This is a genomic window from Aeromicrobium sp. Root472D3 (assembly GCF_001426485.1).
Classification (GTDB): Bacteria; Actinomycetota; Actinomycetes; order Propionibacteriales; family Nocardioidaceae; genus Aeromicrobium.
Window position 1 is genome coordinate 2363523 of sequence record NZ_LMET01000001.1, and the last position, 224039, is coordinate 2587561.

At 71.0% G+C, this 224039-nt stretch carries 226 protein-coding genes, 1 tRNA gene and 4 pseudogenes (2 of these 231 cut by a window edge); 96 read left to right on the plus strand and 135 right to left on the minus strand.

The genetic code is table 11. The features are described from left to right. Positions 1-553: the 3' portion of an aldo/keto reductase gene (locus tag ASD10_RS11660; RefSeq protein WP_056608523.1), read on the plus strand. It extends 401 nt beyond the left edge of the window; only the last 553 of its 954 coding nucleotides appear in the window; its start codon lies off the left edge, out of view; its stop codon occupies positions 551-553. Further along, positions 550-750, plus strand: coding sequence for a DUF5703 family protein (locus ASD10_RS11665; protein WP_235501831.1), 201 nt, complete (start codon positions 550-552; stop codon positions 748-750). The genes ASD10_RS11660 and ASD10_RS11665 overlap by 4 nt, the downstream gene beginning before the upstream one ends. A gap of 3 nt (positions 751-753) precedes the next feature. Here the strand turns inward: ASD10_RS11665 and ASD10_RS11670 are convergent, their stop codons facing one another. Both ASD10_RS11670 and ASD10_RS11675 read right to left on the minus strand, forming a co-directional pair. Then, complete coding sequence (locus ASD10_RS11670; RefSeq protein WP_056608525.1) at positions 754-2046, minus strand: M20/M25/M40 family metallo-hydrolase; 1293 nt, start codon at positions 2044-2046, stop codon at positions 754-756. Beyond that, positions 2043-2444 carry an SRPBCC family protein gene (locus ASD10_RS11675; RefSeq protein WP_056608528.1) on the minus strand — a complete coding sequence of 134 codons (402 nt, stop codon included), beginning with the start codon at positions 2442-2444 and terminating at the stop codon, positions 2043-2045. Before ASD10_RS11675 ends, ASD10_RS11670 begins: the two co-directional genes overlap by 4 nt. 15 nt (positions 2445-2459) lie before the next feature. Between ASD10_RS11675 and ASD10_RS19510 the strand changes: the two are divergent. The 3 genes and pseudogenes from ASD10_RS19510 (at position 2460) to ASD10_RS11695 (ending at position 6251) form a co-directional block, all read left to right on the plus strand. Continuing rightward, a pseudogene (locus tag ASD10_RS19510) lies at positions 2460-3327 on the plus strand (AAA family ATPase). Then, positions 3324-4736, plus strand: a complete 1413-nt coding sequence (locus tag ASD10_RS11685; protein WP_056608531.1) for a VWA domain-containing protein — start codon at positions 3324-3326, stop codon at positions 4734-4736. The pseudogene ASD10_RS19510 and the gene ASD10_RS11685 overlap by 4 nt, the downstream one beginning before the upstream one ends. 81 nt (positions 4737-4817) lie before the next feature. Beyond that, a complete protein-coding gene (locus tag ASD10_RS11695; RefSeq protein ID WP_157432560.1) occupies positions 4818-6251 on the plus strand; it encodes a family 16 glycosylhydrolase in 1434 nt (477 codons plus the stop codon). On the opposite strand, the gene ASD10_RS11700 is transcribed toward ASD10_RS11695, so the two are convergent. Genes ASD10_RS11700 through ASD10_RS11710 form a run of 3 tightly spaced genes read right to left on the minus strand, consistent with a single transcriptional unit; the run spans position 6202 to position 8291 of the window. Further along, positions 6202-6801, minus strand: coding sequence for a hypothetical protein (locus ASD10_RS11700; RefSeq protein ID WP_056608539.1), 600 nt, complete (start codon positions 6799-6801; stop codon positions 6202-6204). The genes ASD10_RS11695 and ASD10_RS11700 overlap by 50 nt on opposite strands. Continuing rightward, positions 6717-7556 (minus strand): phosphatase PAP2 family protein, encoded by an 840-nt coding sequence (locus ASD10_RS11705; RefSeq protein WP_082556162.1) that lies wholly within the window; start codon positions 7554-7556, stop codon positions 6717-6719. Before ASD10_RS11705 ends, ASD10_RS11700 begins: the two co-directional genes overlap by 85 nt. A gap of 15 nt (positions 7557-7571) precedes the next feature. Then, positions 7572-8291 (minus strand): CPBP family intramembrane glutamic endopeptidase, encoded by a 720-nt coding sequence (locus ASD10_RS11710; protein ID WP_056608542.1) that lies wholly within the window; start codon positions 8289-8291, stop codon positions 7572-7574. Positions 8292-8327: 36 nt separating this feature from the next. On the opposite strand from ASD10_RS11710, the gene ASD10_RS11715 reads away from it, so the two are divergent. Then, positions 8328-9080: a hypothetical protein gene (locus ASD10_RS11715; protein WP_056608545.1), complete on the plus strand. Its 753-nt coding sequence runs from the start codon at positions 8328-8330 to the stop codon at positions 9078-9080. Here ASD10_RS11715 and ASD10_RS11720 read toward each other — a convergent pair. After that, the gene (locus ASD10_RS11720; RefSeq protein WP_056608549.1) at positions 9077-10573 is read right to left on the minus strand and encodes an MFS transporter; all 1497 of its coding nucleotides are present in this window, start codon (positions 10571-10573) and stop codon (positions 9077-9079) included. The two genes, ASD10_RS11715 and ASD10_RS11720, sit on opposite strands and share 4 nt — an antisense overlap. Positions 10574-10695: 122 nt before the next feature. Between ASD10_RS11720 and ASD10_RS11725 the strand changes: the two genes are divergently transcribed. Both ASD10_RS11725 and ASD10_RS11730 read left to right on the plus strand, forming a co-directional pair. Continuing rightward, positions 10696-11106 (plus strand): hypothetical protein, encoded by a 411-nt coding sequence (locus tag ASD10_RS11725; protein ID WP_056608551.1) that lies wholly within the window; start codon positions 10696-10698, stop codon positions 11104-11106. Next, positions 11103-11684: a flavin reductase family protein gene (locus tag ASD10_RS11730; protein WP_056608554.1), complete on the plus strand. Its 582-nt coding sequence runs from the start codon at positions 11103-11105 to the stop codon at positions 11682-11684. Before ASD10_RS11725 ends, ASD10_RS11730 begins: the two co-directional genes overlap by 4 nt. Here ASD10_RS11730 and ASD10_RS11735 read toward each other — a convergent pair. After that, on the minus strand, positions 11681-11899 hold the full coding sequence (locus ASD10_RS11735; protein ID WP_056608556.1) for a hypothetical protein: 219 nt from the start codon (positions 11897-11899) through the stop codon (positions 11681-11683). The genes ASD10_RS11730 and ASD10_RS11735 overlap by 4 nt on opposite strands. Next, positions 11896-13953, minus strand: a complete 2058-nt coding sequence (locus ASD10_RS11740; protein WP_056608559.1) for an MMPL family transporter — start codon at positions 13951-13953, stop codon at positions 11896-11898. The genes ASD10_RS11735 and ASD10_RS11740 overlap by 4 nt, the downstream gene beginning before the upstream one ends. A gap of 23 nt (positions 13954-13976) precedes the next feature. Between ASD10_RS11740 and ASD10_RS11745 the strand changes: the two genes are divergently transcribed. Together ASD10_RS11745 and ASD10_RS11750 are read left to right on the plus strand one after the other, a co-directional pair. Next, complete coding sequence (locus ASD10_RS11745) at positions 13977-14477, plus strand: MarR family winged helix-turn-helix transcriptional regulator (protein ID WP_082556163.1); 501 nt, start codon at positions 13977-13979, stop codon at positions 14475-14477. Between the two features lie 10 nt (positions 14478-14487). Then, complete coding sequence (locus tag ASD10_RS11750) at positions 14488-16896, plus strand: excinuclease ABC subunit UvrA (protein ID WP_056608565.1); 2409 nt, start codon at positions 14488-14490, stop codon at positions 16894-16896. On the opposite strand, the gene ASD10_RS11755 is transcribed toward ASD10_RS11750, so the two are convergent. The 4 genes from ASD10_RS11755 to hppD are packed head-to-tail and all read right to left on the minus strand — an operon-like array spanning position 16833 to position 21222. Beyond that, positions 16833-17708: a phenylalanine 4-monooxygenase gene (locus ASD10_RS11755; protein WP_056608569.1), complete on the minus strand. Its 876-nt coding sequence runs from the start codon at positions 17706-17708 to the stop codon at positions 16833-16835. The genes ASD10_RS11750 and ASD10_RS11755 overlap by 64 nt on opposite strands. Positions 17709-17717: 9 nt before the next feature. Then, on the minus strand, positions 17718-18845 hold the full coding sequence (locus ASD10_RS11760; RefSeq protein WP_235501840.1) for a fumarylacetoacetate hydrolase family protein: 1128 nt from the start codon (positions 18843-18845) through the stop codon (positions 17718-17720). After that, positions 18842-20020 (minus strand): homogentisate 1,2-dioxygenase, encoded by a 1179-nt coding sequence (locus ASD10_RS11765; protein WP_056608572.1) that lies wholly within the window; start codon positions 20018-20020, stop codon positions 18842-18844. The genes ASD10_RS11760 and ASD10_RS11765 overlap by 4 nt, the downstream gene beginning before the upstream one ends. Before the next feature lie 2 nt (positions 20021-20022). After that, the gene (gene hppD / locus ASD10_RS11770; RefSeq protein ID WP_056608575.1) at positions 20023-21222 is read right to left on the minus strand and encodes a 4-hydroxyphenylpyruvate dioxygenase; all 1200 of its coding nucleotides are present in this window, start codon (positions 21220-21222) and stop codon (positions 20023-20025) included. Positions 21223-21343: 121 nt separating this feature from the next. Here hppD and ASD10_RS11775 point away from each other — a divergent pair, with 121 nt between their 5' ends. Next, positions 21344-21841, plus strand: a complete 498-nt coding sequence (locus tag ASD10_RS11775) for an Lrp/AsnC family transcriptional regulator (protein ID WP_200938254.1) — start codon at positions 21344-21346, stop codon at positions 21839-21841. On the opposite strand, the gene ASD10_RS11780 is transcribed toward ASD10_RS11775, so the two are convergent. Further along, the gene (locus ASD10_RS11780) at positions 21825-22619 is read right to left on the minus strand and encodes a MerR family transcriptional regulator (protein ID WP_056608581.1); all 795 of its coding nucleotides are present in this window, start codon (positions 22617-22619) and stop codon (positions 21825-21827) included. The genes ASD10_RS11775 and ASD10_RS11780 overlap by 17 nt on opposite strands. A 47-nt stretch (positions 22620-22666) precedes the next feature. Between ASD10_RS11780 and ASD10_RS11785 the strand changes: the two genes are divergently transcribed. After that, complete coding sequence (locus tag ASD10_RS11785; RefSeq protein WP_056608584.1) at positions 22667-23011, plus strand: nuclear transport factor 2 family protein; 345 nt, start codon at positions 22667-22669, stop codon at positions 23009-23011. 3 nt (positions 23012-23014) lie between these two features. On the opposite strand, the gene ASD10_RS11790 is transcribed toward ASD10_RS11785, so the two are convergent. Together ASD10_RS11790 and ASD10_RS11795 are read right to left on the minus strand one after the other, a co-directional pair. Continuing rightward, positions 23015-23440 carry a nucleoside deaminase gene (locus ASD10_RS11790; protein WP_056608587.1) on the minus strand — a complete coding sequence of 142 codons (426 nt, stop codon included), beginning with the start codon at positions 23438-23440 and terminating at the stop codon, positions 23015-23017. Between the two features lie 17 nt (positions 23441-23457). Further along, on the minus strand, positions 23458-24213 hold the full coding sequence (locus tag ASD10_RS11795) for a DeoR/GlpR family DNA-binding transcription regulator (protein ID WP_056608592.1): 756 nt from the start codon (positions 24211-24213) through the stop codon (positions 23458-23460). 29 nt (positions 24214-24242) lie between these two features. Here ASD10_RS11795 and ASD10_RS11800 point away from each other — a divergent pair, with 29 nt between their 5' ends. From ASD10_RS11800 to ASD10_RS11815, 4 genes are all read left to right on the plus strand, one after another. Beyond that, positions 24243-25472, plus strand: a complete 1230-nt coding sequence (locus ASD10_RS11800) for an MFS transporter (RefSeq protein WP_200938258.1) — start codon at positions 24243-24245, stop codon at positions 25470-25472. Positions 25473-25534: 62 nt separating this feature from the next. Then, positions 25535-25804, plus strand: a complete 270-nt coding sequence (locus tag ASD10_RS11805; protein WP_056608599.1) for a hypothetical protein — start codon at positions 25535-25537, stop codon at positions 25802-25804. 18 nt (positions 25805-25822) lie between these two features. Beyond that, positions 25823-26164 carry a hypothetical protein gene (locus ASD10_RS11810; RefSeq protein WP_056608602.1) on the plus strand — a complete coding sequence of 114 codons (342 nt, stop codon included), beginning with the start codon at positions 25823-25825 and terminating at the stop codon, positions 26162-26164. 1 nt (position 26165) lies between these two features. Continuing rightward, a complete protein-coding gene (locus tag ASD10_RS11815) occupies positions 26166-26807 on the plus strand; it encodes a dihydrofolate reductase family protein (RefSeq protein WP_056608605.1) in 642 nt (213 codons plus the stop codon). Between the two features lies 1 nt (position 26808). Here the strand turns inward: ASD10_RS11815 and ASD10_RS18825 are convergent, their stop codons facing one another. Both ASD10_RS18825 and ASD10_RS11825 read right to left on the minus strand, forming a co-directional pair. Further along, complete coding sequence (locus tag ASD10_RS18825) at positions 26809-27129, minus strand: hypothetical protein (protein WP_157432562.1); 321 nt, start codon at positions 27127-27129, stop codon at positions 26809-26811. Positions 27130-27140: 11 nt separating this feature from the next. Then, positions 27141-27593: a MarR family winged helix-turn-helix transcriptional regulator gene (locus ASD10_RS11825; RefSeq protein WP_056608611.1), complete on the minus strand. Its 453-nt coding sequence runs from the start codon at positions 27591-27593 to the stop codon at positions 27141-27143. 63 nt (positions 27594-27656) lie between these two features. Here ASD10_RS11825 and ASD10_RS11830 point away from each other — a divergent pair, with 63 nt between their 5' ends. Further along, positions 27657-29768, plus strand: a complete 2112-nt coding sequence (locus ASD10_RS11830; RefSeq protein WP_056608612.1) for an MMPL family transporter — start codon at positions 27657-27659, stop codon at positions 29766-29768. Positions 29769-29789: 21 nt separating this feature from the next. Here the strand turns inward: ASD10_RS11830 and ASD10_RS11835 are convergent, their stop codons facing one another. Together ASD10_RS11835 and ASD10_RS11840 are read right to left on the minus strand one after the other, a co-directional pair. Further along, positions 29790-30359, minus strand: a complete 570-nt coding sequence (locus tag ASD10_RS11835) for a hypothetical protein (RefSeq protein ID WP_157432563.1) — start codon at positions 30357-30359, stop codon at positions 29790-29792. A gap of 158 nt (positions 30360-30517) precedes the next feature. After that, positions 30518-32383, minus strand: coding sequence for a calcium-binding protein (locus tag ASD10_RS11840; RefSeq protein WP_056608618.1), 1866 nt, complete (start codon positions 32381-32383; stop codon positions 30518-30520). Positions 32384-32526: 143 nt separating this feature from the next. Between ASD10_RS11840 and ASD10_RS11845 the strand changes: the two genes are divergently transcribed. Continuing rightward, positions 32527-32913: a cupin domain-containing protein gene (locus tag ASD10_RS11845; RefSeq protein ID WP_056608620.1), complete on the plus strand. Its 387-nt coding sequence runs from the start codon at positions 32527-32529 to the stop codon at positions 32911-32913. On the opposite strand, the gene ASD10_RS11850 is transcribed toward ASD10_RS11845, so the two are convergent. Further along, the gene (locus ASD10_RS11850) at positions 32903-33655 is read right to left on the minus strand and encodes a M23 family metallopeptidase (RefSeq protein ID WP_056608623.1); all 753 of its coding nucleotides are present in this window, start codon (positions 33653-33655) and stop codon (positions 32903-32905) included. The two genes, ASD10_RS11845 and ASD10_RS11850, sit on opposite strands and share 11 nt — an antisense overlap. A 240-nt stretch (positions 33656-33895) precedes the next feature. Here ASD10_RS11850 and ASD10_RS11855 point away from each other — a divergent pair, with 240 nt between their 5' ends. Continuing rightward, on the plus strand, positions 33896-34126 hold the full coding sequence (locus tag ASD10_RS11855; RefSeq protein WP_056608626.1) for a hypothetical protein: 231 nt from the start codon (positions 33896-33898) through the stop codon (positions 34124-34126). 149 nt (positions 34127-34275) lie between these two features. Here ASD10_RS11855 and katG read toward each other — a convergent pair whose 3' ends face one another. After that, positions 34276-36531, minus strand: coding sequence for a catalase/peroxidase HPI (katG, locus tag ASD10_RS11860; protein ID WP_056608629.1), 2256 nt, complete (start codon positions 36529-36531; stop codon positions 34276-34278). A 37-nt stretch (positions 36532-36568) separates the two neighbouring features. Beyond that, positions 36569-37000, minus strand: coding sequence for a Fur family transcriptional regulator (locus ASD10_RS11865; protein ID WP_056608632.1), 432 nt, complete (start codon positions 36998-37000; stop codon positions 36569-36571). Positions 37001-37092: 92 nt separating this feature from the next. On the opposite strand from ASD10_RS11865, the gene ASD10_RS11870 reads away from it, so the two are divergent. Continuing rightward, positions 37093-38628 (plus strand): acyl-CoA carboxylase subunit beta, encoded by a 1536-nt coding sequence (locus ASD10_RS11870; protein WP_200938259.1) that lies wholly within the window; start codon positions 37093-37095, stop codon positions 38626-38628. A gap of 83 nt (positions 38629-38711) precedes the next feature. Next, positions 38712-40190 (plus strand): serine/threonine-protein kinase, encoded by a 1479-nt coding sequence (locus ASD10_RS11875; RefSeq protein WP_056608633.1) that lies wholly within the window; start codon positions 38712-38714, stop codon positions 40188-40190. Positions 40191-40202: 12 nt separating this feature from the next. Here the strand turns inward: ASD10_RS11875 and ASD10_RS11880 are convergent, their stop codons facing one another. From ASD10_RS11880 to ASD10_RS11890, 3 genes are read right to left on the minus strand one after another with little or no spacing between them, the layout of a single operon-like run. Further along, complete coding sequence (locus ASD10_RS11880; RefSeq protein WP_056608636.1) at positions 40203-42248, minus strand: VWA domain-containing protein; 2046 nt, start codon at positions 42246-42248, stop codon at positions 40203-40205. Beyond that, positions 42241-43656 carry a hypothetical protein gene (locus ASD10_RS11885; RefSeq protein ID WP_056608639.1) on the minus strand — a complete coding sequence of 472 codons (1416 nt, stop codon included), beginning with the start codon at positions 43654-43656 and terminating at the stop codon, positions 42241-42243. The genes ASD10_RS11880 and ASD10_RS11885 overlap by 8 nt, the downstream gene beginning before the upstream one ends. 52 nt (positions 43657-43708) lie before the next feature. After that, complete coding sequence (locus tag ASD10_RS11890) at positions 43709-44119, minus strand: hypothetical protein (RefSeq protein WP_157432564.1); 411 nt, start codon at positions 44117-44119, stop codon at positions 43709-43711. Between the two features lie 52 nt (positions 44120-44171). On the opposite strand from ASD10_RS11890, the gene ASD10_RS11895 reads away from it, so the two are divergent. Together ASD10_RS11895 and ASD10_RS11900 are read left to right on the plus strand one after the other, a co-directional pair. Beyond that, a complete protein-coding gene (locus tag ASD10_RS11895; RefSeq protein ID WP_056608647.1) occupies positions 44172-44921 on the plus strand; it encodes a metal-dependent transcriptional regulator in 750 nt (249 codons plus the stop codon). A gap of 90 nt (positions 44922-45011) precedes the next feature. Beyond that, the gene (locus ASD10_RS11900; protein WP_056608651.1) at positions 45012-46046 is read left to right on the plus strand and encodes a sodium:calcium antiporter; all 1035 of its coding nucleotides are present in this window, start codon (positions 45012-45014) and stop codon (positions 46044-46046) included. Here ASD10_RS11900 and ASD10_RS11905 read toward each other — a convergent pair. After that, positions 46007-46612: a TetR/AcrR family transcriptional regulator gene (locus ASD10_RS11905; protein ID WP_162248851.1), complete on the minus strand. Its 606-nt coding sequence runs from the start codon at positions 46610-46612 to the stop codon at positions 46007-46009. The two genes, ASD10_RS11900 and ASD10_RS11905, sit on opposite strands and share 40 nt — an antisense overlap. A gap of 129 nt (positions 46613-46741) precedes the next feature. On the opposite strand from ASD10_RS11905, the gene ASD10_RS11910 reads away from it, so the two are divergent. Genes ASD10_RS11910 through ASD10_RS11930 form a run of 5 tightly spaced genes read left to right on the plus strand, consistent with a single transcriptional unit; the run spans position 46742 to position 51764 of the window. Then, the gene (locus ASD10_RS11910) at positions 46742-47407 is read left to right on the plus strand and encodes an HAD family phosphatase (protein WP_056608656.1); all 666 of its coding nucleotides are present in this window, start codon (positions 46742-46744) and stop codon (positions 47405-47407) included. 16 nt (positions 47408-47423) lie between these two features. Next, a complete protein-coding gene (locus tag ASD10_RS11915) occupies positions 47424-48632 on the plus strand; it encodes a sedoheptulose 7-phosphate cyclase (protein WP_056608661.1) in 1209 nt (402 codons plus the stop codon). Continuing rightward, positions 48629-49435 carry an O-methyltransferase gene (locus tag ASD10_RS11920; RefSeq protein ID WP_056608665.1) on the plus strand — a complete coding sequence of 269 codons (807 nt, stop codon included), beginning with the start codon at positions 48629-48631 and terminating at the stop codon, positions 49433-49435. The genes ASD10_RS11915 and ASD10_RS11920 overlap by 4 nt, the downstream gene beginning before the upstream one ends. Then, positions 49435-50736, plus strand: a complete 1302-nt coding sequence (locus ASD10_RS11925) for an ATP-grasp enzyme (RefSeq protein WP_056608667.1) — start codon at positions 49435-49437, stop codon at positions 50734-50736. The genes ASD10_RS11920 and ASD10_RS11925 overlap by 1 nt, the downstream gene beginning before the upstream one ends. Continuing rightward, positions 50736-51764 (plus strand): D-alanine--D-alanine ligase, encoded by a 1029-nt coding sequence (locus ASD10_RS11930; RefSeq protein ID WP_056608670.1) that lies wholly within the window; start codon positions 50736-50738, stop codon positions 51762-51764. Before ASD10_RS11925 ends, ASD10_RS11930 begins: the two co-directional genes overlap by 1 nt. Here ASD10_RS11930 and ASD10_RS19190 read toward each other — a convergent pair. Further along, complete coding sequence (locus tag ASD10_RS19190; protein WP_200938260.1) at positions 51647-51964, minus strand: hypothetical protein; 318 nt, start codon at positions 51962-51964, stop codon at positions 51647-51649. The genes ASD10_RS11930 and ASD10_RS19190 overlap by 118 nt on opposite strands. 34 nt (positions 51965-51998) lie before the next feature. Between ASD10_RS19190 and ASD10_RS11935 the strand changes: the two genes are divergently transcribed. Further along, positions 51999-52628, plus strand: coding sequence for a hypothetical protein (locus ASD10_RS11935; protein WP_056608673.1), 630 nt, complete (start codon positions 51999-52001; stop codon positions 52626-52628). Between the two features lie 11 nt (positions 52629-52639). Here the strand turns inward: ASD10_RS11935 and ASD10_RS11940 are convergent, their stop codons facing one another. After that, positions 52640-53005: a helix-turn-helix transcriptional regulator gene (locus ASD10_RS11940; protein ID WP_056610226.1), complete on the minus strand. Its 366-nt coding sequence runs from the start codon at positions 53003-53005 to the stop codon at positions 52640-52642. 146 nt (positions 53006-53151) lie between these two features. On the opposite strand from ASD10_RS11940, the gene ASD10_RS11945 reads away from it, so the two are divergent. From ASD10_RS11945 to ASD10_RS11955, 4 genes are all read left to right on the plus strand, one after another. After that, positions 53152-53352, plus strand: coding sequence for a DUF6458 family protein (locus tag ASD10_RS11945; protein ID WP_056608675.1), 201 nt, complete (start codon positions 53152-53154; stop codon positions 53350-53352). A gap of 57 nt (positions 53353-53409) precedes the next feature. Then, entirely contained in the window at positions 53410-53571 is a 162-nt protein-coding gene (locus ASD10_RS19195) for a GPGG-motif small membrane protein (RefSeq protein WP_200938261.1), read from the plus strand. Positions 53572-53656: 85 nt separating this feature from the next. Next, positions 53657-55111 (plus strand): serine/threonine-protein kinase, encoded by a 1455-nt coding sequence (locus ASD10_RS11950; RefSeq protein ID WP_056608678.1) that lies wholly within the window; start codon positions 53657-53659, stop codon positions 55109-55111. 104 nt (positions 55112-55215) lie between these two features. Further along, entirely contained in the window at positions 55216-55536 is a 321-nt protein-coding gene (locus tag ASD10_RS11955; RefSeq protein ID WP_056608679.1) for a hypothetical protein, read from the plus strand. On the opposite strand, the gene ASD10_RS11960 is transcribed toward ASD10_RS11955, so the two are convergent. The 8 genes from ASD10_RS11960 to ASD10_RS11995 all read right to left on the minus strand — a co-directional run bounded on the left by ASD10_RS11960 (position 55505) and on the right by ASD10_RS11995 (position 64080). Further along, positions 55505-55903 (minus strand): hypothetical protein, encoded by a 399-nt coding sequence (locus ASD10_RS11960; protein WP_056608683.1) that lies wholly within the window; start codon positions 55901-55903, stop codon positions 55505-55507. The two genes, ASD10_RS11955 and ASD10_RS11960, sit on opposite strands and share 32 nt — an antisense overlap. Continuing rightward, positions 55900-56649, minus strand: a complete 750-nt coding sequence (locus ASD10_RS11965) for a hypothetical protein (protein WP_157432565.1) — start codon at positions 56647-56649, stop codon at positions 55900-55902. Before ASD10_RS11965 ends, ASD10_RS11960 begins: the two co-directional genes overlap by 4 nt. Further along, positions 56646-59345, minus strand: coding sequence for an EAL domain-containing protein (locus ASD10_RS11970; RefSeq protein ID WP_056608688.1), 2700 nt, complete (start codon positions 59343-59345; stop codon positions 56646-56648). Before ASD10_RS11970 ends, ASD10_RS11965 begins: the two co-directional genes overlap by 4 nt. Positions 59346-59474: 129 nt before the next feature. Then, complete coding sequence (locus ASD10_RS11975; RefSeq protein ID WP_056608691.1) at positions 59475-60293, minus strand: LamG-like jellyroll fold domain-containing protein; 819 nt, start codon at positions 60291-60293, stop codon at positions 59475-59477. A gap of 181 nt (positions 60294-60474) precedes the next feature. Next, positions 60475-61518 carry a polysaccharide deacetylase family protein gene (locus ASD10_RS11980; RefSeq protein WP_056608695.1) on the minus strand — a complete coding sequence of 348 codons (1044 nt, stop codon included), beginning with the start codon at positions 61516-61518 and terminating at the stop codon, positions 60475-60477. Continuing rightward, positions 61518-62795 (minus strand): nucleotide sugar dehydrogenase, encoded by a 1278-nt coding sequence (locus ASD10_RS11985; protein WP_056608698.1) that lies wholly within the window; start codon positions 62793-62795, stop codon positions 61518-61520. Before ASD10_RS11985 ends, ASD10_RS11980 begins: the two co-directional genes overlap by 1 nt. Continuing rightward, complete coding sequence (locus ASD10_RS11990) at positions 62792-63358, minus strand: WbqC family protein (RefSeq protein ID WP_056608701.1); 567 nt, start codon at positions 63356-63358, stop codon at positions 62792-62794. The genes ASD10_RS11985 and ASD10_RS11990 overlap by 4 nt, the downstream gene beginning before the upstream one ends. Next, positions 63355-64080: a PIG-L deacetylase family protein gene (locus ASD10_RS11995; protein WP_162248852.1), complete on the minus strand. Its 726-nt coding sequence runs from the start codon at positions 64078-64080 to the stop codon at positions 63355-63357. Before ASD10_RS11995 ends, ASD10_RS11990 begins: the two co-directional genes overlap by 4 nt. 164 nt (positions 64081-64244) lie before the next feature. On the opposite strand from ASD10_RS11995, the gene ASD10_RS12000 reads away from it, so the two are divergent. After that, positions 64245-65987, plus strand: a complete 1743-nt coding sequence (locus ASD10_RS12000; RefSeq protein ID WP_157432566.1) for a BTAD domain-containing putative transcriptional regulator — start codon at positions 64245-64247, stop codon at positions 65985-65987. 7 nt (positions 65988-65994) lie between these two features. Here the strand turns inward: ASD10_RS12000 and ASD10_RS12005 are convergent, their stop codons facing one another. The 10 genes from ASD10_RS12005 to ASD10_RS12050 all read right to left on the minus strand — a co-directional run bounded on the left by ASD10_RS12005 (position 65995) and on the right by ASD10_RS12050 (position 76343). Then, positions 65995-67806 (minus strand): glycosyltransferase, encoded by a 1812-nt coding sequence (locus tag ASD10_RS12005; protein WP_056608710.1) that lies wholly within the window; start codon positions 67804-67806, stop codon positions 65995-65997. Further along, complete coding sequence (locus ASD10_RS12010; RefSeq protein WP_200938262.1) at positions 67803-68747, minus strand: hypothetical protein; 945 nt, start codon at positions 68745-68747, stop codon at positions 67803-67805. Before ASD10_RS12010 ends, ASD10_RS12005 begins: the two co-directional genes overlap by 4 nt. 11 nt (positions 68748-68758) lie before the next feature. Next, the gene (locus ASD10_RS12015) at positions 68759-69826 is read right to left on the minus strand and encodes a lysyl oxidase family protein (RefSeq protein WP_056608713.1); all 1068 of its coding nucleotides are present in this window, start codon (positions 69824-69826) and stop codon (positions 68759-68761) included. Between the two features lie 9 nt (positions 69827-69835). Next, positions 69836-71167: a glycosyltransferase gene (locus ASD10_RS12020; RefSeq protein ID WP_056608716.1), complete on the minus strand. Its 1332-nt coding sequence runs from the start codon at positions 71165-71167 to the stop codon at positions 69836-69838. Next, on the minus strand, positions 71157-72125 hold the full coding sequence (locus ASD10_RS12025; protein ID WP_056608718.1) for a polysaccharide deacetylase family protein: 969 nt from the start codon (positions 72123-72125) through the stop codon (positions 71157-71159). Before ASD10_RS12025 ends, ASD10_RS12020 begins: the two co-directional genes overlap by 11 nt. Then, on the minus strand, positions 72122-73399 hold the full coding sequence (locus ASD10_RS12030) for a nucleotide sugar dehydrogenase (RefSeq protein WP_056608721.1): 1278 nt from the start codon (positions 73397-73399) through the stop codon (positions 72122-72124). Before ASD10_RS12030 ends, ASD10_RS12025 begins: the two co-directional genes overlap by 4 nt. Beyond that, complete coding sequence (locus ASD10_RS12035) at positions 73396-74115, minus strand: WbqC family protein (RefSeq protein WP_056608724.1); 720 nt, start codon at positions 74113-74115, stop codon at positions 73396-73398. The genes ASD10_RS12030 and ASD10_RS12035 overlap by 4 nt, the downstream gene beginning before the upstream one ends. A 187-nt stretch (positions 74116-74302) precedes the next feature. Next, a complete protein-coding gene (locus tag ASD10_RS12040; RefSeq protein WP_056608727.1) occupies positions 74303-75109 on the minus strand; it encodes a LamG-like jellyroll fold domain-containing protein in 807 nt (268 codons plus the stop codon). Between the two features lie 209 nt (positions 75110-75318). Continuing rightward, positions 75319-75801 (minus strand): hypothetical protein, encoded by a 483-nt coding sequence (locus ASD10_RS12045; RefSeq protein WP_157432567.1) that lies wholly within the window; start codon positions 75799-75801, stop codon positions 75319-75321. Beyond that, positions 75798-76343: a hypothetical protein gene (locus tag ASD10_RS12050; protein ID WP_157432568.1), complete on the minus strand. Its 546-nt coding sequence runs from the start codon at positions 76341-76343 to the stop codon at positions 75798-75800. Before ASD10_RS12050 ends, ASD10_RS12045 begins: the two co-directional genes overlap by 4 nt. Before the next feature lie 314 nt (positions 76344-76657). Here ASD10_RS12050 and ASD10_RS12055 point away from each other — a divergent pair, with 314 nt between their 5' ends. Beyond that, entirely contained in the window at positions 76658-77128 is a 471-nt protein-coding gene (locus ASD10_RS12055; protein ID WP_056608736.1) for a universal stress protein, read from the plus strand. A 104-nt stretch (positions 77129-77232) separates the two neighbouring features. Continuing rightward, positions 77233-77658: a pyridoxamine 5'-phosphate oxidase family protein gene (locus tag ASD10_RS12060; RefSeq protein WP_056610232.1), complete on the plus strand. Its 426-nt coding sequence runs from the start codon at positions 77233-77235 to the stop codon at positions 77656-77658. Here ASD10_RS12060 and ASD10_RS12065 read toward each other — a convergent pair. Together ASD10_RS12065 and ASD10_RS12070 are read right to left on the minus strand one after the other, a co-directional pair. Then, positions 77609-78184, minus strand: coding sequence for a hypothetical protein (locus ASD10_RS12065; protein WP_056608739.1), 576 nt, complete (start codon positions 78182-78184; stop codon positions 77609-77611). The genes ASD10_RS12060 and ASD10_RS12065 overlap by 50 nt on opposite strands. Positions 78185-78190: 6 nt before the next feature. Then, on the minus strand, positions 78191-79039 hold the full coding sequence (locus tag ASD10_RS12070; RefSeq protein WP_056608741.1) for a universal stress protein: 849 nt from the start codon (positions 79037-79039) through the stop codon (positions 78191-78193). A 176-nt stretch (positions 79040-79215) separates the two neighbouring features. Between ASD10_RS12070 and ASD10_RS12075 the strand changes: the two genes are divergently transcribed. Further along, positions 79216-80904 (plus strand): GAF domain-containing sensor histidine kinase, encoded by a 1689-nt coding sequence (locus ASD10_RS12075; protein ID WP_082556173.1) that lies wholly within the window; start codon positions 79216-79218, stop codon positions 80902-80904. Positions 80905-80910: 6 nt separating this feature from the next. Here the strand turns inward: ASD10_RS12075 and ASD10_RS12080 are convergent, their stop codons facing one another. Next, positions 80911-81552, minus strand: coding sequence for a response regulator transcription factor (locus ASD10_RS12080; protein WP_056608747.1), 642 nt, complete (start codon positions 81550-81552; stop codon positions 80911-80913). Positions 81553-81727: 175 nt separating this feature from the next. Between ASD10_RS12080 and ASD10_RS12085 the strand changes: the two genes are divergently transcribed. Next, entirely contained in the window at positions 81728-82243 is a 516-nt protein-coding gene (locus ASD10_RS12085; protein WP_056608750.1) for a universal stress protein, read from the plus strand. Continuing rightward, the gene (locus tag ASD10_RS12090) at positions 82240-83376 is read left to right on the plus strand and encodes a glutathione-independent formaldehyde dehydrogenase (protein WP_056608753.1); all 1137 of its coding nucleotides are present in this window, start codon (positions 82240-82242) and stop codon (positions 83374-83376) included. Before ASD10_RS12085 ends, ASD10_RS12090 begins: the two co-directional genes overlap by 4 nt. Before the next feature lie 65 nt (positions 83377-83441). Here the strand turns inward: ASD10_RS12090 and ASD10_RS12095 are convergent, their stop codons facing one another. Further along, a complete protein-coding gene (locus tag ASD10_RS12095) occupies positions 83442-84989 on the minus strand; it encodes an MFS transporter (protein ID WP_056608756.1) in 1548 nt (515 codons plus the stop codon). 244 nt (positions 84990-85233) lie between these two features. Between ASD10_RS12095 and ASD10_RS12100 the strand changes: the two genes are divergently transcribed. Next, positions 85234-85716: a DUF2231 domain-containing protein gene (locus ASD10_RS12100; protein ID WP_056608759.1), complete on the plus strand. Its 483-nt coding sequence runs from the start codon at positions 85234-85236 to the stop codon at positions 85714-85716. Further along, positions 85713-86447: a VIT family protein gene (locus ASD10_RS12105; protein ID WP_056608762.1), complete on the plus strand. Its 735-nt coding sequence runs from the start codon at positions 85713-85715 to the stop codon at positions 86445-86447. Before ASD10_RS12100 ends, ASD10_RS12105 begins: the two co-directional genes overlap by 4 nt. Here ASD10_RS12105 and ASD10_RS12110 read toward each other — a convergent pair. From ASD10_RS12110 to ASD10_RS12135, 6 genes are all read right to left on the minus strand, one after another. Then, on the minus strand, positions 86440-87027 hold the full coding sequence (locus tag ASD10_RS12110) for a GNAT family N-acetyltransferase (RefSeq protein WP_162248853.1): 588 nt from the start codon (positions 87025-87027) through the stop codon (positions 86440-86442). The two genes, ASD10_RS12105 and ASD10_RS12110, sit on opposite strands and share 8 nt — an antisense overlap. Beyond that, a complete protein-coding gene (locus ASD10_RS12115) occupies positions 87024-89744 on the minus strand; it encodes an HAD-IC family P-type ATPase (protein WP_056608768.1) in 2721 nt (906 codons plus the stop codon). The genes ASD10_RS12110 and ASD10_RS12115 overlap by 4 nt, the downstream gene beginning before the upstream one ends. Then, positions 89741-90676, minus strand: coding sequence for a carbamate kinase (locus ASD10_RS12120; RefSeq protein WP_056608770.1), 936 nt, complete (start codon positions 90674-90676; stop codon positions 89741-89743). Before ASD10_RS12120 ends, ASD10_RS12115 begins: the two co-directional genes overlap by 4 nt. 1 nt (position 90677) lies before the next feature. Further along, the gene (argF, locus tag ASD10_RS12125; protein WP_082556301.1) at positions 90678-91727 is read right to left on the minus strand and encodes an ornithine carbamoyltransferase; all 1050 of its coding nucleotides are present in this window, start codon (positions 91725-91727) and stop codon (positions 90678-90680) included. After that, positions 91724-92953 carry an arginine deiminase gene (locus ASD10_RS12130; protein ID WP_056608772.1) on the minus strand — a complete coding sequence of 410 codons (1230 nt, stop codon included), beginning with the start codon at positions 92951-92953 and terminating at the stop codon, positions 91724-91726. The genes argF and ASD10_RS12130 overlap by 4 nt, the downstream gene beginning before the upstream one ends. Before the next feature lie 157 nt (positions 92954-93110). Continuing rightward, positions 93111-94634, minus strand: coding sequence for a YfcC family protein (locus ASD10_RS12135; protein WP_056608775.1), 1524 nt, complete (start codon positions 94632-94634; stop codon positions 93111-93113). Positions 94635-94815: 181 nt separating this feature from the next. On the opposite strand from ASD10_RS12135, the gene ASD10_RS12140 reads away from it, so the two are divergent. Together ASD10_RS12140 and ASD10_RS12145 are read left to right on the plus strand one after the other, a co-directional pair. Next, positions 94816-97395 carry a cation-transporting P-type ATPase gene (locus ASD10_RS12140; protein ID WP_056608779.1) on the plus strand — a complete coding sequence of 860 codons (2580 nt, stop codon included), beginning with the start codon at positions 94816-94818 and terminating at the stop codon, positions 97393-97395. After that, positions 97392-97832: a DUF1003 domain-containing protein gene (locus ASD10_RS12145; RefSeq protein ID WP_056608782.1), complete on the plus strand. Its 441-nt coding sequence runs from the start codon at positions 97392-97394 to the stop codon at positions 97830-97832. Before ASD10_RS12140 ends, ASD10_RS12145 begins: the two co-directional genes overlap by 4 nt. A gap of 37 nt (positions 97833-97869) precedes the next feature. On the opposite strand, the gene ASD10_RS12150 is transcribed toward ASD10_RS12145, so the two are convergent. The 4 genes and pseudogenes from ASD10_RS12150 to ASD10_RS19610 all read right to left on the minus strand — a co-directional run. Further along, entirely contained in the window at positions 97870-98700 is an 831-nt protein-coding gene (locus tag ASD10_RS12150; RefSeq protein ID WP_056608785.1) for a universal stress protein, read from the minus strand. Beyond that, complete coding sequence (locus ASD10_RS12155) at positions 98687-99532, minus strand: universal stress protein (RefSeq protein ID WP_056608788.1); 846 nt, start codon at positions 99530-99532, stop codon at positions 98687-98689. The genes ASD10_RS12150 and ASD10_RS12155 overlap by 14 nt, the downstream gene beginning before the upstream one ends. Before the next feature lie 109 nt (positions 99533-99641). Beyond that, positions 99642-100277, minus strand: coding sequence for a zinc-binding dehydrogenase (locus ASD10_RS19205; protein WP_200938263.1), 636 nt, complete (start codon positions 100275-100277; stop codon positions 99642-99644). Beyond that, positions 100266-100841 (minus strand): annotated as a pseudogene (locus tag ASD10_RS19610) (alcohol dehydrogenase catalytic domain-containing protein); the annotation flags it as partial. The gene ASD10_RS19205 and the pseudogene ASD10_RS19610, both read right to left, overlap by 12 nt. Before the next feature lie 185 nt (positions 100842-101026). On the opposite strand from ASD10_RS19610, the gene ASD10_RS12165 reads away from it, so the two are divergent. Further along, positions 101027-101338, plus strand: a complete 312-nt coding sequence (locus ASD10_RS12165; RefSeq protein ID WP_056608791.1) for a hypothetical protein — start codon at positions 101027-101029, stop codon at positions 101336-101338. A 110-nt stretch (positions 101339-101448) separates the two neighbouring features. Here the strand turns inward: ASD10_RS12165 and ASD10_RS19545 are convergent, their stop codons facing one another. The 3 genes from ASD10_RS19545 to ASD10_RS12180 form a co-directional block, all read right to left on the minus strand. Beyond that, positions 101449-102285, minus strand: a complete 837-nt coding sequence (locus tag ASD10_RS19545) for a universal stress protein (RefSeq protein ID WP_056608794.1) — start codon at positions 102283-102285, stop codon at positions 101449-101451. A 128-nt stretch (positions 102286-102413) separates the two neighbouring features. Continuing rightward, entirely contained in the window at positions 102414-103052 is a 639-nt protein-coding gene (locus ASD10_RS12175) for a response regulator transcription factor (protein ID WP_200938265.1), read from the minus strand. Between the two features lie 99 nt (positions 103053-103151). After that, the gene (locus ASD10_RS12180) at positions 103152-104009 is read right to left on the minus strand and encodes a universal stress protein (RefSeq protein WP_056608797.1); all 858 of its coding nucleotides are present in this window, start codon (positions 104007-104009) and stop codon (positions 103152-103154) included. Positions 104010-104134: 125 nt separating this feature from the next. On the opposite strand from ASD10_RS12180, the gene ASD10_RS12185 reads away from it, so the two are divergent. Together ASD10_RS12185 and ASD10_RS12190 are read left to right on the plus strand one after the other, a co-directional pair. Beyond that, positions 104135-104806, plus strand: coding sequence for a BON domain-containing protein (locus ASD10_RS12185; RefSeq protein WP_056608801.1), 672 nt, complete (start codon positions 104135-104137; stop codon positions 104804-104806). A gap of 52 nt (positions 104807-104858) precedes the next feature. Next, on the plus strand, positions 104859-106364 hold the full coding sequence (locus ASD10_RS12190) for an acetyl-CoA hydrolase/transferase family protein (protein WP_056608803.1): 1506 nt from the start codon (positions 104859-104861) through the stop codon (positions 106362-106364). A 16-nt stretch (positions 106365-106380) separates the two neighbouring features. On the opposite strand, the gene ASD10_RS12195 is transcribed toward ASD10_RS12190, so the two are convergent. The 3 genes from ASD10_RS12195 to ASD10_RS12205 are packed head-to-tail and all read right to left on the minus strand — an operon-like array spanning position 106381 to position 108196. Next, positions 106381-106890 carry a flavodoxin domain-containing protein gene (locus tag ASD10_RS12195; RefSeq protein WP_056608806.1) on the minus strand — a complete coding sequence of 170 codons (510 nt, stop codon included), beginning with the start codon at positions 106888-106890 and terminating at the stop codon, positions 106381-106383. After that, entirely contained in the window at positions 106887-107366 is a 480-nt protein-coding gene (locus tag ASD10_RS12200) for a universal stress protein (protein ID WP_056608807.1), read from the minus strand. The genes ASD10_RS12195 and ASD10_RS12200 overlap by 4 nt, the downstream gene beginning before the upstream one ends. Beyond that, a complete protein-coding gene (locus ASD10_RS12205; protein ID WP_056608810.1) occupies positions 107363-108196 on the minus strand; it encodes a universal stress protein in 834 nt (277 codons plus the stop codon). Before ASD10_RS12205 ends, ASD10_RS12200 begins: the two co-directional genes overlap by 4 nt. A gap of 618 nt (positions 108197-108814) precedes the next feature. Here ASD10_RS12205 and ASD10_RS12210 point away from each other — a divergent pair. Next, positions 108815-109486 carry a BON domain-containing protein gene (locus ASD10_RS12210; protein ID WP_056608812.1) on the plus strand — a complete coding sequence of 224 codons (672 nt, stop codon included), beginning with the start codon at positions 108815-108817 and terminating at the stop codon, positions 109484-109486. 24 nt (positions 109487-109510) lie between these two features. On the opposite strand, the gene ASD10_RS12215 is transcribed toward ASD10_RS12210, so the two are convergent. Both ASD10_RS12215 and ASD10_RS12220 read right to left on the minus strand, forming a co-directional pair. After that, positions 109511-110383, minus strand: coding sequence for a universal stress protein (locus ASD10_RS12215; RefSeq protein WP_056608814.1), 873 nt, complete (start codon positions 110381-110383; stop codon positions 109511-109513). Continuing rightward, positions 110380-111180: a universal stress protein gene (locus tag ASD10_RS12220; protein WP_162248854.1), complete on the minus strand. Its 801-nt coding sequence runs from the start codon at positions 111178-111180 to the stop codon at positions 110380-110382. The genes ASD10_RS12215 and ASD10_RS12220 overlap by 4 nt, the downstream gene beginning before the upstream one ends. A gap of 277 nt (positions 111181-111457) precedes the next feature. Here ASD10_RS12220 and ASD10_RS12225 point away from each other — a divergent pair, with 277 nt between their 5' ends. Beyond that, complete coding sequence (locus ASD10_RS12225) at positions 111458-112702, plus strand: amidohydrolase (protein WP_056610240.1); 1245 nt, start codon at positions 111458-111460, stop codon at positions 112700-112702. A 26-nt stretch (positions 112703-112728) separates the two neighbouring features. Here ASD10_RS12225 and ASD10_RS12230 read toward each other — a convergent pair whose 3' ends face one another. Continuing rightward, a complete protein-coding gene (locus ASD10_RS12230; RefSeq protein WP_082556177.1) occupies positions 112729-113274 on the minus strand; it encodes a universal stress protein in 546 nt (181 codons plus the stop codon). Between the two features lie 173 nt (positions 113275-113447). Between ASD10_RS12230 and ASD10_RS12235 the strand changes: the two genes are divergently transcribed. After that, a complete protein-coding gene (locus tag ASD10_RS12235) occupies positions 113448-114134 on the plus strand; it encodes a DUF4389 domain-containing protein (RefSeq protein WP_056608819.1) in 687 nt (228 codons plus the stop codon). Between the two features lie 58 nt (positions 114135-114192). Beyond that, complete coding sequence (locus ASD10_RS12240) at positions 114193-115041, plus strand: potassium channel family protein (RefSeq protein WP_157432570.1); 849 nt, start codon at positions 114193-114195, stop codon at positions 115039-115041. A 221-nt stretch (positions 115042-115262) separates the two neighbouring features. Here the strand turns inward: ASD10_RS12240 and ASD10_RS12245 are convergent, their stop codons facing one another. From ASD10_RS12245 to ASD10_RS12260, 4 genes are all read right to left on the minus strand, one after another. Continuing rightward, positions 115263-115610, minus strand: a complete 348-nt coding sequence (locus ASD10_RS12245) for a hypothetical protein (RefSeq protein WP_157432571.1) — start codon at positions 115608-115610, stop codon at positions 115263-115265. A 53-nt stretch (positions 115611-115663) separates the two neighbouring features. Continuing rightward, complete coding sequence (locus tag ASD10_RS12250; RefSeq protein WP_157432572.1) at positions 115664-116236, minus strand: hypothetical protein; 573 nt, start codon at positions 116234-116236, stop codon at positions 115664-115666. 82 nt (positions 116237-116318) lie between these two features. After that, the gene (locus tag ASD10_RS12255) at positions 116319-118232 is read right to left on the minus strand and encodes a potassium transporter Kup (protein ID WP_056608828.1); all 1914 of its coding nucleotides are present in this window, start codon (positions 118230-118232) and stop codon (positions 116319-116321) included. Between the two features lie 85 nt (positions 118233-118317). Next, entirely contained in the window at positions 118318-118842 is a 525-nt protein-coding gene (locus ASD10_RS12260) for a hypothetical protein (protein WP_056608829.1), read from the minus strand. A 325-nt stretch (positions 118843-119167) separates the two neighbouring features. On the opposite strand from ASD10_RS12260, the gene kdpF reads away from it, so the two are divergent. From kdpF to ASD10_RS12290, 7 genes are all read left to right on the plus strand, one after another. After that, on the plus strand, positions 119168-119257 hold the full coding sequence (kdpF, locus tag ASD10_RS18405) for a K(+)-transporting ATPase subunit F (RefSeq protein ID WP_082556178.1): 90 nt from the start codon (positions 119168-119170) through the stop codon (positions 119255-119257). Then, positions 119257-120915, plus strand: coding sequence for a potassium-transporting ATPase subunit KdpA (gene kdpA, locus ASD10_RS12265; protein WP_056608830.1), 1659 nt, complete (start codon positions 119257-119259; stop codon positions 120913-120915). Before kdpF ends, kdpA begins: the two co-directional genes overlap by 1 nt. Continuing rightward, positions 120912-122921 carry a potassium-transporting ATPase subunit KdpB gene (gene kdpB / locus ASD10_RS12270; RefSeq protein ID WP_056608831.1) on the plus strand — a complete coding sequence of 670 codons (2010 nt, stop codon included), beginning with the start codon at positions 120912-120914 and terminating at the stop codon, positions 122919-122921. The genes kdpA and kdpB overlap by 4 nt, the downstream gene beginning before the upstream one ends. Positions 122922-122941: 20 nt before the next feature. Next, complete coding sequence (kdpC, locus tag ASD10_RS12275) at positions 122942-123529, plus strand: potassium-transporting ATPase subunit KdpC (RefSeq protein ID WP_056610243.1); 588 nt, start codon at positions 122942-122944, stop codon at positions 123527-123529. Between the two features lie 2 nt (positions 123530-123531). Continuing rightward, the coding region (locus ASD10_RS12280) for a DUF4118 domain-containing protein (RefSeq protein ID WP_235501841.1) at positions 123532-125967 on the plus strand (2436 nt) is incomplete at its 3' end. Positions 125968-126020: 53 nt separating this feature from the next. Next, a complete protein-coding gene (locus ASD10_RS19220) occupies positions 126021-126638 on the plus strand; it encodes a response regulator (RefSeq protein ID WP_369797584.1) in 618 nt (205 codons plus the stop codon). After that, positions 126635-127651 carry a magnesium and cobalt transport protein CorA gene (locus ASD10_RS12290; protein ID WP_056608835.1) on the plus strand — a complete coding sequence of 339 codons (1017 nt, stop codon included), beginning with the start codon at positions 126635-126637 and terminating at the stop codon, positions 127649-127651. Before ASD10_RS19220 ends, ASD10_RS12290 begins: the two co-directional genes overlap by 4 nt. 3 nt (positions 127652-127654) lie before the next feature. On the opposite strand, the gene ASD10_RS12295 is transcribed toward ASD10_RS12290, so the two are convergent. Continuing rightward, positions 127655-127927 carry an SAV_915 family protein gene (locus tag ASD10_RS12295; protein ID WP_056608837.1) on the minus strand — a complete coding sequence of 91 codons (273 nt, stop codon included), beginning with the start codon at positions 127925-127927 and terminating at the stop codon, positions 127655-127657. A 162-nt stretch (positions 127928-128089) separates the two neighbouring features. Continuing rightward, entirely contained in the window at positions 128090-128698 is a 609-nt protein-coding gene (locus tag ASD10_RS12300) for a hypothetical protein (protein ID WP_157432574.1), read from the minus strand. A gap of 94 nt (positions 128699-128792) precedes the next feature. On the opposite strand from ASD10_RS12300, the gene ASD10_RS12305 reads away from it, so the two are divergent. After that, positions 128793-129008: a hypothetical protein gene (locus ASD10_RS12305; protein WP_056608841.1), complete on the plus strand. Its 216-nt coding sequence runs from the start codon at positions 128793-128795 to the stop codon at positions 129006-129008. A gap of 100 nt (positions 129009-129108) precedes the next feature. Further along, on the plus strand, positions 129109-129291 hold the full coding sequence (locus tag ASD10_RS12310; protein ID WP_056608843.1) for a hypothetical protein: 183 nt from the start codon (positions 129109-129111) through the stop codon (positions 129289-129291). A 477-nt stretch (positions 129292-129768) separates the two neighbouring features. Here the strand turns inward: ASD10_RS12310 and ASD10_RS12315 are convergent, their stop codons facing one another. The 3 genes from ASD10_RS12315 to ASD10_RS12325 form a co-directional block, all read right to left on the minus strand. Then, positions 129769-130944, minus strand: coding sequence for a hypothetical protein (locus ASD10_RS12315; RefSeq protein ID WP_056608844.1), 1176 nt, complete (start codon positions 130942-130944; stop codon positions 129769-129771). Between the two features lie 638 nt (positions 130945-131582). Then, positions 131583-132539, minus strand: coding sequence for a PDR/VanB family oxidoreductase (locus tag ASD10_RS12320; RefSeq protein ID WP_056608846.1), 957 nt, complete (start codon positions 132537-132539; stop codon positions 131583-131585). Next, positions 132536-133840 carry a cytochrome P450 gene (locus tag ASD10_RS12325; protein ID WP_157432575.1) on the minus strand — a complete coding sequence of 435 codons (1305 nt, stop codon included), beginning with the start codon at positions 133838-133840 and terminating at the stop codon, positions 132536-132538. The genes ASD10_RS12320 and ASD10_RS12325 overlap by 4 nt, the downstream gene beginning before the upstream one ends. A 366-nt stretch (positions 133841-134206) precedes the next feature. Here ASD10_RS12325 and ASD10_RS19615 point away from each other — a divergent pair. Together ASD10_RS19615 and ASD10_RS19620 are read left to right on the plus strand one after the other, a co-directional pair. Then, a pseudogene (locus ASD10_RS19615) lies at positions 134207-134371 on the plus strand (aldehyde dehydrogenase family protein); the annotation flags it as partial. A 49-nt stretch (positions 134372-134420) separates the two neighbouring features. Continuing rightward, positions 134421-134726, plus strand: a pseudogene (locus tag ASD10_RS19620) (aldehyde dehydrogenase family protein); the annotation flags it as partial. 57 nt (positions 134727-134783) lie between these two features. Here ASD10_RS19620 and ASD10_RS12330 read toward each other — a convergent pair. The 4 genes from ASD10_RS12330 to ASD10_RS12345 all read right to left on the minus strand — a co-directional run bounded on the left by ASD10_RS12330 (position 134784) and on the right by ASD10_RS12345 (position 138627). Further along, complete coding sequence (locus ASD10_RS12330; RefSeq protein ID WP_056608850.1) at positions 134784-135800, minus strand: amidohydrolase; 1017 nt, start codon at positions 135798-135800, stop codon at positions 134784-134786. Positions 135801-135896: 96 nt separating this feature from the next. Further along, the gene (locus tag ASD10_RS12335) at positions 135897-136685 is read right to left on the minus strand and encodes a fumarylacetoacetate hydrolase family protein (RefSeq protein WP_200914559.1); all 789 of its coding nucleotides are present in this window, start codon (positions 136683-136685) and stop codon (positions 135897-135899) included. Between the two features lie 62 nt (positions 136686-136747). After that, positions 136748-137680 (minus strand): 4-hydroxy-tetrahydrodipicolinate synthase, encoded by a 933-nt coding sequence (gene dapA / locus ASD10_RS12340; protein WP_056608853.1) that lies wholly within the window; start codon positions 137678-137680, stop codon positions 136748-136750. Further along, on the minus strand, positions 137677-138627 hold the full coding sequence (locus tag ASD10_RS12345; protein WP_156366950.1) for an ornithine cyclodeaminase family protein: 951 nt from the start codon (positions 138625-138627) through the stop codon (positions 137677-137679). Before ASD10_RS12345 ends, dapA begins: the two co-directional genes overlap by 4 nt. 151 nt (positions 138628-138778) lie before the next feature. Between ASD10_RS12345 and ASD10_RS12350 the strand changes: the two genes are divergently transcribed. The 3 genes from ASD10_RS12350 to ASD10_RS12360 all read left to right on the plus strand — a co-directional run bounded on the left by ASD10_RS12350 (position 138779) and on the right by ASD10_RS12360 (position 142479). Next, positions 138779-139681 carry a LysR family transcriptional regulator gene (locus ASD10_RS12350; protein ID WP_056577217.1) on the plus strand — a complete coding sequence of 301 codons (903 nt, stop codon included), beginning with the start codon at positions 138779-138781 and terminating at the stop codon, positions 139679-139681. 147 nt (positions 139682-139828) lie between these two features. Then, positions 139829-140920 carry a hypothetical protein gene (locus ASD10_RS12355; protein WP_157432577.1) on the plus strand — a complete coding sequence of 364 codons (1092 nt, stop codon included), beginning with the start codon at positions 139829-139831 and terminating at the stop codon, positions 140918-140920. A gap of 2 nt (positions 140921-140922) precedes the next feature. Next, entirely contained in the window at positions 140923-142479 is a 1557-nt protein-coding gene (locus ASD10_RS12360; RefSeq protein WP_056608855.1) for an AMP-binding protein, read from the plus strand. A 1611-nt stretch (positions 142480-144090) separates the two neighbouring features. On the opposite strand, the gene ASD10_RS12365 is transcribed toward ASD10_RS12360, so the two are convergent. From ASD10_RS12365 to ASD10_RS12380, 4 genes are all read right to left on the minus strand, one after another. Further along, positions 144091-145419 carry a hypothetical protein gene (locus ASD10_RS12365; RefSeq protein ID WP_157432578.1) on the minus strand — a complete coding sequence of 443 codons (1329 nt, stop codon included), beginning with the start codon at positions 145417-145419 and terminating at the stop codon, positions 144091-144093. Between the two features lie 234 nt (positions 145420-145653). Then, positions 145654-146322: a hypothetical protein gene (locus tag ASD10_RS12370; RefSeq protein ID WP_157432579.1), complete on the minus strand. Its 669-nt coding sequence runs from the start codon at positions 146320-146322 to the stop codon at positions 145654-145656. Positions 146323-146649: 327 nt separating this feature from the next. Continuing rightward, positions 146650-147072 (minus strand): hypothetical protein, encoded by a 423-nt coding sequence (locus ASD10_RS12375; RefSeq protein WP_056608862.1) that lies wholly within the window; start codon positions 147070-147072, stop codon positions 146650-146652. 99 nt (positions 147073-147171) lie between these two features. Next, positions 147172-147435 (minus strand): hypothetical protein, encoded by a 264-nt coding sequence (locus tag ASD10_RS12380; RefSeq protein ID WP_157432580.1) that lies wholly within the window; start codon positions 147433-147435, stop codon positions 147172-147174. Between the two features lie 250 nt (positions 147436-147685). Here ASD10_RS12380 and ASD10_RS12385 point away from each other — a divergent pair, with 250 nt between their 5' ends. Continuing rightward, positions 147686-148201 (plus strand): DNA-binding protein, encoded by a 516-nt coding sequence (locus ASD10_RS12385; RefSeq protein WP_157432581.1) that lies wholly within the window; start codon positions 147686-147688, stop codon positions 148199-148201. A 246-nt stretch (positions 148202-148447) separates the two neighbouring features. After that, entirely contained in the window at positions 148448-148741 is a 294-nt protein-coding gene (locus ASD10_RS12390) for a hypothetical protein (RefSeq protein WP_056608868.1), read from the plus strand. Between the two features lie 26 nt (positions 148742-148767). Here the strand turns inward: ASD10_RS12390 and ASD10_RS12395 are convergent, their stop codons facing one another. The 6 genes from ASD10_RS12395 to ASD10_RS12420 all read right to left on the minus strand — a co-directional run bounded on the left by ASD10_RS12395 (position 148768) and on the right by ASD10_RS12420 (position 152226). Beyond that, positions 148768-149184 carry a hypothetical protein gene (locus ASD10_RS12395; protein WP_056608870.1) on the minus strand — a complete coding sequence of 139 codons (417 nt, stop codon included), beginning with the start codon at positions 149182-149184 and terminating at the stop codon, positions 148768-148770. Between the two features lie 45 nt (positions 149185-149229). After that, positions 149230-149424: a hypothetical protein gene (locus ASD10_RS12400; RefSeq protein WP_056608871.1), complete on the minus strand. Its 195-nt coding sequence runs from the start codon at positions 149422-149424 to the stop codon at positions 149230-149232. A 121-nt stretch (positions 149425-149545) separates the two neighbouring features. Further along, positions 149546-150196 (minus strand): thioredoxin domain-containing protein, encoded by a 651-nt coding sequence (locus tag ASD10_RS12405; protein ID WP_056610498.1) that lies wholly within the window; start codon positions 150194-150196, stop codon positions 149546-149548. A gap of 34 nt (positions 150197-150230) precedes the next feature. Next, positions 150231-151142, minus strand: a complete 912-nt coding sequence (locus tag ASD10_RS12410; protein ID WP_056608874.1) for a cation diffusion facilitator family transporter — start codon at positions 151140-151142, stop codon at positions 150231-150233. Further along, a complete protein-coding gene (locus tag ASD10_RS12415) occupies positions 151142-151870 on the minus strand; it encodes a cation diffusion facilitator family transporter (RefSeq protein ID WP_056608876.1) in 729 nt (242 codons plus the stop codon). Before ASD10_RS12415 ends, ASD10_RS12410 begins: the two co-directional genes overlap by 1 nt. Beyond that, the gene (locus ASD10_RS12420) at positions 151867-152226 is read right to left on the minus strand and encodes a helix-turn-helix transcriptional regulator (protein WP_056608878.1); all 360 of its coding nucleotides are present in this window, start codon (positions 152224-152226) and stop codon (positions 151867-151869) included. The genes ASD10_RS12415 and ASD10_RS12420 overlap by 4 nt, the downstream gene beginning before the upstream one ends. 104 nt (positions 152227-152330) lie before the next feature. On the opposite strand from ASD10_RS12420, the gene ASD10_RS12425 reads away from it, so the two are divergent. Beyond that, positions 152331-153572, plus strand: a complete 1242-nt coding sequence (locus ASD10_RS12425) for an MFS transporter (RefSeq protein ID WP_056608879.1) — start codon at positions 152331-152333, stop codon at positions 153570-153572. After that, positions 153569-153925: a helix-turn-helix transcriptional regulator gene (locus ASD10_RS12430; RefSeq protein WP_056608880.1), complete on the plus strand. Its 357-nt coding sequence runs from the start codon at positions 153569-153571 to the stop codon at positions 153923-153925. Before ASD10_RS12425 ends, ASD10_RS12430 begins: the two co-directional genes overlap by 4 nt. A gap of 53 nt (positions 153926-153978) precedes the next feature. Here the strand turns inward: ASD10_RS12430 and ASD10_RS12435 are convergent, their stop codons facing one another. After that, positions 153979-154665 (minus strand): DUF4396 domain-containing protein, encoded by a 687-nt coding sequence (locus tag ASD10_RS12435; RefSeq protein WP_235501844.1) that lies wholly within the window; start codon positions 154663-154665, stop codon positions 153979-153981. 131 nt (positions 154666-154796) lie between these two features. Between ASD10_RS12435 and ASD10_RS12440 the strand changes: the two genes are divergently transcribed. From ASD10_RS12440 to ASD10_RS12450, 3 genes are all read left to right on the plus strand, one after another. Then, positions 154797-155255, plus strand: coding sequence for a hypothetical protein (locus ASD10_RS12440; protein WP_235501845.1), 459 nt, complete (start codon positions 154797-154799; stop codon positions 155253-155255). A gap of 118 nt (positions 155256-155373) precedes the next feature. After that, complete coding sequence (locus ASD10_RS12445) at positions 155374-155916, plus strand: DUF305 domain-containing protein (RefSeq protein ID WP_235501853.1); 543 nt, start codon at positions 155374-155376, stop codon at positions 155914-155916. 251 nt (positions 155917-156167) lie between these two features. Then, positions 156168-156824 (plus strand): DUF4396 domain-containing protein, encoded by a 657-nt coding sequence (locus ASD10_RS12450; RefSeq protein WP_056608883.1) that lies wholly within the window; start codon positions 156168-156170, stop codon positions 156822-156824. 273 nt (positions 156825-157097) lie between these two features. Here the strand turns inward: ASD10_RS12450 and ASD10_RS12455 are convergent, their stop codons facing one another. Continuing rightward, the gene (locus ASD10_RS12455; protein ID WP_056608885.1) at positions 157098-157454 is read right to left on the minus strand and encodes a hypothetical protein; all 357 of its coding nucleotides are present in this window, start codon (positions 157452-157454) and stop codon (positions 157098-157100) included. A gap of 219 nt (positions 157455-157673) precedes the next feature. Here ASD10_RS12455 and ASD10_RS12460 point away from each other — a divergent pair, with 219 nt between their 5' ends. Further along, positions 157674-159407 carry a hypothetical protein gene (locus ASD10_RS12460; protein ID WP_056608887.1) on the plus strand — a complete coding sequence of 578 codons (1734 nt, stop codon included), beginning with the start codon at positions 157674-157676 and terminating at the stop codon, positions 159405-159407. Then, a complete protein-coding gene (locus tag ASD10_RS12465) occupies positions 159404-161047 on the plus strand; it encodes a transposase (RefSeq protein ID WP_056608889.1) in 1644 nt (547 codons plus the stop codon). The genes ASD10_RS12460 and ASD10_RS12465 overlap by 4 nt, the downstream gene beginning before the upstream one ends. Positions 161048-161301: 254 nt before the next feature. Here the strand turns inward: ASD10_RS12465 and ASD10_RS12470 are convergent. The 3 genes from ASD10_RS12470 to ASD10_RS12480 all read right to left on the minus strand — a co-directional run bounded on the left by ASD10_RS12470 (position 161302) and on the right by ASD10_RS12480 (position 163166). Continuing rightward, positions 161302-161386 (minus strand) — tRNA-Leu (locus ASD10_RS12470). 93 nt (positions 161387-161479) lie between these two features. Beyond that, on the minus strand, positions 161480-161734 hold the full coding sequence (locus ASD10_RS12475) for a DivIVA domain-containing protein (protein ID WP_056608891.1): 255 nt from the start codon (positions 161732-161734) through the stop codon (positions 161480-161482). 151 nt (positions 161735-161885) lie between these two features. Then, positions 161886-163166 (minus strand): DUF445 domain-containing protein, encoded by a 1281-nt coding sequence (locus ASD10_RS12480; protein ID WP_235501855.1) that lies wholly within the window; start codon positions 163164-163166, stop codon positions 161886-161888. 85 nt (positions 163167-163251) lie between these two features. Here ASD10_RS12480 and ASD10_RS12485 point away from each other — a divergent pair, with 85 nt between their 5' ends. The 3 genes from ASD10_RS12485 to hrpA are packed head-to-tail and all read left to right on the plus strand — an operon-like array spanning position 163252 to position 168526. After that, positions 163252-164160 (plus strand): neutral zinc metallopeptidase, encoded by a 909-nt coding sequence (locus ASD10_RS12485; protein ID WP_056608894.1) that lies wholly within the window; start codon positions 163252-163254, stop codon positions 164158-164160. Then, positions 164157-164930: a CPBP family intramembrane glutamic endopeptidase gene (locus tag ASD10_RS12490; protein ID WP_056608896.1), complete on the plus strand. Its 774-nt coding sequence runs from the start codon at positions 164157-164159 to the stop codon at positions 164928-164930. The genes ASD10_RS12485 and ASD10_RS12490 overlap by 4 nt, the downstream gene beginning before the upstream one ends. Then, a complete protein-coding gene (hrpA, locus tag ASD10_RS12495) occupies positions 164927-168526 on the plus strand; it encodes an ATP-dependent RNA helicase HrpA (protein ID WP_056608898.1) in 3600 nt (1199 codons plus the stop codon). The genes ASD10_RS12490 and hrpA overlap by 4 nt, the downstream gene beginning before the upstream one ends. On the opposite strand, the gene ASD10_RS12500 is transcribed toward hrpA, so the two are convergent. Together ASD10_RS12500 and ASD10_RS12505 are read right to left on the minus strand one after the other, a co-directional pair. After that, the gene (locus ASD10_RS12500; protein ID WP_056608900.1) at positions 168523-169221 is read right to left on the minus strand and encodes a GAP family protein; all 699 of its coding nucleotides are present in this window, start codon (positions 169219-169221) and stop codon (positions 168523-168525) included. The genes hrpA and ASD10_RS12500 overlap by 4 nt on opposite strands. A 148-nt stretch (positions 169222-169369) precedes the next feature. Next, entirely contained in the window at positions 169370-169729 is a 360-nt protein-coding gene (locus tag ASD10_RS12505) for an FKBP-type peptidyl-prolyl cis-trans isomerase (RefSeq protein ID WP_056608901.1), read from the minus strand. A gap of 58 nt (positions 169730-169787) precedes the next feature. On the opposite strand from ASD10_RS12505, the gene ASD10_RS12510 reads away from it, so the two are divergent. Next, positions 169788-170834: a zinc-dependent alcohol dehydrogenase family protein gene (locus tag ASD10_RS12510; RefSeq protein WP_056608903.1), complete on the plus strand. Its 1047-nt coding sequence runs from the start codon at positions 169788-169790 to the stop codon at positions 170832-170834. Here the strand turns inward: ASD10_RS12510 and ASD10_RS12515 are convergent. The 4 genes from ASD10_RS12515 to ASD10_RS12530 form a co-directional block, all read right to left on the minus strand. Beyond that, entirely contained in the window at positions 170812-171144 is a 333-nt protein-coding gene (locus ASD10_RS12515) for a DUF952 domain-containing protein (protein WP_056608905.1), read from the minus strand. The two genes, ASD10_RS12510 and ASD10_RS12515, sit on opposite strands and share 23 nt — an antisense overlap. A 10-nt stretch (positions 171145-171154) precedes the next feature. Then, entirely contained in the window at positions 171155-171604 is a 450-nt protein-coding gene (locus ASD10_RS12520; RefSeq protein ID WP_056608907.1) for a MarR family winged helix-turn-helix transcriptional regulator, read from the minus strand. An 80-nt stretch (positions 171605-171684) separates the two neighbouring features. Then, entirely contained in the window at positions 171685-172902 is a 1218-nt protein-coding gene (locus ASD10_RS12525) for an acyl-CoA dehydrogenase family protein (RefSeq protein WP_056608909.1), read from the minus strand. Positions 172903-172915: 13 nt separating this feature from the next. Then, the gene (locus ASD10_RS12530; protein ID WP_235501856.1) at positions 172916-174235 is read right to left on the minus strand and encodes an acyl-CoA dehydrogenase family protein; all 1320 of its coding nucleotides are present in this window, start codon (positions 174233-174235) and stop codon (positions 172916-172918) included. Positions 174236-174421: 186 nt separating this feature from the next. Between ASD10_RS12530 and def the strand changes: the two genes are divergently transcribed. Further along, positions 174422-175051, plus strand: a complete 630-nt coding sequence (gene def, locus ASD10_RS12535) for a peptide deformylase (protein WP_082556181.1) — start codon at positions 174422-174424, stop codon at positions 175049-175051. Between the two features lie 98 nt (positions 175052-175149). Continuing rightward, positions 175150-176037 (plus strand): DUF5343 domain-containing protein, encoded by an 888-nt coding sequence (locus ASD10_RS12540; protein ID WP_056608913.1) that lies wholly within the window; start codon positions 175150-175152, stop codon positions 176035-176037. Here ASD10_RS12540 and ASD10_RS12545 read toward each other — a convergent pair. After that, positions 176024-176827, minus strand: a complete 804-nt coding sequence (locus ASD10_RS12545) for an RNA methyltransferase (RefSeq protein WP_056608915.1) — start codon at positions 176825-176827, stop codon at positions 176024-176026. The genes ASD10_RS12540 and ASD10_RS12545 overlap by 14 nt on opposite strands. A gap of 18 nt (positions 176828-176845) precedes the next feature. Between ASD10_RS12545 and ASD10_RS12550 the strand changes: the two genes are divergently transcribed. Next, positions 176846-177373: a YbhB/YbcL family Raf kinase inhibitor-like protein gene (locus ASD10_RS12550; protein ID WP_056608917.1), complete on the plus strand. Its 528-nt coding sequence runs from the start codon at positions 176846-176848 to the stop codon at positions 177371-177373. A gap of 70 nt (positions 177374-177443) precedes the next feature. Here the strand turns inward: ASD10_RS12550 and ASD10_RS12555 are convergent, their stop codons facing one another. The 11 genes from ASD10_RS12555 to ASD10_RS12605 form a co-directional block, all read right to left on the minus strand. Then, positions 177444-178244: a lytic transglycosylase domain-containing protein gene (locus ASD10_RS12555; RefSeq protein ID WP_056608918.1), complete on the minus strand. Its 801-nt coding sequence runs from the start codon at positions 178242-178244 to the stop codon at positions 177444-177446. A 28-nt stretch (positions 178245-178272) separates the two neighbouring features. Continuing rightward, entirely contained in the window at positions 178273-179124 is an 852-nt protein-coding gene (locus ASD10_RS12560; protein WP_056608921.1) for a phosphate ABC transporter ATP-binding protein, read from the minus strand. Positions 179125-179259: 135 nt separating this feature from the next. Continuing rightward, positions 179260-181146 (minus strand): Ig-like domain repeat protein, encoded by a 1887-nt coding sequence (locus ASD10_RS12565; RefSeq protein ID WP_082556182.1) that lies wholly within the window; start codon positions 181144-181146, stop codon positions 179260-179262. Positions 181147-181284: 138 nt separating this feature from the next. Beyond that, positions 181285-182202, minus strand: coding sequence for a sortase domain-bontaining protein (locus ASD10_RS12570; protein ID WP_157432583.1), 918 nt, complete (start codon positions 182200-182202; stop codon positions 181285-181287). After that, positions 182199-184736 (minus strand): hypothetical protein, encoded by a 2538-nt coding sequence (locus ASD10_RS12575; RefSeq protein WP_056608926.1) that lies wholly within the window; start codon positions 184734-184736, stop codon positions 182199-182201. The genes ASD10_RS12570 and ASD10_RS12575 overlap by 4 nt, the downstream gene beginning before the upstream one ends. Further along, the gene (locus ASD10_RS12580; protein ID WP_235501857.1) at positions 184733-186382 is read right to left on the minus strand and encodes a substrate-binding domain-containing protein; all 1650 of its coding nucleotides are present in this window, start codon (positions 186380-186382) and stop codon (positions 184733-184735) included. Before ASD10_RS12580 ends, ASD10_RS12575 begins: the two co-directional genes overlap by 4 nt. Beyond that, positions 186379-187539, minus strand: a complete 1161-nt coding sequence (gene pstA / locus ASD10_RS12585; protein WP_082556183.1) for a phosphate ABC transporter permease PstA — start codon at positions 187537-187539, stop codon at positions 186379-186381. The genes ASD10_RS12580 and pstA overlap by 4 nt, the downstream gene beginning before the upstream one ends. After that, a complete protein-coding gene (gene pstC / locus ASD10_RS12590) occupies positions 187539-188552 on the minus strand; it encodes a phosphate ABC transporter permease subunit PstC (RefSeq protein ID WP_235501859.1) in 1014 nt (337 codons plus the stop codon). The genes pstA and pstC overlap by 1 nt, the downstream gene beginning before the upstream one ends. 180 nt (positions 188553-188732) lie before the next feature. Further along, positions 188733-189851: an SPFH domain-containing protein gene (locus tag ASD10_RS12595; RefSeq protein ID WP_056608928.1), complete on the minus strand. Its 1119-nt coding sequence runs from the start codon at positions 189849-189851 to the stop codon at positions 188733-188735. Beyond that, positions 189851-190324: an NfeD family protein gene (locus ASD10_RS12600; RefSeq protein ID WP_056608929.1), complete on the minus strand. Its 474-nt coding sequence runs from the start codon at positions 190322-190324 to the stop codon at positions 189851-189853. The genes ASD10_RS12595 and ASD10_RS12600 overlap by 1 nt, the downstream gene beginning before the upstream one ends. After that, positions 190321-191151, minus strand: coding sequence for an ABC transporter ATP-binding protein (locus tag ASD10_RS12605; protein WP_056608930.1), 831 nt, complete (start codon positions 191149-191151; stop codon positions 190321-190323). Before ASD10_RS12605 ends, ASD10_RS12600 begins: the two co-directional genes overlap by 4 nt. A 116-nt stretch (positions 191152-191267) precedes the next feature. Here ASD10_RS12605 and serB point away from each other — a divergent pair, with 116 nt between their 5' ends. Then, positions 191268-192491, plus strand: coding sequence for a phosphoserine phosphatase SerB (gene serB, locus ASD10_RS12610; protein ID WP_056608933.1), 1224 nt, complete (start codon positions 191268-191270; stop codon positions 192489-192491). Here the strand turns inward: serB and ASD10_RS12615 are convergent. Further along, positions 192488-192802, minus strand: coding sequence for a helix-turn-helix transcriptional regulator (locus tag ASD10_RS12615; protein ID WP_056608934.1), 315 nt, complete (start codon positions 192800-192802; stop codon positions 192488-192490). The genes serB and ASD10_RS12615 overlap by 4 nt on opposite strands. A 96-nt stretch (positions 192803-192898) precedes the next feature. Here ASD10_RS12615 and ASD10_RS12620 point away from each other — a divergent pair, with 96 nt between their 5' ends. Further along, complete coding sequence (locus ASD10_RS12620) at positions 192899-194107, plus strand: MFS transporter (protein ID WP_056608935.1); 1209 nt, start codon at positions 192899-192901, stop codon at positions 194105-194107. Position 194108: 1 nt separating this feature from the next. Here the strand turns inward: ASD10_RS12620 and ASD10_RS12625 are convergent, their stop codons facing one another. Continuing rightward, complete coding sequence (locus ASD10_RS12625) at positions 194109-194324, minus strand: dodecin (RefSeq protein ID WP_056608938.1); 216 nt, start codon at positions 194322-194324, stop codon at positions 194109-194111. A 43-nt stretch (positions 194325-194367) separates the two neighbouring features. On the opposite strand from ASD10_RS12625, the gene ASD10_RS12630 reads away from it, so the two are divergent. Then, the gene (locus ASD10_RS12630) at positions 194368-194706 is read left to right on the plus strand and encodes a DUF3099 domain-containing protein (protein ID WP_056608940.1); all 339 of its coding nucleotides are present in this window, start codon (positions 194368-194370) and stop codon (positions 194704-194706) included. Next, positions 194699-194887 carry a hypothetical protein gene (locus ASD10_RS12635; RefSeq protein ID WP_056608943.1) on the plus strand — a complete coding sequence of 63 codons (189 nt, stop codon included), beginning with the start codon at positions 194699-194701 and terminating at the stop codon, positions 194885-194887. The genes ASD10_RS12630 and ASD10_RS12635 overlap by 8 nt, the downstream gene beginning before the upstream one ends. A 10-nt stretch (positions 194888-194897) precedes the next feature. Here the strand turns inward: ASD10_RS12635 and moaA are convergent, their stop codons facing one another. Further along, positions 194898-195884 carry a GTP 3',8-cyclase MoaA gene (moaA, locus tag ASD10_RS12640; protein ID WP_056608944.1) on the minus strand — a complete coding sequence of 329 codons (987 nt, stop codon included), beginning with the start codon at positions 195882-195884 and terminating at the stop codon, positions 194898-194900. Between the two features lie 69 nt (positions 195885-195953). On the opposite strand from moaA, the gene ASD10_RS12645 reads away from it, so the two are divergent. Continuing rightward, on the plus strand, positions 195954-196754 hold the full coding sequence (locus tag ASD10_RS12645; RefSeq protein WP_056608945.1) for an SURF1 family protein: 801 nt from the start codon (positions 195954-195956) through the stop codon (positions 196752-196754). A 19-nt stretch (positions 196755-196773) separates the two neighbouring features. On the opposite strand, the gene ASD10_RS12650 is transcribed toward ASD10_RS12645, so the two are convergent. The 12 genes from ASD10_RS12650 to ASD10_RS12705 all read right to left on the minus strand — a co-directional run bounded on the left by ASD10_RS12650 (position 196774) and on the right by ASD10_RS12705 (position 208190). Further along, the gene (locus ASD10_RS12650; protein ID WP_056608947.1) at positions 196774-198372 is read right to left on the minus strand and encodes an ABC-F family ATP-binding cassette domain-containing protein; all 1599 of its coding nucleotides are present in this window, start codon (positions 198370-198372) and stop codon (positions 196774-196776) included. A 160-nt stretch (positions 198373-198532) separates the two neighbouring features. Further along, positions 198533-199330, minus strand: a complete 798-nt coding sequence (locus ASD10_RS12655; protein ID WP_056608949.1) for a hypothetical protein — start codon at positions 199328-199330, stop codon at positions 198533-198535. A 128-nt stretch (positions 199331-199458) separates the two neighbouring features. Then, a complete protein-coding gene (locus ASD10_RS12660) occupies positions 199459-199821 on the minus strand; it encodes a metal-sulfur cluster assembly factor (RefSeq protein ID WP_056608951.1) in 363 nt (120 codons plus the stop codon). Continuing rightward, positions 199818-200312 carry a Fe-S cluster assembly sulfur transfer protein SufU gene (sufU, locus tag ASD10_RS12665; protein WP_056608953.1) on the minus strand — a complete coding sequence of 165 codons (495 nt, stop codon included), beginning with the start codon at positions 200310-200312 and terminating at the stop codon, positions 199818-199820. The genes ASD10_RS12660 and sufU overlap by 4 nt, the downstream gene beginning before the upstream one ends. A gap of 25 nt (positions 200313-200337) precedes the next feature. Beyond that, complete coding sequence (locus ASD10_RS12670; protein WP_056608955.1) at positions 200338-201603, minus strand: cysteine desulfurase; 1266 nt, start codon at positions 201601-201603, stop codon at positions 200338-200340. Then, entirely contained in the window at positions 201600-202370 is a 771-nt protein-coding gene (gene sufC, locus ASD10_RS12675; RefSeq protein WP_056608957.1) for a Fe-S cluster assembly ATPase SufC, read from the minus strand. The genes ASD10_RS12670 and sufC overlap by 4 nt, the downstream gene beginning before the upstream one ends. Before the next feature lie 2 nt (positions 202371-202372). Continuing rightward, positions 202373-202693, minus strand: a complete 321-nt coding sequence (locus ASD10_RS12680) for a non-heme iron oxygenase ferredoxin subunit (RefSeq protein ID WP_056608958.1) — start codon at positions 202691-202693, stop codon at positions 202373-202375. After that, a complete protein-coding gene (sufD, locus tag ASD10_RS12685; protein ID WP_056608960.1) occupies positions 202690-203853 on the minus strand; it encodes a Fe-S cluster assembly protein SufD in 1164 nt (387 codons plus the stop codon). The genes ASD10_RS12680 and sufD overlap by 4 nt, the downstream gene beginning before the upstream one ends. After that, positions 203850-205307 (minus strand): Fe-S cluster assembly protein SufB, encoded by a 1458-nt coding sequence (sufB, locus tag ASD10_RS12690; protein WP_056608962.1) that lies wholly within the window; start codon positions 205305-205307, stop codon positions 203850-203852. The genes sufD and sufB overlap by 4 nt, the downstream gene beginning before the upstream one ends. Then, positions 205304-206005, minus strand: coding sequence for a metalloregulator ArsR/SmtB family transcription factor (locus ASD10_RS12695; RefSeq protein WP_056608964.1), 702 nt, complete (start codon positions 206003-206005; stop codon positions 205304-205306). The genes sufB and ASD10_RS12695 overlap by 4 nt, the downstream gene beginning before the upstream one ends. A gap of 77 nt (positions 206006-206082) precedes the next feature. Further along, entirely contained in the window at positions 206083-207402 is a 1320-nt protein-coding gene (locus ASD10_RS12700; RefSeq protein ID WP_162248855.1) for a DUF2786 domain-containing protein, read from the minus strand. 98 nt (positions 207403-207500) lie between these two features. Further along, on the minus strand, positions 207501-208190 hold the full coding sequence (locus tag ASD10_RS12705; protein WP_056608968.1) for a type 1 glutamine amidotransferase domain-containing protein: 690 nt from the start codon (positions 208188-208190) through the stop codon (positions 207501-207503). Positions 208191-208283: 93 nt separating this feature from the next. Here ASD10_RS12705 and ASD10_RS12710 point away from each other — a divergent pair, with 93 nt between their 5' ends. Further along, positions 208284-209327 carry a DNA polymerase domain-containing protein gene (locus ASD10_RS12710; RefSeq protein ID WP_056608971.1) on the plus strand — a complete coding sequence of 348 codons (1044 nt, stop codon included), beginning with the start codon at positions 208284-208286 and terminating at the stop codon, positions 209325-209327. Positions 209328-209400: 73 nt separating this feature from the next. On the opposite strand, the gene ASD10_RS12715 is transcribed toward ASD10_RS12710, so the two are convergent. After that, positions 209401-209622, minus strand: coding sequence for a hypothetical protein (locus ASD10_RS12715; protein ID WP_157432584.1), 222 nt, complete (start codon positions 209620-209622; stop codon positions 209401-209403). Positions 209623-209719: 97 nt separating this feature from the next. Between ASD10_RS12715 and ASD10_RS12720 the strand changes: the two genes are divergently transcribed. Beyond that, the gene (locus ASD10_RS12720) at positions 209720-210499 is read left to right on the plus strand and encodes a GTP pyrophosphokinase family protein (RefSeq protein WP_235501862.1); all 780 of its coding nucleotides are present in this window, start codon (positions 209720-209722) and stop codon (positions 210497-210499) included. A gap of 18 nt (positions 210500-210517) precedes the next feature. On the opposite strand, the gene ASD10_RS12725 is transcribed toward ASD10_RS12720, so the two are convergent. Both ASD10_RS12725 and ASD10_RS12730 read right to left on the minus strand, forming a co-directional pair. Next, on the minus strand, positions 210518-211603 hold the full coding sequence (locus ASD10_RS12725) for an ATP-dependent DNA ligase (protein ID WP_056608975.1): 1086 nt from the start codon (positions 211601-211603) through the stop codon (positions 210518-210520). A 9-nt stretch (positions 211604-211612) separates the two neighbouring features. Further along, entirely contained in the window at positions 211613-211990 is a 378-nt protein-coding gene (locus ASD10_RS12730; RefSeq protein WP_056608977.1) for a hypothetical protein, read from the minus strand. 119 nt (positions 211991-212109) lie between these two features. Between ASD10_RS12730 and ASD10_RS12735 the strand changes: the two genes are divergently transcribed. From ASD10_RS12735 to ASD10_RS12750, 4 genes are read left to right on the plus strand one after another with little or no spacing between them, the layout of a single operon-like run. Continuing rightward, positions 212110-213060, plus strand: a complete 951-nt coding sequence (locus ASD10_RS12735; RefSeq protein WP_235501864.1) for an ABC transporter ATP-binding protein — start codon at positions 212110-212112, stop codon at positions 213058-213060. Then, positions 213057-213845: an ABC transporter permease gene (locus ASD10_RS12740; RefSeq protein ID WP_056608979.1), complete on the plus strand. Its 789-nt coding sequence runs from the start codon at positions 213057-213059 to the stop codon at positions 213843-213845. Before ASD10_RS12735 ends, ASD10_RS12740 begins: the two co-directional genes overlap by 4 nt. Then, the gene (locus ASD10_RS12745; RefSeq protein WP_200938267.1) at positions 213836-214777 is read left to right on the plus strand and encodes a heme A synthase; all 942 of its coding nucleotides are present in this window, start codon (positions 213836-213838) and stop codon (positions 214775-214777) included. Before ASD10_RS12740 ends, ASD10_RS12745 begins: the two co-directional genes overlap by 10 nt. A gap of 31 nt (positions 214778-214808) precedes the next feature. Continuing rightward, positions 214809-215510 (plus strand): hypothetical protein, encoded by a 702-nt coding sequence (locus ASD10_RS12750; protein ID WP_056608981.1) that lies wholly within the window; start codon positions 214809-214811, stop codon positions 215508-215510. Between the two features lies 1 nt (position 215511). Here the strand turns inward: ASD10_RS12750 and ASD10_RS12755 are convergent, their stop codons facing one another. Beyond that, positions 215512-215877: a DUF1330 domain-containing protein gene (locus ASD10_RS12755; protein ID WP_056608983.1), complete on the minus strand. Its 366-nt coding sequence runs from the start codon at positions 215875-215877 to the stop codon at positions 215512-215514. Positions 215878-215923: 46 nt separating this feature from the next. Here ASD10_RS12755 and ASD10_RS12760 point away from each other — a divergent pair, with 46 nt between their 5' ends. Further along, on the plus strand, positions 215924-216712 hold the full coding sequence (locus ASD10_RS12760; RefSeq protein ID WP_056608985.1) for an inositol monophosphatase: 789 nt from the start codon (positions 215924-215926) through the stop codon (positions 216710-216712). Positions 216713-216737: 25 nt separating this feature from the next. Here the strand turns inward: ASD10_RS12760 and ASD10_RS12765 are convergent, their stop codons facing one another. Beyond that, the gene (locus ASD10_RS12765; RefSeq protein ID WP_157432658.1) at positions 216738-217667 is read right to left on the minus strand and encodes a heme o synthase; all 930 of its coding nucleotides are present in this window, start codon (positions 217665-217667) and stop codon (positions 216738-216740) included. 102 nt (positions 217668-217769) lie between these two features. Between ASD10_RS12765 and tkt the strand changes: the two genes are divergently transcribed. The 4 genes in view from tkt to zwf are tightly spaced (at most 43 nt apart) and all read left to right on the plus strand, a layout consistent with a single transcriptional unit that may run on beyond the window. After that, the gene (tkt, locus tag ASD10_RS12770) at positions 217770-219944 is read left to right on the plus strand and encodes a transketolase (protein ID WP_056608989.1); all 2175 of its coding nucleotides are present in this window, start codon (positions 217770-217772) and stop codon (positions 219942-219944) included. 43 nt (positions 219945-219987) lie between these two features. Beyond that, positions 219988-221076 carry a transaldolase gene (tal, locus tag ASD10_RS12775; protein ID WP_056608991.1) on the plus strand — a complete coding sequence of 363 codons (1089 nt, stop codon included), beginning with the start codon at positions 219988-219990 and terminating at the stop codon, positions 221074-221076. A 4-nt stretch (positions 221077-221080) separates the two neighbouring features. Continuing rightward, positions 221081-222781 carry a glucose-6-phosphate isomerase gene (locus ASD10_RS12780; protein WP_056608993.1) on the plus strand — a complete coding sequence of 567 codons (1701 nt, stop codon included), beginning with the start codon at positions 221081-221083 and terminating at the stop codon, positions 222779-222781. Then, positions 222771-224039, plus strand: partial view of a glucose-6-phosphate dehydrogenase gene (gene zwf / locus ASD10_RS12785; protein ID WP_056610525.1) — the 5' portion only. 258 nt of this gene lie beyond the right edge of the window; 1269 of the gene's 1527 nt are visible here — the first part of the coding sequence; the start codon lies at positions 222771-222773; its stop codon lies off the right edge, out of view. The genes ASD10_RS12780 and zwf overlap by 11 nt, the downstream gene beginning before the upstream one ends.

Below are 224039 nucleotides of genomic sequence, written 5' to 3' on the forward strand. Positions count from 1 at the left end.
CGCCCTCGAGCACGCCGTGCGCACGGGCCGCACCCGCTACGTCGGCGTCTCCAACTTCACGGGCTGGCAGACCGGGATCGCCCACACGTGGCTCGCGGGACGTCCCGAGGGCATCCCGCTGGTCAGCACGCAGGTCGAGTACTCGCTGGTCAACCGCGATCCCGAGGACGAGGTCGTCCCGGCGGCCGCGCACCTCGGCATGGGGCTGCTGGCCTGGTCGCCGCTCGGCCGGGGCGTGCTGACCGGCAAGTACCGCGGCGGCGTCCCGTCCGACTCGCGCGGTGCGACGCCGGGGTGGGACGAGTTCGTGGGCGCCTACCTGACGCCGGCCAAGTCGGGCGTCGTCGAGGCGCTGGCCCGGGCCTCCGAGGGTCTGCACGTGTCGATCGCGCACGTCGCGCTGGCCTGGCTGCTGGCGCGGCCGCGGCTGTCGGCCGCGATCGTCGGTGCGCGCACGACGGTCCAGCTGCAGGAGAACCTGGCGGCCGAGCAGCTCGAGCTGCCCCCCGAGATCCTGCTGGCGCTGGACGACGTGTCGCAGGCGGCACGATGAAGGGCGGGTCGATGATCGAGTACGAGTTCTGGAACCTCACGATCGACCGGACGAAGTCGCGGTCGGCCGTGTGCCGCATGCTGACCGACGCCGCGGAGTACCAGGGCTGGGAGCTCGACCGTCTCCGCAAGGACGGGTCGGGTCAGCGCACCGTCACGCTGCGCCGCAAGATCATCCGCATGCGCAGCACCCTGTAGGGGCTACGCCAGCCCGAGGAAGTGGTCGAAGACCCGGGCGCCGAACTCGAGCGACTCGACCGGCACCCGCTCGTCGACGCCGTGGAACAGCGCCGTGAAGTCGAGGTCGGCGGGCAGACGCAGCGGCACGAAGCCGAACGACGTGATGCCGAGCTTCTCCCACGCCTTGGCGTCGGTGCCGCCCGACATGACGAACGGCGCGACGTGCGCACCCGGGTCCTGCGAGTGCAGCGCGACCGTCATGGCGTCGACGAGATCTCCCTCGAAGGCGTACTCGAGCGCGGGCTGGCCGATGTACTGCTCGACGGCGATGCCGGTGCCGACGACGTCCTGCACCGCGGGGGTGAAGGTGTCGTCGTGGCCCGGCAGGAAGCGGCCGTCGACGTACGCGACGGCCTCGCCGGGCACGACGTTGTGCTTGTAGCCGGCCTGCAGCATCGTCGCGTTGGTCGTGTTGCGCATGCCGGCCCCGATCATGCGGACGGCCGGGCCGAAGTGCTCGAGCAGCTCGTCGGGCGTCCCGTCGCTGCCGGTCAGCTCGCGCACCTTGACGAGCAGCTGCTGCATCGAGGGGCCGGGCTCGGCGGGCCACTCGTGCTCGCCGAGGGCCAGCAGACCGCGCGACAGGTGCATCAGCGCGTTGTCGTCGTTGCGCATCGAGCCGTGGCCGGCCGTGCCGCGGGCCCGCAGGCGCATCCACGCGATGCCCTTCTCGCCCGACTCGATCAGGTACAGGCGCTGGCCGCCGACCTCGGTCGAGAACCCCCCGACCTCGCCGATCGCCTCGGTGCAGCCCTCGAACAGCTCGGGGCGGTGCTCGACGAGCCAGTGGGCCCCGAGGACGCCCCCGGCCTCCTCGTCGGCCGTGAAGACCAGCAGGATCGGACGGTCGGGGATCGCCCCGGCGCGCTGGCGGGCCCGGACGACCGACAGCAGCATCGCGTCGAAGTCCTTCATGTCGACCGCTCCGCGTCCGAACAGGTAGCCGTCGACGACCTCGGCGGCGAACGGGTCGACGCTCCAGTCGGCGGCCTGCGCCGGGACGACGTCGAGGTGGCCGTGGATCAGCAGGCCGTCGCGCGACGAGTCCTGGTCGCCCCACCGGGCCACGACGCTCGCGCGTCCGCTCTCGGACTCGATGATCTCGGACTCGATGCCGACCTCGGCGAGCGACGCCGCGACGTACTCGGCGGCCTTGCGCTCCCCCGGCCCGGAGTCGTCACCGAAGTTGCTGGTGTCGATCCGGATCAGGTCGCGGCAGATCTCGAGGGCCTCGGTCTCCGGCGTGTAGGTCATGACAGCAGCCCGTCGATCACGCGCGAGAACAGGGCACGGCTCGACGCGCGCGTGACGCCGTCCATGAACCGGGGCATGCCGACGACGTGGATGTCCTCGCGCCACGTGACCCGGCTGACCCCCGTGTCGCCGACGGGCTCGACCGACAGCTCGGCCCAGCCGGTGACGATGTGGCCGCGCTTCTCGAGGCGGCAGAACGAGGGCTCGCGCCACTCCACGACCTCCATCGGGTCGTGGAAGCCGACCGGTCCGATGCCCGTGAAGGCGTCGAAGCCGTCGGCGGTCGTGGTGATGCGGGTCAGCGGGACGAACTCGCCGTGCCGCTCCCACGTCGTGACGCGCCTCCAGGCATCGGAGGGGGTCAGGGGTACCTCGCGGACGATCTCGATCAGGGCCACGGCATCATCGTAGGCATGCCCACCATGCCGTTCGAGTCGATCGCCGATGTCAAGGCCAGGCTGGCGTCCGCCGGCTACCTCGCGTCGGACGCCATCGCGACGACCGTGTTCCTCGCCAGCGAGCTCGGCAAGCCCCTGCTGGTCGAGGGACCGGCGGGCGTCGGCAAGACCGCGCTGGCCAACGCCGTCGCCGCGAGCTGCGGCGCCGAGCTCATCCGGCTGCAGTGCTACGAGGGCGTCGACGAGGCGCGGGCGCTGTACGAGTGGAATCACGCCAAGCAGCTGCTGCGCATCACGGCCGGCCAGGGCGAGACGTGGGACGAGGCGCGCAACGACATCTTCTCCGAGGAGTTCCTGCTGGCCCGCCCGTTGCTGGCGGCGATCCGCAGCGACGACCCGACGGTCCTCCTGGTCGACGAGACCGACAAGGCCGACGTCGAGATCGAGGGCCTGCTGCTCGAGGTGCTGGGCGAGTTCCAGGTCACGGTGCCCGAGCTCGGCACGATCACGGCCCGGCACCGGCCGTTCGTCGTGCTGACGTCGAACGCGACGCGCGAGCTGTCGGAGGCGCTGCCTGTTCCTGCACGTCGACTTCCCCGACGCCGACCTCGAGGAGGAGATCGTCCGCCTCACGGTGCCGGGGCTCGACCGGACGCTGGGCGAGTCGCTCGTGCGGGTCGTGAACGCGTTGCGCGCGATGCCGCTGCGCAAGGCGCCGTCGGTCTCGGAGACGATCGACTGGGCTCGCACCCTCGTCGCGCTGGGCGCCGACATCCTCGACGACGAGGTCGTCCGCGACAGCCTCGGCGTGATCCTGAAGCACCAGGACGACCTCGAGAAGGCCCGCGCCCGTCTCGACCTCGACGAGGTCCTCTCGCCGTGAGCCCGTCGCAGGATCTCGCCGGCCGGCTCGTCGAGCTCGTCGCGGCCCTGCGCAGCAAGGGCATCTCGGCCGGCACCAGCGAGACCGTCGACGCCGCGGCCGTCGTCGAGGTGCTGGGGCTCGACGACCGTGCGCAGCTGCGCGAGGGGCTCGCGGCCGCGCTGATCCGTCGTGGCGGCCAGCGCGAGGTCTTCGACATGGCGTTCGACATCTACTTCCCGGCCGGGGTGGGTGCGCCGCAGGCCGCGATGGACGTCGACGACGACTTTGATCTCGACGACCTGCGCGACCTGCTGGCGATGGCCCTGGCCGAGAACGACCTGCGGACCCTCGAGCAGGTCGCCGAGATCGCGATCGACCTGCTGGGTCGCGTCGGCACGCCCGACACGCAGAGCCAGGGCTTCTCGGCCTACCAGACCCTCGAGCGGCTGCGCCCCCAGACGCTGCTGACGCAGGCGCTGGAGATGCGCGGGCAGGGCGGCGGTCAGGGGCAGGGTCAGGGGCAGGGCACGGGTGGTGGGAGCGGCGGCTCCCCCGACTTCACCGAGCGCCTCGAGCGCGACGAGGTGCGCCAGAACATCGAGCGGTTCCGCGAGATGGTCGCCAGCGAGGCCCGGCGTCGCACCGCCGAGGTGCGGGGGCGCGACGTCGTGACGCGGCACGCCGTGCGGTCCGGCACCGACCGCGTCGACTTCCTGAGCGCGAACCGCCAGCAGCTCGAGGAGCTGGCGCGATCGGTGCAGCCGCTCTCGCGCAAGCTCGCGACGCGGCTGGCGGCTCGCCGGCGCAAGAACAACCGCGGCCGCATCGACATCCGCCGCACGCTGCGACGCTCGATGTCGACCGGTGGCGTGCCGATGCATCCCGCCTACGCCAAGCCGCACCCGTCCAGGCCCGAGCTCGTGCTGCTGTGCGACGTCTCGGGATCGGTCGCGGGCTTCAGCGGCTTCACGATGCACCTCGTCCAGGCGCTCAGCGGCCAGTTCAGCAAGGTGCGGGTCTTCGCCTTCGTGAACGCGATGGACGAGGTCACCGATCTCGTCAAGGAGGGCTCCGACGACCTGTCGGCCCGCATCCAGGCCGAGGCGCGCATCACGAAGTGGCACACCAGCAGCGACTACGGCGAGGCGTTGGGCGACTTCCACGCCGAGTACCTCGACGCGATCGGCCCGCGCACCGCGGTGCTGATCCTCGGCGACGCGCGCAACAACAACCAGGATCCCAACCTGGGCGCGCTGCACGACATCAGCCAGCGGGCCCGCCGCACGTTCTGGCTCAACCCCGAGGCCGTGATGCGCTGGGGGCTCGGCGACTCCGTGGCCCCGCAGTACGCGGACGTCGTCGAGATGCACCAGTGCAGCAACGTCGACCAGCTGACGCGCTTCATCACGCGGTTGCTACCGGTGTGAATCAAGTCGGGACCGTCCGAGGTCTTGACTTTCCGATGACTTCTCGGGTCGGCTGACCCCCGCAGGGCTTACGGTCTCCCCATGGGGAGCAGGAGCCGCCGCGCGACCGTCGCGGGCATCGTCGCCGTCGCCGCGGCGGCGGCCGCGCTGCACGCACCGGCCGTCGCCGACGAGCGGGTCACGACCGAGCGGGTCGCGATCGCCTCGCAGGCCTCGCAGTGGACGCCGTCCGCCCACACGCGCCTGCGCACCGTGAGGATCGGCTCGACGCGGGCGTTGCAGATCGCGCCGACCCGCCGGTCGGGACGCACGAACCTGTCGGCCCGCTCCCCGGTGTCGACCGACGTGGTCGACCGGGCGGGCACGCTGGTCCGCGCGACGGCTCGCGTGCGGTCGTCGCAGCCCGGACGCCGCATGACCCTCACGATCAGGGAGATCAGCGCCGGACGGGTCGTGGCGAGCCGCTCGACGAGCGTCACGGCGGCGTCGCGCAGCTGGCGACGCCTCACGGTGTCGTTGCGCACGACGCGCGCCGGCAGCCGCGTGCAGCTGTCGACCCGGGCGTCGCGCGTCTCGGGACGCCATCTCGCGCGCATCGCGGACGTCACCGTCGAGAAGACGGTCCCCGCCGCCTCGCGTCCCGCCCCCGCGAGCCCCGCTCCCCCCGCGACGGCGGCGTCGTGCGAGGCGATCGACTACTCCGACCCCGCGCAGGGCGTGCGGACCTTCACCGACGACTTCGACGGCACCGCGATCGACCCGGCGAGCTGGCGGGTGCGCGACGACACGTTCCTGAACCACGACAAGGCGTGGATCACCCGGGACGCCGTGTCGGTGCACGACGGGTACCTCGACATCACGGGGCGCCGGCTGCCCCAGGACCAGTGGCGCACCAACACCAAGGCCCTCTACGGGGCCGAGAACGCGACGCGCGACTACTCGACCGGGTACGTCGACTCGATCGACCGCTTCAGCCAGCGCTACGGCAGCTTCGAGGTGCGCGCGTGGGTGCCGAGCGCCTCGACGATGTCGCGCGGCATCTGGCCGGCGTTCTGGCTGCGCGCCGACCACCAGCCCGGCGAGATCGATCCGATGGAGTCGTACGGGGCGCCGACCATCCGGTCGTTCGACCCCTCCAGCTCGTACGAGTGGAACAGCTGGGCCGACACCGCGCAGGGCTCGACCAGCGACCCCGTCAAGCAGAAGACCCAGGGCCGGGCGGACGTCGGCACCGACAAGATCTGGCAGGGCTGGCACACCTACGGCGTCAACTGGTCGCCGTCGTGCCTGCGCTACACCTACGACGGCCGCACCGTCGCGACGGTGCTGTTCGACGACCCGAAGACGCTGGGCTACTTCCGCGGCCCGACGTTCGCCGACACGTTCCACATCCGTCTCAACATGCAGGTCGGCTCGAAGTACTGGGGCTGGGCCGATCCCGAGCACACCCGGTCGGAGTTCAGCTTCAAGATCGACTGGGTGCGCGTGCACCAGGGACGCGACCTGATGCCCTGAGCATCCACGCCCACCCGACGGCGATCGCCAGCATCGACAGGACGCCCCAGGGCGGGTAGACGTGGTTCTGCATGAAGCCGTAGGCGCCGACCAGCGCCACCGCGGCTCCGGGCAGGACCCACGGGCCGGCGACCCGCAGCAGGCACCCCGCGGCCGCCGCGGTGGCCCCGATGAACGCGATGGACCCGATCTGGCCGAGGTCGCTGGCGTAGCCGAACACCGTGCCGAGCCCACCCTGGCGGTCGTACTTGAGGGCGCCCGCCGCGATGCCGGCGAGGATGTCGAGGGCGCTGTAGAAGCACGCGAACACATAGCCCAGCACCAGCGTGATCCGCCCGTAGACGGGCTCGATCGAGCGGGCCACGAGCCAGGGGCCGACGGCCAGCAGCGGGAACAGCGGCAGGAGCACGATGTGCAGGTCGCGCCACCGCGCGGATGCGTCCTGCGTCAGGTGGGCGGGGTGGGTCAGCCCGATGAGGCCGATGAGGATCGGCGGCGCGAGGACCGCGATCGTGGTGCGTCTGTCCCAGCGCGTGACCGTCGTGTCCATGCGTCGAGCCTAAGCCCGGCGACGAGGAGCAGCAGCGCGACGACGCCGTCCAGCCACCAGTGGTGACCCGTGGCCGCGACGACGAAGACCGTGACGGGCAGGTGCATCAGGACGACCCACCGCACGCGACTGCGGCTCATCGCGAACGTGCCGAGGGCCACGACGGCGGCCCAGCCGACGTGGATCGACGGCATCGCGGCGAACTGGTCGGACACCCCGGTGCCGACGTCGCCGTAGACGCCCAGACCGTACCGTGTCGACAAGTCGACGAATCCCAGCTCGTCGACGAAGCGCGGCGGTGCCACGCGCAGGAACCGGATGACCAGGCACCCCGCCGTGACGGCGACCAGCCCGTTGCGCCAGTGCGGGTACCGGTCGCGGTGGCGCACGAACGCCCAGACCATGAAGGCGATCAGTGCCGGGACGTGGACGATCGCGTAGTAGCCGTTGACGAACCGGGCCAGCCAGTCGTGCGCGACGACGACGTGCTGGACGGAGATCTCGGTCGGCAGGTGCAGGGCCCGCTGGAACCGGTCGATGTCGCGGGCACGGTCGAGCGCGCCCGCCTCGTGCGTGATCGGCAGCATGCGGGCCAGGCGCCACACGGCGTACAGGCCGGCGACGAGCGCGAACTCGCGGAACGCGGGCAGCAGGGCGTCGCCGACGCGCGACCGCGGCACGCGGGCCAGCACGAGCCACGCGACCAGGCTCAGGACCGTGGCGACGGCAGCTTGCTCCCACGACGGCCACGGCACCGTGACATTGTGCCCCTAGACCGAGGTCTGCACCTCGTCGGCTCCCGGCTTGCGGAACAGCGGCGGCATGAAGCGCAGCATGAGACCCGACCAGGTCAGGTGCGTCAGGAGCGGGGCCTGGATGCCTCCGGAGGCACGGCGCTGGAGGCCGAAGAGCGTCCCCATGACACCGCTGGCCAGCACGAGGGCCGGGTTGCGGGTCGAGGTCGTCGCCAGGGCGTACACCGCGGTCGACTTCAGGACGGGGTTCTCGGTGCCGACCGCGGCGTACAGCGCTCCGCGGAAGAACACCTCCTCGGCAGCACCGTTGGCGAACGTCGTGAGCGTCACGAGCGGCGCGGACCCCTGGTCGGCGAAGGCCAGCACGTCGCTGAGCGCGCGCTCGAGGAACGGGATGCGCCGGGCGACCAGCGCCGCCCCGTAGAACGCTCCGAAGGCGCCCACGCCGAGGACGACGGGGGTGATGACGGGACGCCGCAGCCCCGCGTCGTGCGTCTGCTCCCACCCCAGGTGCAGCGGGCCGGACGCCAGCGCACCGGCCGTCCACGTCGCCGCGACGCCGAGCGTCAGGCCGTAGAACTCGGTGGAGTCGGGCTCGGTCGACAACGACTTGCCGAGCAGCGCGGCGCCCGCGAGGCTCACGCCGGCGACGACGCGGCGACGCCGGTGGAAGGCGGCGTCGGACTGGAGGTGGTCGCGAGGGACCTTGTCGATGAGCGCGCGCAAGACAGACACGCCTCGACGCTACAAGGTCTCCGATAGCCTCGCCTGATGACGGCGACCTTCCGCCTCGGCCTCAAGAACGTGCTCGGCTCCAACTGGACGCCGGTCCGGCACCGGTGGGCCGGACGCGCCGCGATGCTCGAGCGCGAGATGAACGGCCCGGGCGGCATGGACGCGAGCGTCTACTTCCTGGTCGAGGTCAACCGCCCGCCCGAGCGGCGCAGCCTCGCCGCGATCCTGCCGGGCTGGGACGTCGTGCGGTCGCGGGGCCACAACGACGCCTACAGCGATCCTGGCGTGCACCGGGTCGTGGAGTCGCACGAGCTCGCGCTCGGCACCGCGACGCGTCAGGAGCGGTATGTCACGGTCGTCCGCTACGAGCACGTGGCCAGCGGGGTCGAGTGGACCGGCGCCACGACGCACCTGTCGTCGTCGGTCAACACGACGGCCGAGAAGGCCGAGGCCTCGCGCCGGATCCAGGGCACCCGGCTGGCCGAGCTGTGCCGCGAGCTGGACGTCGACGTCCTGGCCGGTGACATCAACAACATCGCGGTGCGCCCGGACACGCCCCGCGGGATCCTGCAGGCCGCCGGCTACACCGACTGGCGCTCGGCCGTCGAGGTCGAGAACGTCGACCACGACGTGCACCACGCGATCGGCCGGCCGGTCCCCCGGCGGGGGCGGCACCTGGACGCGATCTACCTGGGCCCCCGGGTCACGGCCCTGGACGGCCGGGTCCAGGTGTCCGAGCCCGACAGCTCGGACCACCTGGGCCTGGTGTGCACCGTGCGGATCGGCTAGGCGACGCCGACGGCTCCCTCGGCCGGGATGTCGTCCTTCTTGGCGTTGATCAGCGTGACGGCGGTGATGAGCGCCAGCACCAGCATCATGGCGCCCCAGAAGAACGCCGTGTGGTAGCCGCTGAGCAGCGCGTCGGAGGCGACCTGGCGCTGCGAGCCCGAGCCGACGTTGTCGGCGAGGTAGCTCGTGACGGCGCCCGCGTACAGCGTGTTGAGCAGCGCGGTGCCGAGCGACCCGCCGACCTGCTGCGAGGTGTTGAGCAGCGCGCTGGCCACGCCCGCGTCGTGCGAGCCGACGCCGACCAGGGCGGTGCTCGACGCCGGGATGAACACCGCGGCCATGCCGATGCTCATGAGCAGCAGCGGCGGCAGGACGTGGGTCCAGTACGACGTGTCGGCCGTGATCTGCGTCAGCAGCAGCATGCCGATCGAGGCGCTGACCAGGCCCGGCACCATGATCGGCTTGGGGCCGAAGCGCGGCAGCAGCTGCGAGATGACGCCGGCGCCGCCGATGATGCCGAGGCTGAACGGCAGGAAGGCGAAGCCCGACCGGAGCGGGCTGTAGCCGAGGGTCGCCTGGAAGTAGAACGTGAGGAACAGGAACATCGCGAACAGGCCCGCGCCGATGAACAGGAACACGAGGTAGGAGCCACCGCGGTTGCGGTCGAGCGCCACGCGCAGCGGCAGCAGGGGGTGCGCCGAACGACGCTCCCACAGCACGAACGCGACGAGCAGCACGACCGCGGCCCCCAGGAACGACAGCGTCGTGGGCGCGGTCCAGCCGAGCACCTCGGTGCTCTGACCGGGATCCTTCTCCTTGGCCGCCTCGGTGAAGCCGTAGACCAGCGACACGAGACCGAGCGTCACGAGCACGGCACCGGGGATGTCGTACTTGGTGTTGCCCTCGGCCTTGCTCTCGCGCACCACGCGGGTGGCGGCCCAGGCCGCGACGAGCGCGATGGGGACGTTGACGCCCAGGCACCAGCGCCACGACGCGTACTCGGTCAGCACACCGCCCAGCAGCAGGCCGATCGCCGCGCCACCGCCCGAGATCGCGCCGAACACGCCGAAGGCCGTGGCGCGCTCCTTGCCCTCGGTGAAGGTCACCGAGATCAGCGACAGCGCCGCCGGGGCCAGCAGGGCCGCGAAGACGCCCTGCAGGCCGCGGGCCGCGTAGAGCAGGACGGCCGTCGAGGCCAGGCCGCCGAGGGCCGACGCGGCCGCGAAGCCGATCAAGCCGATGACGAAGACGCGCTTGCGCCCGACGAAGTCGGCGATGCGGCCGCCGAGCAGGAGCAGGCCGCCGAAGGCCAGCGTGTAGGCCGTGACGACCCACTGGCGGTCGGCGTCGCTGATGCCGAGGTCCTTCTGCGCCGACGGCAGGGCGATGTTCACGATGGAGGCGTCGAGGACGATCATGAGCTGGGCGACGGCGATCACGCCGAGCGCGAGCCAGCGCTTCGGATCGGGTGCGGTGGACGGTGCTGTGGACATGGGGTCCTCACGGGGTGTGGGTGGGGTGAGAGGCAGGCGCCGCCGAGATCATCAGCGTCAGGACCCATCCTGCTATTCCGCACCGACACAATGGGTTGCACGGTGGCTGCGACACTCGTCACATGACCGTCCGCCCGCTCGCCCGCCTGCTGCTCGGCACGTTCCTCGTCCTCGCCGGCCTGAGCCACCTCTTCTGGGCCCGCGAGACCTTCCGCGCGCAGGTTCCCGAGTGGCTCCCGCTCGACGTCGACCTCGTGGTCGTGGCCTCCGGCGTCGTCGAGATCGCCCTCGGCGCGGCGCTCGTGCTGCTGCACCGGCAGCGGGTCGTGGTCGGCTGGGTCGTGGCGGCGTTCTTCGTCGCGGTCTTCCCCGGCAACGTCAACCAGCTCGTGACGCACACCGACGCGTTCGGGCTCGACTCCGACCTGTCGCGCTGGCTGCGCCTGCCGTTCCAGCCGCTGCTGATCGCGTGGGCGCTGTGGTCGACCGACGCGTGGCGGCACCGGCCCGGACGGGCGAGGATGGACGCATGAGACGCGTGATCCGGACCGACGTCCCCGATGCCGGGGCCTACCCCCTGCTCAACTCGCTGGTCGTGCCGCGGCCGATCGCGTGGATCTCGACGCTGTCGGCCGACGGTGTCGGCAACCTCGCACCGCACTCGTTCTTCAGCGTCGCGTGCGCCAACCCCCCGATCGTGTCGTGGACGTCGGTCGGTCACAAGGACACGCTGGCCAACGTCCTCGCGACGGGCGAGTTCGTGGTCAACCTCGCGTCGCTGCCCGACCTCGACCGCGTCAACGCGACGAGCGCGAGCTTCGACCCGCAGGTCGACGAGGCGTCCGAGCTCGGCATCGAGATGGAGCCGAGCGACCACGTCGCGCCGCTGCGCGTCGTCAGCTCGCCGGCCTCGTTGGAGTGCCGTCTGCACTCGACGATCGAGCTCGGCGACTCCGTGCTCGTGCTGGGCGACGTCGTCGCCGTGACGGTCGACGCCGAGGCGATGGACGGCGACCACCCTGAGTTCACCCGGCTCCAGCCGGTCTCGCGGCTCGGGAGCAACGAGTGGGGTCTTCCCCCGGAGGTCAGGGCGGTCGACCGGCCCCGCTAGCCCAGCAGCTCCTGCACCGAGACGTCGCCGTCCTCGGACTCGATCGCGTCGGCGATCTTCGTCACGTCGTCGGGCTGCACCTCGACCGCGATCTCGTCGAAGCCCTTGCGGAGCTCCTCGACGACGACGACCTCGGTCGCACCGTCCTGGTAGGCCGCCACGCGGTCGACGACGTTCTGGATGGCCTCGATCTGTTCGCTCTCGTAGTCACTCATGACGGCGTCGTACCCTCCGCGTGGTCGTCCAATCGCCGCGGGTGGCTCGGCCACCAGAACCGCTCGCCGAGCATCGTCGCGAGCGCCGGCACGAGCAGGCTGCGCACCACGAGGGTGTCGAGCAGGACGCCGATGCCGACGATGACGCCGATCTGCGTCAGCGCCACGACGGGCAGCACGCCCAGTACCGCGAAGACCGCCGCGAGCACCACGCCGGCGCTGGTGATGACGCCGCCGGTGACGGCCAGGGCGTTGGTCATGGCCCCGGCGACCGGGAGACGTGCCGCCTCCTCACGCGCCCGTGTCGTCAGGAAGATGTTGTAGTCGACCCCCAGCGCGACGAGGAAGATGAAGGCGAACAGCGGCACCGGCAGGTCGAGCGCCGGGAAGTCGAACAGGTGCGTGAACACGAACCACCCCGCCCCCACGGCCGTGACGTACGTCGCGACGACCGTCAGGGCCAGCACCACGGCCGCGACGACCGATCGCAGCAGCACCAGCAGGATCACCATGACGATCGCGAGGACCAGCGGGATGATCAGCAGCCGGTCGTGCGACGCCGCCGCGGCGGCGTCGATGTCCTGCGCGTCGGGGCCACCGACCAGCGCGTCCTCGCCGAGCGCCGCGCGCAGCCGGTCGACGGTGTCGGCGGAGCGGTCCGAGCCGCGGTCGCTGTCGAGCACGACGTCGAGCGACGCCCACTCGTACGACGTCGCGCCGGCCCTGACGGACGAGACGCCCTCGACGCCGTCGACCCGCTGCGCGACGTCGGCGACGTCGCCGGGCCGGGTCAGCACGACGGTCGGCTCGGCGAAGCCCGCGGGGAACGCCTCGGCCAGCGTCTCCTGCCCCACGACCGACTCGGGCGTCACCCGGAAGCGGTCGTTCTGCGTCAGTCCGACCTGCAGGCCGACGGCCCCCAGCGACAGCAGCAGGAGCAGCGCGACCGATCCGGCGACGAACACCCGGGGGCGGCGCACGACGGCGCGGCCGACGCGCGACCACACGCCCGTGCGGGCGGGGTCGTCCTGGCCCAGACGCGGGACGAAGGGCCAGAACAGCCCGCGGCCGAACAGCACCATCGCGGCCGGCAGGGCGACGAGCCCGAACACGACGGCCACGACGATGCCGATCGCGGCGGACCACCCGAGCGCGCGGTTGCTGGGCGTGTCGGCGAACGACAGGGTCAGCAGCGCCAGCGTCACGGTGCCCGAGCTCGCCAGGATCGCGGGAGCGGCCTGGCGCCACGCCGCGCGCATCGCGACGAACCGGTCCTCGTGGCGTCGCAGCTCCTCCCGGTAGCGCGCGATCAGCAGCAGGGCGTAGTTCGTGCCCGCACCGAACACCAGCACGGAGGTGATGCCGGTCGTCGAGCCGTCCACGTCGTAGCCGAACAGCTGTGTCGCGGTGGCGACGGCGAGCGAGGCGACGCGGTCGCCCACCGCCACGACGACCAGTGGCACGAGCCACAGCCACGGACTGCGGTAGGTCACGAGCAGCAGCACCGCGACGATCAGCGCGGTGGCGACCAGCAGGCGCACGTCGGCACCGGCGAAGGCGTTCTCGATGTCGGCCTGGAAGGCCGGCCCACCCGTCACCTGGGCCGTCAGCCCGTCCGGCAGCGACGACACGGCGTCGCGGATGTCCTCGACGCTCGCCGATCCGGTCGACGCCTCGAGCGGCACCGCGACCAGGCCGACGTCGCCGTCGTCCGAGAACGTCGGCGTCAGGTCGGCGCCGCCGATCCCGAACCGTCCGAGGTCGCCGGCCAGCTCGGTCACGGCGGCACGGCCGTCGTCCCCCAGCGCCCCGCCGTCGCGGCTCACCACGACGATCGCCGGCGAGACGCCGCTCGACGGCAGCGTGCGCTGGATCGCCGAGACCGTCGTCGACTCGGCGGAGTCGGGCAGGGCGCCGGACGCCTCGTCGGCCTCGCGCGCCTCGGGGGCGAAGGCGAAGACGAGGCCGGTCAGGACGACGAAGACCAGGACCGTCAGGATCGCGGCGCGGCGGGCGGGTCGGAACGACTTAGTTCCATGATCGAATGATTCCACGAGTGAAATAGTACGATGGACGCATGACCACGTCTAATCGGCCGAGCACCGCTCCCCGCCCCATGGGCTCGAGCGGTGCGACCGACCTGGTCCGCGAGCTGCGTCTGTTCAACCTCGAGATCGAGCGCTACGTCCTGCGGATGAGCCACGTGCACGCGATGCACCGCACCGACCTGTCGGCGATCGGCCTCGTGATGGACCGCGGCGGCGCGACCCCGAAGGACATCGCGGAGGGCCTGAACCTGAGCCCCTCGGCCACCAGCGCCATGATCGACCGCCTCGAGCGGGCGGGCCACGTGCGCCGCGAGCGCGTCGAGAGCGACCGCCGCTCGGTCAAGGTCGAGATCACCGACCAGGCCCTGGCGGTGGGTTCGTCGATGTTCGGCCTGCTCGCCAAGCACATGCGCGGCGTCCTCGACGAGCACGACGACGAGGAGCTGGCGGCCATGGCGTCGCTCATGGAGCGCATCAACGCCTCGGCGCGTGCGGCCAGCGATGAGGCGGGGACGGCTCCGGGCGACTAACGTCGTCCTAATGCAGTCATCTGGATCCATCCGCGTCCGCGGCGCCCGTGAGCACAACCTGCAGGACGTCGACGTCGACCTGCCCCGCGACTGCTTCGTCGTGTTCACCGGCGTCTCGGGGTCGGGCAAGTCGTCGCTGGCGTTCGGCACGGTGTTCGCCGAGTCGCAGAAGCGCTACTTCGAGTCGGTTGCCCCCTACGCGCGCCGCCTGCTGTCACAGGTCGGTGCGCCCGACGTCGACCTGATCGACGGCATGCCGCCCGCCGTCGCGTTGCAGCAGGCGCGCGGCGCCAGCAGCAGCCGGTCGTCGCTCGGCACCCTGAGCTCGCTGTCGGACGTCCTGCGCCTGCTGTACAGCCGCGCCGGCACCTACCCCGACGGGGCCGAGCACCTGCCGGCGTCGGCGTTCTCGCCCAACACGGCGGTCGGCGCGTGCCCGGCCTGCGCCGGCACGGGGGTGTCGCGCAGCACGACCGAGGCGCTGCTCGTCCCCGACCCCACCCTGTCGATCGACGAGGGCGCGATCGGGGTGTGGGCCAACCGCGCCTGGGTCGGCCTCAACGTGCGCCGCATGGTGACCAAGCTCGGCATCGACATCCACGTCCCGTGGCACACGCTGCCGCAGGAGGACCGCGACTGGCTGCTGTTCACCGACGAGGAGCCCCGCATGCTGCTGCAGGGCAACAAGCAGGGCGAGGCGAGCCAGTACCACGGCCACTGGTCGTCGGCCGAGAAGTTCCTGATGCGCAACCTCGCCAAGACGCAGTCGGACACCCAGCGCGAGAAGCTCGAGGCGTTCCGCGCCGAGGGCCCGTGCCCCACGTGCCACGGCAAGCGGCTGCGGCCGGCGGCCCTCGCCGTGACGTTCGCCGGCGTCGACATCGCCGAGCTGGCCGCGATGCCCCTGTCGTCGGTCTGCGCCCTGCTCGACGAGGGACTCGCGCAGCAGGCGCTCGGCACCGACCGCCACGGCGCGGCGGCCTCGTCGGCTGCGCGCTCGCTCGTCAAGGACTTCGGCGAGCGCGTCGAGGCGATCATCGCCCTGGGCCTCGGGTACCTGTCGATGGACCGCTCGAGCACGGCCCTCTCCCCCGGCGAGCTGCAGCGCGTGCGCCTCGCGGGCCAGCTGCGGTCGGGGCTGTTCGGCGTCCTGTACGTGCTCGACGAGCCGTCGGCCGGACTGCACCCCGCCGACTCCGAGGCCCTCTACGACGCGCTGCGGCAGCTCGTGGCGGCCGGCAACTCGCTGTTCGTCGTCGAGCACGACCTGTCGATCGCCCGGGCGGCCGACTGGGTCGTCGACGTCGGCCCGAGCGCGGGCGTGCTGGGGGGGCACGTCGTCTACAGCGGACCGCCCGAGGGCCTGGCCGACGTCGAGGACTCCGCGACGGCCGAGTTCATGTTCGACCGGACGCCCCGGCCCGAGCTGGCGGCGCGCGAGCCCGCGAGCTGGACGACCATGGAGCACCTGAGCCGCCACAACGTCGACGACGTCGACATCCGGCTGCCGATGGGCGTCATGACCGCCATCACGGGCGTCTCGGGCTCCGGCAAGTCGTCGCTGCTGACGGCCGTCACCGAGCGCCTGGACGACGGCGAACGGCGCATCACGGTGATCGACCAGCGTCCCATCGGCCGCTCGCCCCGATCGAACCTCGCGACCTACACGGGCCTGTTCGACACCGTGCGGCGGCTGTTCGCCGCGACGCCCGAGGCGAAGGAGCGCGGCTGGACCGCCGGGCGCTTCTCGTTCAACGTCGCCGAGGGGCGCTGCCCCACGTGCGACGGAGAGGGCTTCATCGCGATCGAGCTGGTGTTCCTGCCGACGAGCTATTCGTCGTGCCCGACGTGCCACGGCTCGCGCTACAACCCCGAGACCCTCGAGGTCACGTACAACGGGCGCGACATCGGCCAGGTGCTCGCGATGACCGCCGTCGAGGCCGTCGAGTTCTTCGCCGACGTGCCCGCCGTGCTGCGGTCGTTGACGACGTTGCTCGACGTCGGCCTGGGCTACCTGACCTTGGGGCAGCCGGCCACCGAGCTGTCAGGCGGCGAGGCCCAGCGCATCAAGCTCGCGACCGAGCTGCAGCGGCCCAGCCGCGACAACAGCGTCGTGGTGCTCGACGAGCCCACGGGCGGCCTGCACCCCGTCAACGTCCGCGACCTCGTGCGCGTGCTCGGGCGCCTGGTCGACGCCGGCGACACCGTCATCGCGGTCGAGCACGACATGCAGGTCATCGCGGCGGCCGACTGGGTCGTCGAGATGGGACCGGGCGGTGGCGACAAGGGCGGCACGGTCGTCGCGACCGCGACCCCGAAGGACCTGCTCGACGACCCCGCCAGCGTCACGGCGCCCTACCTCAGGCGGGCGATCGAGTCGTCGTCGCAGGAGTCCCAGAAGCCGCCGACGACGTCCTGAACCTCGGCGAACGAGCGGGCCGCGAACAGCACCTCCTGGTAGTGGGTGATGTCGTAGTCCTGCGTGCCCATCGCGGCGACGTCGAGCGGCAGGATCGTCATGGAGCGGAACTCCTCGATCTCGCCGGGGCTCGACAGGATGCCCGCACCGAACGCCTTCAGCCCGTCCGCCTCGTGCACGACGCCGAACTCGAGGGTGAACCAGAAGACCCGGCTGACGAACTCGAGCGCCTCGGCGCTCTCGACCCGTCGTGACGCCGCGCCGGCCGCCTCGTACAGCTCGGTGAAGCGCGGGTCGGCGAGCGTGTTGCCGTGGCCGACGACCTCGTGCAGCACGTCGGGCTCCGGCGTGTAGAGCGGCACCGAGTGGTGGCGCACGTACTGCGTCGCCCAGAACGAGTGGTCGGCCAGGGCCCCGTAGAACTCGCGCAGCGGCACGAGCCCCGCCGCGGGCCGGTAGCGGAACCCCGTGAGCGGCTCGATGCCGTCCGAGAGCTCCTCGAGCTGCGGCACCCGGTCGGTCGGCAGCCCCAGCGCCTCCTTGCCGTCGAGGAACTCGCGGCACGCGTACGTCTCGTGCTTGTCGCGCAGGTCGTCGCACACGACGCGCCACACCTCGTGCTCGTCGTCGGTGTAGTCGACGACGGGGGCCGGCTCCCCCGGCGTCCACCGGTCGGCGGTCGTCGCGATGACGTCCCGGCGCCGGCGGTACACGGGGTCGTCCATCCCGGGGTGCCCCTCGCCGAGCTGGACCGTCAGGCTGCCGTCGCCCGCGTCGACGACGGGGGCGAAGTACTGGCCTTCTTCGAACATGCGCGCTCCTCAGGGGATGATGGTGCCGGTGACCTCGCCGACCTGCAGCTCGCGACCGTCCGCGAGGCGGGCGACCGCCGAGATCGTGACGGTGTCGCCGTCCGCGAGGTACGTCGAGTCGTGGTGCAGCTCGAGCAGCGAGCCCCACTGGTCGTGGGCGGGACCGCTGACGGTGCCCGACGCGAACAGGTCGCCCGTGCGCAGCGACGCGCCGTTGACCGTCAGGTGGGCCAGCATCTGCGCGGGCGTCCAGTACGTCGACGCGAACGGCGGCCGCGACACGACCGTGCCGTCGATGCTGACCGACAGCTCGAGGTCGAGCGTCCACGCGTCGTCGGCGCGCAGGTAGTCGGCCGGCACCGGCACCTGCTCGGGTGGGGCGGTGCGGGCGTCGTCGAGCGCCGCCAGCGGCACGATCCACGGCGACACCGACGTCGCGAACGACTTGCCGAGGAACGGGCCGAGGGGCACGTACTCGAAGGCCTGGACGTCGCGGGCCGACCAGTCGTTGACCACGCAGATGCCGAACACGTGCCGCTCGACGTCGTCGACCATGACCGGTCCGCCGTGTCGCGACGGCGCGCCGACCACGAAGCCGATCTCGGCCTCGAGATCGAGCTTGGCGGTGGGCCCGAACGTCACGGCGTCGCCGGCCCTGCGCAGGCCCGCCGGACGCCGCACGGGCGTGCCCGACACCACGACCGTCCCGGCCCGCCCGTGGTAGCCGATCGGCAGGTGCTTCCACGCCGGCGACAGCGCCTCCCCGCCGGGACGGAGGATGCGCCCGACGTTGGTGGCGTGGTGCTCGGACGCGTAGAAGTCGACGAAGTCGGCGACCGAGAACGGCAGCACCAGCTCGACGTCGACGGCAGGGACGAGGAACCGTCCGGCCGCGGGTACGTCGACGAAGCCGAGCAGTGCCGACCGCACCTCCGCCCAGGCGGCGGAGCCCGCGCCCAGCAGCGGGTCGAGCGTGCCGTCGGCGAACAGCGACGCCCGCTCGGGCACCGCGTGGGCCGCCGCGGCCGTCAGGTCGAGGACGTCCGTGCCGACGCCGACGCCGACGCGCGGGCGCTTCTCGCCCGGACCCACGAACGAGCAGTACGGCAGCGTCGTGCGACCGAAGTCGGTGCTCACCGGTTCCACGACCAGGCGTAGGCGCCGTCGTCGCACGCCGTGCCGGCCTCGCCGAGCTCCAGCGGCCGGAACGTGTCGACCATGACGGCCAGCTCGTCGAACGACTCCGCGCCGAGGCTCGCCTCGATCGACGACGGCTGGGGCCCGTGCGAGTGGCCGCCGGGGTGCAGCGACACCGAGCCCCTGCCGATGCCCGATCCCTTGCGCGCCTCGTAGTCGCCGTCGACGTAGAACATGACCTCGTCGGAGTCGACGTTGGAGTGGTAGTACGGCACCGGCACGGCGAGCGGGTGGTAGTCGACCTTGCGGGGCACGAAGTTGCAGATCACGAAGTTGCCGCCCTCGAACACCTGGTGCACCGGCGGCGGCTGGTGCACGCGACCCGTGATGGGCTCGAAGTCGGCGACGTCGAAGGCGTACGGGTAGAGGCAGCCGTCCCACCCGACGACGTCGAAGGGGTGCTGCGGGACGACGTGCACGGTGCCCGCGAGCCCGCCCGGGCCGGAGCCGCGGTGCTTGATGAACACCTCGACGTCCGTCTCGTCGCGCACCTCCGGCTCGGTCGGACCGCGCAGGTCGCGCTCGCAGTACGGGGCGTGCTCGAGCAGCTGACCGTACCGCGACAGGTAGCGCCTGGGCGGCGCGATGTGGCTGTTGGCCTCGATGCAGTAGGCCCGCACCGGGCCGTCCGGCACCCACCGGTGGGTCGTGGCCCGGGGCACGACCAGGTAGTCGCCGGGCCCGAACCGCAGGTGCCCGAACACCGTCTCGAGCGTGCCGGTGCCGGACTCGACGAACACGCACTCGTCGCCCGTGGCGTTGCGGTACAGCGGCGACACGGCGGAGGCGACGACGTACGAGATGCGTACGTCGGCGTTCCCCAGCACCAGCCGCCGGCCGGTGACGACGTCGACCCCGTCACCGGAGGCGAACAGGTCGTGCAGCCTGAGGTGCCGTGCGAGCAACGGTTGGTTGGGGGTCGTCGACTGGTCGGGCAGCTCCCACGTGCGGGCGTCGACGATCGCCGACGGCACCCCGCGGTGGTACAGCAGCGACGAGTCGGACGAGAAGCCCTCCTCCCCCATCAGCTCCTCGCGGTACAGGGCGCCGTCGGGGCTGCGGTGCTGGGTGTGACGCTTCGGCGGGATGCTGCCGGCGTGCCGGTAGTGCGCCACCGTCAGAAGTTCCCGCGCAGCGCCTGCTCGCGCTCGATCGCCTCGAACAGCGCCTGGAAGTTGCCCTTGCCGAAGCCCAGCGACCCGTGCCGCTCGATGATCTCGAAGAACACCGTGGGACGGTCGCCGATCGGCTTGGTGAAGATCTGCAGCAGGTAGCCGTCCTCGTCGCGGTCGACCAGGATGCCGCGCTGCTGCAGCTGCTCGATCGGCACCCGCACCTCGCCGATGCGCTCGCGCAGCGCCGGGTCGGTGTAGTACGAGTCGGGGGTGTCGAGGAACTCGATGCCGGCGGCGCGCAGACGGTCGACGGTGTCGAGGATGTCGCTCGTCGCCAGGGCCAGGTGCTGGGCGCCCGGGCCCTGGTAGAACTCGAGGTACTCGTCGATCTGCGACTTCTTCTTGCCGAGCGCGGGCTCGTTGAGCGGGAACTTGACGCGGTGGTTGCCGCTCGCGACGACCTTGCTCATGAGCGCCGAGTACTCGGTGGCGATGTCGTCGCCGACGAACTCGGCCATGTTGGTGAAGCCCATGATGCGGTTGTAGAAGTCGACCCACTCGTCCATGTGGCCCATCTCGACGTTGCCGACGACGTGGTCGAGGGCCTGGAAGATGCGCTTGGGGGCGTCGGCGGCGCGCTGCAGCGACGACGTGCGCGCGACGTATCCCGGCAGGTACGGGCCGGTGTAGCCGCTGCGGTCGACGAGGGTGTGCCGGGTGTCGCCGTACGCCGCGATCGCCGCGGTGCGGACGGTGCCGTGCTCGTCGGTGACGTCGTGCGGCTCGACGAGGATCGTCGCTCCCTGGGCGCGGGCGTGGTCGATGCAGGTGTCGACGTCGGGCACCTCGAGCGCGATGTCGGTGATCCCGTCGCCGTGGGTGCGGTGGTGGTCGAGCACGGGGCTGGCGGGGTCGACGCCACCCGTCAGCACGAAGCGGACGGCACCGCTCTCGAGGACGTACGCGTGGTGGTCGCGGTTGCCGGTCGCGGGCCCGGAGTACGCGACGAGGTCCATCCCGAAGGCCGAGGCGAAGAAGTGCGCCGACTGGGTCGCGTTGCCGACGGCCCACACCACGGCGTCCCACCCGGTGACCGGGAAGGGGTCGGTCGCGGGATCGTGCTCCACGAGTCCGACCAGCTGCTGGAGCTGGGCGAGGTCGAGGTCGGCAAGGCGTTCGGCATCCGTCAGATCGATCGTCATGTGACCCAGCACACCCCACGCCGCGGTCCTGGACAACCGACCCCTCCCGGGGTGGTCAAAGGTGCCCGTCGAGAGCATCATGGGACCTCCAAACTATCCACGATGCATGGTTGGAGATCTGATGGACCAGCTCGATGTCGCTCTCGTGGAGACCATGACGGCGAACCCGCGCATCGGTGACCTGGAGCTCTCGCGGCTCACGAAGGTCGCCCGGGCGACCGTGCAGGCCCGTTTGGCCAAGCTCGAGGCGACCGGGGTCGTCACGGGCTACGGTCCGGACGTCGACCTGGTGGCGGCGGGCAACCCGGTGCTGGCGTTCGTGACGCTCGAGATCGTGCAGGGCGCGCTGGACGCCGTCACGGTGGAGCTCGACTCGTTGCCTAACGTGCTGGAGGCGTACATCACGAGCGGCAGCGCCGACGTGGTCTGCAAGATCGCGGCGACCTCGCACGAGGACCTGAAGGACACGCTGCTGCACATCAGCCGATCCGGGTCGGTGGCGCGGTCGACGAGCGTCATCGTGCTGTCGGAGCTGGTGCCGCCGCGGATCCTGCCGATGCTGCGCAAGGGTGCGTCGGACGGGCCGACGAGGTCTCCCTCGTTCAGCCGCCCAGCCTGAACACCGGCCAGCCGATCTCGGTGCGCCAGGCGGACGCGTCGGTCGTGTCGCGGGGCCCGACCAGGTACGTCTCGCGCACGGGGCCGGACACCGCGAGGGCGTTGGCGACGACCCACGCGCCCAGCTCGCCGTACGTGACGTCGATGTCGTCGTGGTCCCCGACGTGCGTCGCGACCGCCAGCTCGACGGTCGGCAGGACGGTCGGGCGCACGCGCCCCGCGGTCGGCGGGTCGGGCGACGGACGGTGGACGAGCACGCGCCCGCGCCCCTGTGCGAACAACGCATCCTCGTAGAGCCCTCCGGGCGGTCCCGTCCGGTCGCCCACCGCCGCGTCCAGCTCGTCCATCGCCCCGGCGTACCAGGCGATGACGTCGTCGAGGGCGACGTCGTCCTCGATCGCCGCGACGGTCGTGGCGGGCACGCCCCGCAGGTCGACGTGCAGCGGCGCGATCTCGGGCTCGAGCAGGCGACGCAGCGACGACACCGCCGCCCGCGTCCGGTCGAGCTCGGCCTCGAGCCGTCCGAGGTGGCCGGCCACCCGTGCGGCGCGCGCCTCCGGGTCCGGCGAGGCGATGATGTGCCGGACGTCCGCCAGCGGCACGTCGAGCTGGCGCAGTCGGTGGATGACCTGGGCCGTCGGGATCTGGTCGACGTCGTACGACCGGTACCCCGTCAGGGGGTCGACGGAGGCGGGGACGAGCAGCTCGGCGTCGTGGTAGCGGCGCAGGGTGCGGACGCTGAGGTGCGTGAAGCGCGAGAACTCGCCGATCGCCATCATGCGTCCAGTCTTCACCCTCCCCCGGGGAGAGGGCCCACGCTGGGGGCATGACCTCCTCCGAGCATTCGATCTCCGTGCCCCACCCGATCCGCACCTTCCTGGACGCCCACGGGGCCGACGACGCGCCGGCCGCCATCCGCTGCTTCTCCCCCGATGCCGTGGTGACAGACCAGGGCGAGACGTTCCGCGGCACCGACGCGATCCTGCGCTTCCTGGGCGACGCCGGCAGCGAGTACACCTACACGTCCGAGGAGACGGGCACCGATCGCCCGGACCACGAGCACTGGGTCGTCGCGATCCGCCTGGTGGGCGACTTCCCCGGCGGCGTCGCCGACGTGCGCTACCGGTTCACCCTCGACGACGACCGGATCACCGAGCTGCACATCGGCTGACGGTCACGACGCCGTGTAGTGGTTACCGATCGCCGCGCGGATCTCGTCGTGCAGGTACGGCCCGTCGAGCGGGACCGGACGACGGACCGGCTGGGGCGCGATCGCCCCCAGCTGCTCCGACGACAGCGCGAACACGACGCGCCGCAGACCGACGCGGTCGATCACGCCCGTGCACATCGCGCACGGCTGGCAGCTCGTGAACATCGTGACCTCGGCCGCCTCGACCGGGGTCAGCTCGCGGGCGGCCCACATCGCGAGCTTGAGCTCGGGGTGCGCCGTCTCGTCACCCGTCGACCGCGCGGTGTTGCGGTCCTCGGCCAGCACCGAGCCGTCGGGTGCGGCCAGGAGCGACGCGAACGGCGCCTCGCCGTCGCGGCGCGCGCCGGCGGCCAGGTCGATGACGCGGCGCAGGAGGGTCTCGTCGTCCATGCCCCCACCCTAGGGGCTCAGCAGAGGTGGACGACGACACCGAGGTCGCGGAACATCGCCACCAGGTCGTCCGGTGCGTCCTTCGTGGTGACGAGGTGCGTCAGGTCCTCGGGGCCGGCGAACCGGAACGTCGACGAGCGACTCAGCTTCTCGGCGCCCGCGACCAGGACCGTCCGGCTCGACGCCGCGATGACCGCCCGCTTGAGCGCGGCGTCCTCGAACGTCGTCGACGTCAGCCCGTGCGTCGACGAGGCCGAGCACGCACCGATCACCGCGACGTCGGCCCGCACGTCGCGGACGGCCTCGAGGCCCGCGACCGTCATGGCGAGGTTGTCGGTCTCGACCGGGCCGCCCGGCACCGTGACGTAGGCGCCGGGTCGTGACGCGAGGGCGGCCGCGGCGTGCAACGACAGGGCGAGCGCGGTGACCGGACGTCCCGCCAGGCACCGGGCGACCTCGAGGCACGTCGTGCCGTTGTCGACGATGACCGACTCGTGGTCGGCGACGAGGCCGGCGGCGACCTCGGCCAGCGCGAGCTTGGCGTCGAGGTCGCTGTCGAGGCGGGACGAGAACGGCAGGGGGCTGCCGCGCTTGAAGGCCTGGCGCGCCCCGCCGTGCGTCCGGCTCAGCGCGCCGTGCGACGCGAGCTCGGCGAGGTCGCGGCGGATCGTGACGGCCGAGGCGCCCGTCAGCTCGACGAGATCGGCCACCAGCACCTCACGGCGACCGCTGATCGCGTGGATGATCGCCTTGTGTCGAAGTGATCGCTGCACGTGATCATCCAATCACCTACGGTCGTGCCGTGACATCCACCTCCGCACCGTCCTCGGCCGATCGACGCGGCCGTCTGGGCGCCTCCCTGATGTTCTTCACCAACGGCGTCCTGTTCAGCGCGCTGCTGCCGCGGTATCCCGAGATCAAGGCGCACTTCGGCCTGAGCGACACGCAGTTCGGGCTGACGGTCGTGGCGTTCGCGGCCGGTGCGATCTGCGCCGCGGCCGCTGCCGCTCCGATGATCCGGCGGTGGGGCGCCACCCGGGTGACGTGGGTGGGCTCGATCGTCCTGGCGACGACGATGGCGGTCGCGGGCGGGAGCCCCAGCGCGTGGGTGTTCGCCGCCGCGCTCTTCGCCGCCGGCCTGACCGACGCGATCGTCGACGCGGCGCAGAACGTCGCCGGCATCGCGGTCGAGAAGTCGTACGGACGGTCGATCATCAACTCGCTGCACGCGGTGTGGAGCCTCGGCGCGGCGACCGGAGGCGTGATCGGCGCGGTGTCGGCGGCTCTCGACGTCGGCATCGGGGTACAGATGGTCGTCAACGGGACGGTGTGGAGCATCGCCGCGCTGGTCGCGAGTCGCCTCGTGACGTCCGGGGCCGCCGCCCAGCCCGTCGTCGACGCGCCAGCTGCGACGGCAGCGGCCGAGGCGGGCTCGCCGCGAGCGTGGCGCCTGCTCGCGCCGCTGGTGCTGCTCGCGATCTGCGGCACGCTGATCGAGGACATCGCCAACAACTGGTCCGTGCTGTTCATGCGGGACGAGACGACCGCTCCGGTGGCCGTCGCCGGTCTGGCCGTCTCCGTGATGATCGGTGCCCAGTTCGTCGGCCGCCTGCTGGGCGACCGGATGACCGACCGGTGGGGACGCGAGGGCGTCGCTCGCGCCGGCGGTGTCCTGATCGGCCTCGGCATGGTCGTCGCGGCCACCAGCCCCACGGCGGCGGTCGCTCTCGTCGGGTTCGCCCTGGCCGGCTTCGGCAGCGCGACGCTCGTTCCCGCGGCCTTCGCCGCAGCCGACCGGGTGCCGGGCCTGTCACCGGGCACGGGAGTCGCGATGCTCGGCTGGCTGATGCGGCTCGGGTTCCTCGTCACGTCACCGTGCGTCGGGGCGCTGTCCGACGCGACCGACCTGCGCGTCGCCCTCGCGATCCCGGTCGGCGCGGGCGTCGTCGCGGCGGTCATCGCGCACCTCGCGTCGAGGAGACGCCACGCGGCTCGAGCGGATGTGGTGCCGGGTGACATGCTGGAACCCTGAACGTCGCCCGGACCCCGCGACTCGTCACCCCACGAGAAGCGAAGAGAGTCCGCGATGCAGCAGTGAGCGCCACCGTGATCTACGAGTTCGAGAGCCGGGCGAGCGCCGAGGCCGTCGCGGCGGCGGTGATCCTGCTGCCCGAGGTGGTGCGGATGTCGCTCTCGCGTGACCCGGCCGTCGTGTCGGTCGACATCGACCTGGACGACCCGTCGGGCTTCGACCGGGTGACCCGGACGATCGACGCGGTCGCCCCGAGCGCGCGGCGATCGTTCGCCCAGCGGAGCGCGGACGTGCTGAACCGGGCCATCACGCACCACGAGGACGACGTCTGACTCTGGCAGTCTTGGTCCGTGCGCCAGGAACAGGACTACTTCAACCGCCGGGTCGTCGTCGACGACGCAGCGGTGTGGGTCACCCTGCGCCCCCGCGGCAGCGAGCTCCGTGACCTGACGAAGGGTGTCGAGGTCGTCCACTGGTTCAGCGCCCTCCCGGGCGTCGTCAGCATCGTCGGATGGGTGCTCCACCACACCGTGTACCGCAGCCGGTGGCTCGTCGACGCCGACCCCGTCCTCCGCCTCGAGCCGATGCCCAAGCGCGCGGCGGAGCGCGCGTTCCTCGATCTGCTCGACTGGTTGCAGAACGGTCGACCGCCGGCCGAGTTCGTCCCCACTCCCCCCATCGAAGGAAGCTGACATGACCCGTGTGCGCGTCGACCTGAACATCTCGCTGGACGGGTACGCCTCGGGTGGTCAGAGTGCCGAGAACCCGATGGGCGAGGACTGGGGCCGACTCATGGACGCCTACACCGCCACCCGCACGATGCAGCAGCGGGTGTTCGGCGACACCACCGGCGCCGGCACCACGGGTGTCGACGACGCCTACGCCGCCGCGTACTTCGAGGGCGTCGGCGCCGAGATCCTCGGCGCCGGCATGTTCGGCCTCCACGCCCATCCCGACGACCCGGCCTGGCAGGGCTGGTGGGGTGACGAGCCCCCGTTCGGCATGCCGGTGTTCGTCCTCACCCACACGGCGCCCCGTCCGTCGTTGACCTTGGGTGGGACGACCTTCCACTTCCGCGACGCGCTCGTCGACGAGGTGCTCGCCGAGGCCGTCGCGGCGGCGGACGGCCAGGACGTCCGCATCGGCGGCGGCGTCGGCACCGCGCGCGACTTCCTGCAGGCGGGCCTCGTCGACGACGTGCACCTCGCGATCGCCCCGATCGTCCTCGGGCGAGGTGTCCGGGTGTGGGGCGGGCTGGGCGGCCTCGACCTCACGCACCGGGTCACGACCGAGATCGCCGAGAGCGGCACGACCCACGTGACGTTCCGGCGCTAGCTCAGTCGCCCCGCCGCTCGGGCGGGGGCGAGATCAGCAGAGGGCCGGCCCGACCGGGGAGGTTGAACTCGCCACCGGCGCGCCAGCGCCCCACGCCGGCCAGCACGAGAGGCACACCTCGGCAGACCAGGAGGGCGGCCAGACCGAGCTGGAACGGGTCGACCACGCCCAGTGCGAGGCACATCGTCGACCACCCCACGCCGAGCGTGATCGCGACGATGCCCCAGATCGCGCTGTTCCTGAACGTCCGCTCCTGCCGAAGACGTCGGGCTCGCGCCCTGTCGGCAGCAAGCCACCGGCGCAGTGACCGTCCGCGTGTCATCGGTCCCCTCGTCAGCTCGTGAAGACGGCGAGGATGGCGTGCAGGTCGACGTTCATCTGCTCGGACGTCGCATCGTCGATGCCCATCGCTGCCGGGGTGAAGGCGGCGCGGACGTCGGGCGTGACCCGGTCGAGCAGAGCGCGTCCCGCGGGCGAGGCGTGCACCGCGATCGGCAGGCCCGGGCCCGGGGGCGGGGTGCGCTCGATGAGTCCGCGCTCCTCCATCGTCCGGAGCATCTCCCCCACCGACTGGGGCGTGGCGAGCACCTCGCGGGCCAGCGCGGCCTGGCTGAGACCCGGCTGCTCCACGAGGTGGAGCAGGACGCTGAAGTGCGACGGCGCGAGGTCGTGGGGGGCCAGCGTGGCGGCGAAGACGCGACTCATCGCGTGGGAGACCCGCACCAGGGTGAGAGCCGTGAAGGCATCGGGGTCTCCGCCGCTCCAGCCATCACGTGCCTCGATCATGAGTCGAGTGTAAGGTCCCTGATAGCCATCAGGTTCCTTATACCCACGGACGGACATCGTCGCATGCGCGCTCTCACCACCCTGGTCCTGAAGCACCGGATCGTCGTCGCACTGACGTGGTTGCTCGTCGCGGTGGCGGGTGCCGTCACCGCCCCCACGACGGTCGACCGGCTCTCGTTCGACTTCGCCCTGCCGGGCCAGGCGGCGTACGAGACCAACGAGCAGATCATCGAGCAGTTCGGCAACGGCGGGCTGAATGATCCGCTGCTGCTCGTCGTGAAGGGCGACGGTGCCGCCGAGCGGGCCGGCGCGGTGGCGGACGCCGCCCGTGACGCCGTGCCCGGCACCCGCACCGTCGCGCCGGGCGACGACGGCGCCGACGTGCTGGCCGTGAGCGGGGACGAGGCGGTGGCGGTGGCCTATCCCCCGGTCGTCCCCGGTGCCGATCCGTACCTGGAGGCGGCACCAGCCCTCGAGAAGATCGCCCAAGGTGCGTCGTCCGACGGCGTCGAGGTCACCCTGACGGGGTTCAGCGTCCTCGAGGAGGGCGGCGGCGGAGACCGCAGCATCCTCTTCGAGATCCTGCTGGGCGGCATCGGTGCCTTGGTCGTCCTGGCCCTCGTGTTCGGGTCGCTGCTCGCCGGGCTGCCGCTGCTCGTGGCGGCGTTCTCGATCCTCGGCACGTTCCTGGCGCTGTTCGGGCTGACCTACGTGACCGACGTGTCGGCCGTGGTCGAGTACCTCATCGCGCTGATCGGTCTCGGTGTGGCGATCGACTACTCGTTGCTGGTCGTCACGCGCTGGCGGGAGGAGCGCGCCAAGGGCCTCGACAACGACGACGCCGTGCGCACGGCGATGGCGACCGCGGGTCACTCGGTGCTGTTCAGCGGCGTGACGGTCGCCGTGTCGCTGGCTGCTCTCGTGCTCGTCCCGATCCCGTTCCTGCGCAGCATCGGTCTGGGCGGGCTGCTGATCCCGCTGTTCAGCGTCGCGATCTCGCTGACGCTCGTGCCGGCGCTGCTGAGCGCGATCGGTCCGAGGCTCAACTGGCCGCGGCGCAAGCCCGCCGTCACGCGCAGCAGGCTGTGGGCACGCATCACGACCGGCGTGCTGCGCCACCGTTGGCTCACGGTCGTCGGCTCGGTCGCCGTCCTGCTGGCCCTGGCCGCCCCGGCGCTGAACCTGACGCTCGGGACGCCGCAGGTCAGCGGCGTGTCGTCCTCGACCCCTGCGTCGTCGGCGCTGACGTCAGCGGTGTCGGCCGGACTGCCGGACGGCGTGGTGCGTCCGACCGAGGTGCTCGTCGAGGACGCCGACGCCCCCGCCGTCCTCGACCGGCTCCAGCGCGTGGACGGCGTCGCGGCTGCGACTGCTCCGACGTCGGACGGCTGGACCGTCGACGGGCAGGCGCTCCTGCAGGTCTGGACGACCGCCGATCCGTCCAGCGACGCCGGGCGCGCGACGCTCGACCGGGTCCGCGACGTCGCCGACGACACGGGCGCCCGCGTGGGCGGCACGCCCGCGGAGGACGCCGACTTCGTCACCGCCGTCTACGGCGACGTCGTCTGGGTCGTGCTGGGGGTCGCGATCGTGACGTTCCTGCTGCTGGCACGCGCCCTGCGATCGCTGTGGTTGCCGATCAAGGCGCTCGCGCTCAACGTGCTGTCGCTGGCCGCGGCCTACGGCGTGACGGTGCTGATCTGGCAGGACGGCTTCGGGTCGGAGCTGTTGTTCAACCAGTCGGCGTCCGGCGTCATCACGATCTGGGTGCCCATCGCGGCCTTCGCGTTCCTGTTCGGCCTGTCGATGGACTACGAGGTGTTCCTCCTGTCACGGATGCGCGAGGAGTACGACCGCCTCATGGCACCGGATGCCGAGGAGGTGATCGACGCACGCACCGCGACCGACCGTGCCGTCGTCGAGGGCATCGCCAACACCGGACGCCTCGTCACCTCCGCCGCGCTGATCCTGTTCTTCGCGTTCATCGCCCTCTCGACCGTCCCGACCGTCGAGGTCAAGGTGCTGGCCACGGCGTTGGCGCTCGGCATCGCGATCGATGCACTCATCGTCCGCGGCCTGCTGGCGCCGGCACTGGTCGGCGTCCTCGGCCGTGCCAACTGGACCATGCCACGTGCCCTCCGGCGCGTGCTCTTCCTGCCCGACGAGCCCCACTGAGGCGTGGTCAGGCGGCCGGGTTCACCGGTTCGGGTCTGGTGGTCCGGTGCAGGATGCCGTGCCCCTTGCAGGTGTGGTGCCTTCTGCACAACGGTCCGAGGTTGTCTCCCTTGGTGGGGCCTTCGGGGTACGGCACCCGTTGGCAGGTCCGTAGAGGAATCTGAGGGCGACGTCGAGGATGTCGGGGGCAAATCTGCTGAGGTATTCGTGGGCCAGGACGTCCGCGCCGATCGTGTCGGTGATGATGCGGTGCCAGAACGTGCTCCCAGAACCGACGATGTCGGCGATCCACTGGGCGGGAACGCCCCAGGTGCCGTCGGTGGACTCGGCGAAGCCGGGGTTCGCGCCGGCCAGGACGTCCGCGCCGATCGTGACGCCGATGTTCGCGTCGATCGCGGCCTCGGTGGCGCCGGAGTCGGTGCACCACGCGACCAGCAGGTCGGCCTCACGCTGCACCACCTGCCCCTCCGACAATCCCATCGCCTCACCGATGGCCAGCGCGATCGCGCCGCGCTCGACCAGCCGCCGCATCGGCGACTCCAGCGACTCGGTCCGCGCCATCTCGGCGTCACGGAACTCCAGCATCGCCACCACCGACCGCGCCTCAGCCCGCGCCTGCTCCCGAGCGACGTCACCCAGGACGTCGATCGGAGCTGCAATCGACGAGACCATACCTCAAACCTGGACGCCACCACCGACACTCGACCGTAGCGAGAAGAAGGCTGTGAACAACCCGCACGATCGCCCCGTCACGGCGAGTTCGCGACGACGAAGTGCGTCGTCGACGGCAACGGGGTGCGATCGAGACTCCCGTTCGAACCCCCGCTCGAACCGGGAGAAGCCCAGCTCGTCGAGCGACGTGCGTCGGAGAACCCGGCCTGGATCGAGTACGTGCCGTCCGGTGTCCCCCCGGGCACCACGAACGTGGTCTGCCAGGTGCCGTCTCGGGGCGTGCCGCTGATCAGCGTGAAGTTGGTGACGTTGGCGATGTCGATGTACCCGCTGATGCCGGTCGGGCTGACCTGCCCGCCGATGTTCAGCCGGGTGCTGGTGATGCCCTCGTCGTCCGTGCCCGTCATGGTGGCCGTGACGCGAACCGCGCCGCGCGAGGTGTCGACCGTCGCGGGGCTGAGGGTCACGGACGTCAGCGCCGGCGGGTCAGAGGCTCGCGCGACACCGAGCACCGAGAAGGCACCTGCACCGCCGGGGATGAGGTGTTGCGTGGGGTCGTCGGCATCGCGCTGCCGATGAGCATCAGGGCCGTTCCACACGTCGGTCGGCCGGATCCCGGCTGCGTCGTCGACGAGGATCTGGACGTTCCAGGTGCCTCCGACCGATCCCTGCGGCACCGAGGCGGTGCCCCGCCAGGTCGAGCTCTGGGGCCCGCCCGAGACCTGTGCCATGTACGCGCACACGGTCGCGACGTAGTAGCCGTCGCTCTCCGCGTCGCGCTCCATGAGGCACATGCGCACGTCCTTCGCGCCGGCGAGGTCGTCCGAGACGTCGACCGTCGCGGTGACCGGTTGCGCCGACGAGCGGACGTCTACCGACGTGGTGCTCAGGCTCAGCGCCGTGACGACGGGCATCGCCTGGTCGACGCGGCTGTTGACCACCGTGAAGACGCCGTCGCGCTCGACGAAGGACGACCGGCCGACGCGGTCGCGCACGTAGACGAACAGCGATCGCGGGCCGGGCTGGCTGAACCGGGGTACGTCGACGTATCCCGTCCACATGCCGTCCCTCGTGGTGCCCGACTGCATGAACGAGCTGCCCGTGCCGATCTGGACCGACGTCACGCCCGTGTCGTCCGTGACCCGGACCGAGACGCGCACGCGCTGGGCTCCCGCGCTGACGTCGACGACCGCGGGTGACGGGACCACCGCGCCGACCACCGGGGGCGCGGTGTCGGTGGCGCACCGCAGCTGTCGGTCGCCGGCGTCCGGGACGTCGCACAGGTTGAAGCCGGAACCGCCGTCCACGTGGTCGGTGCCCCGCCCGCCGCTGAGGTAGTCGTCGCCGCTGAGCCCGATCACGAGGTCGTCGCCGTCACCGCCGGCGAGCGTGTCGTCGCCGTTCTGGCCGTCGATGACGTCGTCACCGCCGTCGCCGGAGATCTTGTCCGCTCCGGTGCCACCGTCGAGTCGGTCCGTCCCGGCGTTGCCCACCAGCGAGTCGGTCCCCGAGCCACCCTTCAACCGGTCGTTGCCCCGCCCGGCCAGCATCTGGTCGTTGCCTGCGCCGCCCTCGATGCGGTCGTTGCCGTCACCGCCCTTGACGATATCGGCGTCGGCGTTGCCGTGGAGCACGTCGTTCCCGGGTCCGCCGACGATGAAGTCGCGTCCCGCTCCCCCGTCGATGCGATCCTTGCCGGTCCCGCCGTCGATCCGGTCGTGGCCGCCCCCGCCCCGGATGACGTCGTTCCCGCCCCGACCGCAGATGACGTCGCGCTTGGGCGTCCCCCTCAGCACGTCGCTGCCGTTGGTGCCGACGATCGTGCAGGGGAACCCTTCGGTCCTGACCCCCGCGTGGGCCGCCGACGGTGCGAGCACGACGCTCCACAGCGCCGCGGCCAGACAGGCGATCATCCAGACGGACGGCCGGTGCACGGCAGGCATCGCAGCTCCGATGGGTCGAGGTGTGAAGTCGGCCCAGCGTAGAGGAGTACGGAGCACGCCGCGCGGCATTCGCTGCACTCGTGCTCGAGGTCCGGGCGCGGGTGACACCATGACACGGTGATCACCGCACCGCGAGGCACTCGATGAGCCCCCTGTCCGGCATCGACGTCGCCGCCGAGCTCCGGAAAGTCGAGAAGCACTGGACGCCGCGCGTGGTCGGGCGGGTCAACGACCAGTACGTCAAGGTCGCGAAGCTGCTGGGCGAGCTGGTGTGGCACGCGCACGACGACGAGGACGAGATGTTCCTCGTGGTCTCCGGCCGGCTCCGCATCCAGCTCGAGGGCGACGTCGAGGTGGTCCTCGAGCCGGGCCAGTTCCACGTCGTGCCGCGCGGCGTGCGGCACAACCCGATCGCCGAGGAGGAGGTCGAGATCGTGCTGATCGAGACCGTCACCACGGCTCACACCGGCGACGTCACGGTGGCCGGGACCGTCCCCATCGACCAGCAGCTGGGCGACGTCAGGGCGTGATGCCGTGCTCGCGCAGCACCGGCTCGGGGTCGGTCAACCCCGCGCCGGGCAGCTCGACCTCGAGGTGCAGGTGCGGGCCCGTGACGTTGCCGGTCGAGCCGGTGTAGCCGATCACCTGGCCGGGCGTGACCTGGTCGCCGGCCGCCACGACGAAGCGGCTCTGGTGCGAGTACGAGATCATCGTGCCGTCGTCGAGCGTGACGACGGTGCGGTTGCCGTAGGAGCCGTCGTACCCGGCCGACGTGACGGTGCCGGCGGCCACCGACACGATCTCGCTGCCCGACGGTCCGGCGAAGTCGAGCCCGGTGTGCGCGCCGCTCGACCACAGGTTGCTCTGCTGGCCGAACCGGGCGGTGAGCGTGTAGCCGACGACCGGGAGCACCCACTGCTTTCGCAGCTTCTCCTCCTGCTCGACCCGGTCGGCTTCCGCGCGCTCGGCCTCCTCGGCCGTCGCGGTGATGTCGCGATCGAGCTCCTCGAGCGCCTGGGCCCGTTGCGACGCCTGCTGGGCGGCCTGCTGCGCCAGCCGGGGACGGTCGAAGCCGCGACTGACGTCGACCTTGCCGTCGGCCGCACCGACCTGCGCCGCGGTCATCACGAACGAGGCGGGCGAGGAGTCCGTCAGGCTGGTCAGCTCGGCGTCGGCGGCACTGGCTCCGGACGTCGCGAACGTCCCCACACCGGCAGCCGTCATCGCGACCACGCCGATCATCGCCGGGGAGATCCGGAGCCGGGCGAGCACGCCACGTCCTGGACTGCGCCTGACGAGTCGCACCACCGATGGGGCGGGCTTCTGCGCCCGTCGCTTGCCGGCTCCCGACGACCGGGGCTGGACTGGGTGAGTTCGTGGCATCGGTGTCGACGGTAACCGGCCGTGACAAGGCGTGCGCCGGCACCGCGACGCTGCCACGGAACGATCCTCGGCTCGTCAGCGGAGTGACAGGCTTACACTGACAGCCTGGTCCACCGTCAGGAGGTCGTCATGTGGTTCGTCATCATCGTGGCAGCACTGGTCGTCGTCGTCGCCGGGCTCGTCCTGCGTCGGCACCGCCGGGTCGGTCGCACGGGACCCAGCTTCGACGAGCTCTCCCGCGACGAGCAGGTGCAGGTCATGCGGCACGCGGAGGGCCGGGCCGTGCGGCGCGGGGACCGCGAGGGGGCCAAGCACCGCGGCGACGGCCGGTTCGGCGAGACCGCGGGCCCCGGCTCGTAGCAGCCCACGACCACGCGGTGGCGCAGCCACGTGTCAGCGCGCCCCATACGTGGCGCCGCCACCGCTCCGCCTCGCCCCGCTCCGCTCCGCGGGAACGGCAGGGCCCCCGCCGGCAGCAACACCGGCGGGGGCCCTGGTCAGGGGGTGGGTCAGACCAGGTCGTAACGATCCAGGTTCATGACCTTGTCGAACGCCGCGACGAAGTCCTTCACGAACTTGTCCTTCGCGTCGTCGCTGGCGTAGACCTCGGCGATGGCGCGCAGCTCGGAGTTCGAGCCGAACACCAGGTCGTTGCGCGTCCCGGTCCAGCGGACGGTGCCGCTGCCGTCACGCGCCTCGAAGACGTCCGAGGCGTCCGACGTCGCCGTCCACTGCGTGCCCAGGTCGAGCAGGTTGGCGAAGAAGTCGTTCGTCAGCGTGCCGGGCGCGTCGGTGAGCACGCCGTGCGACGAACCGTCGTAGTTCGTGCCGAGGACGCGCAGGCCGCCGATCAGGACGGTCAGCTCGGGCGCGCTCAGACCGATCAGGTTCGCGCGGTCGATCAGCGAGAACTCCGCCGGCAGACGGTTGCCCTTGCCGAGGTAGTTGCGGAACCCGTCGGCCACCGGCTCGAGAGCCGCGAACGACTCGATGTCCGTCTGCTCCTGCGAGGCGTCGGTGCGGCCCGGCGTGAACGGCACCGTGACGTCGTGGCCGGCAGCCCTGGCCGCCTGCTCGACACCCGCGACACCACCGAGGACGATGACGTCGGCCAGCGAGACCTTCGTGCCCTCGGCGTTGAACGCCGACTGGACGCCCTCGAGGGTCCGCAGGACGGTCGCGAGCTGGTCGGGGTTGTTGACCTCCCAGCCGCTCTGCGGCTCGAGACGGATGCGGGCACCGTTGGCGCCGCCGCGCTTGTCGCTGCTGCGGAACGTCGACGCCGACGCCCACGCGGTCGAGACGAGCTGCGAGACGGTCAGGCCCGTGTCGAGGATCTGCTGCTTCAGCGTCGCGACGTCGTCCGCGTCGACGACCTCGGCGGGCGCGACGGGCAGCGGGTCCTGCCAGATCAGCTCCTCCTGCGGCACCTCGGGGCCGAGGTAGCGCTGGATCGGGCCCATGTCGCGGTGCGTCAGCTTGAACCAGGCGCGCGCGAACGCGTCGGCGAAGGCGTCCTGGTCGTCCTTGAAGCGGCGCGCGATCGGCTCGTAGATGGGGTCGAACCGCAGGGCCAGGTCGGACGTCAGCATGCGGGGCTCACGGCGCTGCGTGTCGTCGTGCGCCAGCGGCACCATGTCGGCACCGGCGTTGTCCTTCGGACGCCACTGGTTGGCGCCGGCCGGGCTCTGGAACAGCTCCCACTCGTAGCCGAACAGGATGTGGAAGTACTCGTTATCCCAGCGAGCCGGGTGGTACGTCCACGTGACCTCGAGGCCGCTGGTGATGACGTTGTCGCCCTTGCCGTCGCCGAGCGACTGCTTCCAGCCGAGGCCCTGCTCCTCGATCGGGGCGCCCTCGGGCTCGGGGCCGACGAACTGGTCGGGGTCGCCCGCGCCGTGCGTCTTGCCGAACGTGTGACCGCCGGCGATCAGCGCGACGGTCTCCTCGTCGTTCATGGCCATGCGGCCGAAGGTCTCGCGGATGTCGCGCGCCGAGCCGAGCGGGTCGGGCTGACCCTCCGGGCCCTCGGGGTTGACGTAGATCAGGCCCATCTGGACGGCTGCCAGCGGGTTCTCGAGCTCGCGGTCGCCGGTGTAGCGCAGCTCGCCGCCGCGCTCACCACCGAGCCACTCGCTCTCGGGGCCCCAGTAGACGTCCTCGTCGGGCTCCCACACGTCGGGACGTCCGCCGGCGAAGCCGAAGGTCTTGAAGCCCATCGTCTCGAGGGCCACGTTGCCGGTCAGGATGATGAGGTCGGCCCACGAGATCGCGGCGCCGTACTTCCTCTTGATGGGCCACAGGAGGCGGCGGGCCTTGTCGAGGTTGCCGTTGTCGGGCCAGCTGTTCAGCGGCGCGAAGCGCTGCATGCCGGCTCCCGCGCCGCCCCGCCCGTCGAACGTGCGGTACGTGCCGGCGCTGTGCCACGCCATGCGGATGAAGAAGCCGCCGTAGTGGCCGAAGTCGGCGGGCCACCAGTCCTGCGAGTCGGTCATGAGCTCGGCGAGGTCGGCCTTCACGGCGGCCAGGTCGAGGCTGTTGAACGCCTCGGTGTAGTCGAACTCCTCGCCCAGCGGGTTGGCCACGGCGGGGTGCTTGCGCAGGATCTTCAGGTTGAGCTGGTTGGGCCACCACTCCTGGTTGGCCGAGCCGGCGGTCGGGTGCGAGCGCTCGCCGCCCATCACGGGGCACTTCGCGACGCCCTCGTTGCTCTCGTCGTCCATGTCGCCGACGACGGCGTTGTGGTGCGGGTTGTTCTCGGTCATGTCGTTCCTTCCGGACGGAGGGTGGGATCTGTGAAAGTCAGGGGGTGCGCGAGGCGGCGCACGCGGGGCACGTGCCCCAGTAGATGACCTCGGCCTCGTCGATCGCGTAGCCGTGGTCGTCGGACGCCACCAGGCACGGCGCGGCCCCGTGCGCGCAGTCGACGTCGGCGATCGACCCGCACGAGCGGCACACCACGTGGTGGTGGTTGTCGCCGACCCGCGCCTCGTAGCGCGAGACCGAGCCGGACGGCTGGATGCGCCGCACGAGCCCGGCACCCGTCAGGGCCCGCAGGACGTCGTAGACGGCCTGGTGCGACACGTCGCCCACGTCGGCGCGCACGGCGCCGATCAGGGTGTCGGTGTCGGCGTGCGGGTGCTGGTGGATGGCCGACAGCACCGCCACGCGGGGGCGGGTGACGCGGAGGTCGGACGCTCGGATGAGCTGCTCGATCTCCGATGCGGTGGGCATGACCCCAGCCTACGGCCAAACTTGAATGAGTCAAGGAACGACACGCTCCGTTCTCCCGATCGTCACTCCCCCGTGGCTGTTAGCGTGCGACAGTGACGATCCGACCCGAGCTGCTCGACCTGCTGGCCCGCCGTGCCCTCACCGAGGACTCCGCACGGCCCGACGCCGTCGAGCGCCTCCACGCCCGGGGCGGACGCACCGCCCGCGAGAACGTCGCCGACCTCGTCGATCCCGGCAGCTTCGTCGAGTACGGCCGCTACGTCACCGCCGCCCAGGCCGGGCGGCGCAGCGTCGACGACCTGCTCGACCGCACCGTCGCCGACGGCATCGTCGGTGGCATCGCGACGATCGACGGCCACGCGTGCGCCGTCATGTCGTACGACTACCTCGTCATGGCCGGCACGCAGGGCATGCGGGGCCACCGCAAGACCGACCGGCTGATCGACGTCGTCGACCAGCTCGCGCTGCCCACGGTGTTCTTCGCATCGGGCGGCGGCGGACGCCCGGGCGACACCGACATCCCCTTGGTCTCGGCCCTCGACGTCACGACGTTCGCGGCGTGGGCGCGCCTGTCCGGCCGGGTGCCGCGCATCGCGGTCGTCGACGGCAGCTGCTTCGCCGGCAACGCGGTCATCGCGGGCTGCGCCGACCTGATCGTCGCCACACCCCGGGCGTCGCTCGGCATGGGCGGTCCGGCCATGATCGCGGGCGGCGGGCTCGGCGACGTCGCCGCCGCCGACGTCGGGCCCGTCGACGTCATGACCGCCAACGGCGTCATCGACGTCCTGGTCGACGCGGACGAGCTGGTCTCCGAGGCCCGTCACCTGCTCGGCTACTTCCTCGGCCCGGTCGACGACTGGACCGCGTCCGACCAGTCGTGGCTGCGCGAGGCCGTGCCCGAGGGCGAGCGCACGTCGTACGACGTCACCCCCGTCATCGAGACGATCTGCGACGACGACTCGGTCACGGTGCTGCGTCCGACGTTCGCGCCCGAGCTCGTCACGGCCCTCGGACGCCTCGAGGGCCGCACGATCGGTCTCGTCGCCAACGACACGCGCCACACCGCCGGTGCCATCACCGCCGACGCCGGCGACAAGGCCGCCCGCTTCCTGCAGCTGTGCGACGCGCACGGCTTCCCCGTCGTCTCGCTGGTCGACACCCCCGGCATGATGGTCGGGCCCGACGCCGAGCAGACCGGTCTCGTCCGTCACACCTCGCGGCTGCTCGTGGCCGGAGCGCGGCTCGGCGTGCCGCTGATCGGCGTCGTCCTGCGCCGCGCCTACGGCCTCGGCGCGCAGGCGATGCTCGGAGGCAGCACCCACGAGCCCCTCATGACGGTCGGCTGGCCCGGTGCCCACCTCGGGGCGATGGGGCTCGAGGGAGCCGTTCGCCTCGCGATGCGCGACGAGCTCGCGGCGATCGAGGATCCCGACGAGCGCGAGCAGCAGGTGCGCGAGCTGACGGCACACGCCCAGGCGCAGGCGGGCGCGCTCAACGTCGCCCGGCACTTCGAGATCGACGACGTCGTCGACCCCGCCGAGACACGCGGGCTCCTCGCCCGTCTGGTCTCGGCCGCCGCCCGCGACGGACGCCTGGTCGGCAGCGGGGCGGCCGTCGACACCTGGTGACGGACGCCGCACGATGAGGCGCCGCGCCGGGCGACCCCCTATCTTGGACAACCGGGGCGATTCTTCGGGTGGACGGGAGCAGCATGATCGGCGGCAGGTACGAGCTCGGCCACGAGATCGGCCGGGGTGGCATGGGGGCCGTGTGGCTCGCCCACGACACCGTGCTCGGTCGTGACGTCGCCGTCAAGCAGATCGGCATGTCCGCCGGCGGAGCGACGCCCGACCTCGAGCGTGCCGAGCGCGAGGCGCACCTCGCCGCCCGCATCAACCACCAGAACGTCGTGGCGGTGTTCGACCTCGTCGACGAGGACGGCTACCAGTGGCTCGTCATGGAGCACGTCGACGGTCCGACGCTGGCCGACCTGATCACCGAACGGGGCCACCTGTCGCCCGACGAGCTGACGCCGATCGCCGAGCAGGTGGCGCTGGCGCTGGCCGCCGCGCACGCCCACGGCATCGTGCACCGCGACGTCAAGCCGTCCAACATCCTGCTGACGCAGGCCGGCGTCGCGAAGCTCTCCGACTTCGGGGTCGCCCGCGCGCAGGCCGACGCCTCCCTCACCCAGACCGGCATGGTCACGGGATCGCCCGCCTACCTCTCGCCCGAGGTCGCCAGCGGACGCCCCGCGACCGGCGCCAGCGACGTCTGGTCGCTCGGCGCGACCCTGTTCCACGCACTGAACGGGCAGCCGCCGTACGCCGTCGGCGACAACGTGCTCGGAGCGATGTACCGCATCGTCAACGAGGAGCCGCCGCGCCTCGACTCCGACGACGAGCTCGCGACGCTCGTCACCTCGATGATGCAGCGCGATCCGGACGCCCGGCCGACCATGGCGTGGATCGAGGAGCGGGCCGCGACCCGCTCGGTGCACGACGTGCCCCGCAACCTCGAGGCGACGCAGGGCTTCGCCGCCTTCGCGGACACGACCGAGCCCGCCGAGCCGACCGCCACCACGGCCTTCCGTCCCCTCGCTCCGCCCGTGGCCGAGGCGACCGAACCGGCCCACGCCGCGTCGGACGTCCCTGCGCCGGCCGCGCCCGCCGCCACCGCCGGAGAGCCCGCCAGCCGTGCCGACCGCTCCCGGACGGCCCTGATCGTCCTGGCGGGGCTGGCCGCCGTCGCCGCCCTCGTGTTCGTGCTGAACCTCGGCGGAGACGACGACGGTGGTCCCGTGGCCGGTCCGCCCACCTCGACGAGCGAGCCCGCCGCCACCGCGTCGCCGTCGCCGTCGCCGTCACCCTCGGTCGATCCCGCCGAGGCGGACGACGCGGCGCTCGAGGGCTTCGTCACCGACTACCTGCAGACCGCCAGCAGCGACCCCGACACGGGCTTCACGATGCTCACGCCGAAGTTCCAGGCCGAGAGCGACGGGCTCGACGGCTACAAGGGCTTCTGGGACGGCGTCTCCGACCTCGACGTCCAGCAGGTCGACGCCGACGCGGCCGACCTGCGCGTCTCGTACACGTACTCGTACGAGCGTGAGGGCGAGAGCCGCACCGACTCGGTCACCCTGCAGCTCGTCCGGTCGGGCGACACCTTCCTGATCGACGGCGAGGCCTGACGGCCGTCCGGCTCAGCCGGCCCAGAAGCCCCGGCCGCCGCCGAGCACGTCGCCGAAGCCGCCCGACCCGCCGCGCGGTCCTCGCGAGCCCAGGTACGAGCCGACGACGGCGGCGCCCAGGTCGTCGAGCTCGGGTGCCACGACCGTGCCGCCGGCCCGCGTCGCCATCTGCTGGACGAACCGGGCCAGGCCCGGGTCCTCCCCGAGGCGGAAGAACGTCGTCTGGGCGCCCAGGCGCGTCGCGTTGTCGAGCTCGCGGACGGCGTACGCGACCGTCAGCGGGTGCGGCGGGTACTCGAAGTAGACCTCGCCGCTGCTCTCGAGGTGCGACGTCGGCTCGCCGTCCGTCACGATCAGCAGCACCGGCTGGGCGTTCGGGTGCTTGCGGAAGTGTCGGTTCGCCAAGAGCAGGGCGTGGTGCAGGTTGGTGCCCTTGGCGTACATCGCGTCGAGCCCCGTGAGCTGCTCGATGTCCATGACCTCGGCGTGCCGGCCGAACGCGATGAGCTGCAGGTCGTCGCCGCGGAAGCGGCTCTTGATCAGGGTGTGCAGCGCCAGCGCGGTGCGCTTCATCGGCACCCAGCGGCCGTCCATCGCCATCGAGAACGACGTGTCGACCAGCAGCGCGACGCACGCCTGGGTGCGCGCCTCGGTCTCCTGCACCTCGACGTCGCCGATCTCGATGCGCACGCCGCCGCCGGTCGCCCCGCCCTCGCCGGCGGTGCGGGTCAGGGCGTTCGTGACGGTGCGCGTGACGTCCCACGGCTCGGTGTCGCCGAACGCCCACTCGCGCGTGGCCCCCGAGCGCTCGCCGGCGGCTCCCGACTGGCGGACGTCGCGGGCCCCCTGGCGTCCCGACATCTTGTCGGCGACGTCGCGCAGCAGCGCCTTGCCGAGCTGGCGCATGGCCTTGGGCGTCAGCTTGAGCTGACCGTCGGAGCCGCGCTTGAGCGTGCCGGAGTCGCGCAGCGCCTTCTCGAGCTGCTGCAGGGTGCGGGCGTCGACGGCGGCCTCGTCGCCGAGCTGGCGCGAGAGCTTGTCGAGGTCGAGGTCGTCCATGCGCGAGCCGTCGTACGACTGCGCGAGCTGCTCGGCGAGCTCGTCGAGGTCGGCGATGTCCTGGAAGACACCGGTGCCGTCGCCGAGGCCCAGCCCCTCCTGGCCGTCCATGCGCTCGGAGCCGCCCCAGTCCTCGCCGGGACGCATCGCCTGCAGGTTGCCGTCGAGCTGCGCCAGCGACTGCATCAGCTCGGGCGACCCGAAGGCCTGCTGCGCGAGGCCGTCGAGCTCGGCCCGCTGCTCGGCGGTCATCGAGTTGCGCATGCGCTGCGCCGCGGCCGACCGCTGGGCGAGGGCGTCGAGCAGCTCGTCGATCGTCTGGGGGTCCTCCGGGAAGAACTCGCCGTGCTGGGCCATGAACTCGTCGAACTGCTCCTGGGTGCCCTCCCCGGACCGGTGCGACTCGAGCAGCCGGTTGAGGTCGTCGAGCATCTCGTTGATCGCGGCGCGGTCGTCGTCGGTCGCGTTCTCGAGGGCGTTCTTCATGCCGGCGAAGCGCTGGTCGAGCATCTCGCGACCCAGCAGGTCCTTGATCTTCTCGAAGTCCTCGCGCGCCTCGCTGCTCTGCCACCGGTAGCCGTTGAGCTCGCTGACGGCAGCCGCCGGGGACGCCGGCAGGTGGTCGAGCTGCATCTCGGCCAGCGTGCGGTCGGCGTCGTCCAGGTCGACGTCGCGGGCCAGCTGCTTGCGCTCGGTGAGCACCGCGCGGTCGAGCAGCTCCTTGATCTCCTGCAGCGTGCCGTCGAGGTTGTGCTTCTGGGCGAGCTCGCGGCGCTTGTCCTGCACCCGGCGCGCGAGGTCGTCCAGACCGGCCTGGTCGCGTCCGCCGCGTCGCAGGAACTCGCGCATCGCCCGCTCGGGCGAGTAGCCCGCCATGACGTCCTCGCCGATCTGGTCGAGGGCCTCGGACAGGTCGACCGGCGGTGCCAGCGGATCGGGACCGTCGACGTACCGGCCGTAGCGGGACGCCCGGGTGAGGCGCCGGTTGGCCCTAGCCATAGATCGTGTCGCCGCCGCCGCTGTCCTTGCTGATCCGGCGCGACAGGTACAGGCCCTCGAGCGCCAGCTCGATCGCGCCGGCGCGCTGGCCGTCGTTGGTCGCGCCGAGACGGTCGCAGACCTCGTCGTACAGCTCGGACTCCCCCAGGACCGGCAGCCCGGTGAGGAAGTCGCGGGCCGTGACCTGCTCGCCCGTCGTCACCATCGCGCCGGTCTCGATCGCCTCGACCAGCAGCGAGAGGTCGACGCCGCGGAAGTGCTCGCGGACGGTCTGGGCCGTCGCGGTGCGCAGCAGGTGGTCGAGGATCTCGTCCTCGCGTCCCTCCTCGCCCGACTCGAACTCGATCTTGCCGCCCAGCACGTCGACCGCGGTCTCGAGGTCGACCGGACGGGCGACGGCCTCGTCCTCGCCCTGGCGCGTCGCGCGGTGGATCGCCGCGGCGGCGATCGTCTCGGCGCCCGCGATCGCGAACCGGGCGCTCACGCCGCTGCGCTGGTCGACCGCGGACGACTCGCGCAGCGCACGGGTGAAGCGGGCCAGGATCTCGATGAGGTGATCGGGCACCTCGGCGACCAGGTCGGCCTCCTGCCGGATGACGGCGACCTCGTCGACCAGCTCGGTCGGGTAGTGCGTGCGGATCTCGGCGCCGAAGCGGTCCTTCAGCGGAGTGATGATGCGACCGCGGTTGGTGTAGTCCTCGGGGTTCGCGCTCGCGACGACCAGGACGTCGAGCGGGAGCCGCAGCACGTAGCCGCGGATCTGGATGTCGCGCTCCTCCATGACGTTGAGCATCGCGACCTGGATGCGCTCGGCCAGGTCGGGCAGCTCGTTGATCGCGACGATGCCGCGGTGGCTGCGCGGGATGAGCCCGAAGTGGATCGTCTCGGGGTCGCCCAGGCTGCGACCCTCGGCGACCTTCATGGGGTCGACGTCGCCGATCAGGTCGGCGACGGACGTGTCGGGCGTCGCGAGCTTCTCGGCGTAGCGCTCGTCGCGCGTGCGCCACGCGACGGGCAGGTCGTCGCCGAGCTCGGCGGCACGCCGCCGGCTGCCGACCGTGATGGGCTCGAAGGGGTGCTCACCGAGCTCGGAGCCGTCGATGACGGGCGACCACTCGTCGAGCAGGCCGACCATGGTGCGCAGCAGGCGCGTCTTGCCCTGGCCGCGCTCGCCCAGCAGGACGATGTCGTGTCCCGCGATGAGGGCTCGCTCGAGCTGCGGGATCACGGTGGACTCGAAGCCGTGCAGCCCGGGCCACGGGTCGCGCCCCTCGCGGAGCGCCGCGAGCAGGTTGTCGCGCAGCTCGACCCGCAGGGTCTTCTGCACGTGTCCGGACGCGCGCAGCTCGCCGACCGTGCAGGGGGCCGGGACGTTGACGGTGGAGGAGGTCTCGGTGGGAGAGGTCACGTCTCGACGCTACTCCGGCACGCAACGCTGGAGGACGCTCCACCCGCGGGTTTCAGTCCAGGACGCCGAGCGACGCGAAGAGCTCGCGCAGCGCCTTCTGCCCCTGGGCGTAGGCCCCGACGCTCGGCATCCCCCGCCACGAGACGTACTGCGCGTCCCTGACCGACGGAGCGTCGGCGATCCCATGACCCGACTCGAGCAGCGCCGTGAGCTCGTCGGACGGCCGGGGTGACGTCCTGCCGCCGACCGCCGTGAGGATCGACGCCTTCTCGCCCTTGATGCTGACGGTCAGGATGCCCATGCCCTTCTTGACCCGGACGTCGCCCACCGGCGCCTGCCAGACGACCTGCAGGTCGTTCGACTGGAGGGTGAGGTGGCTGCCGTCGGACGACAGTGCCCCGGGGCGGGCGACACCCATGAGGTAGTTCTCGCGGTAGTAGACGAACGCACGCACGGTTTCCATGGCGTGAGTCTCCCATCGAGGGGCACGATCCCCGTGCCGGTATCCTCTCGGGGTGGCCAACAGACGCAATGTGGTTGCGGTCGAGGACTGCCTGAAGGCGATCTTCTCGGTGGGCGAGTGGGACGCCTCCGCGCGCACCGTCGGCGACATCGCGGCCCGCCTGCGGGCGTCGACGTCGTCGGTCTCGGAGATGGTGCGCCGCCTCACCGACGACGGCCTGGTCGAGCACGAACGCTACGGCAACGTCGACCTGACGCCCGCCGGCCTCGCGCGGGCCCTGCAGATGGTGCGCCGCCACCGCCTCGTCGAGACGTACCTCGTGACGGCCCTCGACTACGGCTGGGACGAGGTGCACGACGAGGCCGAGGTGCTGGAGCACGCGATCTCCGACCTGATGCTCGACCGCATGGACCGCCGTCTCGGTCACCCGTGGCGCGATCCGCACGGCGACGCGATCCCGACCGCCGCGGGCGTCCTGCACCTGCCGGCGGCGCGCCCGCTCGGCGAGCTCGACGAGGGCGCGAGCGGCGTCGTCGCGCGCATCGACGACGAGGACCCCGAGCTGCTGCGCTGGTTCGCCGATCACGGTGTGGTGCTCGACGTCGGGCTCACGGTCACGGGGCTCAAGCCGTTCGGGGGTGCCACGGAGGTCTCGATCGCGTCCACCGACAAGGCGACGCCCCTCGACCTCGGCGTGCAGGCCGTCGCGGCGCTGTGGGTCGCCGACGCTCCCCCGGGCGTCGACGCGACGTCGACGGGCTGCCACTACGCCGCGTGCCAGCACGTCGGGACGCCCGCCTAGCCGCTCGCGCGGGCAGAGTTCGGAACTCCGAACTCTGCAGTTGGGACGACGACGTTTGCGGGCGCCGCGCGCGACCCTAGCGTCGTCGACATGATTCACGTGCTCCTGCTGGTCGTCTGCGCCGTCGCGATCTACCTGTCGTGCGAGTGGTTCGTCAACGCGATCGAGTGGCTCGGCGTCCGCCTGAAGGTCGGCGGCATGGCGGTCGGCACGATCCTGGCAGCGGCCGGAACGGCGCTGCCCGAGTCGGTCGTGACGCTGATGGCGGTGCTGTTCGGCAGCGAGGAGAACGGCAACGACATCGCGGTGGGCGCGGCGATGGGCGGACCGCTGGTCGTCGGCACCATCGCGTACGCCGTCACGGGCGGCATGCTGTTCCTGCGCTTCCGCAGGAAGCGCGCCATGGCGCTGGCCGGCCGGCAGGACGCTCCGGGCACCGATCTGCGCGACGACGAGGGCATCGACACCGAGCGTCTCGCCCGCGACCAGGTCTGGTTCCTGTGCATCTTCGCGGTCAAGGTCGCCCTGGGTCTGGTCGCCTTCGCGATCAAGCCGTGGCTCGGCCTGCTGTTCCTCGTGGCGTACGGCGTCTACTTCTACAAGGAGATGACCGATGACGGCGATGCCGCGTCGGCCGACGACCTCGAGCCGCTGAAGCTGCGCCCCAGGGCCGCCAAGCCCGGCACCCTGCCGGTCGTGCTGCAGACCGTCGGCTCGCTCGTCGTGATCTTCGCGGCCTCGCAGGTCTTCGTCGAGCAGCTCGAGTGGGCCGGACCGGCCCTCGGGCTGCCGGCCGTCGTCGTCGCGCTGCTGCTCTCGCCGATCGCGACCGAGCTGCCCGAGATCATGAACGCGATCATCTGGGTGCGTCAGGGCAAGGCCAACCTCGCGCTCGCCAACATCTCCGGCTCGATGATGATCCAGGCCACCGTGCCGTCCGCGATCGGCATCGGATTCACGACGTGGAAGTTCGACACCCCGCTGATGCTCGCGGGCTTCGCGACGCTCGCGTCGGTGGCCTACCTGCTGTGGGCCGTGCGCCACCGCTCGTTCACCGCGACGAAGCTGCTCTACGCGGGTGGCTTCTACCTGGTGTTCGCGGCCGGGCTCGTGCTGACGGTCTGACCCAGGCCTCGCAGGACGATCCGCACCGCGTGCCGGATCAGGTCGTCGGACGGCAGCGTGTCGTGCATCAGCACGGGGCACACGACGGCTCCTGACAGCATCGCGACGGCGGCCTCGAGCTCGGCGCCCTCCGCGACGTCGGCCAGCACCTCGCGCACGACGCTCTCGCCGTCCTCCACGACCCGGTCGCGGATCGCGGCGACCTCGTCGACCGTCGCGCCCCACTGCGCCAGCGCCATCAGCACCTTGTCGAGCCGGAGCTCGACGATGCCGCGACGGAACGTCGTCAGCTCCGCGACGAGGTCGGTCTCGACGTCGCCGGTGCGCTCGTCGTGCGGCATGTCGCGGACGGCGTCGAGCGCCAGCACCACGAGGTCGATCTTCTGCGGCCAGTGCGTGTAGAGGGTCGTGCGCGAGTAGCCGGCCGAGGCGGCGACGTGCGCGTGCGACAGCGCCTCCCACCCCTCGCGCGTCAGGACCTTCAGGGCCGTGTGAGCGACGTCATGGCGGGTACGGGCCACCCGGACGTCGTCGGCGTCGCCGCGTCGCTGCGACTTCTGCACCACGCTGGCCACCTCCCGGAGATCTCGTCCGAGTGAAGGTACTAGATCGCGCTGCGTTCTCCTATTGCACTTTCTGTTCGCTACCGTACGGTGAGTTCAACTAGACCCGGAACGTCGCCCGAAAGGCCCTTCATGTCCGCCATCCTGTTCGGTTCCATCAGCACGCTCGCCGACACCTCCGAGCTGCAGCGCCGCTCGTTCAACGAGGCGTTCAGCGCCCACGACCTCGACTGGAGCTGGAGCCGCGACGACTACGTCTCGATGCTCGGCTCGAACGGCGGTGCCGACCGCATCGCGGAGTACGCGCGCTCGCAGGGCGTCGAGGTCGACGCCGCCGCCGTGCACGCCACGAAGTCGCAGATCTTCCAGGACCTGCTGGCCGGGTCGGGCGTCTCGGCCCGTCCGGGGGTCGTCGAGACCATCGAGGCCGCCCGGGCCGACGACGTGAAGGTCGGCTTCGTCACGACCACCTCGCGCGAGAACATCGACGCCCTGCTGGCCGCGCTGTCGCCCGCGCTGACGGCCGACTCGTTCGACGTCATCGTCGACGCCTCGTCCGTCGACGCCGGCAAGCCCGACCCGGCTGCGTACCGCCACGCGCTCGAGAGCCTCGGCGAGGAGCCGGGCTCGTGCGTCGCGATCGAGGACAACGAGGGCGGCGTGCGCGCGGCCGCGGCGGCGTCGGTCACGTGCGTCGCCTTCCCGAACGAGAACACCGCGGACGGGGACTTCGGCACGGCCGCCGAGACCGTCACCCAGCTCGACCCGACCCACGTCCGCGGCCTGATCGCCGCCTGACTCCCGAAGGACATCCATGAGCTCCATGCAAGCCCGCGTCACCGCCGACGACCGCTCGTTCAGCGTCGAGGGGTACGAACGCATCGAGTACGACCTGGTCTACGTCGACGGCGTGTTCGACGTCGAGAACCTCCAGCTCGCCGACGCCTACCGCCCGTACGGCCGCACCCTGATGGTCGTCGACGAGTCGGTGCTGTCGCTGTACGGCGACCGGATCGAGGCGTACTTCGCCCACCACGACATCGCACTGACCCTCGTGCCGGTGCAGATCCGCGAGACAGCCAAGTCGCTCGAGACGTTCGAGTACATCGTCGGCGAGTTCGAGCGCTTCGGCCTCGTGCGCACCGAGCCCGTCCTCGTCGTCGGCGGCGGTCTGACGACCGACGTCGCGGGATTCGCGTGCGCGAGCTACCGCCGCAGCACGCCGTACATCCGCATCCCGACGACGCTGATCGGCCTGATCGACGCCAGCGTGTCGATCAAGGTCGCGGTCAACCACGGCAAGAACAAGAACCGGCTCGGCGCGTACCACGCGTCGTCGACCGTCCTGCTCGACTTCTCGTTCCTGGCGACGCTGCCCGAGGACCAGGTGCGCAACGGCATGGCCGAGCTCATCAAGATCGCCGTCGTCGGCAACCTCGAGATCTTCGAGATGCTCGAGCAGCACGGTCCCGAGCTGCTGCGGACGCGCTTCGGCCACCTGGACGGCACGCAGGAGCTCCGCGAGGTCGCGCACCGCCTGACGTACTCGGCGATCGCGACGATGCTCGAGCTCGAGACGCCGAACCTGCACGAGCTCGACCTCGACCGGGTCATCGCGTTCGGCCACACGTGGAGCCCCACGCTCGAGCTGTCGCCACCGGCGCCGTTCTTCCACGGTCACGCGATCAACATCGACATGGCGCTGTCGACGACGGTGGCCGAGCAGCGCGGGCTGCTGTCGACCGCCGACCGCGACCGCGTGCTCGGCGTCATGAGCGCCCTGGGTCTCGCGCTCGACAGCCCCCACCTGACCGCGGAGCTGCTCGAGGAGGCCACGGCGTCGATCCTCAAGACGCGCGACGGGCTCCTGCGCGCCGCCGTGCCCGACCCGATCGGCCAGTGCCACTTCCTCAACGACCTCGACGTCAGCGAGCTCACCGACGCGCTGACGCTGCACAAGAAGGTCTGCCTCGGCTTCGACCGCGAGGGCGCCGGCATCGACATGTTCACGGCCGAGCAGTGACCGAGGCCGTCCCACCGGCGCCGCGTCCCGTCACCCCGACCACGATCCTCGCCCGCGAGCTCGACGAGATCGCGGACCGGCTCGGGGACGGGGTGCCGGCCGACGTCGTCGCGCGGCTGCGACGCGCCCGCGACCTCGCGGGCGGCCTCGACCCGTACCTCGACCGGTGCACGTCGCCGGAGTCGGCCGACCTGGCCGAGCTCGCGCGCCGCACGCGTGAGGCCCCGTGGGCGTCGCGCGAGGTCGTGTCGGGATCGGGCCCGCTCGAGCAGGAGATGCTGTCGGGGCACGTCGAGGGTCGCTTCCTGGCGTTCCTCGTGCGGATGCTGCGGGCGCGCCGCGTGCTCGAGATCGGCATGTTCACGGGCTACTCGGCCCTCGCGATCGCCGAGGCGCTGCCGGAGGGCGGCGAGGTCGTGGCGTGCGAGGTCGACCCCTACGTCGCGGGCCTGGCCCGCGAGTGGCTCGACCTCTCCCCCGCCGGCGCGGCCGTGACGATCGAGGTCGGCTCGGCGGTCGAGACGCTCGACCGTCTCGAGGGCCCCTTCGACCTGGTGTTCGTCGACGCCGACAAGACCGGCTACGCCGAGTACTACCGGCGACTGCTCGACTCCGACCTGTTGGCGCCCGGCGCGGTCGTCGCGGTCGACAACACCCTGCTGCAGGGCCAGCCGTGGGCCGACGACCCGACGGCCAACGGCGCCGCCGTGGCGCGGTTCAACCAGCTCGTCGCCGACGACCCGCGGGTCGAGCAGGTGCTCGTCCCCCTGCGCGACGGCGTGACCCTGATCCGCAGGGTCTGATGGCGCGCGCGATCCTGCGGACCTCCGCCGTCCTCGGTGGGCTCGCCGTGACCCTGCCGCTCGACCTCGCGGTGGCCGCCGCGGCCGTGGTGACGAACGGGCGGCGCCCGACGACGGCGCAGGCGTCGTCACCGCGCACGGTGCTGCTGACCGGCGGCAAGATGACCAAGTCGCTGCAGCTGGCACGGTCGTTCCACCTGGCCGGGCACCGCGTCGTCCTGGTGGAGTCGGCGCGGTACCGCTGGACGGGGCACCGGTTCTCGCGCGCCGTCGACGCCTTCCACGTCGTGCCGGAGCCCACCGCGCCCAGGTACGCGCAGGCCCTGCTCGACGTCGTGCGACGCGAGGGCGTCGACGTCGTCGTCCCGGTCGCCAGCCCCGCGGCGAGCATCCACGACGCCGACGCACGAGCCGTGCTGGACGAGCACTGCGAGGTGCTGCACGGCGACGGCGACACCGTGCGGATGCTCGACGACAAGTCGACGTTCTCGCAGCACGCCGCGTCGCTCGGCCTGCGCGTGCCCGACTGGCGCCGCGTCACCGACGCCCGGCAGGTCGAGGAGTTCGACTTCCCTCCCGGACGCGAGTACATCCTCAAGCGGATCGCCTACAACCCCGTCGGACGCATGGACCTGACCCGGCTGAGCCGCGAGACCCCGCAGCGCAACGCCGAGTTCGCGCGGGGCCTCGGCATCACGCCGGACGATCCTTGGATCCTGCAGGAGTTCGTGCGCGGCCGCGAGTACTGCACCCACGGGACGGTGCGCGACGGCCACCTGCAGGTCTACGGCTGCTGCGAGTCGTCGGCGTTCCAGGTCAACTACGAGATGGTCGACAAGCCCGCCATCCGCGAGTGGGTCACGACGTTCGTGGAGGACCTCGGCGTCACGGGTCAGCTGTCGTTCGACTTCATCGAGTCCGACCGCGACGGCGAGGTGTACGCGATCGAGTGCAACCCGCGCACGCACTCGGCCATCACGATGTTCCACGACCACCCGGCGGTCGCCGCGGCCTACCTCGACGACGGGCACCCCGTGATCGAGCCGCGGCGGTCGTCGCGACCGACGTACTGGACGTACCACGAGGCCTGGCGCCTGCTGACGGAACCGCGTCGCGCGGCACGGCTGCGGACGATCGGGGCCGGCAAGGACGCGATCCTGACCGGGTGGGACCCGCTGCCCTACCTGCTCGTGCACCACCTGCAGATCCCGTCGCTGCTGATCGACAACCTGCTGAGCGGGCGCGGGTGGTCGCGCATCGACTTCAACATCGGCAAGCTCGTCGAGGAGGGTGGCGACTGATGGCCCTGTCCGTCCTCGTCCTGGCGGGGTCGCCCGTCGACGACTTCCACGGGGACCTCTCGCGCGTGTACGCGCAGGGATTCCTCGACGTGCTGGCCGGCGACGACGCCTGCCGACCGATGATCGCGTGGGTGTCGCCCGGCGGGGCGTGGTGCTTCCCGTCGGGCCTCGACCCCACGGACGTGGCGGCCGCGCCGCAGCTGTCGCTGTCCGAGGCCGTCGAGGTGCTGACGTCGGGCGACGTCGACGTCATGGTGCCGGAGATGTTCTGCCTGCCCGGCATGACGACGTACCGCAGCCTGTTCGACCTCATCGGCATCCCGTTCGTCGGCAACCGCGCCGACGTGATGGCCATGACGGCCGACAAGGCCCGCGCGCGGGCGGTCGTCGCGGCAGCGGGCGTCGCCGTGCCGCACGGTGTCGTCGTGCGCCGGGGCGAGACGGTCGACGTCGACGTCCCGGTCGTGGTCAAGCCCGTCGACGCCGACAACTCGGCCGGGGTGAGCCTCGTGCGCGACCCGTCCGACCTCGACGCCGCCGTCGAGGGCGCACTCGAGCACTCCGACGCCGCCCTGGTCGAGACGTTCGTGCCGCTGGGCCGCGAGGTGCGGTGCGGCGTCATCGAGCGCGACGGCGAGCTCGTGTGCCTGCCGCTCGAGGAGTACGCCGTCGCCGACGTCCGCACCCCGGCCGACAAGCTCGACCGCACGGGCGACGGCGAGCTGTACCTCGTGGCGAAGGAGCGGACACGTGCCTGGATCGTGCCGACCGACGACCCCGTCACCCAGAAGGTGTGGGACATGGCCCGCCGGTGCCACGTGGCCCTCGGGTGCCGCCACTACAGCCTGATCGACGTGAGGATCGATCCCGACGGCGAGCCGTGGTTCCTCGAGGCCAGCCTCTACTGCTCCTACTCCCCCTCGAGCGTCGTCGCCGTCATGGCGGCCGCGTCAGGCGTCGGCGTCGACGAGCTGTTCGCGATGGCGCTGGACGAGCTCGCCGTCCAGCGCCCCGACCTCGACCGGTAGCTGCCGACGCTGGAGCGCGACCCGAACGAGAGCGCCGACAGCGCCGACACGGCCGAGAACGCCGACCCCACGGAGCAGAACGAGCCGACCGACCCGATCGACAGGAACGATCCCTGCGACCCGATGCTGAGGATCGAGTGCCGCGAGCCGATCGACAGGATCGACCGCGACGAGCGCCACGACCACAGGGAGTCCGTCATGCGTCGACGATACGCCCGTCCGTAGGGTGACGTCATGGACGACGACACCACGACCTGGACGCCCGAGGGCGCCGCGCGCCTGACCACCGCGGCGGAGTCCCTGCAGGACGCCATCGGTGAGCACGCCCGGGCGTCGATCGCGGCCGCCGGGGACGACGAGGCCGTCTTCAGGGCCAGCGAGGAGCTGCTGGCGGCGCTCGTGGCCTACGGGACGGCGCAGGCCGAGCACACGGGCTACGGCTTCCCCCTGCTGGTGCTCGAGCAGTTCGTCGCCGTCGACAACGACGACGACGACGAGGACGAGGACGAGCCTGAAGAGCCGGTCGCGGTCGTCTCGGTCGTGCAGCGTCACGACTACGAGGTCGTGGACGCCGACGCCGTCATGGCCGCCGGACGGGCCGCCTACCTGCGCGTGCATCCCGGCGACACCGACGACGAGGCGTCGGCCGACGTGACCCACCTCGGCCGCGCGCTGTACCAGCTGGCCCACGCCGACGGCTGGAGGAGCCTGGCCGACGCCGACGGGATCGACCCGATCGGCGGCGTCGTCGCGGTCGCGCGGCAGGCCACCCCGCTCGGACCCGACCCGGACGACTGGGTCGACACGGTGCTCGACGACACCGACGACCTGCTGCACACCCAGGACGAGGTGTACCGCCGCTGAGTGATGGCCGCCTAGGACGGCGAGCCGGCCACCGACGACCGCAGGACGTCGGCGAGGCCCTCGAGGGCGCCGGGGACCAGCGCGTAGAACGCCCACGAGCCGCGCTTGGTGCGGGTCAGCAGGCCCGCCGCGACCAGGATCTTGAGGTGGTGGGAGACGGTCGGCTGCGAGAGGTCGACGGGCCCGGTCAGGTCGCAGACGCACGCCTCCTGGCCATCGTGGGCGGCGACCAGCGAGAGCAGACGCAAGCGGGTGGGCTCGGCGATCGCCTTCAGGCGCGCGGCCAGCAGCGCGGCCTGGGCCGCGGGCATCGGGTCTCTCCGCACGGGCGTGCAGACGTCCGTCGTCGACTCGGCGAGCGGCGGTGGAGACACCATGTCGTCCATCCTGCCCGACCCGGGCAACACGCGCTGTCACCTTTGGCATAGATGTTCGTCGATCGATCGGTTTGAACCCGCTGGTACGGGGCACGTCGTCCGATGTCGTCATCAGACGGCCGCATCGCAGAACGGAAGGGCCTCCCATGTACTTCGGTGGATCGATAGCACTCATCGCCCTCGGCGCCATCCTCTCGTTCGCCGTGCAGGACCGCATCTCCGGCGTCGACCTGGTCGTCGTCGGCTACATCTGCATGGCGGCCGGTGCCCTCGGCATCGTCCTGAGCCTCGTCGCGAACGGACAGCGCTCGCGCGCGGTCCGTCGAGACGACCTGCCGCCGCGCTGAGCTCTGCACACCACCGGTCGGCGCACTCCGCGCCGTCCACCTACGAAAGGAACCACCATGGGCTTTCTGCTCTGGATCATCGCCGTCGCACTCGTCATCTACGGCATCATCACGCTGATCAACGGCAGCATCCTGTTCGGCATCATCCTGATCGTCGTCGGCCTGGCCGTCGGCCCCGGCGGATGGTCGATCTTCAACCGTCGCGGCTCGCGCGCCTGATCCGCACGCCGCACCCGGGCACCCCGCTCGCCGCACCTGCGGCGGGCGGGGTGTCGCACGTCGAACCCCGCCGGACGAAGGACGCATGACCGAGAAGCTGAACGGACGCTACGAGCTCGGCGACGTCGTGGGAGCCGGCGGCATGGGCGCCGTGTACCGCGCCACCGACACCCGCCTAGGGCGGGTCGTCGCCGTCAAGGCGCTGCGTGGCGGAGCCCTCGCCGACGAGGTCGCCCGCGCGCGCATGCGCAGCGAGGCCCGGCTGGCCAGCACCGTCCACCACCCCGGCGTCGCGCAGGTCTACGACTACGACGACAGGAGCACGACGCACGGTGGCATGGCGTTCATCGTCATGGAGTTCGTCGACGGCCGGAGCCTCTCGCAGGTGATCCGCGACCGAGGGCGCCTGCCGGTCGACGAGGTGATGTCGATCGTCCAGCAGGTCGCCGACGCGCTCGCCGCCGCCCACGCGGTCGGGGTCGTGCACCGCGACCTCAAGCCGGCCAACATCATGCTGACCCCCGCCGGACGAGCCGTCCTGGTCGACTTCGGCATCGCCAGCTCGGCCACGAGCGACCCGTTGACCGACACCGGGGCACTCATCGGCACCGCCGACTACCTCAGCCCCGAGCAGGCGTCGGGTCGGTCGGCGACTCCCCGGTCCGACCTGTACGCCCTGGGCGTCGTCACCCACCAGTGCCTGACGGGCGTCTCGCCGTTCCGCCGCGACCACCACGTCGCGACCGCGCTGGCCCACCTGCAGGACGAGCTGCCACCGCTCGACGCGTCGGTCCCGCCGCGGGTCCGCGAGCTCGTGCGCCGGCTCGCCGAGAAGAACCCGGTCGACCGCCCGGCCGACGCCGGAGAGGTCGCTCGCGAGGCTGCGGCGATCGGGGGCGCGTCCGTCGTCGACGTGCCGACGGCGCCGGCGACGGCGACGGCGGCGATGCCGACGCCGTCGTCGGGCCGCGCGCGGAGGCGACGTCCCGTCGCGCTGTACGCGGGCGCCGCTCTCGTCGTCGCAGCAGCTCTGCTGCTCGGCGTCGGCCGGCTCACCGGCGACGACGCGTCGCCTCCCGCGACGGACGTGACGCCGGTCGAGCAGGCCGTCGCGACGAGCACCGCCGACGTGTCGGCCGACCGCCTGATCGGTACGCCCGCCGACGAGGCCACCGCACTGCTGGAACGTCTCGGGCTGGTCGTGCAGCGACGCGACGTGCCGAGCGCCGGCACCGCCGGCCTCGTCATCGGCGTCGACCGCACCGGCCAGGTGCCGCTGGGGACGACGGTCACGCTCGACGTCGCGGTCGCCCCCGCCCCCGCCGCCGCCTCGCCGTCGGCGCCGGCCACCCAGGCCCCGTCGTCGTCCGGCGGCACTGCCGTGAGCACCGGCACCGGCACCCCTTCGACGTCGGGCAGGAGTGCCCCGACGTCGAAGGGTGCCGCGAAGCCGAAGGCCCCGAGGCAGGGCAAGGCCCCGAGGCAGGGCAAGGGCGCGGCGAAGGGCAAGGGCGGCGGCAAGGACAAAGGCAAGGGCTGACGTTGGTCCCTTCCCTTCCCGGTCTCGGACTGGTACTGACGGACCTATAGGGTTGATCGACGTTCATCGATGTCACACCCGCACCACTGCACCAGGAGGCACCCATGCCGGACCAGCAGGAGCTCACGATCTCGCTCACCGGCGAGCGGGCCGTCCGGTGCCCGCGCTGCCAGTCGGACAGCGGGCTGCACTTCGACGAGGTCTCGCTGATCGACCCCGCCGGTGACGTCATCCCGCTGCACGCCGAGGGCGGCGAGGGCCTGTCGGTCGTCACCGCCACGATCGGCGACGGCACCCAGCCCGGCCGACGTCACCTGATCGTGCTGCCGCACTGGTGCACGGCGTGCGGCGAGCGCGGCGAGATCGTGCTGCGCCAGGACGCCGGGCACACGGTCAGCCAGTACCGCGAGCTGCCGCAGGGCTGACGCGTCGGCCGCACGGCTCGACCCGCGCGCCGTCGAACCAGGCGTTGATCTCGCCGCTGTCGCCCGACACCGTCACCGACAGGTCGACGAGCGATCCCGCCGTCAGCCGCGGCGAGAGCCGCACCACGACGTGCTGCGACCTCCCTCCGCCGCGGCACGTGATGGCCCGGCTGCCGATGAGCTGCGGGCTCGACGCCGCCGAGAAGACCAGGACGGTCGTCGGCGGGTCGACCGGACACACCACCGTCAACCGGACGGACGACGGACGCAGCTGGTCGAGCGTGATGCCCAGCGCGCCGGCGGATGCCGACCCCGGGGCGCCGATCGCGAGCAGCGTCGTCGCGAGCACGCCCGACAGGACCCTCATCGTCCGTCGCCCGGCACGATGCCGATCGCGCAGCGCCGCTCGACCGCCGTCGTGACGGTCGTCGCGACGAGGGGGTCGAGCGACCACGCGAAGGGCACGGAGCGGTCCTCGGGGCGCTCCAACACGACGAGGTCCCCCGCCACCACCCGCGGACCGGGACGGTCGTGCACGTCGATCGCGACGTCGGGGAACTCCCCGGCCAGCTCGGCCAGGACCGGAGCCGTGGCCCCGTCGGCCGCCTCCCGGCCGACCACGACCACCGTCGCCCGGTCACGCGCCTGCTCGAGGGCGAACCGGACCGTTGCCGCGCCGACGGCGGCGCGTCCGCCGCCCAGGACCACGCGGCCGGGGCGCCCCGGCTCCCTCTCGTCGTGCGGGACGACCATCACGGGGCTGTCGGCGTGGCGGGCCAGCCGGGCGACCACGTCGCTGCCGCGCAGCTGCGTGAACCACGTCGCGTCGGCGCACCCCACGACCAGCAGCCGCGACGCCCGGGACGCCCGTTCGAGCGCGTCGACGACGCCGGCCGTCGTCAACCGGAATCCGACCGGCGGGGTGCGACGCTCCGGCAGCGACGCGTGCGGGCGCATGCTCTCGAGCACGAGCCGGCCCCGATCGGCGTCCGAGGCGGCGCAGCAGTGCACCACCTGCACGAACGTGCGCCCGGCGACGGCCTCGCGCATCGCGATGCGCATTGCTGTCGGGTGCGGTCTCCTCATGCCGATGACGACGGGTCGATCTCTCATCGCTTTGCTCCTTCGTGGGTGTCGTCGGCCGGTCGGTCGGCGATGGCGGGAACGGTCTCGGGGCCGCGGGGAAGGCCCCACCACCAGCCCTGCGCCTGCAGGCCGAGGCCGCGGATCGCGTCGAGCTGCCGCTCGGTCTCGACCCCCTCGACGATGCAGGGGATGCCGAGCTCGGCGGCCATCGACGCGACCCCGTGGACGACGGCCGAGTGCGCGCGCTGGTCGGGGAGCCCCGCCGTGAACGATGCGTCGACCTTCAGGATGTCGACCGGCAGGGTCGTGAGGCTCTTGAGCGTCGCGTACGCCGTGCCGAAGTCGTCGATCGCGATGCGGACGCCCGCCTGGCGCAGGAGCTCGAGCTCCTCGAGCACCGACCGGCCCGCGTTGAGGATCGACGTCTCGGTCACCTCGATCACGAGCCGTGAGGACGCGACCCCGTGCTCGGCGAGCGCCGCCACGACCCGGCCCCGCAGGCCACGGCTCGCCAGCTCGCGGGCACTCACGTTGACGGCGACCGACATCGTCTCGGGCCACCCGTGGGCCGTGGCGAGGGCCAGGTCCAGCACCCGGTCGCTCAGCACCTCGGCGAGGCCGGCCGACTCGGCCGCCACGACGGCCGGCAGCGTCGGCAGCGGCGACCCCGACGCGTCGAGCAGCCTCAGCAGCGCCTCGGCACCGCACACGACCCCCGTGTCGACGTCCACGACCGGTTGGAAGACCAGCGCGATCCGGTCGTCGTGGAGGCCCTCGCGCACGGCCTGCTCCAGCGACCGACGCGCCTCGGTGATGTCGTGCAGGTGCTCGTCGAAGATGTCGTGACGATCCTTGCCGCGCTGCTTGGCGCGGTACATCGCGGCGTCGGCGCGGTCGATGAGCTGGTCGGGACGCACGTCGGGCTCGGCCAGCACGTCGAGCCGGGCGATCCCGACGCTCGCGGACACCACGATGCCGAGCTCGTCGTCGGGCACGGTGCGACGGACGGCGTCGACGAGCCGCTGCGCCAGGCGGAAGAGGTCCTCCTGGCCGTCGTCGGTCTCGAGCAGCACGACGAACTCGTCGCCACCGATCCGCGCGAGCGTGTCGGTCGGTCGCAGCACCTCCCGCAGGTCGCGGGCGACGCCGATGAGCACCTGGTCCCCCGCGTCATGACCCGCGCGGTCGTTGACGGTCTTGAAGCCGTCGAGGTCGATGAACAGCACCGAGACCCAGGTGTCGTCCGTACGCCCCGACCGGGCGAGCTCGACCGCGTGCTCGCAGCGCTCCAGCAGGAGGCGGCGGTTCGGCAGCCCGGTGAGCTCGTCGTGCAGGGCCATCATCGTGAGCTGCTGCTCGGCCTCGCGACGCCCCGTCACGTCCTCGACCTGCACCAGCACGACCCGTGAGCCTGCCTGCTCCTCGATCCATGCCATCGCGACGAGGCCCCACAGCGGTGCCGTGTCGTCACCGGAGTGCATCCGCATCTCGGTGCGGGCACGATCGGTGCGACCCGCCAGGATCCCGGAGACCGTCGCCCGGTCGTCGGCGTCGACGAACCAGTCGAGGATCGAGGTGTTGACCAGCCGCTCGGGGGGCCTGCCCAGCAGCGTCCCCATCGTCGCGTTGGCCCGCAGGATCTCGCCCGACGACGACACGATGAACTTGCCGGTCAGGCCCTCGTCGAAGACGCGGCGGAACCGCTCCTCGCTGTCGAGCAGGAGCCGACGCTCGTCGGCCGCTGCGGCGGCCTCCCGCGCACGGCGGCGCGCCGTGGAGTACATCAGCGCCGTCGCGACGAGCACCAGCAGCACGGCCACGGCGAGCGCCCGCTCCAGCGTCCGTCGGAAGGCGGCGGCAGGGCGCGCCGCCTCGTCCTTCGGGAGGGACGCGGTCACGGTCCAGCCGATGGGTGCCACAGGCCCGGTCTCGACCAGCGCCTCGTCGGTCGTCGCGCTGGACGACCGACCCTCAAGGGCCGCAGCGGTCTCCGGCGAGATCTCGCCGGGTGTGCCCTGCCCTCGCGGATCAACCGCCAGCGAGCCGACCAGGGCCTGGCCCCGCTGGTCGGTCACGACGATCGAGATGCCGTCGTCGGCCTTCGCGCCCTCGCTGATCAGCCGCACCGACTCCAGCTCCCACAGGAAGGCGACGTAGCCGACACGACGGCCCCCTCGGCTCACCGGGGCCGCCACGGCGACGACGTACGGTCGTCCCACCGCTGCCGACCTGAACCCCTCCGACACGTACGGTCGTCCCGAGCTCGACGCCCCTTGGTACCAGTCGCGGAAGGCGAAGTTCCGCCCGACCAGCTCGGGCTGCTCCGGGTAGGACGCACGCGTCGATCCCGAGGCGTCGGTGAGGAACACCGCCGGCGAGTCCTGGCTCCTGGCCAGGCTCGCCAGGTCGTCGACGACGCGTCGCGGAGCCGCCGTTCCCCGTGTCGTCAGGTAGTCGCCGACGGGCGGGGCCTCGGCGAGCGCCTCCACGGCGCGCAGGTAGTCGTCGGTCTGGCGCACCAGTGCACGGACCGCGGCGTCACGGTTCGACCTCACGCGCTCCTGCGCCGCCGTCATGACCTGGTCGGTGGAGCGCCGGTCGGCGCGGTACCCGACGACGAGGAGCAGCAGCAGCCCCATCAGCGCGAGCGACACGGGCACGACGGCGGGGTGGCGGAAGCGCCACGGCAGGGTGTCCGGCTGCGCGGTCGCGGCTGTGCCCATGGAGCTCCTCCCCTGTGCCCCCACGGTGCGCGACCGGCGTGGCACGACACACGCCCGCAGGTCCGCGCCGCCAGGGACCTTGTCCTCTGGTCGGCGCGGACCTGCGGGGCGGTGCTCAGCCGCTGCGTGTCAGCGCGCCGCCTGGTGCGCCGCGACGCGCGTGGCGGAGAGCTCGCGGTCGTAGAAGGCGACCGGTCCGATCGCGCCCTTGAAGTAGCTCGCGAGGTAGCCCGTGCCGAGGCGCAGCGGGGCGCTGCCGGCGACGGGCTTGATGCCGTAGTCGGCCAGCGAGTCGGTGTCCTTCAGCTTTCCGTCGCGGTACAGCTTGACGTAGCCCGAGGGGTACGCCGACGACCTGGCCGTGGAGTTGAAGACCACCGTGACGTGGATCCAGCGCCCGGTCGTGACGGACTCCTGCGAGTACGAGCCGGCGCCGAGGCCGCCCTTCGGGTTGAACGCGTAGGCACTGATGCGGTTGGGCCGGTTCTCGTCGTTGCTCCTGGAGTACATCCGGCCGTACCACTCGTGCCGGTTCGGATCTCCCTTTCCGAGGACGTACACATAGCCGCTGCCCTCCTCGTCGGCGAACTGCAAGGTGTCGGGTCGCATCAGGTACTCGACCGTCAGCACCCCCGTCGTCGCGATGCTGTACTTCGGGCTGGACGGGAACGAGACATGGTCGCCCTTCCCGTCCAGGACGACCCCGGTGTCGCCGTTGGGCAGTGTCGTCGTCGCAGCGTCGCCCTTGAGCGTCCCCGTCGTGCTCCCGGACACGAGGTCGCGCGTGCCGCTGAGGACCGCGGTGGGGTCGTCGGCCGCGACGGCCGCCGAGTACGCCGAGGTGTCGGCTGCCTGCGCCGCCTGGCCCGACGAGGCGACGAGGCCGGTGACGGCTGCCGCCGCGGCGGCGGCTCCGGCGATGGTGCTGATGGTGCGATGGGTTCTCACGATGTGGCTCCCTTTCCACGAGGTGACATGAACAGGGAAGCCTAGGAGCCGGATGCCGCCCGTCCCAGCCGGAGACGACTGCACGGCCGACTCGCGGCACGGGTCGCGACGTGAGTCGGCTCACGGCCCGCGCGGCACGACCGCACGAGAGCGCGTGACGTCCGTCACGTGGTGAGCGGTGTCAGGCCGTGTGACGGACGAGATGCGTCCGGCGGCGTCGCGAGACCACGCGGAACCCGAGGCTGGCGACCATCGACGCCACCACGAAGGCCCCGACGATCTGCGCCTGGCCGATGCCCAGACCGCCCACGGACACGGCGTAGTCGGCGCGCGCGGGGACCGACGGACTCGTCACGTCGGCGCGCGGCTCCCGCGGGGGCTGCTGCTGGGCCGGGGGCAGGTCGTGCGAGACGTCGTCGCGCGTCGAGGAGCTGGACGACGCACCGACGACCGCGGCGAAGGTCTCGACGCGCGTCGACGCCGGCCGTCGGGCCAGCCAGGCGACGAACGACGTCAGGTCCTGCTGCGAGATCGATCCCGGCCCGCAGCCGTCGCAGACGCGGCCCAGGACGATCGGCACCCACCCGCCGACGCTCTCGGCCTGCCGCACCCAGCGCTCGAGCGTCCGGGCGTCGAGGGGCGCCTCCCCCGTCGGCTTGACCGGCACCGCCCACCGGTCCCGGTCGAAGGGCAGGCGCGCCACGCAGTCGCACAGGGGGTCCTGCGGCGGACGGTCGGCGAGACCGTCGCCGGCGCGGGCGCTGGTGTACCCGCAACCGGCCACGACGCCCTGCAGGTCGGTGTCGCGGTAGCCGTACGGGTAGGCGAAGCTCGTGACCGTCGTCCCGAGGGCGAGCAGGTCGGCACGGTCCTGGCACACCTCACGGCGTCGGACCTCCCTCCCGGCCGTGGCGAGTCGCGCGTGCGTCAGGGTGTGTCCGCCGATCTCGTGCCCCTGGCGCACGAGCCGGGCGACCTGGCGACGGCTCAGGTAGTCGGGGTACGTCCACATGCCGCTGTTGACGAAGAAGGTCGCGCGCATCCCGTGCGCCGCCAGCAGGTCCCCGGCCGCCGACTGCCCCCGCCACCCGTCGTCGAACATCAGCGTCACGACGGTCTGCTCGCGGTCGGGGTGCGGCGCCGGCGCGGCTCCGGCGGCGACGGGCGCCAGGATCGTCGCCAGCGCGACGAGCACCGACGCCAGCGGCGGTCGCCAGGTGCTCATCACAGGCTCGCGACGGTCTCCGACGGCACCATGGCGTGCCGGCAGTCCAGGACCGACGGTGCCTCGGTGGCGATCCGCCCGTAGTCGAACTCCGGGTGGTCGGTCACGAGGATCACCAGGTCGACGTCGCCGAGCGCCTCGTACGCCTGCTCCGGGGTCAGCAGGGGCGTCATGGTCCAGCCGTGGGCGTGGGGGTCGCTGACCGACACGACGGCTCCGGCGGCCCGCAGCCGCTCGACGACCACGATCGCGGGTGACTTCCGCAGGTCGGCGGTGCCGGCCTTGTACGTCACGCCGAGGACGAGCACGCGCGATCCCGCGAGGGTTCCGCCGAGCAGGTCGGCGGCTCGGCCGGCGACGTACGACGGCATGCCGTCGTTGATCTCCTGCGCCAGCTCGCTCAGCCGCAACGGGGTGCCGAGCTCGGCCCGCACGAGCCACGAGAGGTAGACCGGGTCGACCGGGATGCAGTCACCACCCACGCCCGGGCCCGGCAGGTGCTTCAGGAAGCCGTGCGGCTTGGTCTCGGCGGCTGCGACGACCTCCCAGATGTCGACGCCCAGCTCGTGCGCGACCATCGCCATCTCGTTGACGAGGGCGATGTTGACCTGGCTGAAGACGTTCTCGAACACCTTGGTGAACTCGGCCACCGACGGGCTCGACACCGCGACCGTGCGATCGACGAGCCGGTCGTAGAACGCCGTCACGCGTGCCAGGGCCCGGGCGTCCGTGCCGGACACGATCTTCGGCGTCGTCTCGAAGGTGTGCACCCGGTTGCCCGGGTCGAGCCGCTCGGGCGAGCAGCCGAGGTCGTAGTCCGTACCCGGTCTGAAGCCCGACTCCTCCTCGATGACACCGGCCACGACGCGCTCGGTCGTCCCGGGGAAGCTCGTCGACTCCAGGATCACGAGCCCGCCCCGCTCGAGGCTCGCCCCGACCACGCGCGCCGCGGCCACGATGTGCGACAGGTCCGGCGCACCGTCGTTGAGGGGCGACGGCGCCGCCATCACGGCGACGTCGAACCGTGGCAGCACGCCCGAGCTCCGGTCCACGAGCCGGACGGCGAGCGAGCCGTTGCGCAGGCAGGCCTCGACCTGCTCGTCCGACACGTCCTCGACGTCGGAGCACCCCGCCATCACGAGCTCGATCTTGGTCATGTCGGAGTCGACCCCCAGCACCTGCACGCCGACCTCGGCGGCCCGGACGGCCAGGGTCAGCCCGACGTGGCCGAGCCCGACGACGAGCAGCCGGTCGCGTCCGGCGTCCGCCGTCGTCATGCCCGGATCTCCTCGTACAGCTCGTGCTCGGCCAGCACGAGGTCCATCGGGTCGTCGTGGTCCATGAGCAGCGTCAGGACGGAGTCTTCCGTGAACACGCGATGGCGCGACGGGACCGGCAGGGCGTCGCCGATGCGGTGCGGACGCCGTTCGCCGCGCCGGGCGACGCGGACGGGCGTCGAGATGCCCAGCAGCTCCCGCACCCCCGCCACGAGGCCCACGTTGAGCTCCCACAGCCGATCGGTCGCGATCGAGTCGATGACGTCGGTCACGAGCGGACCCATGGTCCTCCAGCGCGGCGCGCTGCGGTACCGACGGCGCACGATCTCCGCCAGCGCCCGCGGTGCCTCGACCGGATCGATCATGACGTCGTCGAGCGTCGCGCCCGGCCCGCACACCAGCACCGGCACGACCGCCCACGTGCCGCGCATCGCGACCCGGCAGTGGTGGCCGCCGGGCCTGAAGCGGCCGTCGACCTCCAGCTCGAACAGGTCCGACGTCGCCATCTCGTGCCAGAACGTGGAGCACGGCAGCAGGTCGGCCGGACGGCTCGCGACGATCATCGGACCGCGCCGCGTCGCAGCACGCTGCCGTCGGACCGGTGCTGCCGCACGGCCACGTCCGGCCCGCGGACGGTGCGCACGAGGGCGAACTGCTCGGCCCAGTGCAGCTGGCGCGCCGACCCGATGGCGTGGGCCGTCTGCTTGATGCCGTTGGCGGGGTGCGGACCGGCCACCTGCTGCGACATGTACGACCGCACGGCCTCGACCTTGAGGTCGATCGCGTCCTCGGCCAACGGCTCGAAGACGTTCCACTGCAGGTTGGTGGGGTAGAGGTCGACGTCGTAGGCCGCGACGTCGTAGACCAGGACGGTCGGCGGGAACCAGTGTCCCGGCGTCATCGAGAGCCGTGCGGCGCGCATGCCCGCCTCGTAGGTCGCGACGTGGTCCTGGTGCATCGACGGGTAGGGCAGGTACAGCTCGAGCGGGCGGCTGATGTTGAGCACGTCGTCGAGCAGCCCGACCAGACGGTGCATGTCGGTGCCCACGGCCCCGTCGACGAGGTCGAGGAAGTGCGTCTCGCGGTACCCGAGCACCTCCTGGGCGCGCTTGCACTCGAGCCGGCGGTCCTCGTCGGCCGCGGCCACCACGACGACGGCGGAGTGCTCGGGATACTTCGCGAGCACTCCCCCGCAGCCGAACGACTCGTCGTCGGCGTGGGGCGCCACCACGAGGCGGTCGACCCGGCGGCTGCCTGCGCGTCGGTCGTGTGCGTGATCTGTCATGGCGCTCCTCGACGTACGGGACGGCGGTCGCGACGCTGTGGCCGCGTCCATCGCCATTACGCCACGGGCGTGGAAAACAATCGTCAAAACAAGGGCTTCGGTCCCTGTGGGGGCGCTGTGGCGGGATCTACCGTGTGCTCACCCCGCCCGAGGGAGGCACCGTCGTGACCCGCATCGAGATCCGCCTGCTCGGTCGTCTGCGCGTCCGGCGCAGCGACGGCTCCGTCGTCGCGCCGCAGGCGTGGACCGCCGCCAAGACGACCGACCTGCTGCGCATGCTGGCGCTCGCCGCAGGCCAGCCGGTGCGCTCCGAGACGCTCGTGGAGCGGCTGTGGCCGCGGTCGTCGGCGTCGGCGGGACGCGCGAGCCTGCGGACCGCCACCTCGGCGATCCGCACGACGATCGGCAGCAACTGCGTCCGCACGCACCTCGGTGCCCTGACGCTGGTCGACTGCTGGGTCGACGCGCTCGAGCTGCTGACGATCGCCGACCTCGGGGCCCGCGCGTGGCGCACCGGTGACGCGGCCGGGGTCGTCCGCGGCTGCCTGCGCGCCGAGGCCCTCTACGTCGGCGACTTCCACGCCCACCTCGACGACCAGCCGTGGGCGTCGGAGGCGCGCACGGCCCTGGCGGTGCGGCGCCAGCAGCTGCTCTGCGACGCCGCGGAGAGCGCGCTCTCGCTGTTCTGGCTGCGCGACGCGATCGACCTCGCGACGACCGCGCTCGACACCGATCCGTCGTCGGAGCGGGCCCACCGCACGCTGATGAGTGCCTTCGCGGGCCTCGGTCGCACCGAGCAGGCGCTGCGACAGTTCGAGCGGTGCCGCGCGTCGCTGGCCGACGAGCTGGGTGCCGACCCGTCGGAGCAGACGCGGGCGCTGCACCTCGCGGTCCTGAACGGATCACCTCCGGTCCCGGCGCGCGTGCCGTTCGTCGGACGGGCCGCCGACGTCGCGGCCGTCGTCGAGCAGCTCGAGGAGACCCACCGGACGCCCGGCGGCGGGATCGTCTGCGTCGTCGGGGAGACCGGCTCCGGGCGGCACGCCCTGGTCGACGCCGCGCTGGAGACGGCCCGCGCCTCGACGGGCAACCTCGACGTGTGGGGACCGTTCGACGGACGGGGCGCCGATGCCGGCACGGTCGTCAAGCAACGGCTGTCGTCGCGGGACGCGGTGCTGCCCGGCACGATCGTCGTGCTGACGACACCCGCGGTCGTCGACCAGGTGACCGCGGCCGCCGAGGCCACGGGCCGGACGGTCCGCACGGTCCGGTGTCCACCGCTCGGCTGTCACGACGTCGAGGCGCTGGCCACGCGCGTGCTGCGGGGCTCACCGACCCCCGCGCTCCTCGGGGAGCTGACCCGCGAGTCCGGGTGCCTGGCGGGCACCGTCGTCTCGACCCTGCACGCCTGGCTCGCGAACGGTCGCGTGGTGGCCACCGAGGCGGGGCTCGACCTGTGGGACGACTCGGCGGTCGGTGAGCAGTCGGCGTCCGGCGCGGTCGCGTTCGGTCTCGTCATCGACCAGCTCTCCGACCACGAGCTGCAGGTCTGCGAGCTGCTGTCGATGGCCGCGGGACCCGTCGGCGTCGAGGAGGTCGTCCGGGCCATGGGCCACGACCGTCGCGTCGACGCCGCCACCCGGTCGACGCTCGCCGCGCTCGAGCGGCTCGTCGACCTCGGGGTGCTGGACGTGACGCCCGACGCGTCACGCTTCCGGTTCCGCGATCCCCGGACGCGCAGCGGTGTCGTGTCGTGGCTGCGCCCGGCCGACCGCACCCGCCTGCGGGGCCTGTGGACCGGGACCACCCCGGTCGACCACGCCGGACCGGTGCTGGGACGGCGCGCGGGTGACCGCGGGGGCGCCGACCGGCGCCAGCTGCGCCGGGGACGGAGGGCGACCGACTGAGGCCGCCTCAGTCGTGCACCGGCCTCGCCGCGAGACGGACGGCGGCCCGTGCCGTCGGCCAGATCTGCAGCAGCCACGACACGGGGGCCACGGCCGCCCCGGCGGCAGCCGACCAGCCGTAGGTGCGTGCGGCGGCGCGACCCGAGACCAGCGCCATCACGACGAAGGCGACGAAGGGCCAGACCGCCAGCACCGCCGGCAGGCCCGGCGGCACCGCGAGCCCCGGCGACCGGTCGAGCAGCGCGAGGAGGGCGACGGACGTCAGCGCGAGCGGCAGCGCCGTGAAGCCCAGGGGGCTCGTGACGAGCATCGCGGATCCGGCCAGCCCGGCCGGGACGCGGCGCGCGTCGCCGGACCCGCGCAGGCCCGCCCACGTCGTCAGCAGGCAGCCCGTGATCCAGCGGGTGCGCTCGTCGGCCCACTCCGACAGATCGGCCGGTGGCCGTGTCGTGGTCGTCGACGGGATCGTCGCGACCCGTCGCCGGGCCGCTCGGAGCCGGGTCGCGAGATCGGCGCCGGCGGACCGGTCGTCGGGGTCCCACGCACCCACGGCGCGCAGCTCGTGGGTGTCGAAGTGCTCCGAGGAACGGCCGAGCGGCGTCGGGATGCCCCAGGCGTCGGCGGTCGGGAGCACGTCACCGAACCATGCGGCGCGCTCGAGCGCGCTGACGCGGCCCGCCAAGGTGGTCGGTGCGTCGTGGACGGTCGTCGTCTGGACGCACGCCACGCGGTCGCGCGACTCCCCCGGTCCCCCGCGACGACGGCTCGTCATGAACGCGTCGACGGCTGCGGCGAGCTGCCCGCCGTCCGGGCTGTCACCCGACCGGTAGGCCACCACGAACGCGCCCCGCGCGAACGCCAGCCCGTAGTTGCAGGCGAAGGCGTCGGACGAGGCAGGACCTGCCGGCACCCGCAGGATCGTCATGTAGGCCGGCGGACGGCTCGACTTGAGCGCCGCGAGGACGTCCGGGGCGTCCTCGGCGACCAGGAGCAGGACCTCGAGCTTGGACAGGGGGTAGTCCTGGGCGTCGAGGTCGTCGACGAGCGTCAGCAGACCCGCGGTGGCCGCGCGGCACGGCACCAGCACCGAGTAGACGGGCAGGTCGCCGTCGCGTCGGCGCCTCGTGGCGCCGTCGTCACCCGTGGCGCGTGACGCCCGGGCCCTCGCGGTCCTCCAACCCAGGGCGAGCCGCAGCAGCGTGCCCGCGACCAGCAGCACCTCGACCACGACCAGAAGGCCGGCGAGGGTCCACCACGGAGCCCGGACGAGGCCCGTGGCGACGACGACCACCAGCAGGGCCGGGACGACCAGCCGTCGGACGAGGCGGTCCGCGCCCGACGGTCGCGGCGCGCCGACGAGGTCGACGGGCGGCTCGGGCGCGTCGAGCAGCTGCCTCCGCCGGACGTCGGCCACGCACTGGAACACGTCCCAGTCCGTCGCCGTGCGCAGCACGATCGTCGTGGCGCCGGTGGCCTGGCGCATGTTCAGCAGACGCTCGCCCGTCGGCGGCACCGAGGTCGCGACGACCGCGACGTCGTCCTCGAGGCTGCAGGGCACCCACCCGCGGGCGACGACCTCGTGGGGCTCGCCGGTCACGAGGGCCGGGTCGGGCGGATCGGCCAGCAGGTCGATGATCGGGGCACGCCACTGCGTCGCGAGCGCCGCGTACATGTCGCGCCGCGTGACCGCCCCCGCCAGGATCAGGTGCTGGCCGATCTGGCCGCCGACGGCCCGCTGCGCGGCCGCCGCGTCCGCCGCCTGCTCGAGCGTGATGACCCCGGCCCGCACGAGGGCCTGGCCGACCGGAAGCGTCCTCACGGCACGATCTCCCGCACCGACCCCCACTTGTAGGCCAGCCCGCCGTCCCCGATCCCGTCGCCGCGGAAGTAGACGCTCACGTTGGGCCGGCCGGACTCCGAGCCGGGCCGGGACGAGCCACCCCTGAGCTCCATCGACGGGTCGATGCCGGTGGCGCACGGCACGTCGCCGAACAGGTGCCCGTCGTCGGTCACCGAGTCGATCAGCCGCCAGTCGCCACCGCCGCGTCCGTCGGCACGATCGAGCCACAGCTGCAGGTGCACCCCGTCGGGGCGGTCGAACACGACGTACTTGACCCCGAGCCACGTGTTGCTCGGCATGCCGCCGGCGAAGATCTCACGGTTGGCGATCGCCTGGTTCTCCGGGTGCGCCGTCTCCTTCTCGAAGTCCGCGTGCCCGTCGAAGCGGAGCCGGGCGCCGTACCCGCGGGTGTCGCAGCGGTCGGCCGAGCCGTCCTCGGTCGTCAGGTGGTTGGCGCGGGCGACCGCGGTGAACCCCGAGTAGGCGATGCCCTGGTCGTCGATCCGCTTGACGTACATCGTGATCTCGACGTCGCGCCACTGCCGGCGCAGGTGCGGGTCGTGGACGTACATGCGCGGCGTCTGTCCGCTGACCAGCAGCTGCCCGTCCCCGGCCTCGTAGCTGCCCTCGCCGTGCGCGGCGTCGAACCACGGGTCGCGCGGGTCGACCCCGTCGAACGCCCGGGGCGCGTCCCAGCGCGACACCCAGTACGTCCCGTCGGGCCGCGTGGGCCTCAGGTGGTCGATGCCGAACTCGTCGCGGGTGGCCCGCGCCTGCTCAGCCGTGACCTGGTTGACCAGGCGGGCGGTCGGCTCGGTCCACGCGGGGCGTCGGGAGTCGCCCACCACCACCAGGGCGGTGACAGCGACGCACAGGCCGATCACGATCCGTCCCGCGCGTCCCAGGCGCGTATCGGGCACCCGGCACCGTCTCAGAGACCGTCGGTCGCGGAGAGCAGGGTGACCGCGTTGCCCGCGATGCGGATCTGCGCCGAGGCCGAGTTGTTGGTCTCGTTGCTCTCCTGCCAGAAGTTCTGCCAGTCGGCCGTGACCCGCACCAGGTAGGTCCCGTCGGGGATCCCGGTGACGTCGATGCCCTGGTCGGGCAGCGAGCTCGGGTAGGTGTCGCCCCACCCCGCCGAGAGCCCGTGCACGATGTGCGTCGCGGCGGGGAGCCCCTCCCCGCACGACCCCTCGTGCGTGTAGACGGGCGCCAGCGGGACGTCGGGGTGCTTGGGGCTGCCCGGCCAGTCGCGGTACGTCGTGTTGTCCTCGAAGCAGAACCCGTGCTTCTCGCCCTGCCGCAGGCGGGTCCCGGTCGCGTTGAACAGGTCGTACGAGTCGAAGTCGCGGATGTGCCAGTGGCTGTGCCCGTCACCCGCGTAGTAGAACGTCGCTCCGGTCGGCGGGAGCGTCGTGGTGCTGCCGTCGGTGCGGTGCACGACCTGACGGCCGACCCAGTCGGTCGACGTCGACGACGACCGGTCGCCCGTGATCTCCAGCGGTCCCTTGCCGATGTTGGCCGTGACGGCCGGGAACTTGAGCAGCTTGACGCCCCCGGCGTTGGTGATCGTGAACTGGCGCAGCGTGCGCACGCCCGTGTCGGGCAGCAGGGTCGTGCCCGTCGGCGTCCCCGTGCCGACCGTCACGGCCGTGCCGACGGTCGCCCGGGCGCGCAACCACGTCCGCGACTCGCCGTGGCCCGACAGCACGTAGCCGTTCGCGGGGATCGCCATGTTGCCGACGCCGTCGGCGACGGTCGTCACGACGCCGTTGACGACGGCGGCCTCGAAGCCGTACGCGTTGGTGCCGGTGCGCGCCCCGAAGGCCGGCGTGTACCGCACGAGGTAGCCGGACGACCGGCGCACGTCGGTGCCGCTCAGGGCGTGCGACTGCCCGCCGATCGTGACGGTCTCGCCGGCCGCCTGGGCGGCCGGGGCGGCGCTGAGCGCGCACGCGGCCAGCACGAGGGCGCCGAGGGCGATGCGGAGACGTCTCATGGTCCGTTCCTACTTTCCGGGGGTGAGGGCGACGGGAGGATCCGCGACCGCCTCGTCGGGACGCGGCGCGTCGGGTGCGGAGGGCTCCCGGGTGTGCCACGAGGTCGAGCGCAGCTTGGTCAGCGCCCAGTAGGCCGCCGGGCGCAGGATGACCAGGCCCAGCAGCGGGTAGACCGGCGACAGGGCGAACTGCACCCACCGGTCCTTGGTGGTGAAGCCGGGTCGGTAGATCGCGTAGATGGCCGACTGCGTCACCGAGCAGATGACCCACCAGGCGAGGCCGTGGTAGAACACCGGGTTGTCGTAGCGGACGGCCAGCGTGAGCAGCGCCGCCACGATGAACGGCCACGCGAGGCAGAACGCCAGCGGCATGACGTAGAACAGGATCACGAGCGGGCGCAGGTTGGTCAGCACGAAGCCGACCCCGAGCCACGCCGACTTCGACCACCTGAGCCGCTGGTGGAACGCCCCGGCCCACGTCGTGGGCAGCTGCGTGCTCGCGATCGCCTCGGTGACACCGACGACGTCGCCGCGCAGCAGCGCGTAGAACGACAGGCGACGGTCGTCGCCCGCGGTCCCGGACGTCAGGTAGTCGTCGAGGTTGTCGTAGACCACCGCCGACCGGTAGATCGCGAGCGCACCGGACGTCGGGCTCACGATGCCCATCCACGAGCGGGCCATGCGGTAGAGCAGGCACGACGTCACGACGTTGATGTCGGTGAGCCGGGACAGGAAGTTGGTGCGCCAGTTGCGCACCAGGATCATCCCGGTGGCGGCCTGCACCCGCTCGTCGCGCATCGACCGCAGCATGTGCTCGAGCGCGTCGTCGTCCAGCACCGAGTCGGAGTCGACCGTGAAGATGTAGTCGAACTCCTCAGGCGCGAACAGGTGCAGCACGTGGGCCTGGGCGTGCCGCTTGCCGGCGTTCGGCGTGCGGTGCCACGTCACGAGCGGGTCGTCGAACGTCTCGAGCGGCACGACCGAGCCGTCGTCGACGACGTGGATCGCATCGGGCAGGATGCTCTGCCGCAGCATCGACCGCACGACGTCGTGCAGCAGGTGCGACTCCTCGTTGTACGTCGGGATGATCGCGAGCACGCGGCCCGCGGCCGGTGGCAGGTGCGTGAAGCTCTTCCAGTAGATGCCCGAGACCATGAAGTAGACGATCAGCAGCGCCATGAGGCCGAAGAACGTCGACAGGAACACCGTGTCGGACGAGAAGCCCCACTGCACGTGCGACCACACGACGTAGGCCGTGAACAGGAGCACCGGGACGAGCGCGAGAGCACGGCGTGCCCCGCGCAGCGGACGGCTCCGGTCGACCAGGCGCTCAGTGGGCATGACGGCTCCCCCTCGACGCGAGCCGGAACGTCACGACGATCGTCATCGTGACGACGACGCACAGCAGCAGGATCTGCGCCTGCCCCACCCCGATGCCGAACAGCGTCCAGGCCGGTGCCTTCGACAGCGGCGGCGTGCTGATCGCGGCGGACGGATCGGGCACCAGACGCTCCAGGGGCGTGCCGTGGACCGGCTTCAGCGGCCCGCCCATGACCTCGTCGACGGTCCTGACGGTCGTCGTCGCGGGACGGGTGCCGAGCCACGTCACGAAGGCGTCGAGGTCCTCGGGCGTGATCGCGGTGGTCCCGGCCTCGGAGCAGTGGCAGACGCGCGTGAAGGTCAGCGGGAGCCACCCGCCCCCCGTCGCCTCGACCCGGGCGACCTGCTCCTCGAGCTCGGGTGCGGTGGCGAGGGTGCTGGTGCGGATGCGGAAGTCGTCCGTCGGCGGGAGCGTCTCCGCCGCGGGGCACGACGAGCAGTCCGTCTCGGACCTGAACAGGCCGGCGTACTCCCGCGCGCTGTTGTAGCCGCAGTCCTGGGCCGCGGCCTTGACGCGCGCCGTCCCGGCGCCGTACGGGTAGGCGAAGCTCGTGACCTGGAAGCCCAGCTGGGCCAGGGTGGTGCGGTCGTCGCAGATCTGGGCCCGCGCCTGACGCTCGCCCACGCGCGAGAGGTCGTTGCCGTACAGCGAGGCACCGCCGATCTCGTTGCCCGAGCGCGCGATGCCGCGCAGCGCCGCCAGGCTGAGGTGCGCGGGCGACTCGATGTAGCCCGAGTTGACGTAGAACGTCCCGGTCACGCGATGAGCCGAGAGGAGCTGTGCGGCCTGCTCCTGCGACGCGAAGGTGCCGTCGAACGTGATCGACACGACGGTCGGCGCCGTCACGGTCGTGGCGGCGCCCGCCGGCAGCGCCGTCGCGACGACGAACGCGAGCACGACCAGGGCGCCGAGCCTCACAACGCGACCACGTGCGGAGACGGCTCCATCGCGTGCCGGCAGTCGAGGACGAGCCGGGCCTTGAGCGCGATCTTCTCGTAGTCGAACTCGGCGTGGTGCGTCGCGATGACGACCAGGTCGAACGACTCGACCGCGCCGGGGAGCTCCTCGAGCTCGAGCGTGGAGGTCCGCGTCCACCCCTGCACGTGCGGGTCGCACGTCGTCACCGCCGCCCGCTCGCGCAGCAGCGCCTCGACGACGTCGACGGCGGGAGACTCCCGCAGGTCTCCGACGCCCGGCTTGTAGGCGAGCCCCAGCACCAGCACGCTCGCCCCCCGCAGCCCTCCCGGTCGGTCGCGCAGCACCTGCGACGCACGCCTGACGACGTAGTCGGGGCGGCTCGTGTTGATGTCGTCGGCCAGCTCGGCGAAGCGGAACCGTCGGCCGAGCGCCGTGCGGGTCTGCCAGGCCAGGTACATGGGGTCGATCGGCAGGCAGTGCCCTCCGACGCCCGGCCCCGGCACCCAGTACGCCATCGAGTGGCCCTTGGTCATCGCCGCGTCGAGCATCTCGTGGATGTCGATGCCCATGTCGTGGCAGATCTCGGACAGCTCGTTGACCAGCCCGATGTTGACGTAGGCCTGCGTGTTCTCGAAGACCTTGGCCATCTCGGCGATGCGCGGGCTCGAGACCGGGACGGTCCGCTCGACGATCGTGCCGTAGAAGCGGTCGATGACCAGCAGGCCCTCGGGCGTCGTGGCGGACACGAGCTTGGGGGTGTTCTCGAGCGTGTGCTGCGGGCTGCCGGGGTCGATCCTCTCGGGCGAGAAGCCCAGGTGGAAGTCGACGCCCGGACGCAGACCGGACGACTCCGTGAGCACCTCGGCCAGCAGGCCCTCGGTGGTGCCCGGGTACGTCGTCGACTCCAGCACGACGGCGGCGTCCCGGCGGAGCATCCGGCCGATCATCCGGCCGGCGGACGCGACGTACGACAGGTCGGGGACGTGCTGCGTCAGCGGTGTCGGGACCGCGATGACCGCGACGTCGAACGGCACCTCGACGTGCTCGTCGGCCCCGTCCGGGTCCCAGCCCAGGCGGGCCGTGAAGCGTCCGGACGCGGTCGCGGACCGGATGCGGTGGTCCGTCGCGTCCTCGATGTACGTGACCCCTGCGCACAGGAGCTCGATCTTGCGGGGGTCGAGGTCGATGCCGACGACCTCGTGGCCGACCTCGGCCGCCCGCAGCGCCAGCGGGAGGCCCACGTACCCGAGCCCCACCACGATCACGCGGCTCATGACCGGCCCGCCAGGACGGCGTCGCGCACTCCGACGCGCTCGCCGCGGTGCTCGTGCGGCTCGTCCTCGGTCAGGACGACCGACAGCGGGTCCTCGTGGTCGAACAGGACCGTCAGGATCGAGTCACCCGTCACGGGCCGGTGCCTCGACCACACGACGGGGATGCCCGCCTCGACGAACTCGGCGCAGTCGCCCATGTACGTCCGGGCCCCGGTCCCCGAGAGGTACTCCATCGGCCCGTCGAACGCCCTGATCACCGAGATGATCCCGGCCGACCCGCGCTCGTTCTCGCCGGCCGGACGGCTGAAGGTCAGCGGGGTCTCGATGCCGAGCAGGTCGCGGACCAGCAGGATCAGGCGGAAGTTGAGCTCCCACAGGACGTCGGTGCGAATCGACAGGATCTCGTCGCAGATGCGCGGGCCGTGGACGTCCCAGAACGCCGGCTTCCGGGCGCCGTGCGTGTAGCGCTTGACGATCTCGTCCGCGAGGTGACCCGTCGCGCCGGCCGCCAGTCGCTTGACGTTGATCGGGTCGGTCACGGGGCCCTTGACGAGCGGGACCGTGACCCAGCCGCCCCGCATCGTCACGCGGCGCTGGTAGCCCTTGTGCACGTACTGGTCCCAGATCTTGAGGTCGAACAGATCGGCCTTGGCCATCTTGTGCCAGAAGCCCGAGTACGGGAGCAGGTCGGGCTGGTGGGCGGAGTAGACCGTCACGACGGCACCGCCGATCCACGTCCACGACGGACGACGCCCCGCTCGGTCCCGGCTCCGTGGGTGTCCCTGATGCGATCCATTGCCGCTTCCCTTCGACGACCTGACGGTGATGGGCACCAGTAAGGCACGGCGTCAGAAAACAATCGTCAAAGCGGCGCGGCCCTCCGATCGGGCCGGGAGCGCGGGGTCAGCGGGCGCGCTCGTGGGCCCTGATGCGCGCAGCCGGGAGCTCCCTGTCGTAGAACGCTACCGGGCCGACGGCACCCTTGAAGTAGCTCTGGAGGTACCCCGTGCCGATGCGCAGCGGCGCCGACCCGCGGGTCGGCCTGATGCGGTAGTCGGCGAGCGAGTCGGTGTCGCGCAGGACGCCGTTGCGGTAGATCTTGACGTAGCCGGACGGGTACCGCGACGACGTCGCGCGGGCGTTGAACACCAGCGTCATGTGGATCCACCGTCGCGGGACGACCTTGGTCTGGACGTAGGAGCCCGCGCCGAGTCCGCCGCGGGCGTTGAACGCGTACCCGCTGAGCCGGTTGGGCCGGTTCTCGTCGTTGCGCCGGGAGTACATGCGGGCGTACCACTCGTGCTGTCCGGGACTGCCCTTCCCGAGCACGTAGACGTAGCCGCTGCCCTCGTCGTCCGCGAACTGGAGCGTGTCGGGCCGGATCAGGTAGTCGACCGTCAGCACGCCCTTCGTGGCGATGCTGAACCTGCGCGACGACCTGAACGACACGTGGTCCCCCGCACCGTCGAGCACGACGGCACGGTCGCCGTTGCGCATCCGCGTCAGACGGGCGTCGCCGTGCAGCGTGCCCGACCGCCTGCCGGTGACCAGGTCGCGGTCGCCGGCGACGAGTGCCGTCGGGCGGTCGGCCAGCAGGGCGCGGGTGTAGGCCGAGGGCCTGGCCGCGTCGGCCGGTGCCGTCGCCAGCACCCCCGCGCCGACGATCAGCGTCGCTGCGGCCGACAGTCGGACGGCGTGACGGAACTTCACGGTGGTCTCCCTCCACGTGGTGTGTGGTGAGAGCGTAAAAGAATCGTGAAAGCGCCGCTGACACGTCGAGGCCGGCTGAGCGTGGAGGGGCGCGCTCCGTGCCGGTGAGGTGGGTCACACCCTCCGCGGAAGATCGCCGCTCAGGACTGTGATGCGTGTCACGCATTCGTGCAAAATCCCCGCGGTTGCAGGGGCCGGAGGTGAAGGCCTCAGCGCGAGTGCTGCGAGGGCACCACCGCGACCACCGGCCACGGGTGCCGCGGGGTCGTGGTACCCACCGCGCGACGCGCCAGCGGCAGCAGGTGACGGTGCGTCTCCACGAGCTCGGCGGCGATGACGACGCAGGCGGCGCGGCCCATGGCCGTCGCGATCTCGCCGACCTCGTCGTCCGGCACGACCCGCACCGAGGCGACGATGCCGTCCAGGTCGCGACTCCACCACACGACGTCGCGCCAGAGCGCCGACGACGCGACCGTGCGACGCAGCTCCGAGGAGCCCGCCAGCAGCTGGACGACGACCAGCTCGCCCGTGCGCCGGGCAGCCTCCTCGATCGCCCGGCGCACCACGGCGTCCTGCGAGCCCCTCGTGCCCTCCGGTCCGACGACCGCCACGACGTGGTCGTCGCGGTCGGGCCGACCGTCGCGCTCGGCGCGCACCACGACGGGCCGGCCGGCAGCTCGTCGACCGGTCATGCCGGCTGCCCCGCCCGGTCGTGGGCGCGAGGCACCACGGCCACCGGCGCGGCCGAACGTCGCAGGAGCCGCGAGACCACCGCCCGCGACGCCGGCCGGTGATGGTCGGCGAGCGGCTGTCCCACGACCAGCACCGACGCGTGGACGCTCGCGGCCAGGCAGGCGTGCACCGGGTGGTCCGGCTCGACGTCGGTGTGCACCGTGACATGGGGGAACCGGCACCGCCACCGGTCGACGGCCTGCTCGAGCAGGTAGCCCCGCTGCGAGCTCGTGGCGTGGTCGCCGCCGACTCCGGCCGCGTGCACGACGTGCAGGGGCTCTGCGCGCAGGACGGCGGCGTGCATCGCGAAGGCCAGCTGACCGTCGACCTGGTGGCCGGCGTCCAGCGCCACCACGACGGACGCCAGCCGCGACTCGTCCAGCAGCACCTGCGTCGCGTCGCCCCTGACCGTCGCGTGCTCGACGACCAGGCCGCGGTGCGGAGCGGCGACGGCGGTGACGTCGTCGAACAGCGGCGGCGACGTCACAGGATCGTCCGTCACGTGCACGACCCTCAGTGCGCTGCGTCGTCGCGCGGCCTCCTCGGCAGCGAACGCGGCCACCTGCAGGTGTTGTCCGTACCTGACACCCAGCACCACGGGGAGCCCGTCCATCGCGCCCACCTCCTTCGTCCTCGCCAGCGTCGGCGATGCCCGCCGATGCGGGCACGAGCCAAGGGCCCGGGCACCGGGGACCTTCGGCACCCGCCGACGCCTGCCCAGAGTCCAACGTCCCGACCCCGAGGGCGGGCCTTCCCTCCCGGGGTGCCCGCCGGCCGCCGACGCTGGGGCAGATCGGGGCACGAACGGAGACACGCATGGCGAGGAGGACGTCCTCGATCGTCGTCAGCATCGACGGCGGGTACGCGTCGACAGCCGCGCTCGAGCTCGCCCTGCACGAGGCCGAGCTGCGCGGCACCCACGTCCGCGCCCTGGTGTGCTGGCCGCCCGAGGCGCGGCACGACGACGGCGAGGTGCTGCTGTGCAACACGCACGCCCAGGCCGCCGACCTCCTCGACGTCGTCGTGGAGACCGTGCGCCGGCGCCACCCCGACACCGTCCCCGTCGTCGGCCAGGTCCTCCACGCGCCCGCGTCGGCCGCCCTGGTGGAGGCCTCCGCCGACGCCGACCTGCTCGTGCTGGGGTCCACGGCCGGCACGCCGACGGTGCAGCACCACTCCCGCAGGATCCTGATGCACTGCCTCGACCTCGCGATCTCGCCCGTCGTGGTCGTGCCGTGGACGTTCGACGCGCTCGCCGCCCGCACCGGTGGACCTTCGTCCCGCTGACGAGGGCTCAACGGCCGTGTGGCCCCCCGGCGTGGGCGGCGACCATGGTGCTGCGGACCCGCACGGGCACGCGTCCCGTCAGCCGCTCCACCGAGAGGCGCACCATGCCCACCCACGACCACGAGCACCGCACCACGATCCGCGAGATCGCGCACCAGGAGTGCCTCGAGCTGCTGACCACCACGACCGTCGGCCGCGTCGCGTTCGTCGGACCGGACGGCGTCGAGCTCGTGCCGGTGAACTTCGCCCTGATCGGCGGTGTCGTCTACTTCCGCACGCTCCCCGACGGGTTCCTCGCCCAGCTGGCGCGCCGCACCCGGGTCGCCTTCGGGGTCGACCACCACGACGACACCTACCGGGACGGGTGGAACGTCACGGTCAAGGGCACCGCCTCGCAGGTCGAGGACCGCGCCACGATCAACCTCGTGCTCGGGCACGGCCGCCTCCGCCCGTGGGCCGGCGGGGTCCGCCCGATGGTCGTCAGGGTCGAGATCGACTCGATCGCCGGACGCCGCGTCTCAGGTCACTGACGACCAGCTCGCGGGCGATGTGCTCGGTCCAGGCGTCGACGACCCGCCAGTCGCGACGGTCGCCCGACACCGCCCGCGCGACCGTGGCGACGAGCCGCCCGGCGACCGACCGCCGCGGCTGCCCGAGCGCGCCGCCGAAGACCATGTGGCCGCAGGCCTCGCCGCGACGGGCCATCGCATCGGCCGAGACGACCTGCTCGTTCTCGCACTCGACCTCCGACACCGGCCCGGTGCTGAACAGCCACAACCGGGCGGGCGGGTCCTGGCGCACGTACTCCAGTGCCTTCGCGGCCGGACGCATCCAGTGACCGTCGAGCACGGTGCTGCCGAGGACGACGGCATCGGCGCCGTCGAGCACGCGGAGGTCGGCGAGCCCGACCCGCTCGACCCGCTCGGTCCCGGGGAGCAGGACGTGGAGGTGATCGGCGACCCGGTCCGCGATGTCGCCGGCGGTGCCCCCGGAGCAGCTCGCGGCAGCCACCAGCACGCGCCGCACGACGACGGGGCACGCCTGCTCCTCACGCACGGCCGGTCACCGGCCGTCGTAGTCGGCCGGGACGACCGCCACGGGGCACTGGGCGACGGCCAGCACCCGCGAGGCCAGCGGCCGGGACACCCCGAGGCGCAGCGTGTGGTGAGGACGACCCACGACGACGAGCTCGGCCGCGCGGGTCGCGCGAGCCACCGCGGTCGCGGGGTCGTCGTGCACCGCGCCCTCGAGCACCATCACGTCGGGGCGTCTCGTCCGCCACGCCGCGACCGCCGCGGAGACATCGGCGCGCGCGGCCTCGGCGTCGCTGGCGAGCGTCCCGGGCGGCGTCGCGTGCAGCACGTGGAGCAGGCAGTCGCGCGCGCCGGCCTCCTCGAACGCCAGCCGCAGGGGGCCGGCCGCCGACGTCTCCCCGTCGAGCGCGACGACGACCTCGCCGTCCGGCCCGGTGGGGAACTCGAGCTCCGGCACGACCACGACGGGGCACGGCGCACGCATCGCCAACCGCCCCGCGACCCTGGTGCGCAGGATCCGCTCGTACCACGGCACGTCGTCGGCGCCGACCACCACGAGGCGCGCCCCGCGCGCCTCGCGGTCGAGCGCGTCGATGGGCGCCTGCTCGGTCAGGACGAACTCGGTGTCGAGCCCGGGGTGGGTCTGGTCGAGCGCGCGACGCGCGTCCGCCAGCACCTCCCTGCCCGCGGCGACCTCCCGGTCGAGCATCGCCCTCTCGGCGCCGAGGTAGAACTCGGCGGACTGCGCACCGGTGCCCACCGCGTGCACGACCCGCAGCCCCGCCCCGGTCGAGCGGGCCTCGTCGGCGGCGAACGCGACGGCGCTGGGCTGCTTGTCGGCGATCGCGACGACGACGGGTCTCGGCCTGGTGCTCATGTGCCCTCCTGGATGCTCACGGTCCAGCATCCGTCCGGACCGTCGCCGGCCTCCACGGACTCGCGACCACGGCTCGAGGGACGAAGGTCCGCAGACGACCCCCTCGAGATGGCCGGCTGGCCCTCGGCCGCGCGTAGTCTGACGCTCGACAGCACCTTCGGACCCCTGGGAGCGACATGAGCCATGACCAGTCCGAGATGGGCGGGCCGACCCTCGAGTTCGAGGCGCTCCTGCGTCACTTCGTCGAGCGCGCCGAGACGCTGATGGGCTCGCAGGCCCGCATGCGCGACCTGATCAGGGTCAACAACGACCTGACGAGCAACCTCGACCTGCCCACCGTGCTGCGCCGCATCGTCGAGATCGGCCTCGAGCTGATCCAGGCGCGGTACGGCGCCATGGGGGTGATCGGCGACGAGCGGCGGCTCGAGCAGTTCATCCACGTCGGGATGGACGACGAGACCGTCTCGCAGATCGCCCACCTGCCCGAGGGGCGCGGACTCCTCGGGGCGCTGATCGACGACCCGCGCCCGGTCCGCCTCGCGTCCATCGCGGCCGACGACCGGTCGAGCGGCTTCCCCGCACACCACCCGCCGATGGAGAGCTTCATCGGCGTGCCCATCCGCGTCCGCGACCGCGTCTTCGGCAACCTCTACCTGACCGACAGCCGCAACGGCCGCTTCTCCGCCGACGACGAGGAGCTCGCCCAGGCCCTCGCGGGCACCGCCGGCATCGCGATCGAGAACGCGCGGCTGTTCGAGGACTCGGAGTACCGCGCGCGCTGGTCGACCGCGCTCGTCGAGGTCTCACGCCGCCTGATGTCCGCCGACGAGGGGGACGAGCTCGACGTGCTGGTCGAGCGCCTGCGTCACCTCGCCCAGGCCGACCTGGTGAGCGTGGCCCTGGTTCCTGCCGACGACGAGGGCACGATCGTCGTCGACCGCGCCGTCGGCCTGGGGGCCGACTCGCTCGTGAAGATGTCGTTCCCGGTCGGCGACACCGTCGCCGCCGAGCCGCTGCGGACCGGCGAGGCGGCGATCATCACGTCCCTGGCCGACCACGCGTCCCACGGCTTCGAGGAGCAGTCGATGCTGGGCAACGCCATGATCATCCCGTTCACCACCGGCGCCCGGACCATCGGCATCCTCTGCGTGGCGCGCGCCCAGGACCGCCCGCCGTTCGCGCCTCGGGACGTCGACATGGGCGTGTCGTTCGCGGGCCACGTCAGCCTCGCGCTCGACCGCACCGAGGTGAGGGTGACCCGCCGCCGCATGGCCCTGCTCGAGGACCGGTCGCGCATCGCCCGCGACCTGCACGACCACGTCATCCAGAGACTCTTCGCCACGGGCCTCAACCTGCAGGCCACGGCCGTGGGCGCCGATCCCGAGACCGCCGCGAAGATCATGGCCCAGATCGGCGAGATCGATGCCGCGATCACGCAGATCCGGCAGAGCATCTTCGCGATCCGCCGCGACCCGGACACGACGTCGTCGAGCCTGCGCGCACGGATCCTCGAGATCGTCGACCGCTCCGACGGGCAGCTGCCTCACCGCCCGCGCGTCACGTTCCTCGGCCCCGTCGACCTGCTCGCCGACGCGGGACTGACCGACGACGTGTCGGCAGCGCTGACCGAGGCGCTCGCCAACACGGTGCGTCACGCCAGGGCGACACGCGTCGACATCACGGTCTCGGCGGTGGCCGGGCAGGTCACGATCGAGGTCGTCGACGACGGGATCGGCATCGGCGACGTCGACGCGCTCAGCGGGCTCGCGAACCTGCGCGACCGCGCGGCGGCGCGGGGCGGCACGTTCGAGGCCCTGCCGGCCGCATCCGGCGGCACGCGGGTCTCGTGGTCCGTGCCCGTGTGACGGGCCTCAGGGGCTGTCCAGCAGACGACTGGCGAGCACGGCCGCTTGGGTGCGACGCTCCAGGCCCAGCTTGGCCAGCACGTTCGACATGTAGTTCTTGACCGTCTTCTCCGCCAGGAACAGACGGTCGCCGATCTGCCGGTTGGTCAGGCCCTCGGCGACCAGCTCGAGGATCCTCCGCTCCTGGGCCGTCAGAGACCGCAGCTCGTCCGGCTCGCCCGGCTCGCCCTCGCGGAGCCTCTCCATGACCTTGGCCGTCACGCTCGGATCGAGCAGGGATCCGCCCGCGGCCACGTGGCGGACGGCGGCGACGAGGTCCTGCCCCGTGACCTGCTTGAGGACGTACCCGGCCGCTCCGGCCATGATCGACGCGAACAGGGCCTCGTCGTCGTCGAACGACGTCAGGATGATCGCCTTGGTGGCGGGGTGGGTCGAGCGGATCTGCCGGCACACCTCGATGCCGCTCCCGTCCGGCAGGCGCGCGTCGAGGATCGCGACGTCGGGTCTCAGCGCGGGGACCCGCGCCAGTGCCGCGGCCGCGGTGCCGACGTCGCCGACCACCTCGATGTCCCCGCTGCTCTCGAGCAGGTGCTTCAACCCGGCCCGCACGACCTCGTGGTCGTCGAGAAGGAACACGCGTACCGTCATCGATCCTCCTTGGACGGCGTCGCGGGGGTCGACGCCGGCAGAGCGTTCATCCTGAGGTCCCTCCGGCCGGTGCAGAAGGGTCGAAGGTCCCTTGCCGACGGGGAGACCGACCCTCCTCCACGGCCACTCCCTCGCCCACGCTCGGGGCAGGGGCCGACGACCACGGAGGCGACCGATGACGGCACTGGCACGCGTCGTGGTGGGCGTCGACGGCAGCGAGTCGTCGGCCGACGCCCTCGAGCTGGCCCTGCGCGAGGCGCACCTGCGGGAGACCCACGTCCTCGCCGTGACGTGCTGGCCCCTGGCCGTCCACCACGACGGTTCCCTCACGACGCTCTGCGCGACGCGCGGGCAGGCGATCGAGCTGCTGGAGGACGTCATCGTGACGGTCCGGCTCCGGCACCGACACCCGGCCCTCGTCCTGCGCCAGGTCGACGACGACGAGCCGGGCAGGGCCCTGGTGAAGGCCTCGCGAGGAGCCGAGCTCGTGGTGCTGGGCGCGTCGCGCCGCGACGGACCGACCGTCCGCCACTGCCTGGTGCATGCCGAGGCGCCCGTCGTCGTGGTCCCCCGGGCCGCCGGCACGGACCGTGCTCCCGAGGTTCCGGACGTCCGGGGTCGTGTGCGTCCGCCGGGGCTGGGTACTCCTCCGTGGTCCAGGGGCGAGAGACGATCAAAGGAGCAGCCATGAAGGCGCTGGTGTACCGCGGACCGCACGACGTCCGTGTCGAGGACGTCGACGACGCGACGATCGAGGACCCGACCGATGCGATCATCCGCATCACGACGACCAACATCTGCGGGTCAGACCTGCACATGTACGAGGGCCGCACGGCGGTCGAGGAGGGCACGGTGCTCGGGCACGAGAACACCGGTGTCATCGAGGAGGTCGGCAGCGCGGTCGGCCGCTTCAAGGCCGGTGACCGGGTGTCCGTGCCGTTCAACATCGGCTGCGGCACCTGCAAGAACTGCCAGACGGGCTGGAGCTCGTTCTGCACCCGCATGAACCCGATCGAGGGCATGGACGGTGCGGCCTACGGCTACGCCAACATGGGCCCCTACCGCGGCGGGCAGGCCGAGTACCTGCGCGTCCCGCTCGCCGACTTCAACCTGCTCGCGCTGCCGCAGGGCACCGAGCACGAGAACGACTTCACGATGCTGTCGGACGTGTTCCCGACCGGGTGGCACGGCGTCGAGCTGTCGGGCATGAAGGCCGGCGAGACCGTCGCGGTGTTCGGCGGTGGGCCCGTCGGACTGATGGCCGCGCACGCCGCGATGATCAAGGGCGCCAGCCAGGTGTTCGTCGTCGACCAGCAGGCCGACCGGCTGAGGCTCGCCGAGCAGATCGGCGCGACGCCGATCGACTTCAGCGCCGGTGACCCGGCCGACCAGATCATCGAGGCGACGCACGGCGCCGGCACCGACCGTGGCGTCGAGGCCGTGGGCTACCAGGCGCACGACCACCAGGGCGACGAGCACCCCGAGCTCGTGCTGGACAACCTGGTCAAGACCGTCCGCACGACCGGCGGCATCGGCGTCGTGGGCGTGTACGTGCCGGAGGACCCGGACGCCGCCGACGAGGGCGCCAAGGAGGGTCGCATCGGCTTCGACTACGGCACCTTCTTCACGAAGGGCCAGAGCATGGGCACGGGCCAGGCGCCGGTCAAGCGCTACAACCGTGAGCTGCGCGACCTGATCGTCGCCGGGCGCGCGACGCCGGGCTGGATCGTGTCGCACGAGCTCTCGCTCGGCGAGGCCGCCGACGGGTACGACCACTTCGACAAGCGCGAGGACGGCTGGACCAAGGTGCTGCTCCACCCGTGATCACCGGGTGGCGCAGGACGGTCGGACCGCACAGGTGCGGCCGGCCGGCCTGCGCCCGCGGCCGGTCAGGCGTGGGGACGCTCGCCGCTGACGACGTGGTCGGCGTGGTTCAGTCCCTCGCGGACGAGTCGCTCGACGTGCCCGCCACGCAGCGAGTACAGGGCCGTCCGCCCCTCGCGCAGGACGTCGACGACGCCGGCCCGGCGCAGCTTGGCCAGGTGCTGGCTGACCGACGTGCGGGACGCGTCGACGGCCTCGACGAGGGCCGTGACGGTCTGCGGCCCCTCCGTCATCAGCCACAGCAGCTCGAGGCGGGTCGGCTCGCCGAGCATCGCGAAGATCTCCGAGCCGTGCGCCAGTCGCGTGGCGTCGGGGCGCGCGGGGTGGTCGAGACTGGCGTCCTCGGACGGTTCGGGCGATGACCAGGTCATGGCAGCGACGGTAGCGGCCAGCGCGGCCACCACGGCGAGCGCCGCCGTCGCGGCGGGGACCCCGGCGGCGCGACCGACCCATCCGGCCACGGGGTAGGCGAACAGGTAGCAGGCGTGCGACAGCGAGAAGTGGGCCGCGAACGCCGCCGGCCGCTCGGCGTCCGAGGCGGCGGACGTGATGACCTGACCCGTCGGCGTCAGCACCGCCGAGCCTGCCGCGCCCAGGACGAACCAGACGACCAGCAGCGTCGGCCAGGTCGGCGAGGACGTCACGAGCACCGCCGCGCCCAGGGCGGCGGTGACGGCGATCGCGCCGCCCAGCATGACCTGCCGCTCCGAGCGGCGGCGCAGCACCCGCGGCAGCGCGAGCGCCACGACCATCGATCCGGCACCGAACACGCCGAACGCGACGGCCACCGAGTCGGCGCCGCCGCCCAGCGTCCCGCGCGTCACGACGACGGTGTTCACGAGCACCGTGGCGGTCGCACCCGCCGCGGCCAGGTCGAGGGCGACGACCGCACGCAACCGGGGTCGGCCCGCGAACAGGCGCACGCCCGCCGTCAGCCGGCGACGGAACGGCTCGGACCCCTCCACGGGTACCGCTCCCCCGCCCTGCCGCGAGCCCAGCACCAGCAGCGCCGAGCCCACGAAGCCGATCGCGGTGCCGACGAACAGGCCGTGGTACGAGACGACCAGCAGCGCGATGGCGGCCACGAGCGGGCTCAGCACGGCCTCGAGGTCGTAGGCGAGCCGCGAGAACGACAGCGCCCGCGTGTAGTCGTCCTTGCGCGGCAGGACCGTCGGCAGCAACGCCTGGTAGGTCGGCGTGAACGTCGCCGAGGCGGCCTGCAGCACGAAGATCAGCACGTACACCTGCCACACCTGGTCGACCCAGGGCAGCGTCGCGGCCACCAGGACCCGCACGACGTCCGAGCCGACCAGGACGACACGTGGCGCGAGCCCGGCCACGATCGCGGCCATGGCCGGGGCGACGCCCACGTACGCCACCATCTTGACCATCAGCGCCGTCGCGACCACGGCTCCGGCCGACCCCGGGGCGATGTCGTACGCCAGCAGGCTCAAGGCGACCGTCAGCAGACCCGTCCCGAGCAGCGCCACGACCTGGGCACCGAGGAGACGGCGGTAGGGCGCGGAGCGCAGCGCGGACGAGGCAGTGGACATGCCGACACAATATGTGCACGTTCACGCACACGTCGAGTCGAGGGGGCGCCGCCGTCGCGGGGACGTCTGGCACTGGTGGTCGCGGCGCCGCGCCGACACGATCGGGTCGTCGTCCCGATTTGACCAGGATTTGACGCGGGCATGACCCGGCCATGAGGCGACGAGACCGAGACTCTCCAGGTGGCTGCCGTCACGCACGCGCTGCGCCACCACCTCCCCCGCTCCCACCTCCCGAAGGACGCCCATGCCGAACGACTTCTACGGCCTCCCGCTGCACCCGCTGATCGTCCACGCGACGGTCGTGATCATCCCGCTGGCGGTCCTGACCGTGATCCTCGGCGCCGTGTGGCCGCGATTCCGCGCGTGGGCCGGGCCGCTCCCGGTCGGCCTCAGCCTGGTCGGCCTGGTCCTCGTCCCCCTGAGCACGTCGACCGGCGAGACGCTCGAGAAGCACGTCGAGCGGTCGGCCCTGCTGGAGAAGCACACGCAGATCGCCGAGGGGCTGCTCCCGTGGATGATCGCGCTGTTCGTGCTGTCGGCGGTCGGCTACGCGCTCCACTGGCGCAGCACCCGGGGCCACTCCGTGACCCGGGCCGTCACGGTCGCTGTCTCGGTGCTGGCGATCGTCGCCGCCGTCGGGGCGTCCGTGCAGGTGGCCCGCATCGGGCACAGCGGGGCCAAGGCTGCCTGGGACGACACCGACATGAGCTCCTCGGCCCGTCCGTGAGCGGCCCCGAGGGCCAGGAGGTCCCGGCCGCCCACGAGGACGAGGCGCACGACGGCGGCATGGCCGTGCGGCTCAACTGGCTGCGTGCCGGCGTCCTCGGCGCCAACGACGGCATCGTGTCGACGGCGGGTCTCGTCGTCGGCGTCGCCGGCGCGACGTCGTCGCGTGGCGCGATCTTCACCGCCGGACTGGCCGGGCTGGTCGCCGGCGCCGTGTCGATGGCGCTCGGCGAGTACATCTCCGTCAGCAGCCAGCGCGACAGCGAGAGGTCGCAGCTCGCGCTCGAGCGCCGCGAGCTCGTCGAGCTGCCGGACCAGGAGCTCGACGAGCTCGCGGCGATCTACCGGCGCAAGGGCCTGTCCACGGCCACGGCCAGGCTCGTGGCCGAGGAGCTGACCGAGCACGACGCCCTCGCGGCCCACGCCGACGCCGAGCTGCACATCGACCCCGACGGGCTCACCAACCCGTGGCACGCCTCGGCCGCGTCCGCCGTCGCGTTCACGCTCGGTGCCCTGCTCCCCCTGGCGGCGATCCTGCTCGCTCCGGCCGGCGTCCGCGTCGTCGCGACCGTGCTGATCGTCCTGATCGCCCTGGCGGTGGCGGGGACGCTCAGCGCGCGCCTCGGTCACAGCAGCATCCGCCGCGCCGTCACGCGCGTCGTGGCCGGTGGGGCGGCCGGCCTGATGCTGACCTACCTGATCGGGCGGCTGTTCGGCACCGCCGTCAGCTGAGCCCCTCGAGGTCTCGCGCGCGACGTGCGGCCTCCGACGCGGCTGCGTGCTCGACCGATGCGTCGCGCGCCCCCGTGTCGAGCGCGGTGCTCATCCGGACGGACACCTCGGTGCCGTCGCGCCGGACGTGCACCGCGAAGCCGGCGTCCTCGAACACCTGCAGCATGGGGTGGTTCGTGGCCAGGACGTCCGCCACGAACCACGCGACGCCGGCGGCCCGGGCGTCCGCGGCGGCCCGCTCGAGCAGCAGCGTCGCGACGCCGCAGCCGTGCGCGTCGTCCGCCACCAGGAAGGCGACCTCGGCCGACGACGGGTCGAGCCGTTCGACGTCCGCGACGCCGAGCACCCGGTCGTCGCGGGTCAGCACGTAGGCCGTCACGGACGGCGATCCCGAGAACAGGTGGTCGAGGTGCCGCGGCACGGTGCTCGCGCCCAGGCCGAAGAACCGCGTGTAGAGGTTCTGCTCGCTGGTGCGGGCGAAGAGCTGCTCCAGCGCGGCGCGGTCGGACGCCACCAGCGTCCGCACCACCGCGTGCCTGCCGTCGGCCAGCACGACGGTCGCGGGCCGCGCCGCGCTCACGCGCCGACCACGCGGCGGGCGCGGCCCCGGCGCCACGTCTTCTCGACCACGACGACCGGGACGACCACGAAGCCGGCCGCCGCGGCAGCGACCCACTGCAGGGCGCCCAGGCCGCTCGACCCGAACACGTCCTGCATGAAGGGCACGTGGACGAACGCCGCCTGCAGGGCCACGACGGCGGCGATGCCGACGAACACGTAGCGGTTGGAGAACAGACCGATCGTGCGGACCGGCTCCTTCAGCGTGCGGCACGTCAGCAGGTAGAACGCCTGGAAGAACATCAGCGTCGTGACGGCGAGGGTCTGCGCCTCGGCGAGTGCGCCGTCGCCGGGCGTCCGGTCGCCCGACAGGGGCTGGCCCGTCACGTCGAGCGACACCAGGAAGACCCCGACCGCGACCGCGCACATCAGCACCCCGACGTAGGCCGTGCGCACCAGCACGAATCGCGACAGCAGCGGTTCGCGCGGATCGCGCGGCCGGTGCGACATGATCGCGGCCTCCGGGGCCTCGAACGCCAGCGGCAGGGCGAGCGAGACCGTCGCGATCAGGTTGATCCACAGGATCTGCACCGGCTCGACCGGCAGCACGGGCTGACCGCCGACGACGGGAAAGGCCAGCACCGCCACCACGATCACCAGTCCCTCGCCGACATTCGTGGGGAGGGCGAAGGCGAGGGCCTTGACGAGGTTGTCGTAGACCCGCCGGCCCTCGGCGATCGCGGTGCGCATCGTGCCGAAGTCGTCGTCGCCGAGCACGATGTCGGCGGCCTCCTTGGCCGCAGCGGTGCCGGCGAGGCCCATCGCGACCCCGACGTCCGCCTGCCGCAGCGCGGGGGCGTCGTTGACCCCGTCCCCCGTCATGGCGACGATCGCGCCACCCGTCTGGAGCGCCGTGACCAGACGCAGCTTGTGCTCCGGTGCCACGCGCGCGAAGACCCTGGTGCGTCCGACGCGCTCGAGCAGCTGGGCGTCGTCCAGCTCGTCGATCTCGGCACCCGTGAGCACCGGCAGGTCGCCGACGATGCCGAGCTCGCGCCCGATGGCCGCCGCGGTGGCGGGGTGGTCACCCGTGATCATCGTGACGTCGATCCCCGCCGCGTGGCACTCCGCGACGCTCTGGGCCACGCCGGCACGGGGCGGGTCGATCATCGCGACGAGCCCGAGGAGCTCGAGGGTGGGCGGCCACGACGCCACGTCGGTGACCTCGCCGCAGCACCGCGCGAACGCCAGCACCCGCATGCCCTGTCCCGCGAGCCGGTCGACCGCCTCGCGAGCCGGGACGGCCACGGCCTCGGCGACGTGCCCCAGGATCACCTCCGGTGCACCCTTGACGTACGTCATCGGCTCGGGGACGTCGTCGGGCGTCTCGACCACGCTCGCCATGTAGCGCCGGTCGGCGTCGAACGGCAGGAGGTCGACCCTCCGCCGGCGGGCCAGGTCGGCGCGCGACAGTCCGGCCCGGTCGGCCGCCGCGAGGAGGGCCCCGTCGGTCGGGTCGCCGTCGACGCGGCGGTGCGGACCCTCGCCCACCAGACGGCTCTCGTTCGCCAGCACCGCCGCCACGAGGAGGTCGCGCACCGAGGCCGGCAGGTCCGCCACCGGTTCCCCGTCCCGCACGACCCGCCCCTCGGCTGCGTAGCCCTCTCCCTCGAACGCCACCTCGGTGTCGGGCGTCCAGGCCCGGCGGACCACCATCTCGTTGCGCGTCAACGTGCCCGTCTTGTCGGTGCACACGACGCTGGTGGCCCCGAGCGTCTCGACCGCCGGCAGCTCGCGGACGATGGCACGGCGCGCGGCCATGCGCCGGACGCCGATCGCCAGGGCGATCGTGACGATCGCGGGCAGCCCCTCGGGGACGGCGGCCACGGCGAGCGTGATCGCCGCGAGCGCGGCGTCGGCCGGCGAGTAGCCCCTCAGCAGCGCGACCGCGAGCAGGACGACCGTGACGCCGGCGATGGTGAGGGTGACGCGCGATCCCATCCGGGCGATCGACCGGGTCAGGGGCGTCGTGGTCGCCTCGGTCCTCGTCACCAGCCCGGAGATGCGGCCCAGCTCGGTGCTGTCGCCGGTCTCGACGACGAGGCCGCGGCCCGTGCCGCTGCTGACGATGGTGCCGGCGTGCAGCACCGACGACCGCTCGGCGAGCACCGCGCCGGGTGCGACGCTGCGGCTCGACTTGTCGACCGGGACGGACTCGCCGGTCAGCGCCGACTCGTCGGCCCGCAGACCGTGGTCGTCGACGAGCCGCAGGTCGGCCACGACCTGGTCGCCGGACGACATCTCGACGATGTCGCCCGGTACCAGCTGTTCGGACGCCACGGCCGTCCAGTCACCGTCGCGCAGGGTGCTGGCCGGCGCCTCGACCATCTCCGCGAGTGCGCTGATGGCCCGCCCGGCGCGGAACTCCTGGACGAACCCGATCGCCGAGTTCAGCACGACGACGGCCAGGACGACGGCGCCGTTGACGACCTCGCCGAATGCGAGGGCGACGCCGGCCGAGGCGATCAGCGCGTAGATCAGCGGGCTCGCGAGCTGCCGCAGGACGACCTGCCACCACGCCGGCCCGTCCTGGTGCGCGAGGGTGTTCGGACCGTAGACGCGGGCTCGCCGGGCGGCCTCCTCGCTGCTCAGGCCGTCGCGCCCCGCCGACAGCGCCTCGAGGGTCTCGTCGACCTCGAGGTCGTGCCAGGTCGGGTGCCGGCCGTCGACCGCCGTCACGGACGGAACTCGATGCCGGTCGCGTCGGTCGTGACGACGGTCCCGGCCGTGCCCGCGAACATCTTGTCGATGTCGGTCAGCGACCCGATCACGGCCGACAGACCCGTCTCGCGGGCGAACTGGCCCGCGGCCCGCACCTTGGGGCCCATCGACCCGGCCGGGAAGTCGGCCGGATCGAGCGCGTCGGGGTGGGCGCGGGCCACGAGCCGCTGGTCCGGTCCGCCCCAGTCGGTGAAGACCCCGGCGACGTCCGTCGCGATCACCAGCAACCGGGCGCCGAGGTCGCGGGCGAGGACGGCGCTGGCGAGGTCCTTGTCGATGACCGCCTCGACCCCCACGAGGGTGCCCGTGGCCCGGTCGCGGGCCGTCGGCACTCCCCCGCCGCCCGCGCAGATCACGACACCGTGACGGTCGAGGATCCACTGGACCGCCTCGGTCTCCAGGATCCGGAGCGGGGTGGGCGACGGCACCACGCGGCGCATCGCGTCGCCGTCGGCCCTGACCTGCCACCCGTGGGTCGCCGCGAGCTCGTGGGCCTGCGCGGTCGTGTACACCGGGCCGACGAGCTTGGTCGGGTCGCCGAAGGCAGGGTCGTCGGCGTCCACGAGCGTCCGGGTGACCAGGGTCGCGACGACCCGCTCGTCGCCGAGCCGGTTGCCGAGCTCCTGCTCGATCAGGTACCCGAGCATCCCCTCGGTCTGCGCCCCCAGGACGTCGAACGGGTACTCGCTGACCTCGTCGTACGACGCGGCCTGCAGCGCCAGCAGGCCGACCTGCGGGCCGTTGCCGTGCGAGACGACGAGGTCGTGCTGACGGGCGACGTGCGCCAGCGGGACGCACGCCTCGGCGATCGACGCGCGCTGGCTCGCCACCGTCATGGGCTCCCCCCGGCGCAGGATCGCATTGCCCCCGAGGGCGACGACGACGAGCACGTCAGCGGGTCTCGAGCGTGGCCACGAGGACGGCCTTGATCGTGTGCATCCGGTTCTCGGCCTGGTCGAAGACGATCGACCGCTCCGACTCGAAGACGTCGTCGGTGACCTCGAGGCACGTCAGTCCGGTGCGCTGGTAGATGTGGTCCCCGACCTCGGTCCGACGGTCGTGGAACGCCGGCAGGCAGTGCATGAACTTCACGTCTGGGTTGCCGGTCAGCGCGATCATCTCGGCGTTGACCTGGTAGGCCGACAGCAGGGCGATGCGCTCGTCCCAGGCAGCTTCGGGCTCGCCCATCGACAGCCACACGTCGGTGTAGACGAAGTCGACCCCCGTGACCCCGTCGCTGACGTCGGTCGTCGGGAGGATCCGTGCTCCGGTGCGCGTCGCGATGTCCTTCGCGGTGGTGACGACGGACTCGTGGTTCTGCAGCTCCATCGGCGACACCATGCGGACGTCCATGCCCATCATCGCCCCGGCCACCAGCAACGAGTTCGCGGTGTTGTTGTGGGCGTCGCCGCAGTACGCGAACGAGATCTCGCCGGCCGGCTTGTCGCTGTGCTCGATCATCGTGAGCATGTCGCACAGCGACTGGGTCGGGTGCCACTCGTCGGTGAGGCCGTTCCACACCGGCACGCCGCTGGACGCGGCGAGCTCCTCGACGCCGGCCTGCGAGAAGCCGCGGTACTCGATCCCGTCGAACATCCGGCCGAGGACCCGGCCGGTGTCCTTCACGGACTCCTTGTGCCCCATCTGCGACCCGGACGGGTCGAGGTACGTCACGTGGGCGCCCTGCTCGTGCGCGGCGACCTCGAAGGCGCACCGGGTGCGGGTCGACGACTTCGCGAAGATCAGCGCGAGGTTCTTGTCCTGCAGACGCTGGTACTCCCGCCGGCCCGAGGCGCGCTCGGCCTTGAGCTCCTTGGCCAGCTCGAGGAGGCCGTGCCACTGCTCGACCGTGACGTCGAGCTCCTTGGTGAAGCTGTGCCCGAGCAGGCCCAGGTGGTTGGTCGCGACGGGGTCGCTGAGCGTGCGGTCGAGGGATGTCATGCCGAGACCCCGTCCCGGACGATCGGGCACGTCATGCAACGGGGTCCGCCACGGCCCCGCCCGAGCTCGGACCCGACCACCGGGATGACCTGGATGCCGTTCTCGGCGAGGTACGCGTTGGTCGTGGTGTTGCGTTCGTACCCCATGATCACGCCGGGCGAGACCGCGAGGAAGTTGTTGCCGTCGTCCCACTGCTCGCGGGCCGCGCCCATCCGCGTGGTCGGGACGCGCAGCACCCGCAGCTTGTCGACCTCGATCGCCTCGGCGACCGTCTCGAAGAGCTCGGCGTTCTCGGCGACCCGGTACGAGCCGTCGGCCCCCTCGGGGGTCAGGGTGAACGACCGCGGGTCGTCCGGCAGGTAGGGGTAGACGCAGAAGGCGTCCCGGTCGATCATCGTCATGGCCGTGTCGAGGTGCATGAAGGCCCTCGACTTGGGCAGCTCGACGACGATGACCTTGGTGGCGGTCCCGGTCTCGAACAGCCGGCGGGCGAGCATCTCGACACCCTGCGGGCTGGTGCGCTCCCCCATGCCGATCATGACGGCGCCGTTGCCGATGACGGTGATGTCGCCGCCCTCGATCGTGGCGGGCTCGTGGTCGAGTGCGTCGTTGCCGTAGAGGAACGTGAACTCGGCACCCGTGAACATCGGGTGGAAGTTGTACACGACCTGGGAGTTGATGGTCTCCCGCTTGCGGGCGGGCTTCGACATCGGGTTGACCGACACGCCGCCGTACATCCACGCGGAGTTGTCGCGCTGGAAGAGGTGGTTCGGCAGCGGGGTCAGCAGGAAGTCCTCGTCGTCCAGGTACTCCATGAGGAGGCTGGAGACCTTCAGTCGGGAGGCGAGCTCGCGCTTGAGGACACCGCCGATCATCAGGTCGGCCAGCTCGTCGGCCGGGGTCTGGTGGACGAGCCCGTCGAGCGGGGCGTCGAGGGCCGGTCCGAACCGCGTGGCCGTCGTGAGCTGGTCCTGCAGGAACTCACGGGCCCCGGGCTCGTCGATCGCGGTGGCGAGCAGCTCGGCGAAGTGGTGCACCGTGGTGCCGCGTCCGCGCAGCTGTGCGACGAAGGCGTCGTGCTCCTCGCGCGCCCGCTCGGCCCACATGACGTCGTCGAACAGCAGGGAGTCGACGTTGGCGGGGGTCAGCCGGGACAGCTCGCTGCCCGGTCGGTGCACGATGACCTCGCGCAGCTCGCCGACCTCTGAATCAACGTGGAACGTCATGGCAGTTCTCCTGTGTGGTGCAGCGTGGGTGCACGGTGGTCCGCGCGGGACGGATGCCCTGTCCCCACCGTCGCCGGTCGACGCCCGCGGCGGCACCGCCGGGAGACCGGCCCGGGCGGGACCTTCCGCCCTGGGTGCGTGCCGGAGGTCCACCTCGTCACAGCGCCGAGCCGATCGCGACGAACGCCGTGCACAGCACCACGAGGCCCAGCAGCAGCGGCCACACGAAGCGGAGGTACTCGTCGTAGCGCACCTTGGCGAGCGCCAGACCGCCCATCACGACGGCCGACGTGGGGGTGATCAGGTTGACGACGCCGGACGCCGACTGGAACGCCGTGATGACCATCGAGCGGGGGACGCCGGCGAAGTCGCCCAGCGGCGCGAGGATCGGCATCGCGAGGGCGGCATGACCCGAGGTCGAGGGCACCAGGAACGCCAACGGGATGTTGATCAGGAACATCGTCGCCCCGAACACCCCTGCCGACGACCCGTTGACGACGTCCTCCATCGAGTGCAGGACCGTGTCGGTGATCTGCGAGTTGCTCATGATGACGGTGATCCCGCGGGCCAGCACGATGATCAGGCCGACGCCGATGAAGTCGCCGGCGCCGCGCACCAGGGTGTCGGTCAGGCCCTTCTCGCCGAGCCCGCCGATCAGTCCGACGAGGATCGACATCACGACGAACAGCGCGGCGAGCTCGGGGAAGTACCAGTCGAGCTGCCAGCCGTAGCTCGTGGCGTCGGGGCCGCCGATGACCTGGGCCCACGGGACGATCGCGAAGATCATGAACGCGAAGGTCGTCCCGACGACGGCCAGGACGCTCTTCTGCTGACCGGTCAGTGCGGGCGCCTCGCCCACCCCCAGGGCGATGAGCTCGGCATCGCCCTCGCGGGCGGTGACCCTCGACCTCGACGGATCGGCCTTGACCCTCTTGGCGTACCGCAGCACGAACAGGACGCCGACGGGCACGAGGACCACGTACATCAGGAGCCGGAACCCGATGCCGTTGCCGATCGACACGCCGGCGGCCTCGGACGCGACGCCCGTGGCGAACGGGTTCACGGTGGAGGCCAGCACGCCGATGCCGGCTCCGACCAGGATCGTCGCGACGGCGACCATGCGGTCGTACCCCAGCGACAGCGCCAGCGGGATGACCAGGGCGTAGAACCCCAAGGTCTCCTCGGCCATCCCCTCGGTGGTGCCCCCGAGGGAGAACAGCACCATCAGGAGCGCGATCACGATGACGCCGTGCGACTGGAAGCGTCGGGCGACGCGCGCGATGCCGGCGTCGATCGCGCCGGTCCTCATCGACATCGTGATGAAGATGCCGATGGCCAGGACGAACATGAACACGCCGACCGCGCCGAACAGCTCGCCGGACTCGTAGGGTCCGATGAAGCCGCCCTCGCCGGCCTTGACCCCGTACAGGCCGTTGATGGGCGCCATGAACAGCTGCATCAGGCGGTCACCGAAGCTGAGGCCGGCGTCGACGCCGGCGTAGCTGCCGGGGATCGGGGCCCCGTCTCCGTCGAGCTCGTACGCACCGGTCGGCACGATGAAGGCGAGCAGCCACACCGCGACCGTCACCCCGAACAGGACGGTGAACGCGCTCGGGAACCGGAAGCCGTGCCTCTTCGGCTTCGTCGGGACGGTGGGGGTCTCGCGAGTGGACGTGGACATGGTCGATCTCCCGGAGCTCGGTGATGGTGACCCCACCGTCGTGGCTGCCGGGCGCTCGACGCAGGGCACAACGTCCCCGCACGCGTCGCGAGTCGTCCCGAGTGCGTGCGGCGCCAGAGGTCCGTGACATGTGGGACCACCGGCGGTGTCCACCTGCCCCCGGGCCCTCCACAGTCGGGGCGTGACCACCTCCACCGCGCCCCGGGACGGCCTGACCGACGCCGAGGTCCTGGTGCGCCGCGAGCGCGACGGACGCAACCTGCTGCCGCCCCCGCGGCGGACGCCCGCGTGGCGCCTCCTCCTCGCCCAGATGACGCACTTCTTCGCCGGCATGCTCTGGGTCGCGGCCGCCCTCGCACTGCTGGCCGGGATGGTGCCGCTGAGCGTGGCGATCGCGGTCATCGTGGTGCTGAACGGCGCCTTCGCCTTCGCGCAGGAGTACCGGGCCGACGCGGCCGCCGAGAGGCTGGGGTCGATGATGCCGGCCCGCGCGCGGGTGCGTCGCAACGGCGGCACGACCGACGTCGACGTGTCCGACCTGGTGCTGGACGACGTCGTCGTCCTCGCCGCGGGCGACAGGATCGGCGCCGACCTCACCGTCGTGCAGTCGTCGGGACTGTCGGTCGACGAGTCGATGCTGACCGGCGAGAGCCTCCCGGTCGAGCGGGCGCCGGGCGACACCGTGCGCGCCGGCACGTTCGTCGTCCAAGGGGACGCCCAGGGCACCGTGTGCGCGGTCGGGACGTCGACGGAGCTGGCCGGCATCGCCGCTCTCACCGCGACCGCCGAGCGACCGCCGAGCCCCCTCGCGCGCCAGCTGCACCGGCTCGTGCTGGTCGTCGCCGCGATCGCCGTGACGGTCGGCGTCGTGCTGTCGTCGGCGTCGCTCGTGCTCGGCTCGACCGTGACCCAGGCGCTGCTGTTCGGGGTGGGCGTGATGGTCGCGCTGGTGCCGGAGGGCCTGCTGCCGACCGTGACCCTCTCGCTCGCCCGCGGAGCGGAGCGGATGGCGGCCGAGCACGCCCTGGTGCGCCGCCTCGAGGCGGTCGAGACGCTCGGCGCCACGACGTTCATCTGCACCGACAAGACCGGCACCCTCACCCGCAACGAGATGTCCGTCGTCGAGGTGTGGACGACAGAGGGGGTCGTCGCCGTCACCGGCACGGGCTACGACCCGGCCGGCGCGTCGACCGGGAACGCGCGGGCCCGCGTGCTGGCGGCCGCCGCCGGACGGTCCGCCGTCGCCTGCGTCGTCGGACGTGCGGTCCTGCGCGACGGTGCCTGGGCGGCGGAGGGAGACCCGATGGACGCCTCGCTGGACGCCTTCTCGCAGCGCATGGGCGAGTCTGTCGCGACCCGCCCGCCACCGCGGGTCCGACTCCCCTTCACGTCCGAGCGGATGTTCAGTGCTGCCGTCCTCGACGACCGGGGCGTCGTCATGGGCGCCCCCGAGACGATCGTCGCGCGCTGCGGCGGGCTCGACGTGCCCCGGGCGCTCGGTGCACTCGCCGACATGTCGGCGCGCGGGCGACGGGTCGTGGCCGTCGCGCGGGCCCGCACCCCCGTCGAGGAGTCGACCGAGGCCGGCCTGACCGCCGCGATCGACGCCGACCTCGAGCTCCTCGCGCTGATCGGCATCCGCGACCCGCCGCGCGCCGACGTGGCCGACGCCATCGCCACGTGCCACCGGGCCGGCATCCGCCTCGCCATGGTGACCGGCGACAGCGCGGCGACCGGTGCCGCGATCGCGACCGAGATCGGTCTCCTGGGGCCGAAGGGCACCGTCGTGGAGGGCAAGGACCTGCCCGCCGGCGACGAGGACGTCGCCGAGCTGCTCGACCGGGCCGACGGCGCGGTCGTCGCCCGCGTCACGCCCGCCGACAAGCTGCGGATCGCCCGTGCGCTCCGCTCCCGGGGGCACGTCGTGGCCATGACCGGTGACGGGGTCAACGACGCCGCCGCGCTGCGCGAGGCCGACGTGGGGGTCGCGATGGGTCGGTCGGGCAGCGACGTCGCCCGCGAGTCGGCCGACCTGGTGCTGCTCGACGACAACTTCGCCACGATCCCCCGGGCCGTCGAGCTGGGCCGCGGGACCTTCGCCAACATCCGGCGCTTCCTGACGTTCCACCTGACCGACAACGTGGCCGAGCTCGTGCCCTTCGTCGCCTGGGCCATGACGGGCAGCGAGATCCCCTTGGCCATCGGGGTGCTGCAGGTGCTGGCGCTCGACATCGGCACCGACATGCTCCCGGCGCTGGCCCTCGGCGCCGAGCCGTCGAACGCGCGCACGATGAGCGGACCGCCCCGCACGACGGACGTCGTCGACGGCGCGCTGCTGCGCCGGGCGCTGCTGGTCCTCGGCCCCGCCGAGGCCGCCCTGTCGATGGGCGCCTTCCTCGCCGTCATGACGGCGGGCGGGTGGACCTACGGCGCGGACGCCTCGGACCACCTGCTGGCCGTGGCGTCCGGTTCGGCCTTCGCCGTGATCGCCGCCGCCCAGATGGCCAACGCCTTCGTCTGCCGCAGCGAGACCCGACCGGCCTGGACCGTCGATCCCCGACGGAACCCGTGGGTCGTCGGCGCGGTCGCGGTCGAGGCCGTGCTGCTCGTGGTCTTCCTCGGCGTGCCGTGGCTCTCCGAGCTGCTCGGCGGCGCGTGGCCGTCGGCCACCGGGTGGCTGTTCTGCCTCGTCGCGGTCGTCACCCTCCCCCTCGTCGACGCGGCCCACAAGCTGCTGGTCCACCTGCGGGCGCACCGATGACCGCCGGCTCGCACCAGGGCCCGGCGGACGGACGGTCGACCCACCCGGTCGTGACGGCCTTCCACGACCTGCGCCGGCACGACCTCCAGGTACGGGTCGCCGACGCCATCACGTCGTTCGCCGGGTCGATGCGCTTCGTGTACCTGCACGCGGCCGTGTTCCTCCTGTGGATGCTGGTGGTGGAGTCGACGCCGTGGCCCACCCTGACGCTCATCGTCTCGCTCGAGGCCATCTTCCTGTCGACGTTCGTGCTGATCGGGCAGAACCGGCAGGCGGCGTTCCAGCTGGCCAAGGCCGACCACGACTTCGTCCAGCAGGAGCTCGAGCTGCAGACCAACACCGAGCTCACCCGGGCGATCCACGTCATGACGACCGAGCTCCACCGACGGGCCACCGCGCCGGGCGCCCACCGCGACCGCGACCGGCAGCCTCGCTGACCCGGTGACCCGGTGACCCGCTGACCGGCCGCGGTCGTCAGTGCGCCGGGGCCGAGCCGTAGTCGTCGGGCACGATCGCCACGGGACAGCGCGCCGCAGGCAGCACGAGCACGGCCACGGGGCGGGTGAGCGCGAAGGCGAGCCCGTGCCCGTGGGGCCGACGGACGACCAGCAACGAGGCGTTCCCGGTCGCCTCGAGGCACGCGTCGACCTCGTCGACGCGCAGGTGGGACGGCTCGACGTCCACCGCCGCGGCCGGGGCGTCCGACGGGACCGCGCCCGGTCGCTGCGAGGTCGTCTCCCCCGCGGCGTGGAGGACGTGCAGGCTCTCACCGCGAAGACCGGCCTGCTCGAGGCCGTACCGCAAGGGCCCCGCCGTGGACGCGTCACCGTCCGACGCCAGCACGACCCCGCCACTCGGCGCCTCGGGGCGCTCCGCGCTCGGGACCACCACGACGGGGCACGCGGCCCTCAGGGCCAGGTGACCCGAGAGGTCGCCCCCGACCATCCACTCCAGCCAACCCACCCCGTCGGCGGCACCGACGACCACGACCTGTGCCGTCATCGCCTCCTGCACCAGGCAGGGGCCGGGCTCCCCCCGCACCAGGACGTACTCGACGTGCAGCTCGTGACCGGACTCGTCGACGACCTCTCGGGCGCGCGCCAGCACCTCGGTGGCCGCGGCGCGCACCGTCTCGTCGGGGTCGGGGCCGAAGTACAGGTCACCGGCCAGTGCGGCGTAGCAGTGCACGAGGCGGACGGGTGCGCCGAGCCGTGCCGCCTCGTCCAGCCCGTACAGGACGACGGAGGGCCGGTCGTCGACGACGCCGACGACGACCGGCCCGACGTGTCGATCAGGGGCGGGCATAGTCCAGCGGGACGACCGCGACGGGGCACTGGGCCTTGCGCAGCACCGTCAGGGCGATGGGTCGCGCCTTCGCGAAGGGGGTCGAGTGGCCGTGATGACGTCCGATGACGACCAGCGACGCCTCTGCGGTCGCCTGGATGCACTCGTCGACCGGCGCCCCGTCGGTCGTCGACCGGAACACCGACACGTCGGGGTACTGCTCCTTCCACCCCGCGACGATCTCGGCGACGTTGGCGTGGTGGTTCTGGAAGTCCTCGCGCAGCGTCGCCTCGGGAGCGGCGTGCAGCACGTGCAGCGCCTCCTGACGGGCGTCGGCCTGCTCGAAGGCGTAGCGCAACGGGCCCGCCGCCGACGTGTCGCCGTCGACCGTGACGACCACCCCGCCCGTCCCGGTTCCCGGGACGTTGCGCTCGGGGACGACGACCACGGGGCACGCCGCGGTGCGTGCGAGGTGGCCGGACATCTCTCCTCCGAGGAACCGGTCGAACCACGGCACGTCGTCCGATCCGAGCACCAGCGCCGCCGCCCGGGTGGCTGCCTCGGACAGGACGTCGACGGGCGACCCGTCGGTCATGACGTACTCGACCTCCAGGTCGACGCCGGAGTCCGCCACGACCGCCGCGGCGGCGTCGAGCACCTCCTGGCCCTCGACCCGCATGGCACCGAGCGTCTCGGACCCCACGTAGAAGGCCGACGCCGGGCTGGGCAGGGCCCAGCAGTGGACGACCCTGAGCGGTCTGCGGAGCCGCACGGCCTCGGCGACGGCGTACGCGACCGCGGCGGGCTGCTTGTCGGCGACGCCGACCAGGACCGGGAAGTGATTCGTGTGCATGGCGTCTCCTGGGTGAGGTGGTCCTGCCACTCTCGCTCCCGCCGACCCCGGCGCCCACCGGCCGATGGCCTCGTCCCGCGGGACGATCGTCCCACCGGCCGCGCGGGCGTCAGAACTCGAACACGAGACGCGCCGGGACCGAGCCCGAGAGCACGTCGGCGATCGCCGCGTTGACGTCGTCGAGCTTGCGCCCCTCCGCCACGACCCTGGTGCGGCCCAGCCGGTGCAGCTCGAAGACCTCGGCGAGGTCGCCGCGGGTGCCGACGATCGACCCGATGATGCTGATGCCCTTGATGACGGTGTCGAAGATCGGGATGCTCAGGTCGCCGTCGGCGGGCATCGCGACGCACACCAGCCGGCCGCCCGGGCGCAGGGACGCGAAGGCCTGCTCGAACGAGCGCGGCGAGACCGCGAAGGCCAGGGCGACGTCGGCGCCCCCCAGCCGCCGGATGGCCTCGACCGGGTCGGTCGCGCGGGCGTCGACGGTGTGGTGGGCCCCGAGCTCGACGGCCAGGGTCAGCTTCTCGGGCTCGACGTCGATGCCGATCACGGTGCCCCCGACGATGTGGGCGTACTGCACCGCCAGGTGTCCCAGCCCCCCGATGCCGAAGACGGCGACGTTCTCGCCCGGCTGCACGTGCGCGACCTTGACGGCCTTGTACGCCGTGAGACCCGCGCAGGTCAGCGGCGCCGCGTCGACGGGCTCGACCCCGGGCGGGACGGCGACCGCGAAAGCCGCCGTCACGACGGCGTACTCGGCGAAGGCCCCGTCGGTGGAGTAGCCGCTGTTGACCTGGTCCTGGCAGAGCGTCTCGCGGCCGTCGAGGCAGTAGCGGCAGGTGCCGCAGGCGCCTCAGAGCCAGGCGATCGAGACGCGGTCACCCAGGCCGTGGTCCGTGACTCCGGGACCCAGCTTCTCCACGATGCCGATGCCCTCGTGCCCGGGTGTCCTCGGCAGGGTCGGCTTGACGGGCCAGTCGCCGTGCGCTGCGTGGATGTCGGTGTGGCACAGGCCGCAGGCCTCCATCCGGACGAGCACCTGGCCTGCGGCGGGCTCGGGGACGGGGAGCTCCATGACCTGGAGGGGCTGGCCGAACGCGGTGACGACTGCTGCCTTCATGACGGGTGGTCCGATCTGGTGGGCGACGGGGCGGAGGTGGTCGCACGGGCGGTCACCGCCTCCAGCCTGTGCCGGTCCCGGCTGCCCGGACAGGGCACGTGGTCCCGGTCCAGCGCCCCTGGCCGACGGGACGTCCGGCCCCCGCGGTGGTGTCCTGGGACCGTGGGGACGACCGGTGACCCGGCGCATCGTGGACGTCACCCCCGACCCGGTCGGGTCGAGCTCACAGGAGGCGCCATGACACGAACCGCCCGTCGGGCACCCCGGGCACCCCGGGCCCCACGTCGTCCTCACGTCCGGCGGGCCGCCGTCGTGGCGGCCCTGGCCGCCGCCCTGTCCCCCGTGCGACCCCAGCACCGCGCACGGTCGACGACATGACGACCACCTCGACCTCCGACGACACCGCGGCGCTCCCCCGGCGCGTCCGACGGTGGGCGGTCGCCTCCGGGCTGGTCGGGATCGGGGTCGGGTCGCTGGCCACCGTCCTCGTCATCGGTCACGCCGACGTCCCGTCGCAGGACCCTGCCTCGGTACGGCTCTCGGACGTGGGATCGGCGTGCCGCGACTGGATGTCGTCGGGAGGAGCCGCGGACCGCGACGACCAGCGGTGGTGCACCGACATGGTCGACTGGATGGACGACCACCTGTCGGGTCGCACCGGCACCTGGATGATGCACGACCGCTGACGGCACCGTTCGCGGCCAGACCGGGGCCGCTGTGCCGGGAACCCGTGGCGCACAGGACGTCGAGGGGCCGCGGTCGATCGGGGCTCGATCCGGTGCCCTCGCGGGGACGCTCAGCGCGCCGGCGCCGGGACGATGACGACGGGGCAGCGGGCGAGCCTCGCGCAGGTCTCGCCGACCCCGCCCAGCGCGCTGTGGATCAGTCCGCTCGTGCCGTGCCGGCCGACGACCAGCAGCACGGCGTCCCGCGAGGCGTCGAGCAGCCGGTCGGCCGCCTCACCCTGCACCACGACCGACTGGGGGGCCGGGGTCGGCAGCCGGGACGCGACGGTCGCGACGGCGTCCACCGCGTCCTGACGTGTCCGGGCGACGGCTGCCCCGGACGTGCCGTACACCCCGACGAGCCGGAGCGTGCAGGCTGTCTGCGCGGCCATGGCGACCGCCCACCCGACGGCGGCCGTGCTCGCCGGCGAGCCGTCGACGCCCACGCAGATCACCCCACCCGCGGAGGGAACCGCGGTCGGCGTCGAGACCGTCGGATCAGCCTCCGCCGAGTAGGCCCACCCCTCGGGGCCGGAGGCGCGGACGACCTCGCCGTGGCGGTCGACCTCGACCAGCAGCGTCTCGCTGCGCCGGCGCAGGCGGACCAGGAACGGGTCGAGCAGTGCCGCCACGGGGTCACGCGGCGTCTCGACGACCAGCAGGTCGACCCCGCGGCCCTCGCGCGCCAGGACGTCGACGGGGTCGCCGTCGAGCTCCTCGGTGACCACCGGCAGCCCCAGCTCGGTGCGGTCCTCACGGTGGTCCGTCGACACCCGGACGACACGGACCGTCGCCGACTCCTCGAGGGCCACCTCCAGCGCGTAGGCCAACGAGCCGGAGCACCTGTCGTCGACGACCCCGACCACGATCGACCGGGTGCCGGGTCGTGCGTCGCGAACGGTCGTCATGACACCTCTTGCGTCGATGCTGGGCGGCCGAGGTCGGACGACCCAGCTCTCAGGCCGGACACTTCCGTGACCGCGACCGCCACGGCACCGCCGAACCGCCTCGGACGTGAGGCCGTTGGTCCCTCAGGTCACGGGCTCATCAGGCGCGTCGCGAAGACGGCGGCCTGGGTGCGGCTGACCAGGCCGAGCTTCGCGAGCACGTTCGACATGTAGTTCTTGACCGTCTTCTCGGCCAGGAACAGGCGATCGCCGATCTGCTTGTTGGTCAGGCCCTCGGCCACCAGCTCCAGGATCCGCCGCTCCTGGGCACTGAGGCTCTTGAGCTCCTGCGGCTCCTCCGGTCCACCGTCGCGCAGTCGCTCCATCACCTTGGCCGTGACGCTCGGGTCGAGCAGGGACCCGCCGCCGGCCACGTGCCGGACGCCGCTCAGCAGGTCCTGGCTCGTCACCTGCTTGAGGATGTACCCAGCGGCCCCGGCCATGATGGCCGCGAACAGCGCCTCGTCGTCGTCGAACGACGTCAGGATGATGGCCTTGACCGACGGTTCCGCGGACCGGATCTGCCGGCACACCTCGATGCCGCTGCCGTCGGGCAGGCGGGCGTCGAGGATCGCCACGTCCGGGCGCAACGCCGGTATGCGGGCAGTCGCCGCCGCGGCCGTGCCCGCCTCCCCGACGACCTCGATGTCGCCCCCGCTCTCCAGCAGCTTGCGGAGGCCCATGCGGACCATCTCGTGGTCGTCGAGCAGGAACACACGTATCGTCACCCAGATCTCCTCGTCGACACCTCATGCCAACGCTCCAGTATGAGCGGGTGCTGGCCCACGGTCAGGGCACAAGGTCCCGCTATCTGCGCCAGGGGTCCGTCAGGCGTCGTGGTCGGGCGGGACGACGGCCACCGGGCAGCTGGCGCGCACGATGACCGCGCGGGCCAGCGAGTCGTGCAGCTGCGCCGCGAGGTGGTCGTCGTGCGGCCTCCCGAGGACCAGGATGCCGGTGCGCTCGAACGACTCGACCGTCGCGAGGTCCGCCGCTCCGGCCACGACCCTCGTCTCGACCCAGACGTGTGGGTACGTCGCCCGCCACGACTGGATCAACCGGTGCATGTCGTGCCACGGGATGCCGCCGTCGTGGGGATCGTCCGACTCCTGCACGTGGATGATGTGGAGGACGTCGCTGTGGCGTGCCGCCTGCTCGAACGCGTAGCGGAGCGGGCCGTGGGCCACCGTCCGGCTGTCGAGCAGCAGCGTGACACCTCTCGGCGCGCCCCTCGCCCGCCAGTCGTCGGGCACCACGACGACCGGGCACGACGCCCTGTGCGCCATGGCTCGCGCGACGCGGCTCCGGAAGAGCCGCGCGTACCACGGCACGCCCTCGTCCTGACCGAGGACGAGCAGGCGTGAGGTCGCCGCCATCGCCTCCAGGACGGTCGACGGGGTGCCGCGCTCGAGCACGGGGTGGATCGTCAGGTGGGCGTGTCCCGCCGACGCGATGTCGACCGCTGCGGCCAGCACGTCGCGCGCGGAGCCCTCGAAGGAGGCGTCGATGTCGTAGCCGTAGGCCGCGCTCATCGACCGCGGTGGGCTCGGCGGAACGGCGTACACGTGCACGATCCTCAGGTCGCACCCGGCGAGACCGGCCTCCTCCGCCGCGAACCCCATCGCACCGCGTTGACCGTCGGCGACGCCGACCGTGACCGGACGGCCGAACCCTGCCTGCGCCATGTGACCTCCTGGAAGCGGTGCCTCCATCGTCGACCGGCCGCGGGGGCGCGCCAACCGCCGGAGGACCCTCCGGCTCGGGACGGGAGGCCCTGCCCGCCGACGGCCCGTCACGCGATGGTCGGATCATGACCACCACCACCACCGCACACCACGACCACCTCGTCCAGGAAGACGTCTCGGAGGAGCTGGCCTGGGCACCCCAGGTCAACGACGCCGACGTCGGCGTCTCGGTGCACGACGGCGTCGTCACGCTCTCCGGGGAGGTCGACAGCTACACCGAGCGCGTCGAGGCCAAGAACGCGGCCCTGCGCGTCACGGGCGTCACGGTCGTCGTCAACGACCTGACGATCCGCGGCGGTGACCACCTCGAGCGCACCGACGCCGAGATCGCCGCGGCGGTCAAGCACGTGATCGACTGGTCGGCCGACCTGCCACGCGACGTGGTCCAGGTCGAGGTGCACGACCACGTGGTCGTGCTGACCGGCGAGGTGGAGTGGAACTACCAGCGCACCTCGGTCGAGCGGCTCGTCCGCGCCCTCGCCGGCGTGCACCAGATCGACAACCGCATCACGCTGACGGCGCGGGCCTCGGCCACCGACACCGCGCGGCTCATCAAGGACGCCCTCGTGCGTCACGCCCTGCTGGACGCCAACGCCATCTCGGTGACCGCGGTCGGCTCGGAGGTGACCCTCACGGGCACCGTGAGCACGTGGACCGAGAAGAACGACGCCGCCCGGGCCGCCTGGTCGTCGCCGCACACGTCGGCCGTGCACAACAAGATCAACGTCCACCCGTAGGTCGACCGACGGGCTGTGGCAGCATCGACTCGCCCCCTACCGGAAGCTGTCGATGTCACGCGTCTCCTGCCCGCTGCTGAGCTCACGGATCACCACGGCCGACTCGGCCTCGGCGCTGATCCGGCCGGGCGACAACGTCGGCTTCAGCGGGTTCACGGGGGCCGGCTACCCCAAGGCGGTGCCCGAGGCCCTGGCCCTGCGCATGGAGGCCGCCCACGAGCGCGGCGACGACTTCGCGATCAACCTGTGGACGGGGGCGTCGACCGCCCCGGACGCCGACGGCCGGCTCGCGCGCGCCCACGGCATCTCGTCGCGGCTGCCGTACAACTCCGACCCGACGCTGCGCCGACTCATCAACGCCGGCGAGGTCGCCTACCTCGACGAGCACCTCAGCCACTCCGCGCAGCGCATGTGGTTCGGCTTCTACGGCCAGCTCGACGTCGCCGTCGTCGAGGTCACGGCGGCCCTGCCCGACGGTCTCCTGATCCCCAGCACGTCGGTGGGCAACAACAAGACGTGGCTCGACCAGGCGGACCGGGTGATCCTCGAGGTCAACAGCTGGCAGCCCCGCGAGCTCGAGGGGTTCCACGACATCTACTACGGCACGGCCCTGCCGCCCCACCGCCGGCCGATCCAGCTCACCGAGCCGATGGAGCGGATCGGTGAGCCGTACCTGCGGGTCGACCCCGCGAAGGTCGTGGCGGTCGTCGAGACCCATCACCCCGATCGCAACTCCGCCTTCTCCGCACCCGACACGACCTCCGAGGCCATCGCCGACCACGTGCTCGACTTCGTCCGGCACGAGGTCGCGGCCGGCCGGATGCCCCCCGGGCTGCTGCCCCTGCAGTCAGGCGTCGGCAACGTCGCCAACGCGGTGCTGGCCGGGCTCGACGGGAGCGAGTTCACCGGGCTCACCGCGTTCACCGAGGTCATCCAGGACGCGATGCTCGACCTGCTCGACAGCGGCACCCTGGCGGCGGCCTCCGCGACGTCCTTCGGGCTGTCCGACCGGGGCGCCCGGCACTTCATGGACAACATCGACGCGTACAAGGGCAAGATCGTCCTGCGCAGCGAGGAGATCTCCAACCACCCCGAGCTGGTGCGGCGCCTCGGCGTCATCGCGATGAACGGCATGATCGAGGCCGACGTCTACGGCAACGTCAACTCGACGCACGTCATGGGCAGCGCCGTCATGAACGGCATCGGGGGCAGCGGCGACTTCACCCGCAACTCGTTCCTTAACTTCTTCCTCAGCCCGTCGACCGCCAAGAACGGGACCATCTCGACGATCGTCCCGATGGTCAGCCACGTCGACCACACCGAGCACGACGTCCAGGTCATCGTGACCGAGCACGGGCTGGCCGACCTGCGCGGCCTCTCCCCCACCGCACGGTCGGCCGTCGTGATCGACCGGTGCGCCGATCCGCGGTTCCGCGATCGTCTCCACGACTACTGCGCGCGGGCGTGGTCGGCCCGTCCTGACCAGCGGCACACACCGCACCTGCTCGGCGAGGCGCTGAGCTGGCACCAGCGCTACCTCGACACGGGGTCCATGTGACCCGTCGAGGGGCGCGTCACGCCCGCTGGAGCTCGTCGGCGATCTGACGGGCCCAGGCGTCGACGTCGTCCCAGCGGCGGTGGTCGCCGGGCGTCGCACCGACGGCCCTGACCACGACGCGCTCGACGAACGAGAGCTGTGCGTCGTCGAGCCTGCCGCCGAAGACCCGGTGCTCGTCGACCTCGTCCTCCTCGCCGAGGTCCGCCATGGCGTCGGCGGAGATCGTGCGGGCGTTCTCGTCCTCGGAGTCGGACACGGGGCCGGTGCTGAAGATCCAGAGGTGGTCGGGCGGCTCCTCGCGCAGGTGGTCCAGGGCGTGCGTGGCCGATCGCATCCAGCGGCCGTAGTAGACGGCGCTGCCGAGGACCACCGCATCGGCCTCGATCAGCCGCCGCGGGTCCGTCAGCCCGACGCGGGTCACGGTCCACGGGTCGCCGAGCGTTCCCGCGAGGTCGGCGGCGAGGCGGTCGGCGATCTCGGCGGTCGACCCGTGCCTGCTCGCCGCCGCCACGACCAACGACCTCACGACGAGCTCGCAGGGTCGTCATGCTCGCGCTCGACGAGCACCCGGCACGCCGAGTGGTGCACGACCTGATCGGTGACCGATCCCAGCAGCAGGCCGACGAAGCCGCCGTGCCCCCGGTCGGCCACGACGATCATGTCGACGTGGTGCGAGGCGTCCACGAGCTTCTCGGCGGCGTTCCCGTGGACGACCGTGACGCCGATCGCGATCTCGGGCTCCTCCCGTCGCAGTGACGCGACGTCGTGCTCGAGCGCCGCCAGCACCGCCTGCTCGAAGTCCTCGTACGACGGGGCGCGACCCGGGGCGAGGAACGCGACGGCCGGCGCCGTCGCGAGGGTCCAGGCACGGACCACCTCGACGTGGTTCCCGAACGCGGGTGCGCACCTGATCGCCGTGCGCAGGGCGCCGTCCGAGCCGGGCGAGCCGTCGTGCGCCACCAGGATGCCGCCGCGGGCCGTGATCGTCGTCGTGATGGTCATCGCGGGGGCACGACCGCGACCGGGCAGTGGGCGTGGCGCAGGACCCTCGCCGCCGCGGACCGCGACGCCGCGAAGGGGACGGCGTGCCGGTGCGGGCGGCCCATGACCACCAGGGCCGACTGCTCCGTGGCCCGCAGGATCGCGTCCTCGACCTCGTCATGACGGAAGGTCGCGAGGACCAGCACGTCGGGGAACCGCTCCCGCCAGTCCGCGAGGGCCCTCTCGACGTCGTCGCGCTCACGACCGGCCCGTTCGACCGGGGCCCCGACTCGGGTCACGTGCAGCACGTGCAGCGACGCCTCACGGCGCGACGCCTCGTCGAAGGCGAACCCGAGGGGGCCCTCCGCCGCGGTGTCGCCGTCGATCGTCACGACGACGTCCCCGTCGTGCCGACCCGGGTACGACAGCTCCGGGACGACGACGACCGGGCATGGCGCGTGCATCGCGAGGTGTCCGGCGATCCTCGTCCGGAGGATCCGGTCGTACCACGGCACGTCGTCCGAGCCGACGACGATCACCGCGGCGTCCGAGGCGGCTTCCTGCAGCACCATCTCGGCGGGTGTGCTCGTCAGCTCGTAGTCGGCGACGAGGTCGGGCGCCTCGTGCTCGACGAGCCGTCTGGCGTCGTCCAGCAGCTCGCGACCTGCCGCGCGCACGGCCTCGGAGGCGTCGAGCCCCCTGTAGACGTCGCCGGCCTGCGTGGCCACCCACGTCGAGTGGACGACCCGGAGCGGGACTCCCCGCAGCCGGGCCTCCGCGACCGCGACGAGCAGTGCCGTGGGTTGCTTGTCGACGACGCCGATGACGACGGGGTTGTCGGTGGTGCTCATGGTTCCTCCCAGTGGTGGCGGGTGCTCCCACGGTCCGCCTCACGCGGGCCCGGCGGCACGGTCGGGAGTCCTGACCAGCAGGACCATGGGCCCGCGGGCGGGTCAGGGCCTCGCGGCGGAGCGTGTCAGGGGCCAAGGTCCCCCAGATCCGGGTCATCGGTCGCTGGAGCCGCTCACCGCGCGGGCCCATGATCGAAGCGCGACGACGACGGACCTGAATCACCGCGCACTCACCTGCCGGCCCCCCTGAAGGGACGCGCGTCCCGCACAGGACTCGCCCTCGGTCAGCAGTGTCCGAGGGCGGGTCACCTGTGTGTTGCGCCCGCGTGCGCAGTGAGCTCCGCGAGCCCGGCGACGGACCCAGTGCTGCTCGTCCCGTGACGGGGGGACCTTCGACCGGGGCACGGACGTCGGGCGTCGACGAGGCTGGGGTCGAACGCACCGTGAGGACGAGACCATGGACGACCCTGACGATCACTGGCATCCCAGCCCGCTCTCCGCGCTCCTGCCGTGGCTCGAGGCGGACGCGGTCAGCTTCGTCCGCCCGCGTCCACGACCGCCCACCCGATCGGCCCGATCCCGCCGCCGTCCCATCGCTCCCCTGGAGAGGCACCGACAGTGAAGACCACGACGACCCACGAGCACGACCTCCAGCACCAGGTCGAGGAGGCGCTCGAGTGGGCGCCCGAGATCGACTCCGCCCTGGTGGGCGTCTCGGTCATCGGCAGCACGGTCACCCTGTCGGGCCAGGTGTCGTCCCCGTGGCAGAAGCGGCTGGCGGCTCGCACCGCGATGAGGATCAAGGGCGTCACGTCGCTGGCCAACGACCTGGTGGTGCACCACCTCGACGACCCCCGCACCGACACCGACGTCGCGATGGCGGCCAGCGCACTCATCGCCTGGAACAACGACGTGCCCGACCAGTCGGTCAAGGTCACGGTCGACGACCACGTGGTGACGCTGACCGGCGAGGTCCTGTGGGACTACCAAAGGCAGGCGGCGCACCGCGCGGTCGAGCACCTCGACGGTGTGCGCGACGTCCGCAACCGCATCTCGCTCACCCCGCGCCCGCAGGCCGACGCGGTCGAGACCGAGGCGGCCGTCCGGAGAGCGATCGTGCGCGACGCCTCGGTCGATGCCAGCCACGTGCACGTGAAGGTCCACGGCTCCCGCATCACCCTGACGGGTCACGTCGCGTCGTGGTCGGAGAAGCGGTCGGCGGCCAAGGCCGCGTGGTCCTCGCCGCATGTGGACCACGTCGAGAACCGCATCACGGTCAGCGCACGCTGAGCCGGGTGAAGGTGGCGCGACAGCTCAGTGCCTCATCCCCGTCAGCCAGCCGCGCCGGGCGGGGACGACCGCGAGCGGCACGGAGGTGCTCGTCGCGAGCCGCCCCGCGAGCGACCTGTCCAGGAACCACGGCAGGTGCGGTCGCGGCACCGACCCGACGACGACCATGCCCGTGCCCGGAGCGGCGTCCACCGCGGCATCGACGAGACTCCCGGGCGCCGTGGCCGTCACCACGACGGCGACGTCGGGGTACAGGCTGCGGATGAGGTCGAGCGCGTAGCAGCTCTCACGCCAGCGTTCGTCCCGCCGCGACCCCGGTCCGTCGGACTCGTGCAGGACGCGCAGTCCGCAGCCGCGGCTCTCGGCCGCCTCGAGCGCGAACGTCAGCGCGTCGACCGACCACGACGGCATCAGCAGGACGATGTCGCCGGTCTCGTTGACGGGTCGGTCGGGCACGACGATCGTCGGCTCGGCGGACGCGACCACGAGCCGGCGGGCGACGGCGCCGCGGAAGACCCACAGGTACCGGGGAAGGTCTCCGTCGGCCCCGACGACCACCTCGCGCGCGTCGTCGGCCTCGTCGCGCAGGACGTCGAAGGCCGCTCCCCGTTCCACGGAGTACGTCACGTCGAGCTCCGGTGCCGCCGCTGACGTGAACTCCCGCACCTGGTCGACGGTGCCGCCGGCCAGTCGCTCCATGAACGACGGGCCGGGTCCGTCCGGGGGCAGGCCGCCGTCGTCCGTCCCGGACCCGGGATCGGCCTGGTCCCAGCAGGTGACGACGTGCAAGGGGGCGTCGACCCTCCGGGCCTCGGCGATCGCCTCCTCGAGCACCCGCTCCTGCAGCTCGGCCACCGCCACCACGACGGGCGGCGTTCCCGCGCCGTCGGGCCTCACGCGGACGTCCGCGTGCGGTCGTGGCCGACCGGCACCACGGCCACGGGAGCGTTCGAGCGGCGCAGCAGCCGCGCGACGACCGCCCGGGACGCGAGACGCGGGTGCTCGCTGGCCGGTTGTCCCACCACCAGCAGCGACGCCTGAGCGCTGGCGAGCACGCAGGTTTCCACCGGGTGCCCGGGCTCGACGACCGTCTGCACGTCCACCCCGGGGTAGCGGGCCCGCCACTGGTCGATCGTGTCCTCGATCCGGTACCAGCGGTTCCTGCGCCGTGGGTAGTCGCTGGTCGCGCCGGCCACGTGGACCACGCGCAGGGGCTCGTGCTGACGGTCGGCGGACTGGAACGCGAAGGCCAGCTCTGCGTCGACCTCGCCGCCGACGTCGAGCGCCGCCACGATGCCGCGACGCGACCGGGTGCCGGGCAGGACCGGCGGCACCACGATCACGGGCGCGTCGGCGAGCGTCGCGACGGTCTGGGAGATCTCCGCGCCCAGCAGGCGTGCGACCCACGGGCCGTGGTCGGCCCCGACGACGATGGCGGCGGCCCGATGGGCCTCCTGCAGGAGGGCCTCGACCGGATCGCCGCCGACGACGAGGAAGTGGACGTCGACTCCGTGACCGTGTCCCGCCACGACCTGCGTGAGGTCGTCGAACACCGACAGCGACACCGCCGCGTCGTCGCAGGCGTGCACGACGCGCAGCCCCGTCCGTCGTCGGGCGGCCTCCGCCACGGCGAACGCCGCGACCTCGGGCTGCTGCCCCTGCTTGGCGCCCAGCACCACGGGAAACCCGGCCATCGCCATCACCTCCTGCACCTGCGTCAACTGTCGGCGGAGGCGGTCAGCCGCTGCACGCCCGAAAGCCACGGGATGCGAGGACCTTGGGCCCTGCTGTCCCGGACGCGGCGGTCGTAGGTTCGTGCCCACGGCGCCCGGCGCCACGGTGTCTCAGCACCCGATCGTCGGCACCGTCACCGTCGGTGGTCGGCACGGGACCCGAGACCCGTGCCGACCTCCTTCGCCGGGCATCGTGGCCGCTGGTCCACGTCTACGTCTACGTGATGAGGTGACGTCCATGGGTGCCGACGCCTCGCTGACGAAGCGGCTCGAGGACGTCTACCGGGACCTCCACGCCCACCCGGAGCTGTCGTTCGCGGAGAAGAGGACGGCCGGTGTGGCCGCAGCGTGGCTGCGCACCCTCGGCTACGAGGTCGAGACGGGCGTCGCGGTCACGGGAGTCGTCGGCGTGCTCCGCCGAGGCCCGGGCCCCGTGGTCCTGCTCAGGGCCGACATGGACGCGCTGCCGGTCGAGGAGTCGACCGGCCTGTCGTACGCGAGCGACCGGCGGGCGCGGGGCCCGGACGGCGACGACGTCCCGGTGATGCACGCCTGCGGGCACGACATGCACGTCACCTGCCTGATGGGCGCGGCGGCCGTCCTGGCGGCGACGTCGTGGACCGGCACGCTGGTGGTGCTGTTCCAGCCGGCCGAGGAGGTCGCCCGCGGCGCCACCGCGATGGTCGCGTCCGGCCTGTACGAGCGGGTGCCGACGCCCGACGTCGTCCTCGGACAGCACGTGGCGCCGCTCCCGGCCGGCGTCGTGGGCCTCCGCAGCGGTCCGGCGTTCGCCGCCACCGACAGCCTGCGGGTGACGTTGATCGGCCGGGGCGGCCACGGCTCCCGACCCGAGGCGACGATCGACCCGGTCGTCATGGCCGCCGCCACCGTGATGCGGCTGCAGACCGTCGTGTCGCGCGAGATCGCCGCACCCGACACCGCGGTCCTGACCGTGGGCGCCGTGGCCGCCGGGACGACGGCGAACGTCATCCCCGAACGGGCCGAGCTGCTGCTCAACGTGCGGACCTACGACCCCGCGGTCCGCGCCACCGTGCTCGGCGCGATCGCCCGCATCGTCGCGTCCGAGGCAGCCGCGTCGGGAGAGGGGGCGCACGCCGTCGTCGAGACGATCGAGTCGGCGCCCGCCGTCGTCAACGACCCGGCGGCCGTGGAGCGGACGCTACCCGCCTTGGAGTCGGTCGTCGGCCCGGGCCACGTGATCGACCCGGGCGTCGTGACCGGGAGCGAGGACGTCGGTGTGCTCGCCGAGGCCGCCGGCGCCCCGTGCGTCTACTGGCTGTTGGGCGGGGCGGACCCTGCCACCTTCGCCGGGTCGTCCGACCCCGACGACGTGCGACGCCGGGCGGCGTCCCTGCCGTCGAACCACTCGCCGGCCTACGCGCCGACGATCCAGCCCACGCTCACCACGGGCGTCGACTGCCTGGTGGCAGCAGCGCTCGCCTGGTGGGAACCGCTGCGGTGAGGTGCCGGCCGTGACCGGCGCCGTGCTCACGCGTCGTCGCCGAGCCCCAGCTCGCTGATCAGGGCGCCCTCCATCTGCTCGCGGTGCGCACTCGGCGCGTCGCGCTCGCCCAGGGCAGGTCCGCGGTCCACCAGCACCCGGCACCGGGCGTGGTGCACGACCTGGTCGGTCACCGAGCCGACCAGCAGGCCGAGGAACCCGCCCAGCCCCCTGCTGCCCACCACGAGGAGATCGGCGCCCGCCGAGGCCTCGACGATCTTCTCGGCGGCGTTGCCGTGCACGACCGAGCACGAGATCGCCACGGCGGGATGGTCGTGCCGGATGCTTGCCGTGTCCGCGAGCAGACCTGCCATGGTCGAGGCCTCGAAGTCCTCCAGCGGCGGGACGTAGCCGACGGTCTGCCGGGCCGGACGCGGCGCACTCGACACGGTCCACGCTCGGACGACCTCGATGCGTCCGTCGAGGGCGGCGGCCAGGTGGACCGCCGTGCGCAGGGCGAGGTCGGCCGAGCCGGACCCGTCGTGCGCCACGAGGATGCCGCCGTGGACCGTGATGTCGTTCGTGATCGCCATGCCTGGACCCTCTGTCGTGTGCCGTGGTCGCCGTGTGCCGTGGACGACCCGAGCCTCACGCACCGGCCGCCCCACCGACCACGGTCCTGGGTCAGCCGTGTCGAGGACGTCCGTCCCTGCCGGCCCCGACCTCCCCCGCGAAGCATGGGGAGCATCGATCCGAGAGGTGCTCCATGACTCCGACGCCGTACCCCGTCCGTGTGACCGCGCAGCTCGACCCGGACGTCAGCCGGTGGCTGTGGCTCATCAAGTGGATCCTCGCGATCCCCCACTACCTCGTCCTGGTCGTCCTGTGGCTGTCGTTCGTCGTCCTGAGCGTCGTCGCCTTCGTCGGCATCCTCTTCACGGGTCGTTACCCGCGCGGCATCTTCGACGTCAACGTCGGTGTGCTCCGCTGGTCGTGGCGGGTGAGCTACTACGCCTACGGGGGCCTCGGCACGGACCGGTACCCGCCCTTCACCCTGGCCGACGTCGCGGACTACCCGGCGCACCTCGAGGTGCCGTACCCCGAGCACCTGTCGCAGGGCCTCGTGCTGGTCAAGACCTGGTTGCTGGCCCTGCCGCACTACCTCGTCGTCGCGTTCTTCGTCGGAGGCGGCGCGTACCTCGGCAGCCAGGACCCGGCCCCGTGGATCTTCGGCAGCGGCCTGATCGGCCTGCTGGTGCTCGTCGCCGGCGTGGTGCTGCTGGTGACCGGGCGCTATCCCCAGGCCGTGTTCGACCTCGTCATCGGCCTCCAGCGGTGGGTGCTGCGGGTCGCGGCGTACGCGGCTCTCATGACGGACGTCTACCCGCCGTTCCGGCTCGACCAGGGTGGCGACGAACGGTCCGCGCCGGTCGCGGCCGGCCTGGTGCCATGACCGGCGGGTCACCCGGCGTGCCACGCCCGTGACGGGATGGATCGTGACCGTCGCCGGCGTGACGGTCGTCCTCTTCGTGCTGACGGACATGTTCCACACGCTCGCCAATCCCGGGGCCCTGGGACGTCTCAGCCGGACGATGCTGCGCCTGACGTGGACGCTGTCGTCCAGGAACCGCCTCTCCGGTCCCCTCGCGATGCTGGCGGTCGTCATGATCTGGGGCGTCCTGGCCGTGCTCGGGTGGGCCGCCGTCTACTGGCCCCACATGGACGACGGGTTCAGCCACGCCACCGAGCACGGCAGCGGCCCCGGCGCCCTCGACGCGGTCTACGTCTCCCTCGTGACCATCTCGACGCTGGGCCTCGGGGACGTCTTCCCGACCTCGGCCTGGCTGCGCCTGGTCAATCCCCTCGAGGCCCTGTTCGGGTTCGCGCTCCTGACCGTCGCGGTGTCGTGGGTGCTCCAGGTGTTCCCGACGCTGGCACGCCGCCGCGAGCTCGCGCTGCGGCTCGTCCACCTTCAGGAGGCCGGGACGGTCGACCTGCTCGGCTCGCTCGACCGCACGGTCGTCCACTCGCTCCTGACCGACCTGGCGGCGTCGGTCACCCGTGTGCGGGTCGACCTGCACGACTACCCCGAGACGTACTACTTCCGCGAGCCCGAGGACGTGGGCAGCCTCGCGGAGGCGATCCCCGTGGCGTCACGCCTCGTCGAGGCCGCACGGACCTCGCCGGTCGTCGAGGTCCGCCACGGCGGTGCCGTGCTCGGGGCCGCGTTGGACGACCTCGCGGAGGTGCTCCAGCGCAGCTTCCTGCGGCCGTGCGCGACGACGGACGAAGCCCTGAGGGTGTTCCTCGCCGACCACTCCTCGGGCGGCGCGGCCGGGAGGAGGCCTGCACCGTCGTGACGGTGACGTCGGTCCCGCGACGTGCAGACGTCCGACCCTGATGCGCCCGGCCGCCGCACGAGAACCTTGACCGAGAGATGAACGGGGCGGACCGGTCGACAGGACATCGGCCACGGGTCACCGTGGTTCGGGCGGCCGGGGACGCGCACACCGCCACCGCCCGCCATCTCCGTCGATCGCCCCGCGTCCGCCGTCACGGCCGACGCGGGGCGGTCGGTCGTCTAGGAACCGGAGGGGTCCAGCGCCAGGTCGATCGCCCTGACCTGCGCGAAGTAGCGGAAGTTGACCTTCATGGTCAGTGAGCCGACGGCGACGTCGTGGAAGATTCCGCCGGGCTCGCCGAGCCGCTGGTCGCGGGGCGACTCCTCGACCAGGTCCTTGATGACGGTCTGCGAGAAGGTGCCGGACCGGAACACCAGGAAGCGCCGGTCGGTGGCGACGACGATGCGGTAGCCGCCCTGGCCGATGCGGTTCGTGATGGTCGGTTGGCCGGCGAACGCCCCCTGGACGATCTCTCCGGGCTCCACCAGCGACTGCGCGCGGTGGACGATCTTCTCTGCCATCCCCATGCCCGAGACCCTAGTCGACCTCTCCGGTCGCCCCACGCCCTGCGGAGGCCTGGTCACGCGACGCGCGTGGCGTGGCGTGAGGTCTCGACGAGCGTCACCACCAACCCGAGGCAGGCGTCCGACGTGGACCCGCGCGATGGTCTCGACTCGGCCAGGTCGGCCAGCGCATCGAGCAGGTCGTGGCCCGCCGCGACGTACTCACGGTCGATCCTCGGACGTGGCATCGACCCCGCGAAGACCTGGAGCCGCTGCGCGCCGATGCGTCGCGCGACGTCGACCGCCGCTCGTTCCCGCGCGTCGAGGCCGGCGACCTCGGGGGCGGCGATGATCGACTGCGACAGCTGGCTCAGCTGTCGGTTCATGCGCACCAGGTCCGACACGACGTCGAGCGGGGTGGCGCGCCGTGGTGCGTCGCGGCGGTGCGGCGACTCCGCCCACTGGAGCTGCTGGTGCGCGCAGCGCAGCACCGACCGCCGCGACGGGGCACCCCGCATCACGAGTCGCGCCTCGCGGACGTCGTGGTCGATCGCCGCGGTCAACGCGTGCTCCCACGCGTCGGCGGTGCGCCGCAGAGCGTCGCGCGTCGTGTCGAGGTGGTGGTCGGGGTCGGTCCGCACGATGGTCACCCCGTGATGCTCGCCCCGGCCGGCCGGCCGCACCAGTGCCTTCACGAGACCCTGGCACGATCTTGACGCGGTCCTCACGCGCTCACACCTCGACGTGCGACCCCAGCAGCACGACGCGGTCGCGCGGGAGGTGGAAGGCGTCGGCGGCGTCGGCGGTGACGTGCGAGGTCGCGATGAACAGCCGCTTGCGCCACGGGGCCATCGTGGGCTCCGGACCGGCGTGCAGCTCGATGCGCGACAGGAAGTACGTCGCACCGTCGAGGTCGAGCTGGCCCTCGGTCTGCTCGGACGTCAGCAGGGCGAGGGCGGCCGGGACGTCGGCGGTCTCGGCGTAGCCGAAGCGGACGACGACCTGCGTGATGCCGTCCTCCGGGCGGCCCAGGGCGTCGATTGTGACCCGGTCGTCGTCCGCGACCCGGGGAACCGTCTCGACCTCGACGGTCACGATCACGACGTGCTCGTGCCGGACGTGGTTGCGCTCGACGTTCGCACGGAGCGCGAGCGGCGTGGTCGTCCCGCGGTTGAGGAAGATCGCGGTGCCCGGCACGACGGCGGGGGCGTCCTCCCCGGCGTCCAGGTCGTCGACGAAGGACTGCAGCGGCCCCTCCATGTCCTCGCGCGTCGTGGTCACGACCTGCCGACCGCGCTGCCAGGTGATCATGATCGTGAAGAAGGTGACGGCGATCGCCAGGGGCAGCCACGCGCCGTGCACGAGCTTGGTCAGGTTGGCGCCGATGAACAGCAGGTCGAGCGCGAGCAGCGGCACCGCCGCGAGGGCCAGCAGCCAGACGGGCTTGGCCCACCGCCGGTGGGCGACGTAGAAGAACAGGATCGTCGTGATCGTGATCGTGCCCGTCACGGCCATGCCGAAGGCGAAGGCCAGTGCCGCGGACGTGCGGAACGCGAACACAAGCGTCAGCACCGACACCAGCAGCAGCCAGTTCACCCACGGGACGTAGATCTGGCCACGTGCCGAGCTCGACGTGTGCAGGATGCGCAGGCGCGGCAGGTAGCCGAGCTGGGCCGCCTGCGACGCGACCGAGAACGCTCCCGTGATGACGGCCTGCGAGGCGATGACGGTCGCGGCGCACGCCAGCACGATCAGCGGGATCCGCGCCCACTCGGGTGCCAGGAGGAAGAACGGCGCGCTGATGTTGTCGCTGTCCTCGAGGATCAGCGCACCCTGGCCGAGATAGCTCAGGGCGCAGGCCGGGAAGACCAGGAAGATCCAGCCGACCGAGATGGGCCTGCGACCGAAGTGGCCCATGTCGGCGTAGAGCGCCTCGGCACCGGTGACGGCCAGGACGATGGCGGCCATCGCGAAGAACGCGTACTCGAAGTTGCCGGCCAGGAACTCGATCGCGTAGGTGGGCGACACGGCCTTCAGGATCGCGGCGTCCTTCGTGACGCCCCACGCGCCGCACGCGCCGATCGTCACGAACCACGTGATCATGACGGGTCCGAAGAACCGGCCGACGGCGGCCGTCCCCCGCTTCTGCACCGAGAACAGGGTCACGATGATGACCGCCGTGACGGGGACGATCCACGGCTCGAAGCCCGGCTCGATCGTCTTGAACCCCTCGACCGCGGACAGCACCGAGATCGCCGGGGTGATCATGCTGTCGCCGAGGAAGAGCGCGGCGCCGAACAGGCCGAGGCCGGCGAGCGCCACGGTCGCCCCGGCCCTGCGGTGGCCGGCCCAGCGGCGCAGCAGCGAGATGAGCGCCATGATGCCGCCCTCGCCGTCGTGGTCGATGCGCATCGCGAGCAGCACGTAGGTGATCGTGACGATCGCGGTGACCGACCACAGGATCAGGGAGACCACCCCGAGCACGTTGCCGTCGCTGACCGGTACCGGGTGCGGGTCGTCGGGGTTGAAGACGGTCTGGATCGTGTAGATCGGGCTCGTGCCGATGTCGCCGAAGACGACGCCGAGGGCACCGACGACGACGGCGAGGCGCAGGACGTCCTTCTTCTGCGGGCGTGGTGAGGTCACCTGCCCAACCTAGGTGTCCGTGGCTCGTCAGGCCGGCATCTTGACGCCCCCTTGACGCCTCAGTGGCGCACGCCTCGCACGTCCGTCACGGCAGGTCGGGCACGACCGTCGGGCGCGGGGACGGTGCGGCAGGGCTCGACGCGGTTCGGTGGCGACACACGACGACGTGGGGCAGCGGCAGGAGCGCCGCCTCGAGGGCCTCGGCACCCGAGGTCGGCCGGCGGGACGATCGCGACGACGCCGGACGTTCGGTCAGCACGACCAGGGTCTGGTGCGCCGTGTGGCGGCGGCCGACGTAGTCGGCGACCGAGTCCGCGACCTCGTCACCGTCGGTTCGGACGGGGTCGAGCAGCACCAAGGGCACGCCGGGCTCCCACTCCTCCCACGACCGCGTGAACGCGCGGGCCGACTCCGGCGTCCGGCAGACGTGGACCGCCACGACGCGTCTCGGCGCCATCGACAGGGCCGTGCCGAGCGCCTCACGGGCCCGCTCGTCGACCGCGTCCACGGGGACGACTCCGGCCATCGACTGCCGGGACGGAAGAGCCGGACCGCGGGGCGCGGCGTCACCGTCCTCGGATCCCGTCACGAGGCCGAGCAACGACCTCATGGTGCGAGCACCTCGACGGCGAGAGCACCGCAGCGCCCGCCCGGGCGGCTCGTGGCAGGCAGCGTGTGCACCACGGCCGCCCGGGACGGCGGGGAGCCTTCCGAGCGATGGGGCGTCGAGGACGTCGAGCTGGAGGACATGACCTCACGGTAGGCACGGCGTCCGCCGACCAGAAGGGGCTTGACGCGATCTTGACGAGACCTTGGCGCGGTCCGACGAGAACGTCGACGACCACGGGCGGCCTGCCGTCAAGAACGCGTCAAGACCTGCCAAGAACCTGTCAAGACCGGTCGATCGGGCGAGAACGACGGGTTCACTGACGCTCATGAGTATTGAAAGCGGTTTGCTGATCGCCCTCGTCGCCGCGCTCGTGGCGTACCTGCTGGCGGCCCTGATCTTCCCGGAGCGTTTCTAGTGTCCGACACCTTGAGCGGCCTCCTCACGATCGTCACGCTCGTGGGCGTCCTCGCCCTCGTGTACGTGCCCCTCGGTGACTACATGGCCCGGGTCTTCACGACCCCCCGTCATTCTCGCGTCGAGAAGGGCATCTACCGGCTCGGCGGCGTCAACGCCGACGCCGAGCAGAGCCCCCGCGCCTACATCCTGAGCGTCCTCGGGTTCTCCGTCGTCAGCCTCGTCGTGCTGTACGGGATCCTGGTCGGCCAGTCGCACCTGCCGTTCGACCGCGACCTGCCCGGGATGCCCGGGTGGATGGCGTTCAACACGTCGATCTCGTTCGTCGCCAACACCAACTGGCAGTCGTACGGCGGCGAGTCCACGCTGGGCTTCGCCGCGCAGATGGCGGGCCTGGCGGTGCAGAACTTCCTGTCCGCCGCGGTGGGCATCGCCGTCGCCGTCGCGCTGATCCGCGGCTTCGTCCGGGTGCGCAGCGGCGAGCTCGGCAACTTCTGGGTCGACCTGACCCGCAGCACGATCCGCATCCTGCTGCCCATCGCGTTCGTCGGGGCCGTGGTCCTGCTGCTCAACGGCGTCGTCCAGAACTTCGCCGACAGCACGATCACGACGCTGGCGGGCCACAGCCAGGTCGTCACCGGTGGTCCGGTGGCGAGCCAGGAGGCGATCAAGGAGCTCGGCACCAACGGTGGTGGCTTCTTCAACGCCAACTCCGCGCACCCGTTCGAGAACCCCAACGGCTTCACGAACCTGCTGCAGATCTTCTTGATCCTGCTGATCCCGGTGGCGCTCACCCGCACCCTGGGCACGATGCTCGGCAACCGCCGCCAGGGTCTGGTGATCCTCGGCGCGATGGGCCTGATCTTCTCCGTCATGACCGCCGTCGCGACCTGGGCCGAGGTGGGCGGCCACTCGCAGTCCGCCGCTGCGGCGGGCGCCGCGATGGAGGGCAAGGAGACGCGCTTCGGCGAGTGGGCCTCGTCGCTGTTCGCGGTCGCGACGACCGGCACCTCGACCGGTGCCGTCAACGCCTCGCACGACTCGCTGACCCCGACCGGCGGCGGCGTCACCCTCGTCAACATGATGCTCGGCGAGATCGCTCCCGGCGGTGTCGGAGCCGGCATCTACGGCATCTTGGTCATGGCCGTCCTGGCCGTCTTCGTGGCCGGCCTGATGGTGGGCCGCACCCCCGAGCTGCTGGGCAAGAAGATCGCCGCCAAGGAGATGACGTTCGTCGCGCTCTACACGCTGGCGACCCCCACGCTCGTCCTGGTCGGCGTCGGCACCGCCATCGCGCTGAACAGCACGCCCGGTGCCATGGGCAACCCGGGTGGGCACGGCTTCACCGAGGTCGTCTACGCCTACACCTCCGGCGCCAACAACAACGGCAGCGCGTTCGGCGGCATCACCGTGACGTCGACCTTCTTCCAGATCACGATCGGCCTGGCGATGCTGCTCGGTCGCTTCATCCCGATCGTGCTCGTCCTGCTGCTCGCGGGCTCCCTGGCCAAACAGGCCAAGGTCCCCGAGACGGCCGGCACCCTCCCCACCAACACACCCCTCTTCGGGGGCCTGCTCGTCGGCGTCATCCTGCTCATCACGGGCCTGACGTTCTTCCCGGCACTCGCCCTCGGTCCCATCGCGGAGGCCCTGTCATGACGCTCCAACTCCTCTTCACGCAGATGCTGGCCCAGCTGCCGGCAGCGCTGCGCAAGCTCGACCCGCGCCACCTGTGGCGCAGCCCGGTGATGTTCATCGTCTGGCTCGGGTCCGTCGCGACGACCGTCGCGGTCTTCACCGACCCCAGCGTCTTCACGATCGCCCTGGCCGTCTGGCTGTGGCTCACGGTCGTCTTCGGCAACCTCGCCGAGGCCGTCGCCGAGGGTCGCGGCAAGGCGCAGGCCGCGTCGCTGCGGGCGGCCCGCACCGACACCGTCGCCCGCGTCCTGGCCGCGGACGGCAGCGTGACGACCGTGCCCGGCACGCAGCTCGCGATCGGCGACCTGGTGCTCGTGGCCGCGGGCGAGGTGATCCCGGGCGACGGCGACGTCGTCGTGGGCGTCGCGTCGGTCGACGAGTCCGCGATCACCGGCGAGTCAGCGCCCGTCATCCGCGAGGCCGGCGGCGACCGCAGCGCCGTCACCGGCGGCACGAAGGTGCTCTCGGACGAGATCACCGTCAAGATCACGTCGGCTCCCGGCGAGACGTTCCTCGACAAGATGATCGCGCTGGTCGAGGGCACGTCGCGGCGCAAGACGCCCAACGAGATCGCCCTGTCGATCCTGCTGGTCAGCCTGACCCTGGTGTTCGTGCTCGCCGTGGCGACCCTGTCGCCGATGGCCGACTACGCCGGGGCGCCGCAGGACCTCACGGTCCTGATCGCCCTGCTGGTCTGCCTGATCCCGACCACGATCGGCGCGCTGCTCAGCGCGATCGGCATCGCCGGCATGGACCGGCTCGTCCGGGTCAACGTGCTCGCGATGTCCGGACGTGCGGTCGAGGCGGCCGGCGACGTCAGCACCCTGCTGCTCGACAAGACCGGCACCATCACGTACGGCAACCGGCAGGCGTCGCGGTTCGTGCCCGTCGGCGACGTCACCCAGGACGAGCTCCGCGACGTGGTCCGGCTCTCGAGCCTGGCCGACCAGACCCCCGAGGGCCGTTCGATCGTGGCGCTCGCCCTCGCGGAGGGCGCGGACGACCGGGACCTGCCCGGTGGCGCCCAGTTCGTCGAGTTCACCGCCCAGACCCGCATGTCGGGCGTCGACCTCGCCGACGGCACCCAGATCCGCAAGGGCGCGGGATCGGCGATCCACGGGTGGGTCGGCGGCACGATGCCGACCGAGCTGACCGACACGATCGAGTCGATCTCGAACGACGGCGGCACCCCGCTGGTCGTCGCGTCGAAGACCGGCGGCACCGGCACGGTGCTGGGCGTCATCCACCTCAAGGACGTCGTCAAGGAGGGCATGGTCGAGCGGTTCGCGCAGCTGCGTGCCATGGGCATCCGCACCGTCATGGTGACGGGCGACAACGCCCTGACGGCCAGGTCGATCGCCGCCGAGGCCGGCGTCGACGACTTCCTCGCCGAGGCCACGCCGGAGGACAAGATGGACCTGATCCGCAAGGAGCAGGCCGGCGGACGTCTCGTCGCCATGACGGGCGACGGCACCAACGACGCGCCCGCCCTCGCCGCGGCGGACGTCGGCGTCGCGATGAACACCGGCACGTCGGCGGCCAAGGAGGCCGGCAACATGGTCGACCTCGACTCCGACCCGACCAAGCTCATCGACATCGTCGAGATCGGCAAGCAGCTGCTCATCACGCGTGGGGCGCTGACGACGTTCTCGATCGCCAACGACGTCGCGAAGTACTTCGCGATCATCCCGGCGATGTTCCTGGTCGCCTACCCGTCGCTCGACACGCTCAACGTCATGGGCCTGGCCACGCCGCAGTCGGCGATCCTCTCGGCGGTCATCTTCAACGCCCTGGTCATCGTCGCGCTGATCCCGCTGGCGCTGCGCGGCGTCAAGTTCCGTCCCGCCTCGGCATCGGACGTGCTGCGCCGCAACATCCTCGTGTTCGGTCTCGGTGGCGTCGTCGCACCGTTCATCGGCATCAAGCTCATCGACCTCATCGTCTCCACCATCCCAGGAATCGGGTAAGCAGCATGAATCTCTTCGGCATGACCAAGGACCTCGGTCGGCAGTCACTCGCAGGCCTCCGCATGCTCCTCGTCCTCATCGTCATCCTCGGCATCGCCTACCCGGTCGCCGTGTGGGGCGTCGGCAGGGCCGTACCGGGCCAGGCCGACGGCCAGCTCGTGAAGGTCGACGGCACGGTCGTCGGATCCGGCCTGATCGGCCAGGACTTCGAGGGCGACGAGTGGTTCCACTCCCGCCCGTCGGCCAACGACTACGACACGCTGGCGTCGGCACCGACCAACCTGGGGCCGTCGAACCCGGACCTCCTCGCCGCCATCGAGGAGCGTCGCGCCGCCGTCGCCGAGGCCGAGTCGGTCGACCCGGCCGACGTCCCGCCGGACGCCCTCACCGCGTCGGGGTCGGGCCTCGACCCGCAGATCTCGGTGGACTACGCGCGGATCCAGGTGGCCCGCGTCGCCGACGCGAACGGCCTGCCCGAGGCGGACGTCAGGGCCCTGGTCTCACGGTTCACGGAGGGCCGCTCGCTGGGCTTCCTCGGTGAGCCCGGCGTCAACGTCCTGCGGCTGAACGTGGCGGTCCGGGCGGCGGCCGCGCAGGCGGCGGGCTGACGGTGGGCTCCCGAGGCAAGCTCCGGGTCTACCTCGGCGCCGCGCCGGGAGTCGGCAAGACGTACGCGATGCTCGACGAGGCCCAGCGACGCGTCGCCCGCGGCACCGACGTCGTCGTGGCCGTCGTCGAGACGCACGGTCGCGAGCACACGACGAGAGCGCTCTCGGGTCTCGAGGTGGTGCCCCGGCGGTCGATGGACTACCGCGGCACCACCTACCTCGAGATGGATCTCGACGCCGTCCTCCGGCGTCGACCGGAGGTCGTGCTGGTCGACGAGCTCGCCCACAGCAACATCGGCGGCTCGTCGCACGAGAAGAGGTGGGAGGACGTCGAGTCGCTCCTCGCCGCCGGGATCCACGTCATCACGACCGTCAACATCCAGCACCTGGAGTCGTTGAACGACGTCGTCGAGGCGATCACGGGCCAGCGTCAGCGCGAGACCGTGCCCGATCGCGTCGTCCGGCAGGCCGATGCGATCGAGCTGGTGGACATGAGTCCCCAGTCGCTCCGGCGACGGATGGCGCACGGCAACATCTACAGCCACGACAAGGTCGACGCCGCCCTGGCGCAGTACTTCCGCGAGGGCAACCTCGCGGCGCTGCGCGAGCTCGCGCTGCTGTGGCTCGCCGACCGCGTCGACGAGGGGCTCGACCAGTACCGCCACCAGCACGACATCGACTCCACGTGGGCGACCCGCGAGCGCATCGTCGTCGCCCTGACCGGCGGGCCCGAGTCGGCCGCCCTGCTCCGTCGCGCGGCGCGGATCGCCTCGCGGGGCGCCGGGGGCGAGTGGATGGCCCTGTACGTCGCGCGGCGGGACGGGCTCTCCGGCGTGACCCCCGACCAGCTCCTCAAGCTCCGCAGGACCACGGAGGACCTCGGCGGCACGCTGCACACCGTCGTCGGCGACGACACGGCCACCGCGATCCTCGACTTCGCCCGTGCCGAGAACGCCAGCCAGGTCATCATCGGCGCCAGCCGGCGAGGTCGGCTGTCGACGCTGCTGCGGCCGGGCGTCGGCGAGATGGTGATCGCGGCCTCGGGCGACATCGACGCCCACGTCGTGACCCACGACTACGCCCGCCGCAAGAACCCCACCGTGCGGGCCGCCAGCAACCTGTCCCGACGTCGCCTGGTCCTGGGCTACGCCTTCGGTGTGCTCGCTCCCTTGCTGGCCAGCGAGCTGCTCGTGCTGACCGACTCCCTGCACGGGCTGCCGACCGAGGCGATGGTGCTGATGGCCGTCGTCGTCGCCACGGCCCTGGTCGGCGGGATCATCCCGGCGATCATCTCCGCCGTCCTCAGCAGCATCCTGCTGAACCTGGTGTTCACGCCACCCCTGCGGTCCCTGACGATCGCCGACCCCGAGAACGCCTTCGCGATCGGTCTGTTCCTCGTCGTGGGCATCGCGGTCGCCTCGGTCGTCGACCGTGCGGCGCGGAGCACCGTCCTGGCACGGAAGGCCCGTGCGGAGTCCGATGCCCTCACGGTGCTGTCCCACAGCCTGCTGCACGCCGGCGACGACGTCGAGGCCCTGCTGGCCAGCGCCTGCGAGCTGTTCGGGGCCCGCGGTGCGGCGGTCTTCACCGCCGTCGACGGACGCCACGAGGCCATCGCCGTCTCGGGACGTCCGCCGTCGTCGATCGACGCGGCCGACGTGACGGTCTCGATCGACGAGGACACGACCCTCGCCCTGTGCGGCCGCAAGCTCGACGCGTCCGACCGGCGGCTGCTCAAGGCGTACGCCGCGCATGCCGCCGTCCTGGCCGAGCGGACGCGCGCCCAGCGCGCCGAGGCCGATCGCGCCCAGCTCGCCGTCGGCAACAGGACCCGCACCGCACTGCTGGCGGCGGTGTCCCACGACCTGCGCTCACCCCTGGCGGCCGTCAAGGCAGCGGCCGGCAGCCTGCGCAACACCGACATCCGGTGGTCGCCCGACGACGAGGCCGAGCTGCTCGAGACCATCGAGGAGTCCGCCGACCGGCTCAACGCCCTCGTGGCCAACCTGCTCGACATGAGCCGGATCCAGACCGGCGCCGTCACGCCGGCGCTCGTCGAGGTCGACCTCGCCGACGCCGTGCGGCAGGCGCTGGAGACGGTCCCCGACGGCGGCCGCATCACCGTGACCCTCGACGACTCCCTCGTCGCACTGGCGGACCCGGGCCTGCTCGAGCGGGTCGTCGCGAACGTCTGCGAGAACGCGGTCAAGTACTCGCCGTCGCCCGCGCCGATCACCGTGGACGGCTCCCCCACGCCCGGAGGTGTCGTCCTGCGCATCGCCGACAGCGGTCCGGGGATCGCCGAGGAGAGCCACGCCCGCCTGTTCGCACCGTTCCAGCGACTCGGCGACGTCCCTGCCGGCGACGGCGTCGGGCTCGGGCTGGCGGTCGCCCAGGGCCTCGCGGAGGCCATGAGCGGCACCCTCACCGCCGAGGACNCGTCCTCACGGTCGACGACGACCCGGCCATCCTGCGGACCCTCGGCATCAACCTGCGGGCTCGCGGGTACGACGTCGAGATCGCCACCGACGGGCGGTCGGCGCTGCAGATCGTCCACGAGCGGATGCCCGACGTGATCCTGCTCGACCTCGGCCTGCCCGACGTCGACGGCATCGCCGTCCTGCGCCAGGTGCGCTCGTTCAGCCAGGTGCCCGTCATCGTCGTCTCGGCGCGGTCCGAGGCGGACGACACGGTCGAGGCCCTCGACCTCGGGGCGGACGACTACGTGTCCAAGCCGTTCAGCATGGAGGAGCTGCTGGCCCGGGTGCGCGCCGCGACGCGGCGAGGTGTCAGCGGTGCGACCGAGCCGGTCGTGCAGGTCGGCGGCCTGCTGATCGACACGGCCGACTCCAAGGCCACCCGTGACGGGGTGATCATCCACCTCACGCCCACCGAGTGGAAGATCGTCTCCGTGCTCGTGCGCAACCGCGGGCGTCTGGTGCGCCAGGCAGACCTGCTGCACGAGGTGTGGGGGCCGGGCTACGAGCAGGAGACGAACTACCTGCGCGTCCACCTGGCCAGCATCCGGCGCAAGCTGGAGGCCGACTCCGGCGGGCCACGCCTCTTCGTGACCGAGGCCGGTCTCGGCCACCGGTTCAACCCCGGATGAGCCTCGTCGACAACGCCATCTACGTCGACGGCCGTCGTGTCGCCGACCCCGAGACGCTCGACGACACCTTCGAGCTGCTGCGCGAGCAGGACGGCATGGCGTGGATCGGGCTCTACCGCCCCGACGTGGGCGAGATCTGCGCGGTCGCCGCCGAGTTCGGGCTGCACCCGTCGGCCGTCGACGACGCGATCGCCGCCCACCAGCGTCCCAAGCTCGAGCGGTACGGCAGCGCCCTGTTCGCGGTGCTGCGCCCGGCCCGGTACGTCGAGGCGAGCGAGAAGGTGGAGTTCGGAGAGCTCCACGTGTTCGTCGGTCCGGACTTCGTGGTCACCGTCCGCCACGCCGAGTCACCCGACCTGGCGCGGGTCCGTCGGCACCTGGAGCGGGAGCCCGACGTGCTCGCGGCGGGGCCCGAGTCGGTGCTCTACGCGATCATCGACCAGGTCGTCGACGAGTACGTGCCGGTCATCGCCGGGCTCGAGAACGACATCGACGAGATCGAGGACGAGCTGTTCCGTGGCGAGGCAACCGTCTCGCGGCGGATCTATGAGCTCGCCCGCGAGGTGATCGAGTTCCAGCGCGCCACCCACTCGCTGCTGCACCTGATCACGTCGTTGGAGGACGGCTTCGACCGGTACGGCGTGCCGCACGACCTGCAGCACCGGCTGAGGTTGGTGCGAGGTCACAGCGCCCGGATCGCGGAGCGTGCCGACTCCTTCCGCGCGATCGTGCAGAATGCGCTCACGCTGCGCAGCACCCTCATCAACCAGCAGCAGAACGACGAGATGCGGCACCTGGCGGAGACCAGCCTGGCCCAGAGCGAGGAGGTCAAGAAGATCTCGGGGTGGGCCGCGATCCTCTTCGCGCCGTCGATCGTGGGGACGATCTACGGGATGAACTTCGACGTCATGCCCGAGCTGCACTGGCGCTTCGGCTACCCGCTCGCAATCGTCGAGATGGCACTGACGAGCGTGCTGCTCTACGTCGTCTTCAAGCGGCGGCGGTGGCTGTGACGCTCACGCGCAGATCGGCCGGTCGGGTGCCGTGCTGCACAGGTCGGCGACGAGCAGCTGCGGGTCGACCTGGACGGTCCTGATGCCCAGCGGCGACAGCAGGGCGTTCAGGGCAGCCTCGCTCAGCCGGATCCACTGCCGGTTCGGCTGGACCGCCTCGAGCGCCGCGATCGAGGTGTAGGCGATCCCGACGCGCGTCCCGTTGCGCAGGCGGGCCGTCATGGGGGTGAGGGTGCCGAACGGCGAGTGACGGACCGGGACGACCAGGGTGCTCATGCGGGTGGTGCTCCTTCGTGAGGCGACGTGCTGACCTCTCGACCGTAGGACCGTCCGGCGCCACGGGGAACGGGCTTGACGCGATCTGAACGAAGCCTTGACGCCGCCCGTGCGAGGCACCGGCGGTGCCGTCGCGCAGGCGGACCGGCTCACTCGCCGTCCTCAGCCCCAGTCGAGGTCGGGCACCGGCCACGTGCCCCGCTCTCCCTGTCCGCCGCCGGCGACGAAGACCTCCGGATGGATCCCCGATCGGGTCAGCTCGTAGAAGAGGGCCTGATGGAACCGAGCGGCCCCGTCCCGACCCCAGATGAAGACGTCCGGCAGCTCGTACTCCGTCGTGAAGCGGCCGGTCGACGCCTCCTCGACGTAGACGTGCGGCAGCCCACTGCTCGACGTCCATCGAGGCCCCACGGCGTAGAAGCAGCGTCTGGTGTCGACCCACCCGTCGATCCTGATCTGGCGAGCCGCGCTCATGTCCTTCGTCGCGATGGTGCGCTTGCCGCGCCGGACGACGACCGCCGTCCCGTCCACGTAGTACCGAACGCGGCCGACGAACACGGTCACCCAGACGAGGAGGTACACGCTGGCACCGAGACCGCAGAAGATTCCGATCAGCACCACGAAGACGAGGCCGCTGACGTCATCCCTGACGCCCGGGTCGGTGATCGACAGAGCACCCACCCCGACGACGCTGACGACCGCCGCGACCAGCGGGAAGGCGATGAGCGCAGGCAGCGAGGCTCGCACCGAACCCCGCCCCACGAGAACCATGGATCGACCCTAGACGGCGCGATGGTCCGCGCACGTGGTGGCACGAGCACCCGGCCCGCTGCCCGCGCGACCGAGCCTTGACTACTCTTCTCGGATGCTGCACTACTGGCTCCGGACGTACGTCCGAGTCATACCGTTCGCCGCCGTGGCCGGCGTCGTGGCCGCTGTCTGCTTCTCGATCACCGGCGACTCCTCCCAGGCCCTGGATGCTGGGCTCGCCGCCGTCGGCTCCGCGATCGGATACGTGGTGGCGCGGCTCGGGCTCCGCGTCATCGAGAACAAGCAGGCGGAGGCCGCGCTGCACGACTGAGACCGGTGCCTGTCGGCCGATCGGCTCATCACGAGAGACCGCGCGGGCGTGCGATCCTCGACTCGTGTCGAAAGCGTCCGAACGACCTCGAAAGCCGCCTGTGTTCCACCTCGTCGCGACGCTGCTGACGACCTTCTCCGTCGGCGTGGTCGGCCTCGTCAGCCAGGACGGCGCGTCGGACGTGGCCATCGCCGTGCTCGCGCTGGCAGTCGGAGCGGGGTCGGTACTGATGTGGATCCGCGACACCCGTCGGTACCGCGCGGCACGGCAGCAGTTCTCGTGACCGTGCAACGCCACCTGGACGGGCTTGTGTCAACAGCCCGGCACACGTCCCGTGGACGCAGAACATCCCTCCTCTGAAGAGAGGAGGGATGCTCTGCCGACTGTGTGTGGGGTGGTGACGAAACTCAAACGCCCTGGAACGGGAGGGCAAAAAATGCCGGCACTCGAGGGCTTCACACGATGTCAGCGAAATGATCACACATTTTCGGCCCTAGATCCCGTCGTTCCAGTCCATTCGCTTGTTTGGCCGTGATGCCGCGAAGANTCGATCAAGTGCGCGAGCTCGGTCGGGGTCGTTGTGTGCACTCCGAAAGCTGCGGCGGTAGCCAGCACTGCCTTGTCCAGGGTCACGATGGACCAACGATCGGGCAGCAAGGTCAACGCCTCCTGGTCCATCTCTCCCTGAACGTCGTGCTTCTGCGGCGGCGTTCACCGAGGAACGTGAGTGCGTTGTTGTCCACCATGAACCGCTCGGTACTCATCGCACAGCCGCCCTGAAGTCATCGATCTGAGCGGGCTTCAGCTTGTTGGAGAACATGACCCTGCAGAAGTCGCGTCGGCCTATCTCGCCGGCGTCCAGGAGCCCCAGCATCCGGCGCGAGCACTCCGTCCCGTTGTACTTGCGCAGGGCATTGACGGGCTTAGCGTTGCGTCTTGGGGGATCGACGCGACGCGCGTACTCGTCAGCAAGCTGGTCCATGTGTTCGCGGAAGGTGTCCTGCGGCAACAGGTTTAGGCGCCGCGCTCTCATCGCCAGAGCACTCGGCGTGACCTTGTAAAGATTGGCGGCGTCTTTGACCGCTGCCAGCGACTCGAGGTCAAGAGTCCTGATCTCTGACGACGGGAGAAGGACCTCGCCGGCGATGTCGAACTCGCGAGGCGCGGTCTCGTCCTTGGTGTGACCGTCATAGGTCACCGGAGCGAAGGTTCCGCGCGCGACCATGACCGTCAGCAGCACCAGTGTGAAGACCTTGCGACCGCTCGGTTCGAGGCGTTCGCCTTCGTCTCCGCTGGCCAGGAAGATGTACGGGACCCGTGCGTCCTTGATCGTCATCCCGCTGAAGCGTGCCCGTCTCGGCATCTGCTGCGGCATGTGGTTCTTCACGCTCCTGCCTACGAGGATCTGCCTTGCCTCCAGCGCGCTGATGAGCAATTCCAGGGCGGCCTCCTTAGACCTGGCGGCCTTGAGATCGTCGTTCGTGAACCCCAGCTGGCGCCGAAGGGTGTTGGCGTCCTCCTGCACCGACGTCCCGGGCTTGCCGAGGCAGCTGACGACCGTGTTCCGTGTCAGGGTCGTGTCGGCGCGCAGGATCATCTGCTTGCGCAGGAGGTCCTTGACGATCAGCTCCACGTCCGCCAGCCGCACGATGTTGCGTGAGTTCATCGAGAAGGATGGCTTCGTGAACCCAGCCATCAACTTCTCGTTCTTCAGACGGATTTGTTCCAGGACGACGTCTGCCGGTGCGAAGAACAGCGGGTACGGGATCTCGGCGACTGTCGCCATCTCGATGAGGTCTCGGAACGAGATGTGGTTCCGCTGGAGAGCCGTCCGAACCGGGGCCCGATCGGCGGCAACCGAGTTCTCGAACAGCGAAGCGAACACGTCGCGGTCCAGAGACACAGTCTCGCCGTTCAGCATCACGTCGATGGTCACGGCGGCCCTTTCGATCTGCGGTTAGGCACCATGGTCCCGTCGTGAACCTGGACGTCTGTACCGACACGCCGTGAAGGCGAACATCAACTGCCGTCAGAGCGCCGATGAGTGGACTACCGGTTCGGCATAGGGCGCGGCAGCGTCGGCGGCTCGTCGGCGCCAGAAATAGGCTCATGGTGGCGCCCGATAGCGAACGGGCCGTCGCTGCTAGCTGTGCTGTTCGGGGACGTTGTTGACATCCGGCACCGTTCGGACTTCGAGGGTCCGGTCTCGCCATCGACTCTCCCTTCACGCACGCCCTTGAGGAGCAACGCCGAAGAGCACGTGAACCAACTTTGAGATGTCCTGCGCGATGACCGGCAGGGCTCAGCGTCCTTCGTACTCAGCGTCGGTGATCGCGTCGGTGATCTGGTCGCCCCAGGTGACAGGTACCAGCAGCCCCTCCCAGCCCCGCGTCGCGAGCACGGAACAGAACAACAACATGCAGGACCCTGTCACCCGTTGATGGGTCTGTCGGGTAAGCATTTCCTCGCTAAGCACGCCGCGATCGTCATCGACGACTGACCTAGGTTGCCGCAATCTTCGCCATCTTCGGCACCAGAGAGTCGCCGGGACGATGCGATGGCACCGGTAGTCGGTCAGAGGTCAAGCACGAGCCGTTCGGTCAGGGCGCGCGAGACGCACGGCAACATGTACGCGTTCTCCGCCCGCTCCTCGGGGGTGAGAACGGAGTCGCGGTGGTCCGGGATCCCACTGAGGACCGTGACCTCGCATGTCCCGCAGGTACCGACCTCGCACGAGGAGCCGAGGTTCGCGCCAGCCTCGTTCAAGGCCTCGAGGAGGGTTCGGTCGCTCGGCACCTGAACCGTCAGACCGCTGCGGTCGAGCGTCACCTCGACCGGCTGCTCAATGCCGGCATCCAGCTCGAGGGGCTTGAAGTGCTCGATGTGCAGGGCGCCCGCGGGCCAGCCGACGGAAGCACGCTCGACTGCGTCCAGCAGCGGGGTGGGACCGCAGCAGTAGATCAGCGTGTCGTCCCGTGCGGCGCCGATGAGAGTGTCCAGCGGCAGCAGACCGATCTCGTCCTCGGGGTAGACGTGGACTCGCGCGCCGAGACTCTCCAACTGATCGAGGTAGGCCATCGTGGCACGGTTGCGACCTCCGTAGTGCAGCTCCCAGTCCGCGCCCCGGCGTTCGGCCTCGCGCACCATCGTGACGATCGGCGTGACCCCGATGCCCCCTGCGACGAACACGTAGCACGGGCTCAGCTCCAGCTCAAAGGAGTTGCGAGGTGCCGACACCGGCAGGGTGTCGTCGCTGTCGAGGACGTCGTGCAGGAACGACGAACCTCCTCGGCTCTCCTGCTCGCGCAGCACGGCGATCCGGTACTCGTCTCGTGCCAAGGGGTCCCCGCACAGGGAGTACTGCCGCCGCACGTCACCGCACTGCACCTCGAGATGAGCGCCGGCCGACCAGCTGGGCAGCGGCGCGTCGCCGGTCAGGACGATCTCGACCACGTCGGTCGAGAGCGGCACCTTGCGGCTCACTCGAAGGGCGAGATCGGTGTTCGTGGCTCGGGCTGTCGCCGTGCTCATCCCTGGCTGCTCCGCGGGTGGAAGGTGACCGGCAGGCTCAGCAGGGCCGGGAAGATGAGGTCCGGGAAGCGGTGGCCGTCCTCGCGCAGGTCGACTGATCCGAACTGCGCCACGAGTCCGCGCAGCGTCTCCTGGAGCTGAATGCGCGCGATCGGCGCACCGAGGCAATGGTGCATGCCGCCGCCGAAGGCGACGTGACCGGACGCGTTCTCCCGCCGAAGGTCGAGCCGGTCGGGGTCCGGAAACTGCTCGGGGTCACGGTTGGCGCCGGCCACCATCACGATGACGCGCGTGCCCGATGCGAGGACCTTGCCGTCGGACAGCTCGAAGTCGTCAACAAGGTAGCGCTCGCGCACGTGAAGAGGCGTCCGGTAACGCAGGAGCTCCTCGACCGCCCCGGGGATCAACTCTGGCTCGTTGTGGAGGACCGAGAGCAGATCGGGCTCCTGGCACAGCACCTCGACCAGGTTGGAGATCGACGTGCGGGTCGTCTCGTAGCCCGCGTCAAGGATCGTGTGCATGAGTGACAGGACCTCGATGTGGCTCAAGTCCCCGCGATCTTCTGCCTCGAGGAGCAGCTGCACGAACGGGCTGTGCTCCTCGCGCGACTTGCTCGCGACGAACGTGTCGAAGTAGTCGAGGTAGAACTGTGTGATGTTCTCGAGCCCAGCCCGTTCGTCGTCGCCGAGCGGCTTCGGCGCGAAGATGAGCAGGAAGGCGTGCTGGTTCTCCGTCAGGTGCTGCCAGTCCTCCTCGGGGATGCCGAGGAAGCGACAGATGACGCCTCGCGGGATGTCGACGCCGAGATCTTGGACCGCGTCGACCTCGCCGTTCTTGGCCGCCACGTTGGCCATGGCCCGAGCCACCGACTCGGTCGCGAACTCACGAAACTGCTCGACACGACGCGGGATGAACATGGGCCCGACGACGTTCCGCAGCCGCGCGTGGTCAGGGTCGTCGATCTGCACGAGGTTGGCGCGCAGTCGCTGTCGTGCCACACCGTCGAACCACGGCGGCGCCTCGGTCCCGACCGGCTGGACACGGCCCTCGGGCAAACGGAGGACGGCGCGAACGTCTTGGTAGCGACTGACGACCCAAGCGGGGTCCCCCGGGCCGAGCTGGAGCGGAAACACAACTTCGGAACGAAGACGTTCGTAGGCCGCGGTCCGGTCGCCAGCGAGGAACTCGGGGTCGGTCAGGTCGATCGGGAAGTCGAGGGTGTCGGCGGACATCAGGGGCTCGCTCTCAGCTGTCGGGAAATACTGGTGGTGCACCATCGCGGACCGGCCGAGCCGGATCACTGTGGCGTCAATCACGTTATGGCGTCCGTGCCCTATAACGCCAAGACAAGTCAACTGATCTGCCCATCATGGAAAGGTGATGTCGCTCGGACCGCTTCTCGCTATGGGTCCAGTCGCGAACTCAGATTGGCGGTGCTCGATGCGGCCGGTAACGGTGAGTCGACATGACCATCGACGTGGCCCTGTTCAGCGGATCGCGCCGCCTACATCGGAAGTCGGTGGCAGACCGCTCCCGGCACGTCCGCGGTGGACGCCCACTCGACACGAACGGTGCTCGCCGAAGTCTCTGACTGTGGTGTCGCCGAGGCCGACGCTGCACTCGAGGCCGCCGCCTGTGCCCTACCGCTCTGAAGGAATCGCTCCTACGTGCACGCCGACGTTGTCGACGAGGTCGTGGATCGCTTCACCCGGGCGGTCGACTCGCTGAGTCTCGGGGCCGCCGTCGACGGCGCCGACATCGGACCGCTGACCTCAGCCGAGGCCGTCGACAAGGTCGAGCGGCTCGTCGCCCAGGAACTCGAGGACGGCGCGACGCTGGCCCACCGGGCCAGGATTCCGGAGCTGGCGAAGTTACTTCTCGGCATCGACCGTCCTGCGCGACGTCCGCCCGCACGCGCGCATCCCGGGCGAAGAGATCTTCGGCCCCGTGACGCCTATCGTCACGGGGCACGACTACGCGCAGCTGCACGAGCTGGTCAACGCGAGCGACGCCGGACTCGTGGCGTACGTCTACGCAGCAGATCTGCAGGACGCCGTGTGGCTCGCTGAGTCGTTCGAGGTCGGCATGGTCGGTATCAACCGAGCTGTCGTGTCGGACCCGTCTGCTCCGTTCGGCGGGGTGAAGAGCAGGGGGCTGGGCCGTGAGAGCGCACGACTGGAGCTCGTGGAGTTTCTCCAGCCTGAGGGCCTCAGCATCAGCTGGCCGCGAGCCAGCGATGAACCCTCAGCCGAGAAGTCCCTCGAGTCGGTAGACGCGCTTGGCCGTCCCTGCGAAGATCGCCTCGCGCTCGGACTGCGAGCAGCCCGCCGTGATGCGCTGGTAGGCGTTGCAGACGTGCCCGAACGGGCCGGAGCCGTCGGTCGGGAGGTTGCTCTCGAACATCATGCGATCGGCACCGAACAGCTCGACGGACGTCTCGACGTAGGGACGCCACTCCGCCGCGAGGGTCTCGGAGCTCGCCGGCGGGTCGGCAAGGAACGTGGGTGAGCCGGACAGGAACGATCCGAGTCCACCCATCTTGACCGTGACGTTTTCGCACGCGGCAATGGCGGCCATGTCCGCCCTCCACTGGTCAAACTCCTCCTCCAGCTTGCCCGTGTGACGTCCAATGCCGACGGGGTGACCGAGGTGGTCGACGACGATCGACGTCTCCGGGAAGTCCCGGGCGAGCGCGAGGATGTCGGTCAGCTGGGGAGAGAGTACGAACGCGTCGAAGCTCAGCCCGAGCGGTGCCAGGTGGGCGAAGCCGCGCCGGAAGTTCTCGCCGAGGTACATGCCCGGACCGTGGTCGAAGACCGCTCCGACGATCGACTCGTCCTCGTCCCACAGAGCTTCCTGTCGCACCCCCCTCAGCCGGTGCGGCGCCTCCGCGACCGACGCTTCGAGGGTCTCGCGGACGTCAGGGTGGCGCAGGTCGGCCCGCCCGACAAACGCGGTCGCGACACGGATGCCGCGGTACTTGCCCGTGGCGCCCATCGCCGCCTGACCGCCGAAGAACTCGAGCTCGCCGACGGTTTGGAGGTGCTCGGGAACGTCGGTGCGGTACATCGCCTGCGACTCCATGGCGATCGTCGCGATGACGTTATGCCCGTCGGACACGAAGTCTGTGTACTCGTCGATGAGGAACCGCTCGCGGCGCATGACCATGCGGACGATGTTGTTCGGGTGGTCGAACAGGTGGTGGTGGGTGTCGATGACGGGGAGGTCGGGGTCGATTGGCGGCTCGGTTTCAGACGGCACGGTGAGGCTCCTCTTTTCGTGTTGCGGTGCGCCGAGTCGCACCTGATGGGGTCTAGACGGGAACGGGTGGTGCTGCTGGACGGCGTGCTCAGCCGGTCATGGCGCTGCGACCTCGGCGCGCACGACGTTCCTCAGCTCGAGCAACCCGGGGATTGACACTTCCAGCCTCTCCCCCGGCTGCAGGTAGCGCGGCGGATCCTGGCGGTGGCCGATGCCCGGGGGCGTGCCGAGCGCGACGACGTCGCCCGGCACCAGGGTGACGAAGGCGCTGACGTAAGCGATGACGGCCGAGACGTCGAAGGTCAGGTTGGCCAGCGACCCTCGTTGAACCTCGACGCCCTCGAGCCGGGTCACGATCTCCAGGGCAGCGGGGTCAGGGACCTCGTCGGTGGTGACGATCCACGGCCCCCAGGAGCCGGAGCCGTCGAAGTTCTTGCCGGCTGTGGCTTGCGGGCTGTGGAGCTGGAACTCGCGCACACTGTTCTCGCCCATCACGCTGAAGCCGGCGACGTGACTCATCGCGTCGGCGCGGCTGATGTGTCGACCGCCGTCACCGATGACCACGGCAACTTCGCCCTCCCAGTCGAGCGTGTCCGACACGAACGGCGCTACGAGCGGCACCTCGTGTCCCACGAACGACGACGCGAAACGCGTAAACAGGGTGGGATGCTCGGTCGGCTTGGCACCGACCTCGGCTGCGTGCGAGTTGAAGTTGTGGCCGACGCAGACGACGTGCTCGGGCCGCGGCACAGGCGGTAGCCATGTCGCCTCAGTGAGACTCACTACCGGGTGCTGCTCCAGCTCGTCCGCAAGCCGCTGTTGGGCGTCGCTCGGAAGGAGACCAACCAGGCCGGACCGACCGGCGGTGTCCGACACGTCGTGCACGGTGTGACCGTCGATTGACGCGACGACCCGGGTCTCTCCGTCGAGTTCGACCGTAGCCAGCCTCATCGGACCGCTCGCTCTGCGTCGATCAGGTCGGCGGCCTCGGCCAGCAGTGCACGGACCCGCTCGACCCCGGACGGTGTGGTCTCGGCGAGCGGCGGGCGCACGTGGGCGGACGCGATCCGTCCCTCTTTCTGGAGGATCCACTTCAACGTGGTGGGGTTCGTCTCGACGAATAGGGCGTCGACGACGGGGTGGAGGGCGTAGTGGATGCGACGGGCTCCTTCGTGGTCGCCGGCGAGCCACAGGTCGTACATGCGGGCGCAGGCTGCTGGCGCCACGTTCGCGGTGGCACTGATGTAGCCGATGCCGCCGAGCGCGAGCAGAGGAAGGCATAGCAGCTCGATCCCGGACCAGACGAGCAGGTCCTCGTCGGCCGCCTCGATGACGCGGGAGAAGTGCTCGAAGTCCTTGGTCGTCTCTTTGATGCCGACGACGTTCGGGACGTCGCGGTAGAGCCGCGCGACGGTCTTGGGAGCAAGCTCCACCGCCGTCCGGGACGGGACGTTGTAGGCGATGATCGGGAGGTCTGGGTACTCACGCGCCACGGTGGAGTACCAGGTGTACAGCGCGTCCTGGGTGGGTCGGGCGTAGTACGGGGTGATGACCAGTGCGGCGTCCGCGCCCGCGTCGACGGCCTCGCCCGTCAGGCGGATCGTCTCGTCGAGCTTTGCCGAGCCGGTGCCCGCGATGAACGGGACGCGGTCACCGACGGCCTCGGCCACGGTGTGTATCGCACGAGCCCGTTCGTCGATGGTTTGAGCGCTCGGTTCGCCCGTGGAGCCTCCGATCGAGACGCCGTGGGTACCGGCGGCGAGCTGCCACTCGACGAGCGAGGTGATGCTCTTCTCGTCGAGCTCGCCGTCGTCGGTGAACGGGGTGATGAGCGGGACGATGGAGCCCGAGATGAGCTCGGGCGTGTTGCGGAACCTCATGCTCCGACCTCCTGACGATCGAGGACGAGCGCAGCGACCGCGAGGTCACACAGTCCCGAACCCATGCCCTTGAACACCGTCAGCGCTGGCTGATCGGGACGACCGACGCCGTCCTCCAGCAACCGCCCGAGCTCGACGGTCCCGGCCAGGTCGTCGCCGAGCGCGTCCTTGAGCTCCTTGCTCGCCCGACGCGCGTTCTCCAGATCGTCGACGACGACCAGGCTTCCTGCCTCGACCACGCCCGGAAGCAGCTCTGCGGCGCTCGGCAGGATGGCTCCCACCGCGTTCACGTGGGCCCCGGGTGCCAACCACTCCCGCGCGAGGAAGGGGTCAGCGGCGCGCGTGACGGCCGTGACGATGGGCGAGCCGTCCACGGCGTCCCTCGCGTCATCGAACTGGTCGACCCGCAGCCCCAGCTCGCGCTCTAGGGTCACGGCGAACGCCTGTCGGTTCGCCGGAGTCCGGCTCCACACGCGAATCGCCTCAAGCGGCCGAACCAGCGAGACGGCCGTCGCCTGCTGGAACGCCTGACGCCCGCTGCCAAGGACTGTGAGCACGTTCGCTTCTGGCGCAGCTAGTAGGTCAGTGGCGACCGCGGCGGTCGCGGCCGTGCGGAAGGCGCCCAGCTGCCCAGCATCCATCACGGCCAGGACCGCTCCCGTCCGAGCGTCGAACAGCGATAGCAACGCGCTTGCCCCCGCAGGCGTGTTGACCCAGCTCTTGAAGGCCACGAGCCCCCGGCTCTCGTCAACCGCGCCGAGGGTGTGGGCGGTGGACCGGTCATCCCAAGCCGCCATCGACTTGGCGATGGGTCGAGCCTCCCCGCGAGCCGCCGCGCGCAGAACTGCGCGCACCGCGTCGGTCGCACGACCTTGGTCGACAGCCGCGACGACGTCGCTGCCCTCGAGCACCGAGGTATGGATGTTGGGACGTGTAGTGGTCGCCACGGGTGACCTTCCTGGGACGGAACCCGCGTCGCGCCCCTCGGGGCGACGCCGGTATCGAGTGTTGTGACGTGACTTACACTGATGCCCGCGTCGTCATAACACAAAGACCAACATGTCGATGAGCGCATACCTCGAACGTTATGGAGAAGCCATGGAGGCCCAACTGTCCTTCCGACGCCTGGAGGTGTTCAGGCTCGTCGTCGAGGAGCGGAGCGTCACGCGAGCCGCCGAGGTGCTGATGATTGCGCAGCCCGCCGTCTCGGCCCAGCTGCGCGCCCTCGAGTCGTGGGTAGGTGCGCCCCTGTTCGTCCGCAAGGGCAACCGCCTCGTGCTGACCGAGACCGGTGAGCGGACAGCCGCGTGGGCCAAGGAGGTGCTCGCCGGCGCTGCCCAGATCCGGCGAGACGTCGGCGACCTTGCGTCAGGCGAGACAGGCCGCGTCATCATCGCGTCGAGCATGGCCGTCGGCACCTACCTCATCCCTCCGGTGGCCGCACAGCTCGGACATGAACGACCAAACGCCGACATCACCGTCGCGGTGGCGCGACCGGACGAGGTGGTCCACGGCGTCGAGACCGGTGAGTTCGACTTCGGCGTCCTGAACTGGGACGGACGTGACATCCCCGAGTCCATGACGTCAGAGCTGTTGGCCGTGACACGGTTGGGCATTTTCACGACCGCCGCCCTGATCGCCCCGGGCACGACGCTGTCGCCGACCGACGCGATGGCCCTCCCGTTCGTGGGAGCACCCAAGGACGTCGTGTACCAGCGGAACCTCGTCGAGCAGCTGCGCGCAGCGGGACTCGAGGAGCCGCGCTTCACGCTGCGCCTCGGGCACTCCGAGGCCATGATCCGAGCCGCCGCCGCCAACGACTGGGCGATCATCGCTCCCGCGTACTCGGTCGGCAGCGACGCGCGACTTCACGAGGTCGAGGTGCCCGAGCTGAAGCTGACCGAGCGCATCGTCCTGCTCCACCGACGCGACCGACTCCACTCACCGCTGCAGCGCGACGCTGTCGACGCGATCCGCGAGGCGCTCGCCTCGACGGAGTGAGGGGGCTACCCATCGGCGCATCGACATTTGGTTATGACCCGATCGACCTTTTGGTCTTAGCAATTATGCTTCGCCGTTCCTAGTGTGACGTGAGACACCAGACCGTTCGCTGCCCTGCAGCGACGCAGCCTCGCAAGGAGCGCCTATATGAACGCCCAGAACATCTTTCAAGACAGCCGTGAGATCGAGCGGAAGCCGCGCGAACTGTGGAGTCCCATGAAGATCTCGGCCGCCGAGATCGAGGCGCAGCTGTCGGCACTCGAGGACGGTGACCAGGACGACCACGGTCGACGCGAAGCGTTCATCGTCCACCCGCAGGCACCGGCCGGAGTCCGCGGGCTCGCTCCTGCCACGCAGGTCGTCGTGGGCGTCGTCCTCCCAGGCGAGTCGACGGAGCTGACCCGCGACAACACCACCGGGCTCGCCATGGGCATCGGCGGCACCGGCCAGGTGGAGGTGGGCGACCGCACCATGCAGATTTCCCTTCAGGACGTCTGGACCAAGCCGACCATGCGCCTTGAGCGCTTCACTAACACCGGCACCGAGCCGTTCCGCTACCTGCGCTACTCGAACGCCGCGCTGCTCGAGTCGATCTCGGCGTTCTACGAGGACCGAGGCAGCGAAGCCGCCGCCATCGAGGCCGGAGTCATCGACCACGGTCGTCGGGCCAAGGACCTCGCACCCGCGATCCCGCTGACCGGCGACGAGCAGCTGCTCCCTTACGAGCACCTCGTCGACCCGGACTTCGTCGAGGACAAGCCGCTCCACTTCGCGTGGGCCGAGGTAAGCCAGCACCTCAGCGGCGTGCTGGGACTGACCACCGGGTACACCGGCCGTCCTCTAGTCGTGCTCTACAACCCCGCGACCGGCCGGTTGAACGGCACGACCCCCTCGTTCTTCGCCACCATCACCGCGGTGGGTGGCGAGTTCATCGGCGGCAACCACCGGCACATGAGCTCGGCCATCAACTACCACTTCGGTGGCAGCGGGGCGAGTGTCGTCGAGGGCCAGCGCTACGAGTGGGCGGCCGGCGACCTCATGCTCTCGGCTCCGGGTTGGGCCGCGCACCAGCACTTCATCAGCGACGAGGGCGCCCGCGTCCTGACGGTCCAGGACCACCCGCTGCACACCTCCAACGCGTCACTGGTGTGGCAGGAGGACATCGAGCACGGTGAGATCCTGATCCTCGGATCCGAAGCCGGGTTCGAGACGAACATCGCCGACTACGCAACCAGCTGACCGTGCCGTTCACCAGCCCGTTCCCGCCGGTCGACATCCCCGACATCAGCATCGTCACCTACCTGCTGGGCGAGCTCAGCGAGGACGACGCACACCGTCGGGCAGTCGTCGACCTGCACGCCGGAGTCACCCTGACCTACGGCGAGCTGTCGTCCGCCGTCGACCACTTCGCGGCGGCCATCGCCGCGGATACTGACAATGGAGAGACGGTCGCACTGATGGGACCGAACTCCGCCCGATGGGTCGTGGCGTACCTCGGGGCGCTCAAGGCGGGCGTCGTCGTCACACCGGTGACGACGCTCGCCAACGCATCCGAGGTCGCGAAGCAGCTAACGGCCTCGAAGGCCATGAAGATCTATGCGGATCCCGTCGTGCTCGAGGCGGCGCGCGCTGGAGCCGAACAGGCAGGACTTGACGCTGGGGCGGCCCGCGACCTCGACTCGGTGGACCTGTCCCCAGAGACAGCCACGCCGTTTGTCGACCGCGTCGTCGCGCCGGTCACCCAAGTGGCGACGCTCCCGTTCTCGTCAGGCACCACAGCCCTGCCGAAGGGAGTCTCGCTGACCCATCGCAACCTCGTCGCGAACCTGTGCCAGCTGGACGAACCGCTCGGCATTGATCACCATTCCGCTGTGCTGGGCCTGCTTCCGTTCGCCCACATCTACGGGATGACGGTGGTGGTGAACCTATCGCTCCGCCGGCGGGCAACCATCGTGACGATGCGCTCGTTCGACCTCGACACGCTTCTGGACGTCATCGAGCGCGAACGACTCACACATTTGCCTGTCGCTCCACCCGTCATGGTCGCGATCGGCAAGTCGCCATCCCTCGACGGTCGCGATCTGTCATCGGTCCGACTCGTGCTGTCGGGAGCCGCACCGCTGGACGCGACCCTCGCTGGGGCCGTGGCTACGCGTCTCGGATGCGCGGTCCGCCAGGCCTACGGCATGACCGAGATGAGCCCGGTCAGCCACATCGCCCCGCTCTCGGTCGACAACATCGCGCCCGCGTCGGTCGGCCTCACCGTCGCCAACATGACCTGCAAGCTGGTCGACCCCGAGACAGGCCAGGAACGCGGGCTCCCCCAGTCGGGCGTCAGCGAACGCGGAGAGCTCTGGTGCAAGGGACCGAACGTCATGCTTGGGTACCTCGACAACCCGACCGCGACGGCCACAACCTTGGATGCCGAGGGCTACCTGCACACCGGCGACATCGCGGTCGTCGACTCACAAGGCGCCGTGACGATCGTCGATCGTCTCAAGGAACTCATCAAGTACAAGGGCTACCAAGTGGCGCCCGCCGAGATCGAGGGCCTGCTGCTCGAACACCCGGACATAGCTGACGTTGCCGTGGTCGGCGACCCGATCGGCGACGGGGACGAGGCGCCACACGCTTACGTGGTCGTCGCACCGGGAGCGATCATTGACGAAGACACAGTCCTTTCGTACGTCCAGGAGCGGGTGGCCCCCTACAAGAAGGTAAGAGCCGTCAGCTTCATCGACGCCGTGCCAAAGTCGGCTTCCGGCAAGATCCTTCGCAGAACCCTACGGAAGAGCTGAACGTCAGGCGAAGGACCTTGAGTCGCTGGGACGCATGGCCGGTAGAAGGTGTTCCGGGTCCGGACACGCACCTTGTGCCCGGGCCCGGGACTGCGCATGTTCTGGAAGGACTGACTGCGGCGACCGCTTCTTGGTTTGCAAACCCACGCGGCGTCCGCTTCCACCCATGCGGTACGCCGGCGCTCGCATTCTTGGCTGGGTGTCGTTGCGAGCTGCCACGCGGTGAAGGTCGTCGTGCCAGAGAGCGCAAGAGGCTTGGACGGTCTTCCGTGACAACAACGTGTCCGAACAACACAGCTAGCCCGCAAGCCCGTCGTCCTGTAGGGGCACGCCCCACTCTGTTCGAGTTCCTGCCGCCAGGCCGAGCTTCCTTCCTGTTGACGTCGCCGAAGGCGTCAGACTCCCCACGCCTCGTGGTGCCCCAGATCGCACGCACGACAGCGAGAGGGAACGGATACCGCACGGAGAGGACAGCCGGCGCGGCGACTGTGCGCACGGTTGACGTGCCTGTCCTACACAGGACCGTCCAGGTCGACAGCCAAGAAGGTAGACAACGTAGCGCAATTCCCCGCTGCCGTCGTCTTCGCCAAACCTGCAGGAGAAGCCCGATGAACACCGTTCCTACCTACACCCAGATCCTCGTCATTGAAGGAACCGCGCGCGCCAAAACACGATTCTTTGCCCGGCTGAACAAGGCGCGGGTTGGCGACAAGGTCGAATTCGGCCTCATGACGGCCCTAGTCTACGCCCGTTCGCACAAGATCCAGGTCGGCAGCCGATACGTGCCAGGCTGGTACACGGACCAGTTCCGAACGATTCGGCGCCAAGTCAGGTTCAGTGACCCCGTCATCATCGCCGAGCCAGCACCCGCGGTCATCGGTAAACGGCAGGTAGAGGTGATGGTCGTTAGTGCGGTGTGGCCGATCACCCATGAGCAGCTCGTGTTCCTCAGCGAGGTGAGCCCCGGCCTCACGCTTTCGCGTGGTCACCTTCGGCTTCTCGTGCGGACATGCAGAAGGCGGTACACAGCACGTGAGCAGAACGTCGACCAGAGACCTGCAGGACTCCGAGGTCGACGAGATCTGCGGCCTTGCCGGCTACCCATCGGAACGATGCAGCGACGAGCCTGCGCCGAGATGCCTCGAGATTCCCAGGTGGGAGGACCTCGAAGCCGCCCTCAAAGCAGCTACCTACTAGCTCCGGCTACCTGCGGGACCCGTGTGGTCTTCGCTCCCACTTCCCGCCACTTACCTGGGTTGGTCCCGGCTGGCGACAGACACCGCAGCGACTCGGCTGATCAGACCCGGTGCAAGACCGGCGGATCTGGTTACTGGCTCAGTGGAGGTCCGTCTGGCCCTGCGGAGTGGGTGTGGACGTCGCGCGGTAAGCCCGGAGGCTCGTGCCGGGTCGGCGGCGGAGCTGGGCACGCGAGGTGGAGGCCGACTCGAAGCCGGCGGTCGCTGCGACCGCACCGGTCAGGTTGGTCTTCTCGAGCAGCTCTTGGGCTCGGCGAACGCGTTGGCGTTGAGCTACGACGTGACGAGATGCTCAGACCGACGCGCGCTTCCTCGCGTTGTGCGCGAAGGTGCCGAGGCCAACGACTCGCCGACCTCACTGCGCCTCTCTGGCAGACGGCGTAAGCACCAGGTACCGACCGCTGCCATCTTCAGACCACCGCACAGCGTGCGCGACTCGGGACCTGCGACCGGTGGCGTACTCGACCTCTATGCGATCCGGACGCCCCATCGGTCCGAGGAGTTCGCGCACTGGGACCGTCGCTGAGCCCCACGGAACACTCGCTGCGTCTGCGACCTGGACGCGAGCGAGCCCGTCCCCATCCCTGGCGACAGCCGAGGTCACGGCAGCCCACGGGGTGGTTCCCCAACCAACGGTAAGCCGCACGTCACCATCGAGGTCCGCGGGCAGCTCGACCGTCATGTCTTCGTCGAGCTGCTCGGCCCACCGCATGACGCAGTCGTCACCGCCGACGTGCTGTATGCGCCCAAGGTCTGCACCTAGTTCGACGAGCCTGCCTCCTACTACATCAGGGACCGGGTCTACGACCACCACCTCGCACGTCGAGTTCACGATCGTGTCGGCAAGCATCCCGCTCGTGACAAGGTCCGTCAGCGGGAGCGAGTACCCGACAACAGTCACGCGGTCAGCCTCGGCAAGCGCTTGAGCCGTCGTACGCCACAACTCGCGGGCCAGCGGGTTGGCGTAGAACGACGACTTGGCTGCCGCCGGCGGAACGATGTACGCCTCCGTGCCGGGCAGGACTTGGCGGCGGTCCTCGTCATCCGGTACTTGCGGCTCACCCCATCTACCAGGCATGTACCACCGGCCGATGCTTGCTCCGGAGACATCGCCGGGTATCCAGAACGTGTCCACAGAACCGTGCAGCTTCAGGTACCGGAACGTGTCGGACCTCTGGGTGCCCCACTGCATCCCCTCGGCAGGACGCTCTCGCAGGGGCGGCATGTGCCGGATGCTCTCGGCTCCTGTGACCAGCCGGCTCTCTCCGTCGAACAGGCCTGCCATGCCGACCGCTGTCTCAACAAGGGTGTCGTAGTTGAACGTGGCCACTGTGGTCTTCTGGAAGTGGAAGACCCCCAACAGGCGCCTCAGCCACCACGGCATCTCGTCAGCGTGCGCCACCTGCTGTCGCGCAACGATGACATCGCGCACCGCCTCCGTCGCCATCAAGAACAACGACTGGTTGGCTGCGTTCTTCGCCGCGCTCAGGTCAGGTTGAGGTTCCGCGAGCCGGGACAGCCACCGTTCAAGCTGCGAGCCGTCAAACTCGAGACGCTCGAGGCCGGTAGCTCCCCGAGCACTCAGTAGGTTCAGCACCTCCTGACCCAGCTCCGCAGTCATCGGCATCGCGCTCGACACAGCCCTTGAGAACCCCGCCCCCAGGATGACAACATCGCCGGTCATCTGGCGACTCTACCGAGCCATGGCCGCGCGCCCCGCGAAGCTGCCATCTCACTCATACGTTCACGTCCATGAAGTCTCTTGCGGTCTTCGTCGTCGGGCGTCTTCGACTGCTAAGACCTATCCCGCTAGACGCCGTCGTGGCGGACTAGCCGCCTACCAAGGCGCGCCGGCCACAAGATGCCGACGTGACGATCGGTCTGTGACCGGCGAGCCGGTGCAGGTCGCGCGCACTCGTCAGCGAACGACCTTCAGAGACTGCGAAGCCTTCTTGGACTTGACGACGGACAGAGTCTGCGTGGTCTTGTACAGGACTACGTCGACAGGCTTGACGGTCGCGGCGAACCGGGTCCCCGTGACGGGGGGCACCGAGTTGGGGTGCTCAAGGAACGAGTCGCCCCAGATGTTGTCCCCGACGAGCGAGCGCAGGAACGGGTCGTTCACGTACGCCATGCGCGCCTTGTAGATGCCGTCGAATGCGCCGGTGCAGTCGAGGAACATGAGGGTGACGTCGTAGCCCTCGACGTTGTTCAGCTCGGTGCCGGTCACGACGCACGACATGGGGATGGCCGTCGTCCCGTCCGAGACGAGGGTCGTGCTGGACTGCAGGACCTTGTACTTGACCGTCGTGGTGACCCGGTAGCTGCCTGCCTTCAGCGAGACGGCGTTCTTGTTCTTCGCAACGGTCTTGCTGCCCTTCTTCACCGTCAGCGTCTTAGAGACGAGCTGGACGGCAGGGCCAATCTTGACCTTCGGGGCGACCTTGGCCTTCGTCTTGTTCTTCAGCTTGACCTTGGCGATCTTCTGAATGCTGACGTTGTCGGCCGGGGCGGCGTTGGCCGGCGCCACACCTGCGACGAGGACGACGGATGCCGCGAGGGCGGTGATGCGGGCAAGGGTCTTCAAGAAACTTCTCCGGGTTCGTTGTGACGGGTGCTGGGTTCGCAGCCGCGACAGCGTAACGCGGCGTCCGGCTACCCGTCCGAGGTTTCAGAATCCCTGTCACATCGGGCTATGCGACTCATCCGATCGGGCCATGATGCGGCGATCAGGGCCTGCGCAGACCACCTGGGCACCGCCTGCCCTGCGCTACTCGGTCAGCGTCTGTACCACCACACAGTTCGGTCCTTGCGGTTGCGCGACATCTTCCGAGGCCGGCCAAGTCCGGGTACACCGCAAGAACCGGACCGCGCTTGATGTAGGTGACAGGGCGGCCGTGCTGGCGATGCGGACCTAGCCTCGGGGCTGGTCTGGTTGAGCAACATGGGCTGCCGATGTGGCGGTCGTGCCCTTCTGGCTTGCCGCCCAGATGGCCAGGAGGCTGAGAGCTTCGCTGGCGGCGGAGTCCGGTTCGGCTGTGTACGCGACCAGGTTGGTCGTGGAGCCCGGCTCGATCGGGAGGCTCTCGTACGGCAGGTCGAGGTCTCCCACCGCGGAGTGGTGGAAGTGCTTGACGCCAGTGGCATGGATGCGGACGTCGTGGGCGGCCCAGCGGGTGCGGAAGTCGTCGCTGCGGGTGGAGAGCTGGCCGACGAGGTCTGACAGGTCGCGGTCGTGCGGGTCCCGTCCGGTCTCGGCTCGCAAGATGGCGACGGTGTCGTTGGCGACGGTCTCCCAGTCCCGGAAGAACGCCCGCGCGCCGGGGTTGAGGAACATGAATAGGGCGCTGAAGAAGCCATCACTGTTCAAGCGACTGTTCGGCTGACCCCTCGCATGCCCGGAACCCGCGGTGCGCGAACGCCGGGGCGCGAAGTTCTAGGCCCGGTCCGCGCCGACCGTACCTGCCGGGTGGTCGGCGGCGGCCGAGCTGGGGTCAACGGCCAGTAGGCGCACGTCCCGGCCGTCATTGCCAAGTTGGGCCACCTTGTAGGGGCGCTGCTCGACGGAGTCATCTACGACCATGACGACGTCCCCCACGCTCAAGTGCCCGACGGCGGACCTAGGTAGGCGGGCCTCGATGACCTCAGCGTCCCCAAACACGGTCAAGTCCAGCTGGAGTTCCAGCACCTCGGACGACACGTCACTCGCCCTTGCGCCGAGGAGAGAACGCACAGGTGGCCAACTTCGAGCTCATGACCAGCAGCCTAGGGCGAGACACTGACAACCCGGCTGAGCGTGCCTGCGTTGCAGGCGAACTAGAAGCTGATCGCGTGCACCGGCCGGCCACCGTCGGCACCCCGCCCGGCCACCCCGTGGCGTTGGCGTCGGCAGCACCCGAGTACTGGCCGTATCAGCACTTCGGCCACCTGCCACGTGGCACCATGCGGGGATGACAGAGCAGCCGGTTCCCTCCCCCGAGACCGCACCAGCCGATGGCGGCGGCGAAGCCGCACCGGTGCTGTTGAAATTGTCCGAGGTCCACCGCCAGACGGGTGTGGACGTGGACGCGCTGAAGATGCTGATCGAGGACAAACTGCTCGTCCACGGCGTCGAGCGTGGTCGAGCCGGCCACGTGTACCTACGCGCGGACTGTCTGCCGACGTACCAGTCCCTGCTGGGGCTCTTACGCAAGCAGCTGCTGCACGAGCTACGAACAGCACAGAAGCACATTCGACGGGTCGAGCAGGAGGTAGAAGCCGTGCGCAACGACCTCGACCTCGCAGTCGAGGACCCGGACGCTCCCCTCGGACATGACCTGCTGACACTGCGGACCCGCTCGCACGACCCCAGAGGCTCGAGCCTTACCAGCGCCCTGTCAGGTTTGGAGTTCTCGGCCTGGGCAGTCCGGCGGTACCAGGACGCGGTCCAGCGCACGCAAGGACTGGCGCACTTCCAGGTGGACTGAGCCAGAACAGCTCTCGCGGGGGCAGGTGGCCCCGTACAGTCCTGTCCGGGCGCCATCATCTACGAAGGGATGCTGCCGGTGACAGGCAAGAACCCGCTGGGTACTGCGATCTGCGCGGTCGTCGCGATGATGCTCGCCGCGTGCGGCACGAACTCACAGTCGGACTCAGCTCCCGCACCGCTCGCGGCGGCTACGGCGACCCCTGACACTGCGACGCCGGCGCCCCCGGACGAGGCCGTCCTAGAGATGACGTCGTCGTGCGAGAACGAGTTCCCGCTGGTCATCGAGCCGTCCACCTACTCGTTGGTCGCGACCGGGAACGTCTCGAACTCCGGCACCGCCGCGGGTGAAGTCGACGTCTCGGCCCAGTGGTTCCCGGTCGGGCTGGAGGCCTACACGGCGACCAAGACCGTCACAGTGGGTCCGGGCGAGGAGGTCCGTGTCCCGTTCTCGGAGAAGGTCCCCACCAAGGTGATGAACGGGATGGTCGGTCTCCAGCACGGTGACCAGATGTGCGACGTCAACATCACACCGAAGTAGCCATCCCTGCGGAGGCGGGACGCTGGTCAGCCTCGGACGCGGTACCTGTCGGCGTACCGCTGAACAGCACGCCCGACGCGGCGCGGGTTGGTGACCATGATCTGCTCCGGGATGTCGCCGGACAGCAGGGCGACAGGCTCAGTCAGCCATGCCCAGGTCATCCATGGCGACAGCCCGGCATCCTGCAGGACTGCCACGTGCGTGGCCAGCTCGGGCCGCAGGTCGCCGGTGTCGGTGAACTGGAACGTCGGGTAGACGGGGCCGCCGGCGTCGGCGAGGACAAGGACTGCGCTCCCCTGCGTTCGCGCCCAGTCTGCGGTGGCTGCGGTGTTGGGGTCGCGTCGCTGGGACCGGAGCGCTTCAAGATCCAGCACCCCGGACTCAAGCAGGCGCGCTTGCATGTCGCGCGACGCTTGGCGCCACTTCTCGATCGGGTCGGTCACCGTCCCATCGTGGCTCCAGCCACCGACAGGCCGTGGTGTCCGGGCTCAACTCAGGACGGTGGTGGTGCCGTCGGGCCGGTACTCGACCATGCGTCCGTCCTCGTCCAACACGACGGTCGTGATGCCCCTGGTAGCGAGGATGTCACCGAGGTGGGCTTCTTCGACCGCTCGTGCGAGCGCCTCCCCTAGGGCCATGTTCTTGGCCTGCTCTGCGGCACTCCTGCGAGGCAAGACGCTCATGCCTCCAGTGTGCTCCCGTACCGCTCGCGGATCCAGGGGGCAGCAGTTGACGCACCTCACGTCTTGAGCAGAACGGTGCTGCGAGGAGGGGACGCAGCCTTGAAGAAGGCTCGTTCGCGTCCTACTTCGAGAGGGCGTTGTCGATGGCGTCGATGAACTCGTCGGTGGTGGAAGGGGTCAGGTGGTTGCCGTTGAGGAAGAACGAGGGGGTGCCGGTGACGCCGAGCCGCTGCCCGTCGGCCACGTCCTTGGCGACGCGTGCTGCGACGTCGGGGCTGGCGACGTCGGCGTCGTACTGGGCCATGTCGAGGCCGAGCTCCTGGGCGTAGCTGCGGAACAGGTCGTCCTTGGAGTCTTGGGACTCTCCCCACTCGGCCTGGGTGTCGTACATCCGCTTGTACATGTCCTCGAGCTTGCCCTGACGGGCGGCGGACTCCACCGCGTAGGCGGCGTTCTTCGCGTTGGTGTGACTCGGGATCGGGAAGTAGCGCAGGACGAACGTGACCTGACCGTCGTACTTTTCGCGGAGCTGCTCGACGAACGGGTACGCGGCACGGCAGGCCTCGCACTCGAAGTCCAGGAACTCCACGAGGGTGACCTTGCCGTCGTCGGCGGTGTCGAGGCGGTGGCTGTCCGCGCGGACGGTGATGTTCTCACGCTCGGCAGCGTCGGCAGGTTCGGTGGCTGCGAGGTTCTGGTAGACGAATGCACCACCGAACAGGGCTACGGCCACCAGTCCGAACAGGACCGCGATCTTGGTCTGTCTGGTCATGGTCTTCATCGGTCGTCTCGTTCCTGGGTGTGGGTCACCAGTCGATCTCGTGGCACTCGCGGGCTGCGGTGCGTTCGACCTGGAGGGTGGCGTGCTCGATGGCGTAGGTGGTCCTCAAGGTCGTGCGGGCGTGTTCGAGGATGCGGGGGAACTCATCGGTGTCGTCGGCGACGAGGTGGGCGGTGGCCACGTTCATGCCTGACGTCAGGACCCAGATGTGCAGGTCGTGGACGTCGGTGACTCCGGGGATGTCGGCCAGGTCGTCGGCGACTGCGTCGATGGCCATCCCCTCTGGGACATGTTGGCCCAGGACGGCCAGGACCTGCCGGCCGAGGATGACGGCACGGACGGCGACGAACGCGCCGATGGCCACGGCAACAGCTGTGTCCCACCATGCCTGCCCGGTGGTCGCGATGAGGATGCCGGCGGCGACAACACCGACGGACCCGGCGGTGTCAGCGACGACCTCGAAGTAGGCGCCCTTGACGTTCAGGCTCTCCTTGGAGCCGGCACGCAGCAGCAGCATCACGACGACGTTGACGACCAGGCCGAGCCCGCCGACCACGACCATGGGCCCCGAGGAGACGTCAGGGTCGCTGCCGATGCGGCTGATGGCCTCGATGACCACGTAGGCCGACACTCCCAGCATCAGCAGGACCGTCAGGCCTGACGCGAAGACCTCGGCACGGTAGGACCCGAACGAGCGGCGGCCGGTCGTGTCCTTGCGGGTCGCGATCTTGGTCGCGGCCAGCGCAGCGCCCAAGGCGACGACGTCGGCTGCCATGTGGCCGGCATCAGAGATCAGCGCCAGCGAGTCCGCGAGCAGGCCGTAGACCAGCTCGACGACGAAGAACGTCGCGATGAGGCCAAACGCGATGGCCAGCTTGCCGCGGTACTTGGCGCCGGCATGACCAGCCGGCGGGCCGTGGCTGTGTCCGGCCCCCATCAAAGGCCCCTGTCCGTGCCGAGCTGAATGACCTGCAACTCGCCGGCCGGTGCGCAGCAGTCGTCCTGGCAATCGGTGCAGCCGCACCCGGCGGAGTCGTCACCGTTGCGGCTGATGGGTGAGCAGCACCCCTCACCGCGCCATGCTTCGAGCCCCTCGCGAACGGCGACGGCGGCGATGATGAGCCCGGCGATGGGATCAGCCCACGACCAACCCAACGTGGCATTGAGGACCAGGCCGACCAGCAGCACCGCCGACAGGTAAGTGCACAGCAGCGTCTGGGTGCCGTCTGCGTAGACCGCGTTCGAGCCGAGAGCCTTGCCGGTGCGGCGCTGCGCGTAGGAGATGAACGGCATCACGACCAGCGACACCGCGGCCAGGACGATGCCGACGGTCGACGGGTCGGACTCGGCGCCGGTCAGCAGGCTTCGCACGGACTCGAACCCGACGTAGGCGGCCAGGGCGAAGAACGAGAACGCCAGCAGTCGCAGCGCTTGCTGCTCGCGGGACTCAGGGATGCGGTGGGAGAACTGCCACAGGATGATCAGGCCGCTGGAGACCTCGACGACCGAGTCCAGGCCGAACCCGACCAGCGCCACGGACCCGGCCACGATGCCAGCAGTGATGGCGATGACGGCCTCGACGACGTTGTACGTCACCGACAGGCCGGCGAGCATCTTCGCGCGACGTCCGAGGCGCTGCTTGGTTGCCAGGTCGAGGTCGTTCATGCGCTCACTCCGTGGTTGGGGCACAGGGTGACGGCGAACCCGGTCAGGTCCAGCAACGTCTCGGCTGCTGCCAGTAGCTGCGTGGTCGCTTCGGGGTGGGTGACGCTGAACACCGACGCCCGGCCTTGCGGTCGGGAGGTGACCAGACCGCAGTCCTTCAAGCACGCCAGGTGCTTGGAGACGGTCGACTGAGCCAACCCGAGGTGCTCAGTCAGCTCGACGACCCGGTGCTCACCCAGCAGCAGGTGCTGCAAGATCACCAGGCGCGAGCGGTCGCTGAACCCGTGGAACAGGCACGCGGCCGCAGTCAGCGGTTCTTCCACTTCGGGATCGACCAGTCCCACTGTCATCGTCATGTGACGATGATAGGCCGGCTCCACGCTGGGTAGCAACTAGGTCCAGGCCCGCCAGACCAGGACACATGTGCGTATGTGCGCAGATGTGCACGTATGATGGTCGTATGTCATCAGAACTTTCGACGCTGCAGGGTCGCGCCTACCGGAGCCTGTTCGGAGCGCAGGTCGTGGCGCTGTTGGGCACGGGGTTACTGACGGTGGCCCTGAGCCTGCTGGCGTACGACGTCGCGCCGGGCTCGGCCGGGGCTGTCGTCGCGACGGCGCTGACGATCAAGATGGTCGCCTACGTCGCGTTGGCGCCAGCTGTGTCGGCGCTGACTGCGGGCCTTCGGCCCAGAACGGTCATGGTGGGAGCGGACGTCGTGCGCGTGATGGTCGCGGCGACTCTGCCCTGGGTCGACCAGGTGTGGCAGGTCTACGTGCTGATCTTCTTGCTGCAGGCGGCCTCGGCGACGTTCACGCCGGCGTACCAGGCGCTGTTGCCGACGGTCCTGCCGCGCAAGGACGACTACACGCGGGCCTTGTCCAACTCGCGGCTGGCGTACGACCTCGAGTCGGTCCTGAGCCCGGTGGTGGCAGCGGGCGCACTGCTGGTCGTGTCGTACCACGGCTTGTTCGTCGGGACCGCTGCCGGTTTCGTCGGGTCGGCGGTGCTGGTGCTGTGGTCGAGGCAGGGCGCGCACGTCGTCGACGTCGAGCTGGCGGCGCCGTTCCGTGAGCGTGTCACTGCTGGGGTGCTCCTGTTCGTGCGCCGTCGACGGCTGCGTGCTGTGCTGGCACTGGACCTGGCGGCTGCCGGGGCCACGGCGATGGTGCTGGTCAACACGGTCGTCGTCGCTCGGGAGACCCTCGGCCGTGACGGTGACTCCGTTGCCGTGGCGCTCGGGGTCTTCGGGGCAGGGTCGATGGTCGTGGCCCTGTCCCTGCCGCGCGTGCTGCGCCACCGGACCGAGCGGCAGGTCATGCTGACCGGTACGGTGACCGTCACGGTTGCGCTGGCAGCTGCGGTGGCGGTGACGTCCTCGTCGACGTCGTGGCCTGCGTTGCTGGTCGTGTGGTTCGCGCTCGGCGCGGCTGAGTCCGCCGTCCTGACCCCAACGGGGCAGGTCATCAACGCAGCCGTGACCGAGGCGGAGCGTCCCGCAGCCTTCGCGGCGCACTTCTCGCTGTCACACGCCTGCTACCTGCTGGCGTATCCGGTGGCCGGATGGGTCGGCCAAGCGGCTGGACTACCCGTGTCGGCCGCCGTCCTGACAGTCGTTGCGGTCGCAGCGACTACCGTCGCTGTCATGACCTGGCCAGCAGGCGAGCCGGCCACCGCCACGACGTCACGGAGCCGCCCATGACCACCACGACGCAGGTCCCGGCCAGCCTGGACCACCCGGTCCGACCTGACGCCGCAAGGCTGCGACACGGGGCGCAGATCTTCGCGATGCTCGGCGAGCCCACTCGCCTCGAGCTGCTGTGGCTGATGACCGAGGGCCCTCAGACCGTCACAGCGCTGGTCGAGGCCGTCAACGCCTCACGTACATCGGTCAGCCAGCACCTCGCGAAGCTGCGGCACGCGGGGGTCGTCGACGTCGTCCGCGAGGGCCGCACGGCCCACTACTCGCTGCGTGGAGGCCACGTCGAGCGGCTGGTCCGTGAGGGGATGAACCACGCCGACCACGTGGTCAGCGGCGAACAGCCACATCTCTAGACCCGCGCCGGCTGGACCAATCGCCATCTGCGATCGACGCGTCCGCACACGCGTCAGCTCTGATGGGTGCCAGCGGTCGCATCGGCACCGCTACCGAGGTCGTCCGCGGCCGACACCACAAGCCCACCAAGCACGAACGCGACGATGACCGCGACCAACGCGTTGGTCGGGATGGACGGGATGAACCGCCTCACGCCGGTCGTAGCGGGTGCAGCCTGGTGGTACTCGTGCGTCAGCGCGTGACCCTTGCCGCGCTGCAGCAGGTAACGGTTGACCGGGTAGGCGGCGAAGAACGCCACCGTCAGCGAGATCATCATCCCCACCCAGAACAGGACGTTCACCAGCCCGGCGTTCATGGCGCCGGGGATGACAGCCATGACCAGGTTGTCCACGACCTCCATCGTCGCGATGGACAACGTGTCCGCGGCCAGTACCACGCTCAGCGCAGCACCCACCCCCAAGCCGGCCTTCAACAACGGCAACGAGGACAGCGAAAAGCCGAACACGAACGCCAGCACGATCGAGATGACGATGGTGGCCCCGTTGGACAGACCTGCGACCGTCCCGATTATGAGACCGAGGATCTCGCCGATGGCACACCCGGTCAGGCAGTGCAGCGTCGCGCTGACCGCCATTGCGTTCACGCCACCCTGGTGACCGCCGTGGTTGGTGCCACCGGGGTCGTCGTGCCCCATGTCGTGGTGGTGCGTGTCGTGGTGGTGCGTGTCGTGCTGCTCCATCGCGTCCTCCTGAGCTCTCCGACCTCCCATGATACCCCCAGGGGGTATGCTGCCCGGGTGTCGGCGGAGTCACGGCGGCGGGTTGACGTTCCATCCGGCTGACTGCGGTTCTCGTCCGTAGGATGAAGTTGATGATGCACCCAACGGCACGCGCTGAAGCGTCCGTCAGCCTCCGGTGGCTGATGGCGTTGCTGGCGCCTGCCCTGATCCTGTGCACCGTCCTGATGCACACCCTTGTGCTCGGGCCCGCCTCAGGCGGGCAGCACACCGCCCACGCTCAGATGGCTTCGTCGACGACGTCGGCGCACCACGCTGACACCGCACAGGCGGCCATGGTCGCCAGTCCGGACGGCGGCGACCCGATGCCGATGGGTCCCGGGACCGAGGGCGGCATGTCCGACTGCGGCGGCCTGGTGGCGATGTGCCTGGCGCTGCTGATCTCCTTCGTCGCTCTCATCGGGTGGCCCCGCGGTGCGTTCCGGTGGGTGCTGTGGCAGCGTCCGCCGCCGACATCGGCACGGCTGGGAACGCTGCGCAATGCGTTCGAGGCCATGACGGCACGACAACGCACGACCGTCATCCGCTGCTGACAGGCAGCCTCCGGCGCAACCTCCTCGCGGGGTGTGCGTCGTTCAAGCGACCCCTGTCAAGCAGACCCAAGGAGAACAACTCGTGCGTACCCGAATGAAGGTGGCGACCCTCGTCGCCGTGGCGGCAGCAACCCTGACCGCCTGTTCCAGCCGTGACAACTCGGCCAGTGCCGACTACAACAAGGCGGACATCTCGTTCGCCCAGGACATGATCCCGCACCACCGTCAGGCCACCCAGATGGCAGAGCTGGCCAAGACCCGCACCGACACCGTCGCCGTCCTGAAGCTCGCCGCGGACATCCAGGCCGCCCAGGGCCCGGAGATCGACACCATGGCCGGGTGGTTGAAGACCTGGGGCAAGGACGTCCCCGCCGAGGGCGACGACATGGGCGACATGGACCACTCGACCACGAGCGGCAACTCCAGCCCGATGCCGGGCATGATGAGCGACAACCAGCTGGCCGAGCTCAAGGCGTCCTCCGGAGCGGAGTTCGACCGACTGTTCTTGACCATGATGGTCGCGCACCACGAGGGCGCGATCCAGATGGCCAAGGCTGAGCAGAGCGACGGCAAGAACACCGACGCGAAGGCGCTCGCCGGCACGATCCGCAAGGACCAGACCGCCGAGATAGCCACCATGCGGGACCTGCTCAGGTCCTAGGAGCCCGAACCAGCGGCCCGTGCCCGCCACGACTCGTGTGCGCGGCCCCGTCCCGACCGGCGCCGACCTACGGGTAGCTACCGGCGACGACCTGTTCACCCATGCCGACGGCAGGACCAGACAAGTCGAGCTGGCCGGCTCGGCCGAGCGAGTCGCAGCGCACAGAGTCGCCCAAGTCGCCGGCCCGAATGCCGGACCAACCCCCAACCCAACCTTCACCTCACTCCGCTAACGCGCAAAAAGGAACCTTCATGAACATGACCAACAACGTCCCGGACTGGGTCACCCCCATCGCCTGGGTTTTCATCGCCCTCGCCGTGCTCAGCGCAGCCCTCATCGCCGCCGACATCTACGGTCGAGGCCGCCGACACCGCACCATCTCCACCGAGATCGTCTGGATCTGCTCCGGCCTCTACCTCGGGCCCGCAGCCCTGTGGCTCTACGCCAAGACCGGTCGAACGCCAGCCTCCACCGCTCACGAGTCCTCGGCCTCAGTGGCGACCGTCAGCCTGCCCGGTGGGGCGGCCAGCGCCGTCGCACACCTCATCGGAGTGCCCCTGGTCCTGGCCTCCGGCCTGACCATCGCCGGCATCGACCTATGGGTCATGCTCCTGGTCATCGGCGCACTGGCCATAGTGCTGCTGTTCGCGTTCGAGCGAACCGCCGCCACGGGGCTGAGCATAGGTGCCGCAGCAGGCGCAGCGGTCCTCACCGTCCTGGCGTTCGACATCGGGATGGCCGGGTGGATGCTGCTGCTGCACTTCAACGAGTACATGCCGCCGGCATCCGAGGGGTCGTTCTGGTTCCTCATGCAGATCGGCATCGTGCTCGGGCTGGCAACCGGCTACCCGGTCGCGACGGCACTGGCACGCAGGAACGGTGCCGCCACGGCGGCCGTCGCCGACTAGCCGCAACACGGGCCGGCCCACCGCGCGTCGTGGTGGGCCTGGCCCACGTCGCCCCGCCGGTAGCAGCACCCACGCCCTCAAGCCTCCAACGTGACGTTCGCGGCCACGGTTACTGCCGCACGTGGTGCCCCGGGTCTATCGGTGCGGCTAGAGGGGCGGAGAGGCCAACAGCAACTTCTGGCCTGCGCCACGGACAGACCGAAGGTCTGGGGAGGCAGTGCGCGCGAAAAGGTGGGGTGAGCATTGCGCTCACCCCACCCTCGGTCGTTCGGCCTAGGCAGCCTGTGGCAGTTCCAAGTTGATCTGCGCCTCGGACGCGATGGCTTCGCACAGGCTGCACCCGGGAGTCAGGACTCCAGGCGGGTGCTCGTAGGAGAGTTCCTCTACCGCCCAGAGTCCGAACTGCTCCTCGTGCAGGTCCGGGAACTCGTCCTGGATCGTCTGTTCGAGCTCCAGCTGCAGTGACCACAGTGCGGTCGCGTCGTCGAGCGAGTGCGACCGGTGCTCGGCCGCCGTGATCGCGACCCGACGCCGCATCATCAGCAGGACGTCCCTGCGTCGACGCGCCTTCGCGTCGCTCAACGTGACGACCCCAGCGAGGTCGCCCTGACTCCAGTCGTTTGTCTTCATTTGTGGCCCTCCAGGGGGCGTGGGCGCCGCCTTGGACCTGGATGTCCTCAGTCGTGCGCGGAGCGGCCGAAGCCCTCGGGTAGCACCGTGCCGGCGCTCGCCGTTGGCGCAATGGAGAACGCCACCGGGACGCGATGAGGCAACGACTTCACTCGACATGCCCCACCAGCGCGTGTGTGCGCGCTTGCGTCCTGAGATCCAGGCGGGACTGCCAGAGGTATGGACCACAACAACCGCCCACCCCAGCTCCGCGATGTCGACGCCGCCGTCGCGGCACGTATCGCCAACTACACGCCGCGCAAGGTCTCAGAACTCTGGTGGCTCGAAGTCGGCGACGAAGTGCGTGCCGCCGTGACGGCGGCACGACCGTCGTCGCCGCAGATCGCCACTGGTCATCTGAACGCGCTGGTCCGCTTCCTCGCCAGCCCAGTGGGCTGGAAGGTTGGCACGCGCCTGGACATCGCAGCGCTGCTGTCGTTGCAGTCGGTCGAGACGTACACGAACTTCGTCGTGGGCATCGGCAGCAAGAGCCGCCAGCGTCACGCATTGCGCGCCGTCGGTCGCGCCATCGGTGTTGTGCCGCTTCTCAACCCGTCCCCGCCCGCAGCACTGACGCGAGTCAACCCACTAGTCCAGGCCGCTGGCCACCGGCCCATCGGTGCAGCCCTTCTAGCTGCGGTCATCTCCGCAGATCGCGGCACGGTTCCGAAGGCCCTGTTCGACAGCTTCGCTCGCGCAAACCCGCAGGTCAGCGCCACTGCAGCAGCGGCGAACCCCAGCACCGTGTGGGCGCCAGCAACTCTCCAGTCGCTGGCCGAGGTGACCCACCGACGCGAGAAGGCAACCGTGACCTCCGATTCACGCAAGAAGACAGATCCATCCTCGACCGTCAAGCCGTTGTCACGCACCGCGGCCTTGGCGCAGGCGCGCAAGGCGATGGCAGCGCAGCAACGGGCCGAAGCGGCGGAGGCCGATCCTGTCGCCCCCGATGCCGTGATCCTTGCAGCCATCGAAGGTTTCCTGCCGCGGCTTCCCAACCGTCCGGTGTGGGAACAAAACGAGCAGCTGGCGACAGACCTCGTTCTGGCATACGAGCCGGGATCGGCGCGCAACGCCAAGAAGGTGTGCTCCTTCGTCGCGGTGTTCCTCACCTGGTTCGCCTCCTGGCCGGGACGTGCCACGAACAGCCCGCGCATCCGGCGCGATGAACTGTTCGCGCAGGGTGTCCTCGAGGCGTTCGTCGCGTCCCACAGCTCGACAGAACGCTCGATGAGCACCGCCCGATCGGCCCTGCGTCGCTGCATCGACTCGCTGCACCCGGACGGACGCCCAGCGCGCATCTCTCGCCCTCCGGTGGTCGGCCCCTACGACAACCAGACATGCCGGACCTTCATCCTGCTCGCCAAGAATCAGCCAACCGACGCAGCCACCAAGAGGATCTGCCTGCTGGTCGGTCTGCCGCTTGGAGCCGGGCTGGACGCCGGAGACATGCGTGCGCTCACCGCAACGTCCTTCAGCGACGTCGACGTGGACGGCGTTCCCGTGCTGACCGTCACCGTCATCAACGGGCGCAGGTCACGCACCGTCCCGGTTCGTCACGACATCGCCGACCTGATCCGCACAGCCTTGCGGATCCACGCCGCCGCCGGACAAGGCCCGTCGGCTCGGCTGCTCGGACGCGTCGAGGACCGAACGAACATTGTTCCGACGGACGACCGGGTGCCGGTCACCGCCGGTGACCCCGCTCCGTCCATCAGCATCATGCGGTTGCGCAACACGTGGCTCGTCGCCGCCATGTGCTCGAACATCTCGCTGGCCGACCTTCTCAAGGCAGCTGGCTTCTCCACGCCCCGGACGATCACCGACCTGCTTCCGCACTGCCCGCCCCAAGACCCGACTGTCGTAGCCCGAACACTGACCGAGCTGAAGAACCCTTCCGGAGGCAACCGATGAGGGTCGAGGCCAAGCGGTTCGAGATGACGATGCAGTACGTTCGGCGCTCGGGTGTGGGTGCCGACGTCGAGGCCCGGGTCCGAAGCGGCGTCGGCGGCCGACCGCGTGACCTCGAGATCGATGTGCTTCTCGCCGCCATCATCTTGGTCTCGCAGGACCTCAACAAGGTTCACCACACGAAACTGCACCGCCTGCTGACCACCGGGCTGTCGCGCACCCTTCAGAAGACGCTGAACATCCGATCCGGCTCTCACGTCCTGTCCCTGCGGCAGGTGCGTTACCTCCACAACGCGATCACCGACACCTACGAGACCAGTGACGCCGTCAAACCCGTGCTCATGGCCACGGAGCGAGCTGCGCGCCGAAAGGCCGGCATGGACGTCGATAACGTCACCTCTTTGACCCCAGCCGAACGAGCCGAGCGGCAGGCTGCACTCACGGACTTCCAGCGCAAGATCCTCGCGGCGTCCACGACACACATCGGACGAGGGACGCGCCTGGCGATCGACGCGACCGCGCTGGACTCCGCCGCGCGCGGCAAGGTCCGCGGACTCCGCTGCGCCGACCCAGACGCACGATGGGGTCCCCGCACCAAGACATACGACAACCGCACCAAGAAGGTCTTCGGCTTCCACGCCACGATGGGAATTCGCACCGGCACAGTCGGCGGTGTCGAGGAGCCTGCACTGGTCGAGACGTTCTTCCTGCTGCCCGCCAACAAGAAGGGCATCGAAGAAACAGTCGCGGAACTCGCCTACGCCAATGGCCTGCCAGGCGGTGTCGACGAAATCATGGTCGACCGCGCCTACAGCTACTCGGTCGCCCCCAAGTGGGCCGACAAGCTTCGTGAATTCTGCATCGAGCAGGTCTTCGATCTTCACCCGAACGACCATGGCGCCAAGCTGAACGTGAAAGACGGCTACCTGATGATCGACGGCTGGGCGCACTGCCCGTCGACGCCGAACCGCCTGAAGCGCATTGCACGCCCCGAGACCTTCAGCCCCTTGAAGCTACGACGCAACGCGACGTCAAAGGAGCATGCGGACCGCGACCGACAGGTCGCCGACCTCAACAGGTTCAACGCTGAGATCGCCGAGCGCGACCAGTACAAGTTCGAGAAGCACGGCACGACGTCATCCGGCAAGACTCGCTTCAAGTGTCCCGCGCGCGCCGGCAAGCTGCTGTGCGAGGGATGCCCGCTGAGCACCATGCTTCCCGGCGACCGGCCCACCGTCGAGCCTGAGGACCTCGAGAACCTGCCTCGCGCGTGCGCGCAGGAGACCATCACCATCGACCCCTCGGCTGCGCCGAAGTTGAACCAGAAGCACTACTGGGGCAGCAAGGCCTGGCAAGCCGACTACGGACGCCGGTCCCGCGCCGAGGGAACCTTCGGCTTCATCAAGACCGAGCAGAACGTGTCCACTCGCGGCTGGACACGACAGGTCGGACTGCTCAAGACAGCTTTCAACGCCATCCTCGTCGTCGCGGCTTACAACCTGACCACTCTCCTGCGTTGGGCCAAGGCGTGCGGCGACACGAGGGACCCACTCACGCTGGTCGACTTGACTGACCATGGGTTCGAGGAACTCGATGCGGGCGGGAACGTCGTTGGAGGCGTACCGCCCCCCGTGCCCGCGTAAGACCTGCAGGCACCTCAACTTCATACCCCCCCTTGCAGCCCGCTGGCCCCGTGCCGGCGGGCCAGAGGCGTTTCACAAAACTCACTGACGGACCCACCACCGGCGTCCGGCCACACGCTTCGAGCCCGGATTCGCAAGAACAGGACGCTCTAGGCCAACGGGCGGCGCCAAGATACGACGAAACCCTGTCCAGACCGCGGTCTGAACAGGGTTTCGTCACTCTGGGGCCCTGAGTTTCGTCAGGACCCCGTGTGTGTCCGAGGGGGGACTTGAACCCCCACGCCCGTAACCGGGCACTAGCACCTCAAGCTAGCGCGTCTACCATTCCGCCACCCGGACATGCGCTCGATGTGAGCGCCGTGCAGCACTGAACTCTAGCAAAGGGGTTGCCGACCACCGAATCCCGGTCCCCTGTTCGAGCGAGGCGCGGGCTCAGGTGCGCGGATGCCCCTGCGATGCCAGCAGGTGCAGCTCGTCGAGGTGGTCGTCGACCTGCTGCATGTCGTAGCCCGGACGCAGCCGAACGGGCGTGAACACCGCGCTGCGGATGCGCTCGGCGAGAGCGTGGTCGGGCAGCCGCCCGGCGAGCGCGCGCTGGACCTCGGCGAGGAACACGTCGACCTCCTCGGCCTTGTAGCCCTCGCGCCAGCGGACCATCGAGAACAGGGGCGTCGGAACCGTCGTCATGGTTTCACCCTGCCATGTCGGGGTACCACTCCAGAAGTGCGGCATCCGTCCAGGATGTCCACAGTGTGATGCGCGTCACCCACAGTTCACCGGAAGTTACCCACAGGTTGTCCACACTTGTGGACCGACTCTCGAGTTGTGAATCAGAGTGTCAGATCACGGTCGAGATCGCGTGGATCACCAGCCCGGCCAGTCCGCCCACCACGGTGCCGTTGATGCGGATGAACTGCAGGTCGCGGCCGACGTGCAACTCGATGCGGTCGGCGGTCTCCTTGCCGTCCCAGCGGTTCACGGTGGCCGAGATGATCGTCGCGACCTCGTGGCCGTAGTTGTTGACGGCGTACGCCGCGACGTTCGAGATCGTCGTGTCGACCCGCGAGCTGAGCTGCTCGTCGTCGATGAGCCGGTGCCCGAGGCGCTCGATCTCCTCCGTGGCGCGGGTGCGCAGCAGGCCCGTCTCGTCGCCCAGCGATCCGATGACGGCGCGACGCAGGGCGTCCCACAGCTGGATCGACGTCGTGCTGACGCGCGGCTGCGTCAGCATCCGGACCTTGAGCCGCTCGAAGCGCGCCATCGTGTCGGGGTCGTGCTGCAGGTCCTGCGCGAGCTCACGCAACCAGCTGTCGAGCGCCTGACGCGCGTTGTGGTCGGGCGTCCGGCCGATCTCGGCCACGAACTCGACGACCTGCTCGTGCACCCAGGTCGAGACGCGCTTGTCGAGCCACTGCGGCGTCCACGACGGAGCCCGGTTCTCGATCAGCGCCGCGACCTCGTCGTGGTTGTGGTCGAGCCAGCGCGCCAGCTCGTCCACGGCCAGGTCGACGAGACCGTGGTGCGCACCGTCGCGCAGGATCTCGTCGAGCAGCTGACCGACGACGGGGCTCAGCTCCTCCTCCTCGAGACGCGGGATCAGCGCCTCCTGGATCACCGCGGCGACGTCGCTCTCGCGCACGTGCGACAGGGCGTCGGCGAGGATGCGCGAGCCCTCGCGGACGATGCGGTCGGCGTGCCGGCCCTCGATGACCCACTCACCCGCCCTGCGGCTGACGCCCGCTGAACCGATGCGCTCGCGGATGACCTCCTCCTTCAGGAAGTTGTCGGCGACGAACTCCTGCAGGCTCTCGCCCAACGACTCCTTGCGGTTCGGGATGATCGCGGTGTGCGGGATCGGCAGCCCCAGCGGGTGCCGGAACAACGCCGTCACGGCGAACCAGTCGGCGATCGCGCCGACCATCGCCGCCTCGCTGCCGGCGTTGACGTAGCCGAGCCAGCCCGTGTCGTGCTCGCGCGTCAGCACGTACACGACGGCGGCGAGCACCAGCAGCGAGAGGGCCAGCGCGCGCATGCGGCGCAGACCCCTGAGACGGGCGGCGTCGCCGGCCGACATCTCCTCGGGGAGGGAGAGTCCGGGGGCGGTGTCTGTCGTGGTCACACGGCAACTATCCACGGTCGGACGGGTGCGCGCTGCGTAGACTCTCCGCCATGCGTGAGCGGGCAACTTCGACCAAGGTGGCGGCATGAGCTTCAACGACGGCGCCAAGCTGGACACGAGCCAGGTCACCGGCGGCGGCTCACGCGGCGGGCTCGCGATCGGCGGCGGCATCGGCGGCCTCGTCATCACGCTGGTCGCGGTGTTCCTCGGCGTCGACCCGTCCGTCATCACCGGCGCCACGAACGGCAGCCCCTTCGACACCAGCCAGGTGCAGACCGGCGGCGACCAGTCGACCACGACGTTCGACCAGTGCCAGACCGGCGCCGACGCCAACCGAGACGTGACCTGCCGCATCATCGGCACCGTCAACAGCGTCCAGGACTACTGGACCGACGCACTGCCGGCCGATGTCAGCCGTCAGTACCGCGCCGCCAAGACCGTCATCTACTCCGGCGCCACGCAGTCGCCGTGCGGCACCGCGTCCAACCAGACCGGCCCGTTCTACTGCCCCAGTGACGAGCGCGTCTACATCGACGCGAGCTTCTTCGACGAGCTCGAGTCGACGTACGGCGCCGACGGTGGCGCGCTGGCGCAGGAGTACGTCGTCGCGCACGAGTACGGCCACCACGTCGAGAACATCCTCGGCATCCTCGCGAAGGGCCAGGACGGCAAGACCGGCCCGCAGAGCGGCGGCGTCCGCATCGAGCTGATGGCCGACTGCATGGCCGGCGTGTGGGCCAACCACGCGTCGACCACCGAGGACGCCGACGGCAACACGCTGCTGCAGCCGCTGACGCAGGACGACATCGACTCGGCCCTGTCGGCGGCCGCCGCGGTCGGCGACGACCACATCCAGGAGGAGCTCGGCGGCGGCAGCGTCAACCAGGACACGTGGACGCACGGCTCCAGCGCCTCGCGCCAGAAGTGGTTCAAGACCGGCTACGAGAGCGGCACCGTCAACGCCTGCGACACGTTCGCCACGAACGACCTGTGAGCTCGCCCGACACGGGCCGCCCCGCCGGCCGGAACCTCGCGGTCGAGGTCTGGATCGTCCTCGGCCTGTCGCTGGGCGCGTCGGGCGTCTACGCCCTCGTCAGCCTGATCCGCAAGGCGACGCTCCCCGGCGGGCTGGGCGACCAGACCGCGACGCTCAACGCGTCCCGCGACGACCGCGAGGTCTTCGACTTCGTCTACCAGGTGCTGGGCATCGGCTTCGCCCTCGTGCCGGTCGCCCTCGCGCTCTACCTGCTCTCGCTCGACCCCGTGAAGGAACGGGTCACCGAACGCCTCGGTCTCGACCGCCACCACGCGCGGTTCGACGCCCTCTGGGGCATGGGGCTCGCCGCCGTCATCGGCCTGCCCGGGCTGGGCCTCTACGGCATCGGTCGCCTGCTGGGCATCACGGCGCAGATCATCCCGGCCCCCGACATCTCGTACTGGTGGACCGTCCCGGTGCTCATCCTCGCTGCGCTGCAGAACGCGATCCTCGAGGAGGTCGTCGTGATCGGCTACCTCATGACCCGCCTGCGCCAGAGGAGCTGGGGCGTGGCGGCGACGATCGTGACCGCCGCGGCCCTGCGCGGCAGCTACCACCTTTACCAAGGTGTGGGGCCGGGCCTCGGCAACTTCGTGATGGGGCTCGTGTTCGGGTACTGGTTCCACCGCACCGGACGCGTCATGCCGCTCGTCATCGCCCACACGATCCTCGACGTCGTGGCCTTCGTCGGCTACTTGCTGCTCGGCGATAGTCTGGGCCTGACGTGAAGATCGAATACCCGCCGTCGCTGCCCATCACCGAGCGGCACGACGACATCGCCGCCGCCGTGCGCGACCACCAGGTCGTCGTCGTCGCGGGCGAGACCGGTTCCGGCAAGACGACGCAGCTGCCCAAGATCGCGTACGAGCTCGGACGCCGCTCGATCGCGCACACCCAGCCCCGCCGCATCGCGGCGCGCTCGGTCGCCAAGCGCATCGCCGACGAGTGCGAGGTCGAGCTGGGCGCCGAGGTCGGCTACGCCGTCCGCTTCGACGACCAGACCAGCGAGTCGACCGCGATCCGCCTCGTCACCGACGGGCTGCTGCTGGCCGAGCTGCAGCGCGACCGTCGCCTCTCGCGCTACGACACGATCATCATCGACGAGGCGCACGAGCGGTCGTTGTCGATCGACTTCCTGCTCGGCTACCTCAAGCAGCTGCTCCCCCGCCGCCCCGACCTCAAGGTCGTCATCACGTCGGCGACGATCGACGTGGAGCGCTTCGCGGAGATGTTCGACGCCCCGATCATCGAGGTCAGCGGACGCACGTTCCCGGTCGAGGTCCGCTACCGTCCGCTGGCCGAGACCGGCGCCGACAACGAGCTCGAGGCGCTGGCGCAGGCCGTCGCCGAGCTGCCGACCGAGGGCGACATCCTCGTCTTCATGTCGGGCGAGCGCGAGATCCGCGACGCCGCGGAGTTCCTCGCCGGCCGCAAGTACCCCCGCACCGAGATCCTGCCGCTGTACGGACGCCTCGCGGCCGCCGACCAGCAGAAGATCTTCAGCAGTCACCCGGGCCGTCGCATCGTCCTGGCGACCAACGTCGCCGAGACGTCGCTGACCGTCCCGGGCATCCGCTACGTCATCGATCCCGGCTTCGCCCGCATCTCACGGTTCAGCCAGCGCCTGAAGGTGCAGCGCCTGCCGATCGAGCCCATCTCGCAGGCCAGCGCCTCGCAGCGGGCCGGCCGGTGCGGGCGCGTCGCCGACGGCATCTGCATCCGGCTGTACTCCGAGGAGGACCACGACGGGCGACCCGAGTTCACCGACCCCGAGATCCAGCGCACCAACCTGGCCTCGGTGCTGCTGCAGATGGCGTCGCTCGACCTCGGCGAGATCAAGGACTTCCCGTTCCTCGACCCGCCCGACTCGCGCGCCGTCAGCGACGGACTCAACCTGCTGTACGAGCTCGGCGCCCTCGACACGCAGGGCCGTGGCGGCACCCGCCTGACGAAGATCGGCCGCCGCATGTCGACGCTGCCGACCGACCCCCGCCTGGCCCGGATGCTGCTCGCGGCCGACCGGCTCGCCTGCCTCGGCGACGTCCTCGTGATCGTCGCGGCGATGTCGATCCAGGACCCGCGCGAGCGTCCGCTCGAGCACCAGCAGGCCGCCGACGAGAAGCACCGCCGGTTCCGCGAGCCCGACTCCGACTTCCTGTCGTACCTGACGCTGTGGACCTACGTCCGCGAGATGCGCGACGAGCTGTCGAGCTCGGCGTTCCGCCGGCTGTGCCGCGACGAGTACCTGCACTGGCTGCGCATCCGCGAGTGGCAGGACGTCCACTCGCAGCTGCGCCGCACCGCCAAGGAGCTCGGCCTCAAGCCCGGCGCGACCGGCGCCGACCCCGACCGCATCCACCAGGCGCTGCTCTCGGGGCTGCTGTCGCACATCGGCCTCAAGGACGCCGACGGTCGCGAGTACCTCGGTGCCCGGCAGGCCAAGTTCATGATCTTCCCGGGCTCGGGCCTGGCCAAGAAGACGCCGCGCATGGTCATGGTCGGCGAGCTCGTCGAGACCGGACGCCTGTGGGGCCGCACCGCCGCGAAGATCCAGCCCGAGTGGGTCGAGGCGGCCGGTGAGCACCTCATCAACCGCAGCTACAGCGAGCCCCACTGGTCGTCGCGCCGCGGAGCGGTGATGGCCCGCGAGAAGCTGCTGCTGTTCGGCATCCCGCTCGTCGCCGACCGCCTGGTGCAGTTCGGGCGCATCGACCCCGTCACGTCGCGCGACCTGTTCATCCGCCACGCGCTGGTGCAGGGCGAGTGGCGCACGAACCACGCCTTCTTCGCCGCCAACCAGCGGATGATCGCGGGGGTCGAGGAGCTCGAGGAACGCCTGCGCCGCCGCGACCTCCGGGTCGACGACGACACCCTCTACGCCTTCTACGACCAGCGCGTGCCCGCCGACGTCGTCTCGACGCGGCACTTCGACACGTGGTGGAAGAAGACGCGGCACGCGCAGCCCGACCTCCTGACGTTCGACCCCGCGATGCTGACCCACGGGCCCGACGACGCCGACGACGAGTTCCCCCGCGAGTGGCACTCCGACGGCCGGTCGTACCCGCTGACGTACGCGTTCGAGCCCGGCATGAGCGACGACGGCGTCACGGTCGACCTGCCGCTCGACCAGCTCATGACGGTCGACGACCGGGCCTTCGACTGGCACGTGCCGGGCCACCGCGTCGAGCTCGTCACCGAGCTGATCCGCTCGATGCCTAAGAGCCTGCGCCGCGAGTTCGTGCCCGCCGGCCAGTTCGCGCCGCGGCTGGTCGAGGCGATGGACCCCGGTGCGTCCGACCTCAGCAACGAGCTCGCCCGCCAGATGCGCCTGCTGAACGGCACCGTGGTGTCGGCCGACGACTTCGACTTCGACGCCCTGCCGTCGCACCTCCGCGTCACGTTCCGGGTCGTCGACGGCACCGCCGAGCTGGGCCGCGGCAAGGATCTCGCCGCCCTGCGGAGCGAGCTAGCGAGCCACCTGCGGGCCGACCTCACGAAGGTCGCCCGGCGCGAGGAACGCTCCGGCATCCGCTCGTGGGACGTCGGCACGATCGAGCCGTCCATCACGGCCGGCCAGGTCACGGGCTACCCCGCTCTGGTCGACGAGGGCACGTCGGTGGGCCTGCGCATCCTCGACTCGGCCGACGAGCAGCACGTCGCGATGGTCAAGGGGCAGGCGCGCCTGCTGTCGTTCACCCTCGCCACCCCGGTGCCGCAGATGGGGCGGTCGCTCGACCTGCACGCCAAGCTGCTGCTCTCGACCGGCCCGCACCAGGACGCCGCCGCGGTGATCGAGGAGTGCTGGCTCGCGGCGCTCGAGTCGCTCGTCGTCCGCCACGGCGGGCCCGTGTGGGACGAGGCCACGTGGTCGCTGCTGCACGACGCCGTCCGGGCCGAGGCGTACGACGCGACCGAGCGAGCGGTCCAGAGCGTCCTGGCGACGCTGCGGGCGCTGGGCGACGTCACTCCCCTGCCGTCGACCGAGGCCGGCGAGGACGTCCGCGTGCAGCTGTCGTGGCTCGTGTACCGGGGGTTCATCCGCGATGCCGGGGTCGACCAGTTGCGGCGCTTCCCGCTGTACCTGCAGGCTGCCGCACGACGCCTCGAGGCACCCCTGACCGACGACCTGCTCGCCGCGCAGGACCTCGAGGCGCGGTTCCACGCCCGCACGGCCGAGCTCTCGCCGTGGTCCCGGCTGACCCCCCGCGTGCAGCACGTGCGGTGGGCGCTCGAGGAGCTGCGCATCGGCCTCCTGGCGCAGCACCTGCGCACCGCGTTCCCGGTGTCGGTCAAGCGCGTCACGGCCCTGGTCGACGACCTCTAGACGCCCAGACCCAGCCCCTGGGCGGCGTTCGAGGCGACGACGAACCCGATGATGCCGAGGATCCACGCCGTGTTCTCCTGCGCGTTGCGTCCCATCCAGTCGTCGACCCTGCGCAGCACCGGCTCGACGACGCGCGACGCAGCCATGCGTCCGGCCAGCAGCAGCGACGCCGGCAGCACCATCACGACGCAGTACGCCGCGAGCGTCACCGCGGTCGCGGGCCATGACAGGTCGGCCGTCCCCACGAGGCCGATCGCGGCGAGGTAGGGCACCATCGACGCCGCCTCGACGAGTGCCGCGGTCACGGCGAGCACCACCAGGCCGCGGGTCGAGCCCTCGTCGCCGACCGCGCGCTCGCGCCACTGCGCCAGGCGTCCCGACGGCTCGCGCTGTCTGCGGGACCCCGTCCACACGCCCGCGGCCAGCAGCGCGAGGCCGACGACGAGCTGGGCGGCCTGCACGGGTCGCGCGTCGAGCGCGTCGGCGACCTGGTCGGAGAACCTCGCGACGCCGGCGACCAGCGCCAGGCCCAGGACGAGGTAGAAGGCCGCGACGGTCGCCAGGAACACCATGATGCGTCCGGGGCGGAGCCGTCCGGGAGCCAGCATCAGCCAGATCGGGATCAGGAGCGTCCCGAAGCTCGTGCTGTCGACGAGGGCCAGGACGACGAGGGTTCCGAGCAGTGCGACCGTCATGCACCCAGCCCATCAGGTGCCGGCGGCCCGCACATCCCCCACGCGTCTATCGCGACCTGGCCGAAGGTCGCACACGCACGAGTGGCGCAGGACGGTCGGTTCCCGGACCGGGAAGCCACCGTCCTGCGCCACTCGCGAGGGCGTGGGGTCAGACGCCGAGCAGGTCGATCACGAAGACGAGGGTCTTGCCCGACAGGCGGTGTCCGCCGCCGGCGGGGCCGTACGCGAGCTCGGGCGGGCACACGAGCTGGCGGCGTCCGCCGACCTTCATGCCGGGGATGCCCTGCTGCCAAGCGGCGATGAGCTGCGGCAGCGGGAACTTCGCGGACTGGCCGCGGTCCCACGAGGCGTCGAACTGCTCGCCGGTGTCGAACTCGACACCGACGTAGTGGACGTCGACGAGTCCGCCGGGCACGGCCTCGGGGCCGTCGCCGACGATCAGGTCGGTGATGGTGAGCTCGGTGGGCGCGGGCCCCTCGATGAAGTCGATCTCAGGCTTGTCAGTCATGGTCCCGATCCTTCCACACCACCGCGCCGTCGCAGCCCGGGCCTGACAGACTGGACGCATGCGCGCCACCGTCCTCCACGCCCCCCGCGACATCCGCCTCGACGACGTCGCGGCCCCCCAGCTGCAGCTCGACACCGATGCCGTCGTGCGGGTCGTCGCCTCGTGCATCTGCGGCTCCGACCTCTGGCCGTACCGCGGCATCAACGCGGTCGGCGAGCCCGCCCGCATCGGGCACGAGTTCGTCGGCGTCGTCGAGCAGGTCGGCGCCTCCGTCTCGACGGTCACACCCGGCGACTTCGTCATCGCGCCCTTCACGTTCTCCGACAACACGTGCCTGCTGTGCGAGCGGGGCGTCCACACGTCGTGCACCAACGGCGGCTTCTGGGGCACCACCGACAAGCAGGGCCACGCCGTCGACGGCGGTCAGGGCGAGATCGTCCGCGTGCCGTGGGCCGACGGGACGCTCGTCGCGACCCCGTCGCAGCCCAGCCAGGCGATGGTCGCGCAGCTGCTGACGCTGTCGGACGTCTTCCCGACGGGCCACCACGCAGCGGTCTCGGCGGGCGTCACGGCGGGCAGCACCGTCGCGGTCGTCGGCGACGGTGCCGTCGGCCTCAGCGCGGTGCTGGCGGCCAAGCGGCTCGGTGCCGGACGCATCGTCGCGATGTCCCGCCACGAGGACCGCCAGCGGCTCGCCCGCGGCTTCGGGGCCGACGAGATCGTCGCCGAACGCGGCAAGGAGGGCGCGGGCGCCGTCCGCGAGATCCTCGACGGCATCGGCGCCGACTTCGTGCTCGAGTGCGTCGGCACCGCCGACAGCATGAAGCAGGCGATGCTCTCGGCACGTCCCGGTGGCCGCATCGGCTACGTCGGCGTGCCGCACGACGTCGTGCTCAACGTCCCCCAGATGTTCGGCCGCAACATCGGCCTGGCCGGGGGCGTGGCACCCGTCCGCGCCTACATCGAGGAGCTGCTGCCCGACGTGCTCGACGGCACCGTGACGCCCGGCGACGTGTTCGACCTGACGGTGCCGCTCGACCAGGTCGCCGACGGCTACCGCGCGATGGACGAGCGCACGGCCGTCAAGACGATGCTGAGCCTCTGACGTAGGGCTCGGCCGAGACGACCGCGTCGAGGTTGACGGGCCCGTACACGTGCGGGAACGGCAGGGGCTGGCCCGGGACGTCGTCGAGCTGCCACGGGGACGTCAGCAGGTCGGTGTCGATCGTCAGCAGCACGACGGGCTCGGTGACACCGCCGTAGAAGCGCTCGTGCACGCCGTCGACCTGTTCGGGCTGCGAGCAGTGGATGAATCCGACGTCGTCGAGGTCGAGGCCCAGCGTCGACACGCGGTACTCGCCCGCCTCGAGGGCGTCGGCCCAGGCGTCGTGCAGGGCGAGGTGGAGGATGCGCACGGTCGCCGGCTCAGAAGTCGCGCTCGGCGCGGTCGTTGAGCCGGGTCAGGCTGCGGGCGAACGAGGCGACCTCGTCGGGCGTCCAGTCGTCGATCAGCGTCACGAGCCGCTCGTGGCTCATGCGCCGGTAGGCGCCGACCCGCTCGACCGCGACGGGCTCGGCGACCAGCAGCTGGGCGCGTCCGTCGTCGGGATCGGGGACCCGCGAGACCAGCCCGAGGCGCTCGAGCGTCGCGACCGACCGGCTGGCGGTCGACTTGTGCACGCCGAGGTCCTCCGCGAGCTCGGACCCGCGGATGCCGTCGGGCGCGTCGACGATCGCGAGCAGGAACGTGAAGTTGCCGTAGTCGAGCTTGGGGTGGATGTCGACGAGGTGTCGCAGCGTGCGCTTGCGGACACGGCGGACGAAGCGGGTCAGCTCGACGTCGACGTCCAGGCCGGCGGGGAGTTCATTCGTCATGGCTGAACCCTATAGAACGGCCGGGCACCCCCTCGTGCGAGAGGGGATGCCCGGCAGAGAACGTGTCTCGCTCGCCGGGCCTAGCGCAGCTCGGACGAGCTGAGGTTCAGCAGGCGACGGGCCACGATGAGCTGCTGGATCTGCTGCGTGCCCTCGAAGATGTCGAGGATCTTGGAGTCGCGCGACCACTTCTCGATCAGCTCGTTCTCGCTGTAGCCCAGCGTGCCCGCCAGCTCGACGCAGCGCAGCGTGATGTCGTTGCCGACGCGCCCCGCCTTGGCCTTGGCCATCGAGGCCTCCATCGAGTTGGGCTTGCGGTTGTCGGCCAGCCAGGCGGCCTCGAGCGTCAGCAGCAGCGCTGCCTCCCAGTCGGCCTCCATCGCGATGAACGTCGCGGCGGCGTACGACTGGGTCTGCGCGGGACGGTCGTAGTCGATCTCGACCCCGGCCTCCTCGAGCAGCTCACGGGTGTCCTCGAGCGCAGCGCGGGCGCAGCCGACGGCCATGCCGGCCACCAGCGGGCGTGTGTTGTCGAAGGTCGCCATCGCACCGGCGAAGCCCTGCTTGGTGTCGATCTCTGGGTTGCCCAGCAGGTTCTCGGCGGGCACCCGGCAGTTGTCGAGGACGATGACCGCGGTGTCGGACGCGCGGATGCCGAGCTTGTGCTCGAGCCGCTCGACCCGGATGCCCGGCAGGCTCTTGGGCACCAGGAACGACTTGATCGCCGCACGACCGAGCTTCTTGTCGAGCGTCGCCCACACGACGACGGAGTCGGCGCGCTCGCCGGACGTCACGTAGATCTTCTCGCCGTTCAGGACGTAGGCGTCGCCGTCCTTGACCGCCGTCGTGACGATGTTCGCCGAGTCGGAGCCCGTGCCCGGCTCGGTGATGGCCATCGCGGCCCACGTGCCCTTGAAGCGCTCGAGCTGCTCGTCGTTGGCGACCGAGGCGATCGCCGAGTTGCCGAGGCCCTGGCGGGGCATCGAGAGCAGCAGGCCCACGTCGGCCCAGCACATCTCGATGATCGACAGCACCGACGACATGTTGGTGCCGTTCCTGACCTTGCCGGCCTTGGCGCCGTCGTCCTCGTCGCGGCGGACGCCGGCCGCGCCGGCCCCCTGTCCCTGGCCGGAGTCGCCCATGCCGTCGACGAGCGAGGCCAGCAGGTCGAGCTCCTTGGGGTAAGCGTGCTCGGCGAGGTCGTACTTGCGCGAGTTGGCGCGCAGGAACTCGTCGGCGACCTGGTGGGCCTGCTTGATGAACGGGCGGAACTTGCGGGGGGTCTCGAGATTGATCATGGTGTGTCCGCCCTCAGACGAGGACTGCTCCTTCCATCAGGCCGACGGCTCGCAGGTCGCGATACCACCGCTCCACCGGGTGCTCCTTGACGAAGCCGTGACCACCGAGCAGCTGGACGCCGTCGGTGCCGATCTTCATGCCGTACTCCGACGCCAGGCGCCGGGCGAGCGCCACCTCACGGGAGAAGTCGAGGCCCTGCTCGGCCCGCGAGGCGGCCTTCAGCGTCACGAGCCGCATGCCCTCGAGCTCGATCGCGATGTTGGCGACCATGAACGCGACGGCCTGGCGGTGGGCGATCGGCTCGCCGAAGGCCGTGCGGGTCTTGACGTACTCCGACACGTAGTCGAGCACGGCGCGTCCCGTGCCCAGGGCCAGACCGGCCCAGGCCAGACGCGACAGTCGGATGCACTCGCGGTAGTCGTCCGCGGCACCCTCACCGAGCACGGCGTCCGCGGGCACCTGGACGTCGTCCAGGACGAGCCGGCTGAGACCGGCCGCCCGCAGACCCATGCTCGGATCGGCTTCGATGGTGACCCCCGGGGTGCTCGACTCGACGAGCACGAGGGTCGGGCCGCTGCCCTCGAGGTCGACCGCGACCACGAAGAGCTCGGCCTCGCTGCCCCGCACGACGGCCGACTTGACGCCGTTGATCGTCAGCCCACCTCCCTCGGCGCGGACGGCGGTGGTCCGCAGGTCGAAGGGGTCGAACAGCGCGCGCGGCTCGGCGACGGCCAGCGCGGACGCCGGCACGTCGTCGCCGGAGAAGGCGGGCAGGTACGTCTGCTGCTGGGCGTCGGAGCCCCACAGCGAGATCGCGGTCGCGACGGCGGCGGGAGCCAGGCACGCGACGGCCTGGCCCATGTCGCCCTCGGCGAGCGCCTCGGCGACCAGGACGCCCGTGACGGCCGAGCGGTCCTCGGACAGGCCTCCCAGGCTCTCGGGGATGTTGAGCAGCGTCAGGCCGAACTCGCTGGTCTGGGCCAGCACCTCCTTGGAGGTGTCGTCGGACGACTCGGCGTCGCCCGCGGCGGGACGCAGCACCTCGGCGGCGAACTCCTTGACGACGCCGACGATCATCTGCTGGTCCTCGGTCGGCTCGAGGTCGAACACGCCGCTGTCGGACGTGCGCGCGAGGCGGGCGGGCTTGCCGCCGCCCTTGACGCGCTTGAACGCGCGGGTCGTGGCGCCGGCCACGCGGAAGCCACCCTTGGCGCCCTCGTACACGGCACGTTCGGTGGTCTTGCGAAGTTTGAGCTTGTCGATGGTCGGCGAGCTGGCGATGCGGTTGAGGACCGCCAGGCCGATGCCCATGGGATCGCGACGAGTGGCCACAAGGACTCCTAGATGACTGCGGTGCTGCGACGACGGTGCGACGTGGTGACGCCCCGGACCAAATGTAACTGAGAGTTACGCCTTCGGTCACGCATCGTATCCGACCTCACATGCGGGGACCAGGGGCGCGCGCCGCGGACGCCGTCGATAGCCTTGGGACGACCCGATCACGAGGAGCGCCGGAACGTGCCCAGCAGCGCCGATTCATCCCGTTCGACCAGCCCGAGCCAGTCACGCCCCCTGCCCGGCGGCGGCTCGGTCCGGCCGATCACCCGGTGGGGCACCCCCGTCATGCACCGCGAGCTCGCCGACGTCACGCAGTTCGACGACGAGCTGCGCACGCTGGTGGCCGACATGGTCGCCACGATGTACGCCGCGCGCGGCGTCGGGCTGGCCGCCAACCAGGTCGGCGTCGACCTGAAGGTGTTCGTGTTCGACTGCCCCGACGACGACGACGTGCAGGTCACGGGCGTCGTGTGCAACCCCGTGCTCGTGCTGCCCGAGGGCCGCGACCGCAACCTCGAGGACGCCGACGAGGGCTGCCTGTCGCTCCCGGGAGCCTTCACGGGCTGCGCGCGCCCCGACGTCGCCCGCGTGACGGGCCTCGACGAGAACGGCGAGCCGGTCGCGTTCGAGGGCACCGGCCTGCTGGCCCGCTGCCTGCAGCACGAGACCGACCACCTGCACGGCACGGTCTTCGGCGACCGCGTCCCCGAGCGGGCCCGCAAGAAGCTCTACAAGCAGCACGCCGAGCTGGCCGACGGCTACCCCGACGACTGGCCCGTCACGATCCTGCTCGACGAGGACGACGAGTAGGCCTCGCGCACCCACCCTTCCCGATCCGTGTCGTTGCGCGCCGGATGAGCCGTCCGGGCGCTAGCGTGAGTCCACACCGACCAGATCGAGGAGCGTCAATGTCCGGCATGCCGTACGTCCGCGACGCCCGTGACGTCCGGCGCGTCCTGCGCCTCGTCGAGCGGGGCACGATGCCCTCGACCGTCACGGCCCGGCACCTCGTCGCCAACGGCATCCCCCAGGACGACGCCGACTGCGTCCGCGAGCTGCTCGAGTCGCTCGAGTTCGTCACCGCGGCCGGCGTGCCGACGTCGGTGTGGGTCGGCTACCGCGAGTCCGACGACCGCTCCAGCGTGCTGGCCGAGGCCCTGCGCACGGCCTACGGACCGTTGCTCGACGCCGCCGACGACGACGCGCGCGCCCGGGTCATCGCGCAGGTCGGCGACGTCAGGCCCGAGGACGTCCCGTCGGTGCTCTCGACGTTCACGGCGCTGTGCGAGCTGTCGGACGACGGCACCGACTCCCCCGTCGCGGCGACCGCGCGGCAGCGACGCGCCGTCGTCAGCCACATCAGCCGCCTGCTGCAGACGTCGATCGCCGAGTTCGAGACCGCGCGGGTGTGCCTGCAGCACGACCTGACCCGTCCCGCGATCGTGTCGGCCTGGAACAGCCTCGCGGCGCTGGCGTTCGCCCACCTCGCCGACGACGACTTCGCGATCCTGCGCACGTCCGGGCGACGGGCCGGGCTCGGCGCCGACGAGCTCATGCGCCGTGTCGACGGCGCCGAGCTCATCGAGCTGCTGGTCGTGGCCGAGCGGGTCGGCGGCGACGACCGCGTCGTGCTCGAGCGCCTGCTGGCCGAGCGCGACGAGTGCGCCCACCCCGTGCCGCCGGCGCCCGACCGCGACCAGACGGCGGCCTACCTCAACGCCGTCCTCGCGCAGGCCTCGCAGCTGACCGAGCACCCGCTGGCCCACCACGGTCCCGGCGACGTCAGCGACGCCTGAGCTCCCAGCACGCCACGGCGACCGACGACGCGACGTTGAGCGAGTCGATGTCGGCCGCCATCGGGATCGTGACCCGGTGGTCGGCCTGCTCCTCCCAGTGCGACGACAGCCCGTGGCCCTCGGAGCCGACGATCACCGCGAGTCGCTCGACGTCGCGGGGCACCTCGTCGATCGGGACCGAGTCGTCGGCCAGGGTCATCGCGTACGTCGTGTAGCCCGCCTCGCGCAGCAGGTCGGGTGCGGAATACCAGTCGTCGACCCGCGCGTAGGGCAACCAGAACACCGAGCCCATCGACACCTTGATCGCGCGACGGTACAGCGGGTCGGCGCAGCGCGGCGACAGCAGGACGGCGTCGAAACCCAGCGCCGCGACGCTGCGGAAGATCGCGCCGACGTTGGTGTGGTCGGCCAGGTCCTCGACCACCACGACGCGACGGGCGGCGTCGAGCACCTCGCGGGGCGACGGAAGGTCGGGACGTTCGAGGGCCGCCAGCGAGCCGCGGTGCACGTGGAAGCCCGTCAGCCGCTCGATCGAGGCGTCGTCGAGCACGAAGCACGGTGCGTCGGACGCGTCGAGGACGTCGGCGAGCCCGTCGAGCCACCGCGGTGACATCAGGAACGAGCGAGGGCGGTGACCCGACTCGACCGCGCGGCGCACGACCTTCTCGCCCTCGGCGAGGAACAGCCCGCGCTCGGACTCGAGGCGCAGGCGCAGCTGCACGTCGCGCAGATCGGTGTAGTCGCGCAGCCGCGGGTCGTCGAGGTCGTCGAGTCGTACGATCTGGGCCACCGGGCTAGCGTAGATGTCATGAGCCTCGACCGACCCGTCACACCCGATCCGTACGAGCTGCTGCCCTCCGTGGCGAGCTTCACCGTCACCAGCAATGACGTCACCGACGGCCAGCCGCTGAAGGACGACCAGGTCGCCGACCACGGCAACACCTCGCCGCAGCTGTCGTGGAGCGGTGCGCCCGAGGGCACCAAGTCGTTCGTCGTGACGTGCTTCGACCCCGACGCCCCCACGCCGTCGGGCTTCTGGCACTGGGTGGCCGTCGACGTCCCGGCCGACGTCACCGAGCTGGCGACGGGCGCGGGTGCGTCGGACGACTCGCTGCCCGGCGCGGCCTTCCACGTCCGCAACGACGGCGGATCGCTCGACTTCACGGGCGCCGCTCCCCCGCAGGGCGACCAGGTGCACCGCTACTACTTCGTCGTCCACGCGGTCGGCGAGGAGACGCTCGGCGTCGACGCCTCGGCCTCCCCCGCGGTCGTCAGCTTCAACCTCGCGTTCAAGACGTTGGGCCGCGCGATCGTCCACGGCACCTACGCCCACTGACCGTCGTCCCGCGGACGTCATCACGGTTGCGGCGGATCGCCCACGACCGTGATGACGTCCCGGTCGGCGGTCAGCTGGCGTACGCGTCGGCGTACGCCAGCACGGTGCGCACGTAGTCGTCGGAGTGGTTGTACGAGAAGATCGCCGCCGTCCAGCCTCGGGCGGTGGTGAGGTCGCCGCCGGACGCGCACAGGTAGCGCCCGGCGGCGTACGCCGCGTCGGAGATGTCGGACGGATCGGTGACCCCGTCACCGTCGCCGTCGGACGCCCAGCGCTCCCACGTCGACGGGATGAACTGCATCGGCCCGACCGCGTGGTCCCACGTGGGGTCGCCGTGCCACTCGGTCGTCTCGGGGGTGGCGCGGATCGCGGCGTTGCCGTCGGTGCCGTCGAGCGCCGGGCCGACGATCGGCTGCGACGTGCGCCCGTCGGTCAGCAGGTAGGCCCCGCCGTCGGTGCCGTGCAGCGACTCGACCCCTCCGATGCCGGCCAGCGTCGTCCAGCCGAGCCGGCAGGCCGGCTGCTCCGACGACAGGCGAAGCGCCGCGGAGCCGTACGCCTGCACCGCGACCTCACCGATGCCGGTGCGCTGCGACGTCGCGCGCACCCAGTCGCCCGAGACCTGCGAGCCGCTGGACGGCGGAGTGATCGCGGCGGCCTCGGGCACGACGGGCTGGAGCGGCTGGGCCGCTGCGGTGGCCGTGTCGGTGGCCGCCGGGACGCCGGCCGCCGGGACGCCGGCCGCGTCGACGGGCGGCTCGGCCGTGAAGGCCGACGCCGCTGCCATCCCGACCGCGACCATGACGCACAGGGCGACGGCGATCAGCAGCGCCTCGCCGACGCCGAAGCCGCGACGCACCTGATCAGCCACGCCCCCATCCTCGGCCCTCGTGCCTCGCTCAGCCAAACCGGCCGTTGACGTAGTCGGACGTGCGCGGGTCCTGCGGGCTGCCGAACATCGCCTCGGTGTCGCCGTGCTCGACGATGACGCCGGGCGTGCCCTGGGCGGCCAGGAAGAACGCGCACTGCGACGACACGCGCGCGGCCTGCTGCATGTTGTGCGTGACGATCACGATCGTGACCTCCTGCGCGAGCTCGAGCATCGTCTCCTCGATGACGCGGGTCGACGTCGGGTCGAGGGCCGAGCACGGCTCGTCCATCAGCAGGACGCGCGGCTTGATCGCGAGCGACCGGGCGATGCACAGACGCTGCTGCTGGCCGCCCGACAGGCCACCGCCGGGGGCGTCGAGACGGTCCTTGACCTCCTTCCAGAGGCCGCCCTTGGTCAGGCACGACTCGACGAGCTCCTCGCGGGCGTCCTTGTCGATGCGGGTACCGGTCAGCTTGAGGCCGGCCAGCACGTTCTCCTCGATCGACATCGCCGGGAACGGGTTGGGCTTCTGGAACACCATGCCGATCGAGCGGCGGGCGTCGGTGAGCTTGCGCGACGGGTCGTAGATGTCCTGACCGTCGAGCAGCACCTCGCCGGCGAGCGAGGCCGACGGGATCAGCTCGTGCATGCGGTTGAGGATGCGCAGGAACGTCGACTTGCCGCAGCCGGACGGTCCGATCAGCGACGTCACCCTGCCGGCCGGCATCGTCAGCGAGACGCGGTCGAGCACCTTGTGGGTGCCGAACCAGGCGGAGACGCCGTCGGCCCGGATCTCGGCGAGCCCGCCCGTCGGCGCGACGGCGGGGACGATCTGGGTGGGGTCCTCCGGGGCGTGGCCCTCGTCAGTGATCACGGTCATGGTGGTGGCCCTTCTGGGTGGTGCGGAGCGATGGCAGTGCTGGAGGGATGGTGCGGGAGGCGCGGAGCCGGCCCCGCGTCCGAGAGGACGCGGAGCCGGCGACGTGGTGCGGTGCTGCGGCGTGGAGCAAGGTGCCTACTTCGTGACCTTCAGCTTCAGCGTCTTCGACGTCGAGCCGTTGACGTTCGAGCCGCCGGCGAAGACCGCCTTGACCTTGTAGGAGCCCTTCTTGAGCTTCTTCACCGTGATCGTGGCCTTGCCGTTCTTGACGGTGCCGGTGCCGACGGTCTTGCTGCCGACCTTCAGCGTGACCTTGCCGCTGACCGAGCCGGGGGCCTTGACGGTCACCGTGGCCTTGGCCTTCTTGCTCGCCTTGACCTTCTTGGCGAGCTTCAGCGACGTGGCCGACGAGGCCTTCGCGACCGACAGCGACGTCGCCGTGGACGACGCCGAGGTGCTGCTGTCGCCGCTGTACGCGACCGTCACCGTGTACGAGCCGGCAGCCAGCGTCGAGGGCACGGCGACCGTGGCGGCGCCACCGGAGACGGCGACGGTCGAGACCGCACCGCCGGCGTTGACCGTGACGGTTCCGCCGGCGGCGGCAGCGCCGTCAGCCGTGACCCGCACGGGGATGCTGGCGCCCTGGCCGAAGGTCGTGCTGACCGCACCGGCCGAGACGGCCGAGGTCTTCAGCACCGTGGCCTCAGCCTTGTTGGACGACGACGCGACGTACGACGCGGGCGACGACGGCGTGAAGGCCGCCGAGTACACGTGCGTGCCGGACGTCGTGGCGGGCAGCGTGATCGTCGCGGTGCCGCTGATGACGGTCGTCTTGCCACCGACCTGCTTGGTCGTGTCGCCGACGACCTCCGAGAAGACCACCGATCCGCCCGGCAGGTCGCCGGAGGCCGAGACCGACGCCGTCAGCTTGACGGACTTGTCGTTCTGCGCGACGGCCGACAGCACCGTGGTGCTCTGCTTGGCCGCGGCGTTGGTTTTCAGGTTCGTGACGTCGGCGGTGCCGAAGGTGCCGCAGACGCCGCCGTTGGCGGACGTCGCGAGCTGGTCGAAGCCCGCGGCCTCGATCAGCGGCTTCGCGGCGGTGCTGCACAGGAATCCGTCGGAGCCGAACGCCGAGGCGATCAGCGTGCCCTTGGAGCCGGCGCGGTCGGCCTGGCGCACGACGTTGTAGATCGCGCGCTGCGCCGCGAACGAGCCCTCGGCCGTGAGCGTCGTGACCGTGGTCGAGCCCTTGGCGCGAGCGGTCGAGAACGGCGCGATCGCGTTGGGGTTGCCCTTGACGTCGACGTCGCTGTGCTCCTGCGTGTTCTGGACGGCACTGCCCAGGGCCACGTCGTTGCCGCCGTTGGCGGCCTTGAGCTGCGCGACGAAGAACGAGCGCGTGCCCGATCCCGACTGAGGGATCAGCGGGACGATCGCGGCGGACGGCGCCGGGCCGGCGTAGCCCGGGATGTCGCTCCACTTCTTGTACGAGCCGTCGTAGATCTTGACCATCGTGGCGGCCGAGATCGACGCGGGGGCGTTGGTGCCGGTCGACGAGACCGCCAGGCGCAGGCCGTCGACGGCGAAGGCCGCCTGCTGCAGGTTGCCGGAGATCTCGGCGGCGCTCAGGGTCGACGACGACCGGGCGAAGTCGAGGTCGGCGTTGTTGTTGGCACCGTAGAGGAGCGTCTTGCCCGCACCGGAGCCGTTGGGACGCGTGATGGCCGCGCCGCCCTTCAGCGAGACGGTCGCCGGGTCGGTGCCGGCGGCGAACGACGCCAGACGACCGGTGGACTTGCCGGCGTTGAAGCCGTCGATGCCGTTGTGACCCTTCGTCAGGTAGTCGAGGACGATCTCCGACGTGTCGGACCCGGCTCCCGCGAGATCGCCCGACGTGGGCGTGAAGGTGGGGTCGTAGATCGTGGGAGCTGCGCTGGCCGACGTGGCCAGTCCTGCGGTCAGGCCGGTGGTGGCGACGACTGCGCCCACCACGGCCAGGGAGACTCGCTGACGAATCATTCCGGTGTGTCCTTTTCTTGAACGTCCTGGGCAGCCGGGGTGCTGTCCCACGAGAAAACTAGACGCGCGACGGCAGCCTCCGTGGCGTTTGAGATGAACGCCGGGTGTCCATTGCAGGGCCACTTGGATTCCCTGCAATCACAGCAGATTCGGCAGCAGATACGTCGTCAGGTCGGCACTCGTCCAGGCCAGCGCGACGACGATCGGGGCGCCGATCAGCCACGTCCTCGCGGCGCCGAACCGGCGTCTCGCGACGAGCACCCCGACCGTCGCGAGGGCCAACGCCCCGAGGCTCAGGGCGAGTGCCGGCATGACGCTCCGATCGGCCGCCATGGCGACCTCGGAGGGGGCGATCGCGTTGAGCCGACCCGGCGGGGCGGTGAACGTCTCCCCCGTCGACGTCGCGTCGACGTAGACGACGTCGCCCGGGGTGAGGGCCGACGAGCCGTCGGACGTGACCATCGTGATGCGCGACGACGTGCCGCTCGGTGCCGCGGGCATCGCGTCGCCGGCACGGCGCACCGACCCGAGCGTGTAGGTCGCGGTCCCCTGGCCCGTCACGACCGTCATCGTCGCTCCCTCGGCGTCCGACAGGATCGGCGCGAACGGACGTCCGAAGGTGCTCGATCGACCGTAGACCAGCGAGACGCCCGCCTGACCGGGCAGGACGGTGTCGCGGCGGTGGCCCGGCCCGTCGAGCAGCGTGCCGGCCGAGGTGCCCTCGGTGACGACCTGCTCCCAGCCGAGCGACGGGATACTCATGACGGCGACCGGGGCACCCGGCGCGATGATGCCGCCGGTGGGCGCGGTGGCGGCCGCGAGCTGGCCTCGGAACTCGTCGTACAACCGGTCCTGCGCACGCCCCTGCTCGATCCCGCCGAGCACCATGAGCTGAGCCAGGAACCAGGCGACGACGACGGCGAGCACCGTCAGCGAGGTGCTGACGATCGACACGGTGTCGGAGACGGGCTCCGCGGTCGGCGGCACCTCCTTGACCAGTGGCCACATCTGGGCAGGGCGCGAGAACCGGCGGCGACCGCCGAGCACGGCGGTCATCGGCGCCTCCTCCACTCGGCGACCAGACGCGTCCCGGGGCCGCCCAGTCCGGCGAGGAGCAGCAGCGCCACCAGCACGGGCAGCAGCGACTGCGCGGGGCGCGAGCTGTTCGACGCCGTCGCGATGACGTCGGTCGTCGGCGTCGTCGTGGCCGCCGGCGTCGCGGTCGCGGCATCGGGAGCATCGGGCACCTCGGCCCCGGAGGCGGGAGCCGAGCCGCCTGCCGCCGGAGCGCCCTTCGTCGGGGTGGACGTCGTCGGCGCGGCCTTCGGCTCCTTCTGGGCCTCGATCAGCGACGCGACCTTCTGGGCCTGCGCGTACAGGGCCGACGTGGCGCCCTTCTTGGTGATGGGGACGAAGCCGTCCGGCAGACGGCCGTTGCCCGATCCGCGCACCTGACCCTCGGACGTCGCGATGCGGATGAACGAGGCCACGGTCTTGGCGTCTGCCGCGTCGAGCCCTCTCAGCTTCGCGACGGTGTAGACGATCATGGCGCCCGGGTAGGCACCCTTGGTCTTGCGGATCGTCGCCTGCGAGAGCGCGAACGCCTTGCGGACGCCATCGGCCTTGGCGACCTTCACGGCCGCGGCGATGCTCGCGTCGGACGGGGCGACGAACTGACGGGCGGCGCCCGATCCGGTGCGCAGCGCCGCCGTCCGCAGGCCGTACCGCTCCGCGTCGCCGAGGCTCACGATGCCGAGCATGAATCGGGACCCCACTCCCTGGCGGTCGATGCGACCGAACTTGCACGGATCGCTCGACGACGAGCGCTCGGCGCGCGTCTGGACGTTCGGCCAGCCGTCGAGGACGGCCTGCGCGATCTTGGAGATGCTCGTGACCGGAGCCGCGATCTGCGTCAGGTACGGCGTCGTGTTCTGCTGCTGGCACTCCTGCTGCGAGGTCGGCACGAACGTGTCGAGCAGCGGGACCGACGACACCGGGAGCTTGAGGTTCTTGTACGACGGGTTGACGACCATCCCCCAGGGGTCGGCCTTGCCCGCCATGAACGCCTTCGCGTCGGGGTCGTCCCGGATGTACGACGTGAGGCTCGTCAGGACGTCCGACGACTCCGACAGCGACAGGACGGTCGCCGCCGCCTCACGCGCGATCGAGTCGAGACCGGGGTTGAGCTGCTGGAACTCGGGGTCCTGGTTCATCGACAGCGGGTTCTTCTCCATGCCCGGGTGCTGCTGGCCCCGTGTCGAGCCGGCGTACGACTGGCTCAGCAGCTTCGCGAGGAGCCGCGGCGTGAGGTTGAGCGTCGAGCGCTCCCCCTTGTTGTCGGGCTCGTCGACGATGAACGCGATCGCGAACCCCGTGACGGCCGTCGGGGCGTAGCCGATCGGCTCGTCGCCGTCGGCCTCCCGCGTGCCCGACACGAAGGCGGCGGGCGCCGTGCCGTTCTCGACGAGCGTGAACGCCGGCTCGTCGCCCATCCGGTTGTGCTGGAACTTGAAGCGCTTCGTGTTGAGGCAGTACGCCGGAGCCCACTGCAGCGAGGCCTGGCTCATCAGCTCCGAGCCATAGAACGCGGTCGGTGCGCGGCTGTCGAGCACGTCACACGCATCGGGCGGCAGTCCGAACGTGATCGGGACGGTGATGCGATTGCGCCAGTTCGACGCGCTCCACCAGTACACGGGCGACACGGCGGCGTCGACGCCCTCGGATGCGAAGTTGCTGGCACCCGGGCGGAACCGGCCCGTCGCCTGGCACTGCGTGTTGCCGTCGACGCAGCTGATGCCCATGATCGGGACGGCCACGATCGAGCACGGCGTCGCCGTGGTGCAGCCCAGCGACTCGTTCTCCGTCGCGGAGCGCACCTCGTAGTTGACCGAGCCGTTGCCGTCGGTGTCGGTGAACGCCGCGACCTCGGCGGGCGGGAAGGCAGCGCCCACCGCGGCCTCCGGTGGCATCGTCTCGGAGTTGCAGGCCGAGTAGACCTTGCCGTTGGCGGCGACGAACGGCGTCAGGTGCGTCGAGTCGGACGGCACGTCCTGGCATGCCTCGGGGATCGGGTCGAGGCCCGTCTTGAGGGCACGCTCCTCCTCCGTGGCGTGCAGGTCGTGGCGCCAGACCGCGTCGGACCCGTCGATCGACTGCGACCGCTGCTGGCGCGTCGACGTCCAGCACGTCGTCGGGTCGAGCTGCTGGGCCTTCGGCAGCGACGGGTCGTCGCGACCGCGGCACTGCATGATGACCATCGGGTACTCCTGCTTGAGCCCGTTCTCGCCGTAGGGGTCGGAGGCGCGCCCGCCGCTGGGGTGCGCCCCCGTCCACGAGATCGCGACCCGCTCCCGTCCGCGGAGGTTGAGCGTGTGGTCGACCTTCAGCGTGACGTCGCGCGAGTCGATCGTCTCGACGGCTCCGTCGTCCTGCGTGAGCTGCCGGGTCACGGTCTTGCTCTGGCTGAACGCGCCGACCTCGTCGGTGCCGTCGGCCGAGGCGCTGCCGTCGCCGGTGGCGACCATCGCCACGACCAGCACGAGACCGAGGACCAGCGAGACGATCTCGCGGGGGCGGATGAGGGTCGTCATGACCAGGCTCCCTGCTTGCGCCGCGCGCGACGCTTGAAGTAGACCGCGCCCACGCCGGGCGCGAGGATGATCGCGATGAGCTCGAGCGCCGCCAGGGCGCCGAAGACCTTGGTGTCGCCGGCCCGTCCGGCGACCAGCTCGGTCGGCACCGCCACGGCTGTCTCGCCGGACGCGGTGGTCGCGGTGTCGGTCGTCGTGGTGGCCACGCCCGTCTCGGGGTCGACCGCGGCCGGAGCGTCACCGGCAGCGGGTGCCGCGTCGACCGGCGTGCCGCCCGCCGAGGCCGCCGCACCCGGCTTGGCCGCCGCCTCGGGCGTCGTCGGGGCCGTGCCGGTCGCCGTGCCGCACGGCCCGGCACCGACCTTGTCGCACGCCGGCGGCTGAGGGGCGATCTGCGCGAGCTTGTTCTTCGACAGGTCACCCGCGACGAAGGTCGGGTTGTTGCACTTGGTGACGTCGCGGTCCTTGACGTCGACCGCCGGATCGGCCGTCGACAGCTTCTTGAGCTGGTCGAAACCGGCCTGCACCAGGTTGAGGGGCAGCGGCGAGTAGCCGTAGGGCCCGGCCTTGCTCTGCCCCTGGCACAGCGAGTAGAACATGAAGTCCGTCAGCGTCTGGCGCTTCGACGTCGTCATGCGCTGGTCCTTCGCGCCGGTCGGCAGCAGCATGTACGAGTACGACGACAGCGGGTACGCCCGCGGATCGGTCGAGGTGTAGACGCCGTCGAGGATCGACGTCAGGTAGGCCTGCGAGCTCGGGTCGTTGTTGATCTTGGCCTTGGTCAGCGCCACCGCGACGTTGTACTGCGTCGGCTCGACGAAGTAGCCCGCCTTGTTGAGCAGCTTGACGACGGGGTACTTCTTGTTGACCGGGTACGAGTACTCGACGTAGCCGATCGTCCCGTTGCCCTGCTTGCTCGAGATCGTGTTCATGACCTGGTCGGAGCCGGCGGCGCCGATCATCTTGCTGCCCGACTTCTTGGGGTAGTACGACGTGAGGCCGGTCTTGCCGAAGTAGGGCTGCCAGATGCTCGGGAACTGCTTGTCGAGCCATGCCGTGAACTGAGCTGTGGTGCCCGATCCGTCCGAGCGGACGACCGGGACGATCGTGAGGCTCGGCAGCTTGCGGCCGTTGTTGTCCTTCGTGATCGCCGGGTCGTTCCAGTTGGTGATCTTGTTGGTGAAGATCTTGGCGATCGTGTCGCCCGACAGGCGCAGGTCCTTGACGGGCTTGCCGCCGACCTGCACCTGGTACGTGAACGCCGTGCCGCCGGCGACGATCGGCATGTAGGCGAACTCGCGGTTGCCGGCCGTGTCGACGGCCCCGAACTCGTCCTTGCCCTGGTACGGGATCTCGGTGATGCCGAAGTCCGTGACGTTGGACGCGAAGTCCTTGCGGCCCTGCGACGAGCCGGCACCGTTGTAGGTGATCTTCATGCCGTTGGCGTCGACGTCGGAGATCCACTGGGCGACGATGCCCTGCGACCACGTCGACCCCGACCCCTCGATCTGGGTGTAGGCGGCCTGGGCCGGGTTGGCCGTCACGATCATGAGGGACGACGAGAGCACGGCCACGAGGCCGGCGAGTGCCGCCTTGGCGCGCCGTGACGACGGACGGCGCGAGAGGACGTTCAGGTGGGTGTTCAACGGGATCCCTTTCGGGGACGGGCCAGCAGACGAGCGGTGACGAACAGGACGAGGACGATGGCGAGCAGGATCGCGGCGGCCCCGTAGGCCCGCTCGATGTAGATGGGCTCGCCGCTGCGGACGGTCGAGAAGATGAACAGCGGCAGCGAGTTCATGACGCCGTCGGTGGGGTTGGTGACCATGAACGAGGCCGCGCCGGACGTCAGCAGGACGGGTGACGTCTCACCGATGCCGCGGGCGACGCCGAGGATCACGGCGGTGGCCAGGCCGGGCCGGGCGGTCGGCAGCACGATGTGCCACACCGTGCGCCAGCGTGAGGCGCCCAGGGCGAGGCTCGCCTCGCGCAGGTTGCCGGGCACGACCCGCAGGACGACGTCGGAGGCGCGGGCGATGATCGGCAGCATCATGACGCCGAGCGCCATCGCGGCGGCCAGGCCCGAGCGCGGGACGCCCAGCCCGACGATCAGCGTCGTGTAGATGAACAGGCCGGCCACGATCGACGGCAGGGCCGTCATGGCCTCGACGATCGTGCGGACCACCCGGGCGAACTTCCCGCCGATCTCCGTCATGTAGATCGCCGTCCCGATGCCGAGCGGGATCGCGACGACGATCGCGATGCCGACCTCGATCAGCGAGCCGACGATCGCGTGCGCGACACCGCCCCTGTCGAGGGAGTCGCGCGGCCCGACTCCGGCCATGTCGTCGAAGAAGGTGTTCAGGTGCAGCAGGGGCTTGTACCCCTTCGCGAAGATGAACAGCACGGTCGAGACCAGGGCCAGCCCGACCAGGGCGGCGGCCAGCGTGATGACGGTCGTGACGATCCGGTCGACGACCTCGGGCCGGCCGGCGTCGATCGCGGTGATGACGGTCAGCAGAGCGATGCCCAGCACGATCGTGACGGCGACGAACACCAGCGGCCCGTCCCACGGCATGAGCCGGCCGCAGATCAGCCACGACAGCGCGAGGGCCGCGACCCAGCAGCCGACCAGCTCGAAGCGCTGCTCGGCCGTCGAGCGGCTGAGGGTGCGACGGGCGTGCATCGGGACGGAGTCGGTCGACGACGGCTCGGTGCGCACCGACGTGCGGGCGAGCGGCGACGCCGGCGGCGACGCCGGCTCGGGCGCCAGGGAGGGGCGGGGGTCGAGGTCGATGCTCATCAGGCGTCAGCTCCCTGTCCGGACCGGCTGCGGGCCACGACCATCGCGGCGAGGGTGTTGATGCCGAGCGTGATGAGGAACAGCACGAAGCCGGCCGTCAGCAGCGCCTGCAGCTGCAGCGACGTCGCCTCGCCGAAGCGTCCGGCGATCAGCGCCGAGATCGAGTTGGTGCCGACCTCGAGCGGCTTGACCTTGAGGTCGAACGACGGCGAGATGATCAGGACGACGGCGATGGTCTCGCCGAGCGCCCGGCCGAGGCCCAGCATCGTCCCGCCGATGATGCCGCCCTTGCCGAACGGCAGCACGACGGTGCGCACGACGCCCCAGTGCGTCGCGCCGAGCGCGAAGGCCGCCTCGCGCTCGCCGGGAGGCGCCTGCGAGAACACCTGCTGCATCACGGCGCACGCCATCGGGACGACCATCATCGCCACCGCGATGCCCGCGACGAAGGCCGACGCCGTGTAGCGCGTCTGCTCCCACACCGCGGCGTTCGGGTCGGCGTCGACGCGGAAGAACGGGATCCAGCCGAGGTGCTGGTGCAGCCACAGCGCGAAGGCGCTGGCGTGCGGCTGGATCAGCGTGAAGCCCCAGAGGCCGTAGATGATGCTGGGCACGGCGGCCATGAGGTCGACCAGCGACACCAGGGTCGCCTTGATGCGCGCGGGGGCGTACTCGGCGATGTAGAGCGCCGTCAGCACCGACAGCGGGAACGCGAACGTCAGCGCGACCGCGGCGATCGTGAACGTGCCCACCAGCACCGCACCGATGCCCAGGATGTCGGCCTCGGGCTGCCACTGCGTCTCGGTCAGGAAGCCGAGGCCGTACCGGCCGAACGTCGGGATGGCCGAGAAGGCCAGGAACAGGCCGATGCCGGCGGTGATCGCCAGGACGGTCGCGGCGATCGCGCGCGAGCCGAGGACGAACGCACGGTCCGATCCGGACTCGTCGATCCACAGATCGCGCGGCTCGTCCTCCTCCAGCTCGGGCAGGGAGGAGCGCAGGGTCGTGCTCACAGACGGGGCTCATTTCGCGACGGAGTTCGAAGGTGTCGCGAGGAACGTAGGCCACCGAGACCCTGGTCTGGACCGTCTGCGGTGAACGACGAATGAACGCAGGACGTACCTTCGCCGCAGGCAACGGAAAAGGCCCGGCGACAGGTTGTCGACGGGCCTTCTCGGGTACTGCTGAGGGTTCTACCCCTGTGGCTGGGGCGGCTCGGGAGCCGCCGGCGGCTCGGGCGCGGCGGGCGGCGCCGGCGGCACGTCGGCAGCGCTCGTCGCGGGGTTCTCGGCCGCCTTCGCGGCGTCGAGCGCCTCCTGGACGGCCTCACTGGTCGCCTCGGTCTGCACCGAGTCGTCCTCGATCTCGGAGTCGTAGTCGACGCGCGTCTTGCTGCCGCCGCCGTCCATCGGGATCGAGCCGATGGTTCCGCCGAGCGTGCCGAGCGCCTTGGTGAGCTCGGCCGGGATGATCCACGTCGTGGCGTTGTCGCCCTCGGCGATCTTCGGCAGCATCTGCAGGTACTGGTACGACAGCAGCTTCTGGTCGGGGTTGCCGTCGTGGATCGCCTGGAAGACTGTCTGGATGGCCTGCGCCTCGCCCTGCGCGCGCAGGATCTGCGCCTGACGGTCGGCCTGCGCCGTCAGGATCTGCGCCTGGCGCTCACCCTCGGCGGTCAGGATCGCGGACTGCTTCTGGCCCTCGGCCGTCAGGATCGCCGACTGGCGCTCGCCCTCGGCCGTCAGGATCGCCGCACGCTTGTTGCGCTCGGCGCGCATCTGCTGCTCCATCGCGTCGATGATCGACGGCGGCGGGTCGATGCCCTTGAGCTCGACGCGGTTGACGCGGATGCCCCACTTGCCGGTCGCGGAGTCGAGCTCGCCGCGCAGGCCCGAGTTGATCTGGTCGCGGCTCGTCAGCGCGTGCTCGAGCGTCATGCCGCCCGTGATGTTGCGCAGCGTCGTCATCGTGAGCTGCTCGATCGCCTGGATGTAGTTGGCGATCTCGTACGTCGCGGCGACCGGATCGGTCACCTGGAAGTAGATGACGGTGTCGATCGAGACGACCAGGTTGTCCTCGGTGATGACGGGCTGCGGCGGGAACGACACGACCTGCTCGCGCAGGTCGATGACGTAGCGCACCTTGTCGATGAACGGCATGACGATGTTGAGGCCGGCCGACAGGGTCGTGCGGTACTTGCCGAACCGCTCGACGATGCCCGACCGGGCCTGGGGGACGATCTTGACCGTCATCGAGACGATGACGATCGCCAGGACGGCGAGCAGGACGAGCACGATCAGTGCTGCGGACATCAGGACTCCTTCGAGAGGGGCGGCGCTGCGGTGGCTGAGGTGACGACGGCGGTCGCGCCGTCGATCTGGGTGACGAGCACGTCGTCGCCCGTGTCGAAGACGAGGTCGTGGGCGGCGCGGGCCGACCACAGCTCGCCGCGCAGCTGGATGCGTCCGGAGCGGCCGTCGACGGGCTCGACCACGACGGCCGTCGCACCGACGAGGTTGACGTGGCCCGTCTGCAGCGTCGGGCCGGCGTGCAGCTTGGCCACGACGGACGGTCGCACGAGGAACAGCAGGAGCAGCGAGACGATCGCGAAGATCGGCAGCGTGATCCAGATGGGGGCGCCGAGGCCCGCCGCCGCGGCCGCCGCGAGCGCGCCGACGGCGAACATCAGCAGGACGAGGTCGAGGCTCAGCATCTCGACGACGGCCAGGACGACGGCCAGCCCCAGCCAGGTCGCCCACGCGTGGTCACGGATCCAGTCGATCATGTGTCCTCCCCTGTCGCCGCGGTGCGGTTGGCCCGGCGTCCGTATCCTGCCCGTCGCGCGGCGTAGCGTCCACCGTCGCGGTCGAGGTGGATGCGCTGGCCGAACGTCGTCGAGAGGTTGTCGGCGGTCAGCGTCTCGGCGAGCGGGCCCTGCGCCACGACCCGTCCCTCGCGCACCAGCAGCACGTGCGTGAAGCCGACCGGGATCTCCTCGACGTGGTGCGACACCATGACGAGGGCCGGCGAGCCCTCGGAGCCGGCGAGCGTCTCGAGGCTCGAGAGCAGGTCCTCGCGCGCGCCCAGGTCGAGACCGGCGCCCGGCTCGTCGAGCAGCAGCAGCTCGGGGTCGGTCATCAGGGCCCGGGCGATCAGCACCCGCTTACGCTCGCCCTCCGACAGCGTGCCGAACGTGCGTCCGGCCAGCGGGGCGATGCCCCACTCCCCCATGATCTGGTCGGCGCGGACGTGGTCGTGCTCGTCGTACTCCTCGTTCCAGCGGCCGGTGACGCCGTAGGCGGCCGACAGGACGACGTCGCGCACCGACTCGGTGGGCGGGATGCGGTCGGCGACCTTGGTGCTGGTGTGGCCGATGCGCGTGCGCAGCTCGGCGACGGCGACCTGACCGAGGCGCTCGTCGAGGATGTCGACGGTGCCGGACGTGGGGTGCAGCGACGCACCGATGATCTGCAGCAGCGTCGTCTTGCCCGCTCCGTTGGGCCCGAGGACGACCCACCGGTCGTTCTCGTCGACGGTCCAGCTGATGTCGTCGAGCAGGACCTTGCCCGGGCGCTCGACCCTGACGTCCGAGAGCTCGAAAGCGGCGGGCATGCGGCCTCCTGGTCGTGGTCGCGCGAACGTCGTGACCACGACGTCGTGGCGTGGTGATGGTCGGTGGTGCCAACCTATCGCGACGGTGTCTGCCGTCAGCGATAGCCTCGGGTGCGATGACCGAGCCCGTGCCCACGTCGCACTTCACCGATCCGACCGTCCTGGTGACCCTCACGGGCCCCGACCAGAGCGGAGTCACCACGCGCCTGTTCGGCGATCTCGCGCCGACCGGCGTCGAGGTCATCGACGTCGAGCAGCTCGTCGTGCGCGGGCGCCTGATCCTCAGCGCGCTCGTGACGCTCCCCGACGACCTCGACGAGCTCGAGCGGACGGTCCGGGCCGTCGGCGGGCACTTCGGGCTCGAGGTCGCCGTCGAGCACGGCACGGGCGACAACCGGGCCCGCCGCGTCGGGCGTGCGCAGGTCGTCGTGCTGGGCGCTCCCCTGCGTCCCGCCGCGATGGCTGCCCTGGCCCAGGGCATCAAGGACGACGGCGGCAACATCGACCGCATCGTCCGCATGGCGCGCTACCCGGTGACCGCGATCCGCATGGAGGTCTCCGGCGCCGACCCCGACCAGCTGCAGGCCGACCTGGCCGCGATCGCGCACGAGCAGGGCGTCGACGTCGCGGTGCAGGAGAACGGCATCCTGCGCCACGCCCAGCGCCTCGTCGTGATGGACGTCGACTCGACCCTCATCCAGGGCGAGGTCATCGAGATGATCGCGGCCCACGCGGGCTGCGAGGACGAGGTCGCCCGCGTCACGGAGGCCGCGATGCGCGGCGAGCTCGACTTCGCCGAGTCGCTCGTGGCCCGTGTCGCCCTGCTCGAGGGCGTCGACGAGTCCGCGCTCGACGCGGTGTACGACTCGCTGGCCTACGCCAAGGGCGCCCGCACCATGATCCGCACGCTCAAGCGCCTGGGCTACCGCTTCGCGCTGGTCAGCGGCGGCTTCACGCAGATCATCGAGAAGATCGCCGCCGAGCTCGGGGTCGACTACTACGCGGCCAACCAGCTCGAGGTCGTCGACGGCCGGCTGACCGGCCGGGTCACCGGTCCGATCGTCGACCGGGCCGGCAAGGCCGAGGCGCTGCGCCGCTTCGCCGCCGAGGCCCGCATCCCGGTCAGGAACACCGTCGCGATCGGCGACGGCGCCAACGACCTCGACATGCTGGCGGCCTCGGGCCTCGGCATCGCCTTCAACGCCAAGCCGTTGGTCCGCGACCAGGCGCAGACGTCCGTCAACGTGCCCTACCTCGACGCGATCGTCTACCTGCTCGGCATCACCCGCGAAGAGGTCGAGGCGGCCGACGCGGCCGATCTCGCCGACGTCGTCGACTAGTCCGCGGCCAGCACCGAGTCGAGCAGCCCCGGGAAGACCGCGTCGAGCTCGTCCTTGCGCAGGCTGACGAGCCGGCGGCGTCCGTCGGGCTCGTTGCGCACGATCCCCGCCTCGCGCAGCACCTTCATGAGGTGCGACTTGGTCGACTTCGGCAGGTCCGGGTTGGTCACCCCGCACTCGGCCATGGTCAGGGGGCCCGCGGCGAGCTCGCGGACGATCTCGAGCCGCGCCGGGTCGCTCAGCGCGAACAGGACGTCGGTCAGCGCGACGTCGGTCGGCTCGGGGTGCGGGAGGCGCGTGATGCCCGTCATGGTTCCAGAATACTTGAACTGTCCAAGGATCGGCGTACGGTGTAACTGTTCCACTTCGATCGAACCGTCGGTTCGACCAGACGACCCGGAGGCCCGATGACCGTCACCACCGCACCGACGACCCGGCGCGCCACGGGCGTCCGCACGCCCGGCTTCGCGCTGGCCGTGGCCGCCGTCGTGGCCATGATGGTCGCCGCGAGCGCCCCGTCACCGTTCTACCCCGTCCTGCAGCAGGAGATCGGCTTCTCGGCCGCCACCATGACGACGATCTTCGCCGTCTACGCCGTCGCGCTGCTGATGACCCTGCTCGTGGCCGGCTCGCTGTCGGACCACCTCGGTCGACGGCCCGTCATCTCGGCGGGATTCATCGTGCTGGCGGCCAGCATGGTGGCGTTCTGGCACGCCGACACCGTGACGGTTCTCGTGGCGGCGCGCATCGTGCAGGGCGTCGCCGCCGGGCTGCTGATGTCGTCGCTGTCGGCCGCCGTGGTCGACCTCGAGCCGGCGCGGCGTCCGGGGTCGGCCGCGACGCTCAACAGCGTCGGCCCCCTGGCGGGGCTCGCGCTCGGGGCCGTGGCCGCCGGCGCCCTGCTCGACCGGACGTCGTCCGCGCTCGCGGTCGTGTTCGGCGGCCTGACCGTCGCGTACGTCGTGATCGCCGCCGCGGTGTGGCTGCTGCCCGAGACGTCGCCGCGCCACGAGGGCCTGGCGGCCTCGTTCGTGCCGCGCGCGGGTGTTCCCGCCGCCGCGCGGGCGCCGTTCCTGCGCAGCGCGCCGGCGCTGCTCGCGGGCTGGGCCACGAGCGGGCTCTACCTGTCGCTCGGGGCGCCGCTCGCAGGCCGTGAGCTGGGCGCCGAGCTGCACGTCGAGCAGGGCCTGGTCGTCGCCGTGCTGACCGGCACCGGGTCGGTCGCGTGCTACGTCGCGCGTCGTCGCACCTCGCGCGAGCTGACGATCGCCGGCACCACGGCTCTGGCCGTCGGCACCGCCCTGACGCTCGCGGCGCTCGCGGCCGGCTCCTACTGGGCCTTCATCGCCGCCGCCGTCGTCGCGGGCATCGGCTTCGGGGCGTCGTTCCTCGGCATCATGCGGTCCATCACGCCGTTGGCGGCCCCGCACGAGCGCGGTGAGCTGTTCGCGTCCGTCTTCGTCGTGAGCTACCTGGCATTCGGCATCCCCGCCGTGGCCGCCGGTGTCGCGTCGGCCCACATCGGGCTCGCCGAGACCACCTACGTGTACGGCGGCGCCGTGGTCGTCCTGTCCGCCGCGGCGGCGCTGCTGCGCCGGTTCGGGTCGACGGACTAGCTCACTCGTCGTCCTCGAGCCGGAAGCCGATCTTCATCGTCACCTGGTAGTGGCCGACCTCGGAGTCGGTGATCTGACCACGGATGCCCGTGACCTCGAACCAGTCGAGGTGGCGCAGCGTCTGCGAGGCGCGCTTGATGCCGTTGTCGACGGCCTGCGTGACACCCTCCGGGGAGGTGCCGACGATCTCGGTGATGCGGTATGTGCGGTCAGTCATGTGCCCATCATGCAGGCTCGGTCGTCCGGCGTACGCTGGGAGGGTGCCCGAGTCCCGCGAACCACGCAAGCAGCAGGTCTTCTCGATCACGACTGCGGCCGAGTCGCAGACGGACGATCGTATGCGTCGAGAGAAGCGCTACGCCGTCTCGATGCTGATCCGCACGCTGTGCTTCCTGGGCGGCGTCGTGCTCGTCATGCAGCCCATGCCGTACGCCGTCGCGGGCTGGCTGATGTTCGTAGGAGCGGTCTTCCTGCCGTACGCCGCGGTCATCTTCGCCAACGCCGGGGTGCGCAAGAAGGGCGACGGGCCCTCGCCGTTCGGTCCCGAGCCGGGCAAGCAGATCGCCACGACCCGCACGACGCCGCTCGACCGTGGCTGACGAGCTGATCTGCTCGGCCAAGGGCTGCACGGCCGGAGCCGTGCACCAGGTCGTCTGGAACAACCCCAAGATCCACACGCCCGACCGCCGCAAGATCTGGCTGGCGTGCGACGAGCACGAGTCGTCGCTGCGGACGTTCCTCGACGCCCGCGACTTCTACCGCGAGACGGTCGCCCTCTGAGCGTCGGCCGCTAGCCGCCGATCGCCGACATCGGGCGGTCGGACTGCAGGAACGTCGGGTCGTCGATGCCGTGGCCCGGCAGCTTGGTCGCCATCGCCGCGATCCACCGGTCGGCGATCTCGGCGTCCGACGCCCCCGCGCGCATCGGGGCACGCAGGTCGGACTCCTCGCGGGCGAACAGGCAGTTCATGATCTGGCCGTCGGCCGTCAGGCGCACCCGGTTGCAGTCGCCGCAGAACGGCTTGGTGACCGAGCCGATGATGCCGACCGTGTGCGGCCCGTCGTCGACCAGGAACTTCTCGGCCGGTGCCGACCCCCGGCCGTCGAGGCCCGTGAGCCGGAAGTGGCGTCCGATCAGGTCGAGCGTCTCGTCGGCGGTGACCATCGCCTCGCGGTTCCAGCCGTGCTGCGCGTCGAGCGGCATCTGCTCGATGAAGCGCAACTCGTACCCGTGCTCCATGCACCAGCGCAGCAGGTCGGGGGCCTCGTGGTCGTTGATGCCGCGCAGCAGCACCGCGTTGACCTTCACCGGCCGCAGACCGGCCTCGTGGGCGGCCGCCAGGCCGTCCAGGACGTCGTGCAGACGGTTGCGCCGGGTGATCTTCTCGAACGTCGCCGGATCGGTCGTGTCGAGGCTGATGTTGACGCGGTCGAGGCCGGCCTCGGCCAGCGCCCGCGCGGTGTGCTTGAGACCCAGCCCGTTGGACGTCATGGCCGTGCGGGGACGTGACGGGAGCGCCTTCGTCGTCGCCACGATGGACGGCAGGCTGCGGCGCAGCAGCGGCTCGCCGCCCGTGAAGCGGACGTCGCGAATGCCCAGCATCTCGACGCCGATGCGGATCAGCCGGTTGAGCTCGTCGTCGGTCAGCGTGGCGTCGGTCGGCAGCCAGTCGAGCCCCTCGGCGGGCATGCAGTACTGGCAGCGCAGGTTGCACCGGTCGGTCAGGGAGACCCGGAGATCCGTGGCAACGCGGCCATGTCGATCGATGAGGTCCATCCCTCCATCGTAGGCGTCTGCGCCCAACCCGGCTCGGCCCGGCTTGGGGCCGACAACTACCGTCGAGGTGTGTATCGCTTCATGCTGAGCGCGCGATGGATCGGCTTCGCGGTCTTCGTCGTCGTGCTCGCCGCCCTCTGCACGCGGCTCGGGTTCTGGCAGATGCACAAGCTCGAGCTGCGTCTCGACCGCAACGACGTCATCACGAAGCACTTCTCGACCGATCCGGTCGACATCGCCACGGCGCTGCCGTCGGGCCAGGAGGTCGACGGCACCACCGAGTGGACGCGTGTGACGGCGACCGGGACCTACGACCTCGACCAGCAGCTGACCGTCAAGTTCACGACCCGTGACGGCGCCCCCGGCGTCGACGTCGTCACTCCCCTGGTGCTGGCGTCCGGCGACGCGGTGCTGGTCGACCGCGGGTGGATCGAGACCGCCAACACCGTCAAGCGTCCGCGGGTGCCCGCCCCATCGACCGGCGAGGTCACGATCGAGGGCTGGCTGCGGCAGAACAACGGCGCCGGCGGTGCGGCGGTGAAGCCGTCGGAGGGCCAGATCCGCGCGATCTCGAGCGATGCGCTCGGCGAGGTCATGCCGTACGACCTGGTCGACGGCTACGTCAACCTGCAGTCGCAGTCACCCGAGCCGGCCGCGGGTCTGGCGGCCGAGCCGAGGCCCGAGCTGGGCCAGGGCCCGCACTTCTTCTACGCCCTGCAGTGGTGGTTCTTCGCGCTGCTGGCCGTCGTCGGATACTTCTGGTTCGCCCGGGCCGAGGCGAAGGAGCGGCGCAACCCCACGCGGGTCGACGGCTTCGCCGGCGAGCCCGAGAAGAAGACGCGGCAGTCGAACTTCCCCACCCACGCCTGACGCGCGACCGAGGGCCCCCTCAGGCCAGGGTCACGAGGTCGAGGTAGTCCTCCGACCACAGGTCCTCGTCGCCGTCGGGCAGCAGCAGGACTCGGTCGGGCTCGAGCGCACGCACGGCGCCCTCGTCGTGCGAGACCAGCACGATCGCACCCTCGTAGTTGCGGATCGCGCGCAGCACCTCTTCGCGTGAGGCCGGGTCGAGGTTGTTGGTGGGCTCGTCGAGCAGCAGCACGTTGGCGCTCGACACGATGAGGCTCGCGAGGGCCAGACGCGTCTTCTCGCCGCCCGAGAGCACCCCGGCCGGCTTCGAGGTGTCGTCCCCGCTGAACAGGAACGAGCCGAGCACGCTGCGCGCCTCGGTGTCGGTCAGCTGCGGAGCCTGGGCCTGCATGTTCTCGAGCACGGTGCGCGAGGTGTCGAGCGTCTCGTGCTCCTGGGCGAAGTAGCCGATCTTCAGACCGTGGCCCGGGATGACCTCGCCGCTGTCCTGCCGCAGCGTCCCGGCCAGCATGCGCAGCAGGGTCGTCTTGCCGGCGCCGTTGAGGCCCAGGATCACGACGCGGCTGCCCTTGTCGATCGCGAGGTCGACGTCGAGGAAGATCTCGAGGGAGCCGTACGACTTCGAGAGGCCCTCGGCCATCAGCGGCGTCTTGCCGCAAGGCGCGGGCTTGGGGAACTTGATGTTCGCGACCTTGTCCTGCACCCGCTCGCCCTCGAGGCCCGAGACGAGCTGCTCGGCACGCCGCAGCATCTGCTGGGCGGTCGACGCCTTCGACGCCTTCGCGCGGAACTTGTTGGCCTGCGACGTCAGCGCGTCGGCCTTCTTGACGGCCAGGGCGCGCTCGCGCTTGCGGCGGGCCTCGTCGGCCTCGCGCTGCTTGACGTACGACGCCCAGCCCATGTTGTAGATGTCGATCGTGCCGCGGTTGGCGTCGAGGTACAGGACCTTGTTGACGGTCTCCTCGATCAGGTCGACGTCGTGGCTGATGATCACGATGCCGCCGCTGAACGACTTCAGGAAGCCGCGCAGCCACGTCACCGAGTCGGCGTCGAGGTGGTTGGTCGGCTCGTCGAGCAGGAGGGTGTCGGCGTCCGAGAACAGGATGCGCGCGAGCTCGATGCGGCGTCGCTGTCCGCCCGACAGGGTCGACAACGGCTGCTCGAGCACGCGGTCGGGCAGCCCGAGGGCGTGCGAGATCGTCGCGGCCTCGGACTCCGCGGCGTACCCGCCGCCGGCGTTGAACGCCGTGTCGGCGCGCGTGTAGGCCTTCATGGCCTTCTCGGCGATCTCGGGGTCGGGCGAGCCCATGTCGAGCTCGGCCTTGCGCATCGCAGTGAGCGCCTCGTCGAGGCCACGGGCGCCCAGGATGCGGTCGCGGGCGGTCGTGGCGAGGTCGCCGGACTTCGGGTCCTGCGGCAGGTAGCCGATCTTGCCGGTCGACGTGATCGAGCCCTGGGCGGGCTGGCCGTCACCGGACAGCATGCGCGTCAGGGTCGTCTTGCCGGCGCCGTTGCGTCCGACCAGACCGACCTTGTCGCCCTTGTCGACACGGAACGAGACATCGGACATCAGGACGCGCGCGCCGAAGCGCAGCTCCACATTGGAGACGGTGAGCATGGAAGACCTTCGATATGGGGGTGTGAGAGGGGTCGACGGAGCCGCGAGGGGCTCGACGTCATTCCCGCTGGTAAAAGCTCACCCCTCCACCATACGGCCCCGCCGACGAGGGGGTTGCCGCCCCGCGACGAGAGGACGGGTGCCGTTGATCACAGGCACGTCAGCCCGCGAGGACCAGGTCCGTCCCCCGGCAGGATCTCGGCAGGTCGGGGGCGTAGCCGGCGAGGTCCTTCGACAGGGTGATGTAGGCGGCTCCCGGCAGCGTCACACGATCACCCAGGCGGTACGAACGGCCGGCGAGGTCGAGGACGAAGGGCCTCGTGGAGACGGACGTGCCCCGCTCCCAGGCGACGACGAACCGTCGTCCCTCCACGCTGTTGACCGCCAGCCCGAGGCATCCGTCGACATCGATGAGCACGCCGCTCAGCTGCTGTCCGTACGCGCGCCGCTGCGGATCGACGACGAGCGACGGCGCGCCAGGCACCGCGGTGACGTCGAGCAGGGGCATGTCGGCCGGTTCCGGGCGGGTCAGCCCGTAGCCGGCGGCGATCGTCCCGATGACCACCAGCACGATCGCGGCGAGCACCGACCGTCGGCGCGTGCGTCGCCGCACCCCCGCCGCGGCGACGGCACCCAGCACGCACCCGATCGCCACGACACCCGCCGGGAACACGAAGAAGAGAGTCGCGACTCCCCCCAATGCCGCAACGATCGCGGCGACGACCGTCGCGGGCGTGCCGACGGCGATCCGCTGCAGCGCACCGATCACCATGCCTGCGAGGAGGGGAGCCAGCACGTGACCGTCAGGCGGGTCGTCGTCCAGGATGAAGATCGTCCCGAACGGCGACTCGAAGACCGCGAAGGCCACGGCGGCGTCGACCAGGACGCACAGCACGACACTCGTCGCGTCCAGCGCGCGCCGCGACCCGGTGCTGCGGACCTCGACCTCAGCACTCATGCGACGACGATCCCACAGCCGCGACGCCGACGAGGGGGTCACCGCCCTCCGCGAGGCCGCTGCCGCCCCGTGAAGGGGCGACAGGTCTCTCGCCGAAGGGCCGTGACCCCCTCCTCAGCGTTGTGGGGTCAGCCGATGTTGAAGCCGAGGGCGCGCAGCATCTCGCGGCCGTCGTCGGTGATCTTGTCGGGGCCCCACGGCGGCATCCAGACCCACTCGATGCGGAAGTCGTTGACGATGCCGTCGAGCGCCGCACGTGTCTGGTCCTCGATGACGTCGGTCAGCGGGCACGCCGCGGACGTCAGCGTCATCGACAGGACGGTGTTGCTGTGCTCGTCGACGTCGGCGCCGTAGACGAGACCGAGGTCGACGACGTTGATGCCGAGCTCGGGGTCGACGACGTCCTTCATCGCCTCGATGACGTCTTCCTTGGTGGTCGCGCCGGCCGGGGCCGTGCTGACCTCGGGCAGGTCGCTGTGATCGGTGGTCATGCGGGGTCTCCCGTGGTTGAGGTGGCGGTGTTGTCAGGTGCTGCGGAGGTGACGAGCGCCTGCGAGACGGCGTCCTTCCAGGCCATCCAGCCCAGCAGCGCGCACTTGATGCGGGCGGGGAACTGGGCGACGCCGGCGAAGGCGATGCCGTCCTCGAGGACGTCCTCGTCGGGCTCGACCTGGCCCTTGCCCTGCATGAGCTCGGTGAAGCTGTCGAGGACCGTCATGCCCTCGGTGACGGACTTGCCGACGACCAGGTCGTTCAGCACCGACACGGACGCCTGGCTGATCGAGCAGCCCTGCGCGTCGTACGACACGTCGCCGACGGTCTCGCCGTCGAGGTGGACGCGCAGCGTGATCTCGTCGCCGCACGTCGGGTTGACGTGGTGCACCTCGGCCTCGAACGGCTCACGCAGTCCGGCACCGTGCGGGTGCTTGTAGTGGTCGAGGATGATCTCCTGGTACAGCGAGTCCATGGCTGCGGTGTTCATGCCGTCCTCCCCGGGCCGTGGTCGTTCATGCGAAGTACTTCTGGGTGTGGTGCAGGCCCTCGACGAGCGCGTCGATCTCCTGCTCGGTCGTGTACAGGTAGAACGACGCGCGCGTCGTCGACTGCACGCCGAAGCGCAGGTGGGCCGGCTTGGCGCAGTGGTGACCGGCGCGCACGGCGATGCCGCGCGAGTCGAGCAGCTGCGAGACGTCGTGCGGGTGGACGCCCTCGAGCGTGAAGCTCACGGCTCCCCCGCGGTCGACGGCCTCCTTCGGACCGACGACCGTCAGGCCGTCGATCTCCTGCAGGGCGCCCAGCGCGTAGGCCGTGATGGCCTGCTCGTGGGCGGCGACGTTCTCCATGCCGATGCCGCTGAGGTAGTCGACCGCCGCGCCCAGCCCGACGGACTGCGCGATCGGCGGCGTGCCGGCCTCGAACCGCGCCGGCGGGGGCGCGTACGTCGAGCCCTGCATCGTGACGGTCTCGATCATCTCGCCACCGCCGAGGAACGGCGGCAGCTCGGCGAGCAGGTCGTACCGGCCCCACAGGACGCCGATGCCGGTCGGCCCGACGAGCTTGTGGCCCGTGAAGGCGACGAAGTCGGCTCCCAGGGCGGCGACGTCGACGGGCATCTGCGGGACGGCCTGCGACGCGTCGATCACGACGAGCGCCCCGACGCTGCGCGCCTTGGCGATCACGGTGTCGACGGGGTTGATCGTGCCGAGCATGTTCGACACCCACGTCAGCGAGACGACCTTGGTGCGCTCGGTGATCAGCGAGTCGATCTCGTTGAGGTCGAGCCGACCCTCGTCGGTGACGCCGAACCAGCGGAGCGTCGCGCCCGTGCGCTGCGTCAGCTGCTGCCACGGCACGATGTTGGAGTGGTGCTCCATCTCGGTGATGACGACCTCGTCGCCCTCGCCCACCCGACCGGCGTCGCCGAGCACCCGGGCCACCAGGTTGAGCGCCTCGGAGGCGTTCTTGGTGTAGACGACCTCGTCACGGCTGGGCGCGTTGATGAAGGCCGCGACCTTGTCGCGTCCGAGCTCGAACGCCGCGCTCGCCTCGGCACCGAGGTGGTGCATCGCGCGGGCCACGTTGGCGTTGTGCAGCCGGTAGTGGTCGGAGATCGCGTCGATGACCTGCTGCGGCTTCTGCGACGTGTTGGCGCTGTCGAGGTAGACCAGCGGCAGGTCACCGGGCAGGACGCGCCCGAGGATCGGGAAGTCCGCCCTGATCCTCGCCACGTCGAACGACGCGGTGTCGGTCGTGGTCCCCTCGACGACGGTCACGCCGAGGCCTCGGCGGCGGCCTTGACGTACTTGTCGTAGCCGTTGGCCTCGAGCTCGTCGGCGAGCTCCGGTCCGCCCTGGTCGGCGACGCGGCCCGCGACGAACACGTGCACGTAGTCGGGCTTGATGTAGCGCAGGATGCGCGTGTAGTGCGTGATCAGCAGGACGCCGCGGTCACCCTGGTCGCTGTAGCGGTTGACGCCGTCGGAGACGACCCGCAGCGCGTCGATGTCGAGGCCGGAGTCGGTCTCGTCGAGCACCGCGAACTTGGGGTTGAGCAGCTCGAGCTGAGCGATCTCGTGGCGCTTCTTCTCACCACCGGAGAAGCCCTCGTTGACGCTGCGCTGGGCGAAGTCCTTGTCGAGCGTGACGCGCTCGAGCGCCGCGTTGACGTCCTTGACCCACGTGCGCAGCTTGGGGGCCTCGCCGTCGATCGCGGTCTTGGCGGTGCGCAGGAAGTTCGCGACCGAGACGCCCGGCACCTCGACGGGGTACTGCATCGCGAGGAACAGGCCCGCGCGGGCGCGCTCGTCGACCGACATCGACAGGATGTCGACGCCGTCGAGCGTGACGGTGCCGCCGGTGATGTTGTACTTCGGGTGGCCGGCGATGGAGTAGGCCAGCGTCGACTTGCCGGAGCCGTTGGGCCCCATGATGGCGTGGACCTCACCGGTCCTGACGGTCAGGTCGACCCCCTTGAGGATCTCCTTCTCGCCCTCCTCGGTGGTGACCGTGACGTGCAGGTCCTTGATCTCGAGTGTTGCCATGTTCAGCTCCTGGGGGTGGAGAGATCGACCATGACGGCGTCTCCCTCGATCTGGGTGGAATAGGTCGGTACGGGGTCGGTGGCCGGCAGGTTCAGCGGCTTGCCGGTGCGGACGTCGAAGCGCGATCCGTGCAGCCAGCACTCGATCTCGCACCCCTCGACGTCGCCCTCGGACAGCGGGATCGACGCGTGCGAGCACTCGTCGCGGACGGCGTAGACGTCGTCGCCGTCGCGGACGAGGGCGATCTCCTGGCCGTCGAGCTCGACGGCCAGCACTCCCCCGTCCGGGACGTCGGCGAGCTGCGCCGCTGCTACGAAGCTCATGCGTCGATGCGTCCCACGTGCTCGGCGAGCTCGTCCTCGATGGAGGCGACGAGGCGCTCCTGGAGGGCGGGCACGCCGATGCGGCGGATGATGTCGTTGAAGAAGCCGTGCACGACGAGTCGGCGCGCCTCCTCCTCGGGGATGCCGCGGCTCTGCAGGTAGAACAGGTGCTGGTCGTCGAAGCGTCCGGTCGTGGACGCGTGACCGGCACCCTCGATGTCGCCGGTCTCGATCTCGAGGTTCGGCACCGAGTCGGCCTTGGCGCCGTCGGTCAGCACGAGGTTGTCGTTGCTCTCGTACGTCAGGATGCCCTCGGCCTCCTTGCGGATCAGCACGTTGCCGATCCACACGGTGTGGGCGTCCTGGCCCTGCAGCGCACCCTTGTACTCGACGTTGCTCTTGGTGCGCGGCGCGGTGTGGTCGGCGAACAGGCGGTGCTCGATGTGCTGGCCCGCGTCGGCGAAGTAGACGCCGAGCATCTCGACGCTGCCTCCCGTGCCGCGGTAGTCGGCCGACGTGCTGGCGCGGACGACGTCGCCGCCCAGCGAGATCGCGACGTGGCGCAGCTCGGCGTCACGTCCGACCGTGGCGTGCTGGGTGACCACGTGGACGCTGTCGTCGTTCCAGTCCTGGATCGTGACGAACGTCAGCTGGGCACCGTCCTCGACGACGACCTCGATGTTCTCGGCCCACGTCGCCGAGCCGTCGTAGTCGACGACCACGACGGCCTTGGAGAACTGGCCGGCGCGCACCAGCAGGTGGCCCGCCCCGGCGTTGTCGATGCCGCCGCCGTGGACGCGGATGGTCGTGGGCTCGTCGATCACGGCCTCGGCCGGGATCGTGACCTCGAGGACCGTGGTCGCGGCGGCCCAGGCACGAGCCGACACGCGGTCGACGGGCACGTAGCCCGACGCGCCACGCGCCGACTCGGCGGCGGGCACCGACACCGCGGTCACGCCGGGAGCGGCGACGACCTCGATCGTGTGGTCGTCACCGCCGAGCGGCGCGTCCTGGTGCAGGTCGCGGAGACGCTTGAGCGGGGTGAACCGCCAGATCTCCTCGAGCCCGGTGGGGACGGGGTGGTCGGCGAGGTCGAACGAGCCCTCCGGGTGGAGGTGTGACTCGACCGGGGACAGCTCGAGGGCTTCGGCGAGGGTCAACCGACCGCTCCTTCCATCTGGAGCTCGATCAGGCGGTTGAGCTCGAGGGCGTACTCCATCGGCAGCTCGCGCGCGATCGGCTCGACGAACCCACGGACGATCATCGCCATGGCCTCGTCCTCCTCCATGCCGCGGGACATGAAGTAGAAGAGCTGGTCGTCGCTGAGCTTGGAGACGGTCGCCTCGTGGCCCAGGGTCACGTCGTCCTCGCGGACGTCGACGTACGGGTACGTGTCGGAGCGGCTGATCTGGTCGACGAGCAGGGCGTCGCACTTGACGGTGCTGGCCGAGCCCTCGGCGCCCTCGAGCACCTGCAGCAGGCCGCGGTACGACGTGCGTCCACCGCCACGGGCGACCGACTTGCTCAGGATCGAGCTCGACGTGTTGGGGGCCGCGTGGACCATCTTGGCGCCGGCGTCCTGGTGCTGTCCCTCGCCCGCGAAGGCGATCGAGAGCGTCTCGCCACGGGCGTGCTCGCCCATGAGGTAGACCGCGGGGTACTTCATCGTGACCTTGGAGCCGATGTTGCCGTCGACCCACTCCATCGTGGCGCCCTCTTCGCAGACGGCGCGCTTGGTGACGAGGTTGTACACGTTGTTCGACCAGTTCTGGATCGTCGTGTAGCGGACGCGGGCGCCCTTCTTGACGACGATCTCGACGACGGCCGAGTGCAGCGAGTCGCTGGAGTAGATCGGCGCGGTGCAGCCCTCGACGTAGTGGACGTAGGAGTCCTCGTCGGCGATGATCAGCGTCCGCTCGAACTGGCCCATGTTCTCGGTGTTGATGCGGAAGTAGGCCTGCAGCGGGATGTCGACGTGGACGCCCTTGGGCACGTAGATGAACGAGCCGCCCGACCAGACGGCCGAGTTGAGGGCGGAGAACTTGTTGTCGCCGACCGGGATGATCGTCGCGAAGTACTCCTTGAACAGCTCGGGGTGCTCCTTGAGCGCCGTGTCGGTGTCGAGGAACAGGACGCCCTGGGCCTCGAGGTCCTCACGGATCGAGTGGTAGACGACCTCGGACTCGTACTGCGCGGCGACACCGGAGACGAGGCGCTGCTTCTCGGCCTCGGGGATGCCGAGCCGGTCGTACGTGTTCTTGATGTCCTCGGGCAGGTCGTCCCACGTGGCCGCCTGCTTCTCGGTCGAGCGCACGAAGTACTTGATGTTGTCGAAGTCGATGCCGCCGAGGTCGGAGCCCCAGGTGGGCATGGGCTTGCGACCGAACAGCTTGAGGCCCTTGAGGCGCAGGTCGAGCATCCACTCGGGCTCGCTCTTCAGCGCCGAGATGTTGCGGACAACCTCCTCGCTCAGGCCACGCTGGACGTTGGCGCCGGCGTCGTTGCCGTCGGACCAGCCGAACTCGTAGCGGCCGACGTCCTTGAGGCCGGGATTGGCCTCTTCGATGGCGTTCGGGACTGCGGTGGGTGCATTCGTCTCTGACGTGGTCGTCATGAGGGCAACCTCTCTGCGGTGGTGGGGGTCGTGGGGGTGGTGGGCAGGTGGGTCGTGCAGACGCCGTCGCCGTGCGCGATCGTGGCGAGGCGCTGCACGTGCGAGCCGAGTAGCCGGGAGAACATCTCCGCCTCGGCCTCGCACATCTGGGGGAACTCCTCGGCCACGTGGGCGACCGGGCAGTGGTGCTGGCAGATCTGCGCGCCGGCGGGCGTCGTGCTGACGGAGGCGGCGAAGCCATCGCGGCTCAGCGCGTCGGCCAGCACGCGGGGACGCTGGGCGGGCTCGGCCAGCGCGAGCAGGGGGCGGTAGCGGTCCTCGAGGTCGACCAGGCGGTGGCGGGCGAAGGCCATCACGGCCTCGTCCCCGCCCGTCGCGGCGAGGTAGCGCAGGGCACCGGCGGCGAGCTCGTCGTAGGCGTGCTCGAAGCCGTCGCGGCCCGCGTCGGTGATCGCGAAGACCTTGGCAGGACGCCCGCGGCCGCGCTGGCCGGTGACGCGCTGGTCGCGCGACTCGACGACGCCGTCGGCGACGAGCTGGTCGAGGTGGCGACGCACCGCGGCGGAGGTCAGGCCCAGCTGGTCGGCGAGGTCGGCGGCGGTGGAGGGACCGTTCTCGAGGATCGTCTGCGAGACGCGTGTGCGCGTGGGCGAGTCGTCGACCGACGACACCTTGTCCACTGTCTGCACGTATTTCACAACACCAGTGTGCCGTTAATGATTCCGGCCGTTCAACGAAGGCCTGCCTTAGTGAGGTGCGACTCGCGCCCTGGGCCTCATGCGTCGAGCCGCCCCGCGGGCAGGACGGCGGCATCGGCGGCGCGGGTGCCGGCGTCCCAGCCGCGCGCGTCGAGCTGACGCTGGCGCCGGGACCCCGTCGTGACGTGCGGGAACAGGCGGTCGTACTCCTCGGCGATCGCGGCCTCCTGCCGCTCGAGCACCGGCACGAGCGCCGAGCCGTAGCTCGCGACGGCCTCGTCGGTCGACGCCGTCAGCCGCTCGCCGATGCGCACCGCGAAGGCGTGGAGGAACGCGCGGCGGAAGGGCGCCGACGAGAGGTGGGCCTGCGTCATGGCGCGCGTGGCCTGCACCAGCGTGGACGTGAACAGCATGTCGGTCTGGTCGACGTCGGTCGGGACGCCCACGAGCGTCACGGAGGACGCGAAGCTGTTCCAGATCGCGCGCACCCGGTTGGCCTCGGCGACGACGTGCAGCAGCGTCGCCTTCTCGAGCGCGTAGGGCTGGTCGATCAGGACGCGCCGGCCGCGGACGTCGAACGACTCCCCCGTGCCGTCGGCCAGCAGGGCCTCGTCGATCGAGTGACGGGTCATGAGGTCTTGCGCCTTGGCCGTGAACGCCTCGGCCTCGGCCGCGAACTCGGTCGACTCGGCCTTGGCCAGCAGGGCACGGATCTTGACCAGCGTCTTGGCGCGATCGGCGTCGGACGGCGCCGATCCGGCCCGGGGGCTCCTCGGTCGCTGCGGCGACTGCGTTCCCCACCGCGACGGCGGGGTGACCAGCTGCTCGATGCGTGGCAGGCGGTGCAGGAGGTCGAGCACCACGAGCGCCGCGATCCACGCGTCGGCCGTCACCGCGCCGCCGGGTGGCAGCAACCCCTCGACGCCACCCCGGTGACGGTGTCGGTGCGAGAGCGTGCGCAGCTGGTCGGCCCACGCCTGCGGGGCCCTGGTGAGGGCCTGCGACCGCTCCGCCTCGACCTGCACCGCGTGCGCGAGCCACGCGGCGCCCTGCCTGGACGTCTGCCGACCTGTCGCGTGGACGAGGTCGAGCGGCTGCCAGCCGTGCTCGAAGGCCGTCGTGACGCGCGCCAGGACCTCGTCGACGACGAGCGCCGCCGGGTCGACGTCCGGTGCCGTCGCCGTCGCGGCCAGCTCGTTGAGCAGCTGCACGTGCGGGCCGATCGAGCCGGGGGCGTCGACGGCGTAGCGGGCCGCCAGGTCGATCAGCTCGATGACGTCCGACGGCGCGAGACCACCTTCGACGGCGTCGCCGCTCTCCTGCCGCGGGGTGACCCGCGTGGACCGCGCCGTGGCCCGTCGGCGCGCGTCGCGCTGCTGCCTGCTCCTACTGCCCATGCCGACCATCCTCCCAACGACGACGCGCAACAGGCCCCGGCTGTCCACAGCCGGGGCCTGTCGTCGGTGACCGGTGACTCGACGTCACCGGCGGCGCATCACTCCGACGTGCTCGCGAGCAGCTCGATCAGCGCCGCGGCGGCCGGTGCCGACGAGGCGGGGTTCTGGCCCGTGACGAGCAGACCGTCGCGGACGACGTGGGGGCCCCAGTCGTCGCCCTGCGTGTAGCGGCCACCCTTCTCCTTCAGCATGTCCTCGACCAGGAACGGGACGACGTCGGTGAGGCCGACACCGGCCTCCTCGGAGTTGGTGAACCCGGTGACGTCCTTGCCCTCGACCAGTGGCGCACCCGAGGGCGTCGTGACGTGGCGCAGCACGCCGGGCGCGTGGCACACGAGCGCGACGGGCTTGTCGGCGGCGAGCGCACCCTCGATGAGGGCCTTCGAGGTGGGGTCCTCCGCGAGGTCCCACAGCGGTCCGTGGCCGCCGGCGTAGAAGACGGCGTCGAACGCGGTCGGGTCGACGCTGTCGAGACGCACCGTCGACGACAGCGCGGCGGTGGCCTCGGCGTCGGACTCGAAGCGACGCGTGTCGTCGGTCTGCGCGTCGGGCTCGTTGCTCTTGGGATCGAGCGGCGGCTGGCCGCCCTTCGGCGACGCGAGCGTGACGTCGGCGCCGGCACGCACGAACTCGTAGTAGGGGGCGGCCAGCTCCTCCAGCCAGAAGCCGGTCTTGTCGCCGGTGTCTCCCAGCTGGTCGTGCGAGGTGAGGACGATGAGAACCTTCACGGAAACTCCTTGGTGTGAGCGGGGCCGACATCCGGGCGCGACCGCCGATGTCGGATCACTCCCACAGTGCCACGGACGGCCTAGAGTCGTGCCATGGCGAGCGATGCGGTCGAGATCGAGGCAGGCGGTCGGACCGTGCGGGTGTCGAGCCCGACCCGGGTCATCTACGAGGAGACCGAGCTCTCGCCCGAGGTCACCAAGCTGATGGTCGCCCAGTACTACGTCGCGGTCGAGGACGGCCTGCTGCGGGCCCTGCGCAATCGTCCCGTCGCGCTCGAGCGGTGGCCCAAGGGCGTCCGCGAGGGCATGGAGATGTCGACGCGTGCCGACAGCCACGGCGACGCGTTCTACCAGAAGCGCATGATGCGGGGCGCGCCGTCGTACGTCGAGAGCACGCGCGTGCTGTTCCCGTCCGGACGTCCCGCCGACGAGCTGTGCGTGACCGAGGTCGCCGTCGCGGCGTGGGCCGCCCACATGGGCGCCATCACGTTCCACCCCTGGCCGACCCGCCGCGCCGACAACGACCGTCCGGACGAGCTGCGCATCGACCTCGACCCCTTCGGGTCCGCGACGTTCGCCGACGCCGTCCGCGTCGCCGACGTGGCGCGCGAGCTGTTCGCCGAGCTCGGCGTCCGCGCGTTCGCCAAGACCAGCGGCAAGCGGGGCGTCCACGTGTACGCACGCATCGAGCCGCGGTGGACGTTCACGGACGTCCGCCATGCCGCGATCGCGTTCGCCCGCGCGCTCGAGGGGCGCACCGAGGGGGTCACCACGAAGTGGTGGAAGGAGGAGCGCGGCGACAACGTCTTCGTCGACTTCAACCAGAACTGCCGCGACCGCACGATCGCGTCGGCCTACAGCCTGCGGCCCGCGCCCGGCGCGACGGTGTCGATGCCCGTCACGTGGGACGAGCTGCGTGGCGTCACCGATCCCTGCGACTTCACGCTGCACACTGTCCCGGCGAGGCTCGCCGCCGACGGCGACGCCTGGGCCGAGATCGACGACGTCCACCACTCGCTCGAGCCGCTGCTCGAGCTGTGGGCCGCCGACCCGACCGAGATGCCCTACCCGCCGGAGTACCCGAAGATGCCGGGCGAGCCCAAGCGCGTCCAGCCCAGCAAAGCCAAGAAGGGCTGACGCGGTTCGGACGTCATCACATCGGTACCTGCGTCGGCTCGTCCGTGACGACGTCCGGAGGACGCCGCACGGTTCAGGGCAGGACGAGCTCGTAGTCGGCGCGGTCCGACACGTGCTGCGCGTACTCGCGCACCGTCGCCTCGGGCAGGTCGACGCCGAGCTCGGTCAGCGACCGCTCGACCTCGCGGGCCACGTCGTCGACCGGCAGGGCCGCGAAGCTCTTGCGCAACGACGCGTCGGCCGCCTGCATCTTCTCGGCGAGCTGGGCGTCGTCGGTCGTCACGGTGGTGTGCATGCAGCGACGGTACGACGCGGACGTCCGCTCGGCACGTCGCGCGAGGTCCACAGGTCGTCCGGCGGCCCGTCACAGGCCGACTGTCTACAGTGGGCCCGTGGACCACAAGCCCGCGAGCATCGATCTCGGTCGTCTCATCGACCGACCCGACGGCGACTTCTCGCACGACGACGTCCAACAGCTGCGCCAGGACTTCACGCGCTTCATGATGCGCTACAAGTTCGGCATGGAGGAGATCGTCACGAAGCTGTCGATCCTGCGCGAGGAGTTCGAGCACCTCCACGAGACCAACCCCATCGAGAACGTGTCGTCGCGGCTCAAGAACCCCGACAGCATCCTCGAGAAGATGGGCCGCAAGGAGTGCGAGTCGACGTTCGAGTCGATCGCGGCGAAGATCACCGACATCGCCGGCGTCCGCGTGACGTGCAGCTTCGTGTCGGACGTCTACCACGTCTTCGACATGCTCACGAGCCAGTCGGACGTCGTCATCGTCGAGGTGCGCGACTACATCACGACCCCCAAGCCCAACGGCTACCGCAGCCTGCACGCCCTGATCGAGGTGCCGGTCTACCTCAGCGACGGTGAGGTGCCGGTGCTCGTCGAGGTGCAGATGCGCACCATCGCGATGGACTTCTGGGCGAGCCTCGAGCACAAGATCCACTACAAGTACCGCGAGGACGTCCCTCAGGCCCTGCTCGACGGACTCAAGGACGCCGCCGACACCGCGACCGAGCTCGACGCGACGATGGAGCGCCTGCACGCCGAGGTCAAGAGCGCCGGCGAGCTGTCGGCGGGTCTCAAGGACGAGCTCTCGCGCGGCACCGCGGCGCTGCCCGACGACGCCTTCGTCGAGCGGCTCAAGCGCCTGGGCACCTGATCGGCACCCCGTCCCCGCTCAGAGCAGGACGTCGCCCAGGTCGTACGACACGACCTCCTCGAGCTGCTCGTACGTGCACGACTCCGGCTCGCGGTCGGGCCGCCAGCGCTTGAACTGGGCCATGTGCCGGAAGCGGTCGCCCTCCATGTGCTCGTAGCCGACCTCGGCCACGAGTGTCGGGTCGAGCGTCACGAACGAGAGGTCCTTCGTGCCGCTCCAGCGGCTCTGGCCGCCGGGCAGCCGCGACGACGCCTGCGCGTCCGCGTCCTGCCACTGGCCCCACGGGTGGTCGGAGGTGTCGACCACCAGGGGCTGCAGCAGCTCGACGAGCTTGGCGCGGTTGGTGTCGGTGAACGACGCCGCCACGCCGACGTGCTGCAGGGCGCCGTCCGGGGTGTAGAGGCCCAGCAGCAGCGAACCGAGCAGCGGACGCTCGTCGGTCGACGTCTTGTGCAGACGGTAGCCCGCGACCACGACGTCGGCCGTGCGGGCGTGCTTGATCTTCAGCATCTGCCGCCCGTTGGGCGCGTACGGCTTGCCGAGCGCCTTGGCCACGACGCCGTCGAGTCCCGCCCCCTCGAAGATGCCGAACCACTCCTGCGCGACGTCGGCGTCCGTCGTCGTCCGCGTCAGGTGGATCGGCGGCGACGACGTCGACAGGGCCGCTTCGAGACGCGACCTGCGCACCGAGAACGGCTCGTCCATCAGCGACTCGTCACCGATCGCGAGCAGGTCGAACGCGACGAAGGAGGCGGGCGTCTGCTCGGCCAGCATCGCGACCCGCGACGCGGCGGGGTGGATGCGCTGCGACAGCGCGTCGAACTCGAGCCGCCCGTCGATCGCGAGGAAGATCTCGCCGTCCAGCACGCACCGCTCGGGCGTGTGGGCCCGCACCGCCTCGACGACGTCGGGGAAGTAGCGGGTCAGCTCCTTGGTCGACCGGCTCGCCAGGACGATCTCGTCGCCGTCGCGGAAGACGATGCACCGGAAGCCGTCCCACTTGGGCTCGTACGACAGTCCCCCGTCGACCGAGTCGGCGGCCGGCACGCCCTTGACGGACTTGGCGAGCATCGGCTTGACCGGGGGCATGACGGGCAGGTCCATGCGTCGAGCCTAGTGCGGCGCACCGGTTCCGTCGCCTGCTCCGAGATCGACCGGGCCGAGCGACGACCCGCGTGGCCGACCGGCCGGAGCGGGCTCCTTGAGCTCGACGAACAGTGCGTGCGTGTCGGTCGTGCCGATGTTGAGTCCCGCGTGCCGCTGGGCGTCGAGCCACCGGACGGACCCGCTGTCGAGGTGGACGTCGACCTGGTGCTCCCCCGCCGCGAGGCGCCGGTCGAACGACGTCAGCGTGCACATGACGCTGTCGGGGTGGTCGTGCGGCGACGTCCCCTCCCCGGGGTGGTCGAGGTACTCCAGCACCCGCACCCGGTCGTTCTCGAACACGACCGTGTAGTGCTCCGGATGCAGAACCGCGGGATCGTGGGTCATCTCGCCACGCTAGCCGCCGACCGCGCGGGTGTCCGGGGTCGAAGGTCCCTGAACCGGCCGGTGCCCCGGCCCCTCGATCCCCGACCCCTCGATCCCCGGGCGACACCTACACTGTGGGGGTGTCAGAGCCGTCCGGAACGCCCGTCGTCGGCGAGGTGCCCGCGGTCGACGTCCGCGACCTCGCGATGCGCTACGGCGACGTCACCGCCGTCGACGGACTGACCCTGACGGTCGCCCCGCACACCGTCACCTCGATCCTCGGACCCAACGGCGCGGGCAAGACCACGACGATCGAGACGTGCGAGGGATTCCGCTCTCCCCACGCCGGCTCCGTCCGCGTGCTGGGCCTCGACCCCGTCGCCGACGCGCACCTGCTGCGTCCGCGGGTCGGCGTCATGCTGCAGTCGGGCGGCGCGTGGTCGGGTGCCCGCTCGCGCGAGATGCTGCAGCACATCGCGTCGCTGCACGCCCACCCGCTCGACGTCGACCTGCTGATCGAGCGCCTCGACATGGGCTCGTACGGCACGACGCCGTACCGCCGGCTGTCGGGCGGTCAGCAGCAGCGCCTGAGCCTCGCGATGGCGATCGTCGGACGTCCCGAGCTGCTGTTCCTCGACGAGCCCACCGCGGGCCTCGACCCCGCAGCACGCCGCTCGACGTGGGAGCTGATCGCCGAGCTGCGCTCCAGCGGCGTCACGATCGTGCTCACGACGCACTTCATGGACGAGGCCGAGGCGCTGTCCGACCAGGTGCACATCGTCGACGGCGGACGCGTCATCGCCTCGGGGACGCCCCAGATGCTCGCGGCGTCGGGATCGGAGAACACGGTCCGGTTCACGGCCAGCCCCGGGCTCGACGTCGTCGACCTCATGCGGGCGCTCCCCCACGACACCAAGGTCGACGAGGTGACGCCGGGTGCCTACGTCGTCGCCGGCGCCGTCGACCCGCAGCTGCTCGCGACGCTCGCGACGTGGTGCGCCTCGCAGGGCGTGCTGACGGAGTCGCTGCTCGTCGAGCGCCAGACCCTCGAGGACCGGTTCCTCGAGCTCACCGGAAAGGCCCTGCGGTGAGCCCCGCCCCCACGCGTCTCGACCTGTCACCGCGCCCCGGCGCCGCCCCCAGGGCCGCGATGCTGCGCGCGCAGACCGCCATGGAGCTGCGACTGCAGACCCGCAACGCCGAGCAGGTGCTGATCACGATGGTGATCCCGCTCGTCCTGCTGGTCCTCGGCTCGCAGGCGACCGCGGTCGTCGACCTCGGCCCCGGCCGCACGATCGACATCATCACCCCGGGCATCCTCGCGCTCGCCGTGCTGTCGACGTCGTTCACGTCGCTGGCGATCGCGACGGGCTTCGAGCGCCGCTACGGCATCATCAAGCGCCTCGGCGCGTCCCCGTTGCCCCGCTGGGGGCTGATGTTCGGCAAGATCGGCGCCGTCGTGGCGATCGAGGTCGTCCAGCTCACGGTGCTGTCGTGCGTCGGGCTCGCGCTCGGCTGGCAGCCGCACGGTGGGTTCACGGCCGTCCTGCAGATGCTCGCGCTGATCGTGCTCGGCACCGCGGCCTTCGGCTCGCTCGGGCTGCTGATCGCCGGCACGCTGCGCGCCGAGGCGACGCTCGCCGTGGCCAACCTCGTCTACGTGCTGCTGCTCGTCGGCGGGGGTCTGCTCGTCCCGCTGAGCCGCTACCCCGAGGCCGCGCGGCACGTCCTCGAGCTGCTGCCCTCCGGCGCGCTCGGACAGGGCCTGCGCGACTCCTTCGCCGGCAACGGCCCCTCTGCCTTCGCCACCGTCGTCCTGCTGATCTGGACGGTGTGCGCCAGCCTTCTCGTGTCGAGGACGTTCAAATGGGAATGACCACCACCGCCGGACGATCGTGGCTCGGGCTGCGCGAGCCCACCACCACGTCCGTCGAGCGATGGGCGTGGGCCGCGGTCGTCGCCAACACCGTCATCATCCTGACGGGCGGCCTCGTGCGCCTGACCGGGTCGGGGCTCGGCTGCCCCACGTGGCCCAAGTGCACCGACGAGTCGTTCACGCCGCACCGCGAGCTCGGCGTCCACGGCGTCATCGAGTTCGGCAACCGCATGCTGACGTACGTCCTGATCGCGGTCGTCGTGGCCACGTTCGTGGCCGTGTGGCGCTGGTCGGGGACGTCGCGACGCCTGCGCCGGCTGGCCGGGCTCATCGCGCTGGGCGTGCCGTTCCAGGGTGTCATCGGCGGCATCACGGTGCTGACCGACCTCAACCCGTGGATCGTGTCGCTGCACCTGCTGCTGTCGCTCCTGCTGGTCGCGGCGTCCGTCCTGCTGGTGGTGCGCGTGCGCGGCACGGCACCCGAGGCCGTGTCACCGCGCGCCCGGGGGCTCGTCGTCGCGACCTACGCCGTGCTGTGGGGCGTGGTCTACCTCGGCACCGTCGTGACCGGCAGCGGACCCCACGCCGGCGACGACGAGGCGCCGCGCAACATGCTCGACCCCCAGGTCATGAGCCACGTGCACGCCGCCGCGGTCTACGTGCTCGTCGCGCTGACGATCGGCTGCTGCGTCATGCTGCGCGGCACGCCGGTCGCACGACTCGCCGTCGGCCTGCTCGTCGCCGAGCTCGCCCAGGGGACGCTCGGCTTCGTCCAGTACTTCACCGACCTGCCGATCGTCCTGGTCGCGACGCACCTGGTCGGTGCGGCGGTGCTGGTGGCCGTCGCGACGCGCCTGGTCGTCGAGGTGGCCGCGGCACGCGTCCTGGTCGGGCAGCGCCCGGGCGCGCCGGAGGCGTCCGCCGTCCGTTGACCTGAGACCCGGGTCACCCTACGGTGACCGGATGTCCTCGACCTCGGTCACCGAGTCCTCCACGTCCTCCGACCACGGCACCGACCTGGTCCCCCTCGTGCTGGTGCACGTCGGGCTGCTGGTCGCCGGCGGGGTGTCGCTGTCGCTCGACCGCCCGGCCCAGGGATGGGGCGTGCTCGCGACGGTCGTGGCCTACGTCGCGGCGCTGCAGGTCGCCGCCCGACGCTCGGGGCGTCCCGACCTCGCCGCGCTCGCGGCGTTCCTGGTGCCCGTGTCGGTCTTCCAGGTGCTGCCCGACTGGGTGCTGTCGGGGCTCGTCGGCACGCTGCGGTTCCCCGACACCGGCGGCGTGCGGGTCGACGACGTCATCCCGCTCGCGATGGCCGGCATGTGGGTCGCCCCGCTGTTCGTGGCCGTCGCGCTGGCCGGGGGCCGCCCGGCCGTCGCCGCGGTGCTGTCGGCCGTCGTGTTCCTCGGCGCCGAGATCGCGGCCCCGACGCTCGGGCTGTGGGAGCCGACCGGCGACACGACGCGCTGGGGCGGGGTCGCGATCTACGTCGTCCCCGCCGAGGCCGCCCTGGGCTGGGCGACGGCGGTCGCGTTCCGCGCGACGCGGACGTCGTCCGTGCCCACCCGCGTCGGCGCGGCCCTCGCGGTGTCGACGTTCTACCTCGGGGCGCTCGTGCTCGCGTTCTTCCTGATCGACGTCGCGGGCTGGCGTCTCACGGCCTGACTCAGGCGGGCCACGGGGTCGTCGCCTGGAGCACGGCGTCCGACAGCGCGGACGTGCGCAGCGCCGTGATGGTCTGGTACTCGGGATCGGCCACCATCGCGCTGAAGGCGCGGCGATCCGGGTACTCCACCAGCAGCACCGCGTCCCACTCGAAGCCGTCGGGCGCGACCAGCGCCGTCGAGGTGTCGCCGAGGTGGACGACCCGCGCGCCCACGCGGGCGAGGAACGGCTCGATCTCGCGCGCGTACTGCTCGTACGAGGGACGGCCGCCGTCGACGAAACGCAGCAGGTTGAGCATCACGACCGGACCGCCGGGGTCCTCGGCGAGGTAGCGCTTCAGGTCGGCGCCGGTGGGATCGACGGGCATGGTGGCTCCTGAGGGGTCGGGTGGGGCTGATCCTAGACTGGCGCGCATGCCTGACGCCTGGGACATCGACCCGACCCTGTCCGACGCCGACCTCGCCGTCCGACTGGTGACGGCGGCGGGCTCGCTCGCCGCCCGCATGCGGGCCGAGGGCCTGCGCACCGACCACAAGACGTCGGTCTCCGACGTCGTCACGGCCGCCGACCGTGCAGCCGAGGAGCTCGTGACGCAGACGCTGCGACGCGCCCGGCCCGACGACGGGATCCTCGGCGAGGAGGGAGCCGCGCACGACGGCACGAGCGGACGTCGCTGGGTCATCGACCCCGTCGACGGCACCTACAACTTCGTGTCGGGGCTCGCCTACTGGTGCAGCGCCCTGGCCCTGCAGGACGACGACGGTGCCGCGCTCGGCGCCGTCCACCAGCCCAGCAGCGGCGAGACGTGGGTCGGCGGACGCGGCCGGCCGACGACGCTCGACGGCGTCGCCCTGCCGCGACTGGCCGACCGCCCGCTCGCCGAGTGCAGCATGGCGACCTACATCCACCCCACGACGCTCAACGACCCCGACGTCCTGCAGACGTGGCAGGCCCTCGTCGCCGGGGTCGCGACGCCCCGCGTGCTCGGCTCGGGCTCGATGGACCTGTCGAACGTCGCGACCGGGCGCGTGGGCGTCTGGGCCCAGCACTCGACCGAGCCGTGGGACTGGCTGCCCGGCCAGGCGCTGGTCGAGGCGGCCGGCGGACGCACCGCGGTCGTCCACCACCGCGGCCACCGCTGGCACCTCGCCGGCAACGCCCGGGCCCTGGACGAGCTGCTGGAGCGCCTGCGGGCGTCGTGACCCGCCGCCGTGCCGGCGGCGGCGGTCAGCGCAGGAAGGGGTCGACCGCGGCGGCCACGAACAGCAGGGCCAGGTAGGCGTTGCTGTAGTGGAACAGGCGCATGGGCTTGAGCACCGCGAGCTCCTCGGTGTCCTGCGCGCGCGACTTCAGGTCGTACGCCTCGCTGAGGAACACGATGCCCAGCACGATCGCGACGGCCGGGTAGAACCAGCCCGTCGGCGTCAGCGGCCACAGCAGCAGCGACGTGCCGACCATGACCCACGTGTAGGCGACGATCTGGCGCGCGACCTCGGCCGAGCCCACGACCGACGGGAGCATCGGGACGCTCGCTGCGGCGTAGTCCTCGCGGTAGCGCATCGCGAGAGACCAGAAGTGCGGCGGCGTCCAGAAGAACACGACGAGGAACAGGATGAACGGCGCGATGGCCAGCTCGCCGGTGACGGCGGTCCAGCCGATCATCGCCGGGAAGCAGCCGGCCGCCCCGCCCCACACGATGTTCTGCGTCGTGCGGCGCTTGAGGATCATCGTGTAGCCGATGACGTAGAAGACGTTGGCGACCAGGGCCAGACCCGCCGAGAGCCAGTTGACCCAGACGCCCAGAACGGCGGTCGAGACGACCCCCAGGACCAGGCCGAACACCAGGGCGTTGCGCGTCGGGATCTGGTGGCGGGCCAGCGGACGGCGCGAGGTGCGACGCATCAGCTGGTCGATGTCGGCGTCGACGACGCAGTTGAGCGCGTTGGCGCTGCCGGCCGACAGCGCGCCACCCACGAACGTCGCGATGACGAGCCAGAACGGCGGCACGCCCTGCTGCGCGAGGAACATGACCGGGACCGTCGTCAGGAGCAGCAGCTCGATGATGCGGGGCTTGGTCAGGGCGACGTACGACTTGACGACATCGGTGAACGACGGGGAAGTGGGTACGTCGCTCTGGCTGGCGGTGTTCACATCCATGGCGGTCACGTGCATCAGTCTAAGCGACGCGAGTAGGCTCGGCGTGACGGCCTTCGACGCCAGTCATCCCCTACGCTCGTACGACGATCAGGAGCCACCGCTGTGACGTCCGGAACCCCCTCCCTGGAGTGGACAGACCTCGACAAGAAGGCCGTGGACACCGTTCGTCTGCTGGCCGCCGACGCCGTGCAGAAGGTCGGCAACGGCCACCCCGGCACCGCGATCAGCCTGGCCCCCGTGGCCTACCTGCACTACCAGAAGCTGATGCGCCACGACCCCACCGATCCGCACTGGGCCGGCCGTGACCGGTTCGTGCTGTCGTGCGGGCACTCGAGCCTGACGCAGTACATCCAGCTGTACCTCGCCGGCTACCCCATGACGCTCGACGACCTCAAGAGCCTGCGCACGTGGGGCAGCCAGACGCCAGGTCACCCCGAGTACCGCCACACCCCCGGTGTCGAGGTGACGACCGGTCCCCTGGGCCAGGGCGTGGCCAACGCCGTCGGTCTCGCGATGGCCGCCCGCCGCGAGCGGGGCCTGCTCGACGCGTCGGCCGCGGCCGGCGAGAGCCCCTTCGACCACCGCGTCTACGTCATCGCGTCCGATGGCGACCTGCAGGAGGGCGTCTCGGCCGAGGCCTCCTCGCTCGCCGGCACGCAGCAGCTCGGCAACCTGACGCTGCTGTGGGACGACAACCGCATCTCGATCGAGGACGACACCAACATCGCCTTCACCGAGGACGTCGCGGCGCGCTACGCGGCCTACGGCTGGCACGTCCAGACCGTCGACTGGACCAACGGCGGCACCGAGTACGTCGAGGACGTCCAGGCCCTCTGGGACGCCTACCAGGCCGCCGAGGCCGTCACCGACCGTCCGAGCTTCATCCAGCTGCGCACGATCATCGCGTGGCCCACCCCGACCGCCCAGGGAACCGGCGGATCGCACGGATCGGCGCTCGGCGACGACGAGATCAAGGCGACCAAGGAGCTGCTCGGCTTCGACCCCGAGAAGACGTTCGTGGTCGACGACGACGTCATCGAGCACACGCACGCCGTCCGTGACCGCGCCGCCACCGCGCGCGCGTCGTGGGAGAAGACGTTCGAGGCGTGGACGTCGGCCAACCCCGAGGGCGCGGCCCTGCTCGAGCGCCTCAAGAACCGCGAGCTCCCCGAGGGCTGGGACGCCGACCTGCCGGTCTACGAGGCCGACGCCAAGGGCGTCGCGACCCGTGTCGCCTCGGGCGAGTTCCTGTCCGCGGCCGTCGCGGGCCTGCCCGAGCTGTGGGGCGGTTCGGCCGACCTCGCCGGCTCCAACAACACGACGCCCAAGGGCGAGCCGTCGTTCCTGCCGCCCGAGCGGTCGTCGGCCAAGTTCCAGGGCGACTGGTACGGACGGGTGCTGCACTTCGGCATCCGCGAGCACGCCATGGGCGCGATCATGAACGGCATCGTCCAGCACGGCCTCACGCGGCCCTACGGCGGCACGTTCCTCGTGTTCAGCGACTACATGCGCCCGTCGGTCCGCCTGGCGGCCCTGCAGGAGCTGCCGGTCACGTACGTCTGGACGCACGACTCGATCGGCCTCGGCGAGGACGGTCCGACCCACCAGCCGATCGAGCACCTCGCGGCCCTGCGGGCCATCCCGGGCCTCGACGTCGTCCGCCCGGCCGACGCCAACGAGACCATCGAGGCGTGGCGCGCGATCCTCAACACCACCGACCGTCCCGCGGCGCTGGCGCTCAGCCGGCAGAACCTGCCGACGTTCCCGCGCGGCACCGACGGCTACGCCGAGGCGTCGCTGACGGCCAAGGGCGCGTACACGCTGCTCGACGCCGACGGCACGCCCGACGTCATCCTGTTCGGCACCGGCTCGGAGGTGCAGATCGCGGTCAAGGCCCGTGAGCTGCTGGCGGCCGAGGGCATCTCCGCCCGCGTCGTGTCGATGCCGAGCCGCGAGTGGTTCGAGCAGCAGGACTCGGCGTACCGCGACGAGGTCATCCCGCCGTCGCTGCGAGCCCGCGTCTCGGTCGAGGCCGGCATCTCGCTCGGCTGGCGCGACGTGGTCGGCGACGCCGGCCGCACCGTCAGCATCGAGCACTACGGCGCCTCGGCCGACTACCAGACGCTGTACGACAAGTTCGGCATCACCGCCGAGGCCGTCGTCGCAGCCGCCAAGGACTCGATCGCCGCAGCGTCGGGCGAGCCCACCGCACCGTTCCACTCCCGGCCGTCAGGACCTGTCGGCCCGGGTGACAACGCGGACGCCGCGTCGCACTGACGCCCCGTCCGTCCCGCATGACCTCTCATACCAAGGAGCACTCATGAACGATCGCCTCAAGGCCCTGGCTGACGCCGGGGTGTCCATCTGGCTCGACGACCTGTCCCGCGAGCGCATCGAGTCCGGCAACCTCGCCGAGCTCGTCGCCGACAAGGGCGTCGTCGGCGTCACGACCAACCCCTCGATCTTCGCCTCGGCGCTGTCGAAGGGCGAGAAGTACGAGCCGCAGGTCAAGGAGCTCAAGGCGTCCGGCGCCGACGTCGACACGACGGTCTTCGAGCTGACGACCACCGACGTCCAGAACGGCTGCGACATCCTGCTGCCCGTGTTCGAGAAGTCCGGGGGCGCCGACGGCCGCGTGTCGATCGAGGTCGACCCCGGCAAGGCCCGCGACACCGAGGGCACGATCGAGCTCGCGCACCGGCTGTGGGAGCGCGTCAGCCGGCCCAACCTGCTGATCAAGATCCCCGCCACCCTCGAGGGCCTGCCGGCCATCACGGCCGTCATCGCCGAGGGCATCAGCGTCAACGTCACGCTGATCTTCTCGCTCGAGCGCTACCGCGGTGTCATGGACGCCTACATCGAGGGCCTGGAGCAGGCCGACGCCGCCGGCCGCGACCTGTCCGAGATCCACTCGGTCGCGTCGTTCTTCGTCAGCCGCGTCGACACCGAGGTCGACAAGCGTCTCGGCGAGGGCCACGCGCTGCGGGGCACCGCCGCGCTCGCGAACGCCCGCCTGGCGTACGAGGCCTACGAGGACGTCTTCGGCTCCGACCGCTTCACGGCGCTCGAGGCCAAGGGCGCCAACGCGCAGCGTCCGCTCTGGGCGTCGACCGGCGTCAAGGACCCGAACCTGCCCGACACGCTCTACGTGACCGAGCTCGTCGCACCCAACACCGTCAACACGATGCCCGAGAAGACCCTCGAGGCCGTCGCCGACCACGGTGATATCCTCGGCGACCGCGTGCACGGCACCTACGAGGAGTCGCGCGACGCCATCGCGGCGCTCGAGCGCGAGGGCATCTCGTACGACGAGGTCGTCAAGCAGCTCGAGGACGAGGGGCTCGAGAAGTTCGACGCCTCGTGGAGCGAGCTGCTCGAGACGGTCTCCGCCGAGCTCGACAAGGCCTGATCCCGTGGCCGGACAGCACAGCGTCGAGGTGGCGCTCAAGGTCCCGTCCGTCGACGAGCTCGACGCGGCGCTGCAGAGCGCCGTCGACGACCGCGTCGCGTCCCGGATCGGTGCGCAGGACCCCACCCTGTGGGGCCCCGACGCCGAGTCCGAGGCGGCTGTCCGGCTCAGCTGGACCAGCCTCGCCGAGACGTCCCGCCCCCTCGTCGCCGAGATCGAGGCACTGCGCGACGAGCTCGCGACCAAGGGGCTCGACCACGTCGTGCTCTGCGGCATGGGCGGCTCGTCGCTGGCTCCCGAGGTCATCTGCCACACCGCCGACGTCGACCTGACGGTCCTCGACTCGTCGCAGCCCGACATGGTGCGCTCCGCCCTCGCCGACCGGCTCGACCGCACGGTCGTGGTCGTGTCGAGCAAGTCCGGTGGCACCGTCGAGACCGACAGCCAGCGGCGTGCCTACGAGCACGCGTTCACCGAGGCCGGCATCGACCCGCGCGAGCGCATCGTCGTCGTGACCGATCCCGGGTCGCCGCTCGACCAGCAGGCCACCGAGGCGGGCTACCGCGTTTTCCGGGCCGACCCCCACGTCGGCGGGCGCTACTCCGCCCTGACGGCGTTCGGGCTGGTCCCGAGCGGCCTGGCCGGCGCCGACGTCGGTGAGCTGCTCGAGACCGCCCGCGAGGCCGCTCCCGTGCTGTTCGCCGACGACGTCGACAACCCGGCGCTGCGCCTCGGCGTCCTGCTGGGCGTCGCCAACGACCACGGCGTCGACAAGCTCGTGCTGGCCGATCGCTCCGGCAACGGCATCGGCGACTGGATCGAGCAGCTCGTGGCCGAGTCGACCGGCAAGCAGGGGCGCGGCATCCTGCCCGTCGTCGTGCCCGACGAGGACGCCCCCAACTTCGTCCCGTCCACGACCGACTCCGTCCTGGCCGTCATCGGCCAGCAGCAGGTGGGTGGCCTCGAGCGGGCCGCCGAGCTCGCCGGCAGCGTCGTGCACGCGACGCTGTCCGCCGCGTTCGGCGACAACCCGCAGGTCGACGACAGCCCCGTCCCGACGGCCCTGTCCGGCTACTCCACCGTCGTCGACGGACCCCTCGGCGCGCAGATGCTGCTGTGGGAGATCGCCGTCGCGGTCGCCGGCCGCGCGATCGGCATCGACCCGTTCGACCAGCCCGACGTCGAGAGCGCCAAGAAGGCGGCCCGCGAGCTGCTCGACGGCGCCGGCTCCGTGCCGACGCCCGACTTCACCGAGGACGGCATCGACGTCTACGGCTCGGGGTCGACCCTGGCCGAGGCGCTCGACCAGCTGCTCGACCAGATCGACGTCGAGCACGGCTACCTCGCGGTGCAGGTCTACCTCGACCGGCTCGCGCACGCCGGGTTCGCCGACGTCCGCGAGGAGCTGGCCGAGAACCTCGCCCGTCCCGTCACGTTCGGGTGGGGGCCCCGGTTCCTGCACTCGACGGGCCAGTACCACAAGGGCGGGACGCCGAACGGCGTGTTCCTGCAGATCACCGGCACCCCGCTCGACGACCTGGCGATCGACGGCCGCGACTTCACGTTCGGCTCGTTCATCGACTCCCAGGCCGCCGGTGACGCCGCGGTGCTGCGCGACCACGGTCGCCCGGTCCTGCGGCTGCACCTGACCGACGTCGAGGCGGGGCTGGCCCGCGTCCGTGAGCTGGTCGCGCATGACAGCTGACGTCGTCAACCCGCTGAGGGACCCCCGCGACCGGCGGCTCCCCCGCATCGCGGGACCCTGCAGCCTCATCATGTTCGGCGTCACGGGCGACCTGGCCAAGAAGAAGCTGATCCCCGCGGTCTACGACCTCGCCAACCGCGGGCTGCTGCCGCCGGGCTTCGCGCTCGTCGGCTTCGCCCGGCAGGACTTCGGCACGGAGTCGTTCTCCAAGGTCATCAAGCAGGCCGCCAAGGACGGTGCCCGCACCCCGTGGAGCGAGACGGTCTGGAAGCAGCTCGCAGCCGGCATCCGCTTCGTGCCGGGCGAGTTCGACGACGACGAGGCGTGGGAGCGCCTGGCCGACACGATGGCCGAGCTCGACGAGCAGCAGGGCACGGGCGGCAACCACGCGTTCTACCTGTCGATCCCACCGGGCCTGTTCCCCGTCGTCGTCTCGCAGATCAAGAAGCACGGTCTCGCGGAGTCGTCGAAGGGCTGGCGACGCGTCGTCATCGAGAAGCCCTTCGGTCACGACCTCGCCTCGGCCGAGGAGCTCAACCGCATCGTCGCCGACGTGTTCACGAGCGAGTCGGTGTTCCGCATCGACCACTACCTCGGCAAGGAGACGGTGCAGAACATCTTGGCGTTCCGCTTCGCCAACGGCATGTTCGAGCCGATCTGGAACAGCCACTACGTCGACCACGTGCAGATCACGATGGCCGAGGACATCGGGATCGGATCGCGCGCCGGCTACTACGACGGCATCGGCGCCGCCCGCGACGTGATCCAGAACCACCTGCTGCAGCTCATGGCGCTGATCGCGATGGAGGAGCCCGTCTCGTTCAACGCGTCGTCGCTGCGCCTCGAGAAGCAGAAGATCCTCGCCAACGCGCGTCCCGCCGCCGACATGGACCTGCACACCGCCCAGGCGCAGTACCTGGCCGGCTGGGCCGGCGGCGAGAAGGTGCGCGGCTACCTGGAGGAGGACGGCGTCCCCGACGGCTCACGGGCCGAGACCTACGCCGCGATCCGGGTCGACGTGTCGACGCGTCGCTGGGCCGGGGTGCCGTTCTACCTGCGCACCGGCAAGCGGCTCGGACGCCGCGTCACGGAGGTCGCCGTGATCTTCAAGCGGGCGCCGCACCAGCCGTTCAGCAAGAACGACGTCGAGGAGCTCGGCCAGAACGCGCTCGTCATGCGCATCCAGCCCGACGAGGGCGTCACGCTGCGGTTCGGCGCGAAGGTGCCCGGCACGACGATGGAGATCCGCGACGTCAAC

Excerpts from the sequence above, each read along its gene's own strand:
- ASD10_RS11665 (WP_235501831.1), top strand. The coding sequence starts at position 550 with ATGAAGGGCGGGTCGATGATCGAGTACGAGTTCTGGAACCTCACGATC.
- ASD10_RS11670 (WP_056608525.1), bottom strand. The coding sequence starts at position 2,046 with ATGACCTACACGCCGGAGACCGAGGCCCTCGAGATCTGCCGCGACCTG.
- ASD10_RS11695 (WP_157432560.1), top strand. The coding sequence starts at position 4,818 with ATGGGGAGCAGGAGCCGCCGCGCGACCGTCGCGGGCATCGTCGCCGTC.
- ASD10_RS11700 (WP_056608539.1), bottom strand. The coding sequence starts at position 6,801 with ATGGACACGACGGTCACGCGCTGGGACAGACGCACCACGATCGCGGTC.
- ASD10_RS11715 (WP_056608545.1), top strand. The coding sequence starts at position 8,328 with ATGACGGCGACCTTCCGCCTCGGCCTCAAGAACGTGCTCGGCTCCAAC.
- ASD10_RS11720 (WP_056608549.1), bottom strand. The coding sequence starts at position 10,573 with ATGTCCACAGCACCGTCCACCGCACCCGATCCGAAGCGCTGGCTCGCG.
- ASD10_RS11725 (WP_056608551.1), top strand. The coding sequence starts at position 10,696 with ATGACCGTCCGCCCGCTCGCCCGCCTGCTGCTCGGCACGTTCCTCGTC.
- ASD10_RS11730 (WP_056608554.1), top strand. The coding sequence starts at position 11,103 with ATGAGACGCGTGATCCGGACCGACGTCCCCGATGCCGGGGCCTACCCC.
- ASD10_RS11735 (WP_056608556.1), bottom strand. The coding sequence starts at position 11,899 with ATGAGTGACTACGAGAGCGAACAGATCGAGGCCATCCAGAACGTCGTC.
- ASD10_RS11745 (WP_082556163.1), top strand. The coding sequence starts at position 13,977 with ATGACCACGTCTAATCGGCCGAGCACCGCTCCCCGCCCCATGGGCTCG.
- ASD10_RS11750 (WP_056608565.1), top strand. The coding sequence starts at position 14,488 with ATGCAGTCATCTGGATCCATCCGCGTCCGCGGCGCCCGTGAGCACAAC.
- ASD10_RS11755 (WP_056608569.1), bottom strand. The coding sequence starts at position 17,708 with ATGTTCGAAGAAGGCCAGTACTTCGCCCCCGTCGTCGACGCGGGCGAC.
- hppD (WP_056608575.1), bottom strand. The coding sequence starts at position 21,222 with ATGACGATCGATCTGACGGATGCCGAACGCCTTGCCGACCTCGACCTC.
- ASD10_RS11775 (WP_200938254.1), top strand. The coding sequence starts at position 21,344 with ATGGACCAGCTCGATGTCGCTCTCGTGGAGACCATGACGGCGAACCCG.
- ASD10_RS11780 (WP_056608581.1), bottom strand. The coding sequence starts at position 22,619 with ATGATGGCGATCGGCGAGTTCTCGCGCTTCACGCACCTCAGCGTCCGC.
- ASD10_RS11785 (WP_056608584.1), top strand. The coding sequence starts at position 22,667 with ATGACCTCCTCCGAGCATTCGATCTCCGTGCCCCACCCGATCCGCACC.
- ASD10_RS11790 (WP_056608587.1), bottom strand. The coding sequence starts at position 23,440 with ATGGACGACGAGACCCTCCTGCGCCGCGTCATCGACCTGGCCGCCGGC.
- ASD10_RS11815 (WP_056608605.1), top strand. The coding sequence starts at position 26,166 with ATGACCCGTGTGCGCGTCGACCTGAACATCTCGCTGGACGGGTACGCC.
- ASD10_RS18825 (WP_157432562.1), bottom strand. The coding sequence starts at position 27,129 with ATGACACGCGGACGGTCACTGCGCCGGTGGCTTGCTGCCGACAGGGCG.
- ASD10_RS11825 (WP_056608611.1), bottom strand. The coding sequence starts at position 27,593 with ATGATCGAGGCACGTGATGGCTGGAGCGGCGGAGACCCCGATGCCTTC.
- ASD10_RS11830 (WP_056608612.1), top strand. The coding sequence starts at position 27,657 with ATGCGCGCTCTCACCACCCTGGTCCTGAAGCACCGGATCGTCGTCGCA.
- ASD10_RS11840 (WP_056608618.1), bottom strand. The coding sequence starts at position 32,383 with ATGCCTGCCGTGCACCGGCCGTCCGTCTGGATGATCGCCTGTCTGGCC.
- ASD10_RS11845 (WP_056608620.1), top strand. The coding sequence starts at position 32,527 with ATGAGCCCCCTGTCCGGCATCGACGTCGCCGCCGAGCTCCGGAAAGTC.
- ASD10_RS11855 (WP_056608626.1), top strand. The coding sequence starts at position 33,896 with ATGTGGTTCGTCATCATCGTGGCAGCACTGGTCGTCGTCGTCGCCGGG.
- katG (WP_056608629.1), bottom strand. The coding sequence starts at position 36,531 with ATGACCGAGAACAACCCGCACCACAACGCCGTCGTCGGCGACATGGAC.
- ASD10_RS11865 (WP_056608632.1), bottom strand. The coding sequence starts at position 37,000 with ATGCCCACCGCATCGGAGATCGAGCAGCTCATCCGAGCGTCCGACCTC.
- ASD10_RS11875 (WP_056608633.1), top strand. The coding sequence starts at position 38,712 with ATGATCGGCGGCAGGTACGAGCTCGGCCACGAGATCGGCCGGGGTGGC.
- ASD10_RS11880 (WP_056608636.1), bottom strand. The coding sequence starts at position 42,248 with ATGGCTAGGGCCAACCGGCGCCTCACCCGGGCGTCCCGCTACGGCCGG.
- ASD10_RS11890 (WP_157432564.1), bottom strand. The coding sequence starts at position 44,119 with ATGGAAACCGTGCGTGCGTTCGTCTACTACCGCGAGAACTACCTCATG.
- ASD10_RS11900 (WP_056608651.1), top strand. The coding sequence starts at position 45,012 with ATGATTCACGTGCTCCTGCTGGTCGTCTGCGCCGTCGCGATCTACCTG.
- ASD10_RS11910 (WP_056608656.1), top strand. The coding sequence starts at position 46,742 with ATGTCCGCCATCCTGTTCGGTTCCATCAGCACGCTCGCCGACACCTCC.
- ASD10_RS11915 (WP_056608661.1), top strand. The coding sequence starts at position 47,424 with ATGAGCTCCATGCAAGCCCGCGTCACCGCCGACGACCGCTCGTTCAGC.
- ASD10_RS11925 (WP_056608667.1), top strand. The coding sequence starts at position 49,435 with ATGGCGCGCGCGATCCTGCGGACCTCCGCCGTCCTCGGTGGGCTCGCC.
- ASD10_RS11930 (WP_056608670.1), top strand. The coding sequence starts at position 50,736 with ATGGCCCTGTCCGTCCTCGTCCTGGCGGGGTCGCCCGTCGACGACTTC.
- ASD10_RS19190 (WP_200938260.1), bottom strand. The coding sequence starts at position 51,964 with ATGACGGACTCCCTGTGGTCGTGGCGCTCGTCGCGGTCGATCCTGTCG.
- ASD10_RS11935 (WP_056608673.1), top strand. The coding sequence starts at position 51,999 with ATGGACGACGACACCACGACCTGGACGCCCGAGGGCGCCGCGCGCCTG.
- ASD10_RS11940 (WP_056610226.1), bottom strand. The coding sequence starts at position 53,005 with ATGGTGTCTCCACCGCCGCTCGCCGAGTCGACGACGGACGTCTGCACG.
- ASD10_RS11945 (WP_056608675.1), top strand. The coding sequence starts at position 53,152 with ATGTACTTCGGTGGATCGATAGCACTCATCGCCCTCGGCGCCATCCTC.
- ASD10_RS19195 (WP_200938261.1), top strand. The coding sequence starts at position 53,410 with ATGGGCTTTCTGCTCTGGATCATCGCCGTCGCACTCGTCATCTACGGC.
- ASD10_RS11950 (WP_056608678.1), top strand. The coding sequence starts at position 53,657 with ATGACCGAGAAGCTGAACGGACGCTACGAGCTCGGCGACGTCGTGGGA.
- ASD10_RS11955 (WP_056608679.1), top strand. The coding sequence starts at position 55,216 with ATGCCGGACCAGCAGGAGCTCACGATCTCGCTCACCGGCGAGCGGGCC.
- ASD10_RS11960 (WP_056608683.1), bottom strand. The coding sequence starts at position 55,903 with ATGAGGGTCCTGTCGGGCGTGCTCGCGACGACGCTGCTCGCGATCGGC.
- ASD10_RS11965 (WP_157432565.1), bottom strand. The coding sequence starts at position 56,649 with ATGAGAGATCGACCCGTCGTCATCGGCATGAGGAGACCGCACCCGACA.
- ASD10_RS11970 (WP_056608688.1), bottom strand. The coding sequence starts at position 59,345 with ATGGGCACAGCCGCGACCGCGCAGCCGGACACCCTGCCGTGGCGCTTC.
- ASD10_RS11980 (WP_056608695.1), bottom strand. The coding sequence starts at position 61,518 with ATGAGCACCTGGCGACCGCCGCTGGCGTCGGTGCTCGTCGCGCTGGCG.
- ASD10_RS11985 (WP_056608698.1), bottom strand. The coding sequence starts at position 62,795 with ATGACGACGGCGGACGCCGGACGCGACCGGCTGCTCGTCGTCGGGCTC.
- ASD10_RS11990 (WP_056608701.1), bottom strand. The coding sequence starts at position 63,358 with ATGATCGTCGCGAGCCGTCCGGCCGACCTGCTGCCGTGCTCCACGTTC.
- ASD10_RS11995 (WP_162248852.1), bottom strand. The coding sequence starts at position 64,080 with ATGACAGATCACGCACACGACCGACGCGCAGGCAGCCGCCGGGTCGAC.
- ASD10_RS12015 (WP_056608713.1), bottom strand. The coding sequence starts at position 69,826 with ATGAGACGTCTCCGCATCGCCCTCGGCGCCCTCGTGCTGGCCGCGTGC.
- ASD10_RS12020 (WP_056608716.1), bottom strand. The coding sequence starts at position 71,167 with ATGCCCACTGAGCGCCTGGTCGACCGGAGCCGTCCGCTGCGCGGGGCA.
- ASD10_RS12030 (WP_056608721.1), bottom strand. The coding sequence starts at position 73,399 with ATGAGCCGCGTGATCGTGGTGGGGCTCGGGTACGTGGGCCTCCCGCTG.
- ASD10_RS12045 (WP_157432567.1), bottom strand. The coding sequence starts at position 75,801 with ATGACCGGTCGACGAGCTGCCGGCCGGCCCGTCGTGGTGCGCGCCGAG.
- ASD10_RS12055 (WP_056608736.1), top strand. The coding sequence starts at position 76,658 with ATGGCGAGGAGGACGTCCTCGATCGTCGTCAGCATCGACGGCGGGTAC.
- ASD10_RS12060 (WP_056610232.1), top strand. The coding sequence starts at position 77,233 with ATGCCCACCCACGACCACGAGCACCGCACCACGATCCGCGAGATCGCG.
- ASD10_RS12070 (WP_056608741.1), bottom strand. The coding sequence starts at position 79,039 with ATGAGCACCAGGCCGAGACCCGTCGTCGTCGCGATCGCCGACAAGCAG.
- ASD10_RS12075 (WP_082556173.1), top strand. The coding sequence starts at position 79,216 with ATGAGCCATGACCAGTCCGAGATGGGCGGGCCGACCCTCGAGTTCGAG.
- ASD10_RS12080 (WP_056608747.1), bottom strand. The coding sequence starts at position 81,552 with ATGACGGTACGCGTGTTCCTTCTCGACGACCACGAGGTCGTGCGGGCC.
- ASD10_RS12085 (WP_056608750.1), top strand. The coding sequence starts at position 81,728 with ATGACGGCACTGGCACGCGTCGTGGTGGGCGTCGACGGCAGCGAGTCG.
- ASD10_RS12090 (WP_056608753.1), top strand. The coding sequence starts at position 82,240 with ATGAAGGCGCTGGTGTACCGCGGACCGCACGACGTCCGTGTCGAGGAC.
- ASD10_RS12095 (WP_056608756.1), bottom strand. The coding sequence starts at position 84,989 with ATGTCCACTGCCTCGTCCGCGCTGCGCTCCGCGCCCTACCGCCGTCTC.
- ASD10_RS12100 (WP_056608759.1), top strand. The coding sequence starts at position 85,234 with ATGCCGAACGACTTCTACGGCCTCCCGCTGCACCCGCTGATCGTCCAC.
- argF (WP_082556301.1), bottom strand. The coding sequence starts at position 91,727 with ATGACATCCCTCGACCGCACGCTCAGCGACCCCGTCGCGACCAACCAC.
- ASD10_RS12130 (WP_056608772.1), bottom strand. The coding sequence starts at position 92,953 with ATGACGTTCCACGTTGATTCAGAGGTCGGCGAGCTGCGCGAGGTCATC.
- ASD10_RS12135 (WP_056608775.1), bottom strand. The coding sequence starts at position 94,634 with ATGTCCACGTCCACTCGCGAGACCCCCACCGTCCCGACGAAGCCGAAG.
- ASD10_RS12145 (WP_056608782.1), top strand. The coding sequence starts at position 97,392 with ATGACCGCCGGCTCGCACCAGGGCCCGGCGGACGGACGGTCGACCCAC.
- ASD10_RS12150 (WP_056608785.1), bottom strand. The coding sequence starts at position 98,700 with ATGCCCGCCCCTGATCGACACGTCGGGCCGGTCGTCGTCGGCGTCGTC.
- ASD10_RS12155 (WP_056608788.1), bottom strand. The coding sequence starts at position 99,532 with ATGCACACGAATCACTTCCCGGTCCTGGTCGGCGTCGCCGACAAGCAG.
- ASD10_RS12165 (WP_056608791.1), top strand. The coding sequence starts at position 101,027 with ATGACGACCACCTCGACCTCCGACGACACCGCGGCGCTCCCCCGGCGC.
- ASD10_RS19545 (WP_056608794.1), bottom strand. The coding sequence starts at position 102,285 with ATGACGACCGTTCGCGACGCACGACCCGGCACCCGGTCGATCGTGGTC.
- ASD10_RS12180 (WP_056608797.1), bottom strand. The coding sequence starts at position 104,009 with ATGGCGCAGGCAGGGTTCGGCCGTCCGGTCACGGTCGGCGTCGCCGAC.
- ASD10_RS12185 (WP_056608801.1), top strand. The coding sequence starts at position 104,135 with ATGACCACCACCACCACCGCACACCACGACCACCTCGTCCAGGAAGAC.
- ASD10_RS12190 (WP_056608803.1), top strand. The coding sequence starts at position 104,859 with ATGTCACGCGTCTCCTGCCCGCTGCTGAGCTCACGGATCACCACGGCC.
- ASD10_RS12200 (WP_056608807.1), bottom strand. The coding sequence starts at position 107,366 with ATGACCATCACGACGACGATCACGGCCCGCGGCGGCATCCTGGTGGCG.
- ASD10_RS12205 (WP_056608810.1), bottom strand. The coding sequence starts at position 108,196 with ATGAGCACCACCGACAACCCCGTCGTCATCGGCGTCGTCGACAAGCAA.
- ASD10_RS12220 (WP_162248854.1), bottom strand. The coding sequence starts at position 111,180 with ATGGCCGGGTTTCCCGTGGTGCTGGGCGCCAAGCAGGGGCAGCAGCCC.
- ASD10_RS12225 (WP_056610240.1), top strand. The coding sequence starts at position 111,458 with ATGGGTGCCGACGCCTCGCTGACGAAGCGGCTCGAGGACGTCTACCGG.
- ASD10_RS12230 (WP_082556177.1), bottom strand. The coding sequence starts at position 113,274 with ATGGCGATCACGAACGACATCACGGTCCACGGCGGCATCCTCGTGGCG.
- ASD10_RS12235 (WP_056608819.1), top strand. The coding sequence starts at position 113,448 with ATGACTCCGACGCCGTACCCCGTCCGTGTGACCGCGCAGCTCGACCCG.
- ASD10_RS12245 (WP_157432571.1), bottom strand. The coding sequence starts at position 115,610 with ATGGGGATGGCAGAGAAGATCGTCCACCGCGCGCAGTCGCTGGTGGAG.
- ASD10_RS12260 (WP_056608829.1), bottom strand. The coding sequence starts at position 118,842 with ATGAGGTCGTTGCTCGGCCTCGTGACGGGATCCGAGGACGGTGACGCC.
- kdpF (WP_082556178.1), top strand. The coding sequence starts at position 119,168 with ATGAGTATTGAAAGCGGTTTGCTGATCGCCCTCGTCGCCGCGCTCGTG.
- kdpB (WP_056608831.1), top strand. The coding sequence starts at position 120,912 with ATGACGCTCCAACTCCTCTTCACGCAGATGCTGGCCCAGCTGCCGGCA.
- kdpC (WP_056610243.1), top strand. The coding sequence starts at position 122,942 with ATGACCAAGGACCTCGGTCGGCAGTCACTCGCAGGCCTCCGCATGCTC.
- ASD10_RS12290 (WP_056608835.1), top strand. The coding sequence starts at position 126,635 with ATGAGCCTCGTCGACAACGCCATCTACGTCGACGGCCGTCGTGTCGCC.
- ASD10_RS12295 (WP_056608837.1), bottom strand. The coding sequence starts at position 127,927 with ATGAGCACCCTGGTCGTCCCGGTCCGTCACTCGCCGTTCGGCACCCTC.
- ASD10_RS12300 (WP_157432574.1), bottom strand. The coding sequence starts at position 128,698 with ATGGTTCTCGTGGGGCGGGGTTCGGTGCGAGCCTCGCTGCCTGCGCTC.
- ASD10_RS12305 (WP_056608841.1), top strand. The coding sequence starts at position 128,793 with ATGCTGCACTACTGGCTCCGGACGTACGTCCGAGTCATACCGTTCGCC.
- ASD10_RS12320 (WP_056608846.1), bottom strand. The coding sequence starts at position 132,539 with ATGAGCACGGCGACAGCCCGAGCCACGAACACCGATCTCGCCCTTCGA.
- dapA (WP_056608853.1), bottom strand. The coding sequence starts at position 137,680 with ATGAGGTTCCGCAACACGCCCGAGCTCATCTCGGGCTCCATCGTCCCG.
- ASD10_RS12350 (WP_056577217.1), top strand. The coding sequence starts at position 138,779 with ATGGAGGCCCAACTGTCCTTCCGACGCCTGGAGGTGTTCAGGCTCGTC.
- ASD10_RS12355 (WP_157432577.1), top strand. The coding sequence starts at position 139,829 with ATGAACGCCCAGAACATCTTTCAAGACAGCCGTGAGATCGAGCGGAAG.
- ASD10_RS12365 (WP_157432578.1), bottom strand. The coding sequence starts at position 145,419 with ATGACCGGCGATGTTGTCATCCTGGGGGCGGGGTTCTCAAGGGCTGTG.
- ASD10_RS12375 (WP_056608862.1), bottom strand. The coding sequence starts at position 147,072 with ATGTTCCTCAACCCCGGCGCGCGGGCGTTCTTCCGGGACTGGGAGACC.
- ASD10_RS12385 (WP_157432581.1), top strand. The coding sequence starts at position 147,686 with ATGACAGAGCAGCCGGTTCCCTCCCCCGAGACCGCACCAGCCGATGGC.
- ASD10_RS12390 (WP_056608868.1), top strand. The coding sequence starts at position 148,448 with ATGACGTCGTCGTGCGAGAACGAGTTCCCGCTGGTCATCGAGCCGTCC.
- ASD10_RS12400 (WP_056608871.1), bottom strand. The coding sequence starts at position 149,424 with ATGAGCGTCTTGCCTCGCAGGAGTGCCGCAGAGCAGGCCAAGAACATG.
- ASD10_RS12405 (WP_056610498.1), bottom strand. The coding sequence starts at position 150,196 with ATGACCAGACAGACCAAGATCGCGGTCCTGTTCGGACTGGTGGCCGTA.
- ASD10_RS12410 (WP_056608874.1), bottom strand. The coding sequence starts at position 151,142 with ATGGGGGCCGGACACAGCCACGGCCCGCCGGCTGGTCATGCCGGCGCC.
- ASD10_RS12415 (WP_056608876.1), bottom strand. The coding sequence starts at position 151,870 with ATGAACGACCTCGACCTGGCAACCAAGCAGCGCCTCGGACGTCGCGCG.
- ASD10_RS12420 (WP_056608878.1), bottom strand. The coding sequence starts at position 152,226 with ATGACGATGACAGTGGGACTGGTCGATCCCGAAGTGGAAGAACCGCTG.
- ASD10_RS12425 (WP_056608879.1), top strand. The coding sequence starts at position 152,331 with ATGTCATCAGAACTTTCGACGCTGCAGGGTCGCGCCTACCGGAGCCTG.
- ASD10_RS12430 (WP_056608880.1), top strand. The coding sequence starts at position 153,569 with ATGACCACCACGACGCAGGTCCCGGCCAGCCTGGACCACCCGGTCCGA.
- ASD10_RS12435 (WP_235501844.1), bottom strand. The coding sequence starts at position 154,665 with ATGGAGCAGCACGACACGCACCACCACGACACGCACCACCACGACATG.
- ASD10_RS12440 (WP_235501845.1), top strand. The coding sequence starts at position 154,797 with ATGATGCACCCAACGGCACGCGCTGAAGCGTCCGTCAGCCTCCGGTGG.
- ASD10_RS12450 (WP_056608883.1), top strand. The coding sequence starts at position 156,168 with ATGAACATGACCAACAACGTCCCGGACTGGGTCACCCCCATCGCCTGG.
- ASD10_RS12455 (WP_056608885.1), bottom strand. The coding sequence starts at position 157,454 with ATGAAGACAAACGACTGGAGTCAGGGCGACCTCGCTGGGGTCGTCACG.
- ASD10_RS12460 (WP_056608887.1), top strand. The coding sequence starts at position 157,674 with ATGGACCACAACAACCGCCCACCCCAGCTCCGCGATGTCGACGCCGCC.
- ASD10_RS12465 (WP_056608889.1), top strand. The coding sequence starts at position 159,404 with ATGAGGGTCGAGGCCAAGCGGTTCGAGATGACGATGCAGTACGTTCGG.
- ASD10_RS12475 (WP_056608891.1), bottom strand. The coding sequence starts at position 161,734 with ATGACGACGGTTCCGACGCCCCTGTTCTCGATGGTCCGCTGGCGCGAG.
- ASD10_RS12485 (WP_056608894.1), top strand. The coding sequence starts at position 163,252 with ATGAGCTTCAACGACGGCGCCAAGCTGGACACGAGCCAGGTCACCGGC.
- ASD10_RS12500 (WP_056608900.1), bottom strand. The coding sequence starts at position 169,221 with ATGACGGTCGCACTGCTCGGAACCCTCGTCGTCCTGGCCCTCGTCGAC.
- ASD10_RS12505 (WP_056608901.1), bottom strand. The coding sequence starts at position 169,729 with ATGACTGACAAGCCTGAGATCGACTTCATCGAGGGGCCCGCGCCCACC.
- ASD10_RS12510 (WP_056608903.1), top strand. The coding sequence starts at position 169,788 with ATGCGCGCCACCGTCCTCCACGCCCCCCGCGACATCCGCCTCGACGAC.
- ASD10_RS12520 (WP_056608907.1), bottom strand. The coding sequence starts at position 171,604 with ATGACGAATGAACTCCCCGCCGGCCTGGACGTCGACGTCGAGCTGACC.
- ASD10_RS12525 (WP_056608909.1), bottom strand. The coding sequence starts at position 172,902 with ATGATCAATCTCGAGACCCCCCGCAAGTTCCGCCCGTTCATCAAGCAG.
- ASD10_RS12540 (WP_056608913.1), top strand. The coding sequence starts at position 175,150 with ATGTCCGGCATGCCGTACGTCCGCGACGCCCGTGACGTCCGGCGCGTC.
- ASD10_RS12550 (WP_056608917.1), top strand. The coding sequence starts at position 176,846 with ATGAGCCTCGACCGACCCGTCACACCCGATCCGTACGAGCTGCTGCCC.
- ASD10_RS12560 (WP_056608921.1), bottom strand. The coding sequence starts at position 179,124 with ATGACCGTGATCACTGACGAGGGCCACGCCCCGGAGGACCCCACCCAG.
- ASD10_RS12565 (WP_082556182.1), bottom strand. The coding sequence starts at position 181,146 with ATGATTCGTCAGCGAGTCTCCCTGGCCGTGGTGGGCGCAGTCGTCGCC.
- ASD10_RS12570 (WP_157432583.1), bottom strand. The coding sequence starts at position 182,202 with ATGACCGCCGTGCTCGGCGGTCGCCGCCGGTTCTCGCGCCCTGCCCAG.
- ASD10_RS12575 (WP_056608926.1), bottom strand. The coding sequence starts at position 184,736 with ATGACGACCCTCATCCGCCCCCGCGAGATCGTCTCGCTGGTCCTCGGT.
- pstA (WP_082556183.1), bottom strand. The coding sequence starts at position 187,539 with ATGAGCATCGACCTCGACCCCCGCCCCTCCCTGGCGCCCGAGCCGGCG.
- ASD10_RS12595 (WP_056608928.1), bottom strand. The coding sequence starts at position 189,851 with ATGTCCGCAGCACTGATCGTGCTCGTCCTGCTCGCCGTCCTGGCGATC.
- ASD10_RS12600 (WP_056608929.1), bottom strand. The coding sequence starts at position 190,324 with ATGATCGACTGGATCCGTGACCACGCGTGGGCGACCTGGCTGGGGCTG.
- ASD10_RS12605 (WP_056608930.1), bottom strand. The coding sequence starts at position 191,151 with ATGCCCGCCGCTTTCGAGCTCTCGGACGTCAGGGTCGAGCGCCCGGGC.
- serB (WP_056608933.1), top strand. The coding sequence starts at position 191,268 with ATGACCGAGCCCGTGCCCACGTCGCACTTCACCGATCCGACCGTCCTG.
- ASD10_RS12615 (WP_056608934.1), bottom strand. The coding sequence starts at position 192,802 with ATGACGGGCATCACGCGCCTCCCGCACCCCGAGCCGACCGACGTCGCG.
- ASD10_RS12620 (WP_056608935.1), top strand. The coding sequence starts at position 192,899 with ATGACCGTCACCACCGCACCGACGACCCGGCGCGCCACGGGCGTCCGC.
- ASD10_RS12625 (WP_056608938.1), bottom strand. The coding sequence starts at position 194,324 with ATGACTGACCGCACATACCGCATCACCGAGATCGTCGGCACCTCCCCG.
- moaA (WP_056608944.1), bottom strand. The coding sequence starts at position 195,884 with ATGGACCTCATCGATCGACATGGCCGCGTTGCCACGGATCTCCGGGTC.
- ASD10_RS12650 (WP_056608947.1), bottom strand. The coding sequence starts at position 198,372 with ATGCTCACCGTCTCCAATGTGGAGCTGCGCTTCGGCGCGCGCGTCCTG.
- ASD10_RS12655 (WP_056608949.1), bottom strand. The coding sequence starts at position 199,330 with ATGAGTGCTGAGGTCGAGGTCCGCAGCACCGGGTCGCGGCGCGCGCTG.
- ASD10_RS12660 (WP_056608951.1), bottom strand. The coding sequence starts at position 199,821 with ATGACCACCGATCACAGCGACCTGCCCGAGGTCAGCACGGCCCCGGCC.
- sufU (WP_056608953.1), bottom strand. The coding sequence starts at position 200,312 with ATGAACACCGCAGCCATGGACTCGCTGTACCAGGAGATCATCCTCGAC.
- sufC (WP_056608957.1), bottom strand. The coding sequence starts at position 202,370 with ATGGCAACACTCGAGATCAAGGACCTGCACGTCACGGTCACCACCGAG.
- ASD10_RS12680 (WP_056608958.1), bottom strand. The coding sequence starts at position 202,693 with ATGAGCTTCGTAGCAGCGGCGCAGCTCGCCGACGTCCCGGACGGGGGA.
- sufB (WP_056608962.1), bottom strand. The coding sequence starts at position 205,307 with ATGACGACCACGTCAGAGACGAATGCACCCACCGCAGTCCCGAACGCC.
- ASD10_RS12700 (WP_162248855.1), bottom strand. The coding sequence starts at position 207,402 with ATGGGCAGTAGGAGCAGGCAGCAGCGCGACGCGCGCCGACGGGCCACG.
- ASD10_RS12710 (WP_056608971.1), top strand. The coding sequence starts at position 208,284 with ATGGCGAGCGATGCGGTCGAGATCGAGGCAGGCGGTCGGACCGTGCGG.
- ASD10_RS12715 (WP_157432584.1), bottom strand. The coding sequence starts at position 209,622 with ATGCACACCACCGTGACGACCGACGACGCCCAGCTCGCCGAGAAGATG.
- ASD10_RS12725 (WP_056608975.1), bottom strand. The coding sequence starts at position 211,603 with ATGGACCTGCCCGTCATGCCCCCGGTCAAGCCGATGCTCGCCAAGTCC.
- ASD10_RS12730 (WP_056608977.1), bottom strand. The coding sequence starts at position 211,990 with ATGACCCACGATCCCGCGGTTCTGCATCCGGAGCACTACACGGTCGTG.
- ASD10_RS12745 (WP_200938267.1), top strand. The coding sequence starts at position 213,836 with ATGGGAATGACCACCACCGCCGGACGATCGTGGCTCGGGCTGCGCGAG.
- ASD10_RS12750 (WP_056608981.1), top strand. The coding sequence starts at position 214,809 with ATGTCCTCGACCTCGGTCACCGAGTCCTCCACGTCCTCCGACCACGGC.
- ASD10_RS12755 (WP_056608983.1), bottom strand. The coding sequence starts at position 215,877 with ATGCCCGTCGATCCCACCGGCGCCGACCTGAAGCGCTACCTCGCCGAG.
- ASD10_RS12760 (WP_056608985.1), top strand. The coding sequence starts at position 215,924 with ATGCCTGACGCCTGGGACATCGACCCGACCCTGTCCGACGCCGACCTC.
- ASD10_RS12765 (WP_157432658.1), bottom strand. The coding sequence starts at position 217,667 with ATGGATGTGAACACCGCCAGCCAGAGCGACGTACCCACTTCCCCGTCG.
- tal (WP_056608991.1), top strand. The coding sequence starts at position 219,988 with ATGAACGATCGCCTCAAGGCCCTGGCTGACGCCGGGGTGTCCATCTGG.